The sequence below is a fragment of the Altererythrobacter xiamenensis genome (assembly GCF_900177715.1).
GTDB classification, from domain to species: domain Bacteria; phylum Pseudomonadota; class Alphaproteobacteria; order Sphingomonadales; family Sphingomonadaceae; genus Erythrobacter; species Erythrobacter xiamenensis.
In genome coordinates this window covers 503579-725865 of the sequence record NZ_FXWG01000002.1, presented here as the reverse complement: position 1 = coordinate 725865, position 222287 = coordinate 503579, and the positions used below count along the sequence as shown (strand labels likewise).

The 222287-nt window shown below is 61.4% G+C and carries 228 protein-coding genes, 2 tRNA genes and 3 pseudogenes (2 of these 233 running past the window's edge); 129 read left to right on the top strand and 104 right to left on the bottom strand.

The window, feature by feature from the left end:
* Positions 1–1081: the 5' portion of a CHASE domain-containing protein gene (locus CCE89_RS08890; protein ID WP_086437667.1), read on the bottom strand. Its footprint begins 593 nt before the window's first position; the window shows 1081 of its 1674 coding nt (coding positions 1–1081); the start codon lies at positions 1079–1081; its stop codon lies beyond the left edge, outside the window.
* A gap of 143 nt (positions 1082–1224) precedes the next feature.
* On the opposite strand from CCE89_RS08890, the gene CCE89_RS08885 reads away from it, so the two are divergent.
* The 3 genes from CCE89_RS08885 (at position 1225) to CCE89_RS08875 (ending at position 3326) form a co-directional block, all read left to right on the top strand.
* Positions 1225–1437, top strand: coding sequence for a NepR family anti-sigma factor (locus CCE89_RS08885; RefSeq protein WP_159456644.1), 213 nt, complete (start codon positions 1225–1227; stop codon positions 1435–1437).
* Positions 1437–2048 carry a sigma-70 family RNA polymerase sigma factor gene (locus CCE89_RS08880; protein ID WP_086437666.1) on the top strand — a complete coding sequence of 204 codons (612 nt, stop codon included), beginning with the start codon at positions 1437–1439 and terminating at the stop codon, positions 2046–2048. The genes CCE89_RS08885 and CCE89_RS08880 overlap by 1 nt, the downstream gene beginning before the upstream one ends.
* Before the next feature lie 84 nt (positions 2049–2132).
* Positions 2133–3326: an AI-2E family transporter gene (locus CCE89_RS08875; protein ID WP_086437665.1), complete on the top strand. Its 1194-nt coding sequence runs from the start codon at positions 2133–2135 to the stop codon at positions 3324–3326.
* Between the two features lie 78 nt (positions 3327–3404).
* Here the strand turns inward: CCE89_RS08875 and CCE89_RS08870 are convergent, their stop codons facing one another.
* Together CCE89_RS08870 and CCE89_RS08865 are read right to left on the bottom strand one after the other, a co-directional pair.
* Positions 3405–4013: a superoxide dismutase gene (locus CCE89_RS08870; protein ID WP_086437664.1), complete on the bottom strand. Its 609-nt coding sequence runs from the start codon at positions 4011–4013 to the stop codon at positions 3405–3407.
* 72 nt (positions 4014–4085) lie between these two features.
* Positions 4086–5345, bottom strand: a complete 1260-nt coding sequence (locus tag CCE89_RS08865; protein WP_234990013.1) for a dicarboxylate/amino acid:cation symporter — start codon at positions 5343–5345, stop codon at positions 4086–4088.
* A gap of 106 nt (positions 5346–5451) precedes the next feature.
* On the opposite strand from CCE89_RS08865, the gene glmM reads away from it, so the two are divergent.
* Genes glmM through thiD form a run of 3 tightly spaced genes read left to right on the top strand, consistent with a single transcriptional unit; the run spans position 5452 to position 7828 of the window.
* On the top strand, positions 5452–6789 hold the full coding sequence (gene glmM, locus CCE89_RS08860) for a phosphoglucosamine mutase (protein ID WP_086437663.1): 1338 nt from the start codon (positions 5452–5454) through the stop codon (positions 6787–6789).
* A complete protein-coding gene (locus CCE89_RS08855; protein WP_086437662.1) occupies positions 6789–7013 on the top strand; it encodes a DUF1272 domain-containing protein in 225 nt (74 codons plus the stop codon). Before glmM ends, CCE89_RS08855 begins: the two co-directional genes overlap by 1 nt.
* Positions 7010–7828, top strand: coding sequence for a bifunctional hydroxymethylpyrimidine kinase/phosphomethylpyrimidine kinase (gene thiD, locus CCE89_RS08850; RefSeq protein ID WP_086437661.1), 819 nt, complete (start codon positions 7010–7012; stop codon positions 7826–7828). The genes CCE89_RS08855 and thiD overlap by 4 nt, the downstream gene beginning before the upstream one ends.
* A gap of 3 nt (positions 7829–7831) precedes the next feature.
* Here thiD and CCE89_RS08845 read toward each other — a convergent pair whose 3' ends face one another.
* Positions 7832–8704, bottom strand: coding sequence for an LOG family protein (locus CCE89_RS08845; RefSeq protein WP_086437660.1), 873 nt, complete (start codon positions 8702–8704; stop codon positions 7832–7834).
* 100 nt (positions 8705–8804) lie between these two features.
* On the opposite strand from CCE89_RS08845, the gene CCE89_RS08840 reads away from it, so the two are divergent.
* Entirely contained in the window at positions 8805–9878 is a 1074-nt protein-coding gene (locus CCE89_RS08840; RefSeq protein WP_200810316.1) for a phosphotransferase, read from the top strand.
* Between the two features lie 3 nt (positions 9879–9881).
* Complete coding sequence (locus tag CCE89_RS08835) at positions 9882–10973, top strand: hypothetical protein (RefSeq protein WP_086437658.1); 1092 nt, start codon at positions 9882–9884, stop codon at positions 10971–10973.
* 52 nt (positions 10974–11025) lie between these two features.
* Here CCE89_RS08835 and CCE89_RS08830 read toward each other — a convergent pair whose 3' ends face one another.
* Entirely contained in the window at positions 11026–11694 is a 669-nt protein-coding gene (locus tag CCE89_RS08830) for an OmpW/AlkL family protein (protein ID WP_086437657.1), read from the bottom strand.
* Positions 11695–11836: 142 nt separating this feature from the next.
* On the opposite strand from CCE89_RS08830, the gene CCE89_RS08825 reads away from it, so the two are divergent.
* The 11 genes from CCE89_RS08825 to CCE89_RS15135 all read left to right on the top strand — a co-directional run bounded on the left by CCE89_RS08825 (position 11837) and on the right by CCE89_RS15135 (position 22145).
* Positions 11837–12622 carry a helix-turn-helix domain-containing protein gene (locus tag CCE89_RS08825; protein WP_086437656.1) on the top strand — a complete coding sequence of 262 codons (786 nt, stop codon included), beginning with the start codon at positions 11837–11839 and terminating at the stop codon, positions 12620–12622.
* A gap of 2 nt (positions 12623–12624) precedes the next feature.
* Positions 12625–14283: a cytochrome-c oxidase, cbb3-type subunit I gene (gene ccoN / locus CCE89_RS08820; RefSeq protein ID WP_086437655.1), complete on the top strand. Its 1659-nt coding sequence runs from the start codon at positions 12625–12627 to the stop codon at positions 14281–14283.
* An 11-nt stretch (positions 14284–14294) separates the two neighbouring features.
* Entirely contained in the window at positions 14295–15053 is a 759-nt protein-coding gene (gene ccoO / locus CCE89_RS08815; protein WP_086437654.1) for a cytochrome-c oxidase, cbb3-type subunit II, read from the top strand.
* A complete protein-coding gene (locus CCE89_RS08810; RefSeq protein WP_086437653.1) occupies positions 15050–15214 on the top strand; it encodes a cbb3-type cytochrome c oxidase subunit 3 in 165 nt (54 codons plus the stop codon). The genes ccoO and CCE89_RS08810 overlap by 4 nt, the downstream gene beginning before the upstream one ends.
* A complete protein-coding gene (gene ccoP / locus CCE89_RS08805; RefSeq protein ID WP_086437652.1) occupies positions 15204–16124 on the top strand; it encodes a cytochrome-c oxidase, cbb3-type subunit III in 921 nt (306 codons plus the stop codon). The genes CCE89_RS08810 and ccoP overlap by 11 nt, the downstream gene beginning before the upstream one ends.
* Entirely contained in the window at positions 16111–17553 is a 1443-nt protein-coding gene (gene ccoG / locus CCE89_RS08800; RefSeq protein ID WP_086437651.1) for a cytochrome c oxidase accessory protein CcoG, read from the top strand. The genes ccoP and ccoG overlap by 14 nt, the downstream gene beginning before the upstream one ends.
* 2 nt (positions 17554–17555) lie before the next feature.
* A complete protein-coding gene (locus CCE89_RS08795) occupies positions 17556–18002 on the top strand; it encodes a FixH family protein (RefSeq protein ID WP_234990012.1) in 447 nt (148 codons plus the stop codon).
* On the top strand, positions 17999–20134 hold the full coding sequence (locus tag CCE89_RS08790) for a heavy metal translocating P-type ATPase (RefSeq protein WP_086437649.1): 2136 nt from the start codon (positions 17999–18001) through the stop codon (positions 20132–20134). Before CCE89_RS08795 ends, CCE89_RS08790 begins: the two co-directional genes overlap by 4 nt.
* Entirely contained in the window at positions 20131–20280 is a 150-nt protein-coding gene (ccoS, locus tag CCE89_RS08785) for a cbb3-type cytochrome oxidase assembly protein CcoS (RefSeq protein ID WP_086437648.1), read from the top strand. Before CCE89_RS08790 ends, ccoS begins: the two co-directional genes overlap by 4 nt.
* A gap of 717 nt (positions 20281–20997) precedes the next feature.
* The gene (locus tag CCE89_RS08775) at positions 20998–21786 is read left to right on the top strand and encodes a hypothetical protein (RefSeq protein ID WP_086437646.1); all 789 of its coding nucleotides are present in this window, start codon (positions 20998–21000) and stop codon (positions 21784–21786) included.
* A 209-nt stretch (positions 21787–21995) separates the two neighbouring features.
* The gene (locus tag CCE89_RS15135) at positions 21996–22145 is read left to right on the top strand and encodes a hypothetical protein (protein ID WP_143255997.1); all 150 of its coding nucleotides are present in this window, start codon (positions 21996–21998) and stop codon (positions 22143–22145) included.
* A 561-nt stretch (positions 22146–22706) separates the two neighbouring features.
* On the opposite strand, the gene CCE89_RS08770 is transcribed toward CCE89_RS15135, so the two are convergent.
* Positions 22707–22780: transfer RNA gene (locus tag CCE89_RS08770), tRNA-Gln, on the bottom strand.
* Between the two features lie 187 nt (positions 22781–22967).
* On the opposite strand from CCE89_RS08770, the gene CCE89_RS08765 reads away from it, so the two are divergent.
* Both CCE89_RS08765 and CCE89_RS08760 read left to right on the top strand, forming a co-directional pair.
* Complete coding sequence (locus CCE89_RS08765; protein WP_086437645.1) at positions 22968–24215, top strand: Ppx/GppA phosphatase family protein; 1248 nt, start codon at positions 22968–22970, stop codon at positions 24213–24215.
* Positions 24212–24880, top strand: coding sequence for an RlmE family RNA methyltransferase (locus CCE89_RS08760; protein WP_086437644.1), 669 nt, complete (start codon positions 24212–24214; stop codon positions 24878–24880). The genes CCE89_RS08765 and CCE89_RS08760 overlap by 4 nt, the downstream gene beginning before the upstream one ends.
* An 11-nt stretch (positions 24881–24891) precedes the next feature.
* Here CCE89_RS08760 and CCE89_RS08755 read toward each other — a convergent pair whose 3' ends face one another.
* Complete coding sequence (locus tag CCE89_RS08755) at positions 24892–25563, bottom strand: c-type cytochrome (protein ID WP_086437643.1); 672 nt, start codon at positions 25561–25563, stop codon at positions 24892–24894.
* Between the two features lie 150 nt (positions 25564–25713).
* Between CCE89_RS08755 and CCE89_RS08750 the strand changes: the two genes are divergently transcribed.
* The 8 genes from CCE89_RS08750 to CCE89_RS08715 all read left to right on the top strand — a co-directional run bounded on the left by CCE89_RS08750 (position 25714) and on the right by CCE89_RS08715 (position 33353).
* Positions 25714–26607, top strand: coding sequence for a prephenate dehydratase (locus CCE89_RS08750; RefSeq protein ID WP_086437642.1), 894 nt, complete (start codon positions 25714–25716; stop codon positions 26605–26607).
* Between the two features lie 83 nt (positions 26608–26690).
* Positions 26691–27362 (top strand): hypothetical protein, encoded by a 672-nt coding sequence (locus CCE89_RS08745; protein WP_086437641.1) that lies wholly within the window; start codon positions 26691–26693, stop codon positions 27360–27362.
* On the top strand, positions 27359–28618 hold the full coding sequence (locus CCE89_RS08740) for a DUF4350 domain-containing protein (RefSeq protein ID WP_086437640.1): 1260 nt from the start codon (positions 27359–27361) through the stop codon (positions 28616–28618). Before CCE89_RS08745 ends, CCE89_RS08740 begins: the two co-directional genes overlap by 4 nt.
* On the top strand, positions 28615–29577 hold the full coding sequence (locus CCE89_RS08735; RefSeq protein ID WP_200810315.1) for an AAA family ATPase: 963 nt from the start codon (positions 28615–28617) through the stop codon (positions 29575–29577). The genes CCE89_RS08740 and CCE89_RS08735 overlap by 4 nt, the downstream gene beginning before the upstream one ends.
* A 5-nt stretch (positions 29578–29582) precedes the next feature.
* Positions 29583–30917 (top strand): DUF58 domain-containing protein, encoded by a 1335-nt coding sequence (locus CCE89_RS08730; RefSeq protein WP_086437638.1) that lies wholly within the window; start codon positions 29583–29585, stop codon positions 30915–30917.
* Positions 30914–31978 (top strand): stage II sporulation protein M, encoded by a 1065-nt coding sequence (locus tag CCE89_RS08725; RefSeq protein WP_086437637.1) that lies wholly within the window; start codon positions 30914–30916, stop codon positions 31976–31978. The genes CCE89_RS08730 and CCE89_RS08725 overlap by 4 nt, the downstream gene beginning before the upstream one ends.
* Complete coding sequence (locus CCE89_RS08720; RefSeq protein WP_086437636.1) at positions 31975–32892, top strand: RDD family protein; 918 nt, start codon at positions 31975–31977, stop codon at positions 32890–32892. Before CCE89_RS08725 ends, CCE89_RS08720 begins: the two co-directional genes overlap by 4 nt.
* Positions 32889–33353, top strand: coding sequence for a GNAT family N-acetyltransferase (locus CCE89_RS08715; RefSeq protein WP_234990011.1), 465 nt, complete (start codon positions 32889–32891; stop codon positions 33351–33353). Before CCE89_RS08720 ends, CCE89_RS08715 begins: the two co-directional genes overlap by 4 nt.
* A 12-nt stretch (positions 33354–33365) precedes the next feature.
* On the opposite strand, the gene CCE89_RS08710 is transcribed toward CCE89_RS08715, so the two are convergent.
* Positions 33366–34433 carry an isoaspartyl peptidase/L-asparaginase family protein gene (locus CCE89_RS08710; protein ID WP_086437635.1) on the bottom strand — a complete coding sequence of 356 codons (1068 nt, stop codon included), beginning with the start codon at positions 34431–34433 and terminating at the stop codon, positions 33366–33368.
* A 135-nt stretch (positions 34434–34568) separates the two neighbouring features.
* Between CCE89_RS08710 and CCE89_RS08705 the strand changes: the two genes are divergently transcribed.
* Both CCE89_RS08705 and CCE89_RS08700 read left to right on the top strand, forming a co-directional pair.
* A complete protein-coding gene (locus tag CCE89_RS08705; protein WP_086437634.1) occupies positions 34569–35735 on the top strand; it encodes a mechanosensitive ion channel in 1167 nt (388 codons plus the stop codon).
* 90 nt (positions 35736–35825) lie between these two features.
* Positions 35826–36782, top strand: a complete 957-nt coding sequence (locus CCE89_RS08700; protein ID WP_200810314.1) for an SDR family NAD(P)-dependent oxidoreductase — start codon at positions 35826–35828, stop codon at positions 36780–36782.
* A 7-nt stretch (positions 36783–36789) separates the two neighbouring features.
* Here the strand turns inward: CCE89_RS08700 and CCE89_RS08695 are convergent, their stop codons facing one another.
* From CCE89_RS08695 to bufA2, 4 genes are all read right to left on the bottom strand, one after another.
* Positions 36790–37722 carry an alpha/beta hydrolase gene (locus tag CCE89_RS08695; RefSeq protein ID WP_086437632.1) on the bottom strand — a complete coding sequence of 311 codons (933 nt, stop codon included), beginning with the start codon at positions 37720–37722 and terminating at the stop codon, positions 36790–36792.
* Positions 37723–37774: 52 nt separating this feature from the next.
* Positions 37775–38557, bottom strand: coding sequence for an HvfC/BufC N-terminal domain-containing protein (locus CCE89_RS08690; RefSeq protein ID WP_086437631.1), 783 nt, complete (start codon positions 38555–38557; stop codon positions 37775–37777).
* On the bottom strand, positions 38554–39405 hold the full coding sequence (gene bufB, locus CCE89_RS08685; protein ID WP_086437630.1) for an MNIO family bufferin maturase: 852 nt from the start codon (positions 39403–39405) through the stop codon (positions 38554–38556). The genes CCE89_RS08690 and bufB overlap by 4 nt, the downstream gene beginning before the upstream one ends.
* A gap of 89 nt (positions 39406–39494) precedes the next feature.
* On the bottom strand, positions 39495–39776 hold the full coding sequence (bufA2, locus tag CCE89_RS08680; protein ID WP_086437629.1) for a BufA2 family periplasmic bufferin-type metallophore: 282 nt from the start codon (positions 39774–39776) through the stop codon (positions 39495–39497).
* A 207-nt stretch (positions 39777–39983) separates the two neighbouring features.
* Between bufA2 and CCE89_RS08675 the strand changes: the two genes are divergently transcribed.
* The 4 genes from CCE89_RS08675 to CCE89_RS08660 are packed head-to-tail and all read left to right on the top strand — an operon-like array spanning position 39984 to position 41929.
* On the top strand, positions 39984–40268 hold the full coding sequence (locus CCE89_RS08675; protein WP_086437628.1) for a BufA1 family periplasmic bufferin-type metallophore: 285 nt from the start codon (positions 39984–39986) through the stop codon (positions 40266–40268).
* Positions 40269–40299: 31 nt separating this feature from the next.
* Complete coding sequence (locus CCE89_RS08670; protein ID WP_086437627.1) at positions 40300–40758, top strand: DoxX family protein; 459 nt, start codon at positions 40300–40302, stop codon at positions 40756–40758.
* Positions 40755–41285, top strand: a complete 531-nt coding sequence (locus CCE89_RS08665; protein ID WP_086437626.1) for a sigma-70 family RNA polymerase sigma factor — start codon at positions 40755–40757, stop codon at positions 41283–41285. The genes CCE89_RS08670 and CCE89_RS08665 overlap by 4 nt, the downstream gene beginning before the upstream one ends.
* Positions 41286–41287: 2 nt before the next feature.
* Positions 41288–41929: an NrsF family protein gene (locus tag CCE89_RS08660; RefSeq protein ID WP_234990010.1), complete on the top strand. Its 642-nt coding sequence runs from the start codon at positions 41288–41290 to the stop codon at positions 41927–41929.
* Positions 41930–41933: 4 nt separating this feature from the next.
* Here the strand turns inward: CCE89_RS08660 and CCE89_RS08655 are convergent, their stop codons facing one another.
* The gene (locus CCE89_RS08655; RefSeq protein ID WP_086437624.1) at positions 41934–42959 is read right to left on the bottom strand and encodes a CorA family divalent cation transporter; all 1026 of its coding nucleotides are present in this window, start codon (positions 42957–42959) and stop codon (positions 41934–41936) included.
* Between the two features lie 70 nt (positions 42960–43029).
* Here CCE89_RS08655 and ispG point away from each other — a divergent pair, with 70 nt between their 5' ends.
* From ispG to CCE89_RS15130, 6 genes are all read left to right on the top strand, one after another.
* On the top strand, positions 43030–44178 hold the full coding sequence (ispG, locus tag CCE89_RS08650; protein WP_086437623.1) for a flavodoxin-dependent (E)-4-hydroxy-3-methylbut-2-enyl-diphosphate synthase: 1149 nt from the start codon (positions 43030–43032) through the stop codon (positions 44176–44178).
* Between the two features lie 64 nt (positions 44179–44242).
* Complete coding sequence (locus CCE89_RS08645; protein ID WP_086437622.1) at positions 44243–44788, top strand: inorganic diphosphatase; 546 nt, start codon at positions 44243–44245, stop codon at positions 44786–44788.
* A 37-nt stretch (positions 44789–44825) separates the two neighbouring features.
* The gene (locus tag CCE89_RS08640) at positions 44826–45722 is read left to right on the top strand and encodes a histone deacetylase family protein (RefSeq protein ID WP_086437621.1); all 897 of its coding nucleotides are present in this window, start codon (positions 44826–44828) and stop codon (positions 45720–45722) included.
* A 43-nt stretch (positions 45723–45765) separates the two neighbouring features.
* A complete protein-coding gene (locus CCE89_RS08635) occupies positions 45766–46302 on the top strand; it encodes a retropepsin-like aspartic protease family protein (RefSeq protein ID WP_234990009.1) in 537 nt (178 codons plus the stop codon).
* Positions 46303–46385: 83 nt separating this feature from the next.
* On the top strand, positions 46386–47087 hold the full coding sequence (locus CCE89_RS08630) for a murein L,D-transpeptidase catalytic domain-containing protein (protein ID WP_086437620.1): 702 nt from the start codon (positions 46386–46388) through the stop codon (positions 47085–47087).
* Positions 47088–47116: 29 nt separating this feature from the next.
* A complete protein-coding gene (locus CCE89_RS15130; protein ID WP_143255996.1) occupies positions 47117–47557 on the top strand; it encodes a hypothetical protein in 441 nt (146 codons plus the stop codon).
* Positions 47558–47560: 3 nt separating this feature from the next.
* On the opposite strand, the gene CCE89_RS08625 is transcribed toward CCE89_RS15130, so the two are convergent.
* Positions 47561–48955, bottom strand: a complete 1395-nt coding sequence (locus CCE89_RS08625; protein ID WP_234990008.1) for a L,D-transpeptidase family protein — start codon at positions 48953–48955, stop codon at positions 47561–47563.
* A 182-nt stretch (positions 48956–49137) separates the two neighbouring features.
* Here CCE89_RS08625 and CCE89_RS08620 point away from each other — a divergent pair, with 182 nt between their 5' ends.
* The 4 genes from CCE89_RS08620 to CCE89_RS08605 all read left to right on the top strand — a co-directional run bounded on the left by CCE89_RS08620 (position 49138) and on the right by CCE89_RS08605 (position 54282).
* Complete coding sequence (locus CCE89_RS08620; protein ID WP_086437618.1) at positions 49138–50031, top strand: DMT family transporter; 894 nt, start codon at positions 49138–49140, stop codon at positions 50029–50031.
* A 111-nt stretch (positions 50032–50142) separates the two neighbouring features.
* Positions 50143–52818, top strand: a complete 2676-nt coding sequence (gene acnA, locus CCE89_RS08615) for an aconitate hydratase AcnA (protein ID WP_086437617.1) — start codon at positions 50143–50145, stop codon at positions 52816–52818.
* A gap of 40 nt (positions 52819–52858) precedes the next feature.
* On the top strand, positions 52859–53284 hold the full coding sequence (locus CCE89_RS08610; protein WP_234990007.1) for a rhodanese-like domain-containing protein: 426 nt from the start codon (positions 52859–52861) through the stop codon (positions 53282–53284).
* A 122-nt stretch (positions 53285–53406) separates the two neighbouring features.
* Entirely contained in the window at positions 53407–54282 is an 876-nt protein-coding gene (locus CCE89_RS08605; RefSeq protein WP_200810313.1) for a hypothetical protein, read from the top strand.
* 770 nt (positions 54283–55052) lie between these two features.
* Here the strand turns inward: CCE89_RS08605 and ruvB are convergent.
* Genes ruvB through ruvA form a run of 3 tightly spaced genes read right to left on the bottom strand, consistent with a single transcriptional unit; the run spans position 55053 to position 57420 of the window.
* Complete coding sequence (ruvB, locus tag CCE89_RS08600; RefSeq protein ID WP_086437615.1) at positions 55053–56096, bottom strand: Holliday junction branch migration DNA helicase RuvB; 1044 nt, start codon at positions 56094–56096, stop codon at positions 55053–55055.
* Positions 56096–56812, bottom strand: a complete 717-nt coding sequence (locus CCE89_RS15125) for a hypothetical protein (protein ID WP_143255995.1) — start codon at positions 56810–56812, stop codon at positions 56096–56098. The genes ruvB and CCE89_RS15125 overlap by 1 nt, the downstream gene beginning before the upstream one ends.
* Positions 56812–57420, bottom strand: coding sequence for a Holliday junction branch migration protein RuvA (ruvA, locus tag CCE89_RS08590; RefSeq protein ID WP_086437613.1), 609 nt, complete (start codon positions 57418–57420; stop codon positions 56812–56814). Before ruvA ends, CCE89_RS15125 begins: the two co-directional genes overlap by 1 nt.
* A 99-nt stretch (positions 57421–57519) precedes the next feature.
* Here ruvA and aroC point away from each other — a divergent pair, with 99 nt between their 5' ends.
* From aroC to katG, 5 genes are all read left to right on the top strand, one after another.
* Positions 57520–58608 carry a chorismate synthase gene (aroC, locus tag CCE89_RS08585; protein ID WP_086437612.1) on the top strand — a complete coding sequence of 363 codons (1089 nt, stop codon included), beginning with the start codon at positions 57520–57522 and terminating at the stop codon, positions 58606–58608.
* 128 nt (positions 58609–58736) lie between these two features.
* Positions 58737–59021 carry a PilZ domain-containing protein gene (locus CCE89_RS08580; RefSeq protein WP_159456627.1) on the top strand — a complete coding sequence of 95 codons (285 nt, stop codon included), beginning with the start codon at positions 58737–58739 and terminating at the stop codon, positions 59019–59021.
* Positions 59022–59211: 190 nt separating this feature from the next.
* On the top strand, positions 59212–59778 hold the full coding sequence (ahpC, locus tag CCE89_RS08575; RefSeq protein ID WP_086437610.1) for an alkyl hydroperoxide reductase subunit C: 567 nt from the start codon (positions 59212–59214) through the stop codon (positions 59776–59778).
* Positions 59779–59957: 179 nt separating this feature from the next.
* Complete coding sequence (ahpF, locus tag CCE89_RS08570; RefSeq protein ID WP_086437609.1) at positions 59958–61547, top strand: alkyl hydroperoxide reductase subunit F; 1590 nt, start codon at positions 59958–59960, stop codon at positions 61545–61547.
* A 208-nt stretch (positions 61548–61755) separates the two neighbouring features.
* A complete protein-coding gene (gene katG, locus CCE89_RS08565) occupies positions 61756–63975 on the top strand; it encodes a catalase/peroxidase HPI (RefSeq protein WP_086437608.1) in 2220 nt (739 codons plus the stop codon).
* A 193-nt stretch (positions 63976–64168) separates the two neighbouring features.
* Here the strand turns inward: katG and CCE89_RS08560 are convergent, their stop codons facing one another.
* Entirely contained in the window at positions 64169–64630 is a 462-nt protein-coding gene (locus CCE89_RS08560; protein ID WP_234990006.1) for a hypothetical protein, read from the bottom strand.
* Positions 64631–64760: 130 nt separating this feature from the next.
* Between CCE89_RS08560 and CCE89_RS08555 the strand changes: the two genes are divergently transcribed.
* A complete protein-coding gene (locus CCE89_RS08555; protein ID WP_143255994.1) occupies positions 64761–65354 on the top strand; it encodes a hypothetical protein in 594 nt (197 codons plus the stop codon).
* Between the two features lie 14 nt (positions 65355–65368).
* Positions 65369–65929 carry a hypothetical protein gene (locus CCE89_RS08550; protein WP_086437606.1) on the top strand — a complete coding sequence of 187 codons (561 nt, stop codon included), beginning with the start codon at positions 65369–65371 and terminating at the stop codon, positions 65927–65929.
* Here CCE89_RS08550 and CCE89_RS08545 read toward each other — a convergent pair.
* Genes CCE89_RS08545 through CCE89_RS08535 form a run of 3 tightly spaced genes read right to left on the bottom strand, consistent with a single transcriptional unit; the run spans position 65926 to position 68426 of the window.
* A complete protein-coding gene (locus CCE89_RS08545; RefSeq protein WP_086437605.1) occupies positions 65926–66519 on the bottom strand; it encodes a Smr/MutS family protein in 594 nt (197 codons plus the stop codon). The genes CCE89_RS08550 and CCE89_RS08545 overlap by 4 nt on opposite strands.
* Positions 66516–67739, bottom strand: coding sequence for a murein transglycosylase A (mltA, locus tag CCE89_RS08540; RefSeq protein WP_234990005.1), 1224 nt, complete (start codon positions 67737–67739; stop codon positions 66516–66518). The genes CCE89_RS08545 and mltA overlap by 4 nt, the downstream gene beginning before the upstream one ends.
* Before the next feature lie 24 nt (positions 67740–67763).
* Entirely contained in the window at positions 67764–68426 is a 663-nt protein-coding gene (locus tag CCE89_RS08535) for a Tim44/TimA family putative adaptor protein (protein WP_086437604.1), read from the bottom strand.
* Between the two features lie 278 nt (positions 68427–68704).
* Between CCE89_RS08535 and secB the strand changes: the two genes are divergently transcribed.
* The 4 genes from secB (at position 68705) to CCE89_RS08515 (ending at position 72727) form a co-directional block, all read left to right on the top strand.
* Positions 68705–69244, top strand: coding sequence for a protein-export chaperone SecB (gene secB, locus CCE89_RS08530; protein WP_086437603.1), 540 nt, complete (start codon positions 68705–68707; stop codon positions 69242–69244).
* 24 nt (positions 69245–69268) lie between these two features.
* Positions 69269–70840, top strand: a complete 1572-nt coding sequence (gene murJ / locus CCE89_RS08525) for a murein biosynthesis integral membrane protein MurJ (protein WP_086437602.1) — start codon at positions 69269–69271, stop codon at positions 70838–70840.
* Between the two features lie 5 nt (positions 70841–70845).
* Positions 70846–71865 carry a tryptophan--tRNA ligase gene (trpS, locus tag CCE89_RS08520; RefSeq protein ID WP_086437601.1) on the top strand — a complete coding sequence of 340 codons (1020 nt, stop codon included), beginning with the start codon at positions 70846–70848 and terminating at the stop codon, positions 71863–71865.
* Between the two features lie 148 nt (positions 71866–72013).
* On the top strand, positions 72014–72727 hold the full coding sequence (locus CCE89_RS08515; RefSeq protein WP_086437600.1) for a DUF4136 domain-containing protein: 714 nt from the start codon (positions 72014–72016) through the stop codon (positions 72725–72727).
* Positions 72728–72787: 60 nt separating this feature from the next.
* Here the strand turns inward: CCE89_RS08515 and CCE89_RS08510 are convergent, their stop codons facing one another.
* Positions 72788–73852 (bottom strand): winged helix-turn-helix domain-containing protein, encoded by a 1065-nt coding sequence (locus CCE89_RS08510; protein ID WP_086437599.1) that lies wholly within the window; start codon positions 73850–73852, stop codon positions 72788–72790.
* 128 nt (positions 73853–73980) lie between these two features.
* Between CCE89_RS08510 and CCE89_RS08505 the strand changes: the two genes are divergently transcribed.
* Positions 73981–74538 (top strand): hypothetical protein, encoded by a 558-nt coding sequence (locus tag CCE89_RS08505; protein ID WP_143255993.1) that lies wholly within the window; start codon positions 73981–73983, stop codon positions 74536–74538.
* 7 nt (positions 74539–74545) lie between these two features.
* Here the strand turns inward: CCE89_RS08505 and dut are convergent, their stop codons facing one another.
* Entirely contained in the window at positions 74546–75043 is a 498-nt protein-coding gene (dut, locus tag CCE89_RS08500) for a dUTP diphosphatase (protein ID WP_086437597.1), read from the bottom strand.
* Positions 75015–76754, bottom strand: a complete 1740-nt coding sequence (locus CCE89_RS08495; protein WP_234990004.1) for a bifunctional phosphopantothenoylcysteine decarboxylase/phosphopantothenate synthase — start codon at positions 76752–76754, stop codon at positions 75015–75017. The genes dut and CCE89_RS08495 overlap by 29 nt, the downstream gene beginning before the upstream one ends.
* Positions 76755–76965: 211 nt before the next feature.
* Here CCE89_RS08495 and CCE89_RS08490 point away from each other — a divergent pair, with 211 nt between their 5' ends.
* Positions 76966–77361 (top strand): DUF4345 family protein, encoded by a 396-nt coding sequence (locus CCE89_RS08490; RefSeq protein WP_086437595.1) that lies wholly within the window; start codon positions 76966–76968, stop codon positions 77359–77361.
* On the opposite strand, the gene ubiB is transcribed toward CCE89_RS08490, so the two are convergent.
* Together ubiB and CCE89_RS08480 are read right to left on the bottom strand one after the other, a co-directional pair.
* Entirely contained in the window at positions 77358–78911 is a 1554-nt protein-coding gene (gene ubiB, locus CCE89_RS08485) for a 2-polyprenylphenol 6-hydroxylase (protein WP_086437594.1), read from the bottom strand. The two genes, CCE89_RS08490 and ubiB, sit on opposite strands and share 4 nt — an antisense overlap.
* Position 78912: 1 nt before the next feature.
* Positions 78913–79647 (bottom strand): class I SAM-dependent methyltransferase, encoded by a 735-nt coding sequence (locus CCE89_RS08480; RefSeq protein ID WP_086437593.1) that lies wholly within the window; start codon positions 79645–79647, stop codon positions 78913–78915.
* 127 nt (positions 79648–79774) lie between these two features.
* On the opposite strand from CCE89_RS08480, the gene mutM reads away from it, so the two are divergent.
* From mutM to CCE89_RS08460, 4 genes are all read left to right on the top strand, one after another.
* Positions 79775–80590, top strand: a complete 816-nt coding sequence (gene mutM, locus CCE89_RS08475) for a bifunctional DNA-formamidopyrimidine glycosylase/DNA-(apurinic or apyrimidinic site) lyase (protein ID WP_086437592.1) — start codon at positions 79775–79777, stop codon at positions 80588–80590.
* Between the two features lie 125 nt (positions 80591–80715).
* Positions 80716–80976, top strand: a complete 261-nt coding sequence (gene rpsT / locus CCE89_RS08470; protein WP_086437591.1) for a 30S ribosomal protein S20 — start codon at positions 80716–80718, stop codon at positions 80974–80976.
* Between the two features lie 431 nt (positions 80977–81407).
* Positions 81408–82874, top strand: coding sequence for a chromosomal replication initiator protein DnaA (dnaA, locus tag CCE89_RS08465; protein ID WP_086437590.1), 1467 nt, complete (start codon positions 81408–81410; stop codon positions 82872–82874).
* 120 nt (positions 82875–82994) lie between these two features.
* Complete coding sequence (locus CCE89_RS08460; protein WP_086437589.1) at positions 82995–83768, top strand: HesA/MoeB/ThiF family protein; 774 nt, start codon at positions 82995–82997, stop codon at positions 83766–83768.
* On the opposite strand, the gene CCE89_RS08455 is transcribed toward CCE89_RS08460, so the two are convergent.
* Positions 83757–84458 (bottom strand): NAD-dependent deacylase, encoded by a 702-nt coding sequence (locus CCE89_RS08455; protein WP_086437588.1) that lies wholly within the window; start codon positions 84456–84458, stop codon positions 83757–83759. The two genes, CCE89_RS08460 and CCE89_RS08455, sit on opposite strands and share 12 nt — an antisense overlap.
* Positions 84459–84528: 70 nt before the next feature.
* Between CCE89_RS08455 and dapB the strand changes: the two genes are divergently transcribed.
* From dapB to CCE89_RS08430, 5 genes are read left to right on the top strand one after another with little or no spacing between them, the layout of a single operon-like run.
* The gene (gene dapB / locus CCE89_RS08450; RefSeq protein WP_086437587.1) at positions 84529–85257 is read left to right on the top strand and encodes a 4-hydroxy-tetrahydrodipicolinate reductase; all 729 of its coding nucleotides are present in this window, start codon (positions 84529–84531) and stop codon (positions 85255–85257) included.
* Complete coding sequence (locus CCE89_RS08445; RefSeq protein ID WP_086437586.1) at positions 85254–85619, top strand: hypothetical protein; 366 nt, start codon at positions 85254–85256, stop codon at positions 85617–85619. Before dapB ends, CCE89_RS08445 begins: the two co-directional genes overlap by 4 nt.
* The gene (gene nth, locus CCE89_RS08440; RefSeq protein ID WP_086437585.1) at positions 85616–86287 is read left to right on the top strand and encodes an endonuclease III; all 672 of its coding nucleotides are present in this window, start codon (positions 85616–85618) and stop codon (positions 86285–86287) included. Before CCE89_RS08445 ends, nth begins: the two co-directional genes overlap by 4 nt.
* A gap of 31 nt (positions 86288–86318) precedes the next feature.
* Positions 86319–86711, top strand: a complete 393-nt coding sequence (locus tag CCE89_RS08435) for a hypothetical protein (protein WP_086437584.1) — start codon at positions 86319–86321, stop codon at positions 86709–86711.
* 18 nt (positions 86712–86729) lie between these two features.
* Positions 86730–87185: a hypothetical protein gene (locus CCE89_RS08430; protein ID WP_086437583.1), complete on the top strand. Its 456-nt coding sequence runs from the start codon at positions 86730–86732 to the stop codon at positions 87183–87185.
* A gap of 4 nt (positions 87186–87189) precedes the next feature.
* Here the strand turns inward: CCE89_RS08430 and CCE89_RS08425 are convergent, their stop codons facing one another.
* Genes CCE89_RS08425 through CCE89_RS08410 form a run of 4 tightly spaced genes read right to left on the bottom strand, consistent with a single transcriptional unit; the run spans position 87190 to position 91130 of the window.
* Positions 87190–88437, bottom strand: a complete 1248-nt coding sequence (locus CCE89_RS08425; protein WP_086437582.1) for a dicarboxylate/amino acid:cation symporter — start codon at positions 88435–88437, stop codon at positions 87190–87192.
* Positions 88438–88450: 13 nt separating this feature from the next.
* Positions 88451–89590 carry a succinyl-diaminopimelate desuccinylase gene (gene dapE / locus CCE89_RS08420; RefSeq protein WP_086437581.1) on the bottom strand — a complete coding sequence of 380 codons (1140 nt, stop codon included), beginning with the start codon at positions 89588–89590 and terminating at the stop codon, positions 88451–88453.
* A complete protein-coding gene (locus CCE89_RS08415) occupies positions 89587–90468 on the bottom strand; it encodes a S1/P1 nuclease (protein ID WP_086437580.1) in 882 nt (293 codons plus the stop codon). Before CCE89_RS08415 ends, dapE begins: the two co-directional genes overlap by 4 nt.
* On the bottom strand, positions 90465–91130 hold the full coding sequence (locus CCE89_RS08410) for a glutathione S-transferase family protein (RefSeq protein ID WP_086437579.1): 666 nt from the start codon (positions 91128–91130) through the stop codon (positions 90465–90467). Before CCE89_RS08410 ends, CCE89_RS08415 begins: the two co-directional genes overlap by 4 nt.
* Positions 91131–91244: 114 nt before the next feature.
* Here CCE89_RS08410 and CCE89_RS08405 point away from each other — a divergent pair, with 114 nt between their 5' ends.
* Positions 91245–91664: a VOC family protein gene (locus CCE89_RS08405; RefSeq protein ID WP_086437578.1), complete on the top strand. Its 420-nt coding sequence runs from the start codon at positions 91245–91247 to the stop codon at positions 91662–91664.
* 13 nt (positions 91665–91677) lie between these two features.
* On the opposite strand, the gene yihA is transcribed toward CCE89_RS08405, so the two are convergent.
* The 6 genes from yihA to CCE89_RS15535 form a co-directional block, all read right to left on the bottom strand.
* Positions 91678–92346, bottom strand: coding sequence for a ribosome biogenesis GTP-binding protein YihA/YsxC (gene yihA / locus CCE89_RS08400; RefSeq protein ID WP_086437577.1), 669 nt, complete (start codon positions 92344–92346; stop codon positions 91678–91680).
* A gap of 4 nt (positions 92347–92350) precedes the next feature.
* Positions 92351–94135: a membrane protein insertase YidC gene (gene yidC / locus CCE89_RS08395; RefSeq protein WP_086437576.1), complete on the bottom strand. Its 1785-nt coding sequence runs from the start codon at positions 94133–94135 to the stop codon at positions 92351–92353.
* Positions 94136–94195: 60 nt separating this feature from the next.
* Positions 94196–94405, bottom strand: coding sequence for a membrane protein insertion efficiency factor YidD (gene yidD / locus CCE89_RS08390; protein ID WP_086437575.1), 210 nt, complete (start codon positions 94403–94405; stop codon positions 94196–94198).
* On the bottom strand, positions 94402–94785 hold the full coding sequence (gene rnpA, locus CCE89_RS08385; RefSeq protein ID WP_086437574.1) for a ribonuclease P protein component: 384 nt from the start codon (positions 94783–94785) through the stop codon (positions 94402–94404). The genes yidD and rnpA overlap by 4 nt, the downstream gene beginning before the upstream one ends.
* A gap of 129 nt (positions 94786–94914) precedes the next feature.
* Complete coding sequence (rpmH, locus tag CCE89_RS08380) at positions 94915–95049, bottom strand: 50S ribosomal protein L34 (protein WP_086438043.1); 135 nt, start codon at positions 95047–95049, stop codon at positions 94915–94917.
* A 97-nt stretch (positions 95050–95146) separates the two neighbouring features.
* On the bottom strand, positions 95147–96148 hold the full coding sequence (locus tag CCE89_RS15535) for a hypothetical protein (protein WP_086437573.1): 1002 nt from the start codon (positions 96146–96148) through the stop codon (positions 95147–95149).
* A 159-nt stretch (positions 96149–96307) separates the two neighbouring features.
* On the opposite strand from CCE89_RS15535, the pseudogene CCE89_RS08370 reads away from it, so the two are divergent.
* Together CCE89_RS08370 and CCE89_RS08365 are read left to right on the top strand one after the other, a co-directional pair.
* Positions 96308–96943, top strand: a pseudogene (locus tag CCE89_RS08370) (magnesium chelatase domain-containing protein); the annotation flags it as partial.
* Between the two features lie 45 nt (positions 96944–96988).
* Positions 96989–98569: a recombinase family protein gene (locus CCE89_RS08365; protein WP_086437572.1), complete on the top strand. Its 1581-nt coding sequence runs from the start codon at positions 96989–96991 to the stop codon at positions 98567–98569.
* A gap of 3 nt (positions 98570–98572) precedes the next feature.
* Here CCE89_RS08365 and CCE89_RS08360 read toward each other — a convergent pair whose 3' ends face one another.
* Complete coding sequence (locus CCE89_RS08360; RefSeq protein WP_086437571.1) at positions 98573–98791, bottom strand: hypothetical protein; 219 nt, start codon at positions 98789–98791, stop codon at positions 98573–98575.
* A gap of 15 nt (positions 98792–98806) precedes the next feature.
* Here CCE89_RS08360 and CCE89_RS15435 point away from each other — a divergent pair, with 15 nt between their 5' ends.
* From CCE89_RS15435 to CCE89_RS08345, 3 genes are all read left to right on the top strand, one after another.
* Positions 98807–99079 carry a hypothetical protein gene (locus CCE89_RS15435; RefSeq protein ID WP_086437570.1) on the top strand — a complete coding sequence of 91 codons (273 nt, stop codon included), beginning with the start codon at positions 98807–98809 and terminating at the stop codon, positions 99077–99079.
* A 212-nt stretch (positions 99080–99291) separates the two neighbouring features.
* Positions 99292–99837 (top strand): recombinase family protein, encoded by a 546-nt coding sequence (locus CCE89_RS08350; protein WP_086437569.1) that lies wholly within the window; start codon positions 99292–99294, stop codon positions 99835–99837.
* A gap of 411 nt (positions 99838–100248) precedes the next feature.
* Positions 100249–101646: a hypothetical protein gene (locus tag CCE89_RS08345; protein ID WP_143255991.1), complete on the top strand. Its 1398-nt coding sequence runs from the start codon at positions 100249–100251 to the stop codon at positions 101644–101646.
* 129 nt (positions 101647–101775) lie between these two features.
* Here the strand turns inward: CCE89_RS08345 and CCE89_RS15580 are convergent, their stop codons facing one another.
* The 12 genes from CCE89_RS15580 to gloA form a co-directional block, all read right to left on the bottom strand.
* Positions 101776–102195, bottom strand: a complete 420-nt coding sequence (locus CCE89_RS15580; RefSeq protein ID WP_407640395.1) for a uracil-DNA glycosylase family protein — start codon at positions 102193–102195, stop codon at positions 101776–101778.
* A gap of 275 nt (positions 102196–102470) precedes the next feature.
* Positions 102471–105632, bottom strand: coding sequence for a type I restriction endonuclease subunit R (locus CCE89_RS08335; RefSeq protein WP_086437566.1), 3162 nt, complete (start codon positions 105630–105632; stop codon positions 102471–102473).
* Positions 105632–106633 carry a DUF4268 domain-containing protein gene (locus CCE89_RS08330; protein ID WP_086437565.1) on the bottom strand — a complete coding sequence of 334 codons (1002 nt, stop codon included), beginning with the start codon at positions 106631–106633 and terminating at the stop codon, positions 105632–105634. The genes CCE89_RS08335 and CCE89_RS08330 overlap by 1 nt, the downstream gene beginning before the upstream one ends.
* Positions 106630–107877: a restriction endonuclease subunit S gene (locus tag CCE89_RS08325; RefSeq protein ID WP_086437564.1), complete on the bottom strand. Its 1248-nt coding sequence runs from the start codon at positions 107875–107877 to the stop codon at positions 106630–106632. The genes CCE89_RS08330 and CCE89_RS08325 overlap by 4 nt, the downstream gene beginning before the upstream one ends.
* Positions 107874–109433, bottom strand: a complete 1560-nt coding sequence (locus tag CCE89_RS08320; RefSeq protein ID WP_086437563.1) for a type I restriction-modification system subunit M — start codon at positions 109431–109433, stop codon at positions 107874–107876. The genes CCE89_RS08325 and CCE89_RS08320 overlap by 4 nt, the downstream gene beginning before the upstream one ends.
* A gap of 836 nt (positions 109434–110269) precedes the next feature.
* Positions 110270–111898 (bottom strand): AMP-binding protein, encoded by a 1629-nt coding sequence (locus CCE89_RS08315; RefSeq protein ID WP_086437562.1) that lies wholly within the window; start codon positions 111896–111898, stop codon positions 110270–110272.
* Between the two features lie 45 nt (positions 111899–111943).
* Complete coding sequence (locus CCE89_RS08310) at positions 111944–112414, bottom strand: cupin domain-containing protein (RefSeq protein WP_086437561.1); 471 nt, start codon at positions 112412–112414, stop codon at positions 111944–111946.
* Positions 112415–112491: 77 nt separating this feature from the next.
* A complete protein-coding gene (locus CCE89_RS08305) occupies positions 112492–114738 on the bottom strand; it encodes a TonB-dependent receptor (RefSeq protein ID WP_086437560.1) in 2247 nt (748 codons plus the stop codon).
* Between the two features lie 136 nt (positions 114739–114874).
* Positions 114875–115828, bottom strand: a complete 954-nt coding sequence (locus tag CCE89_RS08300) for a helix-turn-helix domain-containing protein (protein WP_086437559.1) — start codon at positions 115826–115828, stop codon at positions 114875–114877.
* 131 nt (positions 115829–115959) lie between these two features.
* Entirely contained in the window at positions 115960–117669 is a 1710-nt protein-coding gene (dld, locus tag CCE89_RS08295) for a D-lactate dehydrogenase (RefSeq protein ID WP_086437558.1), read from the bottom strand.
* Positions 117629–118084 (bottom strand): cupin domain-containing protein, encoded by a 456-nt coding sequence (locus CCE89_RS08290; RefSeq protein WP_086437557.1) that lies wholly within the window; start codon positions 118082–118084, stop codon positions 117629–117631. Before CCE89_RS08290 ends, dld begins: the two co-directional genes overlap by 41 nt.
* A 30-nt stretch (positions 118085–118114) precedes the next feature.
* Positions 118115–118681 carry a lactoylglutathione lyase gene (gene gloA / locus CCE89_RS08285; protein ID WP_234990003.1) on the bottom strand — a complete coding sequence of 189 codons (567 nt, stop codon included), beginning with the start codon at positions 118679–118681 and terminating at the stop codon, positions 118115–118117.
* A 260-nt stretch (positions 118682–118941) separates the two neighbouring features.
* Here gloA and CCE89_RS08280 point away from each other — a divergent pair.
* Positions 118942–119823, top strand: a pseudogene (locus CCE89_RS08280) (YifB family Mg chelatase-like AAA ATPase); the annotation flags it as partial.
* A gap of 20 nt (positions 119824–119843) precedes the next feature.
* On the opposite strand, the gene CCE89_RS08275 reads toward CCE89_RS08280, so the two are convergent.
* Together CCE89_RS08275 and CCE89_RS08270 are read right to left on the bottom strand one after the other, a co-directional pair.
* Positions 119844–120146: a hypothetical protein gene (locus CCE89_RS08275; RefSeq protein WP_234990002.1), complete on the bottom strand. Its 303-nt coding sequence runs from the start codon at positions 120144–120146 to the stop codon at positions 119844–119846.
* A gap of 37 nt (positions 120147–120183) precedes the next feature.
* Positions 120184–120738, bottom strand: a complete 555-nt coding sequence (locus CCE89_RS08270) for a winged helix-turn-helix transcriptional regulator (protein ID WP_086437556.1) — start codon at positions 120736–120738, stop codon at positions 120184–120186.
* A 164-nt stretch (positions 120739–120902) separates the two neighbouring features.
* Here CCE89_RS08270 and CCE89_RS08265 point away from each other — a divergent pair, with 164 nt between their 5' ends.
* Positions 120903–121244 carry a CC_3452 family protein gene (locus CCE89_RS08265; protein ID WP_086438040.1) on the top strand — a complete coding sequence of 114 codons (342 nt, stop codon included), beginning with the start codon at positions 120903–120905 and terminating at the stop codon, positions 121242–121244.
* Between the two features lie 113 nt (positions 121245–121357).
* On the opposite strand, the gene CCE89_RS08260 is transcribed toward CCE89_RS08265, so the two are convergent.
* The 3 genes from CCE89_RS08260 to galE all read right to left on the bottom strand — a co-directional run bounded on the left by CCE89_RS08260 (position 121358) and on the right by galE (position 123314).
* Positions 121358–121993 (bottom strand): HAD family hydrolase, encoded by a 636-nt coding sequence (locus tag CCE89_RS08260; protein ID WP_086437555.1) that lies wholly within the window; start codon positions 121991–121993, stop codon positions 121358–121360.
* A gap of 81 nt (positions 121994–122074) precedes the next feature.
* Positions 122075–122200 carry a type B 50S ribosomal protein L36 gene (ykgO, locus tag CCE89_RS08255; protein ID WP_011415100.1) on the bottom strand — a complete coding sequence of 42 codons (126 nt, stop codon included), beginning with the start codon at positions 122198–122200 and terminating at the stop codon, positions 122075–122077.
* Between the two features lie 88 nt (positions 122201–122288).
* Positions 122289–123314, bottom strand: a complete 1026-nt coding sequence (gene galE / locus CCE89_RS08250; protein WP_086437554.1) for a UDP-glucose 4-epimerase GalE — start codon at positions 123312–123314, stop codon at positions 122289–122291.
* A 139-nt stretch (positions 123315–123453) separates the two neighbouring features.
* Here galE and CCE89_RS08245 point away from each other — a divergent pair, with 139 nt between their 5' ends.
* Together CCE89_RS08245 and CCE89_RS08240 are read left to right on the top strand one after the other, a co-directional pair.
* Positions 123454–124071 (top strand): DUF4136 domain-containing protein, encoded by a 618-nt coding sequence (locus CCE89_RS08245; RefSeq protein ID WP_086437553.1) that lies wholly within the window; start codon positions 123454–123456, stop codon positions 124069–124071.
* Positions 124072–125211: a M14 family metallopeptidase gene (locus CCE89_RS08240; protein WP_086437552.1), complete on the top strand. Its 1140-nt coding sequence runs from the start codon at positions 124072–124074 to the stop codon at positions 125209–125211.
* Here CCE89_RS08240 and CCE89_RS08235 read toward each other — a convergent pair.
* Genes CCE89_RS08235 through CCE89_RS08225 form a run of 3 tightly spaced genes read right to left on the bottom strand, consistent with a single transcriptional unit; the run spans position 125208 to position 126841 of the window.
* The gene (locus CCE89_RS08235) at positions 125208–125624 is read right to left on the bottom strand and encodes a cytidine deaminase (protein WP_086437551.1); all 417 of its coding nucleotides are present in this window, start codon (positions 125622–125624) and stop codon (positions 125208–125210) included. The genes CCE89_RS08240 and CCE89_RS08235 overlap by 4 nt on opposite strands.
* 13 nt (positions 125625–125637) lie before the next feature.
* Positions 125638–126345, bottom strand: a complete 708-nt coding sequence (locus CCE89_RS08230; protein ID WP_200810312.1) for a glycoside hydrolase family 25 protein — start codon at positions 126343–126345, stop codon at positions 125638–125640.
* A 10-nt stretch (positions 126346–126355) separates the two neighbouring features.
* Positions 126356–126841 (bottom strand): UPF0262 family protein, encoded by a 486-nt coding sequence (locus CCE89_RS08225; RefSeq protein WP_086437550.1) that lies wholly within the window; start codon positions 126839–126841, stop codon positions 126356–126358.
* A 138-nt stretch (positions 126842–126979) separates the two neighbouring features.
* Here CCE89_RS08225 and CCE89_RS08220 point away from each other — a divergent pair, with 138 nt between their 5' ends.
* Positions 126980–128503: a replicative DNA helicase gene (locus CCE89_RS08220; RefSeq protein WP_086437549.1), complete on the top strand. Its 1524-nt coding sequence runs from the start codon at positions 126980–126982 to the stop codon at positions 128501–128503.
* Positions 128504–128513: 10 nt separating this feature from the next.
* On the opposite strand, the gene CCE89_RS08215 is transcribed toward CCE89_RS08220, so the two are convergent.
* Positions 128514–129704, bottom strand: a complete 1191-nt coding sequence (locus CCE89_RS08215; protein WP_086437548.1) for a phospholipase D-like domain-containing protein — start codon at positions 129702–129704, stop codon at positions 128514–128516.
* Between the two features lie 117 nt (positions 129705–129821).
* On the opposite strand from CCE89_RS08215, the gene rpoZ reads away from it, so the two are divergent.
* The 3 genes from rpoZ to CCE89_RS08200 all read left to right on the top strand — a co-directional run bounded on the left by rpoZ (position 129822) and on the right by CCE89_RS08200 (position 132145).
* Positions 129822–130169 (top strand): DNA-directed RNA polymerase subunit omega, encoded by a 348-nt coding sequence (rpoZ, locus tag CCE89_RS08210; protein WP_086437547.1) that lies wholly within the window; start codon positions 129822–129824, stop codon positions 130167–130169.
* Positions 130170–130255: 86 nt separating this feature from the next.
* The gene (locus CCE89_RS08205; protein WP_086437546.1) at positions 130256–130984 is read left to right on the top strand and encodes a ParA family protein; all 729 of its coding nucleotides are present in this window, start codon (positions 130256–130258) and stop codon (positions 130982–130984) included.
* 69 nt (positions 130985–131053) lie between these two features.
* The gene (locus CCE89_RS08200) at positions 131054–132145 is read left to right on the top strand and encodes a DUF3667 domain-containing protein (protein ID WP_086437545.1); all 1092 of its coding nucleotides are present in this window, start codon (positions 131054–131056) and stop codon (positions 132143–132145) included.
* A 24-nt stretch (positions 132146–132169) separates the two neighbouring features.
* Here the strand turns inward: CCE89_RS08200 and CCE89_RS08195 are convergent, their stop codons facing one another.
* Together CCE89_RS08195 and ftsH are read right to left on the bottom strand one after the other, a co-directional pair.
* On the bottom strand, positions 132170–132442 hold the full coding sequence (locus CCE89_RS08195; protein WP_086437544.1) for a hypothetical protein: 273 nt from the start codon (positions 132440–132442) through the stop codon (positions 132170–132172).
* A gap of 40 nt (positions 132443–132482) precedes the next feature.
* Positions 132483–134444 (bottom strand): ATP-dependent zinc metalloprotease FtsH, encoded by a 1962-nt coding sequence (gene ftsH, locus CCE89_RS08190; RefSeq protein ID WP_086437543.1) that lies wholly within the window; start codon positions 134442–134444, stop codon positions 132483–132485.
* Between the two features lie 192 nt (positions 134445–134636).
* On the opposite strand from ftsH, the gene CCE89_RS08185 reads away from it, so the two are divergent.
* The 3 genes from CCE89_RS08185 to CCE89_RS08175 are packed head-to-tail and all read left to right on the top strand — an operon-like array spanning position 134637 to position 136222.
* Complete coding sequence (locus CCE89_RS08185; RefSeq protein ID WP_086437542.1) at positions 134637–135236, top strand: TetR/AcrR family transcriptional regulator; 600 nt, start codon at positions 134637–134639, stop codon at positions 135234–135236.
* Positions 135233–135814, top strand: a complete 582-nt coding sequence (locus CCE89_RS08180) for an SRPBCC family protein (protein WP_086437541.1) — start codon at positions 135233–135235, stop codon at positions 135812–135814. Before CCE89_RS08185 ends, CCE89_RS08180 begins: the two co-directional genes overlap by 4 nt.
* Before the next feature lie 15 nt (positions 135815–135829).
* The gene (locus CCE89_RS08175) at positions 135830–136222 is read left to right on the top strand and encodes a DUF1761 domain-containing protein (protein WP_086437540.1); all 393 of its coding nucleotides are present in this window, start codon (positions 135830–135832) and stop codon (positions 136220–136222) included.
* A gap of 19 nt (positions 136223–136241) precedes the next feature.
* On the opposite strand, the gene CCE89_RS08170 is transcribed toward CCE89_RS08175, so the two are convergent.
* The 6 genes from CCE89_RS08170 to CCE89_RS08145 all read right to left on the bottom strand — a co-directional run bounded on the left by CCE89_RS08170 (position 136242) and on the right by CCE89_RS08145 (position 142266).
* On the bottom strand, positions 136242–137216 hold the full coding sequence (locus tag CCE89_RS08170; protein WP_086437539.1) for a HupE/UreJ family protein: 975 nt from the start codon (positions 137214–137216) through the stop codon (positions 136242–136244).
* Complete coding sequence (locus CCE89_RS08165) at positions 137213–138022, bottom strand: peptidyl-prolyl cis-trans isomerase (RefSeq protein WP_086437538.1); 810 nt, start codon at positions 138020–138022, stop codon at positions 137213–137215. Before CCE89_RS08165 ends, CCE89_RS08170 begins: the two co-directional genes overlap by 4 nt.
* On the bottom strand, positions 138019–139950 hold the full coding sequence (locus CCE89_RS08160; RefSeq protein ID WP_086437537.1) for a DUF3604 domain-containing protein: 1932 nt from the start codon (positions 139948–139950) through the stop codon (positions 138019–138021). Before CCE89_RS08160 ends, CCE89_RS08165 begins: the two co-directional genes overlap by 4 nt.
* Before the next feature lie 86 nt (positions 139951–140036).
* Positions 140037–140669 (bottom strand): exopolysaccharide biosynthesis protein, encoded by a 633-nt coding sequence (locus CCE89_RS08155; RefSeq protein ID WP_086437536.1) that lies wholly within the window; start codon positions 140667–140669, stop codon positions 140037–140039.
* 55 nt (positions 140670–140724) lie between these two features.
* Positions 140725–141177 (bottom strand): MaoC family dehydratase, encoded by a 453-nt coding sequence (locus tag CCE89_RS08150; RefSeq protein WP_086437535.1) that lies wholly within the window; start codon positions 141175–141177, stop codon positions 140725–140727.
* A 6-nt stretch (positions 141178–141183) separates the two neighbouring features.
* Positions 141184–142266, bottom strand: a complete 1083-nt coding sequence (locus tag CCE89_RS08145; RefSeq protein ID WP_086437534.1) for a CaiB/BaiF CoA transferase family protein — start codon at positions 142264–142266, stop codon at positions 141184–141186.
* 126 nt (positions 142267–142392) lie between these two features.
* Here CCE89_RS08145 and CCE89_RS08140 point away from each other — a divergent pair, with 126 nt between their 5' ends.
* Together CCE89_RS08140 and CCE89_RS08135 are read left to right on the top strand one after the other, a co-directional pair.
* Positions 142393–142839, top strand: a complete 447-nt coding sequence (locus CCE89_RS08140) for a glycosyltransferase family protein (protein ID WP_086437533.1) — start codon at positions 142393–142395, stop codon at positions 142837–142839.
* On the top strand, positions 142836–143321 hold the full coding sequence (locus tag CCE89_RS08135; protein WP_086437532.1) for a glycosyltransferase: 486 nt from the start codon (positions 142836–142838) through the stop codon (positions 143319–143321). The genes CCE89_RS08140 and CCE89_RS08135 overlap by 4 nt, the downstream gene beginning before the upstream one ends.
* Positions 143322–143323: 2 nt before the next feature.
* Here the strand turns inward: CCE89_RS08135 and CCE89_RS08130 are convergent, their stop codons facing one another.
* Positions 143324–143758 carry a hypothetical protein gene (locus CCE89_RS08130; protein WP_159456625.1) on the bottom strand — a complete coding sequence of 145 codons (435 nt, stop codon included), beginning with the start codon at positions 143756–143758 and terminating at the stop codon, positions 143324–143326.
* A 314-nt stretch (positions 143759–144072) separates the two neighbouring features.
* On the opposite strand from CCE89_RS08130, the gene CCE89_RS08125 reads away from it, so the two are divergent.
* Together CCE89_RS08125 and CCE89_RS08120 are read left to right on the top strand one after the other, a co-directional pair.
* Complete coding sequence (locus CCE89_RS08125; protein ID WP_086437530.1) at positions 144073–144762, top strand: polysaccharide biosynthesis/export family protein; 690 nt, start codon at positions 144073–144075, stop codon at positions 144760–144762.
* Positions 144763–144769: 7 nt separating this feature from the next.
* Positions 144770–145768, top strand: coding sequence for a Wzz/FepE/Etk N-terminal domain-containing protein (locus CCE89_RS08120; RefSeq protein WP_086437529.1), 999 nt, complete (start codon positions 144770–144772; stop codon positions 145766–145768).
* Here the strand turns inward: CCE89_RS08120 and CCE89_RS08115 are convergent.
* Positions 145765–146340, bottom strand: coding sequence for an NADPH-dependent FMN reductase (locus tag CCE89_RS08115; RefSeq protein WP_086437528.1), 576 nt, complete (start codon positions 146338–146340; stop codon positions 145765–145767). The two genes, CCE89_RS08120 and CCE89_RS08115, sit on opposite strands and share 4 nt — an antisense overlap.
* A 174-nt stretch (positions 146341–146514) precedes the next feature.
* Between CCE89_RS08115 and CCE89_RS08110 the strand changes: the two genes are divergently transcribed.
* From CCE89_RS08110 to CCE89_RS08090, 5 genes are read left to right on the top strand one after another with little or no spacing between them, the layout of a single operon-like run.
* Positions 146515–147024 (top strand): 2Fe-2S iron-sulfur cluster-binding protein, encoded by a 510-nt coding sequence (locus CCE89_RS08110; protein ID WP_086438038.1) that lies wholly within the window; start codon positions 146515–146517, stop codon positions 147022–147024.
* Entirely contained in the window at positions 147021–148007 is a 987-nt protein-coding gene (locus CCE89_RS08105) for an FAD binding domain-containing protein (RefSeq protein ID WP_086437527.1), read from the top strand. Before CCE89_RS08110 ends, CCE89_RS08105 begins: the two co-directional genes overlap by 4 nt.
* On the top strand, positions 148004–150193 hold the full coding sequence (locus CCE89_RS08100; RefSeq protein ID WP_086437526.1) for a xanthine dehydrogenase family protein molybdopterin-binding subunit: 2190 nt from the start codon (positions 148004–148006) through the stop codon (positions 150191–150193). Before CCE89_RS08105 ends, CCE89_RS08100 begins: the two co-directional genes overlap by 4 nt.
* Complete coding sequence (locus CCE89_RS08095) at positions 150193–151044, top strand: XdhC family protein (protein ID WP_086437525.1); 852 nt, start codon at positions 150193–150195, stop codon at positions 151042–151044. The genes CCE89_RS08100 and CCE89_RS08095 overlap by 1 nt, the downstream gene beginning before the upstream one ends.
* Positions 151031–151612, top strand: a complete 582-nt coding sequence (locus CCE89_RS08090) for a nucleotidyltransferase family protein (RefSeq protein ID WP_159456624.1) — start codon at positions 151031–151033, stop codon at positions 151610–151612. The genes CCE89_RS08095 and CCE89_RS08090 overlap by 14 nt, the downstream gene beginning before the upstream one ends.
* A 537-nt stretch (positions 151613–152149) precedes the next feature.
* Here CCE89_RS08090 and CCE89_RS08085 read toward each other — a convergent pair.
* Together CCE89_RS08085 and CCE89_RS08080 are read right to left on the bottom strand one after the other, a co-directional pair.
* On the bottom strand, positions 152150–152995 hold the full coding sequence (locus tag CCE89_RS08085) for an MlaD family protein (protein ID WP_086437523.1): 846 nt from the start codon (positions 152993–152995) through the stop codon (positions 152150–152152).
* A 335-nt stretch (positions 152996–153330) separates the two neighbouring features.
* Positions 153331–153510, bottom strand: coding sequence for a hypothetical protein (locus CCE89_RS08080; protein WP_011415907.1), 180 nt, complete (start codon positions 153508–153510; stop codon positions 153331–153333).
* A 108-nt stretch (positions 153511–153618) separates the two neighbouring features.
* Between CCE89_RS08080 and CCE89_RS08075 the strand changes: the two genes are divergently transcribed.
* Genes CCE89_RS08075 through CCE89_RS08065 form a run of 3 tightly spaced genes read left to right on the top strand, consistent with a single transcriptional unit; the run spans position 153619 to position 157756 of the window.
* On the top strand, positions 153619–154746 hold the full coding sequence (locus CCE89_RS08075) for an HlyD family secretion protein (RefSeq protein WP_234990000.1): 1128 nt from the start codon (positions 153619–153621) through the stop codon (positions 154744–154746).
* A 3-nt stretch (positions 154747–154749) separates the two neighbouring features.
* Complete coding sequence (locus CCE89_RS08070; protein WP_086437521.1) at positions 154750–156303, top strand: DHA2 family efflux MFS transporter permease subunit; 1554 nt, start codon at positions 154750–154752, stop codon at positions 156301–156303.
* A 7-nt stretch (positions 156304–156310) separates the two neighbouring features.
* Complete coding sequence (locus tag CCE89_RS08065) at positions 156311–157756, top strand: efflux transporter outer membrane subunit (protein ID WP_407640394.1); 1446 nt, start codon at positions 156311–156313, stop codon at positions 157754–157756.
* Positions 157757–158076: 320 nt separating this feature from the next.
* On the opposite strand, the gene CCE89_RS08060 is transcribed toward CCE89_RS08065, so the two are convergent.
* Complete coding sequence (locus CCE89_RS08060; RefSeq protein WP_158586793.1) at positions 158077–158700, bottom strand: TetR/AcrR family transcriptional regulator; 624 nt, start codon at positions 158698–158700, stop codon at positions 158077–158079.
* Between the two features lie 220 nt (positions 158701–158920).
* Here CCE89_RS08060 and CCE89_RS08055 point away from each other — a divergent pair, with 220 nt between their 5' ends.
* From CCE89_RS08055 to CCE89_RS08030, 5 genes and pseudogenes are all read left to right on the top strand, one after another.
* The gene (locus CCE89_RS08055; RefSeq protein WP_159456623.1) at positions 158921–160417 is read left to right on the top strand and encodes an efflux transporter outer membrane subunit; all 1497 of its coding nucleotides are present in this window, start codon (positions 158921–158923) and stop codon (positions 160415–160417) included.
* 13 nt (positions 160418–160430) lie between these two features.
* Positions 160431–161549, top strand: a complete 1119-nt coding sequence (locus CCE89_RS08050) for an efflux RND transporter periplasmic adaptor subunit (protein ID WP_159456622.1) — start codon at positions 160431–160433, stop codon at positions 161547–161549.
* Positions 161546–164653, top strand: coding sequence for an efflux RND transporter permease subunit (locus CCE89_RS08045; RefSeq protein WP_086437517.1), 3108 nt, complete (start codon positions 161546–161548; stop codon positions 164651–164653). The genes CCE89_RS08050 and CCE89_RS08045 overlap by 4 nt, the downstream gene beginning before the upstream one ends.
* A 535-nt stretch (positions 164654–165188) precedes the next feature.
* Positions 165189–166086, top strand: a pseudogene (locus CCE89_RS08035) (IS481 family transposase).
* A gap of 95 nt (positions 166087–166181) precedes the next feature.
* Positions 166182–166655: a hypothetical protein gene (locus tag CCE89_RS08030; RefSeq protein WP_086437515.1), complete on the top strand. Its 474-nt coding sequence runs from the start codon at positions 166182–166184 to the stop codon at positions 166653–166655.
* Positions 166656–166657: 2 nt separating this feature from the next.
* Here CCE89_RS08030 and CCE89_RS08025 read toward each other — a convergent pair whose 3' ends face one another.
* Together CCE89_RS08025 and CCE89_RS08020 are read right to left on the bottom strand one after the other, a co-directional pair.
* Positions 166658–166888: a helix-turn-helix transcriptional regulator gene (locus tag CCE89_RS08025; RefSeq protein WP_086437514.1), complete on the bottom strand. Its 231-nt coding sequence runs from the start codon at positions 166886–166888 to the stop codon at positions 166658–166660.
* Positions 166881–167372 carry a hypothetical protein gene (locus tag CCE89_RS08020; RefSeq protein WP_086437513.1) on the bottom strand — a complete coding sequence of 164 codons (492 nt, stop codon included), beginning with the start codon at positions 167370–167372 and terminating at the stop codon, positions 166881–166883. Before CCE89_RS08020 ends, CCE89_RS08025 begins: the two co-directional genes overlap by 8 nt.
* A 346-nt stretch (positions 167373–167718) precedes the next feature.
* On the opposite strand from CCE89_RS08020, the gene CCE89_RS08015 reads away from it, so the two are divergent.
* From CCE89_RS08015 to CCE89_RS08005, 3 genes are all read left to right on the top strand, one after another.
* A complete protein-coding gene (locus CCE89_RS08015; RefSeq protein WP_086437512.1) occupies positions 167719–168303 on the top strand; it encodes a lytic transglycosylase domain-containing protein in 585 nt (194 codons plus the stop codon).
* 64 nt (positions 168304–168367) lie between these two features.
* On the top strand, positions 168368–168919 hold the full coding sequence (locus CCE89_RS15420; RefSeq protein WP_234989999.1) for a thermonuclease family protein: 552 nt from the start codon (positions 168368–168370) through the stop codon (positions 168917–168919).
* Positions 168910–169104, top strand: coding sequence for a DUF6961 family protein (locus tag CCE89_RS08005; RefSeq protein ID WP_086437511.1), 195 nt, complete (start codon positions 168910–168912; stop codon positions 169102–169104). Before CCE89_RS15420 ends, CCE89_RS08005 begins: the two co-directional genes overlap by 10 nt.
* Before the next feature lie 136 nt (positions 169105–169240).
* Here the strand turns inward: CCE89_RS08005 and CCE89_RS08000 are convergent, their stop codons facing one another.
* Entirely contained in the window at positions 169241–170464 is a 1224-nt protein-coding gene (locus CCE89_RS08000) for a tyrosine-type recombinase/integrase (protein ID WP_086437510.1), read from the bottom strand.
* Between the two features lie 393 nt (positions 170465–170857).
* Positions 170858–171838 carry a GSU2403 family nucleotidyltransferase fold protein gene (locus tag CCE89_RS07995; RefSeq protein WP_086437509.1) on the bottom strand — a complete coding sequence of 327 codons (981 nt, stop codon included), beginning with the start codon at positions 171836–171838 and terminating at the stop codon, positions 170858–170860.
* A 146-nt stretch (positions 171839–171984) separates the two neighbouring features.
* On the opposite strand from CCE89_RS07995, the gene CCE89_RS07990 reads away from it, so the two are divergent.
* Positions 171985–172248, top strand: a complete 264-nt coding sequence (locus CCE89_RS07990) for a hypothetical protein (protein ID WP_086437508.1) — start codon at positions 171985–171987, stop codon at positions 172246–172248.
* A gap of 26 nt (positions 172249–172274) precedes the next feature.
* Here CCE89_RS07990 and CCE89_RS07985 read toward each other — a convergent pair whose 3' ends face one another.
* On the bottom strand, positions 172275–172856 hold the full coding sequence (locus tag CCE89_RS07985; protein WP_234989998.1) for a hypothetical protein: 582 nt from the start codon (positions 172854–172856) through the stop codon (positions 172275–172277).
* Positions 172857–173205: 349 nt separating this feature from the next.
* On the opposite strand from CCE89_RS07985, the gene CCE89_RS07980 reads away from it, so the two are divergent.
* From CCE89_RS07980 to CCE89_RS07940, 9 genes are all read left to right on the top strand, one after another.
* Positions 173206–173397, top strand: coding sequence for a helix-turn-helix transcriptional regulator (locus tag CCE89_RS07980; RefSeq protein ID WP_086437506.1), 192 nt, complete (start codon positions 173206–173208; stop codon positions 173395–173397).
* A 42-nt stretch (positions 173398–173439) separates the two neighbouring features.
* Positions 173440–173955, top strand: coding sequence for a hypothetical protein (locus CCE89_RS07975; RefSeq protein WP_086437505.1), 516 nt, complete (start codon positions 173440–173442; stop codon positions 173953–173955).
* A 201-nt stretch (positions 173956–174156) separates the two neighbouring features.
* Positions 174157–174531, top strand: a complete 375-nt coding sequence (locus CCE89_RS07970) for a hypothetical protein (protein ID WP_086438035.1) — start codon at positions 174157–174159, stop codon at positions 174529–174531.
* On the top strand, positions 174528–176348 hold the full coding sequence (locus CCE89_RS07965; protein ID WP_086437504.1) for a type IV secretion system DNA-binding domain-containing protein: 1821 nt from the start codon (positions 174528–174530) through the stop codon (positions 176346–176348). Before CCE89_RS07970 ends, CCE89_RS07965 begins: the two co-directional genes overlap by 4 nt.
* Entirely contained in the window at positions 176348–179095 is a 2748-nt protein-coding gene (gene mobF, locus CCE89_RS07960) for a MobF family relaxase (RefSeq protein WP_086437503.1), read from the top strand. The genes CCE89_RS07965 and mobF overlap by 1 nt, the downstream gene beginning before the upstream one ends.
* Positions 179096–179319: 224 nt before the next feature.
* Complete coding sequence (locus tag CCE89_RS07955; RefSeq protein ID WP_086437502.1) at positions 179320–180198, top strand: ArdC family protein; 879 nt, start codon at positions 179320–179322, stop codon at positions 180196–180198.
* A 49-nt stretch (positions 180199–180247) separates the two neighbouring features.
* Complete coding sequence (locus CCE89_RS07950; protein ID WP_268762230.1) at positions 180248–180655, top strand: very short patch repair endonuclease; 408 nt, start codon at positions 180248–180250, stop codon at positions 180653–180655.
* Between the two features lie 78 nt (positions 180656–180733).
* Positions 180734–182065: a DNA cytosine methyltransferase gene (locus tag CCE89_RS07945; RefSeq protein WP_086437501.1), complete on the top strand. Its 1332-nt coding sequence runs from the start codon at positions 180734–180736 to the stop codon at positions 182063–182065.
* A complete protein-coding gene (locus CCE89_RS07940) occupies positions 182058–182849 on the top strand; it encodes an endonuclease (protein ID WP_086437500.1) in 792 nt (263 codons plus the stop codon). The genes CCE89_RS07945 and CCE89_RS07940 overlap by 8 nt, the downstream gene beginning before the upstream one ends.
* A 15-nt stretch (positions 182850–182864) precedes the next feature.
* Here CCE89_RS07940 and CCE89_RS07935 read toward each other — a convergent pair whose 3' ends face one another.
* The 3 genes from CCE89_RS07935 to CCE89_RS07925 all read right to left on the bottom strand — a co-directional run bounded on the left by CCE89_RS07935 (position 182865) and on the right by CCE89_RS07925 (position 187040).
* Positions 182865–184493, bottom strand: a complete 1629-nt coding sequence (locus CCE89_RS07935; RefSeq protein ID WP_086437499.1) for a DUF6119 family protein — start codon at positions 184491–184493, stop codon at positions 182865–182867.
* 235 nt (positions 184494–184728) lie between these two features.
* Positions 184729–185697 carry an O-methyltransferase gene (locus tag CCE89_RS07930; RefSeq protein ID WP_086437498.1) on the bottom strand — a complete coding sequence of 323 codons (969 nt, stop codon included), beginning with the start codon at positions 185695–185697 and terminating at the stop codon, positions 184729–184731.
* Entirely contained in the window at positions 185697–187040 is a 1344-nt protein-coding gene (locus CCE89_RS07925) for an ATP-binding protein (protein WP_086437497.1), read from the bottom strand. Before CCE89_RS07925 ends, CCE89_RS07930 begins: the two co-directional genes overlap by 1 nt.
* A gap of 626 nt (positions 187041–187666) precedes the next feature.
* Between CCE89_RS07925 and CCE89_RS07920 the strand changes: the two genes are divergently transcribed.
* A complete protein-coding gene (locus tag CCE89_RS07920; protein WP_086437496.1) occupies positions 187667–187855 on the top strand; it encodes a hypothetical protein in 189 nt (62 codons plus the stop codon).
* A complete protein-coding gene (locus CCE89_RS07915) occupies positions 187852–188235 on the top strand; it encodes a DUF3768 domain-containing protein (RefSeq protein WP_234989997.1) in 384 nt (127 codons plus the stop codon). The genes CCE89_RS07920 and CCE89_RS07915 overlap by 4 nt, the downstream gene beginning before the upstream one ends.
* Positions 188236–188265: 30 nt before the next feature.
* On the opposite strand, the gene CCE89_RS07910 is transcribed toward CCE89_RS07915, so the two are convergent.
* Complete coding sequence (locus CCE89_RS07910) at positions 188266–189081, bottom strand: HNH endonuclease (RefSeq protein WP_086437494.1); 816 nt, start codon at positions 189079–189081, stop codon at positions 188266–188268.
* Between the two features lie 239 nt (positions 189082–189320).
* Here CCE89_RS07910 and CCE89_RS07905 point away from each other — a divergent pair, with 239 nt between their 5' ends.
* Complete coding sequence (locus CCE89_RS07905) at positions 189321–189545, top strand: hypothetical protein (RefSeq protein ID WP_086437493.1); 225 nt, start codon at positions 189321–189323, stop codon at positions 189543–189545.
* 170 nt (positions 189546–189715) lie between these two features.
* On the opposite strand, the gene CCE89_RS07900 is transcribed toward CCE89_RS07905, so the two are convergent.
* The gene (locus tag CCE89_RS07900) at positions 189716–191554 is read right to left on the bottom strand and encodes an AMP-binding protein (RefSeq protein WP_086438033.1); all 1839 of its coding nucleotides are present in this window, start codon (positions 191552–191554) and stop codon (positions 189716–189718) included.
* Positions 191555–191609: 55 nt separating this feature from the next.
* Positions 191610–194114 (bottom strand): TonB-dependent receptor, encoded by a 2505-nt coding sequence (locus CCE89_RS07895; protein ID WP_086437492.1) that lies wholly within the window; start codon positions 194112–194114, stop codon positions 191610–191612.
* A 99-nt stretch (positions 194115–194213) separates the two neighbouring features.
* Here CCE89_RS07895 and CCE89_RS07890 point away from each other — a divergent pair, with 99 nt between their 5' ends.
* Together CCE89_RS07890 and CCE89_RS07885 are read left to right on the top strand one after the other, a co-directional pair.
* Entirely contained in the window at positions 194214–194855 is a 642-nt protein-coding gene (locus tag CCE89_RS07890; RefSeq protein ID WP_234989996.1) for a TetR family transcriptional regulator, read from the top strand.
* 44 nt (positions 194856–194899) lie between these two features.
* Positions 194900–195994, top strand: a complete 1095-nt coding sequence (locus tag CCE89_RS07885) for an acyl-CoA dehydrogenase family protein (RefSeq protein ID WP_086437490.1) — start codon at positions 194900–194902, stop codon at positions 195992–195994.
* Here CCE89_RS07885 and CCE89_RS07880 read toward each other — a convergent pair.
* Positions 195991–197220, bottom strand: a complete 1230-nt coding sequence (locus CCE89_RS07880; RefSeq protein WP_086437489.1) for an acyl-CoA dehydrogenase family protein — start codon at positions 197218–197220, stop codon at positions 195991–195993. The genes CCE89_RS07885 and CCE89_RS07880 overlap by 4 nt on opposite strands.
* Before the next feature lie 89 nt (positions 197221–197309).
* Here CCE89_RS07880 and CCE89_RS07875 point away from each other — a divergent pair, with 89 nt between their 5' ends.
* Genes CCE89_RS07875 through CCE89_RS07865 form a run of 3 tightly spaced genes read left to right on the top strand, consistent with a single transcriptional unit; the run spans position 197310 to position 199975 of the window.
* Positions 197310–198203, top strand: a complete 894-nt coding sequence (locus CCE89_RS07875; protein ID WP_086438032.1) for an oxygenase MpaB family protein — start codon at positions 197310–197312, stop codon at positions 198201–198203.
* Positions 198204–198228: 25 nt separating this feature from the next.
* On the top strand, positions 198229–199014 hold the full coding sequence (locus CCE89_RS07870) for a glutathione S-transferase family protein (RefSeq protein WP_086437488.1): 786 nt from the start codon (positions 198229–198231) through the stop codon (positions 199012–199014).
* A gap of 22 nt (positions 199015–199036) precedes the next feature.
* Positions 199037–199975, top strand: a complete 939-nt coding sequence (locus tag CCE89_RS07865) for a glutathione S-transferase family protein (protein WP_086437487.1) — start codon at positions 199037–199039, stop codon at positions 199973–199975.
* A 139-nt stretch (positions 199976–200114) separates the two neighbouring features.
* Here CCE89_RS07865 and CCE89_RS07860 read toward each other — a convergent pair whose 3' ends face one another.
* Positions 200115–201317: a tyrosine-type recombinase/integrase gene (locus tag CCE89_RS07860; protein ID WP_086437486.1), complete on the bottom strand. Its 1203-nt coding sequence runs from the start codon at positions 201315–201317 to the stop codon at positions 200115–200117.
* A 177-nt stretch (positions 201318–201494) separates the two neighbouring features.
* Positions 201495–201581, bottom strand: a tRNA-Leu gene (locus tag CCE89_RS07855).
* Between the two features lie 198 nt (positions 201582–201779).
* On the opposite strand from CCE89_RS07855, the gene CCE89_RS07850 reads away from it, so the two are divergent.
* Positions 201780–202733: a complex I NDUFA9 subunit family protein gene (locus tag CCE89_RS07850; RefSeq protein ID WP_086437485.1), complete on the top strand. Its 954-nt coding sequence runs from the start codon at positions 201780–201782 to the stop codon at positions 202731–202733.
* On the opposite strand, the gene CCE89_RS07845 is transcribed toward CCE89_RS07850, so the two are convergent.
* Both CCE89_RS07845 and CCE89_RS07840 read right to left on the bottom strand, forming a co-directional pair.
* Entirely contained in the window at positions 202730–203221 is a 492-nt protein-coding gene (locus CCE89_RS07845; protein ID WP_086437484.1) for an NfeD family protein, read from the bottom strand. The genes CCE89_RS07850 and CCE89_RS07845 overlap by 4 nt on opposite strands.
* Complete coding sequence (locus tag CCE89_RS07840; protein ID WP_086437483.1) at positions 203221–204210, bottom strand: SPFH domain-containing protein; 990 nt, start codon at positions 204208–204210, stop codon at positions 203221–203223. The genes CCE89_RS07845 and CCE89_RS07840 overlap by 1 nt, the downstream gene beginning before the upstream one ends.
* A 164-nt stretch (positions 204211–204374) precedes the next feature.
* On the opposite strand from CCE89_RS07840, the gene CCE89_RS07835 reads away from it, so the two are divergent.
* Together CCE89_RS07835 and CCE89_RS07830 are read left to right on the top strand one after the other, a co-directional pair.
* On the top strand, positions 204375–206489 hold the full coding sequence (locus CCE89_RS07835; RefSeq protein WP_086437482.1) for a PQQ-dependent dehydrogenase, methanol/ethanol family: 2115 nt from the start codon (positions 204375–204377) through the stop codon (positions 206487–206489).
* 122 nt (positions 206490–206611) lie between these two features.
* Positions 206612–207010, top strand: coding sequence for a hypothetical protein (locus CCE89_RS07830; RefSeq protein WP_086437481.1), 399 nt, complete (start codon positions 206612–206614; stop codon positions 207008–207010).
* Positions 207011–207031: 21 nt separating this feature from the next.
* Here the strand turns inward: CCE89_RS07830 and CCE89_RS07825 are convergent, their stop codons facing one another.
* The 5 genes from CCE89_RS07825 to CCE89_RS07805 form a co-directional block, all read right to left on the bottom strand.
* Positions 207032–207934 carry a dienelactone hydrolase family protein gene (locus CCE89_RS07825; RefSeq protein ID WP_086437480.1) on the bottom strand — a complete coding sequence of 301 codons (903 nt, stop codon included), beginning with the start codon at positions 207932–207934 and terminating at the stop codon, positions 207032–207034.
* An 83-nt stretch (positions 207935–208017) separates the two neighbouring features.
* Entirely contained in the window at positions 208018–209037 is a 1020-nt protein-coding gene (locus CCE89_RS07820) for an NAD(P)H-dependent flavin oxidoreductase (RefSeq protein ID WP_086437479.1), read from the bottom strand.
* A gap of 69 nt (positions 209038–209106) precedes the next feature.
* Positions 209107–210033, bottom strand: a complete 927-nt coding sequence (locus CCE89_RS07815; protein ID WP_086437478.1) for a GGDEF domain-containing protein — start codon at positions 210031–210033, stop codon at positions 209107–209109.
* Positions 210034–210267: 234 nt separating this feature from the next.
* Positions 210268–210939 (bottom strand): helix-turn-helix domain-containing protein, encoded by a 672-nt coding sequence (locus CCE89_RS07810; RefSeq protein ID WP_086437477.1) that lies wholly within the window; start codon positions 210937–210939, stop codon positions 210268–210270.
* A gap of 122 nt (positions 210940–211061) precedes the next feature.
* Positions 211062–212342: an aspartate kinase gene (locus tag CCE89_RS07805; RefSeq protein WP_086437476.1), complete on the bottom strand. Its 1281-nt coding sequence runs from the start codon at positions 212340–212342 to the stop codon at positions 211062–211064.
* A gap of 52 nt (positions 212343–212394) precedes the next feature.
* On the opposite strand from CCE89_RS07805, the gene ubiG reads away from it, so the two are divergent.
* Entirely contained in the window at positions 212395–213132 is a 738-nt protein-coding gene (gene ubiG, locus CCE89_RS07800; RefSeq protein WP_086437475.1) for a bifunctional 2-polyprenyl-6-hydroxyphenol methylase/3-demethylubiquinol 3-O-methyltransferase UbiG, read from the top strand.
* A 19-nt stretch (positions 213133–213151) separates the two neighbouring features.
* Here ubiG and CCE89_RS07795 read toward each other — a convergent pair whose 3' ends face one another.
* The 5 genes from CCE89_RS07795 to CCE89_RS07775 form a co-directional block, all read right to left on the bottom strand.
* A complete protein-coding gene (locus CCE89_RS07795; protein ID WP_086437474.1) occupies positions 213152–213649 on the bottom strand; it encodes a nucleoside deaminase in 498 nt (165 codons plus the stop codon).
* Between the two features lie 26 nt (positions 213650–213675).
* Positions 213676–214707, bottom strand: a complete 1032-nt coding sequence (locus tag CCE89_RS07790; RefSeq protein ID WP_086437473.1) for a glycerophosphodiester phosphodiesterase family protein — start codon at positions 214705–214707, stop codon at positions 213676–213678.
* Complete coding sequence (locus CCE89_RS07785; RefSeq protein WP_086437472.1) at positions 214686–215036, bottom strand: ArsC family reductase; 351 nt, start codon at positions 215034–215036, stop codon at positions 214686–214688. Before CCE89_RS07785 ends, CCE89_RS07790 begins: the two co-directional genes overlap by 22 nt.
* Before the next feature lie 132 nt (positions 215037–215168).
* Complete coding sequence (gene ruvC, locus CCE89_RS07780) at positions 215169–215651, bottom strand: crossover junction endodeoxyribonuclease RuvC (protein WP_086437471.1); 483 nt, start codon at positions 215649–215651, stop codon at positions 215169–215171.
* Between the two features lie 97 nt (positions 215652–215748).
* Complete coding sequence (locus tag CCE89_RS07775) at positions 215749–216492, bottom strand: YebC/PmpR family DNA-binding transcriptional regulator (protein ID WP_086437470.1); 744 nt, start codon at positions 216490–216492, stop codon at positions 215749–215751.
* Positions 216493–216544: 52 nt separating this feature from the next.
* On the opposite strand from CCE89_RS07775, the gene CCE89_RS07770 reads away from it, so the two are divergent.
* Positions 216545–217294, top strand: a complete 750-nt coding sequence (locus CCE89_RS07770; RefSeq protein ID WP_086437469.1) for a CPBP family glutamic-type intramembrane protease — start codon at positions 216545–216547, stop codon at positions 217292–217294.
* 10 nt (positions 217295–217304) lie between these two features.
* Here CCE89_RS07770 and CCE89_RS07765 read toward each other — a convergent pair whose 3' ends face one another.
* From CCE89_RS07765 to CCE89_RS07755, 3 genes are all read right to left on the bottom strand, one after another.
* Positions 217305–217652 carry a heavy metal-binding domain-containing protein gene (locus CCE89_RS07765; RefSeq protein ID WP_086437468.1) on the bottom strand — a complete coding sequence of 116 codons (348 nt, stop codon included), beginning with the start codon at positions 217650–217652 and terminating at the stop codon, positions 217305–217307.
* An 82-nt stretch (positions 217653–217734) separates the two neighbouring features.
* On the bottom strand, positions 217735–217971 hold the full coding sequence (locus CCE89_RS07760; RefSeq protein WP_086437467.1) for a DUF2312 domain-containing protein: 237 nt from the start codon (positions 217969–217971) through the stop codon (positions 217735–217737).
* A 118-nt stretch (positions 217972–218089) separates the two neighbouring features.
* Positions 218090–218437: a DUF1244 domain-containing protein gene (locus CCE89_RS07755; RefSeq protein WP_086437466.1), complete on the bottom strand. Its 348-nt coding sequence runs from the start codon at positions 218435–218437 to the stop codon at positions 218090–218092.
* A 46-nt stretch (positions 218438–218483) separates the two neighbouring features.
* On the opposite strand from CCE89_RS07755, the gene pyk reads away from it, so the two are divergent.
* Positions 218484–219953 (top strand): pyruvate kinase, encoded by a 1470-nt coding sequence (gene pyk / locus CCE89_RS07750; protein WP_086437465.1) that lies wholly within the window; start codon positions 218484–218486, stop codon positions 219951–219953.
* Positions 219954–220027: 74 nt separating this feature from the next.
* Here the strand turns inward: pyk and CCE89_RS07745 are convergent, their stop codons facing one another.
* The 3 genes from CCE89_RS07745 to gltX form a co-directional block, all read right to left on the bottom strand.
* Entirely contained in the window at positions 220028–220258 is a 231-nt protein-coding gene (locus CCE89_RS07745) for a hypothetical protein (RefSeq protein ID WP_086437464.1), read from the bottom strand.
* Between the two features lie 163 nt (positions 220259–220421).
* On the bottom strand, positions 220422–220715 hold the full coding sequence (locus CCE89_RS07740; protein ID WP_159456621.1) for a PilZ domain-containing protein: 294 nt from the start codon (positions 220713–220715) through the stop codon (positions 220422–220424).
* A gap of 145 nt (positions 220716–220860) precedes the next feature.
* On the bottom strand, positions 220861–222204 hold the full coding sequence (gene gltX / locus CCE89_RS07735; protein ID WP_086437462.1) for a glutamate--tRNA ligase: 1344 nt from the start codon (positions 222202–222204) through the stop codon (positions 220861–220863).
* Positions 222205–222263: 59 nt separating this feature from the next.
* Between gltX and CCE89_RS07730 the strand changes: the two genes are divergently transcribed.
* Positions 222264–222287 carry the beginning of a serine hydrolase domain-containing protein gene (locus CCE89_RS07730; RefSeq protein WP_086437461.1) on the top strand. 1104 nt of this gene lie beyond the right edge of the window, so 24 of the gene's 1128 nt are visible here — the first part of the coding sequence; it begins with the start codon at positions 222264–222266; its stop codon lies off the right edge, out of view.

Below are 222287 nucleotides of genomic sequence, written 5' to 3'. Positions count from 1 at the left end.
GGTTCAGCTCACGGACGAGCGAATTGCGGATCGAGTTCTGTTCCTCGAACATCGCGAGGCGATCGAGGTCTTCACGCGCCTGCCGCGCTTGCAGCCGCGCGAGCAGCATAAGCAATGCGGCGACGGACAGGCCGAACAACAATGTTGCCATCGACAACGGCGAAAGCGCATCCGCCTTGCTTGATTCCACAGCGAGAAGGAACTGCCGGTTAGCAATCTGCACTTCGCTTACAAGCACCTCGCCCGTGGCCGTGCCTGGCGAATGGGACGCAATCAGATTTTCTTCAGCCATGGCGCCATCGTACAGGCGAATGCCCATGTCGCGGACGGTCGAAAGCTCAAGCGCGCTTTCAAGGAATACCTGCGCATTGAAAGGGCTATATATGAAGCCTTTCAGTTCGCGCCCCTGGGAAGAGTTGCGGAAGACAGGCATATAGATGATGAAGCCGGGCGATGATCCGGCGCCTTCCTGGACGAGCACTACCTGCCCGGACGCGGTTGGACGAACGGCCCGCTCGGCCTCATCCATCGCCGCCCTGCGAACAGGTTCCGAATACATGTCGTAACCCAGCGCACGTCGGTTTCTTTCTGTCTCCGGCAAGAGATAGGTTACCGGAACCAGGCGCGGCTGGCTGGAACTCTCACCCACATCGACCCGATATCGTGACGCAGTTTGCAGAGCGATCTGCGATTCAAATTCGCCCACTTCGTCCCTGTCGATGGCATAGGCCCAACCGATGCCGTCTGCACCGCGATAGTCGGAATCAAGTCGCAACTCGGCAACGAAGCGGCGAAAGAGTTCGGGCCCTACATCATCTACCGTCGTGAAAAGCGCTGCCCCTGCCTGCAGATATGACGAGCTTGTGTTGCCGCGACGGTCGAGTGACGATGCGACGGACTGGGAAACCTCGCGCAGGAGGCCTTTCTCCCGCCGGTTTTCACCGTTCTCGATCGAAAATACACTGAGCGCAGTTATGGCGGCGATCGCCATGAAAATCCCCACCGGAATGGCGCGAGGATAATCAATCAGCCAGCGTCCTGCGCGACCTTTCCGATCTCTTTTTTTCTCGCCTGTCAGCATCCCTGTCGCTTTGAATCTTCTTTCTGCCCCCCGCTGGGAACCAAACAGAGTCCATTCCGTTCCCCGAGAACGATCAAAACCCGATGGGTCGTTCGGGTTTGCCTTGAAATAAGATTGAAGAATCGAAGGTGCCCAGACAACTTATGTCCGCGGAAAAGAAAACTCCGAAACCGAAACTGCCGCATGGCTCAGGGGGAAAAGAAGAAACCGAAGGACCCGAATGGGCTGACGGACTGCGTCAGCTTTACGATTCCGTGGTTGACGAACCTCTACCCGACAGCTTCAAAAATCTGCTCGACCAGCTCGATCAGAGCAAGGGTCGGGAAAAAGGCGCAGGCCAGGGCGACAACAGCTAATGCCGAAACACGAACGAACACCGGCCGAAAAGGCCGAGTTCAAGCGCGAGCTTACCGAGGTCGTGCCGCACCTTCGCGCATTTGCGCGAGGGCTCTGCGGACGTCCCGACATGGCCGACGACCTTGTGCAGGAGACCATGCTGAAGGCATGGGCTGCGCAGGATCGGTTCGAGCCCGGAACCTCGATGCGCGCCTGGACCTTCGTCATCTTGCGCAACGCCTATCTCACCGACATGCGGCGCAACCGCTTTCGCGGCGAGTATGACGAGAATGTCGCGGAACGCATTCTGACCGCACCTGCAGGACAGGAGGAACCGATCCACCTGTCCGATATGCACCGTGCGCTGCTGACGCTGCCGCCGGAACGCCGCGAGGCCCTGCTACTGGTGGGTGCTGGCGGCTTCTCCTATGAAGAGGCAGCAAACATCTGTGGCTGTGCCGTCGGTACGATCAAGAGCCGCGTCGGGCGCGCACGCTCTGCGCTCAACTCGATGCTCGCAGACGGCGATATTCCGCAACGCTCGATCGACGATGAGACAGCGCATCGCGCCATCCTTGAAGAGCTCGACGATGTTGCTGCGGGCAATGGCGTCGCTCCGACCAAGAACTAGACACAAGTGTAAACCGGTCCGCGCCCGCTGGTCGGGCCGGATTGCACTTGCCCTGCTGGAGCCCAGACTCCAGAGTATCCGACAATGAACGAAACGCCCGAACCACCCGCTGCGACAACCGTGCCTGCACCCGGCCAGCCGCGTCCGAGCCGGCGAATGGCATTTGCGGAGCAGGAGCTGCGGCTGATCTCCGCGCTCGTGGTGCTGATCGGTATGGGCCTTTTCCTGGCGCTTCCCTTCGTCCTTTCGATCGGATCGGTGGTGTTCTTGCCGCTCGTTACGGCGATCCTTCTCACGATTCTGTTATCGCCGCTGGCTGACAAGCTGTCCGGACTAGGGCTGCCCAATGTCTTGGCGTCGCTTGGCGCACTGCTGGTCTTCCTCACCGTCGTGATGCTCGCGCTGGCGCTGGTGCTCCAGCCCGCCGTCGCGCTGTTCGACGAGCTGCCGGCAATGGCCGACAGGGTTGGCCAGCGGTTCGGTGAACTGCGCGACCAGTTCGAGTGGCTGGCCATCGCCAATCGCGAGCTGGCCGATCTGATGGGCCAGTCAGGCGCGCGAGAAGTCGTACTCGCCAGCCCCAGTGTGCTCGAACAGCTCGCTTTCGCCACGCCGAGCGTTGTGCTGGAAGTCCTGCTGACCTTCCTGATGGCGTTCTTCATGATCGAGGCGCGCGTCCGCCTTCGCCGCCACCTCCTGTTCGAACGGTCGAACTTCGGCTCTTCGGTCAAGGCAGCGCGGGTCATGCGCGAGGTGCAGGACAGGGTGGCCGCCTACATTCTGACCGTAGGCTGGATCAATGCAGGGGTCGGCGTGATCGTGGCGCTGGGGGCCTGGCTCCTGGGCATCGAGGCGCCGGTGATGTGGGGTGGCCTCGCCGCGATTCTCAATTTCGTACCCTATATCGGTCCGCTCGTGATGACAGCGATCCTCGCCCTGTTCGGTATCGGGACCACCGAAACGCTGTTTCTGGGACTGATACCAGCTGCGGCATATGTGGGGCTGCACACCGTGGAATCGAACGTCATTACGCCGTCCATTCTCGGTGCGCGCTTCACCATGAACCCGGTGATGATCCTGATTGCGCTATCCTATTTCTCGTGGATCTGGGGCGTATTCGGTGCGCTGCTATCGGTGCCGATCCTGCTGACGCTTACGGCGTTTTTCGACCATGTCGGGAGGCCGAACCTCATCGGTTTCATCTTCGGCGAGCCCTTGTTCAAGACCAACCTTCTGGCGCTCGGCGCGGAGGATGGAACGAGCGACCCCGCCGCCTGATATCCAACCCAGACATGAAAAGGCCCGCCAGCCTTGCGGCGGGCGGGCCTCTGCAAAAAAAGATCTCGGCCTAAACGATCAGGAGTAGGTCCAGGTCGTCCCGCGTGCGAGGTTTTCCGAAGCAAAGCTCCAGTTGAGCTTTTCGTCGATCACGGCATCGAGATAGGCCGGACGCTTGTTCTGATGATCGAGATAATAGGCGTGTTCCCACACGTCGATCGTCAGCAGCGGATTGAAGTCGCTGTCGGCGAGAGTGTCGCCATCGTGCGTTTCCTCAACCGAGAGCTTGCCGCCCTTCTCCGCCAGCCAGACCCAGCCGCTGGCAAAATGGCCTGCGCCGCGGTCCTTCAGTTCCTGCTTGAGCTTGTCCATCGAACCGAAAGCATCGTCGATCATCGACTTGAGTTCATCCGAGGCAGTGCCGCCGTCGGGCGCCATCGAGTGCCAGTAGAAACCGTGGTTCCAGCTCTGTGCGGAATTGTTGAAGAGGCCCTGGTTCGATCCGCGCGCCGCTGCAATGATTTCTTCGAGCGACTTGTCCGCATGATCGGTGCCTTCGATCGCGGCATTGGTCTTGTCGATATAGGCCTGGTGGTGCTTGCCGTGGTGATAGGACAGCGTTTCTGCGGATACTGCCGGATCGAGCGCGTCGTCGGCATAGGGAAGGGACATCAGTTCAAAGGACATGGTCGCTCCTGTCTTGGTTGGATTAAATTCGTCATTCGTCAATCAACGCTTCGCACCGCGATTGGTTGCAAATCAAACATGCTCTTCTCCCACGCGGTCGACCGCGCTCGTCACGGCAACGTTCATGGTGACGTTGGCGAGCGTTCGCATGATGTCAGGTAGCATTTCTACCGCGACCAGCAAGGCGAGCGGCTCGATCGGTACGCCCATGGCAATGGCGATGGGGCCGATCGAGACGACGAAGCTGATCGAGCCGGGCAGGCTGACAGAGCCGATCGAGATGATCAGCGCCACGGCGATGCCTGCGGCGAGCTGCGTCGGTGTGAGGTCGACGCCGGCGAGATGCGCGACATAGAGTGCCACCGCCATATTCATCGCAGGGCTGGTGGCCCGGAAAATCGCCACCGCGAGCGGCAGGACGAACTCGGCTGTTCGCTGACGCAGGCCGAGGCGCCCTGCGCTATCGAGCATGGCTGGCAGGCTGGCCAGCGAGCTCTGCGTCGAAATGGCCACCGCTTGCGCGGGGATCATTGCCCGGGCGAAACGCAAGGGTGTTACCTTTCCGGCAAACCATGCGAGCAGATAGGCGCCGATCAAGACAAAGCCGCCCATTGCCGAGACGACGAGGATGTAGTGCGCAAGCGCGGTGAAGGCCCCTCCCCCGGCTCTCGCCGCGACGCCCAGCGCCAGCGCGAAGACGCCGATCGGTGCTAGCCAGAGCACCCAGCCGATCAGCATGAGCATGGCATTGGCAAGCGCATGAAACAGCCGCAGCAAGGTATCCGCCTGGCTCTCTGGCAAGCGCGTGATCGCGATGGCGAAGAGCGCAAAGAAGATCGTGAGCGGAAGCATCGCGGTCTCGGTCGCCGCGGCGATGATATTGGGTGCGACCAGCGAGGTGATGAAATCGCCGACGCCGGGCACTTGCTGCTCACCTTCCGGCACATTGGCGAGAAATGCGCTCGCTGCCTCGGGAATAGGAAAGACTTGCAGCAGGAGCGGCATCGCGATCACAGTGACGAGACCGCTGGCGATCAGCACGCCGAACACGAGCAGGAGCATGCGGCGTGCTGCAGCGCCTGCCTGTGCAGCGCCCGCCAGTTGCACGATACCGAGCACAAGCAGGCTGGCGACGAGCGGAATGATCGTCATCTGCAAAGCTCGCAACCACAGCGTTCCCACGGGCGCGGTGACGGTCAGCACGCTGTCTATCGCGCTGCCTCCCGCCAGCAACATGCCGGCGAGCAGGCCGGCGACAAGTCCGGCGAACGTCATCAGGACCGGCAGGCGAATCTCGACCAGCTCAAATCGTTGCGAAACCGTGCCGTTCAAAATCTCGCCCCCATTTGGCCCACTGCCCTTCCCTTCGCGCGATAACCACGCCAGAAGCGGCTGGCAATCGCGCCGAATGGCGACGTGGAAGGGATAGTGCAAACCGATGGGACGCAAGTTTTTCGGCACCGACGGAATCAGGGGCCGTACCAACACGGGAAATATGACGGCATCGATGGCGATGCGGGTCGGCCAGGCGGCAGGCGCGCACTTCGTCCGCGGCGACCACCGCCACCGCGTTGTGATCGGCAAGGATACCCGGCTGTCGGGCTATATGATGGAAAGCGCGCTGGTGGCCGGTTTCACCAGCGTCGGCATGGACGTGATCATGACCGGACCGCTGCCGACGCCCGCCATCGCATTGCTTACCCGTGAAATGCGCGCGGATCTCGGCGTGATGATCTCGGCCAGTCACAACCCCTACGAGGACAACGGCATCAAGCTTTTCGGCCCGGACGGGTTCAAGCTTTCCGACGATGACGAGATGGCGATCGAAGCCAGGATTTCCGAAGAACCGGTACTGGCTCCGTCGAACCAGATCGGCCGGGCGCGGCGGATCGAGGATGCACGCGGGCGCTACATTCACGCGGTCAAGCAATCGGTTTCCAACGAGACCCGGTTCGACGGGCTGAAGGTCGTGGTCGACTGCGCCAATGGTGCTGCCTACCAGGTGGCCCCTTCTGCAATCTGGGAGCTGGGCGCGGACGTGGTGACGATGGGCGTCGAGCCCAATGGCACCAACATCAACGACGGGGTCGGCTCGACCGCTATCGGCGCTCTTCAGAAGCGTGTCGTCGAAGAAGGCGCGGACATCGGTATCGCGCTCGACGGTGATGCCGACCGGCTGATCGTGGTCGACGAAAAAGGGCAGGCAGTCGACGGCGACCAGCTGATGGCTCTCATCGCGGTACGCATGGCGGAGAAAGACCTGCTGAAAGGCGGAGGCGTCGTCGCCACGGTGATGAGCAACCTCGGTCTCGAGCGGTTCCTTGAAAGCAAGGGCATGACGCTGGAGCGGACCAAGGTCGGCGACCGGCACGTGCTCGAGCGGATGCGAGCGGGCGGATTCAACCTCGGCGGCGAGCAGTCGGGTCACATGATCCTGCTCGATCATGCGACCACGGGTGATGGCACCATCGCTGCCTTGCGCGTCCTTGCGAGCCTGATGCGCGACGGCAAACCGGCAAGCGAACTGCTTCACCTGTTCGATCCTGTCCCGCAGCTCCTCAAGAACGTCCGCTATGATGGCGGCGCGCCGCTGGAAGCGGAAAGCGTCAAGCAATGCATCGCCGATGCGGAGGCGGAACTGGCTGGCAAGGGTCGGCTGGTGATCCGCCCATCGGGCACCGAGCCGGTCATTCGCGTCATGGCGGAGGGCGACGACGAGGCGCAGGTCGAAGCGGTGGTCGAGCGCATTTGTCTCGCCGTGAAAGACGCCGCCTGATGCTTGAAATGCGGCCCGATTGCGAGAAGTGCGGCACCGATCTTCCGGCAGAGCGCCCCGGTGCCTTCATCTGCAGTTTCGAGTGCACCTTCTGCGTACCGTGCGCGGAAGCGCTCGATGATATCTGCCCCAATTGCGGTGGCGAGCTGATGGACCGCCCCACACGGGCGAAAGCCCTGCATGAGAAGTATCCGCCCTCGACCGAGCGGAAGTTCACCTCGTGAGCGAGCGCAAGCCACCACGCATCCTTGCCATCGCCGGTTCGGACAGTTCAGGCGGTGCCGGCATCCAGGCCGATATCAAGACCATCGCCATGCTGGGCGGCTACGCAATGACAGCGATCACAGCTGTCACTGCGCAGAACACGCTCGGCGTGCAGGCAATCGCCCCGATGGGCGGCGGGATCGTCGCGAAACAGATCGCGTCCTGCATCGAGGATATCGGCGTCGATGCGATCAAGATCGGAATGCTTCACGATGTCGAGATCATCGATGCCGTCGCGAGCGAGCTGGAGCGACTGGAAGGCAAGGTCAGCGTAGTGCTCGATCCCGTCATGATTGCGACGTCGGGCGATGCGCTGATCGCGCCCGATGCCGTCTCGATGCTGCGCGACCGGCTATTTCCTCTCGCGAGCCTGATCACTCCCAACCTGCCCGAACTGGAACATCTCGCCGAACGCTCGCTTCGCACCAATGACGAAATGGCCGATGCCGCGCTCGAACTCGCCGACGCGCATGATTGTGATGTGCTGGCGAAAGGCGGCCATACCGATGATGCGCGCATCATCGACATGCTGGTCTCTCCGGGAGACGACCGGGCGGTGTCTTTCAATCACGCCCGCATCGATACGCGGCATACGCACGGCACGGGCTGCACCCTGTCATCGGCAATCGCCACGCTGCTGGGGCACGGCCAGCCGATGGAGCACGCCGTCAGGCTCGCCCGCAAGTTCGTCTATCACGCTATCGAGCAGGCCCCGGGGTTCGGCGGGGGCAACGGCCCGCTCGGCCATCAGGCGGTGCGAACGACGGCCCGCTAGGACTCAGCACTCTAGGTCGTAGAATTCTGCGATATGGCACCAGCCGTCCTCGGCGTCCTCGCACCAGTGAATTAGGTCGAGATCCTTCTTCGAGATGGTGCCCTCCTCGGCAATCGCTTCGAAATCGATCACGCGATTCCAGAAATCCCTGCCGAACAGCAGGATCGGGATGCGCTTCATCTTGCCGGTCTGGATCAGCGTCAGAAGTTCGAACAACTCGTCAAACGTGCCGAAGCCACCGGGGAAGACCGCCACGGCTCGCGCGCGAAGCAGGAAGTGCATCTTCCTCAGCGCGAAGTAGTGGAAATTGAGCGACAGATACGGCGTGACATAGGAATTGGGCGCCTGTTCATGCGGCAGGATGATGTTGAGCCCGATCGATTCCGCACCCGCATCGCTTGCCCCGCGATTGGCCGCTTCCATGATCGAAGGGCCGCCGCCCGAAGTCACGACGAACTGCCGCTTGCCACCTTCGACCACGGCCTTCTCGCTGGCCAGCTTGGCGAGCTTGTACGCCTCTTCGTAATACTTCGCCTTCTTGGCGAGGTTTTGCGCCACAAGTTGCTCGTACTCGCTGTCGTTCTTTGCCGCTTCGAGCCGCGCTTCGACCTGTTCGGGTGAAGGAATGCGGGCCGATCCGTAGATCACGAGGGTCGAGCCGACACGCGCTTCGTCGAGCAACATTTCCGGCTTGAGCAGTTCAAGCTGAAAGCGCACCGGGCGCAGTTCGTCGCGCAACATGAAATCGGTATCGCGGAATGCGAGGCGATAGGCCGGGTGCTGCGTCTGGGGGGTTTCCTGAGGTCCGGCATCGGCAAAGCCGGCTTCCTGTTCCGCCCGGTAGAAGCGGCGGTCGGTCAATTCTTTGTCTGTCATGGATATCGCCACTAGGCGGCGGGCATTGCAACGGCAAGTCACCTTCTTGCCGGAGCAGAAACAGCGACATATGGTGCACGCCGAGAGAGAGGGAGAGAGCTTGGCGGATTTTCCATCGGCGCCAGAAGACGTCACGCCTGACTGGGTCGATGCCGCATTGCGCGCATCCGGCTCGCTGACGAGAGGGCGAGTTGCAGGTCTTGAGTGGCAACCCATCGGCACCGGGCAGGTCGGCGACAGCGCGCGATTTACCCTGACCTATGACGGCGAGAGCGACGGCCCTTCCACGATAGCGGGCAAGTTTCCGGCTGCCGACGAAACCAGCCGCGGCACCGCCGCCATGTTTGGCCTCTACGCCAAGGAAGTATGTTTTTACCGGGAGATTGCGCCGACGCTCGGTGTGCGCGTGCCGAGTGTCCATGCCGCCCATGTCGATGACAATGGCGGCGCCTTTGTTCTCTTGTTCGAGGATCTCGGACCGGCACGCGGCGGCGACCAGATCGCGGGTTGCACGCTGGCAGAGGCGCGGCGCGGGATCGAACAGGCCGCCGCGATCCACGCGCCTTCATGGAACAATGCGGACATTCTCGATCTCGATTGGCTGCAGCCGAGCGAGAACGCCGCGGCGCAGGTGCGCGCGCTCTATCCGCAAGCCCAGGCCATTTTCGCCGAGCGATATGCGGACTTGCTCGAGCCCGAATATATGGCTGTGTGCGAAAGGCTCGCCACATGCTATGCCTGGCTTACGCGGCAGCATGCCAGAACCAGCCTCGTCCACGGCGATTTCCGCCTCGACAACATGCTTTTCGATATCGGCGGCGGCGCCGAACCGATCGCAGTGCTCGACTGGCAAACGCTCACGATCGGCACCGGCCTTACCGATGTCGGCTATTTCCTCGGTTGCGGGATCGGCGACGAATTGCGCCGCGTGCATGAGGACGAATTGCTCGACCTCTATTGCGAAGAGATGAGCAGGCGCGGGGTGCCGCTCACGCGCCAGGACATCTGGCGCGATTACATCATCGGCGCGCTCCACGGCGTCTCGACTGCTGTGTTCAGCGCGGCCTTCGTCGAGCGGACCGAGCGCGGCGATGCCAACTTCCTATCAATGGCGCGAGGTGCCTGCGCCCTCGCATTGGCGCATGACAGTATCGGTATGCTCGAAGGAGGCTGACCAATGGTGCTTACAAGAGGCGACGACTACCCGCTCCACCAGACGCCCGAACCGGTCGCCTATTCGGGGACTGACCGCAATTTCTATGACCGCTATTTTTTTAACGGTTACGCACCCGATGGCAGCGGTTTCTTCGCCGCGGCATTCGGCGTTTATCCTCACCTCGATGTTGCCGATGCGCACTTCAGCTTCATCCGCGATGGCGTGCAATACTGTCTGCACGCAAGCTGCGAGCTCGGGATGGAACGTATGGCCATGCGGGTCGGGCCGATCGCTATCGAAGTGATCGAGCCGCTCAACCGGCTCAAGGTGACGGTGGAAGAGAGCGACGGGATCGCGGCAGAGATCACCTTCAGCGGGCGCGCTTTCCCCATCGAGGAGCCGCGCTTCATCCACCGCATCGGGCCGCGTGCTTTCATGGATTACACCCGCATGACCCAGAACGGGCATTACGAGGGGTGGATATCGCTCAATGGAGAGCGCCACGACCTCGCCGCCGGGACCAGCGGCACGCGTGACCGCAGCTGGGGCGTCAGGCCAATTGGCGCGCGCGACCCGCAACCGATACCCGGCGCGCCGGTGCCGAGCTTTTTCTGGCAATGGACCCCGGTCAATTTCGACAACGGCGCGCTCTTCTTCCACGTCAATAACGACGCACACGGAGAGGCATGGAATACCCGCGCCGCCTGGGCTCCCGACGGAGCAGAAGCGAACAACCTGGCCGAGGGTGTCGGCAGCATGCGGACCCGGCTGGAACCCGGCACGCGTTGGCCGAGTGGCGGCACACTGTCGCTCGCCCTGATTGGCGCGCCCGAGCAGGTGACGTTTGAACCTCTGGGACGTTTCCAGATGAAGGGGCTGGGTTACACCCACCCGGTCTGGGGCCACGGCATGCACCACGGCCCGCTCAAGGTAGAGCGCGAGGACATCGATCTCGCCGCGCTCGATCCGCTTGCGCCCGAGAACCTGCATGTGCAGATCCCCGTTCAGGTGGTGAGCGACGATGCCAACGCTATCGGCGTGTTCGAGCAGCTCATTATCGGCCCGTTTTCGCCGCTGGGCCTGAAAGGCCTCAATGACGGGGCCCAAGCCTGATTGCATCCCGGCGGCCGGCGGTTGACCGGCCCCCGGGACAGCAAATCATCACTCAAAAGCGGTAGCTGACCCCAGCGCTGAGCACCCAGGGATCGAGCTTGTGCTCGGTTTCGATCGCCAGCGTGTCACCGGCATACCAGCGCGCAGTCGTATCGACGAAGTAGCGCTTGGCATCGAAGGTCAGGCCGAAACCGTTGTCCGAAAGCGGAACGTCGAAACCCGCTTGCAGCGCAAGGCCGAACTCGTCCGAAAGATCGGTGTCGGTAACGCCCAGCGGAATGGTCGCGGCACCCGGCTTGTCGCTGATCCAGAGGAAATAGGTCGCGCCAGCGCCGACATAGGGCTTCACCCCGCCGAGATCGAAATGGTATTTAGCGGTAACGGTCGCCGGGATGAGCTTTGCATTCGAAACCAGCTCAGCCCCCGGCAGGCCGCTGACAGCGTCGACATCGTGCTGGGTCAGGCAGCAGATGGTCTCGAGCGAGACATTGTCGGTAACAAAGTACTCGATCGCGATCGTCGGCACGTAATTGTCGTTGGCCTTGGTCTGCGTGCCCGCGGGCAGCCCGACGATATCCGTATTCAGGTCGGTAATCTTGCCATCTGGCAGAACTGCGGTCCCCATGACCTTGATCTGGACCTTGCCATCCTGGTCCTGCGCCGCTGCTGGAGCTGCGAGGGTTGCGAGGCCGGCGAAACAGCCGAGAAGGAGCGTTCTCATGATATCTTTCCTGTTGCTGCAGCGGCCACCCCGTGCGGCCCAGGATTTTTGCAGCATCGGGGCGCAGATAGACCCCGCTTGTCCGTCGCATCATTGACCTGGATCAAAGGAAGGTCCGCAAGCTGGCGTTACTAAGCCGGCCATGGCGAATGAAAGCACGTTCCAACTGTTCACACGATCGGCATTCGGTCTCGAGCCCGGGTGCCGCGTCGGCGTGCAGTTCAAGGCTCTCGCGACCCCGGCCGCATTGACGCGCGGCGAACTCGCTCCGCTCGACCAACATTTCGACCAGTTGGTTTTCGTGGCGCGGGGCGCGACCAAGCTCGCGGCCCATGCGAGCGAGGATCGCGAACAGATCGTCGCCTTTCATTTCGGAGGGGACATCGTCTCCATCCCGGCCGAAGGGCTCTATTCCTACACCCTGACAGCTTTGGTCGACACCGAGCTGCTTTCGTTTCCGGCGCGCGAGTTCTTCGACTTCGCCGCCACGGAAGTTTCGACATCGCGCGCGTTGATGGACCGGCTGCCGCGCGCTCTTCACCGGTGCCGCGACAAGGCTGTCGCGCTTGGCCAGAAGAGCGCGCTCGAAAGACTGGCCGGCTTCCTCCTCGCCATGTCCGAGCGCGTAGGCGTCACCGAAGGCAATGTGGTCATCCTCGAATTGCCCATGTCGCGGCGGGATATCGGCGATTCGATCGGACTCACCATCGAAACCGTAAGCCGCCAGTTGGGCGCGCTGCGCGATGCCGGTTTCATCGCAACGCAGGGCCGCTCGCGCATCGCCCTGCTGGACCTAGAAGCCCTTCGGAAAAGCGCCGGTTTCGCACCCCTGCCGACAGATATTTCGCCGCAGCTGGGCAAATTTGATCTCGATCAATGTGACGCGGTGCAAGCGCGATTACCCGAGCCAGAGACTGGAAGGATTTAATTATGGAAGCGGTACTCGGCCGGGTCGGCCTGTGGTTTGTCGTCCTCGCCTTATCGATCATCGCCTATATCGGCGCTGCCGATCCCGGATTTGCCGCGCATGCGGTCATCATCGGGATCGTCGCGCTGCTCATGATGTGGGTAACGGCGGGCAGCTATGACCCCATGGCGAAGGTGCAGAGCATCTTCCGAATGCCCGCGGGGCCGTCGCGTTATGATGACGATCCGATCCGCTGGGGTGTCATCGCGACAGTATTCTGGGGCATTGCGGGTTTTGCCGCGGGACTTTTCATCGCGCTGCAAATGGTCTTCCCGCAGCTCAACATCGAACCCTGGCTCAATTTCGGCCGGGTCCGGCCGCTTCATACCTCGGCGGTGATTTTCGCATTCGGCGGCAACGCCCTGATTGCGACGAGCTTCTACATCGTCCAGCGCACCTGCCGCACGACGCTCGCCTTCCCGCAGCTCGCGAGGTTCGTTTTCTGGGGCTACCAGCTGTTCATCGTACTGGCCGCGAGCGGCTACCTGCTCGGCGTCACCCAGTCGAAGGAATATGCCGAGCCCGAATGGTATGTCGACCTGTGGCTGACCATCGTCTGGGTCGCCTATCTGGTGGTCTTCGTTGGCACCATCGTGCGGCGGCACGAACCGCATATCTACGTCGCCAACTGGTTCTTCCTCGCCTTCATCCTGACCATCGCGATGCTCCACATCGTCAACAACCTGGCGGTGCCCGTCAGCCTCCTTGGCTCACGCAGCTACAGCGCTTTTTCCGGGGTGCAGGACGCGCTGACGCAGTGGTGGTACGGCCATAACGCGGTCGGCTTTTTCCTCACCGCGGGCTTCCTCGCGATGATGTACTACTTCGTGCCCAAACAGGCCGAACGACCGATCTATTCCTATCGCCTGTCGATCATCCACTTCTGGTCGCTGATCTTCCTCTACATCTGGGCAGGTCCGCACCACCTCCACTACACCGCGCTGCCCGACTGGGCGCAGACGCTGGGCATGGTGTTCTCGGTGATGCTGTGGATGCCGAGCTGGGGCGGCATGATCAACGGCCTGATGACGCTCAACGGCGCATGGGACAAGGTTCGCACCGACCCGATCATCCGCATGATGGTGATCAGCCTCGCCTTCTACGGCATGAGCACCTTCGAAGGCCCGATGATGAGCATCAAGTGGGTCAATTCGCTGTCGCACTACACCGACTGGACCATCGGTCACGTCCACTCCGGTGCGCTGGGCTGGAACGGCATGATCACCTTTGCCGCGATCTACTTCCTCGTACCGCGCCTGTGGAAGCGCGAGCGGATGTATTCGCTGCGGATGATCAACTGGCACTTCTGGCTCGCGACCGCCGGAATCGTTTTCTACGCCGGCAGCATGTGGGTGGCAGGCGTTACCCAGGGGATGATGTGGGCCGAATACGGGCTCGACGGATATCTGGTGAACAGCTTTGCCGACACCGTCGCCGCATTGAAGCCGATGTACGCGCTGCGCGCCTTCGGCGGCCTCCTCTACCTGAGCGGCGCGGTAGTGCTCGTCTACAACGTCTGGATGACGATCGCCGGCCATCTCCGTGAAGAGAAGCCGATGAGCGACGCCACCTACGACGAAGCCGCCGACCGTCCCATCACCTCCGCAGTGCCGGCCGAATAGGAGCGCGCGCCATGAACACCGCAAAAGAACCCGGCAGCCGTCACAAGAAAATCGAGCGCAACGTGACGCTGCTCGCGGCGCTGACCCTCGTCACCGTGGCGATCGGCGGCCTCGTCCAGATCACGCCGCTGTTCTACCTCGACAACACGATCGAGAAGGTGGACGGCATGCGGCCCTACACCCCGCTCGAACAGGCGGGTCGCGATATCTACGTCCGCGAAGGCTGCTACACCTGCCACAGCCAGATGATCCGGCCCTTCCGGGACGAGGTCGAACGCTACGGCCACTACAGCCTGGCTGCCGAAAGCATGTACGATCACCCCTTCCAATGGGGGTCCAAGCGTACCGGGCCCGATCTGGCGCGTGTAGGCGGGCGCTATTCGGACGAATGGCACGTTCAGCATCTCAGGAACCCGCAGAGCCTCGTGCCCGAAAGCATCATGCCGCAATACGGCTTCCTCGCCGACACCGAACTCAAGGTCGCCGATCCATCGGCCATGCTGACCGCGCTCACCCGCGTGGGCGTGCCTTACAGCGATCGCGACATCGAAATGGCTGAGACCGACATTCAGGCACAGGCCGATCCCGACATGGACGCTGGCGATCTGGCGGAGCGCTATCCGAAGGCGCAGATACGCGACTTCGACGGCAACCCTGACGTGGTCACCGAGATGGATGCACTGCTCTCCTATCTCCAGATGCTCGGCACGCTGGTCGATGTGAACAGCGCCGCAGCCCAGGAAGAACTGGCCGAGGAGAAGGGGCGATGAGCCTTTACGACACTTTGCGCCACTTCGCCGACAGCTACGCGCTGGCCGCCATGTTCGCGCTGTTCGCCTTGCTCTGCGCCTGGCCGTTCCGCCCGGGGTCGAAAGACAGCAACCACACAGCCGCCCACTCGATTTTCAAGGATACCGACGATGGCGAATGAGGCAGGAAACGACACCCGCGTCGACCAACCCACCGGCACCGAATTCGTCGGGCATGAATGGGACGGTATCGAGGAATTGAACACGCCGCTGCCGCGCTGGTGGCTGTGGACCTTCTATGCGACGATCGTCTTCGCGATCGTCTACACGATCCTCTATCCCGCCTGGCCCATGATCAACCAGGCGACCGAAGGTACGCTTGGCTGGACCAGCCGCGGGCAGCTGAGCGAGGAAATGAAAACCGCGGATCTGGCGCGGCAGTCCTTCCGCGAGCAGCTCGCAGCGATCGACGTGGTCAAGCTGCAGGACAACACCGAGCTCATGCAGCAGGCCGTCGCGGGCGGTGCAGCCGCCTTCAAGGTGAACTGCGTCCAATGCCACGGCGCGGGTGCAGCAGGTTCGCCCGGCTATCCCAACCTCAACGACGACGAATGGCTGTGGGGCGGCGATCTCAAAGCGATCGAATATACCCTCAATCACGGCATCCGCTGGGAAGGCTCGGACGAAACCCGCATCAGCCTGATGCCCGGGTTCGACGGTATCTTCGATAGAGCGCAGATTGACGCCCTGGCCGGCCACGTTCTTTCGTTCACCGGCCGCAGGCAATCGAGCCCGGTCGGAGCACAGCTCTATGCCGACAACTGCGTTGCCTGCCACCAGGCCGATGGTAGCGGTAGCCGCGAAATCGGGGCACCTGCGCTCAACGACGCGATCTGGCTGTACGGCAGCGAGGCGGCAGACATCCGCGCTCAGATCAGGCGGCCCAAGCACGGCGTTATGCCCGGTTGGAAGGACCGCCTCGATCCGGTGACGATCAAGATGCTCGCGGCCTATGTCCATTCACGTGGCGGTGGCGAAGACATCGAGGAGGTCGCCGAGGATCCGGCGGTCGAGGTCGATGAACAGCCCTGAGCCCATCCAGTCCAGCGAGCTCTACGAAAAGCACTCGGTCGTTCACAACAAGCGCATCGACGGGCCTTTCCGGCGCTTCAAATGGGCGATCATGGCGATCACGCTGACGATCTATTACGTCACGCCGTGGCTGCGCTGGGACCGGGGCCCTTATGCCCCGGACCAGGCAGTGCTGGTCGATCTCGCCAACCGCCGTTTCTACATGTTCGGCATAGAGATCTGGCCGCACGAGTTCTACTTCGTCGCCGGGCTGCTGATCATGGCAGGCATCGGCCTGTTCCTCGTCACCAGCGCAGTGGGGCGAGCCTGGTGCGGCTATGCCTGCCCGCAAACCGTATGGACCGACCTCTTCCAGCATATCGACCGGCTGTTCGATGGCGACCGCAACGCGCGCATCCGGCTCGACAAGGCTCCGTGGACCTGGAGCAAGGTTTTCCGCCGCGGCGCCAAGTGGTCGGTCTATTTGCTGATCGCATTCCTGACAGGCGGCGCATGGATTCTGTACTTTGCCGACGCGCCGACGCTCTTCCGTCAGTTCTTCGCCGGAGAGGCGGCCCCGGTTGCCTACGGCACCGTTGCCATCCTTACCGCCACGACTTTCGCGCTGGGCGGGTTCCTGCGCGAGCAGGTGTGCATCTACATGTGCCCCTGGCCGCGCATCCAGACCGCGATGCTCGACGAGAAATCGCTCATCGTCACATACAAGGACTGGCGCGGCGAACCGCGCGGCAGCGTCAAGAAAGCGCAGAAGAATCCGGGCGAGTTCGGCGACTGCATCGACTGCATGCAATGCGTGCAGGTCTGTCCGACCGGGATCGATATTCGCGAAGGGCCGCAGATCGGCTGCATCACCTGCGCATTGTGCATCGATGCCTGCGACAAGGTGATGAAGGATATCGGCAGACCGCGCGGCCTGATCGATTACGCGACGCTCGACGATTGCGAGCACGAGGCTGCCGGCGGCGAGCCCAAGCCCGTCATCAAGACGCTGCTGCGCCCGAGGACGCTCGTATATCTCGGCGTGTGGTCCTCAATCGGGCTCGCCCTCCTCTTCGCACTGGGCGTGCGCAGCCATACGGACCTTACCGTATCGCCCGATCGCAACCCACCCTTCATGCTGATGAGCGACGGCTCGGTTCGTAACGCCTACACGCTCAAGCTGCGCAATATGGAGAGCCGCCCGCGCGAAATGGAAGTCGCGCTTGTCGGGCTTGAAGACGCTGTCTTCTGGACCGATTCAATTGGCCGCAGCGACGCAGCGCGCAGTCAGACGATCGAGGTTCCGGCCGATGCAACGCAGCCTGTGCGTGCCTATGTGCTCGCTCCGCAGGGTACCGAGGGCCAGACTTTCGCCTTCACGCTGACCTCGCTGGACGAGCAGGGCGAAAGCGACCGAGCCGAGACACTTTTCACCGCAGCGGGAGAATGACAATGCGCCGCGAATTCACTGGTCGTGACATGGCCAAGATCCTTGTCGCAGGCTTCGGCGTGGTCGTTGCGGTCAATTTCGGCATGGCGACCATTGCTGCGCGCAGCTTCTCGGGCACAGTGGTCGACAACTCCTACATTGCCAGCCAGAAATTCAACGGCTGGCTGGAGGAATCGCGTCGCTCCGAGGAGCTTGGCTGGTCAGCAAGGATCGAACGCGATGGAGCCGGCTTCCTTACCGTCCCGACCGGGAACGTCCCGGCGGGAGCCACAGTCTCCGCCGAATTGCGCCGCCCGATCGGCGAGCGCGACACGCAAACGGTGGCTTTTTCCCGCATGGGAGAAAACCTTTTTCGTTCGGACGCGCCGGTGGACGAGGGGCGCTGGATCGCGCGCCTGACCATCGCTTCGGGTGAATTGATCTGGAGTAGCGAGGCTCCGCTCGAATGAATGCGCCGGTCAGCCTTGAACTTTCGCCGTCGGGCGATCTGGTCGACACCCGGCTGACTGTGCCCGGCATCAGATGCGCGGGATGCATCGCCAAGATCGAGCGCGAGTTGCCCCAAATTGCAGGGATCGACAGCGCCCGGGTCAATTTCTCGGCCAAACGGGTGGCCGTGCGGCACGACCGCTCGCTCAGCGAGGGCGATATCGAAGAGGCCCTGCGCAGGCTCGGCTACGAAGCCCAGCCACTCGCCGAAAATCCGCTCGCGACCGACGATGCTGAAAGCAAGGCGCTGCTGCGGGCGCTCGCCGTTGCAGGCTTCGGCATGATGAACATCATGCTGCTTTCGGTCAGCGTCTGGGCGGGTGCCGGCGGCGCGACCCGCGAAATGTTTCACTGGCTTTCGGGCCTGATCGCGCTGCCCGTGATCGCCTATTCGGGCCGCCCGTTCTTCGCGTCCGCATGGATGGCGCTCAAGTTCCGCCGGACCAATATGGACGTGCCGATCTCGATCGGCGTGCTGCTTGCGACCGGCCTCAGCATTTACGAGACCGTGGCGGGCGGCGGCCACGCCTATTTCGAGAGCGCGGTCATGCTGCTGTTCTTCCTGCTCTGCGGGCGCGCGCTCGACGCGACCATGCGTACGCGCACCCGCGCCGGGATCGGTGCACTGCTGGGCCGCATGGGCAAGAGCGCGAGCGTACTTCAACCCGATGGATCGACCCGCCGCATCCCAGCCGACAAGCTCGAGCCGGGCATGATGGTCCTTGTCGCCGCAGGTGAAGCGCTCGCGGCGGACGGTGTGGTGGAGGAAGGCGCAAGCGCGCTCGATAACGCCATGCTGACGGGGGAAAGCACGCCCGAGAGCATCACAATCGGCAGCAGCGTCCACGCCGGCGCCATCAACCTGTTCGAGCCGATCCGCGTGCGCCTGACGGCCGTCGCGGGCGATACGGTTATCGCCGAGATTGCCCGGCTGATGGACGAGGCAGGGCAATCGCGCAGCAAATATGTCCGCATCGCCGACCGCGCCTCGCGCCTCTATGCACCGGCGGTCCATTCGCTCGCGGCGCTGGCTTTCGTGGGCTGGATGATCGCGGGGGCAGGCTGGCACCAGTCGCTCGTCATTGCCATCGCGGTGCTGATCATCACCTGCCCGTGCGCCATGGGCCTCGCCGTGCCCGCCGCCCAGGTCACGGCGTCGGGGGCGCTGATCAAGCGCGGCCTTCTGATCAAGGACGGCAGCGCGCTGGAGCGGCTCGCCGAAGTCGATGTGGCATTGTTCGACAAGACCGGCACGCTGACCCTGGGGAAGCCGCGACCGGACATTTCCGGCCTCGATGCAGAGGCGCGCAGCGTTGCGCTCGGCCTCGCGCAGACGAGCCGCCATCCCCTGAGCCAGGGACTTGCGGAGGCGCTTCAGGCAAACGGTGTATCGCCCGCGCAGGTCGACAACATCGGCGAAGCGAGCGGCAAGGGCCTCACAGGGCGCTGGAACGGGCAGGAAGTGGCTCTCCAACGGCCGGAGGCTAGTCAGGCGGGCATGGCAAGCAGCCTGCGCATCGGCGACGAGAGCTGGACGCTTCATTTCGAAGATCCGCTGCGAAGCGATGCGAAACAAGCGATCACCAGCCTGTCTGCCATGGGCGTCGAATCGCAGATCCTTTCGGGCGACAGGAGCGGCGCTGTAACCGATGTCGCCGGGCGGCTCGGCATATTCGGGCAGGCTGGCGCTACTCCGGAGGACAAGCTCGACCGGCTCCACCGCCTCGAAGCTCAAGGCAAGCACCCGCTGATGGTAGGCGACGGCCTCAATGACGGTCCGGCCCTCGCAGCAGCTCACGCTTCGATCGCACCCGGCACGGCGAGCGATGCCAGCCAGCAGGCTGCCGACGCGGTGTTTATCGGCGAGAAGCTGATGCCGGTCGCGCTTGCGATCAGCGTATCGCGAAAGACAATGCGGATCGTTCGGCAGAACTTCGGTTTTGCCGTGGCCTATAATGTGCTGGCCGTGCCTCTCGCCCTGTTTGGCTATGTCACCCCCCTGATCGCGGCGATCGCCATGTCGGTGAGCTCGATCGTGGTAGTCGCCAATTCCTTGCGGTTGGCGCGTTCCGCCTCGGAACAACCGGCATGACGGGCCTGACCTTCCTCATCCCGATCGCTCTGGCGATGGGCGGACTGGGGCTTGCCGTGTTCTTCTGGGCAATGCGCAGCGGGCAGTTCGAAGATCTCGACGGGGCGGCCAATCGCATCCTGATCGATGAAGAGGGCGACGAATGAACTTGTCCGCCCTCGTCTGGCTTGCGCTCGTTCCTCTGGCGACAGGGCCCTTGCCTGCGCAGGAACGCTCGCTGGTGGTCACTCTTTGCAGCGGCGGCACGATTTCGATCCCGATCGGCAACAATAGCGATCAGCAGCCATCTGCCCCACCCTGTCTGCAGAAAGGGTGTCACGCGGGCACTTGCCGCAAGCGCTCCTGACCGCACGGATAATGCCGACTTCGCCGCTAAAGGCGCGTCGGATCACATCTGAATTGTCGAAAGGTTTGGATGCCCCGTGAGCATCTCAAATCTTTCTTTTTATCTATATCTTTCAGATATTTAATTGGGTTTGGCCGCTGTAATCACGCCACCGGTCACGTAAATATTCCAAGGAAATATTCAATGATTTCAGTGCTTTACTGCACGCCCGACGTGACCCCCTTGCATGCTCCGTAAACATCGATCTGAGCGGAATATTCAGCTTCGAATTCTCACTTAGGATTCGAAGCCCAGCCCTGATGCAAATCGACATAAAAAGAGCGCGATATCTAACGATGCCACGCTCTCAATGCGCGAACCCGTTTATGCTCTTGACCCACCTCAGGCCCTGGAACATATCGGGATTGAACCGAGTAGTGGAAAAAACAACTTTTTCCGTGTTACGGCGTTGTTGTGGCCGCAGTTTCGTGTATAGGCAGAATCAGAAAGCCTGAATTTGGGCTTGTGGAGACTGCCAATGGGCATCGAGCAAACTGGCGAACAAGCCAACCAACAACCTGGCGCCAACGGGATTAAGAAGCGTGCCCGCCGCAAAATCAAGTTCCCCTACAGTGACCTTGCGCGAGCTGAAGAGCTTTGCAGTGCTCTGCTAGAGATCGCCGGAAGGGCCGAAGCCGAGCAAACCCAGCTTGCCGTCAAGCTAGATATGTCGGCCAATGGTGGCACGTTTCGGGGCAGGCTCTCCGCAGCCCGCATGTTTGGCCTTATCCAGACTCCGGGGTCGCGGGTTTTGTTGACCTCACTTGGCAGGCAAATTCTTGAAGACAATACGCGTGCTCAAGCAAGATCGACCGCGTTCCTCAACATCGAACTCTACGCCGCAATGTATGAGCGCTATAATGGCTACTCGCTGCCGCCTGCTGCTGCTGTTGAGCGGCAAATGGAAGAACTCGGCGTTCCACCGAAGCAGAAAGAGCGCGCGAGGCAGGCGTTCGCAGCATCTGCGGAAACCGCAGGATACATTGCCGACAACGGGCGCTTCAGTAAGCCCGCGCTAGCGCCACCGTCGCCTAATGCTCCTGCGCCAGAAGCAGAGGATACCGCAGAAGAGGACGACTATGGTGATGAGCGCGGAAGTGGTGGAGGCGGAGGCAACGGAGGCGGTGCCGGTGGAGATCGCCCACTACAGTATCAATTGATCGACCTTCTACAAGACGCCGCAATTGGCGACGAGGAGCGCGCGGCTGTCTGGACCTTGGTCCAGTTCCTGACGCGCCCTCTCAAAGAAAAGGCGGCTGACGAATGATCGCCAACCGCCCTGATATCCTTGACCTCGCACGGCTTGCTTGCCGGCTGACGTGCGAGCGTCCTTCCCGGAGGAAAGGAGGTGCGCCATGTGGTCCATGGCCCGGACATTAGCAGCTAGCTAAGGACCGGGGCGCGTCGCTAGCGCGGCGCGTCCACGGCTCCTTTACCGCTATTTCGTTATCGAAGTCAAAATCAAGGAGCATTGACATGCCCAAGAAGCAGTCATCTTCCAAGGTCTCGACACTGGCCTCTAAGGTGCTTTCCGGCTCCAAGAAGCCTACTGCCAAGGACGCTAAGACGCTTGCCGCGTCGGTCCTTTCGCAGGACGAGACCAAGGGCAACAAGAAGGGGCGCTAGCCCCCTAACAGCGTGGAAACGCTAATTGCACAGCGTGTAGGCATCTGAATAACCCCAGATACCTGCACGCTGTTTTCGTCGTCGATAGCGCCCATGTTGGGGGCCAGAACCTTTAATTCGTCGTCATCGCGGATGAGTCATCCCACTGAAGCGCAGCGAATGGCTCCAGGAGCCTCAGAATGTGCGAGATAGGACCAACATGGGATACGATGTGCGCTATCTTCCCACTCGATCAAAACGAGAGGACAGGAATTAAAAAACATTTTCACCGACATTAGCCGAAGCGCTTGCGTCGGGCGAACTAGGGTCATTCATCAAGCAGGCCGAGTCAGAAGGCTTGGGCCCTGCCGATCGCGCGCAGTTTGAAGCACTGTTATCCGCAGCCCATTGTTTGTAGCCGTGTCAGGCTCTCAACAGTTCGTTGAGGGTCACGCGTGGATCACGTAAAAATGTTCAAGCTGCAATGAGAAGCCGTGAGACACCCTGAGACACTAAAACCGCAGAAATGCTTGGGTTTCGGGATGCTTGTGAGAAGCTATGAGAAGGTCTGCGATGGTATGTTGGATGCCCCGTGAGGATTCGAACCTCAATTGACGGAGTCAGAGTCCGTAGTCTTACCATTAGACGACGGGGCATTAGAGCTCGGTGACGGCCAGTGGCGCGCCGTGTCGAGCGGTGCGTGCATCTAGTTTCGCACAGGCGCGAGGTCAAGGCTGGTCTCGCCCGGATGTGACAGCAAACTTGCCCCTTTCCCGCTCTATCGATAACATCGGTACCAAGTCCTCGCACCATTTCGGAGCGAGAGGAAAAGAAAGTATTGATATGGCGGACTTTTTTCCGCCGGACGGTGACAGAAGGGCTGGCACCAACAGGAGCGACAAGTCCGGCAAGGTAGCCGATTTTCGCTACAAGCGCTCCTCCAAGCCCAAGGCCAAAGGCAAACCGGGCCATGCGAAGCCGCATGGTCGAAACTCCGGCAAATCCCGTAGAAGACCGGAGAGAGACGATTCGCGCGGCAATAACGCCCGCGCACCAGCGTCACCTCCCACCTTTGCACCCCACAACCAGACACGTCCCCATCCCCGGCAGGCCTATGCCGCGCTCGACCTGGGCACCAACAACTGCCGTCTGCTGATCGCGCGGCCTTCCGGACCGGACTTCACCGTCATCGACGCCTTCAGTCGTGTGGTCCGGCTGGGCGAAGGCCTGGCGAACTCGGGAAGGCTCAGCGACGAGGCTATGGATCGCACGCTCGGCGCCCTGTCGATCTGCGCCGACAAGCTGCGCCGCCGCAATGTCTTTCTCGCCCGATCGGTCGCGACCGAGGCGTGCCGCCGTGCCGCCAACGGCGCGGCATTCATCGAACGCGTGCGCCAGGAAACCGGCATCGCGCTCGACATCATCAGCGCGCAGGAAGAGGCCCGGCTGGCCGTGCTGGGCTGCCACATCCTGCTCGAACAGGGCGACAGCCCCGCGGTCATCTTCGACATCGGCGGCGGCTCGACCGAACTGGTGCTGCTCGAGCCAGGCGAAGCCGTGCCGCGCATCGTCGATTGGCAAAGCGTACCCTGGGGTGTGGTCTCACTTTCCGACACCGTTCCGCGCACGGGCTATACCGACGCCGATCGATCCGCTCGCTATGCCGAAATGCGCCGTGTGGTGCGTGACAGCTTCACGCCGTTTGCAGAAAGGATCGGGGCGGCTGCAAAGGGCCCGGACATTCGCCTGCTCGGCACCAGCGGCACGGTGACGACCCTGGCGAGCCTGCACCTCGAGCTTCCGCATTACGACCGCAATGCCGTCGACGGTCTGATCGTGCCATCCCATTCGATGCGCGCAATCAGCACGCGGCTTTCAGCAATGTCGCCAGACGAGCGGAGCCAATTGCCCTGTATCGGCCGCGACCGTGCCGAACTCGTCGTGGCCGGCTGTGCAATCCTCGAAAGCATTCTCGATATCTGGCCCGCACAGCGGCTGGGCGTGGCGGATCGCGGGATCCGCGAGGGCATCCTGCGAAGCCTGATGGCGGCCGAGCTCAAACCTCATCCCGCCGGTCAGGAAGCTTCATGAGCCGATCCGGTCGCAATCCCGACAAGCGGGTCCGCACGGCGCGGAAGCGCAGCGCCTCTTCGACCCGCTGGCTCGAGCGTCAGCTGAACGACCCCTATGTGAAGCAGGCCAAGGCCGACGGTTATCGCAGCCGCGCCGCCTACAAGCTGATCGAGCTGGACGAGAAGTTCGGGCTGATCCGCGGCGCGCAGCGCGTGGTCGATCTGGGCATTGCACCGGGTGGCTGGAGCCAGGTCGTGCGCAAGCTTGCGCCCAAGGCGGCTATCGTGGGGATCGACCTGCTCCCGACCGAACCGATCGAGGGTGTTGCGATCCTGCAGATGGATTTCATGGACGACGACGCGCCTGCTGCGCTCGAAGCCGAGCTGGACGGCCCGCCCGATCTCGTCCTGTCGGACATGGCGGCGAACACCGTCGGTCACAAGCAGACCGATCACCTGCGCACCATGGGGCTGGTCGAGGCTGCGGCCTGGTTCGCAACCGAGAACCTTAGCGAAGGCGGGACTTTCGTAGCCAAGGTGCTCGCCGGCGGCACGGACAATGACCTGCTGGCATTGCTGAAGAAGAACTTCACCAGCGTCAAACACGCCAAACCCCCCGCGAGCCGCAAGGGCTCGTCGGAGTGGTATGTGGTGGCGCAGGGTTTCAAACCCCGCGCCCGGTAACTTTCAGAAAATCAGTTCGAAGGGATGGGCTGTTCGTCGCCCATTGCGCCCGCTGCCTCGACGGCATCCGGGTTGGCCCCTTCGGTGACACCCGGACCTTCGCCGGTGCCATCGACTTCCTCGCCCTCGGCACCTTCTTCCGCTTCAGGTGCGGCCGGTGCGGGCTTGGCAGGAGCGCCGCCGTATGATTCGAGGTACAGCATTACATTGGCGCGGTCCTCTGCGCTGGAAAGGCCGGCAAAGCTCATCTTTGTGCCGTTTGCGAATGCACGCGGGCTCTGCAGCCAGGCGTCCATGTTCGCCCAGTCCCATTCGCCGCCGTGGCTGGAAAGCGCCGAGCTGTAGGCGAAACCGGCGACGTGCTGGCCGATCGGCTGGCCCATCACGCCATAGAGGTTCGGACCGATGCCGTTCGCGCCGCCCTGCTCGATCGTGTGGCATGCGGTGCACTTGGCGAAGACCGCTTCGCCAGCCGCCGCAGAACCGCTTGCCAGAAGCGTGCCGAGATCCGGCCCGGCATCGGCGCCAGCGCCTTCTTCTTCAGCCTCGATGACATAGCCCGGCGTTTCCGGAGCTTCCGGATTGTCGGCGTGGAAGAACTTGCCGCTCAGGATCGAAAGACCAAGCGCGATGATCCCCGAAAAGAGCACCCAGCCGGCAATGGTATTGAAACGGTCGTCCATAATCAGGTTTGGCCCAATTTATCTGTTGCGCAATTGGGCGCCGCTCTAGTCGGCGAGGGCGCTCCGCGCAAGGGTGATGGTTGTGCCTTTTGAGCCAGATCATGAAAGCACGCTTGCCCACGGGTGTCCGCGCGGATAGCAGCAACAGCGATGCACAGTTTTCCCGCCCCTGCCGAAGCCATGGTTGCCCAGATGCGCGAATCGGCAGCGGCCGAACCCGAACGCGCGATTGCCTTCCAAGGTTCGCCCGGCGCAAACTCGCATAGCGCGGCGATGCAGGCCTGCCCCGATCATTTGCCCCTACCCTGTTTCAGCTTTGCAGATGCGCTGGAGGCGGTGAAATCCGGTCGGGCCGGATGCGCGATCATCCCGATCGAGAACTCCCAGCATGGCCGCGTTGCCGACATCCATTTCCTTCTGCCGGAAAGCGGGCTGTCGATCGTGGGCGAATATTTCATGCCGATCGACCATGCGCTGATGGCGCTGGGCGATGGGCCCTTCACCGCAGCCTACAGCCATCCGCAGGCACTGGGCCAATCGCGTCACTTCCTGCGCGAAAGAGGCATCGTGCCGCTGAGCCATGCCGATACGGCGGGTGCGGCAGCATATGTCGCGGAAAAAGGCGATCCGACGCTGGCTGCGATCTCTCCGCCGATTGCGGCCGAACTCTACGGCCTCAAGATCATCGAGGAGCACGTTCAGGACGCGGACGACAACATGACGCGCTTCGTCATCCTTGCACGAGACGCGCTCGATCCGGCGACGCTGAATGGCGGAGAGGCGATCACCACTTTCGTCTTCGAGGTGAAGAACATTCCCGCCGCGCTCTACAAGGCGATGGGCGGTTTCGCGACCAACGGCGTCAACATGACGAAGCTCGAAAGTTACCAGAAGGGCGCAAGCTTTTCGGCGAGCATGTTCTACGCCGACATCATCGGTGCCCCGGGCGACCCGCGGGTCGATCGCGCGCTCGAGGAACTCGCCTTCCACAGCAAGGAATTGCGCATCCTGGGCACCTATCGCCAGAGCCGCAAGCGCGGCTAAACCGGCCCTTCCGGCACAGGAGCGGGTTTAAGCCAATCCTAAGCTGTTGCGCCGATCTTTCCGCCATGCCACCACCGCAGCCGATGACGACAGGAACGGGGACCACTGCCGCGGCGCCGGGGGGCGATGCGCCCGCTTCGTGGCAGGAGCTGCGGGGCGACGAGGATATCCAGTTCGCGCCTGTCGAAATTCCCGAAATCCCGCCGCGCGAACCGACCTGGCTCGACAAGCTGTTCGAGGCGCTGGGCGAACTCTTCAAACCGGTCGGTGCGCTGCTGGCGGAAAGCTGGCCGGTGCTCAAATGGGTGCTGCTGGCCCTGCTCGTCGCTGCCGTCCTCTACACAATCTACCGTATGTTCGGACCTGCACCTTCGGCCCGCAAATCGAGCGGAGCGGATGAAGCGAGCCAGGCCGAATGGCAGCCCGCGCGTCAGGAGGCGCTGGCCCTGCTCGAGGAAGCCGATCGTCTCGCTAGCGAGGGGCGCTTCGACGAAGCCACGCATCTCCTGCTTCAACGCAGCGTCAATCAGATTGCAACGGCACAGCCTGGCTGGGTCGAGCCATCGACAACCGCCCGCGAACTCGCCGCGCTCGAGGCGCTTCCCGGCAATGCCCGTTCCGCCTTCGGCACGATCGCCGAACGGGTCGAGCGCAGCCTCTTCGCACTGCGCGGTCTGGACCGCGGCGATTGGGAAACGGCACGCGCGGCCTATGCCGAATTCGCGCTCGCGCGGCTGGACACGGTGCGTATATGAGACAGACGTCGCAGAACCCCTTCAGCCTCAGGGCCGTGCTCGCACTGGTGGTGATCGGCTTTCTCGCCTTCATCGCGCTCCTCTATTTTATCGGAACGGGAAACACCGGACGCCAGAGCAATGACGGGCGCGCCCATGCCGCCTCGGTCGGGCTCAATGGCTTTGCCGGCCTCGTAAAGCTGCTTGAGGCCGAAGGGGTCGAGGTCACGACCTCGCGCTCGCCCTCGGGCCTTGAGTCCTATGGCCTCGTGGTGCTGACGCCGCCGCCCTATGCCGATCCGGAAGAAATCTCCGAGATATTGCTGGATCGTCAATATCGCGGGCCGACGCTGGTGATCCTGCCCAAGTGGTATGCAACAGGCTTTTCCGACCGCCTGCCGGACGAAATCAAGGACGAGGTCAAGGAGGGCTGGGTCCAGCTGTTGAGCCCGGCGATGGTCGGCTGGACCGACGACTTGCCGCAGCCTTACGCCTTTTCAGGCGAACTCGACGAAATCGAGAACGGTGTCGGAAGCTGGAGTGGCCTCGGCCACGCAGGCGCTCTACCGACCAAATGGACCACTTTTGCCAAGGTCGAGGCCGACCAGGAAGCGCTGGTCACCGACCAGTCCGGGCGCACCTTGGCCATCGATATTATCGGAGCGGAGAACTCCGAATTCTACGACAATGCCCATGGCGCGGTATTCATCGTCGAGCCTGACCTCGTGAACAATTACGGGCTGGCCGATGCGAACCGCGCCGCGCTCGCGCTCGAACTGGTGCGCTATGCCGGATATTACGACGAGAACATGGCGGTCACTTTCGACCTCACGTTGAACGGCTTCGGCGGTTCGACCAATCTGCTCACCCTCGCCTTCCGTCCGCCTTTCCTCGCCGCGACGCTGTGCCTCATCCTTGCGCTGCTGGTAATCGGATGGCGCGCCTTCCGCCGCTTCGGCCCGCCCGCTGCCGAAGGTCCGGCCATCGCTTTCGGCAAACACCGCCTGATCGCCAATGGTGCGGGCCTGATCCTGCGGGCGAAGCGCCTGCGGCTATTGGCCGAGCCCTATGTGGCGATCACGCAGGCGCGCCTGTCGAAAACGCTCGGCCTCGGCCATGCCGAACCTGCCGAAATCGATGCGGCACTCGCTCGCCGCCTGCCGGACGAACGCCCGTTCACCCATCGCGCCGCCGACATGCGCAGTGCGCGCAGCGATGCCGAAATATTACTCGCTGCAAGGGCGCTGAAAGAGCTTGAAGGGAAATTGCACAGATGAGCATGACGCTGGAAGAATTGCGCGATCTCGCCGCCGCCATTCGCGGCGAAGTGGCAAAGGCGATCGTCGGCCAGGACGATATGATCGACAAATTGCTCGTGGCGATGGTGAGCGAAGGGCACGTGCTGCTCGAAGGTCCTCCGGGAACGGCCAAGACCTTCCTCGCGCAGAGTTTCGCTACCGCGCTGGGCCTCGATTTCGGGCGCATCCAGTTCACGCCCGACCTATTGCCGGGCGATATTCTCGGCTCCAACCTGTTCAACTTCCAGACCAGCCAGTTCACGCTGACACGCGGGCCGATCTTCTGCGACCTGCTGCTGGCGGACGAGATCAACCGGACGCCGCCCAAGACGCAGGCCGCATTGCTCGAAGCGATGCAGGAACGCCGCGTCACGCTCGACGGGGAGACCCATGCCCTGCCCGATCGCTTCATGGTGATCGCGACGCAGAACCCGATCGAGAACCAGGGTGTCTATCCCCTGCCCGAAGCGCAGCTCGACCGTTTCCTGTTCAAGCTGCTGGTGCCCTATCCCGCTGAAAGCGAGGAGGCCTCCATCGTCGCCCGTTTCGGCAAGCGGCAGGGCCCGCCGCGGCCCGCTGAGCTCGGCGTGACGGCGGTCGCGGATGCGGCGAAGCTGTCCGAAGCCAGCGCGGCGCTCGACCAGGTCACCGTGGCGGAAGAGATCGTCCAGTATGTCGTGCGGCTGGTGCGCGGGACACGCGACCATGGCGAGCTCAGCGTCGGGGCCAGCCCCCGCGCGGCGGTCCTGCTTGCCAATGCCGCACGCGCAAGAGCCGCGCTCGAAGGCCGCAATTACGTCGTGCCTGACGATGTGAAGGCGCTCGCCGTGCCAGCACTGCGCCATCGTCTCACGCTCAGTCCGGCGGCCGAGATCGAAGGGCGCGATATCGAGGAGCTGGTCACCGAACTCGTCGAAAGCACGCAGGCGCCGCGCTGATCGCAATGCGCTTCGCCTCCCTTCCTCTGGTCCCGACAGAACGGACCGCATGGCTCGCCGCCGGGCTCGCCCCGCTCGCGCTGTTGGTCGCCGCGACCGCGCCCGATGCCTGGCTGATCGCGCTCGTGGCGGCGCTCGGCCTGCTCGGGGCAATGGTGGTCGATGGCCTGCTGGCAGGCCGGATCGATCAGTGGAGCTTTGCCGCGCCTGCCGATGCGGAAGTGGGCGAGCCGACCGAACTGGTCCTGCGCTGCAGTTTCGCGCAGCGCCCGCCGGCGAGCGTCGAAGCTGCGCTGCAATTCGACCCGAGGCTGGGCGACGGCGGTCGCGCCACCTTGCGCCTCACACCGTCCGAACAGGCAGGCGGCTTTCGCGGGACCTGCCAGACCATTCCCCATCGCCGCGGCACCGCCGCGGTCTTCCGTGGCTGGTTGCGCTGGACAGGCCCGCTGGGCTTGGGCGCGCGGCAGGTCGAACGCGAGCTCGACCGCGAAGTGCGGATCTGGCCCGACCTCGCCCCGGTGCGCTCGAGCGAGCTCCAGACCTACCTGCGCGATGCGCAACTCGGCCTCATCAACCGGCGCATTCGCGGCGAAGGGACGCAGTTCGAGGCATTGAGCGAATACGAACCGGGCATGGATCGCCGCCGGATCGACTGGAAAGCCTCGGCCCGCCACACGAAACTCTACGCGCGCGAGAACGAAAGCGAGCGCAACAACCAGATCGTCTTCGCCTTCGACTGCGGCCAGTCGATGTGCGAGCCGGTCGACGGCCTGCCGCGTATCGACCGGGCCGTCTCTGCCGCGCTCACCTGCGCCTATGTCGCGCTCAAGGGCGGCGACCGCGTCTCGCTGTTCGGCTTTGCCCAGCGGCCCGAAGTGATGACGCCCTTCGTTACCGAGGCACGCGGCTTCCACCGCTTGCAGAGCGCCGCTGCGGGGCTCGACTACCATTCGGTCGAGTCCAATTTCACGCTGGCGCTGGCGACGCTCTCGACCCGGCTCAAGCGCCGCTCGCTGATCGTCCTGTTCTCCGACTTCACCGACCCCACCGCCGCACAGCTCATGGTGGAAAGCATCGGGCGACTGGCGGAGAGGCATCTCATCCTGTTCGTGACCATCGCCGACAGCGAGCTGGAGGAATTCATCGAGGCCGAGCCTTCGGACCTTGCCGTCATGGCCCGCACGGTGACCGCCGACACGCTCATGCGACAGCGCGCACTGGTCCTGCAGCAATTGCGCCAGCTGGGGGTCGATGTGGTCGAAGCGCCGTGGCAGGACGTCGGCTTCAAGCTGATCGACCGCTATTTCGCGATCAAGCGCAGCGGAGCGATCGGATGAAGGCGCCGATGCTCTCCGCATGGTTCGGCAAGGGCGAGGTTGCCGCGCCCCCCGACGTCGAAAGCGCCGCGCTGCGCTCGGATCGCTTCCGCCTCGAACGCGAGGATGAGTGGAAGCAGCTCGAAGACATCCTCCAGCGCATGGAAAGCGGATCGCTGCGGCGGGTGAGCGACGAAGAACTGCTCGCGCTGCCGACGCTATACCGCACCGCCGCATCCAGCCTCTCGGTCGCGCGCGAGACTTCGCTCGACATGGCGACGCTCGCCTATCTGGAATCGCTCGTCCAGCGCGCCTGGTTCCAGGTCTACGGGCCGCGCCAGGGGCTATTCGCCTGGCTCAAGGGGTTCCTGCTCGGCGGATGGAGCCGCGCCGTGCGCGAGATCTGGCTCGACATCTGCATCGCGCTGGCGGTGATGGTCGCGGGCACGATCGTCGGCTGGGTGCTCGTGGCGCAGGACAAGGAGTGGTATTACCGCCTCGTCCCGACCAATTTCCTCGATAGCCGGGTGCCCGGCGCGAGCCGCGAGCAATTGCTCGAGACGCTCGCGCAGGAGAGCGAGACCGCCGGACTGTCGGGCTTCGCCGCGCAGCTATTCAGCAACAATGCCGGCGTCGCGATCATGGCCTTTGCCCTCGGCTTTGCGTTCGGCATTCCGTCGCTGATGCTGCTCGTGCACAATATGGCGGTGCTCGGCGCGATGCTGTGGCTTTTTTCCGGGCAGGGCCTCACCGCCGAGTTCGCCGCCTGGCTGAGCGTTCATGGCACGACAGAGCTCTTCGCGATTCTTCTGGCGGGGGCGGCAGGCATGCATATCGGACGCTCGATGGCGTTTCCGGGCGACCGCTCGATCCTCAGCGCCGCTTCCGAAAGCGGCAAGCGGGCCGCGCTGGTCATGGCCGGCGTGGTGCTGATGATGGTGGTCGCAGCCCTGCTCGAAGCCTTCCCCCGTCAGCTCATCGGCGGGATGGAGGATCGCTTCATCATCGGCGGCACTCTTCTGGCGCTGTGGATCGCCTATTTCTTCGCCTATCGCCCGCCTGAACGTGGAGGGACCGCATGACCAGCGCCGCCCTCCCCATCCAGACCGGCGACCGCCGCCGCCGGGTCATGATCACGCCGGAAGGGATTGCGCTTCCGGTCACCGTCGCTTCGCGCGGGGCGAGGGTTGGTGCGCTGGTCCTCGATTTTCTCATTCTCTTCGTCGCACTGCTCGTTTTCACGCTGCTGCTCGGCTGGATATTCGGCGGCGTCATCGATGAAATCGTCGACAATGCTGACGAGAATATCTCGGGTGCCGGCGAGTTCCTCTTCATCATCTACGTGATCATGCTGTTCCTCGCCCGCTACGGCTATTTCCTCGCCTGCGAGCTTGGACCGCGCAGCGCCACTCCGGGCAAGCGGATGACGGGCATCAGGGTCGCGTCGCGCGACGGCGGCAGGCTGACCGCAGAGGCGGTGATTGCGCGCAACCTGCTGCGCGATATCGAGCTGTTCTTGCCGCTCATCTTCCTGATGGTCGCCCCCAGCGGCGACATGGGCGCGGCGGGTTTCGCCGGCATGGTGTGGTTCCTGATTTTCATGGCGTTCCCCTTCTTCAACAAGGACGCGCTGCGCGCAGGCGACGTCATCGCCGGGACATGGGTGGTCGAGGCACCGCGCGCCAAGCTTGCCGAGACCCTCTCGACACAAGGTGCTGCCAAGGGGACGAGCGGGCTGACAGGCGCAACCTACCAGTTCGGCGAGGAAGAACTCTCGGTCTATGGCGAGCACGAGTTGCAAACGCTCGAGCGGGTGCTGCGCGACAACAATGACGAGGCGCTGGTGGCGGTCCACGCGACCATCTGCCGCAAGATCGGGTGGGAACCGGGTGCGGGTGACGAGCGCGCTTTCCTCGAGGCATTCTACGCCCAGCTGCGCGCGCGGCTGGAAGGCGGCATGCGCTTCGGCCAGCGCAAGCGGGACAAGCATTCGTGAGCCGCTATCGCATCGTTCCCGACGACCTCACCGACCCGCGCATCATCGATCTGCTGCGGTTCCATCTTGAGGAAATGCATAGCTGGTCGCCCGCATGCAAGGTGCATGCGATGCCGGTCGAGCGGTTGCGCGAGCCGGACGTGAGCTTCTTCGCTGCTTGGGATGGCGAGGCGCTGGCAGCGGTCGGCGCGCTCAAGGAAATCGACGAGACGCGCGGCGAGCTCAAGTCGATGCGCGCCGCGCCCGAATATCGCGGCAAGGGCGCAGGCGAGGCAATCCTCGTCTATTTGATGGAGGAGGCGCGCCGGCGCGAGTATAGCTGGCTGGGGCTCGAAACCGGGCGGCCGGAGCCGTTTCTTCCCGCGGTGCGGCTCTACGAGAAACACGGCTTTGCCGAATGCGAGAACTTCGGTGACTACATCTCCGACGAGTTCAGTCTGTGCATGTCGCGGACGCTATAGCGGTCTGCCAACCTACTCGTCTGCGAAGATCGCGACCTCGTTCAGCCCATCGCTGTTGGCGCGGCCGCGATACATTCCGGCTGTGTTGAAGCTGAAAAGCGCATGACCTTCGGGCGTGACGACAATTACGCCTCCATCACCTCCCAATTCGGCGACTTCTGCCATAACGGCGTCTGTTACTCGTTGCTGTAGCTCGGCCTGCAATTGATCATCGATTTCAACACGAGTCGGCTTGTCCGTCGCAGCCAACATTGAGGCGAAGGCCTCGGTTTCAATCATGCGAAGTCGCGCACAAATCTCCTTCGCCACACCGACGCGGATGAAGTACTCGCCCCAGCCGGTGGCGGAAACCGCGCAGCTGCGATTGTCGGCATAGGTGCCCGCACCGATCACCGGCGCATCGCCGATCCGGCCCCAGCGCTTTCCGGTCATGCCGCCGGTCGACGTGCCCGCGGCGAGATTTCCCTCGCTGTCGCGCGCCACGGCTCCGACGGTCCCGAACTTGAGATCGACGTCGAGCGCCGAAAGTTCCTGCGCCTTCATCCGTTCGAGCGACTGGCGCCGCGCCTCGGTCTCGAAATAGCTCGGATCGACCGTTTCGATGCCCTGTTCGCGCGCGAAAACCTCCGCCCCTTCGCCGCTCAGGAAAACATGGCGGCCATGCGTGCGCACCTTGTCTGCCAGCAAGATCGGGTTCTTGATCGAGGTGACGCCGGTGACCGCACCCGCACTGAGGTCGCGCCCGTCCATGATTGACGCGTCGAGCTCGTTCTCTCCGTCCCAGGTATAGACCGCGCCCTTCCCTGCGTTGAACTTCGGGTCATCCTCCATGATCAGGATCGCGGTGGTCACCGCATCCATCGCGCTGCCGCCGTCCGCCAGAACCTTGGCCCCCGCATCGAGCGCCGACTGCAGCACAGCCTCGTATTCCGCGCGCTTCTCCTCGGTCATTGCCTCACGCGACATGGTGCCCGCACCGCCGTGAATGGCGATCGACCAGTTGGGGGCTTCATCTTCGGCAAGAACCGGAGAAGTGGCGATAAAGACGAGGCCGGCGACGAGGCGGAAAAGAGCTTTCATGAGCGAAGTCCTAGCACGCAATTACTCGGCTGCAAGACAATCGCACAGGCCGATTTTTCCACTGTTTACAAGGCGCGATTTCGGGAAAGTGGCCTGGCATGTTACCTTTGAGCGCAAGAACAGGGAGAATACGATATGGACTGGAAATATCGCTTCGATCAGCAACTGGCCGTCGAACTGGCGGAAAAGATCGGCCTTGCGCTTGTCGCTCTGCTCATAACCTGGGCTGCGGCGAAGGCGGCGAAATGGGCATTCGCCAAACTCGTCGACAATGTGGAGTTCTTCAAGCGCGGCTCCAGTAGTGGAGCCTCTCTGGGGGAATCGCTGGGCAAGATCGTCAGCCTTTTGATCTGGCTCTTCGGCTTGCTGGTCATTCTCAACATTCTCGGCCTCGGCGGCGTATCCGGTCCGATCGATAGCCTGCTCGAAAACGTGGTCGATTTCATTCCCAACCTCGTCGGTGCGGGCCTGATCTTCTTCATCGGCATGATGGTCGCACGGATCGCCCGCGACATAGTCGTCACCGCGCTCGAAACGGTCGATTTCGATAAATGGGCCAATCGCGGCGGCGTCGACAGCGTCACGGGCAATTCGGCGATCAGCAAGACGATCGGCACGATCGTTTATGTCCTCATCGCAATTCCGGTTGCTATCGCGGCGCTCGAGCAGCTCAGCATCGAGTCCATTTCGGACCCGGCGAGTGACATGCTGCGGATGATTTTCGATGCCATTCCGAACATCATCGCAGCAGCGATCCTGCTGGGTATCGGCTATCTGATCAGCCGGTTCGTGGTTCAGATCGTCAAGGAAGTTCTGCCCGGGCTCGGCTTCGATCGTTCGGTAGGGGCTATCGGCCTTCTGCCGGAAGGCATCAGTGCCTCAGACGTGATTGCACGCATCGCACAGGTCGCGATTATGCTGGCCGCCGCGATTGCTGCGACCCGGCTGCTCGGCTTCCCCGAACTCACCGCGATCCTCAACGAGGTGCTTGAACTCGGCGGCAGGGTGATCTTCGGCGCAGTCGTGATCGGCGTCGGCTTCCTTATCGCCAACATGCTGCAGCGCGTAGTCGCCGGAACAGATGGCGGCTCCGCAGCCGGTTCGATCGTCAAATGGGCGACCATCGTGCTCTTCACCTTCATGGGTCTGAGCTACACCGGCGTCGGCGATATCATCACCGAGACCGCCTTCACCGCGATCATCGTGGGCCTCAGCGTGGCATTCGCCCTCGCCTTCGGCCTCGGCGGGCGCGAATGGGCCGCACGCAAGCTCGAAGAAATCGACAAGAAGCCGCGTCAATGACGCGATAAAGACCGGCCATAAAGGCCATGTGACGGGGCGCGGTAGTCATGCTATCGCGCCCTTTCATTTTGCGGGAAAGAGGAGAGCCTGATGAGCGATTTCGGATTCGAGAGCACGACAGACGAGGTGCTCGAAGGCAAGGACCTGACCGGCAAGACGGTATTCATCACCGGCGGCAATTCGGGCCTCGGACGCGAGAGCGCACGGGCGATGGCGGCCAAGGGCGCGCATGTCGTGATCGCGGGGCGTGACCAGGCCAAGCTCGACGAGGCAGCCGCCGAAATCAAGAGCGAGACCGGCAACAACGCGATCGAGACCTTCTTGGTCGATCTCGCCTCGCTCGACAGCGTGCGAGCTGCAGGCAAGACCGCAAATGAGCGCTTCCAGAAGATCGACATCCTGCTCAACAATGCCGGCGTCATGGCCTGCCCGCAGGACACGACGGCGGACGGTTTCGAGCGCCAGTTCGGCACCAACCATCTCGGTCATTTCGTGCTGACCAAGGGCCTCATGCCGCTGATCGAAAAGGGCGAGGACAAGCGCATCGTCAATCTGTCGAGCCGCGGCCATCATATCGATCAGGTCCACTTTGACGATCCCAATTTCGATAACCGCGAATATGACAAGTGGAACAGCTACGGTCAGGCGAAAACCGCCAACGTGTTGTTCTCCGTCGGGCTGGAAGATCGTTTTTCAGACAAGGGCGTGCACGCCTATGCGGTTCACCCCGGCGGCATCCAGACGAACCTCGGGCGCCATTTGAGCGAAGAGGACATCGCCAATCTGCGCAAGCGGATGGAGTCGAATGCGGGTTCGGGTGGCATGACCTTCAAGACCATCCCTCAGGGCGCTGCAACGCAGGTCTGGGCCGCCACCGCCGACGAGCTTGAAGGGCGCGGCGGGATCTATTGCGAGGATTGCCATGTCGCCGAAGTCGACGACGAAAACCCCTCGGGCGGCGTGCGCAGCTATGCGGTCGACAAGGGCAATGCCGACCGGCTCTGGGCACTCAGCGAGCAGATGACAGGCGAGACTTTCTCCGCCTGAGCAAGGCTCACCGCTTGATGAAGCGGTCGAACAGGCGGAAGGTGTCTTTCGCCTCGCCGGTGAAGGTGAGCGCCATATAGACGTGCGGCGCGCCGCCGTATTCGTAAAGCTCCACCGGAATGCCTGCCTCACGAAGGCGCGCGGCAAACGTCCGCGCGTCGATCACGAAAAGATCATGCTGGCCCTGGAAGATCGCGGTCGGCGGGAGGCCTTTCACATCAGCGCGCAAAGGGCTGCATTCGGGGCTCGCCGGATCGCGGTCACCTGCCCACATCTCGCCCATTGCGCGCAGCGCGTCGATCCGCAGCATGATATCATTGGGCTCCACGTCACGGATCGCCGGATCGGCCAGCGTCAGGTCGAGCCATGGGGCGAAGAGCACCAGCTTGCCCGCCTGCGGCCCGTCTTTCGCCGCGAGCCGCAGCGCCAGCGAAAGCGCCATGTGGCCGCCCGCGCTGTCCCCGCACAGGATAATGTCTTCGGGCTTCCATTCGGCCGAAAGCCGTTCGAAAATCGTGTCGGCGAGCGCATCCGCCTCGGTATGGCTCGCCTCGGGCACGACGGGATAAAGTGGAACGGTCAGGCTCGCCCCGGTCGTTTCGACCAGCTTGGCGACGAGCGGCCAATGCGGTTCCATCATCGGGATGACGAACCCGCCGCCGTGGAAATAGATGATATGCTGCGCGCCCGGCCCGGTCTTGGGATGGAGCGTCACGCAGTCATGGCCATTCGCGGTAGAGCGTTCGACCCGCAGTTTCTTGGCGATGCTTTCCGGTAAAGGCGCGTCTTGAGGCGGGTCGCGGCTTTCCATCGCGGCGCGCACGCCGGGGCCATCCTCGGGAAATACCTTGGGCTGTTTCGTGACGAGCCATGATCCGAGGCGCATCGGCAGGCTCGGTTTGACCCGCCGGACATGGATATTGTTATTCTCGCTCGTCATCGCGGCATCCTTCTCCCAATCGACGGGAACGTCCGACGTGGGGCGACACGTGTCAAGCGCGCAAAGCGGCAACCAACCCTTCGTTTAGCCATCTCCCGAGCATTGCCCCGGCACGCATCGCGGCATCCTGTGCCTGTTCGGGCGACGGCTTTTGTCCGGCGAGCATCATGCAGCACTCGCCATAACTCATGCCGCTTGCCATGGCCTGGAAGGCGCGCGCTTCCTCGGCGTCGACCATCAGGAAAGTGGGGCGCTCGCCTTCGCGCCAGACGAGGCAACCTGCCGCTTGGTCGAGCGTGATGGTCGCGCGGTGTTGTCCTTTGCCTTCAGGAGCGTTCCAGATCGCGCTCAGGTCGTGGTTCAATTCGCGCGCAACCGATCCGGGCTGGACAGTGAGACGCATCGCACCCCAGTCGTCTTCGACAAATCCGGCCGTGGCCTTCGCAAAACCTGCAGCATCGAGCGAAGCGCTGTCGGGCGCGGAAAACATGTCGAACATCGCCCATTCGAGCCAGGCCAGTTCTTCCACCTCGGGATCGTTGGCGAACAGTTCAGCGCAGGTCCGGTCGAAGCCGCGCCCTGCAGCATCGATTGTCCAGCTCGACGGAGGATTGGCGATGAGGTGATGCGCGGCGGCGCGGCGAAAGGCATCCTCGCCTACCCAGCGCGCCGTGCGCTGGTACGTCTCGAGCAAGGCCTCCACCAGCGAGGATCGGTAATTGTTGCGATAGACGCCCATGCCTCGTGCATGCCGTTCGCCCCAGTCTGCCGGAGCCTGCACTTCGTCATCGAGCACCTGCGCCATGAAGGCGGCCTGCATCTCGGCGAGCGTCATGCGAGGACCGCCTCTGTTCGGCGCGCCGCAAATGCGCGCGCTCGGTCGAGTTCGCCGAGCAATTCGGGAAGCGGCGGGATTTTATCGTCGCGCTCGATCATGGTCGCTACCGGCTGCGTAAGCCGCGCCATCGCCTCGGCATAGAGCGCCCAGACTGCATCGCACACTTCGCGGTCATGCGTGTCGATGGTGATCCCGTCCGCGCCTTCGGCAGGCGTGTGCCCGGCGAGGTGGATCTGGCGCACGCGATCAAGCGGCAGGCCGGCGAGATAGTCGCGGGCGCTGAAACCGTGGTTTTGCGCGCTGACATGGATGTTGTTGACGTCGAGCAGCAGATAGCAGCCGGTCCGCCGCGTCATTTCGGTCAGAAACTCCCACTCGGCCATCTCGTCCTGCGGGAAGGTCAGATAGCTCGACGGATTTTCGAACAGCATGGCGCGCCCGAGGTGATCCTGCGCGCGCTCGATATTCCCGCACACGACATCCAGCGCCTCGCCGGTGAGCGGCAGCGGTAGCAGGTCGTGGCTGTTGTGCGCGCTCGTCCGAGTCCAGCACAGATGGTCCGAAATCCAAAGCGGATCGATGCGGCGCTCCAACTTCTTCAGCCTGTCGAGATATTCGGTGTCGAGCCCATGCGCCGACCCGATCGACATCGACACGCCGTGGAGGATGACCGGATGCTTCTCGCGCACCTCGTCGAGGATGCGCAGCGCCCTTCCCCCATCGACCATGTAATTCTCGCTGATGACCTCGACGAAATCGACCGGCACCTCGCTTTCGAGGAAATCGGCATAATGCGTCCGCCTTAGGCCGAGGCCGAAGCCGCCGAATGGAACGATTTCATCCATAATAGGGTCCTGACGAGCAAAGGATGACCCGGCGCGGGGGGTCAGAGACGTTGGGGAAACGCGCGCTGGGTCACCACAGTATCCCGGCTTTAGCCGAGATCGCCGATCGTGCCGCCTGCGGTAAGGCATTCACCGGCCTTCATGGCCTTGAAGCCATGACCCTTGCACTCGTTCTGGCCCTTGCAGGCGTGTTCGCTGGTCGAGCAGTCCGACTGCCCCTTGCAACTGTGCACGCCGTAGCAATGGACGGTGTCTTCGCCATTGATCGCGCGGCCCTTGCTGCCTGCGGGCGGCTCGGCTGCGAATGCGGCGACCGAAGACAGTGCCATCGCGCCGGCAAGCGCTGCGAAAGTGGTTTTCTGGGTATTCATGCAGTCCTCCAAATGGAACGGTTTGCCCGGGGGGCATGGAGGTATTCGCCGCCGCGCAGCTTACGGTTACACTTCAACTGGAAATCAAAAAACTGATCGGTGCTGTAACCGATCGAAGCCCTCGCCGAACCAGTGAGCAGTTCCGGCCTCGGTCGGGACCCGCAATGATCCAATCATCCCGAGCTACCCCCAATCTGGAGAGAACCCATGAACGCACGCTCGATTGCCAACCTTGCCGGCCTGACCCTCACCGCAGGTATTGCGGCCGGCCTCGCAACCACCCCCGCAGCCGCCCAGAAGACGCCCATGGAAAAATGCTATGGCGTCGCCAAGGCGGGCAAGAACGATTGCGCCGCCGGTCCCGGCACCAGTTGCGCCGGCACCTCGACGCGCGATTACCAGGGCAACGCCTGGAAGCTCGTCAAGAAAGGCACCTGCGAGGATATCAAGACGCCCAAGGGCAATGGTTCGCTAAAGCCGATCAAGCGCTGATCGCTGCACGCAAACATGGCATGAGGTGACTATGAGCAGCGTGATTTCGCACTATGACCGGCTGACGGACTGGCTTTCGGGCCCCGTGTTCGAAAGCCTCGCGCTGCTCGTCACCCGCGTGGCGCTCGCCGGGATATTCTGGCGCTCGTACACGACGAAGGTCGAGGAAGGCAGCTGGTTCACGCTGTCCGACACGACCTATTTCCTGTTCGAGAGCGAATATTCCGGCGTGCCCCTGCCCGCCGATCTTGCAGCACCCATGGCGGCCTATACCGAGTTCTTCTTCCCCGTCCTGCTGGTGGTGGGCCTCGCGACGCGTTTCGCCGCGCTTTCGCTGCTCATCATGACGCTGGTGATCCAGGTCTTCGTCTATCCCGAGGCCTGGTGGAGCGTGCACATCATCTGGGTCGCGCTGGCAGCCATGCTGATCGCGCGCGGCGGCGGCATGGTCTCAGCAGATGCCCTCATCGACCGGGCGCGCGGCAGATGATTGCCGAAGAAGCCACCCTCGCCCGCCTGATGGCAGCAGCGCAGAAAGGCGATAAACCCGCCTATAATGTGCTGCTGTCCGAAGCGGGCATGTGGCTCGAGCGCTATTTCCGTCGGCGCGTGCCGCCGCACCATCTCGACGATCTCGTGCAGGACGTTCTGCTCGCGCTGCACAACAAGCGCAGCAGTTACGATCCTTCGCGCCCCTTCCTCCCATGGCTGGCCGCCATCGCGCGCTATCGCTGGGTTGATCACCTGCGCAAGGTCTACAAGCACGAGGCCGATCTCCTCGAAGACAGTGACGCAATCGAGGACAGCGAGGAGGACGTGGTCGAAGCGCGCGTCAGCCTCGAACGCCTTTTCATCCACCTGCCGGAAAAGCAGGCCGAGGTCATCGAACTGGTCAAGATCGAAGGCCACTCGATCCGCGAAGCATCCGAGCGCACAGGCCAGAGCGAAAGCCTCGTCAAAGTGAACATTCATCGCGGGCTGAAGAAGCTGTCCGCGCTCATCGAGAAAGCAGAATGACAATGAACACCAATCGGGAAGCAATGATCGCGCAGATGACGGAGGAGCTCGCCCCCGTGCGGCCCTTCAACCCCATGCGTGGTGCCCTTATGGTCGGCCTTGCCGCCCTTGTGACCGTGCTCGCGGTCGAGTTCGTCGAAGGGTTGTGGCGCGGAATCCTCGCCGGTGAAGCCGCGCCTTTCTTCTGGGTGGCGAACGGCCTCCTGCTGGTACTCGGCATTGCCAGCGCGGTCGCGGTGATCGCCATGTCGAGCCCACGGGTCGGCGGGCGTAATGAATCGCCGAAATGGGCGTCCGCCATGACCGGCGTATTGCCCGTCGCGGCACTGGTGAGTGTCCTGCCCCACGCAGACGAAAGCGCCAGCCTGGTCGATCCCTATGCCTTTCACTGCGTGACGAGCGCGATGGCTTCGTCGCTTTTGGCCGGGGCTGCGCTGGTCATATGGCTGCGTCGGGGAGCGCCCGTTTCAGCCGCACTGGCGGGCTGGTATACCGGGCTCGCCGCAGGGGCGCTGGGGGCGGTCGCTTACGGTCTGTCGTGCCCGCTCGACACCGTGACGCATCTCGGCATCTGGCATGTCGTACCGGTCGCCGCTGCAGCGATCGCAGGGCGACTGATCGTGCCGCACCTGATCCGCTGGTAGGCGATTAGAACCACTTCCAGCGCCAGAACAGCGCGACCAGTGCGAACAGGATCGCGCAGCACAGCACGACCACGATCCAGAAGGCTTGCGGATTGTCCATGCCCGGAACGCCGCCGACATTGATGCCGAGCAGACCTGTCAGGAAGCCCAGCGGCAGGAAGATCGCGGCGACAATCGTAAGCAGGTAGTTGGTGCGTTCATTGCGGGCGATCGCCCTGCCCCGGATGTCGTCCATCAGGACAACCGCGCTTTCCTTGCTGATGTCGAGATCTTCGAGATAGCGCCGCAGCCGGTCGATCGATTCCGCGATCTCGCGCCGGTCGTGATCTTCGAACCAGCCGGGCGCGTAGCGGCTGATCGCCTCCAATGCCTCGTGCATCGGCCCCATGTGCCTCTTCAATCCAAGGCAATTGCGCCTGATGGTGGCGATCCGTTCGAGAGCCTCTTCCGCATCGTCGTCCGCATCGCGATCTTCCAGCGTATCGATATGTTCGTTCATGTCGACAATCGAGCGGTTCATCCGCGTGATCATCGCCTCGGTGAGTTCTGTTATGATCGCGCCGCAATCGTTCGGGCCAGCTTCGCGACGGTCGATCATCTTGAGAACGTGACGCGGCGTCTGGAGCGGCATACGGCGCAGCGTGACCAGCCGCTTGCCATCGCACCAAAGCTGCATCGAGAGCATGTCTTCCGGTTCGGCACCGGGGTTGAAGTTGATCCCCCTCAGCGTGGCGACCAAGGTATTGCCTTCGCGAAAGGCGCGCGGCCGTGTGCGATCGCTGACCAACAGTTCGCGCGTGGGTTCCGGTATCTCGAGCTTCTCAAGCCATTCCTCGACGCCGGGCTGGTTGCGGCACAGGTGGACCCAAAGCACCTCGCCCTCTTTGGTCGGCTGCCATTCGCGCACGTGATCCCAATCGATCGGCCGTCCGGCGCCCTTGCCATCGAGCACACGCCCGAAAATCATCGGCGTGCCGTCTATGCAATCGCCCGGCTGGTCCACCTGCTGTTCTTCGAGGTCGTCGTCCATTTCGCTCTCATGCCGCAAAGCATGCGGCCTGTCATTGCCCCTTCACACAGGCACGACTATATGGACGGCCATGTCTTCAGTCAGACCTTGGCGCGACATCGAACGTCGCAAGAGCCGCCAGATCATGGTCGGCGATGTCCCGGTGGGCGGCGATGCGCCGATTACCGTGCAGACCATGACCAATACGCCGACCGAGGATGCGGTCGCCACCATCGATCAGATTCGCCGCTGCGAGGATGCAGGGGCGGACATCATTCGCGTCTCGGTCCCCACGGTCGAGGCAAGCGCCGCCTTCGCCAAGATCACCAGGGCGGCGCGCGTACCGATCGTCGCCGATATCCATTTCCACTACAAGCGCGCTCTCGAAGCTGCCGATGCCGGCGCGGCCTGTCTGCGCATCAATCCCGGCAATATCGGAAGTGACCAGCGCGTCGCCGAGGTGGTCCGCGCCGCGAAGGCGAATGGCTGCGCGATCCGTATCGGCGTGAACGCTGGCAGCCTCGAGAAAGACCTGCTCGAAAAATACGGCGAGCCTTGCCCCGAAGCGCTGATCGAAAGCGCGCTCGATCATATCAAGCTGCTGCAGGATCACGATTTCCACGACTACAAGGTCGCGGTGAAGGCGTCCGACGTCTTCCTCGCTGTCGCAGCCTATCACGGGCTTGCCGACGCGGTCGATTGCCCGCTCCATCTCGGCATTACCGAGGCTGGCGGGCTTATCGGCGGCACTGTGAAGAGTTCAATCGGCATCGGTTCGCTGCTGTGGGCGGGGATCGGCGACACGATCCGCGTCTCGCTCTCGGCAGAGCCTGAGCAGGAAGTGAAGGTCGGCTACGAGATCCTCAAGTCGCTCGGCCTGCGCACCCGCGGCGTTCGCGTCGTTTCCTGCCCGAGCTGTTCGCGCCAGGGGTTCGACGTGATCCGGACCGTCGAAACGCTCGAAAAGCGGCTCGAACACATCAAGACACCGATGAGCCTTTCGGTGCTCGGTTGCGTCGTCAACGGCCCCGGCGAAGCGCGCGAGACCGATATCGGGATTACCGGCGGCGGTCAGGGCAAACATATGGTATATCTGTCGGGCGTGACCGATCACCATGTGCAATCGGACGACATGCTCGACCACATCGTGAAGCTGGTCGAGGAAAAGGCAGCGAGGATCGAGGCCGGCGAAGCGACCGCCTTCGATCCGCACGCGGCGGAAGCTGAAGCGGCGGAATAGCCGGAACGCTTGCACCCCCACTCCGTAGATTGGCCATACAAACCACCATGCGGAGCCTCACTTTATGATCGATGCCGAACACCTCGCCCGTCTCCCCGCGCGAGACGACGAGGGGCTGCTTCATGCATTCATCGAATGCCCCAAGGGCAACACCCACAAGATCGACCTCGACAAGAAGCTGGGCATCTTCCGCTGGGCGATCGAACTGCCCGAAGGTCTGACCTTTCCTGCAAACTTCGGCTTCATCCCCGCGACGATGGCCGAGGATGGCGACGCGCTCGATGTCATGGTGCTCACCGGTGGCCCCTTGCCCTCGGGAACGCTCGTCGGGGTGCGGCCGGTGGCGATCCTGCGGATGGAGCAGGAGGAGGATGGCGAGATGGTTCGCAACGACCGTCTGGTCGGCGTTCCGCCGCTCAGCCAGACATTCGGAGAGATCGAACGGCTCGACCAGCTACGCCCCACGATGATGTGGGAACTCGGCGTGTTCTTCGAGGTCTACAACCGCCTGATCGATCGCAAGATCAACATCCTCGATCCGGGCGACGAGCAGGAAGCCGCCGAACTGGCCGACAAGGCGATCGCGGCCAAGCAGGACTTGAACGGCTAGACCAGCGGTGCTCCACGTCGTCCATCATGCCGATTACATGGCGCCGCGCCCGGAGCGCGGGACGTTCAAATTCGACAAATATTTCCTCGTCATGGAGGCGCTCCGGGCAAGCGGCGCGCCGATTACCGAGCACGCGCCCGATCCCATGCCGAGAGAATGGCTGGAGGCGGTGCATTGCCCCACCTATGTCGATGAAGTTTTCCGCGCCGAGGTTCCGCGCGAGAAAGAGCGCCGGATCGGCTTTCCGGTCACGCCGCATATCGCCAGCCGCGTGCGGCACACCAACGGCGGGACATGGCTCGCCGCGCAATTGGCGAAGCAGCATGGCTATGCCGCGAACTCGGCCGCCGGGAGCCATCACGCGCTGCATGATACCGGCGCAGGCTATTGCGTCTTCAACGACCTTGCCGTCGCAGCCAATCGCCTGATCGCAGAAGGCGACGCGCGCCGCATCCTGATCGTCGACTGCGATGTGCATCAGGGCGACGGCACCGCCAGCCTCACCGCAGGGCGCGCGGACATCTTCACGCTCTCACTCCATGCGGAAAAGAATTTCCCGGTAAGGAAGGCGCGTTCGAGCCTCGACGTGAACCTGCCCGACGGGATGAACGACGATGGCTATATGGAGGCGCTGACCCGCCATCTGCCTGACATCATGGCCGATTTCGAGCCCGACCTGGTGCTCTATCAGGCAGGTGTCGATCCGCATGGCGATGACAAGCTCGGGCGGCTCGATCTGACCGACGAGGGGCTCAGGGCGCGCGATCGCTATGTCGTGTCGGAGGCGCGGCGCCGCGGCCTGCCGATCGCCTCGGCTCTCGGCGGCGGCTATGGCGACGATCAAGGCGCTGTCGGCGAACGGCATGCCCGTTCGATGCTGGCGATGGCGGAAGAGAACATGCGCTGGAACCCCGCCGCTCAGGCTGCGCTTTGAGAAGCTTTAAGAAGCCTTAAACCCGGCCTGCTAGGCTCGTGCCATGTTGGGAAAGACGCTTCTTGCAGTCGGCATGATCTTCCTTGCCGTGCTCGCCTTCACGCCGCGCGGCGAGGAGCTTGATGCGCTCGCTGCCGCCGGAGACGTGCCGAGCCAACAAACCTCGCAAAATCCGTGGGCTACGCAGAGCGCCAATGTGACGACCTATGATGGCTGGGGGACCTCGCTTCCGCGGCAAGGGGACGGACATTTCTATGCCGACGCCTATGTGAACGACGTTTCGACCCGTTTCATGGTCGATACCGGCGCAAGCACCATCGCTCTGACCGGCGAGGATGCCGAAGCTATCGGCCTCTACTGGTCCGATGAAGATGTTCAGCCCGTGGCGCGCGGGGCGAGCGGAACCGTCTATGGCGTCCACGTGACGCTCGAACAGGTCGAACTGGGCGGGTTCGAAGCGCGCGGTCTTTCTGCGATCGTCGTGCCGGAAGGGCTCGACATATCGCTGCTGGGCCAGTCATTCCTCGGCACGATCGAAAATGTCCATATCCGAGGCGATGAAATGGTCCTCGAGCGCTAGGGGCTGGCTCGGGGCAATACGGGAACATCCGCAGGCTTGCCCCATTCACCTGAGCGAAAAGCTACGCTATATAGGTTTGCGATATGAAGCGGCGTGACATCCTCAAGAGCGGCATCGTGGGCGGCGCGGCCCTTGCGCTTCCGGCCCGGGTCTTTGCTATCCCCAAGGCCGGAACGAAGCGCGACCGCGCGCTGTTCAAGCTGGCCAAGCGAGAGCTCGATCGCGCGGGCGACGTCATCTGGAAACGCGATATTGTGGGCATCGCCGATTTCGGCGTGCATTCGGCCGAGCGCCGCTTCCACTTCGTCAATCTCGACCGCGAAGAGGTGCAGAGCTACCACGTCAGTCACGGCACCGGCTCCGACCCGGAACACGACGGCTGGCTCAACCACTATTCCAATCGTGAAGGCTCCAACGCGACCAGCCGCGGAGCCTACGTGACCTGGGAATGGTATCAGGGCCGCTACGGCACTTCGGTGCGCCTCGGCGGGCTCGACAGTACCAATTCCAACGCACTTCAGCGTTACATCGTGATGCACCGCGCTCAATATGCGGAACCTTCGCATATCGAGCGCTGGGGCCGCCTCGGCCGCTCCAACGGATGCTTTGCCTTGGGCGAAGAACAGTTCCGCGTGGCGCTGATGAATCTGTCCGGCGGGCGGTTGCTCTATGCCGATAGCCTCGGCTGGAGCGAGGACGGCACCGGAGTTCCCGAAGGCGAGCTGACGCTGCTACAGCCGGATCGGCCCAGCGACATGCAGCGTTACAATCCGGGCTCGTACTGATCGAAGCTCGCAGAACGGGAAACGCCACATTGGCTTTCTTAGCTATTAAACCAATGTGGCTGTTCGCTGCTTTGGCAGGTAAAATCGGGTTCCTGCTTTTCCGAGACGATGTCAGGATGTACTTAGCACCTTCAATCGAGAATCTTGAACTGAAGTATCTCGGATCATCAAGTCGATCGACTTGGGATTTTTACCTCTGCGTTGACGAAATTCGTGCTTCCGGGCTCGGCTTTCAAAGTCGAAATGTTCCGCTGAAATTCCGTCAAGTGACTAGCGAAGGAGAAGCAAGGAGAGTTCAGTTCGTATCCAACGCGGTACGCAAAACTCGTTTAGACTTCTGGCAGGAATCCGGACGACTGGAAGCCCGATTGTACGGCCCCGCCGGAAGAGCAGTTCGCGCCAGTGAGCTTGAGCATTTCGAACATTGTCTGGGTCAACCTGCCAGCCTACCGGGCAAGGAAGAGAATTAGCCCTCAGTCCGCGCCGATTGCGCGCGGATCGTTCTCGATCACGATCACCTCTTCGTCCGTCTCCTGCGCGCGGTTGTTCACGCGTGGAGCGTCGAGACTGGCGAGCACCGGCGCATCGCGATCATAGATATCCTTGAAGGTGGACAGCTCGCCATTGATGTCGGTCGCCATGGTGAAATAGGTGATGTAGGCGGGCATTTCCCGCTCGATCGGGACCAGCGTGTACTCACCCGAAGTCGCGATCTCTACCGCCTCTTCCTTCGAAGCACCCTTGCCCAGAATCGCCATGGTGATGGCAAGCTCGAGCGCGCGCTCGGTTCGGATGCACCCATGGCTCAGAGCGCGATCATCATTGTTGAACAGGTGACGCGACGGGGTGTCGTGGAAGAAAATCGCATGACGATTGGGCATCTCCAGCTTCATCTGGCCAAGCGAGTTGCCCGGTCCCGGCTGCTGAACCACGGAGATCCAGCCATTGGCACCCTTGGTCGCCTTGTAGCCGGCGCGGCGCGCCCAGGCCGGATTGTTGAGCACTTTCGCGCCCAGCCCTTCACCCTTCACGATCGACTGCGGGACGGTCCAGGTCGGGTTGAAAACCACGCCCTCTACTTTTTCGGCGAGCTGCGGGGTCGCGGTGCGTCCCGGTTTGCCGACGATGGTGCGATAGGTCGAAATGATCTTGTCGTTCACCGTCAGGCGCAGCTGATATTCGGGCACGTTCGTGATCAGATATTGCTTGCCGAGGTCGCGCGCGAGCCAGCGCCAGCGATCCATGTTGGCGCGGATCAGCTTGCGCGTCCTGGTGTCGGACTCGGGTGTCTCGGCGAGCGCTTCTTTCAGATGCCCGTAATCGGGATGCGTCGGGTGAAGCTGCTCGAGGGTGCCGGCGATGTCACCACTCTCGACTGCCTTGGCAAGCAGATCCGATGTACGGAAGCGGTCGCGGTCGGGATCGACCACGAACCACTGCTTGCGCGCATCCATCGGAGTGCGTCCGTCGCGCAGATCCTCGACCAGCCAGACGAAATTCTTCGAAGCGATCTCGTCGAGTTCGCTTGAGGGACCGGATGCGATGGCGGTGCTCAGCGCCTGGCCATCGTAATCGCTCGGATTGAGGCCTTCGGCGCCGATGCCCTCGATCACCTGAAGCAGCGCTTCTGCATTCGCCACCGACCAGGGCACGACCAGCGGGGCAGGCTCGGCATCGAGATTGCCCTGCACCAGCGGGTCGGAGACCATCTTGGGAAAGGCCTCGTCGAAGCTTTCAGGGTCTGCCTGCGCTTCTATCGTATCGTCCTCGGGCAGCAGGCTTTCCGGCTGCGCTTCCTGCGCCCATGCCGTGCAAGCAACCGAAACGGCCGCGGCGCTTACCATCCATTTACCCACCGAACTGCGCATCGTACTGATATCTTTCCTGTTTCTTTCCGACCATTATCGGGCTGGTCTCCAGACCCCGGCATATACAGCCTTGCCCCTGCGCCTATCAAGCATGACGGCTTTCGCCCGGCTGAATTCCTGCCGCTTTTTGCAAACCGCCTTGATGACGCAGCCAGTGCGTGCCCTTATGAGTCAGGGCGAGCATGCAGGATAATCCGATCAAGCCGGTCCTTGCGACCATTGCAGGAATCGCGCTGTTTTCGGCGATGGACGCCGTGATGAAGAGCGCCGCGCTCAGCATCGGGGCCTACAGCGCCTATTTCCTGCGATGCCTTGTCGGGTTCGTGATGATCGCACCGTTCTGGTGGTATCGCGCCCGCACTTTCCCCTCAGCGCGCGTCATGCGTATCCACCTGCTGCGCGGCGTGGTGGTCGCCTTCATGGGCTGGACTTTCTTCTTCGCGCTCACCCGGCTGCCGCTGGCCGAAGCGATCGCGCTATCCTTCATCGCCCCAGTGTTTGCGCTCTACCTCGCCGCCGTCCTTCTGGGCGAAACGATCGAGCGCAAGGCGATCATCGCGGCGATTCTCGGCCTCGCCGGAGTGGTCGTCATCGTGGGAGGGAAGATCGGACGCGAACGGATGGACGAGGAGGCGACCGTCGGCCTTATCGCGCTGCTGTTGTCGGCGCTGCTCTATGCCTGGAACCTCATCCTGCAACGCCAGCAGGCGCTGGTTGCCCGCCCGAGCGAGGTCAGCACCTTCCAGAACGGCATCGTCGCGCTCACCCTGCTGGCAGGCGCACCGTTCCTGCTGGTCATGCCCGATCAGGCCGCGTGGATGGACATCACCGCCGGCGCAGCGCTGGCGGTCGGCGCCGCGCTGTTCCTCTCCTGGGCCTATGCCCGCGCCGAGGCGCAGGTCCTCGTTCCGATCGAATATACCGGTTTCCTGTGGGCGGCATTTTTCGGCTGGATCGCCTTCGGGGAACGGGTCACGCCGAGCACCGTTTTAGGGGCAGTGCTCATCGTAGTGGGATGCTGGATCGCGACGCGTCGCCAAAAAGCGCCCGCAAAGCCCGAACAGACCGCAATCTAGGCCTCCGCGCCCTTGACGGAGAGCGCGCAAGAGAGCAGGTGCCGCGGCATATGCATTTCCCGCTTTCCTCCCCGGGCGATGTAGACAAATCATGAAAGGAAACGCGCCTCTATGACCCAGGTCGGCAAGGACACGCTCGCTACCCGTTCCACCCTCAACGTCAACGGCAAGGACTACGCCTATTACTCCTTCGCCAAGGCGTCCGAGAAAATCGGCGACATTTCGCGCCTGCCGATCTCGCTCAAGGTGCTGCTGGAAAACATGCTGCGGTTCGAGGACGACGGTTTCACCGTGTCGACCGACGACATTCAGGCGATCGCCGACTGGCAGAAGGATCCGAAGACCGGCAAGGAAATCCAGTATCGCCCGGCCCGCGTCCTGCTGCAGGACTTCACCGGCGTGCCCTGCGTTGTCGATCTTGCCGCGATGCGCGATGCAATCGCGAAGCTCGGCGGCGATACCGCGAAGATCAATCCGCAGGTTCCCGTGAACCTCGTGATCGACCACTCGGTCATGGTCGACGAGTTCGGCCACCCCAAGGCTTTCGAGAAGAACGTCGAGCTCGAATATCAGCGCAATGCCGAGCGCTATGACTTCCTCAAATGGGGCTCGAAGAGCTTCCAGAACTTCTCTGCCGTGCCTCCGGGCACCGGCATCTGCCACCAGGTGAACCTCGAACACATCGGCAAGGGCGTGTGGTCGAGCGAAGACCCGGACGGCGCCGCCGTCGCCTATCCCGACACCTGCGTCGGCACCGACAGCCACACCACCATGATCAACGGCCTCGGCGTTCTGGGCTGGGGCGTTGGCGGGATCGAAGCCGAAGCCGCCATGCTCGGCCAGCCGATCTCGATGCTCATCCCCGAAGTCGTCGGCTTCAAGCTGACCGGCAAGCTGGCTGAAGGCGTCACTGCCACCGACCTCGTGCTGACCTGCGTGCAGATGCTGCGCGAAGTCGGCGTGGTCGGCCGTTTCGTCGAGTTCTACGGTCCGGGCGTGTCCAACCTCAGCCTCGCCGACCGCGCCACCATCGCCAACATGGCACCCGAATACGGCGCGACCTGCGGCTTCTTCGGTGTCGACGACAAGACGATAGAATACCTGCGCCTCACGGGCCGCAGCGAAGAGCAGATCGCGCTCGTCGAAGCCTATTCGAAGGAACAGGGCATGTGGTTCGAGCCGGACAATGAGCCGGTCTTCACCAAGACGCTCGATCTCGACATGTCGGCCGTCGTACCGAGCCTTGCGGGCCCCAAGCGTCCGCAGGACAAGGTCATCCTTCCCGAGGTGGACGAGCTGTTCAACACCGACCTCAAGACGGTCTACAAGAAGAGCGCCCCCGAGCGTGTCGCAGTCGAGGGCAAGGACCACGATATCGGTGATGGCGACGTCGTGATCGCCGCGATCACCAGCTGCACCAACACCTCCAATCCGGATGTGCTGATCGCCGCCGGCCTTGTCGCCAAGAAAGCGGTCGAAAAAGGCCTGAAGCCGAAGCCCTGGGTCAAGACCTCGCTCGCACCCGGATCGCAGGTTGTGACCGACTATCTGGTGAAATCGGGCCTGCAGGAAGACCTCAATGCGATCGGTTTCGACCTTGTTGGCTATGGTTGCACCACCTGCATCGGCAATTCCGGCCCGCTCGCTCCGCCGATTTCCAACGCGATCAACGGCAACAACATCGTTGCCGCCAGCGTGCTTTCGGGCAACCGCAACTTCGAAGGTCGCGTCTCGCCTGACGTGCGCGCCAACTTCCTCGCCTCACCCCCGCTCGTGGTCGCTTACGCGCTCAAGGGCACGGTGACGGAGGATATCACCGACACGCCGATCGGTCAGGACCAGGACGGCAATGACGTGATGCTCGCCGACCTGTGGCCGTCCAATCAGGAAGTTGCCGAACACCGTGCGGCCAATATCGATCGTGAGATGTTCGAGCGCCGCTATGCCGACGTCTACAAGGGCGACGAGCACTGGCAGGCGATCAAGGTCGAGGCTTCGGACACCTACCAGTGGCGTCCGGGTTCGACCTATGTCGCCAACCCGCCCTATTTCGAGGGCATGGACATGACGCCGGCTCCGGTCACCGACATCGTCGAGGCCAAGCCGCTCGCCATCCTCGGCGACAGTGTCACCACCGACCACATCTCGCCAGCCGGCGCGATCAAGGAAGACAGCCCGGCAGGCGAATACCTGATGGGCAACCAGGTCGCGAAGGCGGACTTCAACTCCTACGGCTCGCGCCGCGGCAACCACGAAGTCATGATGCGCGGCACTTTCGCCAATATCCGCATCAAGAACGAAATGGTCCCCGGCGTCGAAGGTGGATACACCACCTACAAGGGCGAGCAGATGCCGATCTACGACGCCGCCATGAAGCACAAGGAAGACGGCACGCCGCTCGTCGTCATCGGCGGCAAGGAATACGGCACCGGCTCTTCGCGCGACTGGGCGGCCAAGGGTACCATCCTGCTGGGCGTCCGCGCAGTCATCGTCGAAAGCTTCGAGCGTATCCACCGCTCGAATCTCGTCGGCATGGGCGTGCTTCCGCTGCAGTTCAAGGAAGGCGACACCCGCGAGACCCTGGGTTTGAAGAGCGACGATACCTTCACGATCAAGGGCCTGGCCGATCTGAAACCTTCGCAGGAAGTCGAAATCGAAGTCTCGCGCGCCGATGGGGCTACGTTCAGCTTCAACGCGCTATGCCGAATCGATACGGCTAACGAGATGGAGTATTACAAGAATGGTGGCATTCTCCATTACGTCCTCAGGAAGCTCGCTGCGGCCTGACCGACGCCTATCGCAGATCGTGCTCGCGGGCGCGGGGGCCATGGCCCTCGCAGCCTGCGGTGCCGATGCGGAGACTTCTGAAGACTCTGAAGAAAAGCCGGCGAAATGGGCTCCCGTTGAGCTCGCCAGCGCTGGACTCGGCGAGGTCGAGGAAATCGATCCTGCCGCGCTTGAAGAGCTCACGAAGAGCAACAAGGTTCGCCTGATCGACGTCCGCACCGATGAAGAGGTGGCGGAAGGAATGATCCCGGGCGCGGAGCACATCGCACTCGATGAGTTCGAGCCGACGAAGCTCGACCTGTCCGACGGGCGCGAGCCTGTGCTTTATTGCCGCTCCGACCGGCGATCCGGTATCGCCGCAGAAAAGCTGGCCCAGCACATCGGCAAGAGCGTCAGGCATCTCGACGGCGGGATTAACGCCTGGCGCGACAAGGGGCTACCGATCAAGCGCCCCGCGGTTTTCTGAGTAGCGAGCGCAAGGCGCTTCACCATTCCATGAAAAAAGGGCGGCACACCCGAAGGTGACCGCCCTTTCAGTTTTGAAGTTCCGCAAGGGGAGCGGTTCATGCCCCCTTTCGGATCTTGAACTTGCGACGGCCGAGGATTGCCGCGGCTGCCGCACCGAACAAGATGGTCATCGGCGGTGCCGGAACGTCCGTTCCGCTGCTGGTGCCGCCGGAAGTGCTGGACGAGCTTGAGCTGCTGCTGCTGCTCGACGAAGAGCTGGAAGAGCTGCTCGAAGAGGTCGAAGTCGAGGTCGACGAAGAGGAGCTCGAGCTGCTGCTCGACGAGGACGAGCTGGACGACGAGGAGCTGGTGCTGCTTGTCATGTTGCCCGAGCTACCGCCGCTGGTCGACATGCCGCCCGATGACGAACTCGAGGAAGACGAGCTCGACGAGCTGCTGGACGAGGAAGATGAACTCGAGGAGGAAGAGCTCGAACTGGTCACGCCGCCGGTCGAGGTCGAGACATTGCCCGACGAACTGGAAACGTTGCCACTCGAGCTCGAGACATTACCCGAGGAACTCGACACATTGCCGGAAGAGCTCGACACGTTGCCAGAACTGCTCGAGACCGCGCCCGTCGAGGAGCTGACACCGCCAGTGGAGGAGCTGACAGCACCGGTTGACGAGCTGACGGCTCCCGTCGAGCTGGAGACATTACCCGAGCTGCTGACCGCACCGGTCGATGAGCTGACCGTACCGGTCGAGCTCGACACATCGCCCGAACTGCTAACGGCGCCAGTCGAGCTGGAGACATCGCCGGAGCTGCTGACAGCGCCGGTCGAGGAGGAAATGTTGCCGCTGGTGGTCGAGGTCGATACTTCACCGGTCGAACTGGTGATCGAGCCGGAGGAGCTGGTGCTCGTCACACCGCCCGAGGAACTGGTGCTCGACACCTGCCCCGAAGATGAGGTCGTCGAGGTCGAATTGTCGATATCGATGATGATATCCTGGCCCTGATCCTGACCGCCCGAACTGGTCGTGGTCGAGCTGACGACAACGCTGCCGCCGCCGCTTGAACCACCACCGAAGAAGCCGCCGAAGAAGCCGCCGCCGAAACCGCCGAAGCCGCCTCCGCCGCCATACACGATCGGGCCGCCACCGCCGCCGCCACCCTGGATCGGGGGCAATGCAGGAAGCGGTGCCGGAATCATCCGGGCACGGTAGATCGGCGGGCATTCTGCCGGATCGGTGTAGGTTTCGACGATCCGGCCCTTGCCGTCAGCCGACGAGGCAGCCGCTTCGGTGCCATCGACGGGCGCGCATTCCAGCGTCCGCTCGACGATCCGGCGCTTGCGCTTGATCGGCTTGGGAATCTCCCGCTCGCGCTTGATATAGCGCGGCGTCTGAGGAACGATCTTCCCCTTGATCAGCTTGCCGCCCTTGATGTCGCTGGCATAGACCGGGCTGTCCGTAACAGGGTCTTCCGCCACGCGCACGGCGCCGCCGGTCAGCAGGGCAACGCCTGCAGCCGTCGCGGCGAGTTGGGCTGTGAGCATTTTAACCGACATGGATCGTCACTCTCAATTGCTTGGTCGAACAGACGATCCGCCGGCGTCTCCGGCAATTCACCTATTCCTGTGCCATCAATTGAAAGCGGTTAGTCAGCTGCAGCAACGCGATTAACCATGATACGGCAGGCGCGACGTCGCTTTTTTGCGCCGCGCCCCGCGTGAAACCGCGACTTGTCCCGTATTGGAACCGATTCGCGGACAATAGTTGCCCGGAAATTAAGGATTTCCGTCAAACAAGCCGGTTTGCGAACCACCCTGCGAATCTCTGGGTGGAGACATTTCCAGGTGATTCCATCCAGCGTCGTTGAGCATCCGCCCGCGTGCAGTGCGGGCTAACAGGCCGAGCTGGATGAGGTAGGGCTCGACCACTTCCTCGACCGTGTCGCGCGGTTCAGCCAGCCCTGCCGCGAGAGTCTCCACACCGACAGGGCCGCCCTTGTAAGTACCTGCGATCATGAGAAGATAGCGCCTGTCCATGGCGTCGAGCCCGAGGGAATCGATCTCGAGACGGGTCAGCGCATCGTCTGCCAGCGCGCGGGTTACGGTCTTTTCACCCGCCACATGGGCAAAGTCGCGCACCCGCCGCAGCAGGCGGCCTGCAACACGCGGCGTGCCGCGCGAACGCCGCGCAATCTCGCGCGCGCCCGCGGGTTCGATATTCATGCCGAGCAGGCGCGCACCGCGCGTCACGACCTGGTCGAGCTCGTCATGGGTGTAGAAGTTCAGTCGCACCGGAATGCCGAAGCGATCGCGCAAGGGCGTCGTCAGCAGGCCTTGTCGCGTCGTCGCGCCGATCAGCGTGAAGGGCGGCAGGTCGATACGCACACTTCGCGCCGCCGGCCCCTCCCCGATGATGATGTCGAGCGCCCGGTCTTCCATCGCCGGATAGAGCACTTCCTCGACCACGGGATTGAGACGGTGGATCTCGTCGATGAAGAGCACGTCATGCGGTTCGAGATTGGTCAGCAGGGCGGCAAGGTCGCCAGCCTTGGCGATAACCGGGCCGCTGGTGGCGCGAAAACCCGCGCCCAGTTCCCTGGCGATGATCTGCGCGAGCGTGGTCTTGCCGAGGCCGGGCGGGCCGAAGAACAGCGTGTGGTCCATCGCCTCGCCGCGCGATTTGGCGCTTTCGATGAAGACGCGCAGGTTGTCGCGCGCCGCCTCCTGCCCGATGAACTCGTCGAGCGATTTCGGGCGCAGCGCCGCATCGGGATCGTCGGCCTGCCGTTCGGGCGAGTGGATGGGCACGGGATCAGTCATTAGTCGTGGGGCCACCAAGTGGCGCCCCCCTTACCGAAAGCGGCAATCGCATTCACAAAGTCTTGATCATCGTTGCCAGCATCTGAAAACTCAAGCGATGAAACGACCGCTGCACGTTCAAGAGCAATTGGTGCCGAATCAGATTGTGTCCTCGCGTAAGGGAAAAGTGCCCCACATACCTGCCTGATCTTCGCAGCCTGGATTTGATACTCAGCAATATTGAAGTTTACACCAATCCTATAGGTTTGCTCTTCCCTTATGAGCGATTCCAATCGCGCATTCAGGATCTGTAGTTGGCTGACCAATTCGCCAACGAGTTGGTTGACAGGCTCGTTCTCACTCGTTCTCAAAAAATCAGCAAGACTTTCAATGGCTTCATGCGGAAAAACTGGAGGACTCCAGTTGCCGCGAAGCCTTCCCGCTTTTCTGATTGATCTAGCTTCATCAAGGCTTTGAATTACCTCTTCTGAATATTCCGAAATTGTCGAAAGCGTGTGGGCCATTAAAAATCGGTTCGCTTGATGCTCTCGATTCAAACGGGCGCGTTCGAGACGATCAGAGCGCTGGATCTGGGTCCAAAGCAACCAAATGGTAATCGCTGCTGCTATTGTCGCCAACGTCGCAGCTTCTAGAGTCTGCCATTCGTATAGACACTGACTGAAGTCATTTGCCCAATCAGCAGAAACGTCACATCTGGCTAGTGCGGTATCTGCCATCACCCCGCCGCCCGTTTCAGCGCCACGCGGATCAACTCGCTTTCGCTCGCATCTTCGCCCAGCTCGCTTTGGGCGCGCGCCACGGCCTGTGCCGCGATCGCGGGTTTGAAGCCGAGGTTTTCGAGCGCGCTCACCGCATCTGCGCTCGCCCCGCCCGCAGGTGACACGGTGCCCGCAGGCACGCCAGCCATGCCGCCGCCGGACAGCGCGCCTGCCTTGTCCTTCAGCTCGTTGACGATACGGCTCGCCATTTTCGGCCCGACACCCTTGGCCCGGGCGACGGTCGCCGCGTCCTGCGCCGCGCAGGCATCGCGCAACTCGCCGGTCGAGAGCGCCGAGAGCACCGCCAGCGCGACCTTGCTCCCCACGCCCTGCACCTGCGTAAGCATGCGGAACCAGTCGCGCTCCGCGCTTTCGGCAAATCCGAGCAGCCGCATGTCGTTTTCGCTCACCTGCAGGTCGGTGTGGATCGTGCAGGCCTCGCCTACTTCGCCCAGCGCGCTGAGCGTCTTGGTCGAACAATGGACGAGATAGCCCACGCCCTGCACGTCGACGATCGCCCAGTCCTCGCCAGTCTCGTCGAGCCGCCCCGATAGCTTTGCGATCATTTTTCGTGTCCCTTGGGCATGCTTTGTTCTTGCGCGTAAAGAACTGCTTGGTCCAGTGATTATGGACAGCGGCCCACAGTTGCGACATGAGGCGAGCCCATGAGCTGGAACACATTCGGACGCGTGCTGCGCTTCACCACCTGGGGGGAAAGCCATGGGCCGGGCCTCGGCGCGGTGCTCGATGGCTGCCCGCCGCGCATTGCGCTGTCGGAAGAGGACATCCAGCCCTTCATGGACGCGCGCCGCCCGGGCCAGAGCAAGTTCACGACCCAGCGGCAGGAAGCCGATCTGGTGAAGATCATGTCGGGCGTGTTCGAGGGCCAGACGACAGGCACGCCGATCCATCTGATGATCGAGAACACCGATCAGCGGTCGAAAGATTACTCGGAGATCGCCCAGGCCTATCGCCCGGGACATGCCGATTACGCCTATGACGCGAAATACGGCATCCGCGACTATCGCGGCGGCGGGCGGTCAAGCGCGCGCGAAACCGCGGCAAGGGTGGCGGCAGGTGCGGTGGCGCGGCTGATCATCCCCGAAGTCACGATCACCGCCTATGTCTGCGAGCTAGGCGGCGATGCGATCGACCGCGACAATATCGACTACGGCCAGATCACCCAGAACCCGTTCTTCTGCCCCGATGCTGAAGCGGCGAAGCGCTGGGAGGGACTCGTCGACGATGCGAGGCTGGCAGGTTCGTCGCTGGGTGCGATCGTGGAGTGCGTTGCGACGGGCGTACCGGCGGGATGGGGCGCACCGGTCTATGCCAAGCTCGACAGCGAACTGGCCGCCGCGATGATGAGCATCAATGCCACCAAGGGCGTCGAGATCGGAGACGGGTTCGAAGCCGCGCGGCTGACCGGCGAGCAGAACGCCGACCCGATGCGCCCGGCACCCGAAGGGAGCAATGACGGCGCTCCGCAATTCCTCGCCAATCACGCCGGAGGCACGGCAGGCGGCATCTCGACGGGCCAGCCGGTGGTGTGCCGCGTCGCGTTCAAGCCAACCAGCTCGATCCTTACACCGGTTGAATCGATCACATCGGATGGCGAGGCGACCGAGGTCCGCACCAAGGGCCGCCATGACCCCTGCGTCGGTATTCGCGGGACGCCCGTCGTCGAAGCGATGATGGCCCTTGTCCTTGCCGACCAGAAGCTGCTGCACAGGGCGCAGACAGCAAGCGGCTAGCCCGCCCCGGCCCCGGCCGAACCACCCCGCATTCTCGTTTCCGACAAATGTAAATCTTTGTCGCCCTCACTTTCGGGCTCCGCAAACCGCGGGTAAGCGCATGCAACGGGTCATGCGGGGGAAGTGGATTGCCTACGCGTAAGAGTGAACGGGTCTCGACCAGCCGAACGGCAATCGCCACCATTCCGGGATCGGATTTCAGGGTGCTGGTCCGCGACATTTCGGTAAGCGGCTGCCGCCTCAGCACCGATAGCGCGCTCGCCAAGACCGGCAGCACGATCATCGTCAGCCTTGCCGGCCTGGAAATGGCGAGCGGCCAGATCGCCTGGGTCGCCGATGGCGAATGCGGCGTGAAGTTTCATCGCCCGATCACCGAAGAAGCCGTGGACCAGATCTCCGGCGCCATTGATTGAAGCCGGGCGAAGCGGTTGAGTTGCATCAAACGCAATAAACTTTGTTGTGAGTTGCACTTAGCAAAACTTACCCGTCGCTGATCGAAAATTTCAATCTTAGCAATCGCAACATATCGCTTTTGTGCGTTGCAACAACGCCTATCTGGTGTGCGAGATTTCAACCCGAAACACACCGGAAAAGGAACAATTCATGGGTATCATCGGATCGACCATCAAACCGTTCAAGGCGACCGCATTCCAGGCCGACAAGGACTTCTTCGACGTCACCGAGAAGGACATCGAAGGCAAGTGGGCCGTCTTCTTCTTCTATCCCGCAGACTTCACCTTCGTCTGCCCGACCGAGCTCGAAGACCTCGGCGAAAAGTATGAGATGCTGCAGTCGATGGGCGTCGAAGTTTTCGCCGTCTCGACCGACACGCACTTCAGCCACAAGGCATGGCACGACACCTCGGAAAAGATCGGCAAGCTGAAGTTCGCCTTCCTTGGCGACCAGCTTCACACGCTGTCGAACAACTTCGGCGTGCTGCGTGAGGAAATGGGCCTCGCCGACCGTGCGACCTTCGTCGTCGATCCCGACGGCGTGATCCAGATCATGGAAATCACCTGCGAGGGTGTCGGCCGCAACGCCAACGAACTGACCCGCAAGATCAAGGCGGCACAGTACGTCCGCGCAAACCCCGGCCAGGTCTGCCCGGCAGCCTGGGAAGAAGGCAGCGACACGCTGGCTCCCTCGCTCGACCTCGTCGGCAAGATCTAAGCGACACGCGAAAAGCTCCGGCGCGCCATTCCTCCGGCGTGCCGGAACCTGCCCGAGCATAGCTCTCGGGTCGCATCGAGATCCGGGGCGGACCCTCCCTCCCCCTCCCGCCGTCCCGGATCTCATTACCTCTCCGGCCCGTCCGGACCTGACAATGATAATTGCCGAAAGGACCCGCCATGCTCGATCAAGCGATGCAGACCCAGCTCAAGCAGTACCTTGCGAACCTTCGCGAGCCGATTGAACTTGTCGCGACGCTGGACGAGGGCGAGAAGTCCCAGCAGACTCGCGAACTCCTGACCGAGATCGCCGAGCTTCACGAAATGGTGACCGCAAGCTTCGACGGTCGTGACGAGCGCGCACCCAGCTTCATCATCCGCCGCGCAAGCGATGCGGAAAAGTGGGTCCGCTTTGCCGGTCTTCCGATGGGGCACGAGTTCACCTCGCTGGTGCTTGCCCTGCTGTGGGCCGGCGGCCACCCGCCCAAGGTCGACGCCGACCTGCTCGAACAGGTTCGCGGGCTTGAAGGCGATTTCAATTTCGAGATGTATTTCTCGCTGAGCTGTCACAACTGCCCGGACGTGGTGCAGGCGCTGACGCTGATGGCGCTCGAGAATCCGCGCATCACCGCAACGCTGATCGAAGGCGGCACCTTCCAGGACGAGGTCGAGGAACGCGGCGTGCTCGCAGTGCCCGCGACCTTCCTCAACGGCGAAAGCTTCTACAACGGCAAGATGGAACTCGCCGAAGTCCTCGCGAAGCTGGACACCGGCGCCGACGCCAAGGCCGCAGAAAAGCTGTCGGCCAAGGAGCCGTTCGAAGTGCTGATCGTCGGTGGCGGCCCCGCGGGCGCTGCCTCGGCCATCTACACCGCGCGCAAGGGCTTCAGCACCGGCATTGCGGCCGAACGGTTCGGCGGCCAGCTGCACGACACGCTCGGGATCGAGAACCTGCCCGGCACGCCCTACACCGAAGGGCCCAAGCTTGCAGGCGACCTCGAAAAGCATGTCGGTGATTACGACATCGACGTGATGAACCTTGCCCGCGCGACCGAACTGCGACCGGCGAGCGAGGCTGGCGGCATGCACGAGCTGACGCTGGCCAATGGCGCGACACTCAAGGCGCGCTCGCTGATCCTCGCGACCGGTGCGCGCTGGCGCAATCTCGGCGTTCCCGGAGAAACGGAATATCGCAACAAGGGTGTGGCATACTGCCCGCACTGCGACGGTCCGCTGTTCAAGGGCAAGCGCATCGCGGTGATCGGCGGCGGCAATTCGGGCGTCGAGGCGGCGATCGACCTTGCCAAGATCGTCGGCCACGTCACGCTGATCGAATATGACAGCAAGCTGCGCGCCGACGAGGTGTTGCAGGCCAAGCTGCGCAGCATGAGCAATGTCGAGATCATCACCTCCGGTCAGACGACCGAGATTCTTGGCGACGGCAGCCGCGTGAACGGACTGATGCTCAAGGACCGCAATTCGGGCGACGAGCGCCGGATCGAGTTGGAAGGCGTGTTCGTCCAGATCGGCCTCGTCCCCAATACCGAGTGGCTGCAGGAATCGGGCCTCGAGCTGTCGAAATTCGGCGAAATCGTCACCGACGAAGAGGGCAAGACAAACCTGCCCGGCATCTTTGCCGCAGGCGACGTGACCACGACGCCCTACAAGCAGATCGTCGTCGCGATGGGCGGTGGATCGAGTGCAGGCCTTTCGGCTTTCGACTATCTCATCCGCAACGAGCCGAAAGACGAAATCGCTCAGGCAGCCTGAGCCACCCTCCTCGCGAGGGGAACCAACTTCAAAGGCGCCGCTTTCCTAATAGGAGGGCGGCGTTTTTGCGTGGGCGTTTGACGACGATCAATGATCGCCTGCTTCAATCAAACATACAAAATTAATCGATTGGATTATTTACCGAACGAGGATCATCCTTACCGATATAGACTGACACCGAGTCCCCCAATTCCAGAGGAGAGAGATCATGGACGCGAAGACCGGAGAAATGAGCGGCGGCTGCCCCTTCCACGGAGATGGAGGCGTACGCAGCCTGCTTGGCCGCACCAACCGCGATTGGTGGCCCGACTCGCTCAACCTCGAAATCCTCACGCAGGAAGGCAAGTCGGCCGACCCGCATGGCGAGGACTTCGACTATGCCGAAGCTTTCAACACGATCGATTACAAGGCGCTCAAGGAAGACCTGAAAGCGCTGATGACCGACAGCCAGGACTGGTGGCCGGCCGATTACGGCCACTACGGTCCGTTCTTCATTCGCATGGCCTGGCACGCAGCCGGCACCTATCGCACCGGCGACGGTCGCGGCGGCGCAGGCAGCGGGCAGCAGCGCTTCGCTCCGCTCAACAGCTGGCCCGACAACGGCAACCTCGACAAGGCGCGCCGCCTGCTGTGGCCGATCAAGCAGAAATACGGCAAGAACATCAGCTGGGCCGATCTCTTCATCCTGACCGGCAATGTCGCGATCGAATCGATGGGCGGCCCGGTGTTCGGCTTCGGCGGCGGTCGCAAGGACGTCTACGAGCCCGAGACGGTATACTGGGGCACCGAAGAGAAGTGGGTCGACGAAGGCGTCGAAACGCGCATCAATCCCGATGAGGGCAAGGCGCTCGACAATCCGCTCGCCGCGATCCAGATGGGTCTCATCTACGTCAATCCCGAGGGTCCGGGCGGCAATCCGCACGACCCCGAGGGCATGGCGCGCGACATGAAGGAAACCTTCGCGCGCATGGCCATGAATGACGAGGAAACCGTGGCGCTGACCGCTGGCGGTCATGCTTTCGGCAAAGCCCATGGCGCCAAGCCTGCAGACAGCTTCGGCGGTGCACCGGAAAGCGAAGCTCTCGCGCTTCAGGGCTTCGGCTGGCTGACCGACGCCGAGGAAATCGGCAAGGGTCAGATTACCACTTCGGGTATCGAAGGCGCCTGGACGCCTAACCCGACCGAGTGGGGCGGCGACTATTTCCGCCTGCTGTTCAAATATGAATACGAGCTGGTGCAGAGCCCTGCAGGCGCGAACCAGTGGCAGCCGATCGATCCCGATCCCGAAGACATGGCGCCCGACGCGCGCGATCCTTCGAAGAAGGTGCCGACGATGATGACCACTGCCGACATGGCGCTGAAGCGCGATCCGGCCTATCGGGCGATCTCCGAGCGTTTTCGCGACGACCAGGCGGCGCTCGACGATGCCTTTGCCCGCGCATGGTTCAAGCTTTGCCACCGCGACATGGGTCCGAAGGTTCGCTACATGGGCCCCGAAGTGCCCGAGGAAGACCTGATCTGGCAGGATCCGGTTCCCGCTGGCACCACGCCTTCGGACAGCGCCGTTGCGGACTTCAAGTCCAAGGTGCTCGATAGCGGTCTCACCGTCAGCGAACTTGTGAAGGCAGCCTGGGCTTCGGCCTCGACCTACCGCAATTCGGACCATCGCGGCGGCGCCAATGGCGCCCGCATCCGCCTCGCTCCGCAGAAGGACTGGGCGGTCAACGATCCGGAGGAACTGTCCAAGGTTCTGTCGAAGCTCGATGAAATCCGCGGCGACCTCTCGATGGCCGATGCCATCGTGCTGGGCGGCGCGGCAGCGATCGAGAAAGCAGCGAAGGACGGCGGATTCGACGTCAAGGTCGATGTCACCACGGGCCGCGGCGATGCGACCGACGAGCAGACCGATGTCGACAGCTTCGAGCCGCTCGAACCGTTCGCCGATGGTTTCCGGAATTATCTGAAGACCAAGGCGAACGTGAAGACCGAGGACATGCTGATCGACCGTGCCCAGCTGCTCGGTCTCTCGATCCCCGAGATGACCGCATTGGTCGGCGGGATGCGCGCGCTTGGTGCCGTCAGCCACCATGCCGACCACGGTTCGAAAATCGGTGTCTTCACCGATCGTCCGGGCGTGCTGAGCACCGACTTCTTCGTCAACCTGCTCGACATGGGCAACAGGTGGGAGACGGTGGACGAGAGCGGCGACGAGGAATTCGTCGGCCGCGACCGCAAGACAGGCGAAGAGAAGTACCGCGGGACGCGCACCGACCTCGTCTTCGGTTCAAACTCTCAGCTGCGCGCGATCTCCGAAGTCTTTGCCGAAAACGGCGGCGAACAGAAGTTCGTCGACACCTTCGTCTCGGCCTGGACCAAGGTGATGGATGCCGACCGTTTCGACATCCGCTGCGCGAAGTATCACAAATAATCGCAGGCGAAACATAACGACCTGACGGGTTTCAAGCTCTTCAGGGTCGCAAGGAGCCCTCGGCACTTCCTCGCGGAATGTCGGGGGCTTTTGCGTTTGCCGGGACAAAATCGGTCAGCCCCATGCGCGCCAGACAAAAAGGGGCGCCGGATCGCTCCGCCGCCCCCGATCTGTTTGCGAAAGTATCGCCGGCCTAGCCGGATTTCTGGTTCGCGTTCTCGAACATTTCCTCGGTGAAGTCCGCTGCAGCCGGCGCGGTATCGCCCTTCTCGCCTGCTGCGATCTCTTCCTTGGTGAGGAAGCGTACCGCAATGCCGAGCGCATTGGTCTTGCCCCAGCTGAACGCGGTCATGTGGCTGTCGCCATAGCTCGCGTTGACCACGGCGTCTGCGTCCATCTTCTCGCCGCGTTCCCACAGTTCCTTGTAGATCTTCTTCTGCGACGGTTCCTTGCTGAAGATCGTCGCCTTGCGAACACCCGCCTTGACCGGGCCGACGACCTTGTAGGGCTTGTCGGTGATATCATAGGGGAAGACGGGCACGCCCACTTCCTCGTTCACGACTTTTTCCGCCTTGTGATTGTCGGCATATACGGCGGTAGAAGGCAGTGCGACAGCAGCAGCCAGCACGGCCGCAGCGAATATTCTGGTTTTCATTGTATCCCTTCCAAGGAATATACCCCCCATTGGGTGAACGAATATTTCTGGCATTCGCAAGAAAAGTCAATTAATTCTCGCGTCCGATCAGTCATGGCTAAAGCCGGCATGATCGAAAAGCGGGGGGCGCATGATTTTTACAACTATTGGTTTGGCGCTGGCCTTGCAGTCAGCCGCGCTGCCGGTGGAAAAGGCAGTCGGGAGCGAGGCGGATACACAGGTGATCGCCGAGACCGAAGACCAGACGCTCACCGCGCCCAATACTCCAATGGAAAAGTCGGAGCCTGGTCCGCCACCGCTCGTCATTCCGCGCGATACGCCGGTGCGCCTGATGGTGCTGAACGAGGTGTCGACCAAGGATCATGCAGCGGGACATCGCTTCCCCTTGCGCGTCAACGAAGCCGTCGTGGTCGACGGGCGCGAGCTCATACCGGTGGGCGCGACCGCATGGGGCGAGCTGACCGATGCCGAGAAAAGCGGCAATGTCGGGAAGCGCGGAAAGCTGGAGGCGAAGCTCAGCCATATCGACCTCGACGGTCGCGAAATCCCGCTGGAGGGTGGCACCAGTTCGAACGGCGCATCGGGGAAAGGCGAGACGATCCTCGGCGTGCTGGCGATGGGTCCGCTCGGCCTGTTTGCCAAGGGCAATAACGCCAAGATCAAGGCGGGTGAGATGATGACCGCCTTCGTAAGCGAAGACGTGGTGCTGGGCGATGCCGAGTAGATTGGCGCTGGGCGATGCCGAGTAGACTGGCGCTTGGCGCCGCATCTCTGGCGCTTCTGGCCGCGCCGCTCTGCGCACAGGACACCGAAGCGAGCGCCGATACGGCAGAGGTGGCACCGGTGGCAGTGCCCCACCGCATCGCCCTTCCCGTCGGGTCAGACGTACCGCTGCGCACTCTCGAGGAAGTATCCAGCAAGACAGCGCGCAAGGGCGACCTCGTGAGGCTCGAGGTGGCCGAGGATTACGTGATTGATGGCCGTGTGGTGCTGCCCCGAGGCACGCCTGCAGTCGCCGAACTGACCCTAGCCGAGAAGAAGGGTTGGATGGGCCGCGCGGGAAAACTTGCCGCACGCATGCTCTATCTCGATCTGCCCGCAGGTCCGGTGCGCCTGTCGGGCGAGCTTGGCGAAGCAGGCCAAAGCAATGCCGAGGTCGCCACCGTTCTCAGCGCATTCACCGGGCTTGGTTTCATCACGGGAAAGAGCGCAGTGATCCCTGCAGGGACCGAACTGGTTGCCCGGCTCGATCGCGAGGCGCGCATTCCGGTTGAGGCGGAGGCCGCACCGGGCAGCTAGCGCGCGCGCTTGAGCACCAGATAGAGCGCACCCTCGCCCCCGTGGCGGCGATGGGCCTTTCTGACCGCACCGATCACGTCGGAATGACGGCTCGCAGCCAGCCAGTCGAGAATCTTGGCGCGGATCGCACCGCGCCTCGCCCCGCGATCCGCAGGATCGACCGGGCGGCTCTTGCCCGCGATCAGCAGGACGACTCGCGCATCCATAGCGCGCGCCTGGTCGATCCCGTGAAGCAGGCGGTCATAGGCCGCGTCGAGCGTGTGGCCATGCAGGTCGAGCGTATAATCGGGCACCAATGCCCCCGACTTGAGCTTGCGATCCCAATGGCCGTCGAGACCACCGCTGGGCGAGGCCGCTGGCACGGGAGCAGGCTTTGCTGGTTGCCGTTTTGAAAGGGGCGCAGGCTGGCGCGGCTTGCGGCGCAATGTGGCAGGCTCGGAGACCTTGACCGTGGAGGCAGGCTCGGCCTCCCTCCCCGCATGCGCGCCCTTGGGACTGATGATCTTTCGTCCGGCAAGCGGCGTGACGCTGGCCGCGAGCTTCTCCCACGCAGCGCTTTCTTCCGCCGACAGGCCGCGCGGTGCGGTCATCGAGCGCGGTTGAGGCGCGCGACCGTTCCCTTGGGCAGCAGGATCAGTGCATTGCCGCGCCCGCTCATGCCGCCAGCGATGGTTCGGGCATCTTCGCCAGCGCCCCAGAATGTATCGAAACGGTTGGCACCCTTGATCGCGCCGCCTGTATCCTGCGCGATCCACAATCCGTCGGCCTCGTTGCGATCGAGGTCGAGCCAGACGGGGGCGCCGAGCGGCACGAACTTGGGATCGGCCGCGACCGAGCTTTCGCGGCGCACCGGAACGCCCAATGCACCTAGCGGGCCGTCGCCGGTAAGCTCGCGGAAGAAAATCCAGCTCTTGTTGAGCCGCATCAGATCCGCGCCTTCCACCGGGTTTTCGCGCAGATATTGCATGATCCCCTGCATCGATCCGGCGTATTGCCCCGGGCCATCGCCGAGGAGCCCGCGTTCGCGCATGACGCTTCCGATGCCGACATATTCGCGCCCGTTCTGCCCGGCATAGCCGATGCGGATCACCTCGCCTTCCGGCGTGCGCAATCGGCCCGAACCCTGGATCTGGAGGAAGAACAGCTCGACCGGATCGGCGGCATAGGCAATTTCCAGCCCGCGTCCGGCAAGCGCGCCCTGCTCTATCTCGGCCCGCTCGTAATACTGGACGAAATTGCCCGAGGCATCGTAGCGCCCGAGCGGCGGACGACCGGTGCGTTCGCTTTCGGGCATGTCGGCAGGCCATGCGCGCACCAGTTCGGGCGGCATTGCATAGACCGGCGTTTCGCAGCCAGGGCGGCGCGTGCGGCAACCCATGATCTCGGGCTCGAAATATCCGGTGGCAAAGGCGGAACCGTCGCCGACCCGGGCGGTCTCGAAGTAACCCTGGAAGAACTCGGTTGCCCGGCCCACCGGCCAGCGCAGAGCTGCCTCGCAGGCGGGCTGCCAGTCAGCGCTGGAGGTGAGGCCGCTCGCGTCGGTCCGTTTCGTCAACTGCGGGCAGGACTCGCGAAAACTGCTGAGCGCGTTGCCGGCATCGAGCGCCGATATGCCGAGCGCGCCGATACCAGGTCCGGGAGTAACGCCTGCAAAGCTGGCGCTTTCGACAACCGGTGCTTCAGGTGTAGCAGGAAGCGCGGTGCGCGGCGGGGTGCCCTCGGGAACCAGCCTCACACAGGCGGAAAGAAGGAGGAGCGAACCCAGAGCCACGCCACGTGCGAGTCCTCTCGACAGCATGCGACCCGCCATGACTTGCTCCCGCCGTTAAAGCCCTCAACCTTCGTCGGTTTCGTCGAGCACCCAGTTGGGATCGGCCGCGTCGATATTGCGCGAGAAGGTCCAGATGTCGCGGCTCTCGATCGCATCGTCGAGCGATCCGGCGATGACCTGTCCCTCCGCATCGCGCGTCACGGCTGCGATGTCGGAGACGAACAGCACGGCAACGCGCGCGGTGCGCCCGTCAAGCTCGGCGGAACGGATGCGATTTTCCTCGATGCGGATCAGCTTGTTGTCGAGCTTGTGGCCCGCAGCCTCGCGAGTATCGATCGCGGCTGCGAAGCTTTCATAGACATCGTCGTCGCACAGTTCGCGCAGCGTTTCCCTGTCGCCCTTCCAGAAGGCCTCGAGGATCATTTCGTAGGCGCCCTTCGCCCCTTCGAGGAAGACAGTAATGTCGAACGTCGGATCGGCAGCGGCAATTGCACGTACACCGCGTTCGACCGCGGGCATGGCACCGTCGAGCTGGACAGGTCGCAGCATCACGGCGGGCGCAGCAGGCTTCGCCTGCGCGGTGCGTTCGTCCTTGTCCTGGTCCGGCTTTTCAAAGCGTTGCGGCACCGACTCTTCTTCATGCTCGGCCCGTTGACCCAGCACGGAATAGAGCCGCAGCCCCAGAAAGGCTGCGATCATGGCGAGGATGACAATTTCGACTATCACGTCACATAATATCCAGTCTGCGGCGTTCCCGCTTGATGGGTAACGCGCGTTAAGCCCCTTCGTGCCCTAAATAGGGGTTAAATACAAATGGACAACGACGTTTCGCGCGAAGCTGCCGCTATTTCGGTCCGATCCCGGGGATTCTGCCGTCTTCATCGCCTTTTGTCGCTGTAGGGAGGCCGGCTCGGTTGCGGGCGATGCAGGAGGGTGCTAACCGCGCGGCCAAACCGCCTCAACCTGGCGGCCCCATAACTATTCAAGCACGAAAGACCTGAACGATGGCCGACGAAGGCGATATCCTCACCGATCTGAACATGAACGATGCTGCGCCGAACGGTGCCGACAACCAGCCGAGCGCCGGCATCATCACGCAATATGTGAAGGACATGTCGGTCGAGAATCCGAACGCGCCCGACGTCTACCAATGGACCGAGCAGCCGCAGATCGACCTGCAGTTCAACATCGGCGCGAACAAGGTCAGCGAAGAAGTCACCGAGGTCGAACTCAAGATCAACCTCACCGCCAAGACCGACAAGGGCAACGCCTATCTGGTCGAACTGGTCTATTGCGGCCTGGTCGGCCTGCGCAATATCCCCGAGGAGCAGGGCCACGCCTTCCTCTTCGCCGAAGCGCCGCGCCTGCTCTTCCCCTTCGCGCGCAGCATCATTGCCGATGCGACCCGCGATGCCGGCTTCCCGCCGATGATCATGGACCCGATCGACTTCAACGGCCTCTACGTCCAGCAGCTGCAGGCGAAGCGTCAGCAGGAAGAAGCGGCGGCCGGGGGCACCCCCTCCGCGCCCGGCGGAAACGCCTGATCGCGTAAGAGCGGGGCCGGCAAGGTGAGCCTGCTCAAGAACGTCGGGACGATCGGCGGGCTGACCATGGTCAGCCGCATCGCCGGCATGGCGCGCGAGATGATATTCTCGCGCGTGCTCGGCGCCAATGCGGTTACCGACGCCTGGTTTCAGGCCTTCATCATTCCTAACGTCTTCCGCCGACTGTTTGCGGAGGGCGCTTTTTCGGCCGCCTTCGTGCCGATGTTTTCCAAGCGCTTGCACGGCGAGGGCGGGATCGACGAAGCGCGCAGCTTTTCCAATGCCGTGCTCAGTGTGTTCCTGCCGGTCCTGATCCTGCTCTGCGCAGTGATGATGGTGGCCATGCCTGGGGTGATCTACCTCCTCGCGGACAAGCCGATCGATCCTGCCGGGTTCGACATGGCGGTCGATTTCGCGCGGATCATGTTCCCCTATATCCTGCTGGTCAGCCTGGTGACGCTGTTCACCGGAATGCTCAACTCGGTGTCGCGCTTCGCCCCCGGTGCGAGCTTCCCGATCATCCTCAACCTCGTGCTGATCGCCGCCCTGCTGACCGGTGAGTATTTCATCGGGGCGCGCGGGGCGAGCGTCGAGCAAGTGGCCTATGGCATTGCCTGGGCGGTGACCGGTGCAGGGGTGATGCAGCTCGCCTGGCTATATTACTGGACCCGGGTCGAAGGTTTCCGCCCGAAGGTCATGTGGCCGCGGATCACGCCCGAGGTTAAGCGACTCTCGATCATCGCCCTGCCCGCGGCGATCGGCGGCGGCGCCTACCAGATCAACACGCTGGTCCAGCTCTACTTCCTCAACCAGTTGGACAGCGGTTCGGTCAGTTACATGAACTACGCCGACCGACTCAACCAGCTGCCGCTCGGCATTATCGGCATCGCCCTCTCGACCGCGATCCTGCCGACACTGTCGAAGTTCGTCGGGGGCGACAATCGCGAGGGCGCCGACCGCGTTCAGTCCGACGCGATCGAGCTTTCGATGCTGCTGACCATTCCGGCGGCCGTTGCGCTGGCGGTTTGCGCCACGCCATTCGTCACGATGATATTCCAGGGTGGCCGCTTCGACACGGCCGATGCGGCGATCACCGGACAGGTTCTTGCAGCTCTCGTCCTCGGCCTGCCCGCCTATGTGCTGGTCAAGGTGCTGGTGCCCAATTTCTACGCGCGGGCCGATACGCGCACGCCGGTCTATGCCGCCTTCATCTCGCTCGCGGTATTCGTCGCATTCAACATCGCATTTCTCCAGCGATGGGGTGTTCTGGGTGTTGCTGCGGCGAGCGTGATCGGCGCGTGGATCAACGTCGCCTTCCTCTACGCGGTGCTGGTGAAACGCGACTACTACAGGATCCCGCTGGCGCTTGTGGGACGCGTCTTGCGCCAGCTGATCGCCGCTGCCGCCATGGGCCTTACCTTGTGGTATGCGCGCGACCTGCTAACGGATTATTTCGCAGCCGGACTCTTCGCGCGGCTGTTCGCCCTGGCGTCGCTCGTCGCTGCCTCGGCCATCGTCTATTTCTCGGTCGCCTTCGCCGTCGGCGCGATCGACCGGCAGAGAATCGCGACCCTCACCAAGAAGAAAGCGCCCTGATTTCCATGCGTATCGTCTCCGGCATCCAGCCAACCGGCAACCTGCACCTCGGCAATTACCTGGGGGCTATCCGCAATTGGGTGCGGATGCAGGACGACTTGGCCGCGCAGGGCGGTCAGAGCCTGTATTTCCTCGCCGATCTTCACGCGATCTCGATGCCGCACGACCCGGCGGAGCTCGCTTCCAATACGCTCGAGATGGTCGCGGCACTGGTCGCCTGCGGCATCGACCCGGACCGCTCGATCCTGTTCAATCAGGCGCAGGTTCCCCAGCATGCCGAGCTGCAATGGCTGCTCAACGGCACGGCCCGCATGGGCTGGCTCAACCGCATGACCCAGTTCAAGGACAAGTCCGGCAAGAACCGCGAAGGCGCATCGGTCGCGCTGTTCACCTACCCGGTGCTGCAGGCAGCCGACGTCCTGCTCTACCAGGCGACGCATGTTCCGGTGGGCGAGGACCAGAAGCAGCACCTCGAACTGGCGCGGGACATCGCGCAGAAGTTCAACAACGACTTCGCTTCCGAAGAGGCACCCGTCTTCACGCTGCCCGATCCGATCATCCCGCCCGAAGCGGCGCGGATCATGAGCCTGCGTGATGGCACGGCAAAGATGAGCAAGTCCGATCCTTCGGAAATGAGCCGCATCAATCTCGTCGACGATGCCGACACGATCATGAAGAAGGTGAAGAAGGCGAAGACCGACCCTGAGCCGCTGCCGTCGGAAGCGAAGGGGCTGGAGGGGCGCGCCGAGGCGCAGAACCTCGTCGGCATCTACGCCGCGCTGTCCGGCGAGAGTGTCGATGCCGTTCTCGCGCGGTTCGGCGGGCAGGGCTTCGGCGTGTTCAAGCCTGCTCTGGGCGAACTGCTGGTCGAAAAGCTCGCGCCGATCAACACGCGCTTCGTCGAACTTCTCCAAGATCGCGAGGCGCTCGATGCCATTCTCGCACGCGGCGCGGCCCAGGCACGCGAGATCGGCACACCGACGCTCGATGCGACCTACAAGGCGCTGGGGCTCGTTCGCGGCTAAGCCATTCAAACACTTACGCTTTGCCTGAACCGCGCGTTCAATGCCGGTTCAGGACACCGTCTTTACAACACGCCCTATCGATGACAGCCTGCGAGCCGGCGTGAGGGATGGTGCGCTGCGAGTCTGTTGTTCTCAAAAGGGTAATGACATGAAATTCTCAATCAATGACAAGGCTCGCGCCGTGAAGCTGGCCAGCGTGCCTCTGCTTCTCGCCAGCCTTGCCGCTTGTGCGACACCGTTCAAGGCGGATGTCTCGCGCTTCCAGTCGCAACTTCCCGCTCCGCAAGGCGAAACCTTCGCCGTGGTAGCGGACGATCCTGCCCTCGCCGGAGGTCTGGAGTTTTCGCAATATGCCGATTTCGTAGAGGGTCAGATGGAGCGTCTGGGTTACACTCAGGCCGCACCTGAAAAGGCGACCCTGCTGGTGCGCTTCGACTATGGCGTCGACAACGGTCGCGAGCGTGTCCGCACGACAGGGAGCGCGTTTGCCGATCCCTTCTACGATCCGTGGTATGGATATTCGCCGCGCGCGCGCTTCTACGGACGTTCGCGGTACTACTACCGCCCGACCCTGCGCTCGGCATGGGGTTACGGCTTCTATGACCCGTGGTTCGGTGGCCCCGAAGTGCGCAGCTACACCGTCTATACCAGCGGTATCGACATGAAGATCGAGCGAGCCGGATCGGGCGAGCGTCTCTTCGAAGGCAAGGCTCAGGCCGTCTCGACTTCGAACAGGCTGCAGTATCTCGTGCCGAATCTGGTCGAAGCGATGTTCACCGACTTCCCGGGCAATTCGGGCGAGACGGTGCGGATTACGATCAAGCCGGAAGAAAAGACAGTCCGCCGGCTCGACCGCGACTGACAAAGGCTCACCCTTTCAGGCAATTCAGGGGCGGTTCCTTCGCGGGGCCGCCCCTTTTTCTTAGGCGTCTCTGTGGTGATCCCGCACCGCGACCATCCCGAGCGCAATGGCGAGAACGAAAACCGCCGCTTCCGCGACAGCCGTGACGCCGCCGAAATCGAACACAGCCGCCGTCCATCCCGAATCGATCCACGCCAGCAACCCGGCCGTCGGGTCGATTGCCAGCCGCGTGCCGCCCAGATCCTGCTGGACAGCCAGCAAGCTACCACCCAGCAATCGCCCTCCCACCAGATCGATCAGCAGGCCAGAGATCGCTCCCAGCATGACAGCGGCGGTGCCGACGACGAGACCCGACAGGTGCAAGCGCTTCGACAGCGCCAGATAGGACGCAAGGCCCGCAGCCAAACCGAGGACCAGTCCTTCGAAAAGCCCTGTCACCGGCCCCAGTTGCGCGCTGGTCAGCAAGGCGATCCCATCCCGCCCGAGTGATCCGCCGAGCGCTCCGGCGACTACACCGCCCATTCCCGCTGCGGGGATGAGCGCCATGTCCGGCCTTGCCCGCCACGCGATCGCCCCCGCCATTCCGAGCCCCAGACCTGCACCTGCCAATACACCCAAAGCGGCGACGAGCGCGGTCAGGACCATTACCATCGAGGCCCCCCCTTGGCTCGCAATGACGCCATAGAACATCCCGCCCGCCGCCCCTGCCAGCCCCCCGGCGAGCGTCGCCGCCCCAGCGACCTGGCCCGCCATCTTGCTGTGGCTGGCGGATTTCGAGTTCGGCGCGATCACCTTTTCTGCCGCATCCTCCGGCTCGACCAGGAAGCGATATCCATGCTTGGGAACGGTCTGGATAAAGCGCGGGCTGGATGCATCATCGCCAAGAGCACGGCGCAAGGTCCGAATGCATTGCGTCAGCGCCTCGTCCGTCACCGGGATCCCGCGCCAGATCTCGTCCATGAAGCGGTCCTTCGATACGAGAGAGCCAGCCTCTGTGACGAGGAGTACGAGCGCGTCGAAATAGCGCGCGCCCAGTTCCACCTGAACGCCGGAACGCGTCAGGCGACGGTTCGCGAGGTCCAGCGTGAACTCACCGAAGCAAAGCGATTGCGGGCTATCTCCCATCGAGCGACGCTTATGCGATGAGCGCGCAATGATGAAGTGTTTCAGTGATTGCTCACAAATTGCTCATGCCGCTCAGGGCGCGATCTGCGATGCGAGGCCAATCGACGGTCTACAAGCAGGAGACATTCATGACCGAAGTTCAGACCCGTGGGCGGACACTTTTCAACGGCTGGCGGCTGGCAGGCTGGGGAGCGCTGGCCGCGCTGCTGTGCCTGCCTGCCGTTGCAATGCAGCTGACCGGAGAGGTCGACTGGACCGCTTCAGACTTCGTGTTTGCCGCAGTGCTGCTGACCGCGCTCGGAACCGGTGTCGAAATCGCGCTGCGAGTCGGCCGAAGCGCGCGGCACAAGGTCGCGATCGCCCTTGCGGCGCTCGGCGCCTTCCTGACCGTCTGGATCAATATGGCGGTGGGAATAATCGGGAGCGAGGACGAACCAACCAATCTCGCCTTTCTCGCAATGGTTGGCATGGCGATCGTGGCCAGCCTGCTCGTCTCGTTTAGGCCGGAACGGATGCGGTGGATCATGGCCGCTCTCGCTGCCGGCCAGTTCGCGGTCGGTATCGCCGCTGCGACCTGGACCATGCCGGGCCATGCAGTCGAATGGGGTGCGCTCGGATTCTTCGCGACCATCTGGGGCGCGTCGGCGGCCTGCTTCCACTCCGCGCACCTGCCGGCGGCGATGTAATGGTGAACTAGCTCAGCTTTGCGTGTCCGCCGGTCGATCCGAAGCCGCCCGTGCCGCGCTCGGTCGCGTCCAGTTCATCGACTTCGACCCATGCAGCCTGCGTGACAGGCGCGAGCACGAGCTGCGCCACGCGATCCCCTCGCGCGATCGCGAATGGTTCGGCACCGTGGTTGATCATGATGATCTTCAGCTCGCCGCGGTAGTCGCTGTCGATCGTTCCCGGGGTGTTGGGGACAGTGATGCCATGCTTGAGTGCCAGTCCCGAGCGGGGACGCACCTGGATCTCGAACCCTTGCGGAATGGCGACCGAAAGTCCCGTCGCCACTGCATGGCGCGCGCCGGGGTCGAGTGTCACCTCCTCTGCAGAGACGATGTCCATGCCCGCTGCGCCCGCTGTCGCATAGCGCGGCAGATCGAGCCCCTCGCCATGCGGGAGTCGCTTGACCTGGACGGGGACCTGATCTGTGTGGGCCGTATTACTCGGCTGCTTCGGCGTCTTGCTCATTGAGGGTGGTTGCTATCCGCTCAACCAGCGCCATGGCAACATCGAGCTTGGGCATTTCGTCCAGGCTCTCCACACCTTCGGCATCGATGATGTGTACCTTGTTGAGATCGCCGCCCATCACATCGCCCGACACGTCGTTCGCCACGATCCAGTCGCAGGTCTTGCGCTTGCGCTTCGCCTTGGCGTGATCGAGCACGTCTTCGGTTTCCGCTGCAAAGCCGATAACGAGCGGCGGACGATTGTCCGATGCAGCGACATTGGTGAGGATATCGGGGTTCTCCTCGAGCACGAGTGCGGGCGGCGCAGAGCCGCGCTTCTTCATCTTCTCGGCGCGATATTCCTTCGGCCGCCAATCGGCGACTGCGGCGACCATGACAGCGGCATCGGCGGGTAGCGAATTGCGCACCACCTCTGCCATGTCGCGGGCGCTCTCGACATTGATGCGGTCGACACCCTTCGGTGTCTTGAGAGATACGGGGCCGGCGACAAGCGTGACCTTCGCGCCAAGCGCGGCGGCGGCGGCTGCGATGGCGAAGCCCTGCTTGCCCGACGAGCGATTGGCGATGTAGCGAACCGGATCGATCGCTTCCCAGGTCGGGCCAGCGGTGATGAGGACATGACGACCGGCGAGCGGGCGATGGCCCTCGGCTACCTCGAAGGTCTGCCCCGCGAGCGCGTCTTCCTCGTTGGTCTCGATCTCGGCTGGTTTTGCCGAAACGGGGATGGCATCGCCTTCGATCGGCTCCGGCGCAGCGCCGCCGCCCTTGACCTCGTGGTTGATCGCCTCGGGATCTGTCGGTGGAGCGGATTTCGCCGCGCCCTTCTGGGCCATGAGCGGTCCGCCCAGGTCGGGCACCGCATCGGGATCGACATCGTCTTCGGGCAGCTCTGCAGCTTCGCCTTCCGTCAGCGCTTCGTCGTCGCCAGCTTCCTCGCCCGCCTCGGCCGCGGCTGCGGCGGCTTCCTCTGCCTCGAGATACTCGGCTTCGATTTCCTCGGCGCTCTTCTTCGCGGTCGAACGCGGGATGATCGAGGACAGCAATCCGCCAAGGCCGCCGCCCCGCGGTGCTTTCTCGGGCTCGATCGCTTCGATTTCTTCTTCGTCCGGCTCGTCTTCGACAGGTGCCGCCGCAGGTGCAGCAGCCGGCGCGGGAAGCTCGACCTCGATGCCGAAGTGCTTGGCGATTTCCGCCCAGATCACCTCGGGTTCGGGCAGTCGGCCATAGCCGAACTCACCGCAAGCCATCGGCCCTTCATCGGGGTCGAGAACCTCGACACCGGCCTGCCTCAGCCAGGTGACATTGCGCTGGGTCGCCTCATGCTCCCACATCCGCACATTCATCGCGGGCACGGCCATGACCGGCTTGTCGGTTGCGAGAATCAGCGTGGTGGCGAGATCGTCGGCAATGCCGGCCGCCATCTTGGCGACGAGATCCGCCGTCGCCGGGCACACGACTACGAGATCGGCCTCGCGGCTGAGCTCGATATGGCCCATCTCGACTTCGTTCTTGAGGTCCCACAGCGTGGTATGCACCGGATTTTCGCTGAGCGCGGCCAGCGCCATCGGCGTGACGAACTGCTGTCCGCCCTCGGTCACCACGCAGGTAACATCACCGCCACCCTTCCGGATCAGGCGCACGAGTTCGCACGACTTGTAGGCAGCGATTCCGCCGCCCACGACGAGCAGGATTTTTGGACCTGACTCGCTCACGTCACTTTCACTCCGCCAATGCTCGGCAAGGCTCGCATGATATTCGCGGGCTCCCTTCATTCAATCTGCCCCATAACGTACCCGATACGTTGGAGGAGCGGCAAACGCAGCCGCACACTAAACCCCATTGGACCCTGCAGCCTAGTGGTTAAATTTTGCCTAGCGTGATCGCAATCGCTAGCTAACCTCTCACCAAGGGGAGAAATCGGACATGGCCATAATCTTGCGTGCACTGCTATTTGTCGGCGGGCTGTTCTTTGTTCTGATGGGGATCGGTTTCCTGATCGACCCGGCAGGTTCTGGCGCCGATTTCGGTATCTATGCCAATGGCGCCCATGGCCTCGCCTCGATACGCGCGGACATGACCGCGTTCTTTCTCGTGGCGGGCGGCTGCATGATCTGGGGCGGCTGGGCGCGCAATGGCGATCCCTTGCTGGTCAGCGCCGCGCTCATGTTCATCGCACTGATCGGCCGTTTCCTCGGCCTCATTCAGGATGGCACTTATGAAGGCTGGTGGCCGCCTATGATCGTCGAAGCCGTAACGGCGACGGTGGCGCTGATTGCCAGCCGTATCCTGCCGCATCATGCGCTGACCGCGGAAGACTAGATCCAGCCGAGCGCAGACGCGCCGATAGCGCCCGCTGCGCCGAGCGCCACTGCTAGGCCATAACCAAGCCAGCCGCGACCTTCGCGCTGGCGCCGTTCCCACATCAGCTCGATATGGGGCAGTGGCGGCGGTTCGGGCGCGCCACCCTTCGGCGGGAACCGATCCTCGATCCTTCGCACGAGATCGGGAATACGCAGCAGCGTCTCGGTATCGGTCTTAATCCGGTCGGCCAGCGCCGCCTCGGGGCCGAGTTCGTCACGGATCCAGTTGCGAACATAGGGCGCGGAAACGTCCCACATGTTGATTTCGGGGTTCAGCTGGGTCGCGATCCCTTCGACCATGACCATCGTTTTCTGCAGCAGCAGCAGGTGCGGCTGGGTCTGCATGTCGAAATCGCGGGTGATGGCGAACAGCCCGTCGAGCATCTGGCCGACCGACAGTTCGCTGACCGGCTTGCCGCGCATCGGCTCGCCTACCGCGCGCAGGGCCGTCGCAAACTCGTGGACCGAGTGGTAGCTCGGCACATATTGTGCCTCGAAATGAATTTCGGCGACACGGCGGTAATTGCCTGTCGTGAGGCCATAGAGAATCTCTGCCAGCCACTGCCGTGCGCGCCGGTCGATCCGGCCCATGATGCCAAAATCGATGGCGACAATCGTGCCGTCGTCTTCGACGAACAGATTGCCCTGGTGCATGTCCGCGTGGAAGAAACCCGCGCTGATCGCCTGGTTCAGGAAGGCAAGCACCAGCCGCTGGGCCAGATCCGGCAGGTCGTGGCCCTTGGCCTTCAATTCGTCGATCTTGCTGATCTTGGTCCCGTTGACCCACTCGACCGTCATCACCCGGCCATTGGTCCGGTCCCAGTCGATTGCGGGAATGCGATAGCCCTCGATGCCATGCATGGCCTCGGCGAGTTCGCTGGCCGAGGCTGCCTCGCGCCTCAGGTCCAGTTCGCTATTGGTCCAGCGCTTGAAATTGGCGATCGTGAGGCGCGGCCGCAGGCGAGAGGCTTCGCCGCCCATCGCCTCGACATGGGCCGCCGCCCATTCATAGGTGCTGATGTCGCGCGCGAAACGTTCGCGGATACCCGGGCGCAGCACCTTGATCGCGACCTGCTTGCCATCGGTGGTCACCCCGCGATGGACCTGCGCGATCGACGCCGCACCGACCGGTACCGGATCGATGGACGAGAAAAGCGTGTCGAGCGGCTGGTCGAAAGCCGAGGCGATCGAAGCCTCGATCTCTTCGAAAGGAACAGGCGGCAGGCTGTCCTGCAGGCTCAGGAGATTGCGCGCGGCTTCCTCTCCGACGAGGTCGGGCCGCGTTGCAAGCGTCTGGCCTAGCTTGATCGCAGCGGGGCCGATTTCCTGAAAAGCGCCCGCGTAATCGGGCTCGCTGGGCGGAAAGGTGCCAAAGCGCGCAACACGTGCCAGTCGCGCAACCGGCGTCGGCGTATTGGGATCGCGCTCGATCCCTCTCAGCGCGCCGTGGCGGCCCATGGTGCGGCCCCATTTGAGAAGCCGCCAGATATGCGTCGCAGGACGCGCCATTCTAGACCTTCCAGCCCGAATGGATCGCCACTGCACCGCCGAGGATCGGTTCGACCCGCGTATTGGCAAAACCAGCCTCGCTGATCATCCGCTCGAACTCCGGCATGGGCGGGAAGCGGCGGATCGATTCGGCGAGGTAGCGATAGCTTTCCTCGTCCTGCGCGATCAGCTTGCCCATTTTCGGCATGATCTGGTGCGAATAGAGGTCGTACACTTCCTTGAAGCCCGGCCACTGCGTGGTCGAAAACTCCATGCAGAAGAATCGCCCGCCGATCTTGAGGACGCGATGCGCTTCCTTCAGCGCGGCGGGAATATCGGTGACGTTCCTGATCCCGAAGACGATGGTGTAGGCATCGAAGGTACCGCGCGGATAGGTCAGCTGTTCGGCGTTCTGCCGCGACCATACGAGGCTGTCGAGGCCGCGCTCCATCGCGCGTTCGATCCCGACGTCGAGCATGTCCTGATTGATATCGGCGACGGTCACATCGGCACCGCGCTGCGCCATGCGGAAAGCGATGTCACCCGTGCCGCCCGCCATGTCGAGAATTGCCTCGCCCGGCTGCGGTTTGACCCGACGCACGAAGCGGTCCTTCCACAAGCGGTGCATGCCGCCCGACATGGCATCGTTCATGATGTCGTATTTCGCGGCCACGCTTGAAAAGACATCGCCCACACGGCGCGTCTTTTCCTGCGGGTCGACCTCTTCATATCCGAAGGAGACTTTCTGTTCGCTCATGGGGCGCGCCTTAGATGGAATTGCCCGGTCGGCAAAGGGTGTTAAGGGGGTCATTGTGCGTACCGAACAGGCATCCGCCTGTTTCCGGGGTCATATCCGGCGAGCTAAAGAAGCGAACCATAGAATAATGCCCGAACTTCCCGAAGTCGAAACCACGGTCCGCGGGCTCGCACGCTTCCTGGAAGGTGCCGAGATAACGCGCGTCACAGTGAACCGGCCCGATCTGCGCCGCCCCTTTCCGCCCGAACTGGTACAAGTGATGACGGGTGCGAGAGTCACGTCGCTTTCCCGCCGCGCCAAATACGGCCTCATCCACACCAACCGCGATCAGACGCTGATTTTCCACCTCGGCATGAGCGGGCGCTGGCGGATCGACCCCGAGGATACGGACAAGCACGACCATCTTGTCCTCGAGACAGCCGACAACCGCTTCGCGCTGTGCGATCCGCGCCGCTTCGGTTCGGTCGATCTGGTCGGTACCGGCGCACTGGCCGACTGGCCGCAATTCGCGGTGATGGGCCCGGAGCCGCTGGGCGAGGAATTGACCGCGCAATATCTTAAGAGCGCGCTCAAGGGGCGTGCTCAAGCGATCAAGCTGTGCCTGCTCGACCAGCGCATCGTGGCGGGACTTGGCAACATATATGTGTGCGAAGCGCTGTGGCGCGCCGGTATCCATCCCCGCAAAGCAGGCGGCAAGGTGACGAGGCCTCAGCTCGAGCGGCTTGTGCCTGCGATCAAGGATGTGCTGACCCAGTCGATCAGCGATGGCGGATCGAGCTTGCGCGACTATGCCCAGCCCGACGGAGAGCTGGGTTACTTCGCGACCCGCTTCGACGTGTACGGACGCGAGGGTGAGGCATGCCGGCGCGACGATGGCGGCACGATCCGGCGTTTCGTGCAGGGCGGGCGCAGCACGTGGTTTTGCGCGAAGTGCCAGAGGTAGGGAAACACTTGCCTTTCGCGGCATGACGACCTATGTGCGCCGCTTTCCGGCGTGAATCGCCGTTTCTACATACAGTTTATACAGGAAGCCGGTCGCTGACAGCGCGACCCGAGACAAGGACGAACATGGCCAATACGCCGCAAGCCAAGAAGCGCATCCGCCGGAACAATCGCCGCGCGGAAATCAACACCGCCCGCATGAGCCGCATCCGCAACTTCGTGAAGAAGGTCGAAGCGGCTGTCGAAGCTGGCGACAAGGAAGCTGCCACCAATGCCCTGCGCGCCGCTCAGCCGGAAATGGCACGCGGTGTCGCTCGCGGCGTGATGCACAAGAACACCGTCGCACGGAAAATGTCGCGCCTCTCGAAGCGAGTCGCAGCACTCTGATTCGGCCCATCTGACGGGCTCGATCACCGAAAAAATTTGCAAAGGGCCGGCCCGAAAGGGTGCGGCCCTTTTGCTTTGCCGATGCTGCATCGCAGCGCCTCTGGCGTAACCCACGGATTCTCAACGATTCGCGCGCAGCGAGGGCGAAAAACGTTTGTTTTCATATAGTTGAACGTAACCCTGCGGGCTTGCGCTGAGTCAACAGCTTTATTTCAGTTTTTTTACAGGTCTTGCCCTTGCGCCCAGCAAAAAGGCGGTCATAAATCGACCTCATCAGCCTGGGGCGGGACAGCCCGGGTCTTTACAAACTGACGATAGGGGGAACCCCGGGAACCGCGATTTCCGGGTGTGGGTAAGCTTTGCCTATCGTATGAACTGGGGCTCTCTCCGGAATGGCGATTCCGGGGTGTGGGGTAGGATTGCGATTTCAGATGGTACACAAGAACGATAACGCGCGGTCGACACAACGGAAAGTGGATGAGGATCTGATGGAAGATGTCGAAGCGGTAAATCTCGCCGCAGATTGGGCCGACATCAGCCAGGGTCTTCGCAAGGACCTCGGTCACCAGTTGCACAGCCAATGGATCAAGCCGATCCAGGTTGGCGGCATAGAAAAGGAAACGGGCACGCTCGACCTGTTCCTGCCGACCGAGTTTTCAGCCAATTGGGTCAACGATCGTTTCCACGACCGGCTGCAGCTTGCCTGGAAGATCGTGCGCAGCGAAGTGCGCAAGGTTCGCATCCAGGTTCACCCCGGTCGCCGCCAGCTTCCCGAGCTGCGCTTTGGCGACGGGCGTCGCCCCGCCAACGATGGCGCCGATACCAGCGCGATCGCAGTCGCCGCCGGCACGATCGACGATGCTGGTTTCACCAGCTCTGTCGGGCTCGACCCCTCGCTCACCTTCGCCGCCTTCGTCACCGGCGAAGCCAACGTGCTCGCCTGCAATGCCGCGCAGCGCATGGCCGCGACCGAACAGCCGCAATTCTCGCCGCTTTACCTCAAGGCCGCGACCGGCCAGGGCAAGACCCACCTGCTGCACGCGATCGGCCATGCCTATCTCTCGGCACACCCGCGCGCCCGCATCTTCTATTGTTCGGCAGAGCGCTTCATGGTCGAGTTCGTCCAGGCGCTGAAACAGAACCAGATGATCGAGTTCAAGGCGCGCCTGCGCAGCTTCGATCTCCTGCTGGTCGACGACATCCAGTTCATCATCGGCAAGGCGAGCGCACAGGAAGAGCTGCTCTATACGATCGATGCACTGCTGGCCGAGGGCAAGCGCCTCGTCTTTGCCGCCGACCGCGCCCCGCAGGCGCTCGACGGTGTCGAACCGCGCCTTCTCTCGCGCCTTTCGATGGGTCTCGTCGCCGATATCCAGGCTGCCGATATCGAGCTGCGCCGTTCGATCCTCGAATCGAAGCTGACCCGGTTTGCGCCGCTCAACGTGCCGGACGATGTGATCGACTTCCTCGCCCGCACCATCACGCGCAATGTTCGCGAGCTGGTCGGCGGCCTCAACAAGCTGATCGCCTATGCCCAGCTGACGGGTCAGGAAGTGTCGCTCAACCTCGCCGAAGAACAGCTGACCGATATCCTTTCGGCCAATCGCCGCCGGATCACGATCGACGAGATCCAGCGCACGGTTTGCCAGTTCTACCGCATCGACCGCGGGGAGATGTCGTCCAAGCGCCGTGCACGCGCCGTGGTGCGTCCGCGCCAGGTCGCAATGTACCTCGCCAAGGTGCTCACGCCGCGCAGTTATCCCGAGATCGGGCGCAAGTTCGGCGGCCGCGACCATTCGACGGTTATCCACGCCGTTCGCCTGATCGAGGATCTGCGCCAGCGCGATGCCGATATGGACGGCGACGTACGCAGCCTTTTGCGCCAGCTGGAAAGCTGATCCGCACACGATCTGCGCACCCAGCACCCACACATTGCCAACGCTTGATCGACAGGGCTGCCCACAGACTTGGGCACAGCCTTGTCGACAGGCCGTGCACAGGCTGTAAACAGCTTCTCCATGAGCTTTTCCACCGAGCGTCTCGACCGTTTCGCGCGCCATATCGTGCTCCCCGAGATCGGCGGCGCCGGACAATTTGCGCTCGCCGAAGCGCATGTCGCAGTGATCGGACTTGGCGGGATCGGCTCGCCTGCGCTGCAATATCTGGCGGGTGCCGGGATCGGGCAGTTGACGCTCGTCGACGATGACGACGTCGACGCCTCGAACCTCCAACGCCAGACGATCTTCACCAATCGCGATGTCGGCCATGGCAAGGCTGTTGCCGCACGGCGCTGGCTTGCCAATTTCGATGAAGCGCTCAAGGTCACGATCAGCGATACCCGCATCACCGAAGATAACGCGCGGGCGCTCGTCGCCGATGCCGATCTGGTGCTCGACGGGACGGACAATTTCGCCACGAGGCTCGCAGTCTCGGATGCCTGCGTCGCGGCAGGCGTGCCGCTGCTATCGGCAGCGGTCGGCCGGTTCCAGGGTCAGGTCGCAGCCTTCGCCGGCCATCTCGACGACCAGGCCTGTTATCGCTGCTTCGTCGGCGACGCCTTCGATGCCGAGGACTGCGATACCTGCGCCGAAGACGGCATGCTCGGCGCAATGGCGGGCTGGGTCGGAACATTCGCAGCGATGCAGGCGGTGCGAGTACTGCTCGACGGCGTCAGCACGTTCGGCGATCCGCAATGGGGCAAGCTCCATATTCTCGACGGGATGAAACCGGGCATGCGCACACTCAACATCGCCGAGGATCCCGAATGCAAGGCCTGCGGATCAGGCGGATAGAATCTCGTCCACCCAGGCGGGGACCAGTTCGCCCGCCCTGCCCTGACGCGATTCGTGGAACCAGTGCGAGCCGTCCGACCGTTCGAGATTGAGCTCGAGCGTTTGCACGGCCAGGTCGCGCGCATCGCGAACGAAACCGGCGGCGGGATAGACCGCACCCGAGGTTCCGATGCTGACGAACAGGTCCGCCTCGCGAATCGCGCCGTAAATTCGCTCCATCTGATAAGGCATCTCGCCGAACCAGACGACATCGGGGCGCAGCGATGGGGCCTGGCAAACGGGGCAGGCCGGACGGTCCGACAAGGTCGCATCCCAGGGGCTGCGCATTTCGCAGGCCGTACACAGCGCGCTCTTCAACTCACCATGCATGTGCAGGACCCGCTTGGCTCCGGCGCGCTCGTGGAGGTCATCGACATTCTGCGTCACGATCAGGAGGTCGCCGGAAAACTCGGCATCGAGCCGCGCCAGCGCCTGATGCGCCGCATTGGGCTGCGCCTTGCTCAGCGCCTCGCGCCGCATGTCGTAAAAGCCCAGAACGAGGTCGGGGTTGCGCGCAAATCCCTCGGGCGTCGCGACGTCGTCTATATTGTGCTGTTCCCAAAGCCCTCCCGCGTCGCGGAAGGTGTCGATCCCGCTTTCGGCGGAAATACCAGCTCCTGTCAGGATGACGATGTTTCGTATATCGGTCATTGCACTCAACTAGCATAGCGATATGGCGCAATGAACGCCGGACTCAGGGCAATGTCATAAGGAAAACGCAGTGGCACAATTCGGCATCATCGGAAGCAAGGGGCGTATGGGTCAGGCGCTCGCCAGTGCGATCGAGGAAGCGGGCCACGGCCTGGCCGGCGGGGTCGACCAGGGCGAAAAGCCCGGACCGCTGGCGGCGAGCTGCGATGCCCTCATTGATTTTTCCTCGCCCGATGCGCTCGAGGCGAACCTTGCGGCGGCGCGCGTAGCAGGCGTGCCGATCCTGATCGGAACGACCGGACTGGACGATTCGCACCATGCCGCCATCGACAGCGCCGCCCAGGCGATCCCGGTGCTTCAGACCGGCAATACTTCGCTTGGCGTGAACGTGCTTGCGTATCTGGTCGAGAAGGCCGCGGCGAAGCTCGGCCCCGATTGGGACATCGAGATCGTCGAGATGCATCACCGGCACAAGGTCGATGCGCCGTCAGGCACCGCGCTGCTATTGGGCGAGGCCGCCGCAAAAGGCCGGGGGATCGACCTCGCCGACAACACGGTGAGCGGCCGCGACGGCATGACCGGCCAGCGCGAGTCCGGCGCGATCGGCTTCGCCGCGCTGCGCGGCGGAACCGTCGCGGGCGATCACAGCGTCATCCTTGCCGGAAACGAGGAGCGCATCACGCTTTCGCACAGCGCCGAGAATCGCATGATCTTCGCACGCGGGGCGGTGAAAGCCGCCGCCTGGCTGATCGGGCGCAAGCCCGGGCGCTACACGATGAACGACATGCTGGACTTATGAAGATCCTGGCCTTGGGGAGCGCGATCTTTCTCGCGGCGCTTCTGGCGATCATCGGTTTTGCCATGATCCCTGGCGGCCCGGAGGATTATGTCGGCCCGATGCGCATGGGCCTCGCTTCCCTGGTCATGCTTCCGGCAGGATATTGGCTGATCGCCGACAAGATACTTTCGGCGAAATATGCCGCCATGATCGTGCTGGCGATGGGAATCACCATCGCAGCTCTCTGGATTCCATTGCTCCGGTCGCGTCTGATGATGCTCGCCCATGGCGGGGCGATGGCGTTCTGGACGGCGCTGTGGGCTATCGCCTCGCTGCCGTTCTTGCGCGTCGTGACCAAGGATTTGAGGAAACCGCGCAAGTGACCAAGGACCAGATTTTCGAGTTCTTCCGCCGCCTCGCCGAAGACAATCCGGAACCCGAGACCGAGCTTGAATATGGCAATGCCTATCAGCTCGTCGTGGCCGTGGCGCTCAGCGCGCAGGCGACCGATGTCGGCGTGAACAAGGCGACGCGCGCGCTGTTTCAGGAGGTGACGACGCCGCAGCAGATGCTCGAACTCGGCGAGGACGGGCTCAAGGAGCACATCAAGACCATCGGCCTGTTCAACTCCAAGGCGAAGAACGTCATCGCGCTCAGCCAGCTGCTGGTCGATGATTACGGGGGCGAAGTGCCGGACAGCCGCGAAGAGCTGGTCAAACTGCCCGGCGTGGGGCGCAAGACCGCCAATGTCGTCCTCAATTGCTGGTTCAAGCAGGAAACCTTTGCGGTCGACACCCATATCCTGCGCGTGGGAAACCGCACCGGTCTCGCCAAGGGCAAGACACCCGAGCAGGTCGAGGCCAAGCTGGAAAAGCGTGTTCCGCAGCCCTTTCGCCTCCATGCGCATCACTGGCTGATCTTGCACGGTCGCTATGTCTGCAAGGCGCGCACGCCCGAGTGCTGGCGCTGCAAAGTCGCCGATTTGTGCAGTTACCGCAAAAAAGTGCTAGAGAAGCCGCGACGGGGGGCAAAGACAACAAAAGGCGCCTGATCACGTCGGGCGCCGGGAAAGGAGCCTTCACATGATTCGGCAAACCCTCGCCATCACTCTTTCACTCGCAATCGCCGCCTGCGCGCCGGTTGAAAGCGATGAAGCCTTCGTCTCGGATGGACCGGCCGTAAGGGTCGTGGGCGAGGCGCAAAGCTGCGTCACGATTACCCAGATCCGCAGCTCCAAGGTCCGCGACGACCGGACGATCGATTTCGAAATGACCGGCGACAAGGTCTATCGCAATACACTCCCGCGCAGCTGCCCTCGCCTCGGTTTCGAGGAAGCCTTCACCTACAGCACTTCGCTCTCGCGCCTGTGCAACACGGAAATCATCTACGTGCTCGAGACGGTTGGAGGCGATGTGCGGCGCGGCGCAGGATGCGGATTGGGAGATTTCGTGCCCGTAGAGTATATTGAGGACTAGGACTATCGGAGGACGGGGATGATTTACCGCAAGTTCGCTTTGGTCGCGGCAGTTTCGGCAGGCCTGGCGGTGCCGGGCAGCCTCGCAGCGCAGGACGCAGCCGAAACGGCGGTGATCCTTTCCGGCTCATCGGGCCAGGGCAAGGCCGCCAATTCGCTTGGGAATGCAGTGCGCGGAAGCGTCAACAGCGCCGCCGATGCAATCCGCGCAGTCCCGCGCAATTCCTCCAACCGCTCGACCGCGAGGACCGGGAATCGCCGAGGCCCGGTGCAAATTCAAACGGCGATCCCGACGAACGATCCGCTCGAAAATACCGATGCCACTCGCTTCCAGACCGGCAGCGGGGCAACGATCAGCGTGAGCGGGCGCATGAGACCGTCGGCCGCCGCACGCTGCATCGAGAATTGCGGCACGGATTCTCCAACCGAACAGCCCGGACAGGACGCGACGGAAACGCAATACGCTCCTGAATAACGCGTCAGACGTCGTCGAGGCTCGCCATTTCGGCGCGATCAATCTCGCCCGTCATGGACGCCACGGTAGTCGCCACTGCGGCGTCGCCACTGACATTGGTGGTCGTTCGCATCATGTCCATGATCCGGTCGACGCCTGCGACGAAGGCGATCGTTTCGAGCGGTACACCTACCGCTCCGAACACCAGCGCCATCATGATGAGGCCGGCGCCCGGAATGCCGGCCGCCCCGATCGCGCCGAGCGTCGCAAGAATCGAGATCAGGAAATACTGGCCCCAGCTCAGATCGACCCCGAAGATCGACGCGCCGAACAGCGTCGCAAGGCCGAGGTACATCGCGGTGCCGTTCATGTTCACCGTCGCGCCGAGCGAGATGACGAAGGCCGCGACCGAATTGCTCACGCCGAGGTTGCGCTCGGCGCAGCGCAGCGTCACCGGCAGAGTCGCGTTGGAGCTGGCAGTCGAGTAACTGACCGCCATCGCATCCACGATCCCCTGGAAGAAGGGTTTGACCGGCAGTTTGGCGATGAACTTTATCATCGCCGAATACATCAGGAAGATGATCAGCAGGCAGCCGGTGTAGTTCAGGATCACCAGCCAGCTGAGCGCCTTCAAAGCGTCGATGCCGAGCGTACCTGCGACCCATGCCATCAGGGCAAAGACACCGAAAGGCGTCAGTTCCATCACGATCATCGTGACCTTCTGCATGATGACCGCGCCCGAATCGAAAATCTTCTGGACCGGCTCGCCCTCTTCCTTGGCCATGAGGATTCCGATGCCGATGAGAAGCGAGAAAACGATGAGCGGCAGCACCGCGACATCCGCCATTACCTGCACCGGGCTTTCGGGCACGATCGAGAGGATCATGTCGACTGCTGTGGTCGGGTTGGGTTCCGGTGTGGGCACGCTGGGTGTCCCTAGCGTTTCCTTGTCCGGAAACAGGCCGAGATTGACCGCGCCCGTACCGAGCGCGAGACCGAGCCACACCGCAATCTGCCCGCTGACGACGAACAGCAGCAGCGCTCGCCCGCCGACCGCACCCAGCTTGCGCAGGTCTCCGATCGCGGCGACGCCCGCGACAAGGCTGAAGAAGATCAGCGGGACGACCAGCATCTTGATCGACTTGATGAAGAAGTCGCCGATCCACTTGATGCTTTCGGCTTCCGGCCCCCAGAACAGGCCGAGCGCGACGCCGAGTACGAGCGCACCGATCACGCGCTGCCACAGCGGAATGTTGAACCAGGCGCGCAACATGGCGACCCTCCCCTTACTTATAGCCGAGCGCCGCCCTGGCGATCGCGGTATATATACGGCCTAGCGCATCGAGGTCGGCCATGGCCACTGCCTCGTCGCGCTTATGCATGGTCGCGTTGCACAGGCCGAACTCGATCACCGGGCATACGGCGCGCAGGAAACGCGCGTCGGATGTCCCGCCGCTGGTGGAGGCCTCGGGCTCGATTCCCGTCTCTGCCTTCACAGCATCCGCGATCATCTGCGAAAACTCGCCTGGGGGCGTGAGGAAGGGCTCACCCGAAATCACGGGGCGCGCCGTGCCGCCATGCCTGACCGCGATCTCGGTCACCAGTCTGGAGAGCGAGGCGCCCGAATGCTTGTCATTGAAACGGATCGAAATGCGCGCACTCGCTTTCGCGGGGATCACATTATGCGCACGGTTAGGCACGTCGAACTCGGTTATCTCGAGGTTCGATGGCTGGAACCAGTCGGTGCCCTGGTCGAGCTCCACCTTGTTGAGCTCCGACAGGATCGTGACCATCTTGGGCAGCGGATTGTCGGCGAGGTGCGGATAGGCGACGTGGCCCTGCGTGCCCTCGACCTCGAGCCAGATATTGACCGAGCCGCGCCGCCCGATCTTCATCATGTCGCCCAGCTGGTTGACGCTGGTCGGCTCCCCGACGAGGCACAGGTCGGGCCGGATGTCCTCTTCGCGCATGTAATCGATCAGAGCGCGGGTGCCATGCAGCGCAGGCCCCTCTTCGTCACCGGTGATGATGAAGCTGATCGTTCCGGCATCGGCAGGGACATTGCGGGCAGCCTCCACCATGGCTGCGATCGCGCCCTTCATATCGACCGCGCCGCGTCCGTAGAGCAAGTCGCCGCGCTCCTTTGGCGCGAACGGCGCACTGGTCCATCCTTCACCGGGCGGGACCACATCGACATGGCCTGCAAAGGCGAAATGCTTCGAACCTGCCGGCCCGCGGCGGATGGCGAACATGTTCTCGACCGCTTCTTCGTCAGTGCCTGCTTCGCCGTCGCCGCGCGTGAAGCGGTGGCACTCGAAACCGAGCGGGCTCAGCATCGCTTCGAGCACATCGAAGACGAGGCCCCGCGCCGGCGTGACACTGGGGGCCTCGATCAGGCGCTTGGCATAGTCGATTGCCTGGCTCATCGTCGCTCCTCCGGTTCCGGAAGCGGTCCCGGCGCAAAGGCGCTTTCGAGCAGTTCGGCGATACGGATGCCAGCCTGCTGCACGCGCCGACGCGCGATCGGCACCGAAGCGACGATATCTTCCTGCGTCAGTGCCGTTTTATCGGGTAGCTCACCGGCGCACGGCTCCTGATCGAAGGCAGTGGGATAGAGGAACTCGCGTGCTACCTCCCAGCTCTCACGGCCCCAATCGGCGGGGCTGCCTCCCCCCAGTTCGGCGCGCTCTGCTGAGGCATAGCGACGGACCACCGGGGGCTCGCCGGAGGTAATCGCGCGTTCCGCCAGCGCGCCGTCCCAGATCCAATGCAGGTTCATGCCCGGCACGATGCCATAGCTCGCCTCCCGGTCGTTTCCGCCGCGATCGTCCTTGTCGCCCGAATGGAGCGGTTGGTGAATATCGCCAGCGAAATGAACCATGAAGGCGAGCGCCTCCAACCGGACATGCGCGGGCAGGCTTTCATCGGCGAGGATGCGATGGCTGCGTTCGATCTGGGCGGTGACGCAATTGCCGCCCGAGCAGTTCTTCCAGGGCTCGTAGGCTTCGCAGATCGGGGTGGTGCGATAGTGCCAGCTGGCCGTGTAGCCCCAGCGCCAGCGGGTCCGCCGGACGCAATCGGCCCAGGTCGCAAGCTCTTCGATCGAGTCGATCGGGCATTCCGGAGTGCCGAGCGCCGCATCACCTGCCATCAAGGCGCGCACCTTGGCGCGCACTTCGGGCGAGGAGTTCGCCATCGCGATCTCGGCAGTCACACCATGCGCGTAAAAGCCCCAGGCTTGCGCCGGAACAGGCAGCGCCAGGATGGACGCCAGCAGCAGTGCGGCAAATGCGCGAAGGGTCATTGCGGAGCAACCTCGAACTGTTCGATCACCCATTCTTCTTCCTCTGATGCGGAAATCCATTCCTGGGTCCAGTCATGCTCCCAGATCGCTTGCATATAGGCTTGCGCGAAACCGGGCACGCCCACGCCATAGGTGATGAAGCGCGAGACGACCGGCGCATAGAAGATGTCTGCTGCGCCAAACGTGCCGAACAGGAACGGCCCGCTCTTGCCGAAACGCGCCCGCGCCTCGGCCCAGAGAGTCAGTATCCGCACAATGTCCTGCCGGGTATCGTCGGAAACATCGTCGAGCGCGATCCGCTTGCGCACGTTCATCGGCAGTTCCTGCCGCATCGAGCGGAACGAGCTGTGCATCTCCGCGACCATCGCACGCGCCATGCCGCGAGCAGTATCATCCTTCGGCCAGAAGCGTTCGCGCCCGACCTTGTCTGCAAGGTATTCGAGGATCGCGAGGCTGTCCCACACGACCGTGTCCTCATCCCACAGGATCGGCACCTTGCCTGAACTGGGCGCCATCTCGCCCATGTCGCGCTTCGCCTCGGCCCAGCCCTCGCCCATGATCGGTACGGTCAGCTCCTCGAAATGGAGGCCCGATTGCTTGGCCGCAAGCCAGCCACGCATCGACCAGCTCGAGTAGTTCTTGTTGCCGATGATCAGCTTCATGCGCGCTCCACCTTGCTTGCGGAATCGCCCTAGGCGTTCAGTTTTGCAGTGTCGAGACTGAACACTGGTAGAGCGCGATTGCACGGCATGAAAAGCCGCCTAAAGTCTCGCAACATGAGCCTGCGCCCCTTCCATCTCGCCTTTCCCGTCGACGATCTCGCCGCTGCGCGTGCCTTTTACGGCGGCGTGATGGGCTGCGACGAGGGGCGGTCATCGGACGAGTGGATCGACTTCGATTTCTTCGGTCACCAGATCGTCGCGCATCTCGCTCCCGGCGAAGCGGGCGACCGCGCGAGCAACCACGTCGACGGGCATGGCGTGCCGGTACCGCATTTCGGCATCGTATTGCGGATGGAAGATTGGGAGGCGCTGGCCGAGCGGCTCAAGGCGGCAGGCACCGACTTCGCGATTGAGCCGACCATCCGCTTCAAGGGACAGCCGGGCGAGCAGGCGACGATGTTCTTCCGCGATCCCGCCGGAAATGCGCTCGAGATGAAGGCCTTCGCCAGCGACGACATGCTGTTTGCGACTTAGGTAAGGAAGCGGCTCAGTCAGCCCAGCCGGCGCCCAGCGCATCCTCGACCACCGCGGCGCGCAATTCGGCGATGCCCATGCCTTTTTCGGCGCTGGTCACGTGGATCTGCGGGAAGGCGGCGACGTGCTTCTTCGCTTCTTCGGCAACTTTCGCCACCGTCGCGTCGAGCTCGCTCTTCTTGATCTTGTCCGCCTTGGTCATGACAACCCGATAGCCGACCGCCGCTTCGTCGAGCATGGTCATCATCTCGCGGTCGACGTCCTTCAGCCCGTGGCGGCTGTCGACCAGCACGAGATTGCGGTGGAGCACCTGCCGTCCACGAAGATAGCTGCGCACCAGCTTCTTCCACTTCTCGACCACCTTGGGCGGCGCCTTGGCAAAGCCGTATCCGGGCATGTCGACGAGCCGGAACAGCGTCGGGTCGCCCACCTCGAAGAAGTTGAGTTCCTGCGTGCGGCCCGGCGTGACCGAAGCGCGCGCGATCGCCCGGCGCCCGGTCAGCGCATTGAGCAGCGAGCTCTTGCCCACATTGGAGCGCCCGCAAAAGGCGATCTCCGGCACCGTCGGTTCGGGCAGGAACTTCAGTTGCGGTGCGGACAGCAGGAAGTCCACCCGCCCGGAGAACAGCTTCGTCGCCGCTTTCTCGCGGAACGCCTGCTCGCGCTCTTCTTCGGGACTCACGGTCTTAGCTCTTGCCTTCGCGGGCCTGATCGCGCGCCTTCACGGCCGCCTGATCAGCCTTCTGCTTTTCCGCCGCAGCCCGCAATTGCGGATGCTTGGAATAGAGATAGCTCTGCTGTGCCAGCGTCAGCAGGTTCGAGGTGACCCAGTACAGCAGGAGGCCCGCCGCAAAGGGCGCCATGACGAACATCAGCACCCAGGGCATGATGTTGAATATCTGCTGCTGGACCGGGTCCATCGCCGATGGGTTCAGCTTGAAGGTCAGCCACATCGTGATGCCGAGCAGAACCGCCAGGATACCGATACCGAGGAAACCCGGCGGATCGAACGGCAGCAGACCGAACAGGTTGAGGATCTTCGCCGGATCTGGCGCGGACAGGTCCTTGATCCACAGGAAGAACGGCTCGTGCCGCATCTCGATCGCGAGGATCAGAACCTTGTAGAGCGCGAAGAAGATAGGAATCTGGATGAGGAGCGGAAGGCAGCCGGCGAGCGGATTGACCTTCTCCTCCTTGTACAGCTTCATGATCTCCTGCTGCTGCTTCTGCTTGTCGTCCTTGTACCGCTCCTGGATCGCCTTCATCTTCGGCTGGACCGCCTTCATCGCCGCCATCGAAGCGAATTGCTTTTGCGCGATCGGGAAGAGCAGACCGCGAATGATGACGGTCAGAAGGATGATCGCGACACCGAAATTGCCGACGAGATCGAACAGGTAGCGCAGCAGGGTCAGGATCGGACGCTCGAACCAGCGGAACCAACCCCAGTCGATCGCGCGGCTGAAGTTCTCGATCCCGGCGGCCTCGTAAGCATCGAGGACGACGCTTTCCTTGGCGCCAGCGAACAAGCGCGTAGTGCGGTTGGAGGAGCCCCCGGCAGCGACCGTTTCGGGCGCGTAGATCACGTCGGCGCGATAGGTTTCGGCGCCCAGCGAGCGGTAACCGGGAGTCGTCGCAACGCCTTCTTCGGGCACGAGAGCCGAAAGCCAATAGATGTCCGAAAAGCCGATCCAGTCGGCCGCACCGCCTTCGGGCGCGAATGTGCCTTCCTCGGCCAGATCGTCATAATCGGGCCCGTATTCGACCGTTTCGCCGAATGCGCCCATTGGCCCAGAGTGAACGATCCACTGGTCGGGGCTCGCGCTTGAGGCATCGCGATTGATGAGGCCGAACGGGCGCACCACGATCGGCCCGCCAGCGGAGTTGCTGACCGACTGGCTCGCGGTGAGCATGTAATTGTCGTCGATCGCGAAACGGATGCGGAAGGTCTGCCCTTCGCCATTGTCCCAGCTCAGCGTGACAGGCGTCTCGGCGGTCAGGACTTCGCCGTCGGCCCCCCACTGCGTGCGGGCGTCGGGCAGTGCGACACCGTCGCCGACCCAGCCGAACTGCGCGAAATACTGGCGGTCCGTACCCTGCGGCGCGAAGAGCTGGACTGGGCCGCTGTCCTTGTCGACCGTCTGGCGGTGGTCCTTCAGTTCGATGTCGTCGACCAGCGCGCCGACGAGATTGATGGAGCCTTCGATGCGCGGCGCGTCGATGCGCACCCGTTCTGGGCTGGCAAGCGCCTGAGCGAGATCGACCGTGCCTGCCTCGGCAGTCGCGCCTCCACTTACGATATTCGCCGAATCGCCCGGAGCGGAAGCCGTAGCCGGCTGAGCTACGGGATCGACCTGCTCGGTCTCGCTTGCGGTCGATGCCTGCGGATAGAAATACCGCATGGCCGCGTCCCAGCCGAGGATCAGCAGGAAGGAAAGTCCCACGGCGAGCAGGAGGTTGCGCTGGTTGTCCAAGATCTCGTCTCTTCGTTTCGGTCTATCTGGGGAGGTGTATTGCTATGTCACGACACCTGGTCAAGGTACCGGATCGTAGCCATGCCCGCCCCATGGATGGCAGCGCATTAGCCGCTTCGTCGCCAGCCATCCACCCTTGATCGCGCCGTATTTCCCCAAGGCCTCGATCGCATATTGCGAACAGGACGGGGCGTAACGGCAGGTCGGAGGCAAAATTCGGCTCGGACCCCATTGCCAGGCGCGCGCTATGAAGATGAGGATGTGCTTCATTTCCGGCCTTTCTGGCGATTGCCGCGACGCGGCCTGCGCCGGGGCGGATCGCCCTTGCCCTCGGCTGCACGAGAGAGGGCAATCTTGAGCTCTTCATCAAGCTTGGCGAAGTCGCGCTCGATCCCGCCTTCGCGCCCGATCAGCACGTGATCGTGATCCGGCAGACCCTGTTCGGGAAGTTCGGCGCGGAGCAGTTCGCGGAAGCGCCGCTTCATCCTGTTGCGCACGACCGCATTGCCGATCTTCTTGGTGACAGTGATTCCGTAGCGCTTGCCCTGCCCGTCATTCGGGCGGGTCAACAGCACGAAGCCAGGGCGCGCGACACGCAGGCCACGATTGGCAGCGAGAAAGTCGGCGCGCTTGGTGAGTACCTGGATCATGTCGGTGCTATACGCAGAACGGGCTCCCAGAGGGAGCCCGCAAGGCCAAGTGGCCGCCCGCAGCGACGCGACCGTCAGGCCGCGTGAGCGAGGATATCGCGCGCCCGGATGGGCGTCGCGAAAAACTAGTTACGCACAAAGCTTCTTGCGGCCACGCTTGCGACGCGCACGCAGGACCTTGCGGCCACCGGTGGTCGCCTTGCGAGCAAAGAAACCGTGACGGCGAGCGCGCACGAGATTGCTGGGTTGGAAAGTCCGCTTCATATCGTCCTCGAAATAATCATATGCACCGGGCGTCAATACCGCGGCACCAATAAAAAGGGCCGCCTGCTGGAGGCGACCGCCTTGATGGTCCGCGCGGTTAGTGGATGCTTGGCCGCGAGTCAAGCGATGCAAGCTTGATCGGGCCGATTTCCAACTCGGGAAAAACGATGTCGGAGAAGTCGAGCGGCGCCAGTTCGACCCGGCTCACATCGAGATAGGCCAGGCGCGGGGCCTCGCGGCGCGGCATCGCATCGATCGTCGGAAGTTCGCGCGCCTTCTTGAGCTCCGGCGCGATCCAGCCGCGCATGTCAACGGCATCGAGCCACAAAGCGCTCTGATGCGGAACCGAATTGGTCATGGCGTAGAAGGCCTCGGCGCGGTCTTCGCTCATCCCCATATCGCGGTAATAGTCGAGATAGAGGCGGTTTTCAGGGGCATCGGGCGCGAAGTCTTCTGGCTGGCGACCATAGGTATCCATCCAGGAATGCACAGCGAACTGCGCGCCTTCGGCAACCTTTCGCTCCGCACCGGCCAGGAACAGCTCGACTGCGCCCGAGCGGACCGAGCCGCCTGCCGGAACATGCGTGGCAATGCCCTTCTCGCGGATCATACGGCCCAGCTTGAGGTTGGCGATATCGTCACGCGTACCGGGCGCCTCAATCATTTCGAGCACTTCGATACCGGGATGCTCGCTCAGCATCTGTGCGAAATGGCGCGGACTGAGCGTATCAGTGGTGCCGAGCAGCGCTGCACGCTTGCCGTCGAGCACCTGGAAGGGTCCGTAGCGCTGGCCACGCTCGCCTGCCGGCATCGGCAAGCCAGGCTGCGCCATTGGCGAAGAGGGCACCGCAAAGCGCTCGGAACGCTGCGTCTGGGGAACGGCTACGCGTTCCGAACGCCTTGCAGGATTCTGGGCGGAATGCCGGTCTTCGACGGTCGGCTCGCTGATCCGCACCCAGCTTTGCGTTGCCTCGTCCCATTCCTCGACCCAGCTTTCGATTGAGACGACGCGTGACGCCGTCCCTGACTGAGCATGCACGGGTAGCGGTGCACCAAGCAGAGGGACAAGGGCCAGGAGGAAGAGCACGAGGCTTCGCATGGCGATCTTGTGCCCGCCGAGCCCCTGCGGAATGGCAAAGTTTTATGCTTTAATTCGCCTTACCGGCTACTGAGACCATCGCCTCGAGGCCTCCGGTTACAAGCTGTTAATTCGACTGCGGCGGCCCCTCTCTTCACTCGGGATTTGAGGGGTTTAGCGATGGTCGCGCTGGTCAAGACAGTTGCCTATCTCGGGCTGGAGGCGCGCAGCGTCGAAGTGCAGTGCCAGGTTGCGCCCGGCCTGCCGCGTTTTGCGATCGTCGGATTGCCTGACAAGGCGGTGAGCGAAAGCCGCGAACGGGTGCAGTCGGCGCTTGCCGCAATGGGCCTTGCACTGCCGCCCAAACGGATAACTATCAATCTCTCACCCGCAGACCTTCCGAAAGACGGATCGCATTACGACCTGCCGATCGCGCTGGCGCTCCTCGCCGCGATGGGCGTGACCGATGCCGAGCAACTGACCGACTGGATTGCCGTGGGCGAACTCGCACTGGATGGCCGTATCGTCGCCTCGCCGGGCGTTCTCCTCGCCGCACTCCATGCCAGCGAGGCGGAGGCCGGCCTGATGTGCCCGGCGGCGCAGGGCGCGGAGGCGAAATGGGCGAGCGGAGTTCCGGTCTGCGCGGCGCGCGATCTCGTCGGCCTGCTCAACCACCTCAAGGGCACCGCCTTGCTGCCCGAGCCCGAGCGCGGCGCGATCGAACGGCCAGCCCCCGTCGCCGATCTCAAGCAGGTGCGCGGGCAGGAGACGGCGAAGCGCGCGCTCGAAATCGCTGCGGCGGGAGGTCACAACATGTTTCCGTTATTGACTTGAGACCCCTCTTGGTCGCAAGGGCGGCCAATGGAAAACAAAGACGTATCGCCAGAAGGCCAAGCGCCGCGAAAAGCGTACTCCTACTTGCGTTTCTCTACACCCGAACAAAGAAAGGGTGATAGCTTCCGCCGCCAACGGTCGATGGCCGAAGCCTACGCGGCTAAAAGTGGACTGGAGCTGGATCAAGAGCTGACCTTCGACGATGTCGGCATCTCGGGCTTCAGAGGCCAAAACGCCGAAGCCGGTAAGCTCGCACTCTTCCTGGAGGCCGTTCGAAGTGGTCAAGTGCCGCAAGGATCTGTGCTACTTGTTGAGCAACTCGATCGTCTCAGCCGCCTGCCTCCACGAAAGGCCCTGCGCGTCCTCGAAGACATCGTTGACGCTGGCGTTGACCTTGTAACCCTCAACGATGAGCGCGTTTACACACAAGGATCGCTCGACAACGAACCAATGGACCTAATGGTGTCGATCCTGACCTTCATGAGAGCAAATGAGGAAAGTGTGACGAAGTCCAAGCGCCTCAAGGCAACTTGGGAGCAAAAGCGTCAAAAGGTGCTGGAGGGCAAGCCGATCACAGAACGCGTTCCGGCTTGGCTAAAGTTGTCCAATGATCGGCAACGCTTCATAGTCATTAAGGAACGCGGAGACATCGTTCGCCGCGTCTACGATCTAACCCTCGACGGTTGGGGGCAGCACCGGATCGCAAGCCAACTGAATGAGCAGGGCATCAAGCCATGGGGCAGAGGTCAGTTCTGGCATCGGTCATACATCTCGAAAATACTCCAGAACCCAGCCGTTATTGGGACGTTCTGTCCTCACCTGAGTGAGTTTGACGGAACACGAAAGCGAAGAGTGCCGCTTGAGCCAGTCGAGAGGTATTACCCAGCGGTAGTGAGCGTGGAGACATTCCAAGAGGCTCAGGCCCTTCGAGAGGTTCGGAAGGCCCCTCAAAGAGGCCGACACGCACACACCCCGATCACCAATATATTGGCTGGACTGGCTGAGTGTCCGAAGTGCGGCGCTACGATGACGAGGGTCAACAAGGGCAGTCGATCGAAGCCGTCCCTTGTGTGTTCGCGGGCAAAGATTGGCGCCGGGTGTACATACCGCTCGGTTCCGTATGGAGAGATTGAGAAGGCGGTCCTTGACGCTTTACCTAAGCGACTTCAACTTCTGGAAGGGGCTACTGGGAAGGACACTCAGCTCGATGACGAAATCAGGGGAGCTGACGAAGTCGTCGACCAGTTGCGAGAGCGAGCGAGCAATTTACTCAATAATCTCAGCCTCGGACATTCACCGATGATCGCCCAAAAGGCGCGCGAGACGGAACAGCAGTTGGAAGAGGCCTTGGCAGCTCTTGAGGCTCTTCAGAAACGCAGAGAGGCCGCAACAGGCCGGACAGTAAAGGTTCGGATTGAAAAGGCGCTTGAAGCGCTTCAGCCAGTCTCAGGAGATGTGAACGTAGAAGAGGTCAATCAGCGGTTGCGGGCGCTCTTTAGCAGGGCAGTGATCCAGTATGATGCCGTGCACGTTGAGTTCGAATGGACGCACGGCGGCAGTCTGGACTTCCCATACTCGCACACCTTCACGAAATGGCAGGGCGAATGAATATCACTCGGCGATCATCCCACAGCCATCAGTGGCAATGGGTAAAAAATCATTGCGAACGATGATGGCGACCTTCTGCTCATCAAGCGCGAGCAGCCCATTGGAGACGGAGAAGGGGATGGACACGCCGAGGTAGCGAAAGCGCATGGGTCTCTGATCGGTGTTTTCGATCTCCCCTTCGGAGCGTTTGTCCCAATGTCCCTTGCTTACGGCAAAGGTCACACTCAACCTCGGTACATGACCAATCGACCAACCTTGGAGCCTGAGGAAAAGCGACAGTCGATCTACGACCGCCTTTCAGCAATAGGCGGTGGGCTTTCGACGGAGACATTGACGGGCTTCCCTGGCTTTCCCCTTTCATTGATGAATGACGCCGGTGTGCGGGAAAAGGTCGCTGGGCTGCTTACGGACATCATCGCGGACGCCAGTATGGAGCGATCGCTGCGTGGGTCGGGCGTCTTGAATGTGGCCTTAGCGAAACCGTCCTTTCCCAATGGCCTTTCTAGCTGAACCTCGCGGTACCATCAGTGCGGCAGAAGGGGACCCGTTGAACTCCTGCGAGCGATCCGCCATTTCCGGAGGCCTCGATCGCGATAAGTGTCCGCAAGGTATACCTCAGCGATACATCCCATTGATACAGATCGGGTATCTCATTAGGATTGACATTACCATTTCGGACATTTAACGGAAAGGGTCTTAGAGGCTATTGAGACACTTTCGCCATGACCACCACGATAGGATACGCACGGGCAAGCTCCGACGATCAAGACTGCACGATCCAGGAGGAGGCCCTCAAAGACGCAGGCTGCTCCATCATCCGGTCCGAGACCAAGAGCGGCACGACCAGGCAGGGGCGAGACCAGCTCGACACGGTTCTTGAGTTCCTCCGCGAAGGCGACACGCTCGTGGTGACGCGCATCGACCGCCTGGCGCGATCCGTGAAGGACCTTGAGGACATCGTGGAGACTATCAGAGCCAAGGGAGCGCATCTTCAGGCAACAGAGCAGCCGATAGACACCTCCACCCCCGCAGGGGTCGCCTTCCTGCAAATGCTCGGCGTATTCGCCCAGTTCGAAACGGCCCTGCGTCGTGAGCGCCAGATGGAGGGCATTGCAAAGGCCAAGGCGAAGGGGGTCTATAAGGGTCGCAAGCCCTCAGTCCCAGTCGAGGATGTGCGTAGGCTGAAGAAGGAAGGTCTCAATCCGACCCAGATCAGCAGGCAGCTCAAGATCGGCAGGGCGTCCGTCTACCGTGCGCTGGCCACATAATATGAGCCTTCGAACCAAAGGCAAACGCAACTTAGCGATCTGCAAGGCCTATGAGTTTGGCTATAGTCAAGCAGACATCGCCAGAGCCTTCGGACTGAGTTCGACGCGCGTCGGCCAGATACTGAAGTCACATGAGGTCCCAAGGAGGACTGGTTGTATTCCGGCGTTGGCATGGAACGGTGAGGCCATGAAGTTTTGGCCATAACTCCCACACCAGAGTTGGGCAGGGCGGAGACCTAAGCTGACTAAGTCACTTAGAAAATAATCGGGCAAGCTGAACATCTCTCATGTAAGCTCTGGAGCCCTTTAGAAGCCTCTGGAGCCTTCCAACGCAGTGGCGTATACGATTGAATACGCGTCCTGTTCGGTCTGCTACTAAGGGACCGAAAAGACCCGTCTGGAGACCATAGATTGCGTTCCGATACACGTACCGCTTCTAGAGCGAAGCGGGAGGATGCATGCCCGATTGCGCTTTTGGGAGGACCGAGGTCACCAGCGGCGCACCGCCTCATCCAGACACTAATCGACGACGTCGTCGTGCCTTACCGCCTGACCCTGGGACACTCCAAAAGGGCAGGCGAGGCAACCACCTCGAAGCTCACGAAAGCTGTCGAGGCGCTACTCGCTGACCTCTTCAGCCTCGCACGAGCCAGGGCATCTTCGGGTCCCCAGGTCGCTGGGGCGCACGGTATGTCGAGGAGCAATTTTTCCTCCAAGGGACACTTGGGCTTCGGCTACGACATCTTCTCCCAAGTCGTTAGCGCCCTTGAAGGGGAAGGCTTACTGACCCGCAGGATCGGTTATCCTAGATGGGAGGCACCGCGGGGTGAGCGAGCAGGTACAGCGACGTGTTTCAGCCTTACCGAGAAAATGATCGAGCTGGCGAATGCCCATGAGGTCCTGCTGGATCACTGGTCGGACCATTGGACCTCAAAGACTTCTCGCGGCGCGATCACAAGCGGGCCGCTGGTTGCACTGAGAGCTAAGCGCGAGACCATTCGTGGCGAGAAGCAGTCTGCCAAAAGCCTACCGGTGGACTGGAGCAACCCCAAGGTCCAGGCGATTGCCGGTCAGATGGAGCGCATCAACGCCTTTCTTCAGGCAGAGCAGATAGACGGCGTGGCCTTCGTTGGCCTTCGACGCCTCTTCAACAATGGTGACCAGGACGACTTCGACTGGAATAAGGGCGGACGGTTTTACTCCTTGCAGGGCGGTCAGGCTTACGAGCGTTGGCCTGCAAGGTACCGCGAGGACCTCATCACCATCAACGGAGAAGCTGTGGCTGAGGTCGACCTCAGGGCCTCCCATCTGACCTTTCTACATGCGCTCACCGGCGAGCCTTTCGATCCGTCTGACGACCCCTACGACATTGAAGATTACCCCAGGATCATCGTGAAACTCTGGGTCGCCCAAGCCATTGGCTCGTCCAATCCCAGGCCAAGCCAATGGTCCAAGAAGTCGAAGGCCGATTACGAGGAGGAAAGACCCCGCTGCGATCTTCAGGTCGACTATCCATGCCGAGAGGTTGGTGCCTTTGTGAAGAAGAAGCACCCGCTCCTCGTTGACCTCGAGTTCCTTGGGCTAACGACGTTCGACCTTCAGTACCACGAAGCGGAGGTCCTTCGGCTGGCTATGGAGAAGCTCATGTTCCAAGAGGATGTCCCAGTTCTCCCGATACATGATGCCCTCATAGTTCCGCGTTCACATACGGAAATTGCCGAAGGTTGTCTGAAGGTCGCCTTTAAAGAGTACGTTGAGGGAGAGACTGGAAAGCCGTGCCTTATGGTGCCGAACGTGACCCTCAAGTAGCCAAGGGTCCTTGGGTATCATTGGTGGGGGTGTCTATCTACTCCCCCTCTTTGGAAGCCTCAGGAATACTAACGGAGCCGAGAAGGACGAAAGGAAGCGAAGGAAGAGCATTAGAGTACGAAATCTTCGCTACCCTGTATTCGCTCGTTTCATCGCTCTGACCACCAGTGATGTCGGGTCCGCATCAGGGTTGCACCAGTTCGCAATGGATGGGTGGGTGACGGAGACTACCTGCCGACCATCAGCCCCTTGATGGGTGTGGCTGGCCCAGCCGCGTCCATTTGTTTCCTTGAACCAATCAACATGCTGGTGAGCGTCCAGTTGCTCGCGGACCCATCGGCCTGCGGTTTGGCCGAGGCACACCACCACGCGGACCCTGAGGCTATCGATGACAGCTTGGTGGACTGGCCAGCAGGCCCTTAGCAGATCCTCTTTTTCTCTCTCTAGGTCATTCTCTCTACGGCTGCGTACGAAGACCACGTTGCTCGCCGGAGTGAACCTGAGATTGGCTTCAAGGCCTCTTAGCAGGTGTAAGATGCGCGGCTGCATGCCCCATGTGCCTGGAGGCCTTCCTCTCCAACTTTCGTCAGCATAGGCCGACCAAGGCGCCTTCCGCTCTCGGAAGGCTTTCAGGTCTTGCCCGATGGTGCTGCCTCCGAGACGATCATCAGGATCACCGCCAGGGTTGAGACCGAGAAGATAGATTTGGCTATGCTTCTGCAGTGCCTCTGCGCCAACGTAGAAGACCTTCCCCGACCGGCTCAGAATGTCGGCAGGTAGCGCATCCAGTTCTTCCCTAATCCCCAAGGGGACCCCGTCCCAACTCACTGCTTCGCGCTCGGCTGCTCCGCATACCGCCTCAGCACGAAGTCCCATACCTGGTCCACCTTCGCATCCCAGAGGTCCTGAGGATACGGGTCCTCTGGTAGCTCGTTCAGTCCCACCCTGATGGCCGTCCAGACGCTTCCTCTGGTCTCTTGGCCCCTGACCCAGTCGATCGCATCCACAAGCCCCTGCAGCTTGCCCAGCAGCCCACGCGCCACCTTCTTGACCTCCTGCTCCTGCGCTTTGGTGAGCTGGGGATCGGGGGTGGTGAGAAGGTCAAAGATCGCCAGCTCCTCTTCGGTCAGTTCCTCCTTGGCGGCTCTCTGCTCCTCTTCGTCGAGGTCCTGGATGAAAGCCTTCAGGCCTTCAAAGAACTTCTCGGCGTCGATTGACCCGGCATTGTAGGCCGCGACCAGCTTCTCCAGCCGCTCAACGAAGCTGACCCGCGTCGGGTTTGCCTGGGCCATCTTCTTGGCCTTCTCCTCGGCAGCCTCGCGCATCTTCTCGGTGGCCACCTTGGGGCTGGTCTCGAACAGGCTCGCGAGCTTCTCGAAGTCGATCCCTGAGAGGTCCACACGGCCTTCGGCGGTGTCCCCCTCGACAATGGGGGTGACGATAGCGACCCCTTCGAGCTTCTCGTCGAGGAGTTGAGCGATCCTGGCCGAGATGGCCGAGATGTCGACAGGACCGAGTTTGGCTTTGACTGCGTCGGATAGTGTGTGGAAGACCGCTACCGGCCTCAGGAAAGGCGCTGCTCGCTCATCTGGAAGTAGGGCCTTGTAGGCCCGTGTGACCGACCCAGCGAGCCTGAGAAACTCCCTGCGGCGATCCTCAGGGGCCACCAGAGCCTCCACGGCCTCGTTGATGAGCTTTAGCCGCTCGAAGTCCTTGGCATCCATGATCGCCTCAGGATCGACGCTGTGCGGCTCCACGAAGGCCCGCACGGCTTCGAGAGCCGCCTCCAACTCCTTGACCAGCTCTTCCTTGCCCTTGATCGGCGTCTGGCCGTCGCCCCTTCCAGCCGCGTAGACAGCGAGCGCCTTCTGAAGGTTTTGGAACACACCCACGTAGTCCACAATCACCCCAGAGGTCTTACCTTCCGATTTCCGGTTAGCCCTGGCGATGGTCTGCATCAGCGTGTGCGACTTCATCGGCTTGTCGAGGTAGATCGTGCCGATGCTGGGCACGTCGAAGCCCGTGATCCACATTGCGCAAACGAACACGAGGCGCAGCGGATCGTTCTTGTCTTTGAACTTGGTCTCCAGGTCTTCCTTCTGCATCCGCTCGCGATGCGGCAAGATGTCGAGGCCCTTCTGGCGCAGATCGTCAACCTCGTTCTGGCCCTGGCTCACCACCACTGCCATGTCGAGTTCGCGCAGCCAGACCAGCCGCTCGGCTATGGCCGCGCCTTCGGCCTCGTGGGCAGTCTTTAGTCGCCGCTCGTCCTCCTCGATCATCCTGGCGACGGCAGCCTTGACCTTGTCGTGCATCGCGACAGCCGTGGCCTTGTCGATGGCGACAAACATCGCCTTCCCACGGTATCCTCGCTGGGCGAAGTGGAGCGCCACATCCTCGGCCACCTTGTCCAGCCGGTCGGGATTGGTGATGAGCGTGTACTGCCTGCCGAACTGCTGGTTGAGCTTCTTCTCCTGCTCCTCATCAAGGGCAGCTTCATCGAGCAGCTCTTCCAGCTCTTCCTGAAGCTCGTCAGCGTTGAGCTGAAGCTCAGGCTTGCGGCCCTCATAGTACAGAGGGACTGTTGCCCCATCCTTCACCGACTGCGCGAAGTCGTAGACCGACACATAGTCCCCGAAGACCTCTCTGGTCCGGCTCTCGTCTCCCTTGATGAGTGGAGTGCCAGTGAACCCGATAAAGGCCGCGTTGGGCAGTGCCTTTCGCATGTTAGCCGCGAGCTGAGCGTACTGGCTCCGGTGGGCCTCGTCGGTCATCACGATGATGTCCGAGCGATCCGACAGCACCGGCATCAGCTCCTTGTGGTCGGTCGAGAACTTCTGGATCAGGGTGAAGACGTACCGCTCGTTGCCAGCGAGTAAGTCTCTCAGGTGTGCCCTGCTGCCCGCCTGCGCCTGCTGGGTCTCCTTGGTGAGTGCGCCAGCCGTAGCGAACTGGCCCGCGATCTGATCGTCCAACTCTGTTCGGTCAGTGACGATCACGAAGGTGTAGTTGCCACCCATGCGCCGCAGGACCTTCTCGGCGAACATCACCATCGAAAGGCTCTTGCCGGAACCTTGGGTGTGCCAGAAGACGCCCAGCCGCCCCTCGTTCTCCTCAATGTGCCGGACGGCCTCGATGGCCCTGTTGACCCCCAGGACCTGGTGGTAGCGCCCGATGATCTTGATGAGGCCACCTTTCGCCTCGTCGAACAGAACGAAGTTCTCCAGCATGTCGAGGAAACGAGCAGGCTCGCAGGTTGCCTTCAGCATGGTCTCCAGGCTGGGGTCCTCTGGGCCTCCCTCCGCCAGCCGCTTCCAGGGCGAGAAGAACTGGTAAGGCGCATGGCTGCCACCGACACGCGTCTCAAGCCCGTTAGACAGAAGAACAAACCCGTTTGCGTCGAATAGCTGCGGGATGGCATCCTTATAGTCTCTGAGGTTCTTTTCGTAAGCGTCGGCAAGCGGACAGGTGGGGGCCTTCCATTCAGCGAACAGCAGCGGCAGGCCGTTGACATAGCCAATGGTGTCGGGACGTCTGGTGTACTCGTACTTTCCCTTTACCCAGACCTGGTTGGCGACGAGAAAGTTGTTGTTAGCTGGGTTCTTCCAGTCAATCACGCGGACCAGGACGTCTTCGAACTTTCCCTGGTCGTTCTTCACCTCGACCCTGACACCTTCCCTCAGCAGTATTAGGACCTCGCGGTTGGCCGCGATGGGCTGGAGGGCAGAGCGGTCTCGCGTCAGCTCCTCCTCGGCCAACTTTAGGGCCTCTGCGGGCCTTTCAGGGTTGAGCTTCTCCAGTGCCGCTCTGAGCCTTGCAGGCAGGTGAGGTTCCTTGAGGCTCGTGCGACCATAAACGTTCTCCGGCCCAGGTACGTCATGATAGAGGTTCCCGCACTCCCATCCGAGCTTCTCCAGCAGCGCAAGCGCAGGCTGCTCGACAATGCCCTCCTCTGAGGCAACGATACCAGAGAGCGAGGGAGCCATCAGTCGATGTCGTCCTCTTCGCTGTCCTCGCCAGCAGCGGCAACGACCTGGGCGTCGCTGAAACCTTGCGCGTAGGGCTGGAAGACACCGTGGAACTGTTCGAGCTTCTCTGCCAGCCAGTCGTGCTGTTGGGGCCATAGCTCTTCGTCTGTAGGGTCGGAGTTCTCCCGGTAGAGAGCGATCCGGCTCTGCTTCTTGTCGTCCAGCCGCTGCCACGACAGCCCTGGTATCTTGGCATCAATTTCAGCCTTGTGCTGGACCAGCTCGTCGTACCAGACTTTCCCGGAAGGTCCCCTGAACGCAAACTCCACCGAAACGTATTTCTTGTTCGAGTTCACAGTTGCTGAAAGCCAGGTATCGGCCCTCCCGAGCGAATAGTCAGCCCAGTGCTGCGGGTGCGCCTTCTGCGGCCTCACCCTGCCCTTGGCTTCCAGGAGCTTCGAGCGAAGACCCTGCCAGAACCGTCGCTGCTGTTGCTTGAGGTCCGAGACACCGGAGACGGTCTTCTGCTTGACCTCCTTCGTCCATTCGTTGGGTTCAGCCACAACGTTGAACATCGGAGCAGGGAGCGACCCCTCAATCTGCCATAGCTCGATCTCGAGACCAAAGAACTCCAGCCCTTCGCCGGTTATATCGTTCAGCCAATCAAGCGCCGCTCTGTGCTCCTCCGCGAAACTCTCGGCGATCCACACGATGGTGACGGCATCGAGACCTGCGGCGTAGGTCAAGAGCTGGCCCAGGTGACGGTGATCGGTCCGTTCGAGCTGGTTCTCGATCAAGACCCAATGGTCGTCGGTTGTGTCGGTGCGCTTGGCGAGTATGTCGGCTTTGAAGGGCCCCACGAACTTCTCTGTAGCCTCGACCTCCAGTTCCATATCGAGCGCATCCTGGAGCAGTTCCATGCCCTCCTCAGAGGCGAGCCACGGGGTGAAGTGCGATGCTTCATTCATCCAGGCGTTGCGGAGGTCGACACGCTGAACTTTACCGAGCTTGGGAATCATGCGGCGTCCTCCAGTTGGCGCTCGGCAACCTCGACGGAGAGCTGACCGGAGATAAGGCGGGGTAGAAGAAGATCGCGAGATGCACCCAGTCTCTCATTCGCCTCCTGCAAATACGCAGCAAGTTCAACGGATGGTCCCACGAGAGCCTCGAACATCTGGCTCACGTCGTGGGTCGGCATGACGCAAGGGTACCCCGCCAGGACCTTAGTGTTGGCTCTGGGCATCTTCGTTCCATTCGATGTCTGTACCGAATGAGCGACGAAGGCGTCACTCGAAGCCAATAACAAGGCGCGAGCAGCGAAGCGGGGGTCAGGTCGCCAGATGATCGCATCAGTCGAAGCAATGCCATCGAACGGTGCCCAGACGACCTTGTGGAAGTAGGGGCGTATCTTGCCGAATAGAATGTCCCCCCGATGAAATCGAGCTTTCGTGCTGTCTACATCAGACGCCGTGCCACGGTCGTTCAGCGTCGTGGAGCGACGAGGAAAGTGTTCCAGGCCAAGATAGGGCGTCTCCGGGTCAACCGAAGAAGGCGAGAGTGTTTCGCGGACCTCTGGAGCCAACTGCGAGAACCTGCCCCACTCCCATCCTTCAGGCAGCGGGCCATTTGAGGTGTCGACGATGGGCACGTTCTCGTGGCCAGGGAAGCGGAAGCGGACGAACCACTCCTCAAACAGCCCCCGCGCCATCTCCTCCAGCACCGCCACCCGCCGCCGGTTGACCTCGATCAGGTCGTCATAGGCTCCGAGGATCGACGCAATGCGCTGTTGGTTCCATTGATCTGGAAGGGGAACCTCAAGGCGTGACAGGATGCCCTGGTTCAAATTGTTGATACTGGTGCCGCCGCCCTGACTGGACATTCTGCGCCGAAATGTATCGCTTCGAAGGAGGTAGGCAAAGAAGAGCGGGTCTGCTCGCTCATCGGTGAAGCGTAGCCGGATGGTAAAACCCGAATGGGACGTGGGTCGCGGCGGCTCCTCACGAACGAGTAGTGACCTGCCAATCAGTTGCCGATTGCCATTGGAACGAACAAAAACGATGTCCCCCTGATGCAGCAGAGCATCATCGGAGGTGACTACGTCGGGCTGGACTTCTTCGAGGCCATCGTACTCAACGAATGACTTATCGTGAAAGTCGGGGATGCCAACTACACCAACGCCCGGTCCGCGAAAGGAAGCGTTGAAGTTCAGTCCGTTCCGAAAAACAGCAAGCTCTCCGAGCCGTACTTCTGGCCACTGGCTCATGCCTCCAAAACCTCGGCCACATTCTGCGCGATGGTCTCCTGCAGCCGCGCGGCCTCTGCGTTCAGCACTTCTAGCTCCTCTTGCAGGCCCTCCAAGCGCTCCTTGAAATCGACATCGTCGATCTGCTCGCCAGCAGCCACGCCGACATAACGGCCAGGGTTAAGGCTCCAGTCCTGCGCCTCGATGTCCGCTCGGCTGGCGACCTTGCAGAGGCCTGCGATGTCCTTGTAGCCCTCCTCGCCGAAGGTCTCTGCCATCAAGTCCACGCTGCCCTGCTCGGTCTCGACCGCCTCGCCGCGCCACAGCCGCACGATGTTGCCAATGAACTCGACCTGCTCTGACGTGTACTCGCGGTGCGCCCTGGTCACCTGGCGGAAGATGTGTCGTGCGTCGATGAACAGCACCTCTCCGGCCCGATCACCATTCGCCTTGGCCTTGTCGAGGAACCACAGGGTCACCGGCAGGGTCACCGTGAAGAACATGTTGGGCGAGGTGGAGATGATGACGTCGACCGATCCCGACTGCACCAGCCTCTTTCGCAGCTCGCGCTCCGATCCGCCTGCATCCGAGGCCGAGTTGGCCATCACGAAACCCGCACGACCCCTATCATTCAACGCCGCATGGAAGAGGCCAACCCAGAGATAGTTCGCGTTGTTGACCGTGGGGATGCCGAGCGAGAACCGGGCGTCCACATGCCCCGCATCGTTGACCAGCCGGTCGGTATCCACCTGGGACTGGTTGAAGGGAGGGTTCGCCATGACGAAGTCAAACTTGCCTACCATCCGGTGCGGGTCTTCATAGTAGCTGTTGGCCACCACGATGTCCCCAGACAGCCCATGGACCGCGAGGTTGAGGCGGCACAGCTTCTGCGTGTCTTCCATCTTCTCGATCCCGTAGACGCTCAACTCGCGGCTGGGGGTCTTGTGATGTCGCTTCACGAAGTCGGCAGAGTGAACGAACATGCCGCCTGAGCCACAGGCAGGGTCGAAGATTTTCCCGTGGTAAGGCTCGATCACCTCGACGATCAGCTTCACAATAGAAGATGGGGTGAAGTACTCGCCGCCTTTCTGCATGTAGGCCGAGGCGAACTCGCCCATGAAGTACTCGAAGATCACCCCATAGGCATCGCCGCCGATGTTGAGCGGCTGGAGGATGCGCAGAAGCTCCCTCAGGACCTTATCAGGCAGCGATCCGTAGCCTTGAGGCATTACTCCCGCGAGGTCCGGGTTATGCTCCGTGATGCCTTTCATGGCCTCGTTAAGAGCCTCGGCGAGGTCCTCGGTCTCCGGCAACGATAGGAGGTAGGAGAAGCGGGCGTTGTCGGGCAGGTAGACCGCGCCGTGGCCGTGATAGTCCTGAGGGGTGGGCTTGAGGCGTCCGGTAAAGGTCTCAGCCAGTTCACTGTGAACTTGGTCGAACTTCGCCTCCATCTGACGCAGCGCAATCAGGGCCAGCACCGGCTGGGCATACTGGTCGGGCCTCAGCGCGGTATTGGTCCACAGCTGGTTCGCAGCTTGGAAAAGCCTCCGCGAGAGGTCCTGAAGATCAACGGCCACTAACTGTTTCTCCCTGTTGCGAAATCACCCAGCGCTTACTTACCCAAACCAGCTGTCTGGTCTAGGCTAAACGCTATCTGTGGGGCGACATGAGCAGTAGTTTAGCAGGAGAACTTCAAGTGGGGCGCCCCTTTAATTTCGACAGGCACCGAGAGACTTCTTGGCCCGCAATGCTGCGTCCAATCGGCGAAGGTAAGGGTGTAGGTCGTAAAGAGGCCTTCGAAGCCTGGTGGGGTCGGCACGAGACGACGCTAAACCACCTCCCGCGCGACCTCTGTGAGCAATGGATCTACCGGCATTGGGAGCATTCACCATTCAGCTTTCTCCCCCTGGACACGCTGACCTGCACGCGGGAAAGGTGGGAAGGTGCTACATTACTTTCCGCCATCCACCGAGTATTCGGAGGCGAGTTGCATCCCGAATTCGACTATGAGGTCTTCCAACAAAAAGGCGGTGACGATCGACATGCGACAGCCCGTGCGCTTGACGAAGGGACCTGGGATTATCCTATGGTCCTTCTATCAACGCCTCATGGGATAGTCGACGTGGGTAAGGAACTGCCCGACGTGCGGCTCGTGATCGTAGAAGGGCACCAGCGACACCGGTACCTTAATGCGCTGCACAGTCGTGGGACACCTCCGGCCGGACCGCACGAGGTCATCATTATCGCCTCCCCGCTAGTTGCTTGATTAAATGCGTCGCAAGAGTTCGCTCTAATCGGCCTCGATAACAGATGGCCAGTGATGAGGGCCTACCAGTGGCTGAAGGGCAGCCTTAGAAGACATGGCCAGGATGAACGGGTCTTTTGTCCTGCATATGCCTAATGCCCACCCGAACTATGCCTTGGCCAAATCCGCTTCGGCAATCTTCCGCATCTCAAACTTCTGCGCCTTCCCTGTCACCGTCATTATAAAACTCTCTACTACCCGAACGTAGCGGGGCACCTTGTAGTGAGCGATACTATCCTTGCAGTATGACCTTATGTCATCTTCCGACAACGCCGCGCCGCGTACGGGAATTATCCAAGCGCAGACTTCTTCCCCATAAGTTTCATCGGTCACACCAAAGACTTGGGCGTCAGATATTTCCGGATGCGTAAGCAAAAATTCCTCGATCTCTCTGGGATAGATATTCTCTCCTCCACGAATGATCATATCTTTGATGCGTCCGGTAATACTGATGTAACCTCCATCATCCATCACAGCGAGGTCGCCAGAATGCATCCAGCCATCAGCGTCGATAGCCTCGTTCGTTCTTTCTTCGTCGTCCCAGTATCCCCTCATTACAGCATAGCCGCGCGAACAATATTCACCTTGTTCGCCCCGCCTGAGGGTCATGCCATCCGGCCCCACTATTTTTACCTCAACGTGAGGATGGACTCGGCCCACCGTTTCCACTCTCTTTTCGATCGGGTCGTCGATGGCGGTTTGGGCAGTCACGGGGCTCGTTTCGGTCATGCCGTAAGCGATAGTGACCTCGCTCATATTGAGCTTTTCCATCACTTTTCGCATTGTCGCTGCCGGGCAAGGAGAACCGGCCATGATGCCCGTTCTCAGGCTTGAGACATTATACGAAGGCAAATTCGGCTGGTCGAGCATGGCTATGAACATAGTTGGCACCCCATAAAGAGCAGTGCATTGCTCGGCAGCCACTGCTTCGAGGGTCTTCGCTGGGTCAAACGCTTGGTCGGCATAAACCATCGCAGCGCCCGTCGTCACCGCAGCGAGATTTCCCATGACCATGCCGAAGCAGTGATAAAGAGGCACCGGAATGCAGATGCAGTCCGACTGCTGGAGGCGCAGCGTATGGGCCGTAAAACGACCGTTGTTGAGGATATTTCGATGTGTGAGCGTGGCTCCTTTGGGAGATCCTGTGGTTCCACTAGTGAACTGTATGTTGATCGGGTCAGTTGGGTCAATCTCAGTGCCGATCGAAGCCAAGTGCTGTTTGTCCGCTTCGACCCGTAAGTTCTCCCACGGCACAAACCCGTCCACTTCGTCATCTCCGATAGAGATCATACAACGTAGCTGAGGGAGCTTGTCACTCCCCAGTTCTCGTAACATCTGGACGTAGTTGCTAGTCTTGAAGGATTGTGCGGTGACTATGGCACAGCATCCCACCTTATTGAGCGCATATTCAAGCTCGGTGGCACGATAAGCCGGATTGATAGTCACGAGTATCGCGCCCAGCTTTGCGGTAGCAAATTGAGTAAGCACCCATTCGGCGCAATTCGGCGACCAGATCCCGACGCGATCACCCTTTTCTATACCATGCTCGAGCAAACCCGTCGCAATGCGGTCAACCTCCGCGTTCAATTGGGACCAAGTGTACCGAGTTTGTTGGTGACGTGACACAAGCGCTCGTGAGCCACCCCACTCACAAGCGGCCCGCTCCAGGGCCGAACCGATGCTATATTCAAGCATCGGGGTGTCGGTCGGCCCTCGCGCATAGCTACGGTCGGTCATCTCGAGCGCATCATCACGGCCAAGGCCCTTCGAAAGGCGCCGCTATTATGCGACGACCTTCGATCCGGCACTGATGGCTGTACCATCAGCCTGACCTTCTGCCATTCTTGCTAGTTCTTCCCAGCCGAGATAGCTCGTGAAGCTATCATCATCATGGAAAATGAGTGGCCCGTTACAGATAAATAGGTATTCGGTATCCTCGAGCGCCGTTGTGTCCCCGTGCAGCATGCCATTGGGTTCATAGACGTAATCACCCATATTGAGGACACCGTCGCGAACCTTCAGTTTTCCTTTGATCACATAAACGTGGGCAGCGCTGAGGTGTTTGTGTCCGCCAGCCACGTAACCTTTCTTCCATTTGAAGATTGCGGCCCATGCTCCCGTTTCGGATCCCGTCCATAGCACTTTGATCCACGCCATGCCTGGTTCGGTCTCAAGCCAATCGACTTTTTCTGTCTCCACGACCGTGTCAGCCAATTGATCATTGAGCGGCGTAATATCTTGGGGAAGTGGCATCTTTACTCTCCTATTTCGAGCCAAATGTTATGGGTAAGCGAGGCGCGTCAGCCATCGCAAAGGTTCATCGGTTACCGTTAGAATTCGTAGCCCACTGAGAGGATAAATCGTTGGGCTTGGCCGAACGTGCCGATGATAATCTGCCCCGGCTCGCCGGGGTTCAATGATCCGGCGAAGTTTGGGAATTCCTGCACGTCTGTGAAATACTTCTTATCGAATATATTCTCAGCCCGCGCCCCAAAACTTAAATTGCCAAAATCTACCCCGGCCGCGAGATCAAAGACGAAGTAACTGGGATTGACGAAGATGGGATAATCGTCACCTGGCACATCAAAAAACTGCGCGTTGGTCGAACTCTTGCTCTTATAGCGCGCCTGACCGCGGACGAAGAACTCACCATTGCCGATATCGCCTTCGTATTCGAGCGCGCCTGAGCCGCTCCATTTGGCAACGTTAGGCGGCTGAACGCCACCGAGGCTTAGCCCGGTGACCGGTGAAACCACCCCTTCATCCCACTCAGCATCAATGTAGCCGGCGCCGCCGGAGAAAGTCAGATTGTTCGAGAGCTGCCAGACAAAATCAACCTCGATACCCTTCTGCGTTGAATCCCCCACATTGACGATCCCCTCAACCGGAGTGTCAGTGACTGGATCAACCGTTTGCAGTTCGAACTGACGATCTTGGTAATCCACATAGAACGCAGCAATGGTCAGGAATAGATTATTATCGAGCAGCCGCCCCTTGTAGCCGATCTCAATCTGATCTGCTGTTTCCTTGTTATACTGCAACAGAGAGTTAGCGGTGGAAAGATTCGAGAGGGAGAAATCTCCCGGCTCAAAGCCTTGCGAAAAGGTGGCGTAGAGTAGAGTGGTTTCGTCGAAATTTGACCAAGCTACAGAGGCCCGACCTAATACAACGGTTTCCTTTGTTTTACCGGATAGTCCAGTATCGAGATTGTCGCGTTCCGAAGTAGTGTTATCAACTCGGAGGCCGCCACTCACTTCGATCTGGCCAAACTCGTAGGATGCATTGACGAATGCGGCAATCTGCTCGCGGGAGCGTCGACTTACCTCGAATGGAACTTCAGCCAAGATCTCGTCGTCGTTCGTGCTGAGCGGCGCACATGCACCAGGATCGATAAAACAGAACCCTTCACGGATAATCAGAACACTGTCGAGATCCCGACTCAGGTCGAGGAGGTAGCCGCCCACCTGCCAAACAAACGGCCCAGAGTCATCGGAACTGAGCCTAATCTCTTGCGTGAAAGCCTCGAAGTCTTCCGGCCGGAAAAGATCCAGCACGAACTCGTTCAATATATCAAGGTCGGTTTCACGCCGAGACTCCGTCTCAGTGTAGGATGTAATCGACTGTAAGGTTAGATCACCTACCGGTATGTCGACATGGCCTGTCAATCCGAAGGTTTCCCGGGTGTTTCGGGGATTGTAGCTCAGATCAAGTGTGCGGGAATACTGGAAGTCCCCGTCAAGTTCGCGGATCCACAGATTGTTGGGGCCGTCGAGTTCATTGTACCGGGCGGTTAGATAAATCTCGGGACCACCTAGATCTCCATACAGAGCGCCTCGCACTCCGTATTGCTCCCGTTTGCCTATGTCTTCCGAACCGGCCGCGATCCCTCCACTTTGGCGGGGCGTTTGCGCATTAGTCAGAAAACTATCGTCTGTTTCGCCAAATGCGAAAGCCTTGAAAGCCCAGTTAGAGCCGAGCGGAACATTCAGTTCGATCTCTCCATCGAAGTAATTGTCCGTCCCTGCTTTGGCCGCGATACGGCCTTCGAAGATTCCCAACTCTGGCCTTGCGCTAACGAACTTAACTGCACCACCGATGTTTGAGCCGCCGTAAAGAATGCCCTGGGGCCCCTTCAAGACTTCAATGCGCTCGAGATCGCCAAACCTAGAGGACGCATCGGAAAAAAGCTGCACATCATCGAGATAGAAACCGACACCCTGCGTGTTGCCGAACCCGCCCAGTCCGCGCACGGTCACATTGGGGAAACCGTCCGCGCGGGTGCTGAGCTGGAGGTTAGGAACTGCCAGGCCAACGTCGTCGATGTCCTCGATGTTAGCACGCTCAAGCGTCTCCTCTGAGAACGCTGTTACCGTTTCCGGAACCTCGAGTGTCGTCTCCGAACGTTTTCGAGCTGTAACAATGATTAGTCCGGGGGACGACTCCTGAGCAACGGCCTCCGGGTCGGTCTCCTGCGCATGCACTGTTGAACTGACTGCCAATGCCAAGGCTAGGCCCGTCAAGGAAACGCCGCAACGTACTGGACTTAGTCGGTAATCCTTTTGGAAATAGCTCTGCACAGGTCCCTCCCATCGATATTTTTCTGGGACCTTATTGGGCGATCATAAAGCCAACTGCTGTTCCGGTTGTGCAAGCTGCGTTATCCCATTCGTGCAACAACCCTCCCTCTTGCCTGTCGGGCGGTCAAGCGCCGCCCTAGTCTGCAGCCTCGCGACGGAGTTCGCTTGGAGAACAGCCATATTCCGCTTTGATCTTCCGACCAAAGTGCGCGGAGTTTGAAAAGCCCCACGAAAACGCGATATCGGTAACGCTTCGATGTCTTTGCTCGGTATTCTGCAAATCCCTTCTGCAACCTTCGAGCCGCTGCTTAACCACATAACGCCAAGGCGTGGTGTCGCTGGCTTCGAACAGCCAGTGAAGATAACGAAGCGAAATACGGTTCTTCGCGGCAATCATGTTCAGATCGAGATCCGGATTGCGCAGCATGGGCTGAATTCTCATTTTGATGGTTTCCAATTGCGCCGATCTGAGGCTGCAATCGGCCTCCTGCTTCTCGATCGGCGCGATAAGAATCGCGATTGCCGCCTCGATTAAGGCATTATAGCGCATAGGATTATTTGCGAAGTCGATCTCCGACAAAGACCGGATATAGCTTCCCAGCATGGCCGCACTTGCTTCCCCGCTTTTCAGGTGACGCGGGAGCTTGCGCCATTCATCAGGCACCCAGCTCCTGAGCCTTTCCAAGGGCAGTACGAGGGACATCTTGTGTAGCGGCTCAAGCACTGAAAACTGTATCGGCTGCGTATCATCCCAGATGAAGATATCGCCTTTTGAAAGAGAGGCTTGCTGCTCGCCCATCTGGATATTTTCACTGCCCGAAAGCACCAGCTGGATAGTTAATTGCTCCTCTTGGATCGCCTGCGCATCTCGGCGTGTGCGTTGCGCACCACAAGGATCACATTGGCATTCGATAAGTCCCATGCCAGGCAGTTTGCTGGCCTTCACACTCGCGACGAAGCCAGCCGAACTGGGCATCTCAGGACGCCAAGTTCCATACGTCTCATTGAGCGTGGAAACCCAAGCTTCGTACTGTTCGCGAAGCGCGACATCCTCGGTGGACCAATTATATTGGTCGATCTTAGCTCCCATAAAACTCTCTCCCGACCTACCCCTGTTTTCTTTTCAATGCACGGGGCTGGCCATTATAATTGCGTTATCGGCAATTCAGGTTTTGGTGCCAACTGGTAGGTTAGATGAGATTCTCGTTAACTGCAAACGAGTTAGGCCCATCCCCGCCTCCGCGAGGTTTTTCCAATTCCCGGATTTAGGGCATTAGTAGGATCGAGGGCTCGATAGAATTCCGCTACCTCGGGCGGCGCCTCGTAAAGATGGCCGAAATTATGCTCTGCTGGCATTTGTCCCCCTCTTTCTTCCACCACAGCTTTTACCTCACTCTCGAAAGAATCTTTGTTCACGCCGGGCCGAAGTAAGAAATCGAGGTGGAACACGTGGCACAGAAAATGGCCGTACACTGCTTTCGCCAAAATCTGGCTCTCGAGCCTCTCGGGGAGAATGAATTGCCAATCGGCTGTGTTGCGTGGAAGCGCTATGTCGAGAGAAGACAGCTCAGTCGGTAGATGGGACAATTCCTGCATGCGGACCGTTGCACCTGCACTCGCAAACCTGAGGTGAAACGCAGCCTTCGCCTGCTTCGCCCCGAGCATAGTATACTCCATGGGTTGATCCTTGCAGGCTCGTAAAAGCAGTTCGTCTAACTCATCAATTCCCTCATCGTCAGTAGTCAGGAGCAATGCATGCTCGTGGGTGTTGAGAACGGCCCGCAGGGCTGGCGTCAAAGGATGTGGGGTAATACGCGAGACCGCTTGGGATAGGCGGGCTGATACATTGCGGCCTGACCCAAGCCTCCGAGCCGACACATCCAGCCTACGCTGAATGCGCTGTATAGTGGGCATCGCTTCGGGGCCGAAGATAGCGAGGAGGTGGCAAACGTCACGGCCATATTTAGCAGCAAGTTCACGGGCATTGCGATCCAAGTATTCACAGACGCTCGGAACAGTCGATAGATCCGAAAGGATGGCCTGGCGCAAATCCGCGAGCTGCCCCGCTTTATCGGTAGTGACCAGAAAGGACTGTTCTGTTCGAGGAGCTGGGTAAGTTGGCACTCTTACCGCGAAAACAATCAGTTTCCCCGCGCTTCCCGATGCCTCGAACAGCCGCCGTGGGTCGGCGTTGTAACGAGCAGGCGTGTCGTCAGATTGGCGCAACTGCACCAGATAATCGTCGCACCTTTCTTCAACCTCCTCGTGATTGGCAATTCCGGCATCACCGGCGTCAAGGTTTTCCAAGATTGTTTCCGGGCTTGATCCAAGGTCGCGTCCGAGATGGTTAACGAGTCTGAGCGTACCGCCCTCGTCGATCCGTGCGAAAAGTGCGTGTCGTGTAAATGCAGGGCCGCGACGGACTAGCGCACCGCCGGAGTTATTGCAGACGCCTCCAACAACTGACGCGCCAAGACACGAAGATCCGATCACTGAATGGGGTAGCCGACCAGATGGCTCAATCGCCTTGGCGAGCCCAGTAAGCGTACTGCCCGCCAGACAAATGACGTCGGTGTGATCCTCAAGGAGCAGAACGCCTTCTAGCAATAGCGTTGAGATCACTACAACTGGGCGGTCATACTCGCCGAAGGGAGTGGATCCTCCGGTTAACCCGGTGTTCGCGGCCTGCAAGATGATGATCGTATCGTGGCGGACGCATACCTGAGCCACGAACCATAATTCCAATAGGGTACCCGGGCGGACTACTGCGACGGCCACCCCCGCCCCGACGCGATAGCCCGAGCTATAAGGCCGCTTCTCATTCGCGTCTGTGAGAACCTCGCCCTTATCAACCGCGTCGCGAAGTTCTTCGATTAGGCGACTCCTGGACTCAGCCAGCGGTTGCGCTTTCCCACGCAGCTTGCGCACCATCCCAAGTTACCAACGCCAGAGTTTCACCGCCCGGCTTGTCCACGAATTGCAGCGGCCCCAGGAAGGTCATATAGAATTCACTGTCGACCGGGAAATAGGTCTTCCCATGGAATGCGCTTGTCGCCTCGTAACCATAGGCGGGGGCAGTGACAGTATCTCCGCCATCGTCAGAGCCGCCTCGAACTTCCATGCGTCCTTTCGTGAGGAAATACTCACCCGGCCCCACATGATGATGACTGTTAAACGAAGAGCCTGCAGGACAGTCGAATATTGCTGCCCAAGAGCCAAGTTCGGGCGCGACATTCAAGAGCTTCCATCGAATACCGCCTGCGCTCAAGGCTTCGGGAAACGGCACCCAATCGATATCATCAAGTTGGACTGCACGTCCTTCAACCGGACTGAAATTCTTCTTCATTGATTTCTTTCCCTTTTTCTCTCGCCAATTTCATACGCCGCAAATCAGTGCGCTGTTTTTTGGATTAAGGATCTCAATCCAATAGCCATCTGGATCTTTTATGAAGGCGAGGCCCTTCATTTTGCCTTCACTAGGTCGCTTGACGAAATCCACTCCTAACGCCTCAAACCTTTTGCACGCCTCATCCACGTCAGGAACAGCAAGCCCGATATGGCCGAAGCCCTGCGGTTCGTCATTGCCGTTATGGTAAACATTCCCAGCCTCGTCCTCGGTGCCCCAATTATGCGTCAGCTCGAGCATGGCTGGTTGGCCGAACGCATAATGCAACCTCCCCTCTTCTTCTTCCGGCAAGTCGTCCTCAGGTCCTACATAGCCAAGAAAATAGAGCGTGAACTTCATCTCCGGGAACGGGATCTCTTTCACCAGCGTCATTCCCAAAACGTGCTGATAAAAGGGTATTGAACGGGCAGGATCCTTAATCCGCAGCATCGTCTGGTTAAGCACAAAATCTGCAGTTTCAGACGGGGAGGATGTATCGCCCTCTGGGCGTGGATCGGGCAAGTTTAGCATAAACTCAATTCTCTCGATTGCCTTCACTATGGGGGTAAACGCAGTACCGAAGCATATTTGTCCGTCAGGGACTGTGCTTGCCTGATCCTGCAAATCGGGTTGTCAGCGTGCGCAAGGGCTGCCGGTCTTCTGGCGCCGAGTTTAAGAATAAAAGCCGTGGGCAGGGAGTTTCTCAAAAGCCTTCACTCCCTTCCGGTCAAGCCGCGCTCTTCTCGTAAGAGAACGAAGATTTCTACTTCAATCCACCGACGGCCTTCCGGGTCTTTAGAGCTTGAGGGTCTCGACGATACAACTTATTGATGATCGGCCCGCCGGGCGCTGGCAAGAGCCTGCTCGCCTCCTGCCTTCCCGGTATCTTGCCCGAGCTTACCCCTTCGGAAGCGCTTGAAGTGTCGATGGTGGCGTCGGTCGCGGGCACGTTGGAAGGCGGACGGATCAGCCGAGCGCGCCCGTTCCGCGCGCCGCATCACTCGGCGAGCATGGCTGCGCTGACCGGCGGCGGGCTCAAGGTACGTCCCGGCGAGGTCAGCCTGGCGCACCTTGGCGTGCTATTCCTCGACGAACTGCCCGAGTTCCAGCGCCCTGTGCTCGACTCGCTGCGCCAACCGCTCGAGACAGGAAGCGTCGATGTCGCGCGCGCCAATGCTCATGTTACCTTTCCCGCGCGCGTCCAGCTCGTCGCGGCAATGAATCCATGCCGCTGTGGTCATCTCGGCGATCCCGCACTCGCCTGCAGCCGCGCCCCGCGCTGCGCCGCCGACTACCAGAGCAAGGTTTCCGGCCCGATGCTCGACCGGATCGACCTCCATGTCGAAGTCGAACCGGTCAGTGCCGCCGACATGGCGCTCCCCCCGGCCTCGGAGAACAGCGAGAGGGTCGCCGCCCGCGTCGCGCGCGCCCGCGCGATCCAGACCGCAAGGGCCGAGGAGAGTGGCGCACGCAGCAATGCCGAACTGGGCGGTGACGCGCTGGAGAAATGGGCAAAGCCTGACGAAGCGGGACAGCGCCTGCTGCTCCAGGCGGCAGAGGCGATGCGGCTTTCTGCACGGGGATATACGAGGATGCTAAGGGTCGCACGGACAATCGCCGATCTTGCCGGAGCGCAGCAGGTCGGGCGAATCCACATCGCAGAAGCGCTCAGCTACCGGAGGCAGGCACCCCGCGCTTAGCGCTGCCGAATTGCCGACGTTCAGCCCTTCGAACCCGAAGTCCGGGAACCAGCCTGACCCATCCACCAGTCTGCGTAGCTCGAATTCTTTATCAGTTTGCGATTCTCATCCGGCGCGCCGTCACTCCACCATACCGGACCGCGTTCGCCCAGCGCGGTTTTCGCAGCATGAACCTTCGCGCGGGCTGCCTTTTCAGCGGAGGTATCGCCGGACCTGAGGCTGGCGCCCACGGCTCTGCGCGCATCCATAAGCTCGCTGACGAGGCGGGCGCGCTCTTCCTCTCCCAGCCTGGGGTTGGTGGCGCGCCAAAGCTGCCCCTTCACGATGATGTAGCGACCATCGGGCGTGGTCTGCTTCGTGTCAGCCAGCGGCAGCGGCTTTCCGCAAAGTATCGATATCGACCACGTCCCCGCGATCGATACCGGTGCAGGCCTTTGCGGTCGAACCATCGGCGCGGATGCCGACATTCTCGCGCTTCACAAGGTTGAGATCGTGATGGTCGAGCACGCGGCCGTCATGCGACAGGATCGAGACGGGACCGATCGGCAGTCGATCCATCTCGTCCACCAGCACCGGGTCTTCTTCGAAGTCGGTGCCGTACTTCTGGCCCCATTGGCGCAGCGCGAGCATGGCAGGCAGAAGGTCGAAGCCCTTTTCGGTCAGGCGGTATTCGATCTTGCGGCGGTCGTCCGGACAGGGCTCACGGCGCAGGATTTCATGCTCGACGAGTTTCGCGAGTCGGTTAGACAGAATGTTTCGGGCAATCCCGAGCTCGCTCAGAAATTCCTCGAAGTGATGCACGCCGTTGAAGCTGGCGCGGAGGATCATGAACGACCAGCGCTCGCCCATGACTTCAAGCGCTTGCGGCAGCCCGCATTCGATCAATTCGCGTAGCGGTTCTCTAATTTCGCCCATTTCGGTCCTTTCCCTGCAACCTATCTAGCGCGGCGCTTCGCTGCGGGCAAAAAACTTTTCAGTTTTTAGTTGCAACTAGAAACCTAATCACTTAGGTAGCGATTCGCAACCGGTTTTAAATCGCAACCAGTTGGCACGCAAATCGAGCGAAGAAGGAATTGATGATGACCCTCTCTACCCCCCGCACCGGCCGCCTGAGCGTGTTCGCCCTAGCACTCGTCTATACCGGCCTCACATTCGGCGCAGCCGTTTCCCCAACGCCCGCGGTGGCGGCAACGTCCGGCCCCTACTACGTGGCCGAACTCGCCACCCCTGCCGAGGAAAGCCGCACTGTCGCCGGTGGCGTCGCATGGAGCTGCGAAGGCACGACCTGCGTTGCTGCCAAAGGCAATTCGCGCCCGCTGCGCATGTGCCGCGGCATCCAGCGCGAGTTCGGCGAAGTCGTGAGCTTCACCGCCAAGGGTGAAGCGCTCGCGGAAGACAAGCTGGCATCCTGCAACGCCTAATCATCGAACCGTAACCCGCCCCTCGCCCGCTCACCTCTCCATCGGCGGGTGGGACAAGGCCTCCGGCTCCCTTCCCCACTCGCGGAGCCGGAGGCCTTCCTTTTATTGGGCCTTCAGTCGAGCAGGCCCCGCGCTTCGAGATCGCGTCTCAGGTCAGGCGCGTTGGCGAAGTGATGGACTTGCCAGCCCTCCTTGCGGGCAGCCTCGATATTGGCCGCATTATCGTCGATGAATAGCATAGCTTCCGGAGCATGGCCGAAGCGCCGCGCCGCGAGCTGAAAAATCGCCGATCTCGGCTTCGCCAGGCATTCGCGACCGGAGACGACGATATCGACAAAGTGATCGAGCACAGGCTCGGTCGGGCGGAACATGTCCCAGAACTCGGCTCCGAAATTGGTAATCGCGAATAGCGGCACCTCGCGGACTGCAAGGCTCTCGATGAGTTCCACCGTACCGGGGACCCGCCCGGGTATCGTCTCCAGGAAGCGCGTGGCATAGGCCTCGATCAGATCGGCGTGATCGGGGAACAGCGCTTTGCGCTCGGGCACCATTTCGGAAAGCGGGCGGCCCGCGTCATGTTCGAAATGCCATTCTTCGGTGACGACATTGGCGAGAAACCAGTCGAGTTCGGCATTGTCGTCGATAAGCTTGGCGAAAAGATTGCGCAGATCCCACTGCACGATCACACGGCCGACATCGAAGACCACCGCCTCAACCTTGTTGAATGCGCTCAAAACGCCGCTCCTCATACAGCAACGGCCCGCACTCCGGGGGAGGCGGGCCGGTTCGACTGCGCGGCGACCGACTTGGCCGCCACCCGTTCTGCTAAATCAGCCCTGGCGAGCCTTGAAGCGACGGTTGGTCTTGTTGATGACATAGGTGCGACCGCGGCGGCGAATGACGCGGCAATCGCGATGGCGGTTCTTCAGCGACTTGAGGCTGTTGCGGACTTTCATTTATCTTTCCCGAAATAAAACAGGCACCGGATGTAGGTCCCGGTGCCCCGATTTCAAGCAGCGCGCATAGTTGCCGAATCGGCGAAGGTCAACTCTCCCCGCGCATTTCGGACAGTTTGCGCTCCCACTGCAAGGCGTGGGCCACGATCGTGTCGAGATCGTCATGCTGAGGCTCCCACGGCAGGGTCGCCCTGATGCGCGACGGGTCGGAAACCAGCGCATCGGGATCGCCTGCGCGGCGCGGCTCCATCCGGCGCTCGATCGCCTGATTGGTCACGCGGTCGACCGCATCGAGCACTTCGAGTACCGAGAAGCCGCGTCCATAGCCGCAATTCATCGTCAGAGAGCGCTCCGGCTGGTCGATCAGCGCTTCGAGCGCCAGCACATGGGCAGCGGCAAGATCGCTGACGTGAATATAGTCGCGTACGCCGGTGCCGTCGGGCGTTTCGTAATCGGTGCCGAACACGCTGACATGGCTGCGTTTGCCAAGTGCAGCCTCGACCGCAACCTTGATGAGATGCGTCGCGCCGGCGGTCGATTGGCCGGTCCGGCCCTGCGGGTCTGCGCCGGCGACGTTGAAATAGCGCAGCGCGCAGAAGTTCATGTCGTGCGCCGCCGACACGTCGCCCAGCATCTGCTCGGTCATCAATTTCGACCAGCCATAGGGATTTATCGGGCTGCGCGGCGTATCCTCTGTGACGGGCGAGCTTTCAGGAATGCCATAGGTCGCCGCGGTCGAGGAGAAGATGAAATGCGGCACGCCCGCCTTCACCGCACTGTCGATCAGGGCGCGGCTCTTGGCCGTGTTGTTGTGATAATATTTGAGCGGGTTCTCGACACTCTCGGGCACGACGACCGAACCGGCAAAGTGCATGATCGCCCCGCGCCCATCGCCCATCCCCTGCTCAGCGAAGATGCGGGCCAGCAGCTCGCCATCGGCAATATCGCCTTCGTAGAAGGGCACGCCTTCGGGCACGGCGAAGCGAAAGCCAGTGACCAGATTGTCGATCACTATCGGCTGCCATCCGGCATCCTTGAGAGCCAGAACCGCATGGCTTCCGATATAGCCCGCGCCGCCTGTCACGAGCACCGGAGTAGATTTTGTGTCCGTCATGCTGCGCCCCCTAGCAAAAGCGATTTAGGATTGTGTGAAAAATCTGGCACAATCTGCAATGGCTATACCTCTCTTTGGCGGGACCGATTGTCGGTTGATGCATTGGTAACTAAAGGGGCTCTAGTGAAGGAAGAATAATATGTCGCAAGGTCGCAATTTCATTTTCAGCGCAAGCATTGCTGTTGCGCTCGCCGGGTGTGTCTCCACACCCGCGCCCGGCCCTGTCGAGGTAACGCGCTTCCACGACGCAAGCGCTCTCGACACGCTCGGCCGCGGCACGATCTTCGTCCAGGAAGCGCCCGGCAGCGAGGAAGCCGGGCTCGAACTCGCGCCCTACAAGGCTGCCATTGCGGCAGAGCTGACGCGCCTCGGCTATACCGAAAGCACGCGCAGCAATGCCCGCTCGATCGCGCAGGTCGATGTCGAGCGCTATGCCATCGGGATCGATGGCGACCGGCGTGGTCCCGTGAGCGTGGGCGTCGGCGGTTCGACCGGCTCCTATGGTTCGGGCGTCGGTATCGGGATCGGCATCAACCTCGGCGGCAATCAGAACCGCGAGCGCGTCGGCACCGAACTCTCGGTGATGATTCGCGACGTGCAGACCAATCAGGCGGTCTGGGAAGGCCGCGCCCGTTTCGAGCCTGCGCGCGGAAGCGAAGAGGCACAAGTTTCAACCAATGCATCCATCATCGCCGATGCCCTGTTCCGGGAGTTCCCGGGCGGCAATGGCGAGACAATCGAAGTCGAGGTTCCTTAAGTGAGTGATATCGTGATCGATGCCGCATTCGACAGCGGCAACATCGAAGTTTTGTCCTGCACCGGGTCGAACGCCAAACTCGCGATCCGCAAGGATCACAATAGCGAGTTCGCACAGTGGTTTCATTTCCGCGTCGCTTGCGAGCAAGGCGAAGAACTGGAGCTCAAGATCACCGGCCTCAACCAGTCGGCCTATCCGGGCGGCTGGCCGGGCTATGACGCGTGCGTTTCGGAAGATCGCGAATACTGGACCCGCGCTGCCAGCACGTTCGACAAGGACGAAGAAAACGGCACGCTGACAATTCGGTACACTCCCGCCAGCAACATCGCCTGGTTCGCCTATTTCGCGCCCTATTCGATGGAGCGCCATCACGATTTGATCTCGGAAGCCGCAGCCAGCGAAGGCGTGACCTATCGCCGCCTGGGCGAAACGCTCGACGGGCAGTCGCTCGACTGCCTCGAAATGGGCGAAGGCGACAAGCAGATCTGGTTCACCGCGCGTCAGCACCCAGGCGAAACACAGGCCGAATGGTGGATGGAGGGGGCGCTCGAATGCTTGACCGATCCTGCCGATCCGGTCGGACGCGCGCTGCGCCGCCGGTGCCGCCTCTACTTCGTACCGAACTGCAATCCCGACGGCTCGCGCCGCGGCCACCTGCGCACCAATGCGGTCGGTTCGAACCTCAACCGCGAATGGGAAAGCCCGACCGCCGAGAAATCGCCCGAAGTGCTCGCGATCCGCAACCGGATGGATGAAACCGGCGTCGATTTCGCGATGGACGTGCATGGCGACGAAGCCATCCCCGCGGTCTTCCTCGCAGGCTATGAAGGTCTTCCGGGCCTCACCGAAGAGCATCTCGCAGGCTACAATCGCTACCAGAGCATTCTCGACCGGCGCACGCCCGATTTCCAGACCAAGCTCGGATATCCCAAATCTGCACCGGGCAAGGCCAATCTCACCATGGCAACGACGCAGATCGCCCAGCGCTTCGGTTGCACGGCGATGACGCTGGAGATGCCTTACAAGGATCTGGCGGATGCGCCCGAGCCCGAGCAGGGCTGGTCACCCGAACGCTGCAAGATGCTGGCGCGCGATTGCCTTGCGGCCTTGCTGGAATGGCTGGAGGCGCAGGACGCCTAGTCCAGGCTCGCGGGGCCAAAGGCACGGGGAAGCAGGTCGGAAAGCACGGTCTTCACCACCTCTTCCTCGCCCGCGCACCAGACGACCGGGTCCGTGCCGCCAAGTTCGGCCAGTTCGTTCAGCACCTGGCGGCATCTTCCGCAGGGGCTGATCGCACCCGCCGTATCACCGATCACCGCGACCTCTTCCAGGCCACCGCGATGCCCGTCGTCCATTGCCTTGGCCACCGCTACCGTTTCGGCACAAAGTGTCAGGCCGTAGCTCGCGTTCTCGATATTGGTGCCGGTGACCACCGTCCCGTCAGCGAAGCGCAGCGCTGCACCCACGCGGAACTTCGAATAGGGCGAATAGGAATCTTCCAGCGCATCCTTGGCCGCTGCAATCAGGCTGTCGCGGTTGTTGTCTTCGCTCATTGTTCGCTCCCGCTCAGGGTTGCACCACGATCCATTCGACCGGCTCTGCCGAGATATCGCTCCGCAGCGCGCGATTGGCGCTCCACAAGAGCCAGGGCCGACCGGCATAGTCCGGACTGAAGCGATCGCGCACCAGCCATAGGTCGCGCTCGATCGTCCCGGCAATGCCATAGCGCGCTTCGAAGCCTTCGGACAGTTTCAGGATCGCCCGCTTGCCCGCATGCATCTCGACCTGATTGATGAAAGTCATCAGCTCGCTCTCGACCGAAGCATCGCTGACTTTCGGATTACAATCATCGGCGGTCCTTACGAGCGCGATGGCCGGCGGCAAGAGGTCTCCCTCGCGCGGGACCACGGTGACGAAATTGGCCGATTGGCGGTCAGCGGACACGCAGGGATCGAAGTGGTGGACAGCACCGGCCTGCAGCCCAGTACGGCGGGCGGCTGCGAGATTGCGGGCGAATTGCGAATCCTTGGCTTCAGCGCCGTTGCTCGCTTCCAGATAAACAAATTTCCCGCCCAGGGCCCGCACGGTTTCGAACGCGACCCGGCCATTGGCCTCACCCACCTCCACGCCCTGGTCGGGATAGACCGATTCGTTCGGACGCCAGCTCTGCATGTCCCACCAGTGCCAGATGGTCGCCGCGACCGCTGCGAGCACCACGCTCGCTACGAGATAAAGCCACCAAGGCTTGCGGCCCTGCTTCCTGCGTCGCGCCACGGTGTTTCCCTCAGCCCTTGATGTGGAGGACGCAGATCAGCGTGAACAGTCGGCGCGCTGTGGCGAAATCGGTTTCGACCTTGCCTTCGAGCCGTTCGACCAGCAGTTCCGCCGCATTGTCGTGAATCCCGCGCCGGGCCATGTCGATCGTCTCGATCTCCGCCGGGGTCGCCTTGCGGATCGCCTGATAATAGCTGTCGCAGATCGCGAAGTATTCGCGGATTGGGCGGCGAAAACGCGCCAGCCCGATCAGCAATTCCTCGAGCAGTTCGTCCTGCTCGTTCGAAATCGCCATGTGCAGCCTGCCGTCGCGGACAGAGAGTTGCAGCTTGTAGGGTCCGTCCGCCCCGCGCTCCGCACTGCGAACCGGCTTGAAGAAATTTTCCTCGATCAGGTCGAAGATGGCGACGCGCCTTTCCTGCTCGACATCGGCATTGCGCCAGATGATCGTCTCCTCGTCGAGAGAGATATGTGCAATGCGATAATCGGCGGCCATGATTTACCGCCCTTCGCAGATGCACCCAGCAGTTTTCAAGCGTTTCCGCACACCATCCCCGCTATCCACAAGCCGGTGCGGCGATAATGTCAGCATTAGCCCTTGCGCACCATCGGGTGGGCAGCGAATAAGACCCGCATGGCCGAAACCGATCTCCTCATGCGCTCCGTCGGGGGCGACGCGCCTGCGAGCGAATCTCCGACTCGTACACTGCCTTCCAATATCGAGGCGGAAGCCGCTTTTCTCGGTGCGGCCCTGATCGACAATCGCGTGCTCGAAGAATTGCGCACGCCGATCCGGCCCGACCATTTCTTCGAACCGCTGCACCAACGCATTTTCGAACGCATCATCAAGCTGGTCGATCGCAACGCGACCGCCAGCCCGGTGACATTGAAGCCCTATTTCGAGGGTGACGAAGCGCTAAAGTCGCTGGGCGGGACGAGCTATCTCGCGCAACTTACTTCGGATGGCGCCGGCCTCCTCGCAGCCGGAGAGCTGGCCGCGCAGATATACGATCTCGCGCTGCTGCGCGAACTGGTGAGCGTGGGCCGCGGCCTCGTCGAAGGCGCGCTCGACACGTCCGAAGAGGTCGCGCCGATGGACAAGATCGCGCAGGCCGAGGCTGACCTGTTCAAGGTCGCGGAAGGTGCGACGACAGGCAGCGAGGCATCAAGCTTCAAGGACGCAGCGCTGACCGCGATCAAGATGGCCGAAGCCGCTATGAATTCGGGCGGCGGACTGTCGGGCAAGACCACCGGACTTTCCTCGATCGACCAGAAAACATCCGGCCTGCACAATTCCGACCTCATCATCCTTGCCGGACGCCCCGGCATGGGCAAGACCTCGCTCGCGACCAACATCGCGTTCAATTGCGCGGAAGAGCATTTGAAATGGCAGGCCGATGGCGGCGAGTTCAATTACGGCGCGCCGGTCGCCTTCTTCAGCCTCGAAATGAGCGCCGACCAGCTGGCAACGCGTATCCTTGCCGAACAGGCCGAGATCAGCTCGGAAAGCCTGCGTTCGGGTAAGCTCTCGCGAGACGAATTCCAGCAGCTGTCCTTCGCCTCGCAGCGCCTGGCCGAACTGCCGCTCTATATCGACGACACGCCAGCACTCACCATCGCTGGCCTTCGCACCCGCGCCCGGCGATTGAAGCGCCGCCACGATATCGGGCTGATCGTGGTCGACTATCTCCAGCTGCTGCAGGGTTCGGGCCGCGCCAACGACAACCGCGTCAACGAAATCTCGGAGATCAGCCGTGGTTTGAAGACGCTCGCCAAGGAACTTGCCGTTCCCGTGATCGCGCTGTCACAGCTCAGCCGTGCGGTCGAGCAGCGCGACGACAAGCGCCCGATGCTGTCCGACCTGCGCGAATCGGGCTCGATCGAGCAGGACGCCGACATGGTCTGGTTCATCTATCGCGGCGACTATTATCATCTCGCGATCAAACCGGATTTCCCCGATGCGTCTTCGTCCGAAGATGCAAAGGAAAAATATCGCCAGTGGGAAGAGAAGCACGAGGAGCTTGTCGGCAGGGCAACACTGATCGTGGCCAAGCAGCGTCACGGCTCGACCGGCAATGTCCCGCTCCACTTCCAGAGCGAAATCACCAAGTTCACCAGTCCCAACACCAAGGATTATTCGGACTGGGGCTACGAATAGGCGCGAGGCCTTAAAGGCCGAGGTTGAGCCTGCGCGATACGGTGTAATCGACCACCGCGACGAGAAACCATGCGAGATTCCAGCGAATGCGGTTGAGCAGGCCCGCCTTGCGCTTGTGACCTTCGGGCGTAATCGCTTCACCCGAAGCGGCGTGAAGCGCGACATGCTCGCGCATTTTGTCGGCGAGCGCCTTGTCCTCGATCCGCAACATGATCTCGAGATTGAGATAAAGGCTGCGCATGTCGAAATTGGCGCTGCCGATATAGGTCACGTCGTCGATCACGATCAGCTTCATGTGCAGTTTGCACGCGTTGAACTCGGCAATCTCCACGCCGCCCCGCAGGAGATAGGAATAGAGCGAGCGGGTTGCCCCGATCGTCGCCCCATTGTCCGACTTGCCCGCCATGACGAGCCGCGCCCGCCCGCGTTTCGCGACGCCTGTAATCTTGCGAAGCAGGCCATTGGAGGGCGAGAAATAGGCCATAACCATGTCGAGCTCGCGCGCCTTGTCGAGATCGCGCCGCACCGCCAATGCCCAGCTCGATAGCCGAGCGGTCGGCCCGCCGATCAGGACCTGGACCGGGCGCTCCAGCGGCGTCCACTCCCTCACCGCTCTGCGGATCGCGAGCCACTGAGCCTTGGGATTGGCGGTCCAGCTCTCGAGCCTTTCGTACCATTCGCATAGCCGGCCGACCGCCTCTCCTTCGATGACGAGGCCGAGGTCGTTCCACCCGTTCTCCTCGGGCGGCGCGAAGTAATCATCGGCGACGTTGAAGCCGCCCACGATAGCCCGTGCCGCATCGATTATGACGATCTTCTGGTGGTTGCGGATGAGATAGCGGCGCGACCATTTGGGGCTGAACAGCCAGACGCGGGCCCCGGCATCGCGCAGCTTGCGGAAGAAGCTCGGGTCGTCATTCGCGCCGAAGCCGTCGACGATCAGCCGCACTGTCACCCCGCGCCCGACCGCTTCGATCAGGGCATCGCGCACCTTGCGGCCCGACGCATCGCGGTCGAATATGTAGAACGCCATGTCGATGCTGCGCGACGCCGAAGCGATCATGTCGAGCAGTGCGTCGAGCCGGTCGCGCCCGGCAGCGAGCACTGTGAGACGATGCCCGGCCGCCTCGAGCTCGATTGGCGCAGGATCGCGGAACGGGCGCGGCTCGGTTACGGGATTGGCAGAAGTTTGACCGTCCATCGCCAGCCTCCTTGCCGCAAGCGGCCAAGACAAGCAATTTCTTGACTCGTCCTGCCACAATCCCTAGGTGCAGGCCCTCTCCGAAATCCCGGATTTATTGCTTTAATTGGAGTGCCCATGGCGCGCGTTACCGTCGAAGATTGCGTCGACAAGGTTCCTAACCGTTTCGATCTCGTCCTGCTTGCTGCACAGCGTGCGCGCGAGATTTCCGGCGGTGCCGAACTCACCATCGATCGCGATCGTGACAAGAACCCCGTCGTCGCCCTGCGCGAGATCGCCGAACAGACGATCAAGCCGAAGGAGCTGCACGAAGCGGTGGTTACCAACCTTCAGAAGATCCTGCCCGACGACGAGGAAGACGCCGATGATATCGGTTCGCTCAGCCAGTCGGCAGAAGCGCTGCGGATCACGGCTTCGGCCCCGACCCGCTCGACTTCGATCGGTGCAGATTACGATCCGGGCTGATGGCAACGGATAGCTAGTTTCGAAAGGCCGCCTGTCACCGGGCGGCCTTTTTTGTGTCTGCTCAAGCGAAAGGCATAGACCGCGAAATGTCCGTCATCGCAGTGTACAGCGCCAAGGGCGGCGTCGGCAAAACCACCATCGCAGCCAACCTCGCCTGGTGTTCGGCGACAGATGCCGGACACGATACGCTGCTGTGGGATCTCGACGCGGCAGGCGGCGCAGGCTTTCTCTTCGATATCGAACCCAAGTCGAAGCGGGCCGAAGGAATTTTCGCGCGCGGCGACGACCCGGAGGAGCAATTGTGGGAGACCGGCTATCCCGGGCTCGACCTGCTTCCCGCCGACAAGAGCCTGCGCCAATTGGACGTGCAACTCACGCAGATGGGCCGCCGCCGCAGATTGGGCAAACTCGCCACCAAGCTCGGCAAGCAGTATGATCGCATCGTGCTCGACTGCCCGCCCGGTATCAATGAGGTGAGCGCGCAGGTCCTGCGGGCTGCCGAGATCGTGATCGTGCCGCTACCGCCTTCGCCGCTGTCCCACCGCGCGTTCGATTTCGTCGCGGACGAGATCAGGCGTATCGGGGCGAAGGGCCCCTCGCTTCTCCCGGTTTTCTCCATGGTGGACATGCGGCGCAAGCTGCATCGCGAGGCGACCGAGGGTCAGCCCAAGTGGCCGGTGCTGCCCTATTCCAGCCTGGTCGAACAATGCGCCGTGCGGCGTCAGCCGGTCGGTGCCTTTGCCAAGAGTTCGGTTCCGGCGCAGCAATTCTCCAAGCTCTGGCAGGCAATCGACCGCAAGCTTGCGCGTCGCTGAGGGCGTTCTTTCAAGACCGCCTTCCCCTCATCCGTCCCACGGTTATACTGCGCGCTGGATGGGGGTTTTATGAGCGACTTTGGTGAAGCGATCGGAACGGCAACCGAGGGCGGATTGTTCGCGCGCGTCATTGGCGGCAAGGGTGGCGGTCTGACCGACAAGGAAGGCAACCCGCTCAAGAAAGGTCATTTCGCCGAGGGGGCATGTCTCAATTGCGGGACCCAGCTGCTCGGCGCGCACTGCCATGAGTGCGGGCAGAAGGCACATCTCCACCGCACGGTCGGCGGTTTCCTGCACGATCTGCTCCACGGCGCGCTGCACCTCGATGGCAAGGTCTGGCGCACGCTGCCGATGCTGATCGCCAAGCCGGGCGAACTGTCCCGCCGATACATCGAGGGCGAACGAATGCGCTTCGTGTCGCCCATGGCAATGTTCCTCTTTTCCGTATTCCTGATGTTCGCGGTCTTCCAGGCTGTCGGGCTGACTGCGCCGACGACGATCAACGGGTCGGCGCAAATCGAAAGCGGAGTTCAGACCGCGAAGAAAGGTGCCGAAGCCGAACTGAAGGCGGCTGAGGAGAGGCTAGCCGCAGCCGAAGAGGGTTCACCCGAGCGCGAAAGGCTCGAAGCGAGGGTGATGGAAGCGCAGGAAGCCCTGGACGCATTCGAGAGCGTGGGGAGCGCCCTGGCGAAGTCGGGGTCCACGACGATGAGTTTCACCGGCACCGGGATCAAGACGATCGACGAGGGCATCGTCAAGAAATGGAAAGAGAACCCCGGCCTGATGCTCTACAAGATGCAGGCGAACGGATATAAGTTCAGCTGGCTGCTGATCCCGCTTTCGATCCCCTTCGTGTGGTTGATCTTCGCCTGGAAGCGCCGCTTCAAGGCTTATGACCACGCGATCTTCGTGACCTATTCGCTGGCTTTCATGTCGCTGCTTTTCATCCTGCTATCGGTGCTGTCCGCAGCAGGCATCGGCGGCGGCTGGGTGTTCCTGGGTCTGGCGATCATCCCGCCCATCCATATCTACAAGCACTTGCGGCACGCCTATGGCCTCGGGCGCTTCTCCGCCTTCTGGCGGCTAAGCGCGCTGCTCTTCTTCATCATCATCGTGATCGTGCTGTTTCTTCAGGCGCTGCTTCTACTCGGCGCGTTCTGAGGGGCGCCTCGGCTAGCAAACTGCTCAGTCGGTCCCGTCGAGATCGCCGTCACCCGGATCGGCGTCTGCGGCATCCGCCTCTTCGAGGTTGTCTTTCAGATTGGCGGCGCCTTCGCTGATCTCGTCCGCCGCGACGATTGCCCCTTCGCGCAGTTCATTGCCGACGACTTCGGCATTGGCCTCGGCATCGGCCGCGGCGCGTTCCGCCGCAACCTCGGCATTGTCCTGGGTTTCCTGCGAGCACGCCGCGAGGGACAGCGCCATCGCGCCAGTGAGCAGACTGATAACCAAACGCATGGTGCGATCTCCTGATAAACCTATCGAGGAGAATAACGCGCTAGGCGCCTTGTGGTGCCGGACCGCCTTCTCCGCCGAATTTCTTGCCCGCCTTGGGAACAGTCGAACCGGCAACCGGCTGCACCGCTGCAGGGCCCGAAGGCTGGTCGGGACGATCGATCTTGCCGTTCTTCATCAGCTGGTCGATTTCCTCGCCGGTCAGCGTTTCGAACTCGAGCATTGCCTGGGCGAGCAGGTGGAGCTTATCCTCCTGTTCGGTCAGGATATCGGTCGCCCGCTTGAGGCCTTCCTCAACCAACCGCTTGATTTCGGCGTCGATGAGCTTGTTGGTCTCCTCGCCAGACATCGTGCGCGCGGTCTGACCCATGCCGAGATAGCCTTCCTGGCTCTGCTCGTACTGGAGCGGGCCGAGCTTGTCGGACATGCCCCACTTGGTGACCATGTTGCGGGCGAGATCGGTCGCATACTGGATATCGCCCGAGGCTCCCGACGAGACCTTGTCATGGCCGAAGATGATTTCCTCGGCGACACGGCCGCCCATCGCAACCGCAAGGTTCGCGTGCATCTTGTCACGATGGTAGGAGTAGTTGTCGCGTTCCGGCAGGCGCATCACCATGCCCAGCGCGCGGCCGCGCGGGATGATCGTCGCCTTGTGGATCGGATCGGATGCCGGCTCGTTCAGCGACACCAGCGCGTGGCCGGCCTCGTGATAGGCGGTCATCTTCTTCTCGTCCTCGGTCATGACCATGGAGCGGCGTTCGCTGCCCATCATGACCTTATCCTTGGCGTCCTCGAACTCCTGCATGGCGACGAGACGCTTGTTGCGCCGTGCTGCAAGCAGCGCCGCCTCATTGACGAGGTTGGCGAGGTCCGCACCCGAGAAGCCGGGAGTGCCGCGCGCAATCGTGCGCGGGTTCACATCGGGCGCCAGGGGCACCTTCTTCATGTGCACGCCGAGAATCTTCTCGCGCCCGTCGATATCGGGAACCGGCACCACGACCTGACGGTCGAAACGGCCCGGACGCAGCAGCGCGGGGTCGAGCACGTCGGGACGGTTGGTCGCGGCGATGATGATGATGCCTTCGTTGGCCTCGAAGCCGTCCATTTCGACCAGCAGCTGGTTCAGTGTCTGCTCGCGTTCATCGTTCGAGTTGCCAAGGCCATGGCCACGATGGCGGCCAACGGCGTCGATTTCGTCGATGAAGACGATGCAGGGCGCATTCTTCTTGGCCTGTTCGAACATGTCGCGGACGCGCGATGCACCAACACCGACGAACATTTCGACGAAGTCCGAGCCGGAGATGGTGAAGAACGGAACGCCTGCTTCGCCTGCGATAGCGCGGGCAAGCAGCGTCTTACCGGTCCCGGGCGAACCGACCAGCAGTGCGCCCTTGGGGATCTGGCCGCCGAGTTTGGAGAAACGCTGCGGATCCTTCAGGAACTCGACGATTTCCTCAAGCTCTTCGCGCGCTTCGTCGATACCGGCGACATCATCGAAGGTCACCTTGCCCTGACGTTCGGTCAGCAGCTTGGCCTTGGACTTGCCGAAGCCCATGGCGCCGCCGCCCCCGCCCTTCTGCACCTGGCGCAGCGCAAAGAACGCAAGGCCAAGGATAAGCAGGAACGGCAGGGTCTGGATGAGGATGTAGAGCAGGATGTTGCCCTCTTCCGCCTGCACGCCCGAATACTGCACTTCGTTTTCGTCGAGCAGTTTGGTCAGTTCGGTATCATTGGCAACGGGCACGGTCGTGAACCGTTCGTCATTCTTCATGACGCCGGTGATCTTGTCGGGAGCGATCTCGACTTCCTTGACCGAGCCTTCGGCCACCTTGTCGCGGAAATCGGAATAGCCGATCTGCGTGCCGGGCTGTTCGCCCGCATTGCCGAACATGGAAACCGCCAGCAGCAGGGCAAGGAATACCCCGCCCCAGATCATCAGGCTTTTCATCCAGGGGCTGGGACCTTCGGGCCCCGGCTCGCGCGGATCGTTTTCGTCGCTCATTGTGCGCGTAATCCTTTCGTGAGGCCTCAATGTAGGCACGGCAGGGTGAATGGCAAGATAATGCGCGCCTTCCGTCTTTCCATGAATCCCGATCACCGCAATCGGCTCAGCAGTTGATCGATCATTCAAGATAGCACTTGATCGAACGATCAACTGCTGCTTGATTGATCATTCAACCAAGGAGCGAGTCGGATGAATACCGCCACCAGGCAACGCATCGTGATGACAGCGCTCGAGCAGTTCTATGTGAAGGGTTACAATTCCACCTCAATCAGCGACATTCTCAGTCGCAGCCAGGTGCATTCGGGCAGTCTCTATCACTTCTTCCCCGGCAAGCAGGACCTGCTGGTCGCGGTGCTCGAGTTCTACCGCGACGGGATCGGTGACATGCTGCTCGCGCCGGCGTGGGCGGATGTCGACGATCCAATCGAGAAGATATTCGCGCTGCTCAACGGTTACCGCACCGGACTTCTGATGAGCGATTTCGCGCATGGCTGCCCTATCGGCAATCTCGCGCTCGAACTGTCCGAACCTGATCCGCGCATACGCGAATTGCTCGACATCAACTTCCGCAACTGGATTGGAGCGGTCGAGAATTGCCTCGAGGATGCCGGCGACCGGCTGCCGCCCGATACCGATCGCGCCGCGCTGGCCGAGTTCATCCTGACCACGATGGAAGGTGCGATCATGCAGGCCCGAACTGCGCGAGACATCGGCGTGTTCGACCGCAATATCGCTGTGCTGCGCAGCCATTTCGATCTCCTCGTCGCAAGGGCAAAGGAATTGTCATGACAAGAGCCTTTTCCGCCGCGCTCGCCGGACTGGCCCTCGCCCTCAGCCAGCCGCTCGCTGCCGATGGCAGCAACATTTCGGCGCAAATCGTCGAGGAAAGCGACGGCACCCGGACACTGGTTCACGAAGCGGTGATCGACGCACCGCTCGGCGCGGTGTGGTCAACGCTTTCGACCGAGGAAGGCTGGAAAAACTGGGGGCCGAAATTTGCCAGGTTCGATTTCCGGACCGGCGGCTCGATAGAGACCGGCTATCACGACGGCGCCAAGCCGGGCGATGCGCAGAATATCCGGCACCGGATCCTCGCCATCGTGCCCGAGCAGCTGATCGCGCTCAAGGTCGAGCAGGTGCCAGAAGGAGGCCCGGTCGACCTGGCCGTGTTTGAACCGACCTGGGGCGTTTACGAGCTTTCAGCACTCGATGAGAAGCGAACTCGCCTGCGGATTTCCGGATATGGCTACGGCCCGGACGATGCTTCTTCCCGGATGCTCGAGTTCTTCAAGTCGGGAAATGTCTATTCGATCGAATTGCTGCGACGAAATCTCGCGGCATCGAATGAGGGTGCAATGGCCGAATAACAGGAGGAGGGAACTATGGACGTGAACTGGCTGGGCGTGATTGCCGCAAGTGTCTCCGCATTCGTACTGGGCGGGATCTGGTATGGGCCGCTGTTTGGCAAGAAGTGGATGGCATTGGTCGGCATGACCGAGGAAGAGGCGGCCAACGGCAACATGGCGCTGATATTCGGAGGAGCCTTCGTGCTCTCCTTCATCGCCGCCTTCGTCTTCGCGATGTTCCTGGGGCCCGAACCGGGCGTCCAATTCGCCACCAGTGCGGGCTTCGCAGCGGGCTTGTTCTGGGTCGCCGCGACCTTCGGCATCAATTACCTCTTCGCCCGCAAGCCGTTCGCGCTGTGGCTGATCGACGGGGGCTACGCGACGCTGATGTTCACGCTGTTCGGCCTGTTGATCGGGCTGCTCGGATAGCGGGGCGTCGGCCGGGAGCCTAGCCAACCAGCCGGTCAATCAGCCAGTAGCTTGCGGTAATGCCGATCCCGTAGGTAGTGAAACGGAGCGCGGGCGCTTCTGCCTTGGGAGCAAGGCGAACAACCGCCCAGCGCATCGCAATTACCGCGGCGATCACCAGCAGTTGGCCTGCCTCGACACCGATGTTGAAGGCGAGCAATGCCGCGGGCACCTCGCCTTCGGGCAGGCCGATCTCGCGGAGCGCGCCTGCAAAACCGAAGCCGTGGACGAGGCCGAACCCGAAGGCGACGATCCAAGGCCAGCGCCGCGTCCAGGTCTCGCGATCGGTGCGCAGCAACTCCACTGCGAGGAATACGATGGAAAGCGCAATCAGCGCCTCGACCGGGCGTTGCGCAAGGCCGGTGTAGCCCAATGTCGTCGCCACCAGCGTGATCGAATGTGCGATCGTGAACGCGGTCGCAGCCTTCACCACCGCCCAGCCTTTCACCACCAGCAGCACCAGCGCGATCACGAAGAGCAGGTGGTCCCAGCCCATCAGAATGTGCTCGGCCCCGATGATGAAATAGGTTTCGAGGACCTGCCAGCGGCCCGGCTCGGCCAGGATGGTGGCGGTTGGTGCGCCTGCCGTCAGGCGGTGGCTCTGCACCGGGCGGCCTAGCGGAGCGACCCGCACCAGCGCATCGGCATTGCCGGCGAGCTCGGGCAAGGCAATCTCGCCTCCTGCGATCTCTCCGCGACAGGTTACGTCGGCATTGCCCAACAGAGCGGCAGCGCCCTCGCGCAGGCGCGGTTCACCGACGATTCGGCAATTTGCGGGCACGCGCGGAATGACCGGTATTACCCGTCCACCGCCCGCAAATGGTTGCTTCCAGTCAAGCGTCCATTCGCCCGGGACCCTTTCCGTAAAGTCGAGCGCGAAAGGTCTGATCTCGTCCGCCCGCGCAGGAGACATCGCCAAGGCCAGCGCGAGAGCCGCCAGCAGCCAACGGATCATCGCGCAATCTCGACGCGATAGGCATCTCGCAGCAGTTCGTAGGCCTCCTGCTTGCGCGCGGCGACAGTGGCGGCGCGCCAGTCATCTTCAACCTCATCGCGAATGTCTTCATACGGGGGCACGTCGCCTGCCTGCACCTCGCGCAGACGAACCAGATGCCAGCCAAGCCCGGAGGCGATCGGTCCCTGCCAAGTGCCGCCTGCTTCAAGCGGATCGAGCGAGCGGACAAATTGCTCACCGAAGCGATCCTGCACTTCGCGGCGAGCCTCGTCATCGACGCTGGCAGGCAGGCTGATCCGCTCTCCCTCGCCCTGCCAATCGGCACCACGCTCGAGCCTTGTAAGCGCCTCCTGCGCCGCCGCCTCTTCCTCGAACCAAAGCTGATCGAAGGAATAACGCGCATCGCGGGCGAACCGATCCGGGTGGGTTTCAAGCCAGTCCTGCAAGGTGTCATCGCTGGGCGTTGCCGCCTCGGCCTGCGCCGCCGCGATCAAGTCCATTTTCTGCGACAGCCGCCTGCGGACGATGGCATCGTCACGGTCCAGACCCAGCCGCAGGGCTTCGCGATAAAGCACTTCCTCACGTACATAGCGCTCGATCTGCATATCGAGCTCGGCGTCTGTGGGCGCACGCCCCATCAGCCGTTCGTAGCCGAGCGCGATCTGCGCCTGCGTCTCGCGGTCCACATCGATCACACGGCTCGCCGGATCGACCTCTTCGCCGCGCCAGGCGAAGAAGGCGAAGACCAGAGCACCGCCGATCAGGAAATGGACGAGTGGTTCGCGCGTCCAGCCAGACAGGGTCACCCTACCTCCATGATTGCAGGCGGAGCAGGCTTGAGCCAAATCGGCGAGGTGTAGGCGCGCTCCTGCGCGACCGCATCGGCCATCGCCGCTTCAGGCAGCTTGATACCGAAGCGGACCATGTCGAACAGCGTCCAGCGCGGCGTCGGTATCTCGAGCACGCGGACGTAATAGAAAGCCCGCTGGCCCTCGCGATAATCGGGATCGGTCCACACGCTGCGCAGTTCGGCGGCGCCGATGTCATTGGTGTATGTCGCTGTCTTGCGGTCGACCGTGTCGCCGACTGCCGGAACCTTGCCGCCAGTCAACGAGCGCTCGTCCATGTCGCTCCATACGACGTCATAGACGCGCTCCTGCATTTCGCCCGAGGCATCGACCCAGCCCTTCACGACCTGAACCCGGTCGAGATTTGCCCCGTCGGGATCTTTCAACGCGGAGATCATGAAGCGCGGCGCCTTGCCGCCATCGCGCAACTCGCCGCCCATCGGCACGCCGCGGCCATAGCCGCTGCGCACCCAGTCACCGTCCCAGTCCGCCTCGGTAAAGTCGAACCCGCCGAAGACGCGCACCGTCATGCGCGGGCCGGTGGTGGCATAAACCTCGCGCCGCTTGAACGCATCGAAGATTTCGGCGCGCGTATTGCCCCGCGCCCAGGCCGCGGCATAACCGCCCGCGAGATAATGCCAGCCGAACCGGTCTGCCGTGACGCCGAGATTCTGCCCATTGAGCGCGCGTTGCTTGACCGCTGGCTCACTGCCGGTGTGCTTGCCGAAGAAATTGTCCTCATCGCCCGTCGCCAGCGCCGTATGGCTGTCGGTCGAGCCGATCAGGCCGAAGGCATAGGGATTGACGCCCAGCCTTTCCTCGATCGAAATTCCGCGCTTCAAGGCCTCGCGAATGTAGCTGCCGGCGTACATGTCGGGCGTCGAGCGGATCGTCATCGAGAGATTGCCGAGCTCCCAGCCCTTGTCGCCGAAGCCTGCAAATTCGTCATTGGGCGAAAGGAAACTGTGCGTTTCGCTGTCGCCCTTGATCTGGGTGACTTCGACGACCGGTTCGGCATTGGCCCGCTTGCGCGCATATTCTGCGGTCATCGCGCCACCATCGGGCATGGTGAGCTCGAACATCAGCCCGTTAGAAACATTGGAGTTGTGCGGGATGGCGAGCACCTGGCCCCCGGTCGCCTCTTCATAAGCGAGCATGTAATCCCACAACCCTTCGACTTCAGTCTCGAGGCCCGGATAGGGCAGCACCTGCTTGGTCCGCGCGCTGCCATCGCGGAACATCACCACGCGGTGGAGATTGTTGCCGCCCGGCATCAATGAATATTCGAAACCGGCAAAGGCGGTGAACTCGCCCGGCCGGTTGTACCGGTCGAGAATGTCGAGATGCGAGGTCCACACGTCGCGGGTGTTTTCCTCTTGCTCCTCGGGAGAGGACAGCAACGCCTCCGGCAAAGTGTCAGTCGCCGCCGCCGCAATCAGCTCGCCGATGGCGCGCTGCGATTGCTCGGGGCTTTCGTGCATCATGTCATACCAGCGCAGCACCGTGTCATCGCCCATCGCGACGACCGCCATGCGCGGAGCATTGTAGAGCCTGCGCGTCGATCCGAGGCCGTCGGAGTGGTCGGATATGACGAGAAAATCGAGCGGGCGGGCGAGTTTCGCCTTGGTCCCGGTGGTAGAGGTGACTTCCTGCCCGCTGGCGAACTTCAGCGCGTCTTCCGGGCCGAGGCGGACGCCGAAACCAAACGCGTCGATCGAATTGTCGGTGTGGAGGTGGGTATCGCCCCAATAGGGCCGGTCGGGAAATTCTGCGAGCTCGATTGCTCCTTCGCCGTCTCCCGCCTGTTCCTCGCTAGCGACCTCCGTGCACGCCGAAAGCGCCAGGGCCGAAATGCCGACCAGTCCGGCCGTCCAGAATCTCCGCATGGTCTCTCCCCTCCCTTGGTAAACCATTCAGGAGGGTTTGCGCCGCGAAGCGGCAGGCCGTCAAGCTGCCGAAGGTGATAAGAGGCTCAGATAAAGCCGCCGGACCCTTCTGCACTCTCGGAACCGCTGTCCGAGGTGTAGTAGTAATAGGTCCCGAATCCGATCGCCGCGATGGACAGGGCAATCGCGATCAGCATCAGCAAACCGTCGCGCACCGTGAGCGCCAGCCCGAAAGATGCGATCGCGAGCATCGGCGCGCTGCTTGCAAATGGCAGCAATTCCAGGGGTGGCACTGTGACGCAGAGCAGCAGGATCATCACTGCGGCGATCTTGTGCCACAGCGGCCGCGTGAAGCGTTCCATCCGACCGTGGAACCAGTGATCCAGCTTCTCGGCACTATTTGCGAGCTTTTCCGCAGATTCCCCGAGCTTCTTGCCACTCACGGAGCGGTTCTCGATCCAGCCCGGCACCCACACATGCTCGGCGCCGAACAGCAATTGCACGGCAATGAAGGCGCAGATCACGGCTAGGAAAGTGGGGACGCCGGGAATCCCACCGACCGGTGTGATCTCGATCAGCGCGAAGATCATCAGGAACGGGCCGAAACTGCGCCGCCCGAACTCATCCAGCACATCACCGATGCTGACATCGCTCTTGTGCTCGGCAACGTCTTCGAGTGCCTCGACGGCTTCCTCGACGCTTTGCGGTTCCTTGCTCATTCGCACCTCCGGGAAAGGTAACGGACGAAATCTGATTTGGGGTCCCTGCCCCCGCTTACCCCGAGGATTTTTGCAGCAGCGCGCTGCGAAGGCAGCGGCAGACGACCTCGTCGCGCTGGTTCATCATTTCATGCGCGAAAGTGACGATACCCGCTTCGGGACGGGACTTGCTTTCACGCAATTCCGTGACCTCGCTCGCGGCGCGCAAGGTATCTCCGATGAACACCGGCTTGGGCGTGACGACATCGGTGAAACCGAGGTTCGCCACCAGTGTGCCAAGTGTCGTGTCACCGACCGACAGGCCCACGAGCAGCGAGAATGTGAAGGTCGAATTGACCAGTATCTGGCCAAAGCCGCTCGCCTTGGCCGCTTCCACATCGAGATGCAGCGGCTGCGGGTTATGCGTCATGGTGGAGAACAGCAGGTTGTCCGTCTCGGTCACCGTCCGCCGGATCTCGTGTTCGATCCGGTCGCCGACCTGCCATTCGTCGAAGTATCTTCCTGCCATTGCGACCTACCCTTCCGCTTTCCAGCGTTCGACCACGTCGCCGCCGTCCATGGCGCTATCGCGGATTGTGGAGGGCGTCCGGCTGAACCGAGGGGCTGGCGCGGTGTGCCAGGTGCCGTCGCGCTCTACATAGGCGCCGCGCGCCTTCATGTGCGGGTGGTCACGCGCTTCGTCGACGCCGACGACCGGCGCGAAACACGCATCGCTGCCTTCGAGCAGTTCGCTCCATTCCGCCGCGGTCTTCGTCTTGAACAGCGCCGCGAGTTTCTCGGCGTAGTCGTCCCAGTTGGCCGGGTTCATCTGGCCCTCGCGCAGTTCGGCAGGCGCATCGGTCTTCTCGAGCAGCTCTGCATAGAATTGCGGTTCGATCGCGCCGAGGCTGATCTCCTTGCCGTCAGCGCATTCATAACAACGATAGAAATGCGCCGCTCCGCCCAGCATGCCCTTGCCGCGTTCGGTCGTGAGATAGGGCACGTGGCGCGCTCCGAAGAAGAAGCTCATCAGGCTGGTCGCACCATCGACGATCGCAGCATCGACCACCTGCCCCTCGCCCGACCGTTCGCGCTCGTAGAGCGCCGCCAGGATCCCGAGCGCGCAATACATCGATCCGCCGCCGAAATCGCCGACGAGGTTCTGTGGCGGCGTCGCGGTTTCGCCCGCTTTGCCGACAGCAGCGAGCGCGCCGGTGATGGCGATGTAATTGATGTCATGGCCGGCCGCCTGGGCGAGCGGACCGTCCTGTCCCCAGCCCGTCATCCGGGCGTAAACGAGGCGTGGGTTTGCGGCGAGCAGTTCGTCCGGGCCCAGCCCCAGCCGCTCCATCACGCCAGGGCGAAAACCCTCGATCAGAACATCTGCATGGCTCGCGGCATCCTGACAGAATGCGCGGCCTTCCTCGCTTTTCACATCCACGGCGACGCGGTGACGCGCGCGTTCGACGACCGGATTGGTGATCTGACCGCCTTGCCGCTCGATACGGACGACCTCCGCACCCATATCCGCCAGCATCATGGCGACATGCGGTCCCGGTCCGATCCCGATGAACTCGACGACTTTCAGCCCTGTAAGCGGCCCCTTCGATTGCGACATTTCCTTGATCTCCCTTCGCGCCGCTGCATGGCGCGCCGCCGCCGAAGTGGCAAGAGCACTTTAGAACAGGGGCACAATCGCCCGGCGGCGATTGACTTTGCCAGATCGTGCCAAGGATATGGGCCGATGGCACGCGTGCTTCTTGCAGCTTCGGGTGGCGGACACCTCGACCAGCTTGCGCTCATTATCGGGGGCGAAAGCGCTCGCGATGTGCTGCTTGCCACCACGGATGTCGAGCATGGCCGCGCGCGCGGTTTCCACGGTGTCGCGGGCCTGCCCGATTGCAACTTGCGCGAGACGGTAAGGGCGGCGCGATGCTGTCTCGCGGCCCATGCCCTCGTGCGGCGCGAGCGGCCCGAGGTGGTTATCTCTACAGGCGCAGCGCCGGGATTTTTCTGTATCCTGTGGGGGAGGATTTACGGCGCGCGCACGCTCTGGATAGACAGCATCGCCAATGCGGAAGAGCTGTCGCTCAGCGGCAGGCTGGCGAGCCGGATCGCTGACCGCTGCCTGACACAGTGGCAACATCTCGCTGACGGAGAGCGCGTGCATTTTGCAGGAGCTGTATTGTGATCCTGCTGACCGTGGGGAAGCAGTTACCCTTCGACCGCCTCGTGATGGCAGTCGACGCACTCGCCCCCGATTTGCCTGAACCGGTCATCGCTCAGGTCGGGCATAGCGGATTCCAGCGGCAGAACATCGAGACCCACGCTCGATTGTCAGCGCGGGCTTTCGAAGACCTTGCTGCGCGCGCAACGCTTATCGTCGCGCACGCCGGGATCGGCTCAGTTCTGCTCGCCCGCAGATTGCAAAAGCCGATCGTGTTGATGCCGCGCCGTGCCGATCTGGGCGAACATCGCAACGACCATCAGCTTTCAACGGCGAAGCAGCTCGAAGATAGTGAGGCCATATTCGTCGCCTGGGAGGAGAAGGAACTTGCTCAGACGATAAAGCATGCCCTGCATTCGCCGCCTGTCGGTGAGCGCGCAAGCCCATCCCTCGCGAGGCTGCGCAAAGCGACCGCAAGCTTCATCGCCAAGGGCGACCTTCCCTGAACTCAAGCCGGCAGATCCCGCGACGTCTTCCAGCCAGTCCATGCCGCAAAGCCGACCAAGAGGCTCAGCCCCACATCGAACCACCAATTCAGTCGGAGTCCGCCGTACAGCAGGCTGTCGATCGGATGGAAGGAGATCAGGCGCAGCGCAATCAGGCCAAGCATCGCGAAGGCTGCCAACTGCGCGACACCGAGGGCCTGCCTCCGCTTGTCTCCCTGTGATCGCGCCCAGTTCCTCACCAAGATCGGAACCACCAGCAAGACCAGCAGGATAGCAATGACAGAAAGCGGCCCTTGCCACGCGGTTCGACCTTCGTATGCGCCACTTTCGCGCGCCACATCCCGCAGATACTCGTCAAAGCGGTCCTCGATCACCAGAATTCGGTTGAGCGCGAGAATGACGAACAGCCCCGCGATCGAAAACCAGCCGGGTTGCAATCGCGAAGTTCTTGCCGCCCCGTCCCGCGAAATGGTCCCGGCGAGCATGCAAAGCACTGACACACCGATATAAATCGCAGCCGCAGCAAGGCTCAAAGCGGTTGGATAAACTGCCATTGCGCACCCTTTCTGCTGGACCGATCCGCCGCAGGATAGCGAAAACGGCGATTAAATCGCCGCAACGGGGGGGAGATTGCCCACAGTTGCGGCTCTAGGCTCAGTTGCTTCGATTTTTCCTGCATTCTAGCCTGTTTGGCAACTCTCATGGGACCTGCGAATTAATGCACCAGAGGTTTGGATCGGGCCGCATACGAATGACGTGCGCTGCGCTTGCGATTGCGAGCCTGTCTGCCTGCGCCAACGCCCCGCCGGTCGAAGTCGGTGCGGTCGCCAGCGAACCGGTCAGCGCTCTGGGGCAGGACGACTACAGCGCCACTCTCGACCCGGCCTATGTGCTGCGTCCCAGCGATGTCATCTCGATCACCGTGTTTCGTGAGCCGGACTTCAGTGTCGAGCGGCTCCCGATCGGTTCCGACGGCACGGTTGCCCTGCCGCTGGTCGGAACCGTGACTGCGGCCGGCAAGGGTGCTCAAGACCTGTCGCGCGAACTCACCTGGCGGCTCGACGAGGCCGGGCTCAAGCATCCGAGCGTGACCATCAACGTGCTCGACCATGCGTCGCATCTCGTGACCGTCGAAGGCGGCGTCGAGGAACCGGGGGTCTATCCCTTCCAGCCCGGCGCACGGCTATCTTCGGCGCTGGCCCTTGCAAACGGTCCCAATCGGGTCGCAAAGCTTCGCGAAGTCGCGATTTTCCGCGAAACGCCCGATGGTCTTGCAGTCGCGAAATTCGATTACGTCGAGGTGCGGCGCGGCGCGATGCTCGATCCGGTGATCCAGCCCGGAGACCGCGTCGTGGTCGGCATATCCGGCCTGTCGCAGTTCTGGCAGGATTTCCTGCGCGCCATGCCGGCCTTCGGTATCTTTGCGAACGCGGCGAGGTGATCGGGCGATGAACCAGCACACTTCTCCTCCTATTCCTTCCGGCGATGGCGGAAGGCATTGGGTCGACCAGTTCTTGCCACAGCACGGACTGGCTCGTCCGCGTGAGAGCGGCCCGCTCAGCGCATCCTTCCTGCGCGGCGTCGTCTATCGCCAGCGTTTTCTGATCGCTGCCACCATCGGGGTGGTCATGCTTGCAGGGCTGATCGTGACCCTCCTCATGACGCCGGTTTACGAGGCCACGGCGACGGTCCGGATCGATCCCTATGCGAGTAATATCGTGGAGGGGCAGGATGCAATCTCTCACAGATTATCCGCTGCGCAGCCAGGCTATGCTGGGCCTTGCGGCCTTCGCATTCGCGCTTCTCTATCGACACGCCTTTCCCGAGGAGGCGCGCCCATGAGGACAATTGCCTGGCTTTTTGCACTGGGGTTCATCGGCGCGGTTACCGTGTTCGCGCAGGTCGATCGCCAGTCCCGGATATCTCCAGAAGTGGCGCGATATGTGCCGGAAGTCTTCGCGTCCTTCGCCCAAAGGCACTCTACGGCTCAAGACCTGCTGGATCGCAATCCCGAAACCGCCACGGAGGTTGCGCGCAGCTTGGTAGCCAATCGTCCGATGCCAGCCGAGAACCTGCGGATGTATGCCCAAGCTCGTGCTCTCGCCGGGGACGAACAACAGGCCGTAGCCGCGATCGTACAGGCGGCGCAGCGCGGCTGGCGCGATGAGCCGACCCAACGTGCCATGCTCGAAATCGCTCTGGAAGCGGGAGACCGCCGCGAGGCAGCTCGGCGGCTGGCGGCGTGGTGGGCGCTCAGTCGGGACCGGGCCTTGCTCGAACCGCTTGCCAACCGGGTGCTTGTTCAGGAGGACGCTCGTGCCGAGATGGCGCGGTTGCTCGCGGAAGAACCACGCTGGAAAGCCAGTTTCGACCGGTTGGCGCCTGACCTGCTTGATCCCGCGATCCTGCGCGATATCGAAGAGCGGCGCAAAGGGCCGGAAAGCTAACTGTCCGATCCGGCCCCAAGCGAAAGCGAGCGCGCGCCCATGACGACCTGCTCGCCCACCAGTTCGAGCTGCGCGCGCGTTTTCTCGTCCAGGCAGTCCCCCTCGGCTGAGAACAAATCCGGTCGGGAAGTAATCGTCGCCCCCATTGGCGTCGGCCAGCCGCGCAGCGCATGGGTGATGGCCCGCAACGTGGTGAGCGTCCCCATGGAAGCTTGCTCGCCTCCAGCGGTCGCAATCAGACCTACCGCGCGAGCATGCAGGTATGGCCGGCGATCACTCGCCAGGTCCTCCATGAAATCGAGCGCATTCTTGACAACGCCCGAAATGGTGCCGTGATAGCCCGGTGCGGCGATCAGAAGTCCGTCTGCTTCGCGCACGGCATCGATCAGTTCGACCGCATCGCCCGTCGCGTGTCCCGGCCCGCCATAATGCGGGAGGTGGCGCAAATAGTCTCCGCCGAAGACCTTGATCTCGGCCCCTCGGGACTCTGCATGGCGCGCCGCAAAGCGCAGCGCAGTCTCCGTCATGCTGTTGTCATTTACTGTCCCGCCAAGGGCGACGATGCGGACCATGCATGCTCCATAAGGTTTGCTTCCAACGGCCCTAGCCTATTGGCCCGCCGGGTGCGAACCCCTTTGTTGGGACATGGCTATGAATCGGCCTGCCGACAGTCCATTTTCCAAACATTCGAGAATTCCCGGACACATTCTCCTGCCCGACTGTTGATCCCCGTAAAGGAGACAGCCGTGGCTGACACGATCACCGTAAACGGAAGCGAGCATTCCATCCCCGATGACCCGCGGGTGACGCTCCTCGATTTCCTGCGCCACAACCTCGACCTGACGGGAACCAAGAAAGGGTGCGACCACGGCCAGTGCGGCGCCTGCACGGTCATCGTCAACGGTATCCGGATCAACAGTTGCCTGACGCTCGCGGTCATGCACGACGGCGATAGCGTGACCACGATCGAGGGCTTGGGAACGACGGACGAGCCCTCCCCGCTACAGCAAGCCTTCCTTGAACATGATGGTTACCAATGCGGCTATTGCACGCCGGGCCAGATCTGCTCGGCCACCGCGATGCTTCAGGAAATCGCCAACAACTGGCCCAGCGATGCGAGCGATGATCTCGAAGGATCGATCGCGATCAGCGGCGAGGAAATCCGCGAGCGCATGAGCGGCAATCTGTGCCGCTGCGGCGCCTACGCGAACATCGTCGCTGCAATCGAACACGTGGCGGGTGGAGAAAAGCCATGAGGCCGTTCCAGTACAGCCGCGCACGCACCCTGACTGACGCGGCGCAAATGTCAGCCGATGAGGATACTCTCGCCATCGCCGGCGGTACCAATCTCCTCGACCTGATGAAACTGCAGGTCGAAACGCCTGGCCAACTGACCGATATCAATCAGATCGGCTTGAGGGAAATCGAAGATACCGAAGACGGCGGCCTGCGTATCGGAGCCCTCGCTAGCAATACGGAAACGGCCGTCCACCCGCGCGTACGGGCTGACTATCCCGTCCTCGCGCGTGCAATCCTGGCTGGGGCGACGCAGCAATTGCGCAACAAGGCGACGACCGGCGGTAACCTCTGCCAGCGAACGCGCTGCTTCTATTTCACCAAGCCCGATCAGCCCTGCAACAAGCGCGAACCGGGCAGCGGCTGCGGAGCGATCGAGGGCAATGCGAAATTGCATGCGATTCTCGGCACCAGCAGCCAGTGCATTGCCACCTATCCCGGCGATATGGCTGTCGCGATGAGCGCGCTCGATGCGACGGTGCATATCAGCGGTTCCAATTCGGAAGAGCGAAGCGTCGCGGTCCGGGACTTTCATTGCCTTCCCGGCGACACCCCGTGGATCGAGAATGTTCTCGAACCCGGCGAGTTGATCACCGCCGTGACCTTGCCCGCACCGATCGGTGGGACACAGATCTACCGCAAGGTTCGCGAACGCTCATCCTACGCCTTCGCGCTCGTTTCGATCGCTGCGGTGATCGAGATGAAAAGCGACGTGTTTTCCCGCGCCGATCTCGCTTTCGGCGGACTGGCGCACAAGCCCTGGCATGATCCGCGGATATCCGAGGAACTGGTGGGTCAGCCCCCTTCCCCCGAACTTTTCGACAGGGCAGCCGACATCCTCCTCGAAGGGGCAGAGGGTTTTGGCGAGAACGATTTCAAGATTCCGCTGGCGCGCCGCACTCTGCATGCGGTCCTCGCCCAGGCAACGGAGGATGCGACATGAGCGTCCATCTCAAACAGGACAAACCCGACACAGCCAACCGCCTCGACGACATGAAGCAGGGCGTATTGGGAGAAGCCATCCCGCGCGTCGAAGGACTGCTCAAGGTCACTGGCGAAGCGCCCTATGCCGCCGAATACGCGATCGAGAATTGTGCCGAGGGCGTGCTCGTGACCGCGACGATCACGCGCGGCGAAGTGATCTCGATCGACAAGGACAGCGTGCTCGAAATGCCGGGCGTCATCGCCGTGATCGACGATGAGCGGCTGACGACCCGGGCAGCGCAAGGCACCGCCAACGAGGCCCCGCAACAGAAACCGCGAAGCGTCTGCTACTGGGGTCAGCCGATCGCTCTTGTCGTGGCCGAGACGTTCGAGGAAGCGCGCGACGCAGCCAAGCACCTCAAGGTCGAATATCGAGAGGAAGAGGGCGCACCCGTCGACCCCTCTGCAGTCGAACGGGAAGAGCAGGAAGACGAAACTGTCAACCAAGGTGATCTCGCGCATGCGATGGCCAAGGCCGCGCATAGCGTCGATGTGACTTATACCACCAAGGGACACGCTTCGGCAGCGATGGAGCCGCACGCAGCCATCGCCGACTGGGATGGCGAAAGGCTCACCGTCCGCGCCTCCCTGCAAATGCTGAACTATAACATCTCGGAATTGGCCGACGCCCTTGAAATGGAAGAGGACAAGGTTCGCTTGATCTCACGTTTTGTCGGCGGCGGGTTCGGATCGAAACTCGGCATCAGCGAAGAAACCGTCGCGGCCTCGCTCGCCGCAATGGAGCTTGGTCGACCGGTCCGTGTCGTCATGTCGCGCCAGCAAGTGTTTCAGGGCATCATGCGGCGCAGCGAAACGACGCAGAGATTACGGCTCGCTGCAGACGAAGATGGCAGGCTGACAGGCTTTGGCCACGAGGCGCTCGTCTCCAACCTGCCAGGCGAAACATTTGCCGAACCCGTTCTCCAGTCGTCCCATTTCCTTTACGCCGGCGAAAACCGCGAGCTCAGGCTCAATGTCGCGCGCATCCACCAGATGACCGCAGGTTCGGTCCGCGCGCCGGGAGAGGCCGTGGGGATGCCAGCGCTCGAAGGCGCGATGGACGTGCTTGCGGAGAAGGCTGGCATCGATCCCGTAGAACTGCGCCTCCGCAATATTCCCGAGGAAAATCCCGAGGAAGGACTGCCCTTCTCTTCCCACAAACTCGCCGAATGCCTCCGCCAAGGCGCAGAAGCCTTCGGTTGGGACAGCGGCCCGCGTAAGCCCCGACAGTCGCAAGACGGCGAATGGTGGGTCGGCACCGGCATGGCGAGCGCAGCGCGCGTTCACAATATCTCTGAGGCGAAAGCGCGGGTGACGCTCAAAGCTGACGGCACGGCGCTCGTCGAAACAGACATGACCGACATCGGCACCGGCACCTACACCATCCTGGCGCAGATAGCGGGCGAGATGCTCGGCCTCGATCCCCAGAAGGTGCTCGTCGACCTTGGCGATACAGCGCATCCCCGAGGGCCGGGTTCGGGCGGAAGCTGGGGCGCTGCCTCGGTCGGCTCGGCCGTATTCGTTGCCTGCAAGGCCATCAGGGAAGATCTGGCCAAGCGCGCCGGTGCCAGCGAAGACGAACTGGAATTTCGCGATGGCAAGGCTGCGTCCGGCCAGTCGATCACCGAACTGCTCGACGGCGAAACCATCGCCCGGGAAGGCCATTATGAGCCCGGCGACATCAAGGATGATTTCACCGCTTCCGGTTTCGGCGCGTTCTTCGCAAAGGTTCGCGTCAATCGCTTCACCGGCGAAACGAGGGTCGACAATATGCTCGGCGCCTTTGGCTTCGGCCGGGTGCTCAACCGCAAGACCGCCCGCTCGCAATGCCTCGGCGGAATTACCTGGAGCATTGGCGCTGCATTGACGGAAGCATTGGAGTTCGATCCGCGCGACGGTCACCTCGTCAATTGCGACCTCGCCGAATATCATGTGCCCGTCCATCGCGATGTGCCCGATTGCGACGTCATCATGGTGGAGGAGCGTGACCCGGCCGCGAGCCCGATTCAGGCGAAGGGCATTGGCGAGCTCGGCATGTGCGGCGGTGCAGCGGCCATTGCGAACGCGATCTACAACGCCTGCGGCGCACGCCTGTTCGATTACCCGATGACGCCGGACCGCGTGCTGGCGGCGATGCCCGACTAATGCTCGACAAACTTACCCTTCCGGCGGTTCAGGACGAAGAGCACCAAGCCCTCGCAGCGGCCTGCGAACCGGGCGTGGGGCTCGCCACGATCGTCGGGATCGAAGGAAGTTTCTCGCGCCGCCTAGGGTCGCAACTCGCTGTACGACCCGATGGCTCGACGGTCGGCTCGCTTTCGGACGGATGCCTCGAAGCGCAAATCGCGTCGGACATTGCATCCGCCCGAGATGCGAGGGTTATCCGCTATGGCCATGGGTCATCGACAATCGACTTCCGGCTTCCGTGTGGAGGCGGGCTCGACATCCTGCTTCAGCCCCATCCGGACCGCCTGGCGTGCCGCCAGGCGGTCCGCAAGCTGAACGCGCGCAAGAAAGCTTCCCTCGACCTGCCGTTTCCATCGCCACTCTTCGCCCGCACATATTTGCCGTCGCTGAGGCTCGTGGCCTTTGGCGAAGGTGCCGAACTGGAGATGTTCGCCACAGTGGCCCGGGCGATGGGGCTGGAAATCGACACGCGATCGAAACAGGATCTGTCGCTCGGCAGAGCGGCCAGGCAATGCGAAATCGACGCCTGGACCGCAGTTGTACTGCTGTTTCACGATCACGAATGGGAGATCCCATTGCTCGAACAGGCGCTCGCCAGCGAGGCCTTCTACATAGGAGCGCAAGGCGGCGAAAAAGCCGTGATCGCGCGCTCCTTAGCGCTCACCGCAGCGGGAATTCCGGAAGAAACGAGCGCCCGGATTACCAGCCCACTTGGCATCATCCCCGCCTGCAAATCCCCCCGGGCTCTCGCCCTATCAGCAATATCAGAAGTGGTCGCAAACTATGAAAACCTCCTTGTCACGTCCTAAAACGGACATTGCATTTGTCCTTCTTGCTGCGGGTCGCAGCGAACGGTTCGGCAGCAACAAGCTGCTTGCCGATTTTCAGGGAAAGCCGCTCTGGCATTGGGCTGCCGAAGCCGCAGAGAACGCCGGGTTCGAGAAGCTGTTTCTCGTTTGCAATCCCGATAGCTTGCTGGAACCTCGCAAGGGCTGGCGCCGCGTCATAAACCACGATGCGGGCCGCGGCATGGGCAACTCGATTGCGAAGGGCATGAGCACGTGCAGGCATTGTTCGAGCGCGGTGGTCGCCCTTGCCGACATGCCGTTTGTGACGGCCGAGCATTTGCAGGCGCTCATCGACTCTGAATGCATTGCTTTCACCGAATACGGCACTGAAGGCATGGGATGCCCAGCCGCATTTCCGCAATCGGCTTTCAGCAAGCTGCGCAGGCTTGACGGCGATAGGGGGGCAAGTGCCCTAAAGTGGAAGGGTGCTGTCGCTCTTGCCCCACGAGAGGCATTGATGGCCAGCGATGTCGACACGGTCGAACAGCTCGAGGAGCTGCAGTTTGTGGCAAACGAACAAACAGCATAGCCTTATGGGCCCGTCATTGCGGGGATCAAGCCGTGCACACCCAGAACTACGTGAAGTCTTGGCTCATGCGTCGCGCGATGGTGTCGGTGCGGGCAAGTAAGAGCCGCGGCCCGATCCCTCAAAAACTTCGCGATTCTTTTTCGAAAATTTCCGCTTGATCGCGAGCTGTAATGAATGTTCAAATGGTGCCAGAAGAGGCATCACATTCGAACTCCTTTTCCGTTTAATTTCTGATGTTTAGATATTTCGGTCAAGCTGAAAAGCCCGCAAAAGGCCCGCAAAATCCCTCTAATGTATTGGTTCGATGCCTTTTTTAGGACTCGGAATTTCAATTTCGAACTTGACCGCGGAGTAGGTCGTTATCCGCTTTGCGCTCCAATCTCCGCTATTCTACGGGCTGCGCGCTCTGCCCGGAAGCAGTCATCCGTTCGGTTTATTTTAAATCATCGATGTTCGCTCCAGCTTCTCTTCTTTTAGCCCGATAGTCTGGGAGGGGAGGATTTGATGTAATTCCCTCAACCTGAATATTTTCGTTTTTTAACTGAGAGGAGCAAGTTCGCGACTAAGCTCGCGAAGGTCCGTTTCACCTTCAACCAGAGAATCTTCGACCGCCGGAATGCCACTCCTTATCTGGGAAAGTTTGTTTTCAGCGTTCTGCACCCCCTCCCTGAATTGGCGAAGGCGTCTTTGCGCGATAGCCGAAGCGCTCCCGCCTGAGATCCGCCGATCTGCATCTCGAAGATTATTTCCCCATCCACCAACCCTTTGCCTTAAGTCTAACAATCTTCCTTTTGTTGAGGCCAATTGTTCGTCCCAACCTTCGGCGTCCGATGCGAGTGCGGTCGTCGTGACTCGAAGCCGGACAAGATCGGAGGTGATCACCCGTTGCTTTTCTGGCTCCAGTCCTTCGTTCAGAGCGCGAATGCTATTTGCCACGGTCTCTACAGTGGCGGTCGCATCCCTCCCGAATAGTCCGGTTTCGTCCGCGGCGGGAATGATCTTTTTTCCTGACTTGTCGGTGTAAATGCCCTGACGACCCCGTCGGCCCTCGAGCACCAGCGCAGCCTCGCCGGTAATCAGATTGGTGCTGATTGTCGCTTCAAGGCCAAGGACTTTCGCCGCAAAAGGATCGAGAGTCAGAACAACGAGCACGTTTTCCGGTCCATTTTCCGCCAGGCGGACCGATGTTACCCGACCCACAGGAACTCCCGATAGTGTTACGGTCGATCCCGGCTGAAGGCCTTCCACTGAGCGATCAAACCTGACGAGATATGTTCCCTGATTTGGTTTGGGATCGATGAAACACACAGCGAAAGCGATGGTCGTAAGCATCAGAATGCCACCGATCCACCCCACTACGGAGAAGTTTGCGCTAGTTTCCATCTAGCACGCCGACAGCGGTTTGTTCGTCCGGCAGAGGTGCCGATGCATGGAAAGTTCGCGTTCCGCATGCTCCATTGGGGTGTCCGCTATAGAACATGACCGAGGCTCGTCTCCTGGCGCAATCGCCTCGACCGGGGCCTCCGGGCGTATCGGATGTTTCTAGATTTGAGATCGGCCTAGTCCCAACACGGACGCGATGCCGCCCAGCCCGTGACGACCGTATATTGCTATGACTTGCGCAAGCCGCGTCCGGTCATTCATGCGCGAAGGCGTCATGTCTTCCAGGCCGCTGCTGGAGGATGTGATTTCAAGTCGCCTGGCGATGTCCGTCTGGTTCAGGGCAGGAGCTCTGAGCTGCGCCAACACACGCCACTGCGTACGATTGAGGCCAGCGGCTGTGCTCGGTCATCGAATGGCTTGCACGCGGCGCGGCTGATCTCGTCCATCATGAAGATCATTCGATTGTCGTCGGTGATGACATTGTCGAGTGCGAGAGTGCCCTCATCTTCCGTCATGAGACATTCCTAACGATCGGAGAAAAGTAGTAAAGGACTTTCGCATTTTGTTTTGGCCGCTATATCGCTCGCGCAACGGCTCAAACGATGGCGAGGAGCGAAATAATCATGGCGGACGAGACAGCAGGGGCTAGCGATGAAGGCGCACGTCCGACGGGGTTGTCCAGTCCGCGGGTCCGGCTGGGTCTGCTGATCGCCGGCATTCTGGTCCTGCTCGCCGGGAGCTACTGGTATTACAATCATCAGACGTACGGCAGATTCCAGCAGTCCACCGACAACGCTTACATTGCCGCCGACAGCGTCATCATCTCCCCCAAAATTGCGGGCTACGTCGAGCGCGTATTAGTGACGGAGAATCAAACGGTCGCGTCGGGCGATGCACTTGTCCAGCTGGACGTGCGAGATTATCGTGCCCAAACGAACCAGGTCGAAGCCCAGATCGCCGCGTCGCTCGCCGGAGCAGATACGGTACGCGCCCAGCAACAAGAGCAGGACGCGGCAATTGCCCAGGCCCGTGCACAACTCGCAGCGGCATCTGCACAGGCTGGTCTCGCTGCTGAGCAGGTTGTCCGGTACCGCCCCCTTGCCGCTTCGGGAGCGGAGCCGCGCGAGAGGCTCGATCAGCTGGAGGCCCAGGCCAGAGAAGCGCAGGCTCAAGTCGCGGCAGCGCGCGCCGCGCTCACGGCGGCACAGCGCCGACAGAACACGCTTAGCGAGCAGATAGACCAGGCCAATTCGCAAGCCAACGCCGCTCGTGCGCAACTCGAGGCCGCCCGTCTGAACCTGTCATCGACCACGCTCCAGGCCAGTATTTCCGGGCGGGTGGGTGACCTCACGGTCCGACCTGGACAATTTGTCCAGCCTGGCCAACGCCTTATGAGCGTCGTACCGACCGACCGCCTCTACGTGACAGCAAATTTCAAGGAAACGCAGCTCGGACTTGTCCGCCCGGGGCAACCCGTCACCTTGGAAATCGACGCGCTGCCGGACCTCGAGCTATTAGGAAGAGTGGAGAGCATCGCGCCGGGTACCGGTGCGGAATTCTCAATCCTTCCGCCACAGAACGCGACGGGTAATTTCACCAAGATCGTTCAGCGCGTCCCGGTGCGCATATCCATTCAGGCTTCGCCCGAGATTCTGCGTCTACTGGTGCCGGGCATGTCTGTTGTCGCGAGTGTCGATACGCGCGCCGCCAGAGACGAACTCGATTCGATCCGCAACGCGGCGGGAGCTTGACCGATGGCAGGCGCCGCTGCAGGGGTTTCGCCGCCGGTCGAAAAGGCCGATGCTACGGCCTGGATCGCCGTAGCCGCCGGCGCGCTGGGGGCGATGCTGGCAACGCTTGACATCTCGATCGTCAATTCGGCGCTGCCGACGATCCAGGGGGAAATCGGCGCCACCGGAACCGAGGGCACCTGGATCGCGACAGCCTTCCTTGTTGCCGAGATCATCATCATCCCTCTGAGCGCGTGGCTGGAAAGACTGCTCGGCCTTCGCACGCTGCTCATCGTCGCGGTTTCTGCTTTCACGGCCTTTTCGGTGTTGTGCGGCATTGCCACCGATCTGACGACGATGATCATCGGTCGCACCGGTCAAGGGTTCATGGGCGGCGCGCTTATTCCAACCGCCATGACCATCGTCGCAAAGCGATTGCCTCCATCGCAACAGCCGATCGGCATGGCGCTCTTCGGCATGACCGTGGTTCTTGGGCCGGTAATGGGCCCGTTGGTGGGGGGCTGGCTTACCGAGAACCTGAGCTGGCACTACGCCTTCTTCGTCAACGTGCCCGTCTGCGCGTTGCTCCTTGGTTTGCTCTTCATCGGGCTACCCCATGAAAAGCCCGACTGGGTTTACCTGCGCGAGGCTGATTGGGCGGGAATAGCTGGTATGATCCTTGGGCTGGGTGGGCTGACCATCGTGCTTGAAGAAGGCCACCGTGAGGAGTGGTTCGATTCCACGCTGATCGTCCAGCTCACACTGATGACGGTCGTGGGATTTGCACTTCTGACCTACGGGCAGCTTTACGCGCGCAAACCGGTGCTCAAATTGCGCTTGATGCTCAGCAGGCAGTTTGCCAGCGTCGTGGTGATGGCACTGGCGCTTGGCATGGTCATGTATGGCTCGACCTACGTGATCCCGCAATTTCTTGCGATAATCTCCGACTACAACGCCTTGCAGACTGGGTTCGTAATCTTCTGGATGGGTGTTCCGGCCTTCCTGCTGATGCCTGTGCTGCCCTTCATGATACGAAGGATTCACATCCGGATTGCTGTGGGCGCGGGCATGTTCATCATGGCGCTAAGCTGTTTCGTTAGCATAAATCTGACAGCGGAATCGGGAGGTGGAGTGTTCACCGAAAGCCAGCTCCTGCGCGGCATCGGCATGATCCTCACGATGATGTTCCTCAACCAGGCGACGGTAGCTTCGGTTGCCAAGGAGGATGCCGGCGATGCTTCGGGCATCTTCAACGCGGCGCGAAACCTCGGGGGCTCGTTTGCGCTCGCGGGGCTTGCCTCGTTCCAGGATCAGCGCCTGTGGCATCATAGTCGGCGCATGGAAGAAACCCTCAACGCTAACAGCCCCCGGCTACAGGAATACCTGGACGGCATGACGGCGTCGCTGGGCAGCCCACAGGCCGCGCTGGAGATGCTTTCCGGCATCATTCAGCGCGATGCGTTCGTGATGACCTACAACGATGTCTTTTTCGCCATGGGCGCGATTACCCTGGTCACGGTGCCGCTAGTACTGTTCCTCAAGCCTCTCCCGAAGAACGTATCCCTTTCGATGCACTGAGAACTCTATGCGCAAGACCCTAACCCTCCTCGCTCCCATGGCGCTCCTCGCGGGTTGCATGTCCGGTCCCGACTATGCCGGCCCCCCGCAACTTGCGACCGCCGCAGGCAATGCGTTCGTACGCGCCGGCCCCGAAATCGATCCGTTAGCGCCGATTGCCGGCGACTGGTGGACGCTGCTCGGCGATCCGGTTCTCAATGAGCTGGAGGCGCGCGCGCTGGTCGGCAATCCGGGCGTGGCCGCGGCGCGCGCTCGCATCGAACAGGCAAGGGCTTCTGTCCGCCAGGAGCGCGCCAACCGGCTACCCGCCGTGGCTGCGCAGGCGACTGCGGTCCAGGCGAATATCCCAGGGCTAGATATCGGCAGCGGCCCGCCCCCGGGATCGCCCGGCGCTCCTGCAGACACCGAAGAGCAGGACAGCCTCAGCGTCTACAACGTCGGGCTCAATGCAAACTGGGAGATCGATTTCGCTGGGGGGCAGGCACGGCGTGTCGAGGCCATTAACGCTCAGGCTGCGGCCTCGGTGGCGAACGCCGAGGATGCGAAAGTCCAGCTCGCCGCCGAGGTCGCGCGGGCGTATGTGAGCCTGCGAGAAGCGCAGGGGCGACTCGAGCTTGTCCAGCGAGAGCGCGACTTGCAGCAGCAAATTCTCGAACTGACCTATCAGCGCTATACACAGGGCGCTCTCGCACTGTTTCCGGTCGGTGACGCGAACGCCGAGCTCGAACTGCTCAAGTCGCAGATCGCCGAAGCTCAAGCGGACATCGATGTGTTCAAGGACACACTCGCGGTGCTGACGGGCGAAGCGCCCGGCGCACTCGACGGGCTCCTGGCGGCTCAGGCCGAAATTCCGCTTCCCCCCGAACGGGTCGCGGTGGGCGATCCCGCAGCGCTAATAGCGCGGCGGCCGGATGTTCGAGCCGCCGAACGCATGCTGGCCGCGGCGAATGCGCGCATTGGCGTGGCAGAGGCTGCTCGCTTCCCCAAGATTTCCTTCATGGGGATTCTCGGTTTGGGCGGATCGGAGCCTGACGACATCCTGGACCCGGGCAACTTATCGGCAATCGCTTTGCCGCGGCTGCAGTGGAACCTGCTTGATTTCGGCCGCACGGCAGCATCGATCGATCAGGCCGAGAGTGCGCGCGACGAGGCCGAAGCGCGCTATCTTGAAGTGGTCCTGGGCGCACTACGCGACGCCGAACAATCGCTTGCTCGGTTCGGGCAACAAAGAGCCAACGTAGCCGCGCTGGCGCAGATCAGTCGGCAGGCCGACACGGCTGCGGAGCTTAACGAGCAACGCCGCGCCGCGGGGGTAATCTCGCAAGGCGAACTCAACACTTCGATCCGCCAGCGCGAACAGGCCAGAGCAAATCTCGATCGGGCGATCGCCGCCATGACAAATGGCTGGATCGCGATCCAGAAGTCGCTTGGGTTGGGATGGAGGGAGCCCTGAACGGGAGGCCCTCGGCTTGGGATCGAAGGGGATCACCTTAGTACGATGAGGGAGTACATTGCGAAGTCCTATAGAGAGGGGAATCGCCTTAAAGCAGGCCTTCCGCACTCGGCCCCAAATCAGCCATTGGACCAATGCAATCTCAATTTTATGAGGGCTTAGCTGCTGGCCGCGAAATCAGACAGGGTCAGCTTTTCTCATCGCTTTTTAAGCAGTTGGAAAGCCGCCGAGATAGCTTTTTCGGGACTCAAGAAAGCATCTTTACTTCCGGGGAACTAGCCAAGATCGATGCCCGCTAAGAACCCCTATTCCGTTGAAAACTAGAGCATTCGTCGTTCGTGGCGCGCATACCGTGCAAGGAACGTCCTGGCTGCCTCGGAGGCCGTAAAGCGACACTCTTCCTCGGTTGCCATTGCTGGTCCGCCGAACAACCGTGCATCGAAAATATCGGTCTTGCACAATTCGCTTAATTGTCGCGCCGCGAAGCTCGGGCGGTCGATCCGCAGTTCACCACGTTCGTGCCAGACACGAAGCAGGGACGCGATCTCGTCCGTACCGCGCCATGGACCGTTGCGAAGGAACACGTCGGCTGCGGTCTGGAACCGTTCGTTCCCGGCGATGCACATCTTGCAGAACATGAGCATGTCGTCATCGCGGCCGAACAGCCAGGTAAGTTCGAGCGCCACCTTCAGAATACCTTTCCCGGCAGGGAGGCTGGCGAACGAAGGGCTGGCGATGGTAGCACGGTTGCGGCCCAGCATGTACTCGATTGAGGCCAGGTATAGCGCGGACTTATCTTTGAAATGATTGTAGATCGTGGGTTTGGCCACACCGGCCCGACGTGCGATCGCGTCCATATTGGCGCCCTCGAACCCATCGGCGGCGAACTGTTCGACCGCGGCAGCAAGAATCTTTGCGTGAATACTGGGATGGGGCGCAGTCATTTTCGTGGCCTCGCAGTTGTTCATTAAATCGCGCTTTTCGGAAAGGTTCCGACACTCCTTGCCCGCCGCCTTGCTATAACCCCCGGGGCGAGATGATACGCCTGAATTCGTAATGAAGGTTGAAAAGCTTATCTAGATAGTTCAGGCGAATGAACCGCTCAGTTCATTCCAGATGGGTTCAGGCAAATTGACCAGCGACAGATCCTGCCGGACACGCTTCGTGTTCGGATACCCGCCGATCTTTTTCGCCGGCATGCTGTTATCGGGATGCATGGCCGTGGGGGGCGATTATGAACGCCAGCCCCCGCCTGCCGCGCAAACCAATTGGATCGACCGCGCCAACGTAGCGGTGGCGGAGGAGGAGTTCGTCGCATGGTGGCGGGAAATTGGCGACCCGGAACTCGCTAGGCTGATCGAGGCGGCGTTGCAGGACAATCTGACGATACGCCAGGGGTTGTCGCGCATAGAGGAAGCCAATGCCCGCCGCCTTCGCGCCCGCGCTGCCCGCTATCCCTCGGTCAGTGCGGAAAGCTCGACCACCGTGCTCCAGCAAAGCCTCAACACCCAGCTTGGCCAAGCTCAGTTCCCCGGCTTCGAGCGTCAATACGAGCAATATGCTCTGGGCGCGGCATTCAACTGGCAAGTCGATCTATGGGGCCAGACACGGCGACGGATCGATGCGGCCGATGCCCGGGTGGAAGCGCTGATCGCAGCCGCCAACGGCGCGCGCCTGGCGATCGCATCGGAAACGGCGGCCACCTATTTCACCATGGCCGGCTTCCAGCAGGAGAAGCGGGCACTGCTGCTCGGGATCGAGGCGCAACGCACGCAGCTCGATCTTGCGGAAACCCGTTTGGAAGCGGGCGCCATTTCACGCGCGCAGCTGGTCCTTGTGGAAGCGGAACTCGCGCGTCTGGTGGAGCAGCTGCCAGGTGTTGAAGCGGAAATTCAGGCCAATGCGCTTGCGCTGGGCGTCCTGACCGGACGCCTGCCGGAAACCGAGATCGCCCTGGCCGATAGGGTGCCGCCGCTGCTGGAGCTGCCGGACATTCCGGTGGGAACCCGGGCGGATTTGCTCAGGCGCCGCCCCGATGTCGCCCGGCTCGAACGCGAACTCGCGGCGGAAACATTCGGGATCGGTGTCGCACGCGGGGAACTGTTCCCGCAACTGGGCCTGGATGCATCTGGGGGCTTTACCTCCATCGATCCCGGGACGATCCTGTCCGGCGACAGTACGCGCTTTACCATTGTGCCGTTCCTGTCCTGGCGCGTTTTCGATGGCGGGAGGGCGCGCGCCGACATTCGTTTGGCGCAAGCCGAAGCGCGCACCGCCGCCCTGGCCTATGTCGAAGGCACGATCACCGCGATCGAGGAGGCGGAAATCGCGATCGCGCAATACGACCTCGCACGTGAGGGGCGTCCGCTCGCGTTGCGCACGATAGAACTCGCGCAGGAAAATCTTCGTCTCGCACGGATCCGTTTCGAAGTCGGCGATATCGACCGGTTCGAATTGCAGGATGCCGAACGGACATATAGCGATGCGCTGCGCAACGGCGCGATTTCCTACCGCAATTCGACGCTCGCACTAGCGCAGCTTTACGCCGCGCTCGGCGGCGGCTGGCAAGCCGTTCCGCCTTATGTCGCTATTCCCGTTCCCGCCCCGGCACCTCCTTCGGCGGCGGCCCTGCCGTCCACGATCCTGCCTATTTCCGACTGAACAGAAAGCCGTGATGCCTCTCTTATCTCTTCGAAGATCGACCATTCTCGTCGCCATCTCACTGATGCTGGTCGCTTGCGGCAGCCAGGATGAACCCCCGCCCCCCAAGCCCGTCGCGTGGATCGAGATCGGCACCGGCTCCAACACCGACATCGCGACGAAAGTTCCGGGCCGGGTGCAGGCAAGGAACCGGACGGTCCTGAGCTTCGAAGTCGGCGGCACGATCGCCAGCATGTCGGCCGACCTTGGCGACCGGGTGGCGCGCGGCAATGTGATCGCGACGCTCGACCCGGCAAGCTACCGGCTCGAAGTGGCAAGAGCGCAGGCCAATCTCGCGGAAAGCCGCGCGCGCCTCGATCAGGCGCGGCAGGACGAGCAACGTCAGGAATATCTGTACTCCGAAGGCGCGGCATCGCAGGCCCGGCTCGAGGATGCGCGAGCCCAGCTCGGCAGCCTCGGTGCGATTGCCGATGCAAACGAGGCGCAGCTGGGCGTGGCGCGCGAAGCGCTCTCGGATACGCGGATGCGTGCGCCCTATTCCGGTCAGATCGCCCGCCGTCTGGTCGAGCCGGGCACCCAGCTTTCCCCGGGGCAACCGGTTTACGAACTGGACGGCAGCCAGTTGGAGGTCAGCTTCTCGGTCCCGCAACGCCAGCGCGACCGGCTGTCGGTGGGGCAGAACGTCACCGTTGCGCCCTCATCGGGCGATGGCATCACAAGCTCTGCCCGCATTACCGATATCGGCAGTAGGGCAAGCGGGCCCGGAGCGTTCGAAATCGTCGCCGCTCTGGCAGCGGCCAGCCCCGAACTGGAAGCGGGTCAGGTCGTCGAGGTCCGCCTGCCCGATCGCCCGGCGCAATCGGAGAACGGGCGGGATACCGCCCGAATCCTGGTGCCGCTGACGGCGATCATACCGGAAGATGACGATAGCGGTTACGTGTGGCGCATATTGCCGCGCACGCAACGGTTGGAAAAGGCTCCCGTCCGGTTCGGCAAGGCCAGTGGAAACGAGGTGGTGGTCCTGTCGGGCCTCTCGCGCGGCGACATGATCGTATCGAAAGGAGCAGCCTTCCTGTCCGAAGGGCAAGAGGTGAGCCGCCTCGGCGTCGGCCCACGACGCTACGCGCGATGACCACGCTTTCCGAAATCGGGTTCCGCTTCCGCCCCGCGGTACTGCTTACCATCGCGCTGGCGATGGTCTACGGTGCAGTCAGCTATTTCACCTTGCCCGCGCGGGAGGATCCCCAGATCACCATCCGCGAGGCGGTGGTCTCCACCAGCCACCCGGGTCTCTCGCCGAGCCGGGTCGAACAGCTGATTACCACTCCGCTTGCCGAAGCGATCAGGACCATCCCCGAGATAAAGGAGGTGCGTGCGACCTCAATGGAAGGTCAGTCGATCATTCACGCCGAGGCTGAATTTTCGGCGAGCGACCTCGACCAGGTCTGGGATGAATTGGCGGACAAGGTCGAGGAAACGACGCCCCTTTTGCCCGAAGGGGCGCGCATGCCCTTCATCAACGACGAATTCGGCGACGTCGCCGTGATCACCATGGCGCTGCAATCCGACAGTTTCGACATGGTCGAGTTGGGCGACCTCGCCGAACATATCCGTACCCGGCTCTACATGATCGAGGGCACGCGGGAGGTCGACGTTCTGGGCCGCCCGGATGAGCGCATTTATGTCGAGATGGACAATGCAACGCTGGCACGATTGGGTGCGCCGCTTTCTGCGGTGGCGCAGGCCCTGCGATCCCAGAACACCGTTGCGCCCGGCGGAACGATCGAAACCGAGACCCGCCGCATTGCGATCCAGCCTTCCGGATCGTTCGACAGCGTGGAGGAGATCGCCGATCTCTATTTGGAACTCGGCCCTGAGATCGGCCCGATACGGCTGGGCGATTATGCCGAAATCCGGCGCGGTTTTCTCGAACCGCCTGCTCAGACCGCCTATTTCAACGGCGAACGGGCCATCGTGTTCGCGATCTCCATGCTCGATGAAGAAAGCGTCATAAACTACGCCGGACGCGCGCGCCCTGCGATCGACGAGTTGCGCCAGGCGATGCCCGCGGGCGTCGAACTTAACGTGATGACCTGGCAGGCCGATCAGGTCGAGAACGCCGTTTATGGCGTCAGCTTCAATGTCCTGCAGACCCTGGCGCTGGTACTGGGCGTCGTCATCCTGTTCCTAGGCGTCAGAACCGGTCTGATCGTGGGCTCCATCGTGCCGGTCGTGATTCTGGTGACGCTGGGGGTGATGGGCGTGTTCGGGATCAAGCTGGAACGCATGAGCCTGGCGACGATCGTGATCTCGCTGGGACTGCTGGTCGATAACGGCATCGTCATCGCCGAGGACTTTAAGACCCGGCTGGCGCAGGGCGTGGACCGACGCGATGCGATCGGCGAAACTGGCAAGGAGCTTGCCCTCCCGCTCCTGGCATCGACGATCACAACGATTCTCGTCTTTCTGCCGCTGATGCTGGCAGAGGAAGGTTCGGGAGAATATACCCGCAGCATCTCGCTCGTCATCTTGATTTCTCTGTCTTCGTCATGGCTGATCGCGATGATGGTCACGCCCACGCTGTGCTACTGGTTCGCGCAGCCGACCGATAAGGAGACGCAAGGGAATATCCGCCGCAAGGTGGATCAGGCGTTCGAATGGGCCAATGGCAAATACGAAGATCGTCTGCGCTGGGCGCTCGATCATCGCAAGCTGTTCATGGGCGCGATGGCCGCTGCCTTCGTCCTCGCGGGCTATTCGTTGCAATTCGTGCCGCAGCAGTTCTTTCCTGCCTCCGACCGGGCGCAGATCCTCGTCTACGCCGATATGCCGGTCGGCACTTCGAGCGCCGCGACGGACGATCAGATACAGCAGATCGCGCAATATATCGAAGATGACGAACGCTATCCCGATTTCGATAATGTCGCCGCCTATTCGGGGTTCGGTGGCCCGCGCTTCGTGCTGTCTCTCGCTCCCGTCGATCCCGCACCGAACCGCGGCTTCCTGGTCATCAACGCTGCTGATGCCGAAGCCCGCGATAAAGGCGTCCTCGCGCTTCGCAACGATCTGGCAGCCCAGTTTCCCGGTATTCGCCTGCGAATAGCGGGAATGTTTCTCGGGCCGAGCGATCCCAACATCACGCAGGTACAGGTGCGCGGGCCTGACCGGGATGTACTCCTGGAAACGGGAGACAGGCTCGCTGCCCTCCTGCGAGATGTCGAAGGCACGATCGATGTTACTTCCGATTGGGAAAACCCGTCGCTTCAATACCGGGTTTCGGTCGACCAGGCAGCGGCGCGCGCTGCGGGTGTCTCCTCGCTGGACGTTTCGCAGGCCCTTTCGGCCTACTTCGCAGGGCAACCTGCCGGCGAGTTTCGCGACGGGGACGATCTGGTTCCCATCATCTTACGCGCTCCGGAAGGCGAACGCTCCGACCCCGGGCGGATAGAGGCGGTTACGCTGACCGGCAGCGACGAGCCGGTTCAACTCGGTGAAATTGCCACCGTCACGCTGCGCCCCCAGCTCGGGCGGATACAGACAGAGGATCTGATCGAAACCCTAACCGTGGAAGCCAGACCGACCGAGGTGACGCCGCAGGATCTGGTGCCGCGAATACAGGAACAGCTCGACGAACTCGAAGCCAGCCTGCCGCCCGGTCATTTCATCGAATGGGACGGAATTATCGCACAGAGCGCGGAGGGCACCGGTGCCCTGTTCGCCAGCGTACCGGCCATGATCGGTTTGATAGTTATCATGCTGGTCGCGCTGTTCCGGGGATTTCGGCGCGCCGGCATCATTTTGCTGACCCTGCCACTCTCGGTCATCGGCGCGGCGATCGGCTTGCACGTCATGCGCGCGGATTTCGGCTTCATGGTCATTCTCGGACTGTTCGCGCTGGTGGGCATCATCATCAACAATGCCATCGTACTGGTCGACAGGTGCGATATCGAAAGGAAGGAGAAAGACGACGTGACCGATGCCGTCATCTCAGCGTCGCTAAGACGCTTTCGCCCGATCCTGATGACCAACATAACCACTGTACTGGGTTTGCTTCCGCTCATTATCGCGCAAGACGTACTGTTCTATGGCATGGCCAGCGCGATCGCCTTCGGACTTCTAGTGGGAACCATTCTTACGCTGGGCGTCGTCCCGGTTCTATATACCTGGTTCTTTGGAGGCGATGAGGAACGGGCTTCGCAGGCCACGACTGGCGAGCCCGCGGCCGATGGTGCCTGAAAGCAAGGCCGTATCGCTGAGTTCCTTGCCACTGCTTATGTGGTACACAAAGGTAGATAACTATTCGATCGACGACAGGGCGAGTAATTTCAGAACCTTTAGCTTCCATTGCAACAGCCACCGGATAGCGGCTGTCGGCATGTCTGGCCTTCACTCCGCCGGAGCCCCAGTTCGTCCGGAGCGCGCCTGAAACTGCATCGCTCCGCGATTTCAATGTGCTGCGCTGTGATAGCCGCAGGTATTTCGCCTGATCTCGAATCGCCCGAACTCGCTCGAAATCTGCCGCCCGCTTTCGCGGCGGCCGGCACCGAGAACGGCGGTCTGTCGGTGAATGTCAGCTGGGAAACCGATCTGTTTGGCGCCCTCCTCCGCCGCGCGCAGAGAGTTCCTTACCAGCGAAGCGAACCTGAGAGCCGCGCGACAGTCCCGCGCACAACGCAGCGTTTTGACCGGCCTTTTCTTGAACGCTTTGTAGCCATGCTGGGACTCGCGAGACACCTTTATGATTGCCCTGATCGGGCAGGAGGTGTTTCGAATGACGAAAGAAGAACAGCGCGAGATCCAGCGTAAGCTGCGAGTGCTCCGGCACGCCGAGCGTACCGGCCAGGTGGCGAAGACCTGCCGCTACTTTGGCATTGGCCGGGCCAGCTTCTACAGATGGAGGCGCGCCTATAAGCGCAAGGGGGAAGCTGGGCTGGCCAATGCCAAACCCATTCCAAAAATCATCGCCCCACCAGACACCGCTAGAGGTCGAGGAGAAGGTTCTCCATCTGCGACGGAAGTACCACCTCGGGCCCGAGCGGATCATGTGGTACATGGCGCGCTACCATGGCGTCAGCATGTCCGATGCAACCGTCTATCGCATCCTCAGGCGCCATGGTCTGAACCGGCTGCCACGCGGCACGCGTGTCCGCAAAATCCATACCAAGCGCTACAACAAGCAGGTGCCGGGCCACCACATCCAGATGGATGTCAAGTTCCTGACGCTAATCGGAAAAGGCGGCAAGAAGGTGCGCCGCTTCCAGTATACCGCTATCGACGACGCAACCCGCGTGCGCGCCCTCAAAGTCTACAAGCGGCACACCCAGGCCAATGCAATCGCCTTCGTCAATGATATCATCGACAAGTTCCCCTTCCGCATCCGGGAAATACGCACCGACAATGCGCATGAGTTCCAGGCGAAGTTCCATTGGCATGTCGAGGACCTCGGGATCCGCCACGCCTATATCAAACCAAGCTCGCCTCAGCTGAATGGCAAGGTCGAAAGATCGCATCGCTCAGACAGTCAGGAGTTTTATCAGCTGCTCACCTACAAGGGTGATGTCGATCTCGAAGAACGCCTCGACGAATGGGAGCGCTTCTACAACTTCCACAGAACGCATGGCGCCTTCAACGGCAAAACGCCTTACGAAGCTCTGCGCGAGAAGCTATAGTACAAGTCCAACCGTGTCTCGCCAGTCACCCGATGTTACAACGAGGGATTGACCCGCAATCAATTTGCGAAGCTGAATTCGTTCAGGAGTATTACATGCAGTGGCCGACCATCGCTGCCTATCCGACCGGGCTCAGGAAGATCGGGAGACTTCATCTGGAATGCAACGCCGGGATCGAGATTTCGGATGGAGTTACAGAGATCGGCGAAATCGATGTCGCCGATCATCCTGTCGTGAAATTGCCCGCCAGCTTACGAACGGTCGGAACCTTGGATGCCTCCTACGACGGATACGTCGAACTTCCGGAAGGCGTCGAAACGGTCGAAAGCATAAGGCTCTATCTCGACTCGGTTGTGCACCTTCCAAACTCGATCCGCAGGGTCGGTAGCATCAATACAGAGGTGGAATCGCACATCGACGATGTAGGCGTAGACGACGAAGATGAATTTTGGGAAGGGGTTGAGCAACAGGAGACCGAGGGTGTGAAGGATTACCCGTTCTATGACCCCTTCGTCTCCTACAACGGTCGCTGCCTCATCAAGGCGAGGCAAGAGCTTACCTTCGATTGAATTCAGGCCTGTTGAGGCTCACCGAGCCTGCCTGATATCCACTCTTCGACCTCGTCTTCGGCCCAAGCGACCGAGTACCCCCCCAGCTGCACCGGTTTCAGAAACTTACCCTCGCTCATCCAGCGATAGATCGTCGAACGGCCTAGGCCGACACGGTGTTGCACTTCCGGCAGGCGAATGAGCCGCGTCACCCGGCGGGTCTCGGTCGCTCCTTTGTCTACCTCCTCACCCACGATGGTCTCCCTCGGACCCGGTAAAGATGTCGCCAAGCAAGGCGTCCTTGCGTTCGAGCTCATCGATATGGTCGGAGAGCAGGCGGGCGACACGATGTGCCGTACCCTTGGCCCAGCGCGGCTTCACATCGTGAACCTGGTTGCCGAGGACACGCTCGAGCGCCGAAGGCAGTTCGCCGGAAAAGTCCTCGAAGAATTGCGCGAGGTCCGATTGCAGCCATTCGATCGCGTGATCGCCGCTGCTGACGAGGAACAAAAGCAGGTGTGCGTGCGGCGCGACGCCGCTCGCGGCAAGAATACGCAAGGCTTCACCGAGGCTGGCCGAGCGTTCGCCGGCAAGGACGCGGCGCAGGGCATCCTTATGGATCTGCGCATCGCGCGCGATGTCGCAGCGGGCACGACCGCTGGCTTCGACGGCCGCCAAGAGCAGCCGGGCGAGGTCGGCGCGAACCTGTTGTTCGGCAAAGAGAGCCATGTTGGTCATCGACGAATCCTTATCTCTAGAAGTTATCGACTCCCCGGCTAACCTCAAAGGAAGACTGTAGGAAAACGAAAAGAACAATAAGAGAACATAGAGGAAGGAACGAATCGGCTTCCTTCCATGATTCGCGCGAATTTCGGCCGCGTTCGCGCGTATCGCGGCTCTCTTCGCTCAGAAGCTGGCACAGTCAGCGCTGCTGCGCGATCAGCCCGCGCGAATCCCGTCCATCGCACCTTCCGATGTCGCTTTTTGCTTGGTCGACGGCCCCAATTTCCAGTTCCCGATTTCCTACAGGTACATGTTCTTTTTATGTTCTCTTTAAATTCGAATCAATGGAGCACAAGTCGAGATGAACTGCCTCAATTGTCTGACCGCGCTAGCGGTCTCCTGTCTGGGGATGATCGCGACCTCCTCACAGCAAGTACGCGCCCAGGATTTCACCTTGTTCGAGCACGCGATCGTTCCGCCGAAGACGGAACAGCAGCCGGCAAGGGAATATCTTCCTGCAATCTACCAGGCCGAGCCAGCAAACGTATCCTACCGGGAAGGCTTGTATATGGCGGCGATAGCCGAGGCTGAACGCCGTTACGGGCTACCGACCAACCTGCTTCGTGCTCTTATCTGGGCTGAGTCCCGCTTCAATCCGATGGCTGTTAGTCCAGCCGGTGCTGCCGGGCTGGCTCAGCTTATGCCGGCCACGGCGAGAGAACTGGGCGTCCGGAACCGTCATGACCCTCTTGCATCGATCGACGGTGGCGCCAGGTACCTTCGCGATATGTTGGACCGGTTCGACGCAGTCCACCTGGCCTTGGCTGCTTACAATGCTGGCCCCGGTGCCGTCTCCCGATCACGCGGCATTCCCAACAATGGTGAAACGCCGCAATATGTCCGGTCTGTGTTGGGACGTTGGCAAGCAATTGGTACGTACAATTGACGAAACTACCTGATTTCCGGCTATTGTCTGAAATCATGTGCCGGAATGAAGACGGACAACGCCAGTGAATGAGACCCCAGGTGAGCCGTTCGACTTTCGCAAGGCGTTGAAGGCACAGAAGCGCCGGAAGCTGAGAAAGGAGATCGCGTTGGGTTTGGGAGCATTCGCGATCGTATTTGCTGGAGGGATGCTGGCACTCAACTGGCCAGTCGATGATGCCAGCCTTGCTAACGACGATCAGCAGCCTCAGGCTTTATTGCAGCAAGCAAGCTCCCCACAATTCGACATCTGCGGATCCATCCGGCGCACATGCGTCGTGGATGGAGATACTTTCTGGCTTGATGGCGTGAAGATCCGGATTGCCGACATCGACACTCCCGAGATCAGCGAGCCTCGTTGCGACTATGAATACCAGCTCGGCATGCGCGCGACGCACCGCCTTGTCGAATTGCTGAATGGCGGGCCCTTTGAACTGAGGACCATCGGTAGCAGAGACGAGGATCAGTACGGCCGCAAGCTGCGGGTTGTAACGCGCGGCGGCCGCTCGCTTGGCGATCAGCTGGTTAGCGAAGGCATGGCGCGAACCTGGACCGGGAGACGTGAACCATGGTGCTGAGCCGCGATCATGAATTGTGGGCGGTCGCGCTCTGGGTCGAAAAGAACCATGGCGAAGAGGGACCTGCATATATCGCGCAGCAAATCCAGCGGCTATCCCACGAAGGGGACGAGGCAGGCATAGCAACGTGGAAAACTGTTGCTGAGCGCTTCGATCAGCTTGGCTGCCAAAGCTCTACGAACTGAGGCTGGGCACGATGCGGAATTGGCTTCGAATCTGGGGCATCAGAATTGAGTTCGCCTTGCTGGCGTCAGTGTCCGTGGCGGGGCTGATCCTGAGCATTCAGTCCTGCACTGGCTGAGAAGAAATTCGTTCTCCCGATCAACCCTTCGCAAACTTGCCCTGGATGACCCTTCCTCCTGTCCGGAGCTCATCGAGGTAGTCGCTCCACCATTGAGCCATGCGCACGCGCTCGTCCCAGTGCTTACCGCGATGGTAGATGCCTCGCACAACATTGCTGTCGCCATGTGCCAAGGCACGCTCGATTGCATCCGGATTCCAAAGTCCCGACTCGTTCAGGAATGTCGATGCTGTCGCCCGGAGTCCGTGCGCGGTGACTTCTTCCTTCGAGTATCCCATGCGACGGAATGCGGCATTGAGCGTGTTTTCACTCATTGGACGCCTGGCACTGCGCGCAGAGGGGAAAACATATCCTTCGCGGCCGAGCATCTCGGCCAGATCAGTGAGATAGCCTCTAACCTGCTTGGAAAGCGGGACGGCATGCGCTCGGCGTGCCTTCATCTTACCGGCAGGAATCTTCCAGACCCCATCGACGAGGTCGATCTCATGCCATTCGGCGTGCCGAAGTTCACCGGGGCGCACGAACACATGCGGCGCGATCTGCAAAGCTAACTTCGTCACCATGTAGCCAGTGAAGTCGTCGATTGCGCGCAGCAGCCCTCCTAGCTCGGTGGGCTCAAGGATTGCTGCATAATGCGTGGCTCTCGGCGTTACGAGAGCACCCTTCAGCATACTGGTCGGATCGGATTTGCAACGGGTCGTTGCGACACCGTAGCGAAACACTCGGCCTGCGAACGAGCGGCATTTCTTCGCGGTCTCGTGCTTGCCAGTGGCTTCCAGCCGTTTGAGGGGAGCCAGGACTTCGAACGGCTCGATCTCGTGGATGGGTCGGTTCCCGATGGCAGGGGCAAGCTTGTCGAGGAAATAGTTGGCCTTGACGATCGTGCCATCGGCACGGCCATTCTGGACCATCATCTGTTCAATATACTCACGTGCGACTGCCTCGAACGTCTGCGCAGAAAGAAACTCCGCGCGGATTTTCCGCTTCCGCTTCTCAAAGGCCGGGTCGCCGCCAGAAGCAACAGCTCGTCGTGCTTCGTAGGCCGCGTCTCGCGCTTGCTTGAGGCTGATTTCGGGATAGCTGCCGATGCAGAGCTTCTTTTGCGCACCGCCGATCCGGTATCGGAATCGCCAAAGCTTGCTACCGGTCGGCGTGACCTCAACATATAGGCCGCGCTCATCGGTGACCTTGTACGGCTTATCTTTGCGCTTGAGTGCGCGGAGGCGAGTATCTGTCAGCGGCATGTGGGGGCCTTTTCATCTGGGCCTTTGCGAAACGGCCTCAAAAGGCCCACAAAAGTGTCTGGAACCCCCGAGAACAGGCGGGACGATCCGGAACGATCCAAGGGCCAAATCCCTAGGATTTCTGCGGGTTTTATAGATTATTTGGGAGAACGTGAGAAGAACAAATGGTGCCCAGAAGAGGACTCGAACCGCTCTCAGAATGTCGCAAAACTGCGAGAATCTTGACCTTGGTTACTTAAGTGAGGCCCCCGTCGGTGCCCCCAGATTGCAATTTTACCAGAGGATTTGGGTCCCATCCTCAAAAAAGTCTAATGATTTCAATGCCCGTTCTTTACAGCAAATTTGCGGGAAAGACCAGCCATTTTGTCCCAACCGAGTGACTGAATGCAGGGGCTATCCGCGCGCCTTTGCCCACTCTTCCCAATGGGGCACTAGCTCATCAGGCAGGCTTTTCACAAACGCGTGGCCCAATGAATAATGAGGCATCGCCTCGGCAACCGCGTCGAGCAGCGCAGCTCCCTGCACCGTGTCCTTACGCCGCTTGAGCGGGTCCCGCTTTGCCTGAGCGCCCAACCACAGTTTGTGGAGTGCGAACCAGCGGGGGTCAGGTGCGACGATGCGCGCCGGGCTACCATCACGGCACGGGACGACCTGGTTTACCCGTCGACCCGGCAAGAGCCATTCCTGTTCGGGTAGCGGAACTGGTCTTGGCCGATCCTTCCCGGCAAGCGTCGCAACCCGCGATGGCGCGACCAGCAATTCGACCTCATAGGCCTTCGCGTTGCGCGCCTGGAATTCCCGCTCGGTATTAATCGTGAACGTCGGATCGACCGCTTTAAGCATGTCCCAAAGCTGCGTTCCGTCTTCCGGTTCGTCAGCCGTCCAGGCGAGATCAAAGTCTTCGGTTTCATCGGGCACATCGCGGAACGTGCCAGCAGATTCGATGGCATAGGCTGCCATCGCGTTGGTGCCGACGACAAGCAGGTGGCTACCAAGAAGCGAGCGCCTGTCTGCCTCTCGAAGGATAGGGCCTGCGTCCGCCGAAAGGAGCGGCAAGCGCAACGCGCGGGCAATCCGGCTGCTCTCGCCAAGGGCATCCCGCGCTCCGTCACGGCGCTCCTTCAAAGCAGCCTTTGCAGCCTTGTAGTCCTCCAGCTGAGATTGCTTTTCGTCGTCCCAGGCACCGAGACTTTTCCCGTTCCCGCTGCGATCGAATATCTCATATAGATACTCGTATTCGCCGACCTTCTTACGCCTCAAGTCGTATGGCATCGCATAGAGTTCGCGCTCGGCCTCGATCCATGCGTCATAGCGCTGGCGCATGTTGATGAGCGCGCGTTCCTGTTCGGCAGAGAATGGTTGGATCACAGCCATCGCTGCGATTTATCCCACAAATGTCCAATTTTCAATAAACGCGGGATAAATGCCTTTTTGGCATCACATTCCCCGCAGCCCATCCTTGCCTTGACGGTCCAACCGGATGCATCTTCCTTTATGGAATTAATTGGGTGAGAGTTGCGATGAGCAAACTAGCCGCACAAGTGCTGGCAACAGTGAACGGTCCCTATCGGACTAAGCGATCCGCTCAGCAGCTCGCAGCGCTAATCGCAGACCCTTTGAGCGCGCAGACACACAATGCCGCTGCTTTCGCTTTCTTCTCGGAGATTGCACCGGCAGTCCAATTGGCCTTCATGGCAGAAATGGATGTCGATGAGGCCAAGGTGAAGGCAGTCGCACGTCAATTTGCGGGCATGGCCGGGTACCCGTTGCCTCTGGCACCTTGAAGGCCAAGGGCAGCTGAATTCGGGATTCACTCAGTCCCAATATCAGCCCATTCAAGAACCAGCTTGTCACCTTTTACACGGGGCAAGGACTTGCGTGGAATGAGCTTCCCGCGCACTTCGAAGTCAGATGTGATCTTGACCAGAAAGACCATGCTGAAGTTCCGTTTGAGGTTTAGGGTGACCCGGTCATTGCTTTTGAATGGCGTGATTGTCTTGACCTCGACCAGGTCATTTCCGAGCCGTCCGTCCGATCCTTGAGCGTAGTTGCGGTGCAGCTTGATGCCGTGCGTGATCGCCCCGTAGAGTTCTCCGATATCGCCATACACCTGAAGGTGCTTGCCTGTGTGAAGGTGATAACCTTCAGCCGTGGCGATCAGGTTCTCGAAAATCGAGACCAGCGACAGATCGGCATTGGGATATTTTGCCCGCCATTCCTTGTACTGGATTTGCTCGTTGATTTCGTCCCAGCTGATCCATTCGCCATCATCCCAGATGGCATTGTCCGGCCCAAGTTGCTGCATCCGCAATCCCACTAACTTGTAAAGATTCTCGCGTTTTCTTTGCATGTCCGCAGCAACGTGCAAAGCGAAAGCGCGTTTGCTTGTCATATAGGCTCAGGATGCGATTTGCGCGGCAACCGGTCTTTCGCTGCACCAGAACCGTAGATTCGGACCTGCATTGGCCCGAAACGGACACCAGCGGGAAAATTTCTTTCAGTCCCGGACTGTCCATAGCGATCCAACAGCGTCCACCCGCCATTGCGGAACGGCATTAGTTCTCTTCTTGTTCTTTCCTACAGCCTTGCGATTCGCATAGCTTGGCCAGCGTCACCTAAGCCAAGGGTGGCGCTGAGTTGAACATCTGATCGCACGGTCCGCAACGGCAATTTGAGAACCAACCCATCGTCGCAGGGGAGTGCGGCAACGGTGACAGAACCCTGAAGCGAAGGAGTCTGTCATGTCGAATATCGAACTACTCACCTGCCATGAGGTCATGCGCCTCACCGGCATCCGCAGCCGGACAACGATCTGGCGACGCATCCGACGCGGTGCCTTTCCACATCCGATAGACATTGGCGGCGGGCGTATCCGCTGGCGTTCCACTGACATCGAGGAGTGGATCGAGGCCCTCCCCCAGCGCAGCTATTGACCCCTCCAAGGCGGGCAATGGCCCGCAGAAAGCATCTCCCCCATGTCTATCCTTTCCCTGATCAACGCAGCCCTGCAGAAGCATGGCTGGCTGTTCACTCGCCTTCCGAGCGACCAAGAAGAGCGCGCAGCCCAGCTCGTCGAATTGCTCGTTGAAGACACTGCCGACGGGCGCGCCCGTCGGTACACACTACAACCCTGGCTCTGGTACGAGCGCCCGGTCCGCGAGCGGTTTGAAGGGCAAGATTGTTGCCTCACTGTCGAGGGGCCAATTTACCGGAGCCGAGACGGAACCGGGTATCCGCTTGGCAGCCAGCTTCGCACCGAATTCGGGTGGCTCGACCTCACGCCAGAAGAGACCAACTCGATCGCAGATGAGGTTCGGTCCGCAATCGATCTGACCCTGCTTCGCTGGTTCACGCGTCCCGATATGGCAGACCGCCAATTGCTGTCCCGCCAGTCGCGCGACCGCTACTTCGACGACGAAGTCGCCCGTAATCTGATCCTGTCTGCGACGCCTCCAACGGCAAGCATGGAGCAAGACGCCCATGCCAATTGACCGGAGAAAGACTGGCGACAGAAGGGGCCACGATACTGCGTATCGGACCCGTAATTTCCATACACACCCCACGCACGTGTGCATCGAGGATTTCTGCGGTTTCTGGAGCGCGCGGATAGCGCGCTCCCTGAAACGAAGCGTTCAGACCCTCGCAATTCTGCCGTTCCTGGAGCGCGCTTCGAGCGCGCGCGGGAGGTGGTGATGGCGAGCCACATAAAGCGCACCATCCGCCTCAATCCTTCGCAGGCACGGTCGCTGTCCGGCATCGCCGACCGGCGCGGATTGTCGGAGTATGCGATGCTCCTGAAAGTGATCGACGCGGGCTTTCTTTCGGTCCTGCACGGCACCGACAAGGAAACCGATCTCGCCGAAATGGCGCGCGAGATCGGGGCGATATCGGAGCGCCTCGCCGAAGCCGAACGGGTGCTCGACCGCACCCTGTTCACCGCCTGTGCGGCCTACGCTTACGCCCGCCATGCCGCGCTGGGCACGAAGAAATCCGACGAGACAATTGCAGCCGAAGCGCGCGCCGCATTCGAGCGCCAGCGCTCGCTCGCTCTGGAGATTAAGCCATGACCATGGGAGTAGATTTTGTCACCCGCGCACATGCCCTCTGGCGTGTGCGCATGGCGCAATGGCAGCAGCGCTTCGGCTTCTTTTCGAAGCTGATCCTTGTCTCAACCGGAGCCGGGGCGATCATCGCGCCGCAGTTCATGATGCTCCCCGCAGAGCTCAAGGTTGCAGGCCAGTGCCTCGGTGCAAAACTGCTCGCCATGCTTGGTGAAATGGCGGGCAAGGACATGATGATGAACGTCTCGATGGAGGGCAAACACTGGACCGTTTCCGCTTCCGGCTTTGCTAGCGATCCGTTCATTGAAGGCGCGCTCTGGAAAGCCTTGAAGGTATCGAGCGGAGGAGCGTTCCTCGGTCTCGTCATTGGCGTTCTCGCGGCCTGGCTGATCCAACGCACCATGTCAGCACAAGGCAAGGATACGCTGGCTGACCGGGTCATTGGCGGCACCCGCGTGGCAGATGAAGAGGATGTCGCTGCACAGACCACTTTGCTCTGTGGCAGGGACGCCCTGCGCATAGGACCGGTTCCCGTTCCGCGCCGCATCGAGACCCGTCACTTCGCCTTTCTCGGCACCACCGGCAGCGGCAAGACCACTGCCTTGCGCCAGATGCTCGACGGCATCGAGAGGCGTGGAGAAGCGGCGCTGGTCTATGACACATCGGGCGAGTTCATCGCCCACTATTACAACCCCGCGCGCGGGGACATCATCCTCAATCCCTTCGATGCGCGCTGCGCCTTCTGGACGCCCTTCGACGAGATATCGCACCCCGCCGACGCCGACCGGATAGCCCGCCAGCTGGTCTCGGAAACCAGCAGCCAGGATGACGACGTCTGGCTCGAAACAAGCCGCATTCTTGTCGCCAACATGATCCGCTCGCTTTGGGCGGAAAAGAACTGCAGCCTCGAAGCCTTGCTCGAAGCCTTGCAGGTGAAGGACAAGGAGCAGTTGAAGGAGTGGCTGGGGCATACGTCATCCGCCCGCACCTTTGCCAATGACGCCGACCGCGCGACGGGCAGCGTGCTGTTCATGCTCGCCAAGGCCGCAAACCTGATCCAGTTCCTGAAGGTCGAAGATGAGGGAGAGGACCACTTCGCCTTCCGCGACTTCATCGCCAAGCTGGATGAGTGCGAGGGCGCAAAGCCCTGGATCTTCGTCCCTCGCAAAGAGGATTATTTTGAAGCGTCCAAGCCGCTCATGGCGTGCTGGCTAGAATGCGCGGCAAGCGCGGTGCTGGGCCTGTCGCCATCGCCCAAACGCCGCATCTGGTTCGTGCTCGACGAACTGGCCGACCTGCCGCGCGTCGAGAACCTGGCTCGCCTTCTGCCAGAAGGACGCAAGTTCGGCGCGGCGATTGTGCTGACCTTCCAGGCGCTCGGGCAGATGCGCAATCGCTACGGTGCCAACATCGCCGAGGCCATGCTCGCCTGCTGCAACACCAAGCTGTTCCTGCAAACCGTCGACCAGGAAACCCGCAAATGGGCGAGCGAGACCATCGGCCAGTGCGAGGTGGAATTGCGCGTTGCCACCGACACACTCTCGATTGGCAGCGAAGTGCCGCGCACGACTATTGCTACCCAGCGCCAGTTCCGTCCTGCCGTACTCGAAAGCGAACTGCGGCTTGTCCCACATCAGGGCTATCTGCTTCTTCCCGATGGTCTGCCGGTAGCCCGCATCGGCCTTACCGCAGATCACATCACCCGGCGTGGCGACCCTCGTCAGCCTGCCTACGTGCCAGGCGATCCGGCAGGCACGCTGTGGAGCCGGGTCAGCGAGATCGCGAAAGGCGCCGAGCCCGACGCAAAACCGGGACCGGTCTGATGGTTGCTTCGGTCTCTGCCCTGTCGAGCGCCGGTCAGGCCGCGAGCTACTACGAGGCCGACGATTACTATGCCGAAGGCGGCAGGGCTCCGTCCGAATGGTTTGGTGAGGCAGCGGAGAAGCTGGGCCTGTCAGGCGAGGTCGATCGCGACAAGTTTGCCGAATTGCTCGAAGGCCGGATTGCCGGACAGCAACTCGGCACAACCCGCGATGGCAAGGTCGAGCACCGGCCTGGCTGGGATATCACCTTGTCCGCACCCAAGTCGGTCTCGATCATGGCCGAGGTTGCCGGAGACAAGCGGCTGATCAAGGCGCATAGAGCGGCGGTGAAAGTGGCTCTCGCCCATGTCGAAAAGCACATGGCGGCAACACGGATCAGGCAGGGCGGCGAGGTCCGGCGCGAAGCGACCGGCAATCTCGCCATCGCCACCTTCCGCCATGCCACAAGCCGGGCGCAGGACCCGCAGTTGCATACCCATGCCGTCGTGATCCACGCCACGCAGGACAAGGATGGCAACTGGCGCAGTCTGGAGCCACGCGCCTTTTACCAGCTGCAAAAGGAGATCGGTGCGATCTACCGGCAGGAACTGGCGCACGGCGTTGCCGCGCTGGGATACAAGATCGAAGTGGCCAAAGACTCGCTCTTCGAGATCGCAGGTGTTCCGGAGAAGGCCATCGATGCGCTGAGCCAGCGCACCGCAGCGATCGATGCCCGGCTTGTCGAGCGCGGCACGAGCCGCGCGGAAGCCAGTGCCGCCGAAAAGCAGATTGCCGCGCTCGATACGCGCGAGGCCAAGACCAGCACGGATCATCGCACCTTGCGGGCCGACTGGCGGGCGACTGCCGATACCAACGGGTTCGACAATGCAGCGCGAGACAGGCTGATCAGTCAAGCGAGAGAGCGGGCCAAGAGCAGCGAAGCAACGGTCAGCCCGGAATTGCTGGCTAGGCAGGCCGTGGCTTGGGCTGCTGCCAAGCTGTCCGAACGCGAGGCGGTGTTTTCTTCCAGCACGCTGGCGCGCGAGGCCGGGGACTTCGCATTCGGCAGGGCCGGGCACGGCGCCATCACTGCTGCGATCGCCGAGGCCGGAGAGAGTGGCGAGCTAGTCCCGCGCACTTGCCTGGACAGACGCGGGGCGGATTTTTTCGGTTTCACGACGCCGCAGGCCATCGAGACCGAGCGCACCATGTTGCGACTTGAGCAAGCCGGGCGTGGCATGGCGCAATCGCTTGCCACGCCGGTGGCAGCAGCACGGACCATCGAACGCGCCGCGCGGCAATCAGCCCGATCCGGCTACGCCTGGAGCGAGGACCAGAAGCGGGCGACCGCAGACCTGCTCACTTCGCGTAACCGGATCGCCGCCGTACAGGGCTATGCCGGGACGGCCAAGACCACGACAGTGCTCGCAACCTATGCACGCGAGGCCCGGCGACATGGGCTTGCCGTAACTGCGCTCGCGCCAACCGCATCGGCAGCAACCGTGCTTGGCGAGGCGCTAGGTCTGCGCGGAGATACCGTGGCGCGGCATTTGCTCGCGCCCGAGGCGAAAACAGCGGGGAAGGACGCCGTCTGGATCGTCGATGAAGCCTCAATGCTTTCGGCCCACGATATGGCGAAACTCATGACCCGCGCCGACAAGGCCGGAGCCCGGCTTGTTCTGGTCGGCGATGTCAAGCAGCTGGGCTCGGTCGGAGCGGGTGCAGCCTTTGCCCAGATGCAGGAGGCAGGCATGGCGACCGTGAAACTTGCCGACGTGGTCCGACAGACCAATGCCGCGACCCGCGAAGCCGTCATGGCCTCGATAGAGGGCCATGCGGGCAAAGCCCTGGCCGCGCTTGAACGTGGCGGCGGCAAGGTGATCGAAGGCGCAATGCCCGATGAGCGCCTTGGGGCGATGGCCCGGCATTATCTGGCCATGGCACCAACAGAGCGCGCCCGGACGCTGGTTATCGAACCATCGCGCGAAGGCCGCGACCGGCTCACCGACATGATCCGAGCAAAGCTGACCGGACGCGGCGAGCTGTCTGCTGATGTGGTCCGGTTCCACGCTCTTGAAGCGAAAGGTCTGACCCGTGCCGAAGCGCGCGAGGCGGCAAGCTATGCCATCGGCGATGTCGTCCGGTTCAGCCGCGACTATGCCGCCAAAGACGTGCGCCGGGGCGAGAGCTTTGCGATTGCCGCCATCGATCCCGAGCGCGGGCGCATTGCCCTCGAAGGCCGCGATGGACAGTCGCTTGACTGGCATCCCCGGCAGTGGGGCGCTGGCAAAGCCGAAGCCTTCGAGCCGAAACCGATGGAGCTGCGCACAGGCGACCGGGTGCAGTTCACTCGCAACGACCGCGAGGCGGGGCGGGTCAATGGCCTTGGTGGGACCGTCACACGCATCGATCCCGCCCGTGACCGGGCAACGGTGAAGCTCGCCAACGGACGCGAGCAGACGCTCGATCTCTCCGATCCTCGCGACGCCCATTTGCGCCACGCCTATGTCCAGACTGCCCACGCCGCGCAGGGCCAGACCGCCGAACGCGTCCTGATCCATGCAGACAGCCGATCCACCAATCTGGTTGATCAGAAGATGCTCTATGTCGCGCTATCGCGCGCAAAGGCCGAGGCGGTGGTTGTCACCGACGACAAGGACCGGCTTGTCCGCGCGATCTACGAGCGCGCAGGCGAGAAGCAGACGGCCATGACCGCGAGCACTCCCGAAGCCGGAAAGTCAAAGGCAATGGGTGCTGGGATGGGATGATGATCGAATAGCCCCGGCGGTGGCAGGCCATGGCGTCCTTCGCCCTGCCGTTGGAATGAACTGCTCCTCTTCGACAGGCCGTACCGGGCGGATCAACAGCCTGCCCGCTCCATTCGGGCTGAAGCCCTCCCGTGTTGCCTGCTCCGCGTAACCGCTGACCCGCCCGGCCAATCCGGCCCGTCCCTTCATCCGCGTTCCCAACGATTGGACGAAGGATCTTCACCATGGCTAGCACCACAACCGCCAGCATTTACGACACGATCACCAACCAGATCATCGCCGCCCTTGAACGCGGCACCGACAAGTTTTCGCTCCCTTGGCATCGCAGCACCGCGCCGCTTTCGCGACCCAAAAATGCAGCGACCGGGAAAGCCTATCGCGGCGTCAACGTACTTGCCCTTTGGGCGAGCGCCGAAGCGCAAGACTTCGGGCACGGTCTTTGGGCGACCTATCGCCAGTGGCAGTCACTCGGTGCTCAGGTTCGCAAGGGCGAGAAGGCTTCGCCCATCGTGTTCTACAAGGTCTTTGATAAGCGCAATGACGATCAAGCCGAGGAAAGAGACAGCTCGACCCGCATCTTCGCGCAGGCCTCGCACGTGTTTAACGCCAGCCAGGTCGAGGGCTACGCTCTGCCCGAAGTGCCGGACGGCGAAGACTTCGACCCTATCCCGCAGGCGGACAGCTTCGTTGCGGGCACAGGTGCCAGCGTGCGCATCCATGGCGATAGCGCTCACTACACCCCTTCTACCGACACGATCACCATGCCAGACCGCGAGCGGTTCTTCGCAACGGCCAGCGGCAGCGCGGCGCAGAACTGGTACGCAACCTTGATGCACGAGCTCATCCATTGGTCTGGCGCTGACCACCGCCTTGCCCGGACATTCGGCAAGCGGTTCGGCGACGATGCCTACGCCATGGAAGAACTGGTGGCCGAGCTTGGTTCAGCATTCCTCTGCGGCGACCTTGGCCTTTCCGCCAGCCCGCGCCCGGATCACGCCAGCTACCTGGCGAGCTGGCTGAAGGTGCTTAGGGCCGACAACCGGGCGATCTTCACTGCCGCGAGCGCGGCGGCCAAAGCTGCTGAGTTCTTGCGTTCGGACTGAATTAGAAATCTACTTTCATTTGGCATCAGCCGGAAGGTAGATTGCTCCGGTGGATACGCGCAGCCCCGAACAGCGCCGGCGCATCATGCAAGCCGTTGGCACCAAGAACACCGGGCCGGAAATGAAGGTTAGGCAGATACTGCACGCCTTGGGCCTTCGCTTCCGACTTCACCGCAAAGACTTACCTGGCAAACCTGATATCGTCCTACCCCGCCACCGGAAGGTAATCTTCGTTCATGGTTGCTTTTGGCATGCCCATGGATGCGCCAAAGGCCAACCGCCCAAATCCCGACCAGATTATTGGCTTCCCAAACTTGCACGTAACGTGGAACGTGATAGAACAAAAAAAGAACAACTTGAGTCGTTGGGGTGGCAAGTGCTCGTCCTTTGGCAATGCGAAATCAAAGAATCCGAACAGCTCGCAGCGCGCCTACAAGCCTTTGTGGATGAATCCTAAATTTCGATCGACAGGCCGGGCAGCCCACGATAGACTGAATGATGAATCGACGAGAACCAAATTGAAGGACAGCAGTGCATGAGACCGGTGGGGATAGACTTATTTGCAGGGGCGGGAGGCTTGAGCCTCGGTTTCGAGCAGGCCGGATTCGATATTGCCGCAGCGGTCGAAATCGATCCCGTTCATTGCGCAGTCCATAAATACAATTTCCCCGACACAACTGTCATTCCGCAATCTGTCGCTGGCCTTAGCGGCGATGACATCCGCAAGTTCGCCGGGATCGGCAACACGACTGTCGATTGCGTGTTTGGCGGCGCGCCGTGCCAAGGGTTTTCGCTCATCGGTCACCGTGTCCTTGCCGATCCACGTAACAAGCTTGTGCTGGATTTTGTGCGGATCGTTTCTGAGCTTCGCGCCCGCACGTTCGTTTTCGAAAACGTCAAAGGATTGACGGTGGGAAAACATAAAGCCTTCCTAAAGGAGCTGGTCGAGGCCTTCGATGATGTCGGATACGAGGTGCGCCTGCCCTGGAAGGTGCTTAATGCCGGTCATTATGGCACGCCGCAGTTCCGCGAGCGCCTCATTCTCTTCGGGTGCCGCAAGGGAGAGAAATTGCCGGATTATCCTGCGCCATTCACCAATCTTGCTGGACGCAACAAGGCAATTGCAGGCCTTCCGGACGGCCCGACTGCCGAGGACGCGCTTGACGATCTTCCTGATGCCGACCGGTTCCAAACGCTGGCCAATACCGATTCTGTCCGGACAACCTCATTCGGCCCTCCTTCGGATTACGCCGCTGAGTTGCGTTGTTTAACAAACGATGCGTGGCACTTCGGATATGTTCGAGATTGGGACCCGACCAGCCTGACATCGAGCTACCGCACGCAGCATACTGACATTTCCCGTAATCGCTTTGCCGAAACCGAACCCGGATCGGTTGAACCGATCAGCCGCTTTTACAAGCTCGCGCATGACGGCGTATCGAATACGCTGCGCGCCGGTACGGACGGCGCACGAGGAGCCTTCACGAGCCCGAGGCCGATCCACTACCGCTATGATCGTTGCGTAACTGTACGAGAAATGGCGCGCTTGCACGGCTTTCCCGACTGGTTTCGTTTCAATATCACCAAGTGGCATGGCGCGCGGCAGATCGGAAATGCTGTGCCCCCGCCTCTCGCCAGGGCCGTTGCGGCACAAGTGATGAAGGCGCTCGGCGCCAAGCCGCTCAGGCCGGAGCAAGTCTTGCCACTTGGCGAGGAAGAGTTGCTGTCTTTCGATCTGACTGGCGCATCCGATTATTTCGGCGTCGAACCGCTACCTAGCCGCCGCGACCGCAAAAGCGGAGCCACTAAGCGCAAGCAGGTCGATATCGAACGCGAACGCATGGCTGAGCAGACTGCATATGCCTAAGAAGAGTCCAAACCGCTACGAGGCGCTGATCGAGAAGATTTTCTTAGATCACTATAGCCCTGGGGCAACCGCGTTGGATTTCACCCGGCAGGAAATCAAAGACGCTGCCGTGACATTGGATATCGCACTTCCGGACAATGTTGGGGATGTGATCTATTCCTTCCGGTTCAGGAACGATCTGCCCGCCCAGATCGTCGCGACCCAGCCTGAAGGGATGGAATGGATTATCGAGCTTGCAGGGCGATCACGTTACCGCTTTTCACTCGTCAAGATCAGCCGCGTCATTCCGCGCGATGATCTTGCTCGCATCGATATCCCCGATGCCACGCCCGAGGTCATTCGCGCCTACGCGCTCGACGACGAGCAAGCGCTCTTGGCGATTGTCCGGTATAATCGCTTGATAGACACCTTTCTTAGCCTCACCACCTACAGCCTGCAAAACCATCTACGCACGACCGTCAAAGGGATCGGCCAGATCGAGATCGATGAGCTCTACGTCGGGATCGACAAGCGCGGCTGCCACTACATCATTCCTGTCCAGGCCAAAGGCGGGAAGGACCAGATCGGCATCGTGCAGGCGACGCAAGATATCAGGTTCGTTGAGCAGAAATTCCCAGGCATGCGGTGCAAGGCGATTGCGGCGCAATTCATGGACGACGATATCGTCGCGCTCTTCGAGTTGACGATACAGAACGAGGAAATCAAAGTCGTCGAAGAGCGGCACTACAAACTCGTACCGGCAAAGAAACTCGATCAGAACGCGATACGGGACTATCGCGATTGACCGGTCATCGTTCGATTACGGGTTAGATAGCTTGATGAAAGACACCTCGACAGCCTTGTACCCAAGGGCTTCGATTTCGCGCTTTGTTTCATCGAGCGTCACACGCGAAAAGAAGGGGATCGTGTAGTCACCTGACTGATTGGGGAAATCCCCAAATTTGAATTCGACAGTCCAATCGTATGGGAATGAGTTCTGAAGATCAGCGAGTGTCGCTGGGTCGACGAGCTTCTCCAAGCGGTTGAAAAACTCATTCCGTATCTGGTCATATGTTCGCAAAAATTTGGCTGAGTTCATGCCCTGAGTGAGGAAGTGGCTGATCACGCTTGATCGCCGACCGCTCTTCTTGACGTGGATGAGCCTTTTTTGCTTCACCTCGAATAGGTCGCAAATTTCGACACCCGGCCCCGGCGTGTTGGGAATTGGAACGAGGTCCGCGTCAAATAGCAACAAGTTAGGATCGGCGTTCGCTACACGCTTGTTGAAGTCGCCCTCTGGTTCATAAACAGAGGTCTTACCCTTTTTCCCGCGCGTAATGATTGGCCACGGCAAGTATGCCTTGTCCCAACCCTTCGATGCCTTCGCGAACGCGTCGTTGGCCGACTTTTGTAGAGCCTCATCGATCCGGTACCATTTCCCCTCATTCAGAGCATATCTTTTCGTCCCATCGACGATTGAACCAACAAGCCCCCTGTAAAGCGTCCATTCCTTCAAGCGATGCGTTCCATCGATGTTGTGGGTCACGACGCAGTACGCGTGAAGATCGTCCGTCGTTTCCAGATCGCCAACCACATCAAGAAACGTAGCTAGCGAGATGTCGGGGTATTGTGCCCGAGACTTTGCTCCCGATATCGTCATGTAGCCGATTGGCTCGGTATCGATTTCTGGTGCCCCAAGCTCGAAGGACGGATCTTCGGAATTCAAATCGTCCAGAAGCGCCTGGTCGAGCTTTTTTACGAGCATCACATCAAGAACGGGTTTGATCTTGTCGATAATCCCAAACGCCGTCTTTTTGTAGCTGGTCGCGCTGTATAAATCTAGGAGCGCTTCTCCGAGCTCATGGAGCTCGCCGACATCTTTGTCGGATATCAGTGTAATCGAACTGGCTCCACTAAGCGCGGAGTTACCGTCCTTCGCGTTGCCGCTAAGTTTCCGAACAAGGCTCAGCGCTCTATCGACATTGAACTCCTGAAGCCTCGTAATACCCGCCGCCTGAGTTGCATCGCGGATGACACTACCGAGGTTGGCTTTCTCGACCAGTTTTACATTCTCGTCTGAAAGTGAATTGGCCGCCACCAACAACCCGAAATCATTCTCCCGCCTATCGCTATTGAGCATGGTATGGCCATGTCCGTACGAGCAGGCGAATACCCTGTTCTTGCATTTGAACAGCACCACAGCGGCCGATGAAGCCGACCGAATCTTCCCGTCAATTTCGAAGAAATCATCGAGCTTCGTCGCCCAACCGGGCACCGAGTTGATAGTCGGCTTGTGATACAAGGCGCACTCAAACGGAAAGGCCTTGCGCAATTCAATCTGAATCGATTTAGCTCTTGCATTTTCTGTGAGGAAATCGGCGAGGTCCTTCACGGACTCCGACGCGAGGTGAATCGAATATTTGATCTTTTTTTCGGGCTCTTGGGCCATTCTGCTTTCCTATTCGATGGAACCTAACCCATAGAAGTGTAAAGAGAAACGAATTGAAATGAAGTTGCCCCCCTTCAAATTGAAAGGGGTTTCAGAATATGCCTTCTTGCTCTGCCGGGCTTCGGCCCCAATCACGGCCTTTCCACTCTGTCAGGAGTGTAACCTACAGAGACATTACTGAGTCTCAGTTGCAAGGCTGCAATCTGAAGGCATGCACCCGAGTTCCCCAACAGCATTAGAGTTCATAAGATGCGAAATTCGGGAGATAGCGATAGAGCTTCGCGTAATGATTTGTCTCCCTTTGAGGAATTGGGCCTCGATCAATTTCGGCACCGTCGGGGCAAGGGAGGCTTCGGTCCAAATGCCTCATTTCGCGGGGTGTAAGCATCGGAACGTTGATGCGAAGAGCCTCATCACCCTCTCGGAAGAACGCTAGCTCCCTGAAGCCTGCACCTTCGAACAACCCATTCTGCCCTTCATCCGTGAAGACACCGGCAATGGTAGTCATTTTCGCGCCGTCGGCATATTCGAAGGCAGCAATTTGACGGAATTGCAGCCTCTGCCCCTGCCCACGCGCGGCGTTCACTTGGCGTAATCCCTCTTCGATTTCCAAACGGATAATGCGACGAGAAGTGCTCGATAATGTCCAACCTCGAAGATCGACCGGCTCCATTTCTGGAGGTGTGCGCGCATCGCCGAAAAACTGCTGAAACTTGGCGCGGTCGTCGATGTGAATAGGTTGCTCGTCGGGGTCTTGATTGTCGAAAAGCTTATGGGATTGCACTGAAACAATAAGCGCCGTTCCTGGACTCGCCCTTGTTGCGACAGTTCGAACATCGTCGAGGATCGCAGGGGAAAGAGGGTCGTCATAGTCGAGCCAGACGATTGACCTTTGGTTCCAATCGAGTCCAGGCAACACATCTGTGGACTCGCCCATTCTGAGTTCGATACCACGGTATGGGTTGTTGAATTCGAAACGAGCCTCGTGCTCGAGTTCGCGCTCAATCGACACCATATGCTCAATACCGAGCGCGCGATGGAAAAGCACACAATCTGAGAACCAGATCGAACCGAAGCCAATATATCGGTATGTCTCGAGCGAACCGAATACCTTCAGTCGACCAAGCATTTCGCTGAGCATCTTGCGCTCGGCGAACTTCGCCGGCCTCACAGAATAATCAATGAGCTGATAGCTAGCCGTCATTACTCTTCTTCGCCTTCGGCTTGCTCTTTGTAGATTATGTCAAAGGTCGATTCGCCCACTGCCTTTGCACTTCCGACGCCCAAGGCCGTCATAAGGGTGCGAATCTTACTCGCCTCGCGCGAATACTGGATCTTCGTCATTTTCGGGCCTGGAGCACGAGGTGAAGTATTCCAGGAGAATGACCGCGACCCTTTGAATTTCTCTACCTCCTGTGCCTGCGTTTCACGGCTCAATGCTGAAAGCAATGGCGCTGCAGATCGTCCGTACTCCTCAATTTCTTCATCTAGAGAATTGAGGAACTTGATAACCGTTCGAGTGTGATCCAACATTTTTGGGAATGTGGCCTGCCAGACAGCCGACGATGCATCGAGACCCGTCTTCGTTGTGTTCCAAGGAAGCTTGCTGGACGATCTACAGTTGAAGAAGACAACGCCGCGAAAGCGAGCGTATTGATTGTGATATTTTGGAATGCCGACCTTTTGATCCGCCACCGAACCCCAACCAGTCTGGTCCGAGCGATCAGCCGATAGGATCACGCGACCGTTGCAGACGATGTACCATCCTGCCTCTGATGGGATCGATTCAGATAGTCCGGCAACGATTCGGACGAGAATTGGGGCTTCAGTCTCTTCGTCGTAGGAAAACTCCTCAATCGCCGGATTGAATTTACCGCCCGTTCTAATCTTCAATTCGGTATTTGTGAGGTGGGTCCCATCGAACTCTATGGCGAGACCGGAGGCTAAAAATTGTCTTTGATGAGAGCGTATCATCTCAGAAAGTTGGCGCCTAAAATACTCTCCGCCAAACCGCGACGAGACCTCCGGCCTCAGTTCTCGGACGATGATTCTTGTCCCACAGTCCTCCATTGGGAATTCCTGATCTTCGATAATTTCGTCGAAGTCGAAAACCCATTCCGGAGCCTCCTCCCATTCATTGACATTTACTGTCATCGACCACTTCTGATTTCGTGTCGTTGAATGGACTTCGAAGTATCGACCGAATTTGAACAGGGCCCGCTTCATTCCAACGCCAAACTGACCGATTGAGTAGTCAGTCGATTTCGCCTCGGATGGCCTGCCGAATCTGAAGGCATAATTCTGGGCAGTCGCCACGTCGAAACCGCCACAGTTATCTTCGATTACAAACTCCTCACCGTTGAGGCTTAGGGCTACCTGTAGTCCCGTGAAGTCCGGTTCATCGGCCGGGCGAAGGCGCTTCGCTCCGTCTATGCAGTTGTCGACAAGATCGAGTATAGCTCGCTCGAGAGGTATGTCCTTCACCAACATATCTACAAAGAACGCCTTGGTAGGCATGGCATTGATATGAGGTTCTACGCCGGCCATTTGTCCCCCTCGCGGATCGCCTTATTTGGCCTACGGCCATTCGCTTAAGCTACCAATACGCCTAAACAATTCGGAATCCATAGAGTATTCGTCTTGGATCTCGTTGCGGCAATGATAGCCGTTCTTTGAGGAGGAACACAAAGGGCTGCCCTGCCGGGCAACCTGCTCTATCCGCTGGCGCAGACCGGGCCTTTAGTCCCGGCCCATCCGGGTGACGATCAGGAGCAGTTTGAAGCGGAGCGGGAATTCCTGGTGGACGCGCTCTGTCCCGCGCATTCTGCGCTCCTGAGGGCGCGGCATCTTTGAGCTAACCCGCAGGCACTCTTGCCTCTCTCATTGCCGTAGTCCCGCTGGCGCACTGATCGCGCGCGCAGGGCCTCCGTCGGCTTCGCGCCGTTGCAAGGGTGCCGTTCCTGCTGGATCGCTGGGCGATCCCTGGCGGGAACACCAAGGGCTTTGCCCTCTCGTTCCCGAAACCGGAAATAGACGTCCCCGTTGTGGCGGGCTTCGCCCGCTGGCCCGCGCCAGGGCATCGATTCCGGTTTTCCCTCCCCCTCCCATCCTCGCCGGAAGGCAGGCCGCATGCCGCGTGTCGGATGCGGCTTTCAGCCGAAGGAGGGCAGAAAATGGGTGATCCAATCTTGAACTACCGTGCTTGCGGGGCCGAGTGCCGCGAAGACTGGTTGCGGATGCTGGCCAACGAGAACGGCTTGCCGTTCGGAACGGTGCAGCGCCTTGCCGAGGAACTGGGTGAGCGTGAGGATTTCGGCGAGCTGGTCGATATTTGTGAGTATGGCGGGAGGGCGGTGCAGTGACCGCTGACACCCTTTCCCGCAGCGAGAGGATTGCCCAGCTCAATGATAGGGCGCGGCAGGCGATGGGCCTTGCCTGTGTTGCGGTTGCAACCGAAGGCTTCCGAACCTTGCCCGAAGAAGATCAGTCGCGGGTGCGCGAACTGGTCGAAACCTTCGACGCCTTCACACAGGACAATGATCCTTATGGCGAGCGCGATTTCGGGGCGATCTATAAGGACATCGATGGTCGCTGGACGACCACGCGACCGGCGCGACCTGCCGAGACCGTGTTCTGGAAGATCGATGCCTACGACCAAGAATTGCGGTTCGGCAGCGAGGACCCCGCCAATCCTGCTATTACGCGGCGGGTGCTCACCATCATGCTGGCTTCTGAATATTGAGGGGAGGCAGTCCGCGCGCCGCCTGACACGTCAGGCGGCGCGTTGATCGACGAAGCAGTGTTCGTTGTGCCAATCGAGAAAGGCGGGTTCAGGATCGAACCGGATTGCCGACCGCAACGTTGCGTTCTCGAATTGCCGGAAATAGTCGCGCGTCTCGCGGCTCTGGCTTTCGCGCAATTGCCTTGAGACGCGGATGCGCCGTTGGCGATCTACCGTAATGAGCCCGCGATCGAAGGCGCGGTCGAGTGTCGCTGAAAGCAGCAGACCATTTGCGGGGTTGTGCCGGTTGTCGCTGTCCTTCCCCCATGGCTTGATATGGCTCGCCGTGAGCAGGCGCGGATCGGCGATACCGGTGATGCAGCAAGTCTCTTCGTAATTGGCGAGCACTGCCCGGCGGAAGAAGTCCTGGCCGACGCGCTGGGTCACGAGTGCCTGTGTAGTGGACTCGCCTTGATAGGGTTCGAACCGGAATTCACTGCGCTTCTCATTGAGGCGTGACGGAATGGGTGTTGGCTCAAAATGGCCGACCTGGGCAGTCCACAAGTCTTCCGCCCGCGATACGAGACCGGTCCAATCCTGCCCGAACTCGGAATAGGTCGCGCGATCCAGCTTGGAGGCGCCGTCCAGGCCCTTGCGCCCGCTGTCGGTAATCTTGGGATCGAGGCTGGCGAAATTGCACAGCTTCATCGCGACCGAGCTGTTCGTGCGCCCCAGCGCGGCGGCAAGCTCCTGGATTTCCGGATTGCCCGAGTGCAGCTTTCCGAACGGCAGCTGGAAGTAGAGATACAGCGCGAGCACCGTCTCCTCCTCGCTCCAGCGTTTCCGTGAACTGCCCTCGTTTGCCATGGCGAAGGTTTGGGCGAGAGAGATCCAGCGCGCAAGTGTGACTGTTTGCCATCTGTTTGGATGCCTTTTCGATCAGGCGGTTTCGTTTGTGAGCACCCCAATTGGCCGCACTCGGTCAGCCTTCAATGTCCGGCCCGCGCCGGTTCGCTCCGCTCACCCGTGTTGGACATGAATCCTGCCCTTGGCCGTGCGGCCTTCCTGTTGGTGCAACGAGCCACCAGACACGAAAGGAAATCATCATGGCACGCAGCAACACCGCACCCGCGCAGGAGACCAATCCACCGGACTTCCTCGCCTGGCATGTCGCCAACAAGGGCGAGAAAGGGTTCTGGACTCGGATCGGAGCCGCGTGGTTCCATCGCGACCGCAAGGGAATCTCGCTTCAACTTGAAGTTGTGCCGATCAATGGCCGGATCGTCCTGCGCACGCCGCTGGACGACGAGAAAAAGGAACCGGGCGCCTAGCGCCCGGCCTTCGGGCGGAGCGACAGGAACTGGGCCGTTAGCAGACAGTCTGCAATTGGTCTTAAAATACAGAAAGCTGTCGAACGATTAGCGACCGCGTTCTGGATCATTTCTGGAAATCGACAAATGCAAACCATTTCGTTCGCGAGCTTGAGTCTTGCGGCCGAAGATCAGGATATTTTCAGGACAAGAGGCGAACCTTCATCCGAGTACAGCGCATCGACCGCCTCTGCACGTTGGGAGAGAACCGCGCCTTGGTTGATGTAGCCTTTGTCGGTGATCTCACCGGCATCGAGCGAGGGCGGCTCCGTCAAGAGCACCATGCTTTTGACTGTCCGCGAATGGCCGCCGGACTGTGCGTTGAAGGCCGCAAGTCTCGCAGCGATGGCGTTTGCGAGAATTGAGAGGCCGGCAGGGCCGCTTTCGGTCACGTATTTCTGGGCAGCTGCAGGGTTGGGCCAGACTAACAAGCCGATATGCTCCCGGTCCTGACCGGCAATTACGCAATCATGCATGAGCGGACTGCATGCAGTCACCAGTTCCGGCCTGAGCGTGCCGACCGAAACCCATGTCCCGGTCGAAAGCTTGAAATCTTCGGTCACACGGCCGTCGAAAACCAGCCCGCGATCGGGATCACCCTCGTCGAGGAAGTCGGCCGCATCTCCCAGTTTGTAGAAACCTTCCTCGTCGAACGCTTGCGCATTCTTCTCTGCGTCGTCCTTGTAGCCCGGCGTGACCGAGGCGCCCTTCACTCGCACCTCCATCTTTTCGCCATTCGGAACGAGCTTCAGCGTGATACCGGGCATCGGTAGGCCGATCAGGCCCACGCGATCTACTTCCCAATGCACCATGGTGATGCCTTGCGTTTCCGTCGCGCCGTACATCGTCGTGATCGGGATCCGCTTGCCGGTTTCTGCAATGGCGAGTGCCTGCAGCCGGTCATAGAGGTCGTCCGACAGTGTAGCCCCGCCGTAACCGAGCGATATGACATCCTCGAAGAAGGCGCCCCGCAATTTTTCGTCCTGTTCCATGGCATCGGCGAGCATGGCGAAAGCCACAGGCGCAGAGCCAAAGACGGTTGGCGAGATCTCGTAAAGGTTCTTGATCGTCGTCTCGAACATGCCCGGAACCGGCTTACCCTCGTCGAGATACATGGTTCCCCCCGACCACATGCAGCCGTTGAAGAAGATGTTGCCGCCGCTGATGTGGCTCCATGGCATCCATTCCAGCGTGACGGGGGGATCGCGCTCGTCGCGGCTCTCTTCCGCGAGACCTTCCTGCCCTGCGATCACCGTCGTCATCATGCCGTGCGTTTGCGGCACGCACTTCGGCATTCCGGTAGAGCCCGAGGTGAACAGATATTTGCCAACTGTATCGGCGCCGATCGCCGTGACACGTCGATCGACTTGCGAGGTTGGCTCGAGCCGGCAAAGTTCGGTGAAATCGACTGTCCCTTCAGGTCTGCCGTCGCAGGTCACCACCACAAGATCGGGCGCTGCTTCCCGAAGCCGAGCCAGAGCAGCGGAGTGCAATTCACCCTCCTTGGCGAACACTGCCTTCGCGCCGATTTTGCGAAAGCAATGCAGAAGCTTTTCGTGGTCCTGCGACATCAGCGAATAAGCCGCGCTGACAGGAGCGATGGGGACGCCTGCGGTATAACAACCGAGCATCAGCAGTCCGTGTTCGAGCGAATTGCCCGAAATAACCATGACCGGATCATCGGCCCCGAAACCGTGATCGATCAGCCACTGCGCAATAGAGTCCGCGGAGGTTCTCGCTTCTGCCCAAGTGACACCGGTCCATGGTCCATGACCCGGCTGGCGTTGAAGGAGGAACGATCGGTCGGGATGCGCCTCGCTCCGTTCGCGGAAGATCGCTGCGAGGTTGTCAGGAACGTCCGCTGGATTGTGGCGGGACCAGATCAGAATCGATCCGTCATCGCGGCGCTCCACATCGGTTGCAGGTGGCTTCTGAGGAAGCGGGCTGAAGGGCGGCTTGGTCTCAGTCATAAAGTCGCTCCCGGCACCGCGGATGAGCAAATACGGTGCCGGAAACCATTCCTTTTCAGAAGCGGAAGCGAACTGTCGCGCCGTAACTCGCGCTGCGGCCCGGGAAACGGACCGCGGTGTTCGAGTTGGTGGCGGCCGAAGCCCAGTAGTAGGTGTCGGTGACATTGCGCCCCCACAGCGAAGCTTCCCACGCACCGTCCAGGTCATAGACCGCCAGACTTGCATTCAGGATACCGTAGCTGTCGATGGCGAGCGGAGCGAAATCCTCGATCGAGCTGGATGTCGATGACTGATAGCGCCCGTTGGCGATTGCCCTCAGGCCAAGCCCTGCCGTGATCGGCGTATCATAGGTGATCGTCGCCGCGCCCGAGAATTCCGGACTGTAGGGGAATTCGAAGCCATCGTAATCGAGCGGCTGGCCCGCGGCGTTGATACCCTGGTAGCCAACGATTTCCGTCTGCAGCCAAGTGCCAGCCAATGCGAAAGTCAGTTCGTCGGTTGCGAACCAGGTCAGATCGCCATCGATCCCGTAGGCGCGCGATTCCGGGATGTTGTCGAGACGCAAGAGCGTCGTGTAGATCGGGTCGGCGAAGTAGACCGCGAGCTGCTTGTCGACATAATCATAATAGAAGCCGGCTAGATTCAGGTTGAATGAGTTGTTGGCCAGCGCCAGCTTCGTCCCGACTTCGTAGGCGGTCAACTGCTCCTGCCGCGCAGGACGGTTCTGCGTCGCGATATTTGCCGCATTGACCGGTGTCGACCCCGATTTGAAACCGCGTGAGACCGACGCATAAAGCAGCGTGTCGTCATTCGGCTCCCATGTCAGGGCGCCGCGCCAGGCAACATTGTCTTCATCGAGCTTCGACGTAACGGGTCCGAACGAAAGCGTGTCGACATCAAAGGTATTGCACTCGTTCTCCGAGATAGGTGGAACGATTGCGCCATAGTTCACGAAGAAAAAGAAGCGGTTGAACAGGTTCACGTTGGGCAGCATCGAACCATTGAGATCGCGCGAGCAGCCCTCGTAATCCTGCGTGTCCTTGGTGTAGCGAACGCCGGTTGTCAGCGTGAGCGCGGGCGACAACTCCCAATCGGCGCTGGCAAAGACACTCATGGTCTCAACATCGAATTCCGCTTCGTCCCGATAGGTGCGGAAGGAGGTGAGAACATCGTTTATCGAGTAAGGCGCATACCCTTGCGCGGCGAAGAAATGGTAGATGCTGGCACCGCCGAGGGCGTCCTGCGGCGCGAGGATCAGAGCCCGGATTGCGCCGACATTAGCGTTCTGGCCGAGCAATGTCTGGTTGGTATCGATCACCTTGTCGTTGGCGTAGTAGCCGCCGACCACCCATTCGGCGGGACCAGTCGTGCCCTGGAACCGGATTTCCTGCGATAGCGACTCGACTTCGCCCTCTGCATGCTGGCTGAGGATTTCATATGGCGCACCGCTCCAGTCATAGGCGGCGTCGCGTTTGACCCGGTTGTAGCCGGTCAGCGAGATGAAGCTGATATCGGGCGCGAAATCGAACTGCAGCATCCCGCGTAGCCCGACGAAATTGCTGTCTTCGGCATTGGGCCGGTCGATCCCGGCCCCCCGCCCGATGTCCTGCGCCCGCGCATCGAGCGGCTGCCAGTCGGCCGTATCGCTGGTCCAGTTGTCGGCATTCGCGGCGACGTAGTCCGCAAGGCCTGGCGCATTGAACAGGCTGAAAAGCGTGCCGTTGGCCGGGTCGGTGTTCGGGGTGAAACCAACCGCTTGCGCCGCCAGCGTATCGGATTTGTTGACCCAGAAATTGCCGGCCAGCTCGATCCGCATGTCCGGCACCGGTTCGGCGGCGATGGTCAAGCGTCCGCCATAGCGTTCGACCTCACCTTGCGTCTCGTCGCGACTGATGCTTTTCTGCCAGCCGTCCCAGCTGCGTTCGGTGCGCCATGCGGCGCGAACCGCGACTGCATCGCCCACCGGGATGTTCAAATGGCCTTCGGTGTTGAGCGTTTCTTCGGTGCCCAGTTCCACGGCGACGCTACCGTTCAAATCGCCGAATTCGGGCTTGGCGGAGATGAAGTTCACGAGGCCGCCGGTGGTGTTGCGCCCGTAGAGGGTACCCTGCGGACCCTTCAGAACCTCGACGCGGTTGAGGTCGAAAACCGGCCCACTGTTCATGAAGGGATAGGCGAGTGCGACCTCGTCCTGATAGGTGCCGACGGTCGACGTCGCCGAAAGGTTGATCGTGTTGAAGCCGATTCCGCGTAGCGTGTAGATCGGAATGCCCTGATAGCCGCGCGACACGTTGAGACTGGGGACGACGACCTGAAGGTCTTCGGTAGAGTTGACCTGGAGGTTGTCGAGCTGTTCGCCCGAGAACGCCTGGATCGATACGCCGACGTCGGTGATCGCCTCTTCGCGGCGATTGGCCGTGACGATGATCACATTGCGATCGGCACTTGTTTCCGCTGCGGCGGCTTCGTCACCGGCGGACTGCGCCCATGCAAGGTTCGGCATCCCGACCGCGAATCCCGCCACGCCACAGGCCAGAAAGCCCTTCGTCATCCTCTTCATCGATCCTCTCCACTATGACCTCGTCCGGGTCTTTATCATTGCTGATAATATTGGCAAGCGCAATTGCCTTGCGCCGGGGAAAGTCCCATGAACGCGGTGATGAACCGATCGGGATCGAACACTGCGGCAAAGCAGATGCCGAAGGGCGCCATTCGCGATACGTTGCTCGAAGCGGCGAGTTCGCTGATGCGAGAGCAGGACACGGTGGATATCGGCATCCTCGACATCGCGGCGCGCGCGCAGGTCAATCACGGGATGATCCGCTATTATTTCGGCAGCAAGGAAGGCATGCTGCTCGCCCTGCTGGATCGCGACGTCGGGGTGCGGATCAGGCAGCTGGCGGCTTTGTTCCGGCTGAATGTCACGCCGACCGAGCGCATGCGCATCCACCTCGAGGGGATACTCGATACCTATTACCAGATCCCGTACCTCAATCGCCTGATCCAGCTGATGGTGCGCGATGCCACGCCCGAACGTGTCCATCATATTGCCGAAGAGCTGCTCAAACCCATTGCGAACGCGCAGCAGCGCATCATCACGGAAGGGATCGCTGCCGACGAATTCCGCAACGTCGATCCCAAGCTGTTCTATTTCAACACGATCGGTTCGGCGGACGGCCTCTACGCCAATCGCTTCACGCTCTCGGCCGTGTTCGGCGGGATCGCCGCGGCAGATGATGCGCTGCACGAGCGCTACAAGCGGCAGACCGTGGAGACGCTGATGGCAGGGCTTCTCATTTAATTATCAGACTTGATAATTCCGCGACGGGCGGCATAGGTACGCGCATGGATCTTAAACTCGACGAGCAACAGGAACTGCTCAAGCAGTCGCTCGACCGCTACCTCGAAAAGACGCTGCCTTTCGATTTGCGCCGCGAACAGAAGGCGCAGGGGGGCTTCGTGGCTTTCTGGAAACGGCTCGAAGCCGAGCTGGGTGTCGCAGCGGCCGGAATAGCCGAGCGGTCAGGAGGCTTCGGTGGCGGCGCCGAAAGCGAAATGATAATTTCCGCCGCGCTAGGCCGCGCTCTTGCGGTTACGCCCTACATCACCTGCCAGGTCCTGTCGGCGAACCTTCTCGACTCGCTCGGAGAACATGAGCTGGCCCTACGGATCGCCGCTGGTGAGCTGCTTGTTACGACCGCAATTGAGGAACCACAAACGCGCGGCGACGTGAGACATATCCGCATGGGTGCCGAGCGCGATGGAACGACTTGGCGGCTAACCGGGACCAAGCTGGTCGTCGACTTTACCGCGGAGGCTGACCTTGTCCTTCTGCCTGCAAGAGCGGACGGCGGAGAGTTCGCGCTGTTCGCGGTCGATCCGGCGACCCTCGGCAATGCGCTCAAGCCCTTCGCTCTGATCGACGACACGCCCTCTGCAGACATTGTCTGCCAAGGCTTCGAACTGGCTGAAGACGCGTGTCTGGCGACTGGCGATGCGGTCCTGCCGGCGCTGGAGGCGGCGGTGGCCCGTGCGCTCGCCGCCATCTGTGCCGAAGCCTGGGGCATTGCGTCGGTAATGGTCGGCGACACGGTGCAGTATACCAAGGAACGCGAACAGTTCGGCGTGCCGATCTCGTCCTTTCAGGCGCTGCAGCACCGCATGGTCGATATGTGGTCTAAAGCGGAGGAGATCAAGGCGGCGTCGCTGCTGGCCGCGCTCAAGGTCGACGATCCAGCCGCGATTTCGGCTGCCAAGACGACTGTGGGCGACGCATTACGACTGATCGGTCAGGAGGCGGTCCAGCTGCATGGGGCGATGGGGCTGACCGAAGAACTGCGCGTGGGCCATTATTTCAAGCGCGCGACGGTGATCGAAAACCGGCTCGGCACGGCGGCGGACCACGTCGAGCGATACCGCACGCTGCGGCAGATCGGCTAAAGTCCTAGTACCGCCTTGGCGAGGATGTTGCGCTGGACCTCGTTGGAGCCGGCGTAAATCGAGCCGGCCCTTTCGTTGAGGTAGCGCAGCGGCGCGATCGCCTGCCAGCTTCCGCCCGACACATAACCGTCGGCGGGAGGCTCGTAGCCGGGTATCTCCGCACCCGGCCGCGTGGGATGGGGCTGGAACACGGTGCCGCTCGCCCCTGCCGCCTCGAGGGCCAGTTCGGTCAGATGCTGTGCCAGTTCGGTGCCCATGATCTTCATCAGAGACGACATCGGGCCCACGCTCTCGCCGCGTCCGGCCGACGAAAGCAGCTTCAATTCCAGCACTTCGAGAACGTCGATGCGGATCATCGCGCGAGCAAGGCGCTGGCCGAAGTCGCCGCGTTCCAGCAGGCTTTGTCTGCCTGCCTCCTCCGACCTTGCATGGGCTTCGATTTCCTTCGCCCTGATCTTGAGCCCAGCCGAATAGGCCGAGCCTCCGCGTTCGAACTCGAGCAGATATTTCGCCACGCTCCAGCCATGGTCGACCTCGCCGATCACGTTTGATTTCGATACGCGGACATCATCGAAAAATACCTGGTTCTGCACCGTCTCGCCCGACAGCATGGTGAGCGGCCGTACCGTGACGCCGTCCTGATCCATCGGGACGAGGATGAAGGTGATGCCCTGCTGCTTGCGCCCCTCGCTGCTGGTACGCACGAGGCAGAAGATCCAGTTGGCTTCCTGCGCGTGCGTGGTCCAGATTTTCGAGCCATTGAGGATGAAGTCGTCGCCTTCCGGGACTGCGCTCATCTGGAGTGCGGCGAGGTCCGATCCCGCGTTGGGTTCGGAGTAGCCCTGGCAGAAGAACACCTCGCCGGTCAGGATGCGGGGGAGAAAATAGTCCTTCTGCTCCGGCGTGCCGAACGCCGCGATGACATGGGCGACCATGTGGATACCCATCGGCGAAAGCGAGGGCGCGCCGGCTTTCGCTTTCTCGTTCGCATAAAGATAATGCTGCGCGACGCTCCAGTCCTTGCCGCCATGTTCGACCGGCCAGTGTGGCGCAGCAAGGCCGGCTGCATACAGTTTTTCCTGCCAGGCCATCGATGCTTCATGGTCGGGATAGACACTGGTCGCATTGTGACCCGCGTCGCGGATGTCGTCGGTCAACTCGCGCTCGAGCAATTCTGCGATTTCGGAGGCGAAAGCTGTGTCTTGCGGGGACCAGTCGAGGTTCATGGGATATCCGTTTGCCGAAGATTATCAGGTCTGATAACATGCTTGGTGCGCAGGTCAAATGTGCGCGGAGAATGTGGAACGGGGAAGTCATGAACGAACACGCTTCGATCACCAAGACGGCAGACAAGACTTACCAGAAGAGCACGACGCCGACGAAATTCGATTTCACCAAACCAGCCGGCGAACCCGCCTTCCATTTGCCGGGCTCCGTCCATTGGCGGATATTCAAAAACGGCATCGCCATGGCGATAGGTGGCGTAGCCGCCGTGCTGCTGGAATTCGCCGATGCCCGCATCCGCTCGGGCGTGTGGGATCACTCGGTCTATCCTGTCGATCCGATCGGTCGGTCGCAGCGTACCGGTATGGCCGCGATGCTGGGCGTTTATGGCCCGCAGAATATGGCGCGAAAAGTGATCGCAGGTGTGGGACGGATGCACGCCAAGGTCTCCGGCGAAACTCCCAGCGGAGAGGCCTATACCGCGCTCGATCCGGAATTGCTCGATTGGGTCTCCGCAACCGCGCAATACGGTTTCCTCACCGCCTACGATCGGTTCGTGTATTCGCTGAGCGCGGAGGAAAAGCATGCGTATTGGACCGGGGGCGACGAGGTGGCCAAGCTCTATGGCGTGACCGAAATCCCGCATTCCGAGAGCGAGTTTCTCGCCATGATGATCCGGCTGGTACCTCGCTTTGAACCGCACCAGATCAACAGCGATTTCCTCGAGATCGTGTCTTCGGGCAAGGCGCGTCCCGAAATTCCCAAATTCATCCACAAAGCCTTGGCCCGTGCTGCGGTGGACATTCTGCCGCCGATCGTGCGCGAGAAGCTTGAACTTGGCCCCGAATGGGACCTGTCCTGGTTAGAACGGCAACTCGTGCGCTTCGTCGGGCGGCAGTCAGACAAGAAGGTCGAACCGGAACACCCCGCGTATCAGGCAGCGCTTCGGCTCGGCCTTCCGGGCGATACCGCTTGGCGTCGCTGACAAGACCTCCGAACCGGAAGACGCCATGATCCTGCTCTACGAACACCCGCTTTCGCCCTATGCGCAGAAAGTGAAAATCGCGCTCGACGAGAAGGGCATCGGCTACGAAACGCGCGTGCCCGACGGAATCGGCGTGGGGGGCGCACAGGGCGAGTTCGCTGCCGCCAGCCCGCGACTGGAAGTCCCGGCCTTAATCGACGGCGAAACCACGCTGTTCGATTCGACAATCATTTTGGAGTATTTCGAGGACAAGTGGCCCGATCCTGCACTGCTGCCCATCGACCCGGCCGAGCGCGCGCGGCAGCGCCTGATCGAAGACATGCTCGATACGCATTTCGAAGCCATTATCTGGGGACTCGGCGAACTGCACTGGTTCAAGCGTGGCAAGGGCGACCTTGCAGGAAAGATGGAGCGCGCGGCGAAGGAGCAAATCGCGGCCTACCACCGCTGGCTCGAACAACAGATCGGCAATGCCGAATGGTTCGCCGGTGACCGGTTCGGCTGGGGCGATCTCAGCACCGCGCCTTACATCAATGGCGCCGCCGGTTTCGGTTATGAACCGCCGCAAGGCTCGCGGCTCTCCGACTGGCTCGGGCGGGCGAACGAGCGCGCCTCCGTCGCCTCGGCCAATGCGGCAGCGGTTGCGGCCATGAGCGGCATGGAAAGTATCGCGGGTGCGGTCGATGCAGGGATGTTCAAACGCGAGTATCGCGACCACCGCCTCGAATGGATCGTCAAATCTGGCGGGCTGGCCATCGTCGAAGCGGGCCTGCAAAAGGACAATATCCGTTTTACCCCGCCACCCGCCTGACCATTCCCCACTGGGAGAGCCCATGCCGCGTTCCGACGACATCATCCTGCACCATTACGATGCATCGCCTTTCTCGAACAAGGTCCGCATGCTCCTGGGCCTAAAGGGCCTGGCCTGGCAATCGGTCGTGACGCCCAACATGATGCCCAAGCCCGATCTCGTTTCGCTCACCGGCGGCTATCGCCGCGCGCCGGTCATGCAGATCGGGGCCGACATCTACTGCGACAGCCAGGTCATCATGGCCGAAATCGAGCGTCGTTTCCCGGAACCGTTGGCCGATGTGGGACCCAGCTGGCCAATCAATCTGTGGGCCGACCGGATCTGGTTCCAGCATTCCGTCGCAATCATATTCGGTTCGCTGGGCGACAAGGTTGATCCGGCTTTCATAGAGGACCGGGAAAAGCTTTCGGGGCGGCCCTTCGATGTGAAGGCGATGGCCGCCGCGGCCGAGCCGGCCAAGGCGCAATGGCGTGCGCAGGCAGGCTGGATTGAAAGCGCGCTGACTTCGTCCAAAACCGATTTTCTCTGCGGAGCGACTGCTACCATCGCCGATCTCGCCGCCTACATGAATATCTGGTTTCTCGCCTCGGTTTTTCCCGACATGGCGAGTGACTTGCTGAAAGGCTTTGATCAATTAAACGGGTGGCGTGCTTCAATCGAGCAAATCGGACAGGGCGAACGGCAGGAGATCAGCGGTGCCGACGCGATCATGGTCGCCGCGGAAGCTGAGCCAGCGGAAACGACGCCCGGCCAGGCAGAGCCCGAAGCTGGCCTCGGGATGATCGGCGAAAAGGTGATCGTTTCAGCAGATGATTATGGCCGAGATCCCATCGCGGGAGAACTAATCGCGTGCGATCATCAAAGAACGGTAATCAGGCGCACTGATTCTGCTACTGGCACGGTGACAATCACGTTTCCCCAAGTCGGTTTCTTAATGAGAGAAACCACTAAGGGTGCATAACGCCACAAACTTGCCTTCTTTCTCCAGTTGCTACTGTTCAACCTCCGCCCGGATGCAGAATGTCAGCTTTCGGGTACCACGGACACGCCCCTCGAACGGCCGAAATGAGGGCGCAAAATTGCCCAATATCGCTTTGCCGTCAGCGGCTCGCTTCGCGTTGTCGAAGCTCATCAAGATAGTCGCTCCACCATTGCGCCATTTTCACGCGCTCATCCCAGTAGTTTCCGCGATTGTAGACACCGCGAATGGCGTTGCTGTCACCATGGGCGAGAGCACGTTCGATAGCGTCGGGATGCCAGAGCCCGCTTTCGTTGAGCATTGTTGAGGCCGTAGATCGCAGCCCGTGCGCCGTCACTTCGTCCTTGGTGAAACCCATGCGACGAAATGCCGCGTTGATCGTATTCTCGCTCATCGGGCGCTGTCGCGTATGGAACGCCGGGAAGATGTAGCCCTTGCCGCCGGTGATCGATCTCAGCTCTCGAAACAGTTCCAAAACCTGGCGTGAGAGCGGCACCACATGGGTCCGGCGCGCCTTCATCTTGCCTTCCGGAATTGTCCAGATGGCCTTGTCCCAGTCGATCTCGTTCCACTCGCCGTGGCGAAGCTCACCGGGGCGCACAAACACATGGGGTGCGATCTTCAACGCGAATTTCGTAGCCGGATAGCACTCAAAATCATCGATCGCGCGCAGTAGCCCGCCCAACTTCTCTGGTTCGAGGATCGCCGCGTAGTGCCGTGCCCTTGGCGTGACCAGTGCGCCCTGCAGGATCGATGTTGGATCGGTTTGGCACTGGCCAAGCGCGGCTCCATACCGGAACACGCGGCTTGCAAAGGATCGGCATTTCTTGGCGGTTTCGAGATTGCCTTTGGCTTCGAGTTTCTTGAGCGCCGCCAGCATCAACTGCGGATCGACGTCGTTGATTGGCATATTGCCGATTGCGGGCTTGAGCAGTTCGAGGAACCAGCGCGCCTTGCGCAGCGTGGCTTCCGCCCTGCCTTCGGGCACCATCTTCTCATCAATGTACTTGTTGGCGATGACCTCGAAGGTGTTCTCCGCACCTAGCTTAATCCTCGCCTTCTTGCGCTTACGCTCCAGCATCGGATCGATGCCATCGGAAACCTTGAGCCGAGCCCGGTCGCGAAGCTGACGCGCTTGCGACAAGCTGACCTCTGGAAATGCGCCGATAGGCAGCTTCTTTTCCTTCCCGCCGAAGCGGTACTTGAAATACCAGAGCTTGGAGCCGTTGGGCTTCACCAGAAGCAGCAACCCCCGCGAGTCGTATTTCTTGTACGACTTGTCGGCAGCCCGGAAGCCTTTGATTTCCTGCACGTTGAGGCTCATTTGGGGGCCTCACTTTCGTGCGATTTGGGGGCTTTTGAGCTGGAGCCCCCAGCCGAGGCCCCCAGAGACGTTGGAACAAAGCGGAACAAAACAAGACCTCGCTTTCTGCGCTAGAGGTCAAGAATGGCAGAATTCCGCCATTTCTGCAATGTTTTGGAACGTTCTGATGAGAACAAATGGTGCCCAGAAGAGGACTCGAACCTCCACGCCCTTGCGAGCGCCGCCACCTGAAGACGGTGCGTCTACCAATTCCGCCATCTGGGCACACAGGCGAGTCGGTCTTCCGATGCCGTCTCGCAGGTAGGAGCGCGCCGATAGCGAAGCGGCACGTCTGCTGTCAACGGCTCATTGCAACGCTTCGCACTCGTTTCTCTCAATTTACCAGGCGACGGAACAGTTGCGATCCTGCCCGCGTTGCGGCAATGCGCACCCGAAACGAACTCGCCTGGAAGATAACCGATCATGGCTCGCAAGCACCCTTTGAACGAAAAGCTGGTCACCGTGTTCGGTGGCAGCGGATTCCTTGGAAATTACGTCGCGCAAGCCTTGCTCGAGCGAGGAGCGCGCTTGCGGATCGCCAGCCGCAATCCCGAAAAGAGCTTCTCGTTGAAGCCGCTCGCCAACCTTGGCCAACTGCAATTTGCGCGCTGCGACATCACGAACGAGCGCAGCGTCGCGGCGGCGATTTCCGGTGCCGATGTAGTAGTTAACCTCGTCGGCAGCTTCGAAGGCAACCTGAAGAAGATCATGGGAGAGGCGGCCGGTACAATGGCACGGCTCGCGAGCGAAGAAGGGGCCGACGCTTTCGTGCAGGTCAGCGCGATCGGTGCCGATATCGAATCCGAAACAGGATATGCGAGTGCCAAGGCGCTGGGCGAAAATCTCGTGCGCGAGGCCTTTCCCAAGGCGACCATCATCCGGCCTTCGATCATTTTCGGCAAGGACGACAATTTCCTCAACATGTTCGCCCAGCTGATCCAGCTGTTCCCGGTGCTTCCGGTCTTCGGGCCCGATGCCAGGCTGCAGTGCGTTTTCGTCGACGATGTCGCCGAAGCGATTGCCCGGGCCGCGGCCGAGCCCGAAAGCCACGGCGGCAAAACCTATGAACTGGGCGGCCCCGAAACGCTGACGATGATGGACATCAACCGCCGCATTGCCGATGCGCAGGGACGCAAGCGCCGTTTCATCCCGATGCCAGACGCGGCCTCTTCAACCTTTGCCGCGCTACCGCTGACGCCGATGAGCACCGACCAGTGGTCGCTGCTGAAGCAGGGAAGTGTGGCTTCAGGCGATTATCCGGGCTTCGAAAAGTTCGGCATCGACCCCAAGCCACTCGGCCTGTTCCTGGACAAGTGGATGGTGCGCTATCGCAAGCATGGCCGCTTCGGCGCCAGCCCGCTGGGCGCAGCAAGCTAAGCGTCTTTCGGCGCGTCTTCGGGCTCTTCGTTCGAGCCCAGAAGATTAACCGGCTCGACCAGCAGGATCGCACCGTCGCTACCCGTGATGCGCACGCGGGTACCCGCATCCATATCCGGTCCGCGCGCCAACCACTCGCTATCGCCGTGCTTGACGCGCCCCGTGCCGCCATCGATCGCCACGGTCAGCATTCCCGTTTCGCCGACAAGGCGCGAGCCGCGCTGATTGAGCAGCGGGTCCGATGACACGATGGGCGAGTCCCGCAGGAAACGCTTTGCGCTGAAAGCCGCAATCAGCGACAGCGAAACGAAAATGATGACCTGCGAAGGCAGTCCGAGGTCCAGTCCGAACGTCAAGATCCCGGTCAGGATCGCGGCGATTGCGAGCCAGATCAGGTAGACGCCCGGGACCAGCATCTCGAGCGCGGCCAGGACAAGGCCGATGACGATCCAGACCCAATGCGGGTCGAAATTGTCGAATCCGTCCATCAGCTATCGCCCGACCGCGGGACACTGGCCCTCTGACGCGAAGGCGGGATCTGCTGGCCGGAGCGCGTGGTCACATCGCCTTGCTGCGGTGTCACCGCGTCGCGGACCAGTTCACCGATCCCGCCGAGCGAGCCGATCAGCTGGGTCGCCTCGACCGGGAACAGGATTGTCTTGGCATTGGGGCTCTCGGCGAACTTGCCGACAGCCTTGGTGTATTCCTGCGCTATGAAGTAGTTGATCGCCTGATTGCCCGATGCGGCTATCGCGTCGGAGACCATCTGCGTGGCGCGCGCCTCTGCTTCTGCGGCGCGTTCGCGTGCCTCGGCATCCCGAAAGGCAGACTCGCGCTTGCCCTCTGCCTCGAGAATGGCGCTCTGTTTTGAGCCTTCGGCGCGCAGGATCGCGCTGGTCTTGTCACCCTCCGCCTCGAGGATTTCGGCACGCTTCAAACGCTCCGCCTTCATCTGGCGCGCCATCGCTTCGGAAATGTCGAGCGGCGGGCGGATGTCCTTGATCTCGACGCGGGTAATCTTGACCCCCCAGGGCGAGGTCGCGTGGTCGACGACGGCGAGCAGGCGTGCGTTGATCTCGTCACGCTTCGACAGCGTCTCGTCGAGGTCCATCGACCCCATTACGGTGCGCAGGTTCGTGGTCGTGAGCGCCATGATCGCATTGTAAAGACTGGCGACCTCATACGCTGCCTTGCCCGCATCGAGGACCTGGAAGAAGACCACCGCATCCACGCCGACCATGGCGTTATCCTTGGTGATGATTTCCTGCCCGGGGATATCGAGCACCTGCTCCATCATGTTCACCTTCTGCCCGACACGGTCGATGAAGGGCATGATGAGGTGGAGGCCCGGATCGGCCGCCATGGTGAACTTGCCGAAACGTTCGATGGTGTAAACATAACCCTGCTTCACCACGCGCACCGCCATCAGCAGGAACACGACCAGCAGGAACAGCAGCGCAATCAGCACGAAACCCATCGAAGAAGTCTCCCCTATATATGGAGAGCACTGCTTACCGCGCCTGACCCCCAGCGCCAAGTGAAAGCGGAACGCTCACAAATCCAGCAATGGACTTGAGCACGTTCTCGCGGCAGATAAGGTTCGTGGAACCGCGGGAGAGGCGCGGTAGGGGAGAGAAGAATATGAAAAGGATCGGGTTCGTGCTGGCGGCAACGCTGGCTTTGGCCGCTTGTGGCAAGCAGGAAGACGCAGGCCCTGTTCTCGCCACAGAAGGCGTCACCGATGCCATGATCGCCGCCGGTAATGGCGAGGAATGGCTGACCTACGGCGGCGATTATGACGAGCGCCGCTTCTCACCGCTCGACCAGATCAATGCGGATAACGTGGGCGAGCTGGGTTTGGCTTGGTCTGCCGATCTCGACACGGCGCGCGGGCAGGAAGCGACCCCGCTGATGCATGACGGCACGCTCTACATCACAACCGCGTGGAGCATGGTGAAGGCCTACGACGCCCAGACCGGCCAGGTTAAATGGGAGTACGATCCCGAGGTGCCGCGCTCCAAACTGGTCGAAGTTTGCTGCGACGCAGTCAATCGCGGTGTCGCCCTCTATGGCGACAAGGTTTATGTCGCGACGCTCGACGGACGTCTGGTCGCGCTCGACCAGGAAACCGGCGACGTTGTCTGGGACAAGGTGACGATCCCCGAAGGCTCCAAGATGGCGATAACCGGCGCCCCGCGTATCGTGAAGGGCATGGTAGTCATCGGCTCTGCAGGCGCGGAATATTTCACGCGCGGCTATATTGCCGCCTTCGATGCGCAAACCGGTAACGAACGCTGGCGCTTCTACACCGTGCCGGGCAATCCGGCGGACGGTTTCGAGAACGAGGCGATGGAAAGAGCTGCCGAGACCTGGAGCGGCGAATGGTGGAAGCTGGGTGGCGGCGGCACCGTGTGGGATGCGATCACCTATGATCCCGCCACCGATCTCATCTATTTCGGCACGGCCAATGCTGAACCGTGGAACCCGGCCTACCGCAATACCGACGGCGCAGGCGACAGCCTCTATACCGCGTCGATCGTGGCGGTGAAGCCGGACACGGGCGAATATGTCTGGCATTTCCAGGAAACCCCCGAAGATCGCTGGGACTTCGATTCCAACCAGCAGATCACCGTCACCGACCTCAACATCGATGGCGAGATCCGCCACGTTGTGATGCACGCGCCGAAAAACGGCTTCTTCTACGTCCTCGACGCGGAGACCGGGGAGTTCATTTCGGGCAAGCCATTCGTCGACGGGATCAACTGGGCGAGCGGCCTCGATCCGGTCACCGGCAAGCCCTTCGTCAATCCGGAGGCCGAATACGAACGGACTGGCAAGCCATTCGTCGGCGTCCCGGGCGCTGTCGGCGCTCATAGCTGGTCGCCGATGAGCTACAGCCCGACCACGGGCCTCGTTTACATCCCGACCAACAACACGCCGCAATATTATGCCCATGATCCCGACTGGGAGCCGGGCGAAACCGGCTTCCAGCTCGGCATCGACGTCAGTGGCGGTGCCTTCCCTGCGGACAAGGCCGTTCGCGAAGAGATCAAGTCTACGCTGAACGGTGCGCTGGTCGCATTCGATCCGATCGCGGGTGAAGTGCGCTGGAAGGTTCCACAGTCGAGCCCAACCAACGGGGGCACGCTGGCAACGGCGGGCAACCTTGTCTTCCAGGGCACATCGACCGGCGCGTTCAAGGCATACACCGCCGACACCGGCGACGAGCTGTGGTCCTTCGCGACCCAGACCGGCGTGCTGGCTGCCCCGATGACCTATTCGATCGACGGGGAGCAATATATCGCCGTGCTGGCCGGCTGGGGCGGCGTGTGGGACGTGTCCGCAGGCGGCCTCGGTGGCGGGATCACGCCCAATGTCAGCCGTCTGCTGGTGTTCAAGCTTGGCGCAAAGGGCGAGTTGCCGCCGCTCAAGCCTACGCCTGCGCTGGTGCTTGATCCTCCGGCCCCGGCTGGCACTCCCGAACAAATCGCGCTCGGTGCCAAGTTCTACGCCAACAGCTGCAGCGTTTGCCACGGCGTTTCGGCGGTGGCCGGCGCGCTCAACCCGGACCTGCGTCACTCCTCCACTCTCGGCAAGCGGGACTTGTGGCAACAGGTCGTACATGACGGGCTGCTGGCGGAGAACGGCATGGTCGCCTGGAACGAGGAGTTCAGCCGCGAGGAGATCGAGGCGATCCGGCTCTACGTGCTGAACCGCGCCAATGAGGACAAGGCGCTGGAGGCTGGCGGCACCTGACCGCCAGCCCGCAGGTTTGCCGGCAACGACCAGTTGAGCGGCGCGAGACGATCGCGCCGTTCAGCCGGATTACATTTTCGCAGAGCTACCCCTTGGTCATCGAGGCAAGGGGGAGAACTGCAATGAAACTGATCGCGCTCGCCACCGCAGGAGCCATTGCGTGCATCCTCGCGCTTCCTTCACAGTTGCAAGCCCAGTCGCTCGGCAGCGGCGACTACGAGCAGTGTTCCGTATACGATCGCGACGGTAATTTCGCCGGCCATGACAGCGTGTGCCTCGAGCGGAAACGCGCGGCGCTGCGCCGCTTCGAACGCCAGCGGACCCGCGATTTGGCAAACAGCTTCAGCGGCTTCAACGGTGGATCCTACACCTGTCCGATGTTTGCAAACAACGGCAATGGATACCTCAGCACCTATTACACCAGCGGCCAGATCGCGCCGTATGGAACAGCGTTTGACAGCGCCGTAAACGGGCGGCCCTGCATTCCCAATCCGGTCTATATCACCAAGGGCGTGCGCTGAAGCTCGCCCCGGGAGCGCGCGCTATAGCGCCTCGCCGTATAGCTCCATAAGCGCCGACCAGGCTTTCTCCGCCGCAGCTTCGGCATAGGCCGGGCTATCGGGAACGGTCCAGCCGTGATCGCCTGCATAGACTTCGATTTTGGCCTTGAGGTCCGCTTCGGCAGCTGCCTCGCGAAGGATGCGCTTGTGGTCCGGCGCTTCGGCATCGTCGTCCTGCGCGATAGCGATCAGGAGCGCTGCTTCCATCTGGTCGAACAGGCGGTGCGGGCTCATCGGGTTGTCGTCACGCACGAGACCGCCGCCGTGGAAGCTCGCCGCGGCCTTGACCCGAGAGGGCACGGCCGCCGCAGTCCACATGGCGAAAGGTCCGCCCATGCAATAGCCCTGCGTCCCGATACCTTTCGTGCTGTCGATTTCCTTACGGCCGTCGAGATAGGCCACTGCCGCTGTCGCATCGCGCATGATCGCCTCGGCATCGAGCTTGCCGCGCATTTCGCGGGCACGGTCCCAACCGCCATTGCCTGCAAAATCCGCGAAATCCTCCCAGATCGGCGCCCTGGTATCGCGGTAATACTGGTTGACGACCAGCGTCGAATAGCCGCGACCCGCCAGGCGGCGAGCCATTGCTTTCTTGCTTTCGCGCAGGCCAGCGATGTCGGGCCAGAGGATGACGCCGGGACGCGGTGCTGCCGTCGAGAGCACAAGCCAGCCATCCATGGTTCCATCGGCAGTGGCGAAGGAGACGGCCTCTTCCGTCCACGCCGGGAAGCCTCCGGGCGATGCGGTTTGCGTGGTCTCGCCATTGCCGGGCTCCGCGCCCATCGGGGTGCAGGCTGCTAGCGTCGCGGCCCCCGCAACAGTGCCGAACTGGCGGCGGCTCAGGCCTTCCCTCGCCCAACGCTTCAGCTTTTCCTCATCGCACATCGCACATCTCCTCTTGCAGGACGGGGCCTGGATTTCACTGCGCGACGACGATGCCGGGCCGATCTGGCCCGATCGGCGCTGAACTAGCGCCGCGTCAGCGCATCTTCGCTTTCCGCCATCAATGTAGCGATTATCTCGGCGACCGGTTCCTCGGCCTTGACCATGCCAACCGACTGGCCAGCCATCAGTGACCCGCCTTCGACATCGCCGTCGATCACCGCGCGGCGCAGCGCGCCCGCCCAGTAATGTTCGATCTGGAGCTGCGCTTCGGCCATCGCAATTTCCTCGCGGTCAAGCGATCCCGCGACTTCGCGCTGCTTCGCGGTGAACTCTTCCGTGCCCTTGTTCTTGAGCGCGCGGACCGGGATCACCGGCAGGCGCGGGTCGACCTGGACGCTGGCGATGGCATCGCGGGCGCTGGCGCGGAAAAAGGCCTTCTTGAAGTCGGGATGGGCGATGCTTTCAGTCGCGCAAGCGAAGCGCGTGCCGAGCTGGACGCCCGCTGCGCCCATTTCCAGATAGCCGGCGATCGCCTGGCCTTTTCCGATGCCGCCCGCGACGAAGATGATATGGTCGGCGCTCAGTTCGGGGAGCATTTCCTGTGCGAGAACGCTGGTCGAAACGGGGCCGATATGCCCGCCTGCTTCCATGCCCTCGATCACGAGAGCGTCCGCGCCCGAGCGCAACAGCTTCTTCGCGAGCGCGAGCGTGGGAGCAAAACAGATGACCTTGGCGCCATTGCCGTTTTCGCCCTTGATCGCCTCGACGCTGCCCTTGGGCGGAATGCCGCCGGCCAGCACGATATGCCCGACATCGTGTTTGCGGCAGACCTCGATCAGTTCGAACAGCTGCGGGTGCATGGTGATGAGGTTCACGCCGAAAGGCTTGTCGGTCAGCTTTCTCGTCTCTGCGATTTCGGTGTCGAGCAATTCGGGCGTCATCGCTCCGCAGGCAATCACTCCGAAACCGCCGGCATTGGAAATGGCGGAGACGAGATTGCGCTCCGAGACCCAACTCATTGCTCCGCACATTATGGCGTAGTCGCAGCCGAGAAACTCTGTGCCGCGCTCCATCAGGCGGCTGGTCTTGGTGAAAGTGCTCATGGTTTGCGCGCTTAGGCGCGAAGGCGATTTCGGGCAAGCCGCTGGCGAATGGGCGCTACCCGCTGCGCTTCAGGCTATGCGACGGCGATCGATCAAGATCGGGACTTCGCCGCCCAGGTCCGCCCTGCCACCGCCACCAGCTTGGGCAAGCGTAAGGGAGAATTCCGCATCGCGCAGAATAGTGTCGTGGCATTCCTGAATAGCGGAGACGCCGGCGCTGGCCGTCACCGGAAGCTGCTCGCATCCGCTGTCCTTCGACAGCTCGCCAAAGGTCGTCACAGCCTCCTGAGCGATCTCCAGCGATGTAGCGGGATCGCAGTCCGGCAGGATCACGGCAAAGCGTTCGCCTTCCATGCGCGAGATGATTGCGTTTTCGCCCAGCACGGCCCTCAGGAACTGGGCGAAGGCCCACAGGACCTCGTCCGCTCTCGTCTGGCCGTAGCGCAGGTTTATGGCGCGAAACCGGTCGATACCGAACAGGATTATCGAACCTTCCGCTCCGCTATCGAGATAGGGTGACAACAGGGCATTGAAGGCCTGACGGTTGGCCAATCCTGTCAGCGGATCGGTCATGGACGCGGCGAGAAGTTCATCCTCGAGTGCGTGGCGCCGCTCGATCGCTCGCATGATGGCGATTGCCCCGTCCGTTTCTCCATCGGCCCCTGCGATGGGGCGCAGGGTCAGAGAAAACCAGCGCTCCGTAAAGGGCTCCTGCCCGCATTCGCGAGCGGGAAACTCGAACTGGCCGAAGGCGACCGCATCTCGCAGCGCTTCGTCACTATGCGCGCGCAGCTTCCGGGTATGACTGTCTTTTGCAAGATCGGCGATATGAGGCGCCACCAGATATTCGGACAGGCGGATATTGAGTTGTTCGAGCGATGGCGATGCTTCGACTATGAAGCCACGCCCATCGGTCTTCAGCAGTATGTCTCCCGACCCTTCGGCCAGAAGACCAAACAAAACTGTCCCGTCGTCAACGGAAAACCCCCTGATCATGCCGTTTGCCCCCCGGCTTTTGCGACCTGCCCCAGATGATCCGCAGCCCAGAAGGAGAAAGTATTTAACTAACACATCGTCAGTATTTCGGCCTTGAAAAACAAACCAGACCGCAATACTTATACTTCGCGTTAGTTAGGTAAACTTACCCAACTAAAAAACGAATCAACTCATGGACGTGTTTACCATAATCGCAATAACCGGTCCTGCATTTACGTATGAGCGCTTAAGTATTTATACCTCGATCATTATGCGGACCTTGTCTGGGGTGGTTCCGTAAGCCTCGGCAATGCGCTGTCTGCTCGACTCGATCAGATCGCCAATTCCCGGTGGTTCGCTGAAGGACGAAAGCTCCTTTTCCGCGACGCCGAGGGCTTCGGCGAGGGCGGGGATACGGTCGGCAACAGGCCGCGCCTTGCCCTTCTCCCAGGCCCAGACGGTCGGCTTGCTGACACCGAGCTGGTCGGCGACCTGAGCAAGCGTCATGCTCCGACCCTTGCGCAGCTTCTCGATCCGCTGGCCGAACAATTCGCCTGTCGCCTTGCGCTGCGATGCGGGGCGGCCGAGCTCGGGCGGCAGCGGGGCGGACGCCTTCAGTGCGATCGCGCTCAGCGCGGGATCGCTCAGGACATCGCGGAATGCACAACCGAAGAGGATACCGCTCGCCCAGACGATCCGGGCCGGCACGGGACCAGCCTCGAGAAGCTCGACTTCGATCACCTCGCCTTCGGCAAGGTCCAGCGTCGTCTCGATGAGCATGCCTGTCGCCGAGACATTGTGGATGACGACGTTGCTCGCTTCGCCCGAAGGCAGGCTACCGCTCGTCTCCAGCAGCAGGCGGCGACGTACGCCCTCGCGCTGCTCGATGGATTGCGTATTGTTATCCAGATGGCCCTTAACCGCCATGAAATGTGCTCCCGATTTCTTATCGGCAGCAGAGGCCCGGAAAGTTAAGGAAGAGTTAGGAGAGGGCTATAACGGGGTCGCTGTGCGACCGGCGTTGCGCGACTTTCGACGAACGGTTCGCCTCAGGCCGCTTCGTCACTCGCGTCGAGGCCATAGGCGGTGTGCAAAACGCGCACCGCGAGTTCGGTTTCGTCCTCGTCGATCATGACCGAAACCTTGATCTCCGACGTCGAGATTGCCTGGATGTTGATGCCGCGATCGGACAGCGCGCGGAACATGGTGCTGGCCACACCCGCATGGCTCTTCATGCCAACGCCCACGACGCTGATCTTGGCGATCTTGCTGTCGGTGATGATCCGGTTGAAGCCGATTTCACTGCGCTTGTCCTCGAGCAGCGCCTGAGCGCGCGCGAGGTCGGCCTGCGGCACGGTAAAGGTAACGTCGGTCTCGCCCTTGTCGCGGCCGACGTTCTGGATGATCATGTCGACATTGATCGAAGCGTCGGCAAGCGGCTCGAAGATATGCGCGACCGCGCCCGGTTCGTCGGGAACGCGGGTCAGGATGATCTTGGCCTCGTTCTTGTCGTGCGCAATGCCGGTTACGAGTTGGCGTTCCATATCGCCCTTCTCCACTAATGCGTTCATTTCCTCGTCCGACACGATCATCGTGCCGGGCAAATCGTCTGCAGGTACGGCGTCGTCGCCGATGAAGCTCGAAAGCACCTGCACCCGGACGTTCTCCTTCATCGCGAGGCCGACGGAACGGGTCTGAAGCACCTTCGCCCCGACCGAGGCGAGCTCGAGCATTTCCTCGTAGGTCACCGCCTTCAGCTTGCGCGCCTTGGCGACGATACGCGGGTCGGTCGTATAAACCCCGTCGACATCGGTATAGATGTCACAGCGGTCCGCCTTGATCGCGGCGGCCACTGCCACCGCCGAAGTATCCGATCCGCCGCGGCCCATCGTCGTGATGCGCCCTTCCTCGGATATGCCCTGGAAGCCCGGAATGACCGCAATCTCGCCGCGTTCGAGCGAGGCGATGAGTTCCGGCGCGTCGATCGTATCGACCCGAGCCTTGGCATGCGCCTCGACCGTCTTGACCGGCAGCTGCCAGCCGAGCCAGCTGCGCGCCTTGCAGCCCAGCGATTGCAGCGTCAGCGCCAGCAGGCCGGCGGTAACCTGCTCGCCGCTCGCGACGACCACGTCATATTCGGCCGGATCGTAAAGCGCGTTGGCCTCGCGGCAGAAGTTCACCAGCCGGTCCGTCTCGCCGGCCATGGCCGAAACCACGACCGCGACCTCGTGCCCGGCGGCCTGCTGCTTGCGCACGATATTCGCCACGCGACGAATGCGCTCGGTCCCCGCCATCGAGGTGCCGCCGAATTTCATCACGATACGTGCCAAGGCTGTTCACCTCCCGCTGGTTCGAATCCCCGCGCGCTGTTAGGGATGCCTCATGACAAAGGCAAATGTCACAAATGTAACCATCCGCCCAGAGGAAGCCGAACATTTCGGCACACTCGCTCGTGAATGGTGGAATGCGAAAGGGCCGATGGCCTCGCTTCACCAGGTCAACCCCGTACGTCTCGCATTCATTCGCGAGGCGGTGGACGTCCATTGGGCGGGCGACATTCGCGCGGCAAAGCCAATCGACGGAATGTCGGCGCTCGACGTCGGCTGCGGCGCGGGGCTCGTCTGCGAACCGCTCGCACGGCTCGGCGCCGAAGTGACCGGGGTCGATGCGAGCGCGGAGAACGTCGGTGTGGCGAGCGCACACGCCGAAGCAGCGGGGCTCGACATTCGCTACATGACCGGCGAGCTTGCCAGCCTCGACATCGGGCGCTTCGATCTCGTGACCAGCCTCGAAGTGGTCGAGCATGTCGCCGACAAGCAGGCCTTCCTGCGCGATCTCGCGGCCAAGCTGAAGCCGGAGGGGCTGCTGGTGCTCTCCACTCCCAACCGCACAGCGGCGAGCAGGCTGCTGCTGGTCGAGGGGGCGGAGCGGATCGGCTATGTTCCGCGCGGCACGCACGACTGGCACGATTTCGTAACGCCCGACGAGCTATCCGAACTGCTCGCCGACGCAGGCCTTGCGATGGGCGAACCGCGCGGCATCACCTGGCGTCCGGGCAAGGGGCTGCACCTGTCCGACGATCTCAGCCTCAACTACATCGTCACCGCGCGTAAAGCCTGACGGCGATTCCGAAACTGCGCTAGTCGTTGGCTTGCTCATCCTCCGGGACATCGTCGCCGGGGCGATAATAGAGCTGCGCGCACTCTTCTGCGAGCACCCCACCGACAAGCTCCAGATCTTCCTTGTAGGCATCCGACACGTAGTCGAGCGTCGAGAGGTGGCGATCCTCGAAATACATTTCGTGCACGTCATCGCGCCCCGCGCCATAAACGATGCGGCTGACCCCCGCCCAGATGCTCGCGAAGGTGCACATGCCGCAAGGCTGCAAGGTCGAATAGAGCGTTGCGCTTTCAAGGCGCATTTCCTGCAGCTTCTCGCCCGCGTTCCGGATTGTCTCGATCTCGGCATGGGCGGTGGGATCGCAATCGCGTGCGGTGTGGTTGACTGAGCGCGCGATCTCTTCGCCATCGAGCACGATCAGCGCGCCGATCGGCGTATTGGCAGGATCGGTGCCCTTTTCCGCGATGGCATGTTCCATCGCCAAGCGCATCCAGTGTTCGTCGCTCGTCTCGTTCATCCGGACAGAGCGAGCGAGGCGGGCAATCAGTTCCCGCTGTCCGGTCCTGCCGGTTCGTCCGTGAAAACGCCGGTGACACCCGCGACCTCCAGCATGTCCATCAAGGCAGCCGAATTGCCGCGCGCTGCGTCACCGCCCTGCCCCTTTAACGGCGCGGGCAAAAACGCATTTTCGGGTCTCACAGTCCAGGCATGCACCTCCAGCCCCGCCGCCTTCGCGTCGCCAACCAGCGACGTCGGCGAGCCGTCGGGATTGAGGACCATCGGGATCGTCGCGCCCACCGCGTCTGCGAAAGTTGCGACCTCCGCCAGTCCGGTCGGCGTCACCATCTCCGCATAGCGCAAATCCGGCTCGTCCACCGGCCCTCCATCGGGCTTCACCAGTTGCACCAGCTTGAAGTCGCTGCGCTGATTGAGGCGCCCGAGCGCCGACGGTTCGAAGCTCTGGATATAGATTGAATCGTCCGGATTGATGTTCAGGCGGCGCAGTTCCGCAAGGAGCAGATCGACCATGTCGATCCCCTCGGCCTGAAGGAAGAAGGTCGGGTGCTTGAGCTCGGGATAGAGGCCGATCGTGCGGCCGGTCTCCGCTTCCTTGGCGCGCACCAGCATCACGATCTCTTCCAGCGTTGGTACCTGGTAGAGCCCGTTGAAGCGCGCGTTGGCCGGTCGGATCGCGGGGATGCGCTCCCTGGCGCGCAAGGTGCGCAGTTCTTCCAGGGTGAAGTCCTCGGCAAACCAGCCGGCGATGCGCTGCCCGTCGATCTCCTTGTCGCGGCGGCGGCTCTCGAACTCCTCGCGGCTCGCGACATCGGTCGTATCGGCAAGGTTGTTCTCGTGCCGCGAAATCAGCACCAGATCCTTGGTCACGACAAGGTCGGGTTCGATATAGTCCGCCCCCTTGTCGATGGCGCGCTCATAGGCCGCCAGCGTGTGCTCGGGTCGCTCCGCGCTCGCCCCGCGATGCGCGATGATGAGCATGTCATCGGCAGCAGCCAATGTCGGCGCGCACAGGAACAGCGCAGCGAGGAAGGCCTTCAGCAAAACGCGTTCTCCCATTCGCTCTGGCTGAAGCCGACCAGCACGCGGTTGCCGTCATCAGTCTCGACCACCGGACGTTTGATCATGCTGGGATGTTCGACCATCAGCGCAATCGCCTTCTCGCGATCGATATCCGCCTTTTCCTCGTCGGAGAGCTTGCGGAAGGTCGTCCCGCGACGGTTCAAGAGGACTTCCCAGCCGACGCGGTCGGCCCAGCGTGCGAGGTTCTCCGCGTCCGCGCCTTCCTTCTTGTAGTCATGAAAGGTGTAGTCGATCCCTTCGCCGTCGAGCCACTTGCGAGCCTTTTTCACGGTGTCGCAATTGGGGATGCCATAGAAGTGAATCATTGGGGCTCCTTGGTGGGAAATCCTGCTGGATGGAACACGTGGGACACGGTCCTGCAGGCCAAATCGCGGGGGCGCGATCGGCCTGGGATCAAAGCAATACCGCGCTGATGTGTCATCGCCATGAACGCCCGCCTAGCGTGCCGTCGGCGAGTAGGACAGATGCGCATCGGCAATGGCGACCGCCAGAGCGTCCGCCGCATCGGCGCCTGCAATCTGCGCGCCTGGCAACAAGACCTTGAGCATGGCCTGAATCTGGGTCTTTTCCGCCCCGCCCGTGCCGACGACCGATTTCTTGACCAGCCGCGCGGCATGCTCGTTCACCGACAGCCCGCCTGCAGCACAGGCCGCCAGCACCGCGCCGCGCGCCTGCGCCAGCTTGAGCGTCGTCTGCGGGTTCTTGTTGGCGAAAACCTCTTCTGCTGCCGCGCGATCGGGGGCGTGAGCGCCGATCACTGCGCGGATCGCGTCATGCAAATGATGCAGCCGCTCGGCGATCGGAGCCTTGGGATCGGTCTTAACCTCACCATTGGCGATATGCGAAATGCGCGAGCCTTCGGACCGGATCACGCCCCAACCGGTGCAGGTCAGCGAAGGGTCGAGGCCTAAGATCAGCATCGCTCCCCCTCCCGCTTGCAGGAGGGGGCCGGGGGGTGGGCGAGAGGTCGGACCGGGCCCACCCCTAACCCCTCCCGCAAGCGGGAGGGGAGCTCTATCAATCCAGCTTCTCCATGATCTCGTCGGGGATCTCGTAATTACCCCAGACGGTCTGCACATCGTCATCATCGTCGAGCATGTCGATCAGCTTGAGCAGCGTGGCGGCACCCTTTTCATCCATCTCGACCGTGATGTTGGGCTTCCACGCGAGCTTGACTTCCTTGGCTTCGCCCAGCGCTTTCTCGAGGTTCGATGAGACTTCGTGAAGGTCTTCGGCAGCCGTCCAGATCTCGTGGCCATCTTCGGACGACTGGATGTCTTCGGCACCCGCTTCCAGCGCGGCTTCGAGGACTTTTTCTTCGTCGCCCGCCTCGGGGCCATATTCGATGTAGCCGACCCGCTCGAAACCGTGGGCCACGCTGCCTTCGGTGCCGAGGTTGCCGCCGTTCTTCGAAAACGCCGTACGGACAGCGGTCGCGGTGCGGTTGCGGTTATCGGTCAGCGCTTCGACGATGATCGCGCTGCCGCCCGGGCCATAGCCTTCGTAGCGCACTTCCTCGTAGTTCTCGTCATCCCCGCCAGAAGCCTTGTCGATCGCACGCTGGATATTGTCCTTGGGCATCGACTGCGCCTTGGCCGCATTGACCGCGAGCCGCAGGCGCGGGTTCATGTCGGGATCGGGCATGCCCATCTTCGCCGCCACGGTGATTTCGCGGCTGAGCTTGGAAAAGAGGTTGGAGCGCTTCTTGTCCTGAGCGCCCTTGCGGTGCATGATGTTCTTGAATTTGGAATGGCCTGCCATGGCTGATCTTGTAATCCGCTAGTTTGAATTTCTCGGGGGCCGCATTAGCCGCATGACAGGTGAATCCACAAGCCTTGCGCTGCCGAATTCGGCGCGCGCGGAATGGCGCCAATGGCTGGCGTTCCTGCGACGGCCGAGCCTGCCCGGTGAACCCGCTCCATTCGGGCGGTCGGCACTGGGCATGGCGCGCATGCTCAGCCTCGACCTGATGGTAATGATCGTGCTGATCGGCCTGATCGGGGCTGCGACCGCTTTCGGCCTCGAACTGCCTGACAATGCGCTCAACAGCCTCGAGCTGACTGCGGGCACGATTGCGCTGCTTGTTCTGGTCGCGCCGCTGATGGAGGAAATCGCCTTTCGCAGCTGGCTCTCGGGCAAGCCGGGGCATGTGCTCGCGATCGTCATCCTCTTCGGGGGCGTGCTGGTATCGGCCATGCTGGCGGAAACGCGCACCGGCGACGCGGCGGACATGGCCGTCGCGTTGATCGTGTTGGGGGCGGGGCTGCTCGCTCTTGTGGCGCTGTTCCTGCTGCGGAAGCGCGCACCGATGGCCCGGTTCGCGCGCCTCTTTCCCGTGTTCTTCTGGCTCAGCACGGTCAGTTTCGCGCTAATTCACCTCGCCAATTATACCGAAGGCGCGCTGGCGATCCTGCTACCGCTCGTCATCCCGCAATTCGTGCTCGGATCGATCCTTGGATACGTCCGCGTGCATTACGGGCTGTGGAGCGCGATTGCGCTCCACATGCTGCATAACGGATTGATAGTGGCGGTGGTGGTGACCGCGGCCGAAAACGCGGCCTAGACCTTAACCCCTAGACTTTGACAGCGGTCCCGCTGGCCGAGACCATCAGCATCGAGCCGGTATCGCCGATCACCTCGTAATCGAGATCGACGCCGACCACGGCATTGCCGCCGCGGCTTGCCGCTTCGGCCTGCAGTTCCTCGATCGCCTGGTTGCGCGCATCGGCGAGGATACGTTCATAGCTGCCCGAGCGACCGCCCACGATGTCGCGGATATTGGCGAACAGATCGCGGAACAGGTTCGCACCGACGATCACTTCGCCCACCACGATCCCGCAATATTCCTGAACCGGACGGCCTTCGACCGTGGGGGTGGTGGTGACGATGACGCCGCGCGCGTCTTTCCAGGGACCTGCCATGAACTGTTTCTCCTAGTTTGAATTCGATTGCCGTATTACTAATATAATACAGCTGAAATAGCAAGGAAATCAGGCCGCCCTGTCAGCCCATTCCGAGCGCGGCCTTGTAAGTGTCGAGGATCATTTCCTGTTCGCTGCGATCGTCGGGCTTCATCTTACGCAGGCGCACGATCTGGCGCATGATCTTGGTGTCGTAACCGACTGCCTTGGCCTCGGCATAGACGTCACGAATATCGTCGGCGATGCCCTTCTTCTCTTCCTCGAGGCGTTCGATGCGCTCGATCAGAAGGCGCAGGCGGTCGTCGGTGGCTTCAGCCATTGGGTAATTGCTCCAGTCTTGTGAGATGTGCCGAGAGAATCGGCTCGGGCATTCGATAGCGGCGCGCGCGTCGAAGCGAAACAGGGCAATCGCCGGGTTTTCCGCAAGCGCGACTGCTTCAGCGCAAATCCGCCTTGTTGCGGGTCAGGCTCTTTTCCATCGCGGCGATCTGCTCTTCGGTTGCGGGCTGCTGGCGGGTCGCCTTCCATTCGTCCATCGGCATGCCGTGGATCAGTTCGCGCGCCGCTGCCTTGTCGCCCTTGTAACCCGCATCGCGGATCCAGTCGGCGAGACAGTTACGGCAGAAGCCGGCAAGCCCCATCAGCTCGATATTCTGCGCATCGTGGCGATGCCGCAAGTGGCGCACCAGCCGGCGGAAAGCCGCAGCCGCCACCGCATCGTCCAACTGATCGAGCGCGTCGTCACCGGGTTTCGGGGCATTCGTGCCCTCAGCAGTCGTATTCATAACTGTTTCCTTGAGTTGCAATGAAGCTGTGCCATAGCACTAACCCATGGCAAAGCCCCCACTCAACCGGCTCGATCCGCGCAGCCGCAAGGTCAAGATCCTCGCCACCATCGGTCCGGCGAGCCGTTCTCCCGAAATGCTGAGAAAGCTGTTCAAGGCAGGCGCGGACGCGTTCCGCGTCAACATGAGCCATGGCGAGCATTCCGACCACGAGGCGTCGATCAAGGCGATCCGTGCGCTCGAGAAGGAGTTCGCAAGGCCGGTTGCAATCCTAGCCGACCTTCAGGGGCCCAAGCTGCGCGTCGGCAAGTTCAAGAACGGCGAGGCGGTGATCCGCCACTCGGGCCATTTCACGCTCGACCGCAATCCCGAACCCGGCGACGAAACCCGCGTCCAGCTGCCGCACCCCGAGCTGTTCGGCATCCTCGAAAAGGGTCAGCGCCTGCTGATCAACGACGGCAAGATCCGCCTGCGCGTGATCCGGGCCGACGAGGACGAAATCCTCTGCTCGGCCGAAGTCGGCGGCGTGATCTCGGATCGCAAGGGCGTGAATGTGCCCGACGCCGAAGTTCCGATTCCGGCGTTGACCGAAAAGGACCGCAAGGATCTCGCCTTCGCAGTCCAGTACGGGGTCGACTGGATCGGCCTCAGCTTCGTCCAGCGGCCCGAAGACATTGCCGAGGCGCGCAAATTGATGGGCGGTTATGGCGCGCTTTGCGCCAAGATCGAGAAGCCGATGGCGGTGCGCAAGCTCGACGAAATCATCGAGCTGTCGGACGGGATCATGGTCGCGCGCGGCGACCTCGGTGTCGAACTCGAGCCGCAGGAAGTGCCGCCACTGCAGAAAAGAATCGTCAATGCTGCGCGCACCGCAGGCAAGCCGGTTATCGTGGCGACGCAGATGCTCGAATCGATGATCGAAAGCCCGACGCCTACGCGCGCCGAAGTCTCGGACGTTGCCAACGCGGTGTACGACGGCGCCGACGCGGTGATGCTTTCGGCCGAAACGGCAGCGGGCGACTGGCCCGAGGAAGCGGTCACGATCATGGACCGGATCGCGAGCCAGGTGGAGCGCGACGAAGGGTACAAGGAGCGCGTGCGCTTCCTCGACACGCCGCCCGATGCGACAACGTCCGACGCCCTCGCCCATGCCTGCATGACCATCGCCGACACGGTCGCGATCAGCGCCATCACCGTCTTCACCGCTTCGGGTTCGACCGCGAGGCGCGTGGCGCGCGAACGCCCGGACACGCCCATGCTCGTGCTCACGCCTTCGATGGGCACGGCCCGCCGCGTCGCCCTGCTATGGGGCGCGCATGCCGTGGCGACCAAGGATATCGGCAGCTTCGAAGAGATGATCGCCAAGGGCAAGCGGATGGCGTTGCGCCATGGCTTCGGCAAGGCGGGGAGCAAGCTCATTGCGCTCGCCGGCGTGCCGTTCGGAACGCCGGGCGCGACCAACCTTCTGCATGTCGTGACCCTCACAGGTAACGAGCTTACACGTCACAGTGGCTGACGCATTTTCCGCCTGAAACGAAAAGGGCGCCCCGATCAGGAGCGCCCTTCTTGTTCCGATTTGCGGTCAACCGCTTACGGGCTGACGGGAACATCATCGTCATCGTCTTCGGCCACGATCAGCGCGATCATGCCTGCCGCAGCGATAGCGGCAATGATCAGTCCGGCGCCAAACCCGTTACCGCCCAATTCGCTTTCGCCTGCCACCGGCGCGCTTGCGCGGTCGGCGGTAGCTGCGTTGATGGCGATCGGGGTCGCGGCAAGGGATGCTGCCGCGCCGGCCATGGCAATAGTTCTCAATTTCATTCTGCGCCCTTTCGATTGCTGGGGGGTCAGTCAATCAAGGGGCGAGGCGGCAGGGGCGTTCCGGGCACCGCGCTTAAGTGCGGTGAAGTGGACTTCCTGTCAGACCAACCGAAAAAGAATCGGTAATTCAGAAACTTGCGGCAGATTTCGCGATTGCGGAGAATCAGGCTGCGAGGCGGCTGAGATGCTCCAGCGTCGGCTCGTAGAGCAATTCCTCGAATACGATCCCGGCCCGACCATCCTCGATCCACACCACCTTGGCGGGCTGGTAGTTGAGACCTGGCAGCTTGATCGAGACGCTCTCTTCGGGCTTCACCGCCCATGATCGTGCATCGACCATGCATCCGCCAAGGCTGATGTCGAGCACCGGCAATTGCATCTTGTTGCCCGAACGATAGCGCACTTCGGCGTCATAGCCTGCGACCTTGCGCTCGTTTTTTCTGCGTTCGGTCTGCATTGGCCGACTCCTGCTAACCCGTTTGTTTTGCTTGCCAACGAGTATCGCGGCAGACTTGCCATCCATGTTACGATCAAGGCGCATATTCGGTTAATGCGGTTGGTTAAGGCCGGGTTGCCGCGGCGACTGCGCCCATGGATTGGGCTTACCCGTTAGCCGCGCGGGTCAGTCTCTCGCGCGCCTCGTCTTCGCCGATCAAGGGCAGCAGTTCGCCCATATCGGGCCCGTGATTCATACCGGTAAGTGCCTGGCGCAGCGGCAGGAACAGCGCTTTGCCCTTGCGGCCGGTGCTCTCCTTCAGCGCGCCGGTCAGCGCATGCCAGGGATCATCGGCGTCGAAGTCGAGCTGCCTGGCAGCCTCTCCCAGATACTCGCGGTCATCCTCGGAAAACTCGGGCTGTTCGATCGGACCGGTGACGATCTGCCACCATTCGACGACTTCGCTCGCCTTCTCGAGGTTTGGCCTGATGGCGTGCCATGCCGCTTCGGTGAAATCGTCCGGCACGAAACCGCGCACCTTCTCGAACGGCATCTGGTGGACGATCGCCGCATTGATCCGGTGCAATTCGTTGTCGTCGAACTTCGCCGGCGCGCGGCCGAAGGTCGAAAGGTCGAATGTCTCGAGCAGTTTTTCACGCTCGGCGATCGGCTCCACCGGCAGCGAGGTACCAAGCCGCGCCAACAGCGCGACGATGGCTTCAGGCTCATAGCCTTGCTCGCGAAAGGCATCGCATCCGAGCGAGCCGAGCCGCTTCGACAGCTTGCCTTCCTTGCCCACCAGCAGCGCCTCATGCGCGAAACTGGGCGGCTGCGCGCCCAGGGCCGTGAACATCTGGATCTGCACGGCAGTGTTCGACACATGGTCCTCTCCGCGCAGCACGTCGGTCACGCCCATGTCGATATCGTCGACGGCGGAGGGCAGCATGTAGAGCCACGAGCCATCGGCACGCCTGATCACGGGATCGGAGAGCTGTGCCGGATCGAACTTCTGCGATCCGCGAACACCATCTTCCCAGGTGATCGGTTCGTCATGGTCGAGCTTGAAGCGCCAGTGCGGAGCGATGCCCTCGGCCTCTTTCGCCGCGCGATCGGCTTCGCTCATCTCAAGCGCACCGCGGTCGTAGATCGGCGGCAGCCCGCGGGAGAGGAGGATCTTGCGCTTTACCTCGAGCTCCTGCGCGGTCTCGTAAGCCGGATAGACCCGCCCTGCCTCGCGCAGCTTTTCGAAGGCCGCCTCGTAGAGAGCCATGCGCGCCGACTGGCGCTCTTCACCATCGGGCGAAATGCCAAGCCATGCGAGGTCCGTGCGGATCGCCTCGACATATTCCTCTTTCGACCGCTCCGCGTCGGTATCGTCGATGCGCAGCATGAAGCGCCCTTGCTCTTTGGCACCGCCCTTCTTGGCGAGCATCCAGTTGTGGAGCGCGGTACGGATATTGCCGACATGGAGGCGGCCGGTCGGAGACGGTGCGAAACGAGTGGTGGTCATGGCGGTTGCGCTAGCGGGAAAATCCGCGCAGTCCTAGCGCCAAAGGGAGAGATCAACACATGGACGACACAGCTTTTCGCGAC

What these genes read in the sequence shown, in the direction of transcription:
- CCE89_RS08885 (WP_159456644.1), top strand. Translation starts at nt 1,225, where the DNA reads ATGTCCGCGGAAAAGAAAACTCCGAAACCGAAACTGCCGCATGGCTCA.
- CCE89_RS08880 (WP_086437666.1), top strand. Translation starts at nt 1,437, where the DNA reads ATGCCGAAACACGAACGAACACCGGCCGAAAAGGCCGAGTTCAAGCGC.
- CCE89_RS08875 (WP_086437665.1), top strand. Translation starts at nt 2,133, where the DNA reads ATGAACGAAACGCCCGAACCACCCGCTGCGACAACCGTGCCTGCACCC.
- CCE89_RS08870 (WP_086437664.1), bottom strand. Translation starts at nt 4,013, where the DNA reads ATGTCCTTTGAACTGATGTCCCTTCCCTATGCCGACGACGCGCTCGAT.
- glmM (WP_086437663.1), top strand. Translation starts at nt 5,452, where the DNA reads ATGGGACGCAAGTTTTTCGGCACCGACGGAATCAGGGGCCGTACCAAC.
- CCE89_RS08855 (WP_086437662.1), top strand. Translation starts at nt 6,789, where the DNA reads ATGCTTGAAATGCGGCCCGATTGCGAGAAGTGCGGCACCGATCTTCCG.
- CCE89_RS08845 (WP_086437660.1), bottom strand. Translation starts at nt 8,704, where the DNA reads ATGACAGACAAAGAATTGACCGACCGCCGCTTCTACCGGGCGGAACAG.
- CCE89_RS08835 (WP_086437658.1), top strand. Translation starts at nt 9,882, where the DNA reads ATGGTGCTTACAAGAGGCGACGACTACCCGCTCCACCAGACGCCCGAA.
- CCE89_RS08830 (WP_086437657.1), bottom strand. Translation starts at nt 11,694, where the DNA reads ATGAGAACGCTCCTTCTCGGCTGTTTCGCCGGCCTCGCAACCCTCGCA.
- CCE89_RS08825 (WP_086437656.1), top strand. Translation starts at nt 11,837, where the DNA reads ATGGCGAATGAAAGCACGTTCCAACTGTTCACACGATCGGCATTCGGT.
- ccoN (WP_086437655.1), top strand. Translation starts at nt 12,625, where the DNA reads ATGGAAGCGGTACTCGGCCGGGTCGGCCTGTGGTTTGTCGTCCTCGCC.
- ccoO (WP_086437654.1), top strand. Translation starts at nt 14,295, where the DNA reads ATGAACACCGCAAAAGAACCCGGCAGCCGTCACAAGAAAATCGAGCGC.
- CCE89_RS08810 (WP_086437653.1), top strand. Translation starts at nt 15,050, where the DNA reads ATGAGCCTTTACGACACTTTGCGCCACTTCGCCGACAGCTACGCGCTG.
- ccoP (WP_086437652.1), top strand. Translation starts at nt 15,204, where the DNA reads ATGGCGAATGAGGCAGGAAACGACACCCGCGTCGACCAACCCACCGGC.
- ccoG (WP_086437651.1), top strand. Translation starts at nt 16,111, where the DNA reads ATGAACAGCCCTGAGCCCATCCAGTCCAGCGAGCTCTACGAAAAGCAC.
- CCE89_RS08795 (WP_234990012.1), top strand. Translation starts at nt 17,556, where the DNA reads ATGCGCCGCGAATTCACTGGTCGTGACATGGCCAAGATCCTTGTCGCA.
- CCE89_RS08790 (WP_086437649.1), top strand. Translation starts at nt 17,999, where the DNA reads ATGAATGCGCCGGTCAGCCTTGAACTTTCGCCGTCGGGCGATCTGGTC.
- ccoS (WP_086437648.1), top strand. Translation starts at nt 20,131, where the DNA reads ATGACGGGCCTGACCTTCCTCATCCCGATCGCTCTGGCGATGGGCGGA.
- CCE89_RS08775 (WP_086437646.1), top strand. Translation starts at nt 20,998, where the DNA reads ATGGGCATCGAGCAAACTGGCGAACAAGCCAACCAACAACCTGGCGCC.
- CCE89_RS15135 (WP_143255997.1), top strand. Translation starts at nt 21,996, where the DNA reads ATGCCCAAGAAGCAGTCATCTTCCAAGGTCTCGACACTGGCCTCTAAG.
- CCE89_RS08765 (WP_086437645.1), top strand. Translation starts at nt 22,968, where the DNA reads ATGGCGGACTTTTTTCCGCCGGACGGTGACAGAAGGGCTGGCACCAAC.
- CCE89_RS08760 (WP_086437644.1), top strand. Translation starts at nt 24,212, where the DNA reads ATGAGCCGATCCGGTCGCAATCCCGACAAGCGGGTCCGCACGGCGCGG.
- CCE89_RS08755 (WP_086437643.1), bottom strand. Translation starts at nt 25,563, where the DNA reads ATGGACGACCGTTTCAATACCATTGCCGGCTGGGTGCTCTTTTCGGGG.
- CCE89_RS08750 (WP_086437642.1), top strand. Translation starts at nt 25,714, where the DNA reads ATGCACAGTTTTCCCGCCCCTGCCGAAGCCATGGTTGCCCAGATGCGC.
- CCE89_RS08745 (WP_086437641.1), top strand. Translation starts at nt 26,691, where the DNA reads ATGACGACAGGAACGGGGACCACTGCCGCGGCGCCGGGGGGCGATGCG.
- CCE89_RS08740 (WP_086437640.1), top strand. Translation starts at nt 27,359, where the DNA reads ATGAGACAGACGTCGCAGAACCCCTTCAGCCTCAGGGCCGTGCTCGCA.
- CCE89_RS08735 (WP_200810315.1), top strand. Translation starts at nt 28,615, where the DNA reads ATGAGCATGACGCTGGAAGAATTGCGCGATCTCGCCGCCGCCATTCGC.
- CCE89_RS08730 (WP_086437638.1), top strand. Translation starts at nt 29,583, where the DNA reads ATGCGCTTCGCCTCCCTTCCTCTGGTCCCGACAGAACGGACCGCATGG.
- CCE89_RS08725 (WP_086437637.1), top strand. Translation starts at nt 30,914, where the DNA reads ATGAAGGCGCCGATGCTCTCCGCATGGTTCGGCAAGGGCGAGGTTGCC.
- CCE89_RS08720 (WP_086437636.1), top strand. Translation starts at nt 31,975, where the DNA reads ATGACCAGCGCCGCCCTCCCCATCCAGACCGGCGACCGCCGCCGCCGG.
- CCE89_RS08710 (WP_086437635.1), bottom strand. Translation starts at nt 34,433, where the DNA reads ATGAAAGCTCTTTTCCGCCTCGTCGCCGGCCTCGTCTTTATCGCCACT.
- CCE89_RS08705 (WP_086437634.1), top strand. Translation starts at nt 34,569, where the DNA reads ATGGACTGGAAATATCGCTTCGATCAGCAACTGGCCGTCGAACTGGCG.
- CCE89_RS08700 (WP_200810314.1), top strand. Translation starts at nt 35,826, where the DNA reads ATGAGCGATTTCGGATTCGAGAGCACGACAGACGAGGTGCTCGAAGGC.
- CCE89_RS08695 (WP_086437632.1), bottom strand. Translation starts at nt 37,722, where the DNA reads ATGACGAGCGAGAATAACAATATCCATGTCCGGCGGGTCAAACCGAGC.
- CCE89_RS08690 (WP_086437631.1), bottom strand. Translation starts at nt 38,557, where the DNA reads ATGACGCTCGCCGAGATGCAGGCCGCCTTCATGGCGCAGGTGCTCGAT.
- bufB (WP_086437630.1), bottom strand. Translation starts at nt 39,405, where the DNA reads ATGGATGAAATCGTTCCATTCGGCGGCTTCGGCCTCGGCCTAAGGCGG.
- bufA2 (WP_086437629.1), bottom strand. Translation starts at nt 39,776, where the DNA reads ATGAATACCCAGAAAACCACTTTCGCAGCGCTTGCCGGCGCGATGGCA.
- CCE89_RS08675 (WP_086437628.1), top strand. Translation starts at nt 39,984, where the DNA reads ATGAACGCACGCTCGATTGCCAACCTTGCCGGCCTGACCCTCACCGCA.
- CCE89_RS08670 (WP_086437627.1), top strand. Translation starts at nt 40,300, where the DNA reads ATGAGCAGCGTGATTTCGCACTATGACCGGCTGACGGACTGGCTTTCG.
- CCE89_RS08665 (WP_086437626.1), top strand. Translation starts at nt 40,755, where the DNA reads ATGATTGCCGAAGAAGCCACCCTCGCCCGCCTGATGGCAGCAGCGCAG.
- CCE89_RS08660 (WP_234990010.1), top strand. Translation starts at nt 41,288, where the DNA reads ATGAACACCAATCGGGAAGCAATGATCGCGCAGATGACGGAGGAGCTC.
- CCE89_RS08655 (WP_086437624.1), bottom strand. Translation starts at nt 42,959, where the DNA reads ATGGACGACGACCTCGAAGAACAGCAGGTGGACCAGCCGGGCGATTGC.
- ispG (WP_086437623.1), top strand. Translation starts at nt 43,030, where the DNA reads ATGTCTTCAGTCAGACCTTGGCGCGACATCGAACGTCGCAAGAGCCGC.
- CCE89_RS08645 (WP_086437622.1), top strand. Translation starts at nt 44,243, where the DNA reads ATGATCGATGCCGAACACCTCGCCCGTCTCCCCGCGCGAGACGACGAG.
- CCE89_RS08640 (WP_086437621.1), top strand. Translation starts at nt 44,826, where the DNA reads ATGGCGCCGCGCCCGGAGCGCGGGACGTTCAAATTCGACAAATATTTC.
- CCE89_RS08635 (WP_234990009.1), top strand. Translation starts at nt 45,766, where the DNA reads ATGTTGGGAAAGACGCTTCTTGCAGTCGGCATGATCTTCCTTGCCGTG.
- CCE89_RS08630 (WP_086437620.1), top strand. Translation starts at nt 46,386, where the DNA reads ATGAAGCGGCGTGACATCCTCAAGAGCGGCATCGTGGGCGGCGCGGCC.
- CCE89_RS08625 (WP_234990008.1), bottom strand. Translation starts at nt 48,955, where the DNA reads ATGCGCAGTTCGGTGGGTAAATGGATGGTAAGCGCCGCGGCCGTTTCG.
- CCE89_RS08620 (WP_086437618.1), top strand. Translation starts at nt 49,138, where the DNA reads ATGCAGGATAATCCGATCAAGCCGGTCCTTGCGACCATTGCAGGAATC.
- acnA (WP_086437617.1), top strand. Translation starts at nt 50,143, where the DNA reads ATGACCCAGGTCGGCAAGGACACGCTCGCTACCCGTTCCACCCTCAAC.
- CCE89_RS08610 (WP_234990007.1), top strand. Translation starts at nt 52,859, where the DNA reads ATGGCCCTCGCAGCCTGCGGTGCCGATGCGGAGACTTCTGAAGACTCT.
- ruvB (WP_086437615.1), bottom strand. Translation starts at nt 56,096, where the DNA reads ATGACTGATCCCGTGCCCATCCACTCGCCCGAACGGCAGGCCGACGAT.
- CCE89_RS15125 (WP_143255995.1), bottom strand. Translation starts at nt 56,812, where the DNA reads ATGGCAGATACCGCACTAGCCAGATGTGACGTTTCTGCTGATTGGGCA.
- ruvA (WP_086437613.1), bottom strand. Translation starts at nt 57,420, where the DNA reads ATGATCGCAAAGCTATCGGGGCGGCTCGACGAGACTGGCGAGGACTGG.
- aroC (WP_086437612.1), top strand. Translation starts at nt 57,520, where the DNA reads ATGAGCTGGAACACATTCGGACGCGTGCTGCGCTTCACCACCTGGGGG.
- ahpC (WP_086437610.1), top strand. Translation starts at nt 59,212, where the DNA reads ATGGGTATCATCGGATCGACCATCAAACCGTTCAAGGCGACCGCATTC.
- ahpF (WP_086437609.1), top strand. Translation starts at nt 59,958, where the DNA reads ATGCTCGATCAAGCGATGCAGACCCAGCTCAAGCAGTACCTTGCGAAC.
- katG (WP_086437608.1), top strand. Translation starts at nt 61,756, where the DNA reads ATGGACGCGAAGACCGGAGAAATGAGCGGCGGCTGCCCCTTCCACGGA.
- CCE89_RS08560 (WP_234990006.1), bottom strand. Translation starts at nt 64,630, where the DNA reads ATGAAAACCAGAATATTCGCTGCGGCCGTGCTGGCTGCTGCTGTCGCA.
- CCE89_RS08555 (WP_143255994.1), top strand. Translation starts at nt 64,761, where the DNA reads ATGATTTTTACAACTATTGGTTTGGCGCTGGCCTTGCAGTCAGCCGCG.
- CCE89_RS08550 (WP_086437606.1), top strand. Translation starts at nt 65,369, where the DNA reads ATGCCGAGTAGACTGGCGCTTGGCGCCGCATCTCTGGCGCTTCTGGCC.
- CCE89_RS08545 (WP_086437605.1), bottom strand. Translation starts at nt 66,519, where the DNA reads ATGACCGCACCGCGCGGCCTGTCGGCGGAAGAAAGCGCTGCGTGGGAG.
- mltA (WP_234990005.1), bottom strand. Translation starts at nt 67,739, where the DNA reads ATGGCGGGTCGCATGCTGTCGAGAGGACTCGCACGTGGCGTGGCTCTG.
- secB (WP_086437603.1), top strand. Translation starts at nt 68,705, where the DNA reads ATGGCCGACGAAGGCGATATCCTCACCGATCTGAACATGAACGATGCT.
- trpS (WP_086437601.1), top strand. Translation starts at nt 70,846, where the DNA reads ATGCGTATCGTCTCCGGCATCCAGCCAACCGGCAACCTGCACCTCGGC.
- CCE89_RS08515 (WP_086437600.1), top strand. Translation starts at nt 72,014, where the DNA reads ATGAAATTCTCAATCAATGACAAGGCTCGCGCCGTGAAGCTGGCCAGC.
- CCE89_RS08510 (WP_086437599.1), bottom strand. Translation starts at nt 73,852, where the DNA reads ATGGGAGATAGCCCGCAATCGCTTTGCTTCGGTGAGTTCACGCTGGAC.
- CCE89_RS08505 (WP_143255993.1), top strand. Translation starts at nt 73,981, where the DNA reads ATGACCGAAGTTCAGACCCGTGGGCGGACACTTTTCAACGGCTGGCGG.
- dut (WP_086437597.1), bottom strand. Translation starts at nt 75,043, where the DNA reads ATGAGCAAGACGCCGAAGCAGCCGAGTAATACGGCCCACACAGATCAG.
- CCE89_RS08490 (WP_086437595.1), top strand. Translation starts at nt 76,966, where the DNA reads ATGGCCATAATCTTGCGTGCACTGCTATTTGTCGGCGGGCTGTTCTTT.
- ubiB (WP_086437594.1), bottom strand. Translation starts at nt 78,911, where the DNA reads ATGGCGCGTCCTGCGACGCATATCTGGCGGCTTCTCAAATGGGGCCGC.
- CCE89_RS08480 (WP_086437593.1), bottom strand. Translation starts at nt 79,647, where the DNA reads ATGAGCGAACAGAAAGTCTCCTTCGGATATGAAGAGGTCGACCCGCAG.
- mutM (WP_086437592.1), top strand. Translation starts at nt 79,775, where the DNA reads ATGCCCGAACTTCCCGAAGTCGAAACCACGGTCCGCGGGCTCGCACGC.
- rpsT (WP_086437591.1), top strand. Translation starts at nt 80,716, where the DNA reads ATGGCCAATACGCCGCAAGCCAAGAAGCGCATCCGCCGGAACAATCGC.
- dnaA (WP_086437590.1), top strand. Translation starts at nt 81,408, where the DNA reads ATGGTACACAAGAACGATAACGCGCGGTCGACACAACGGAAAGTGGAT.
- CCE89_RS08460 (WP_086437589.1), top strand. Translation starts at nt 82,995, where the DNA reads ATGAGCTTTTCCACCGAGCGTCTCGACCGTTTCGCGCGCCATATCGTG.
- CCE89_RS08455 (WP_086437588.1), bottom strand. Translation starts at nt 84,458, where the DNA reads ATGACCGATATACGAAACATCGTCATCCTGACAGGAGCTGGTATTTCC.
- CCE89_RS08445 (WP_086437586.1), top strand. Translation starts at nt 85,254, where the DNA reads ATGAAGATCCTGGCCTTGGGGAGCGCGATCTTTCTCGCGGCGCTTCTG.
- CCE89_RS08435 (WP_086437584.1), top strand. Translation starts at nt 86,319, where the DNA reads ATGATTCGGCAAACCCTCGCCATCACTCTTTCACTCGCAATCGCCGCC.
- CCE89_RS08430 (WP_086437583.1), top strand. Translation starts at nt 86,730, where the DNA reads ATGATTTACCGCAAGTTCGCTTTGGTCGCGGCAGTTTCGGCAGGCCTG.
- CCE89_RS08425 (WP_086437582.1), bottom strand. Translation starts at nt 88,437, where the DNA reads ATGTTGCGCGCCTGGTTCAACATTCCGCTGTGGCAGCGCGTGATCGGT.
- dapE (WP_086437581.1), bottom strand. Translation starts at nt 89,590, where the DNA reads ATGAGCCAGGCAATCGACTATGCCAAGCGCCTGATCGAGGCCCCCAGT.
- CCE89_RS08415 (WP_086437580.1), bottom strand. Translation starts at nt 90,468, where the DNA reads ATGACCCTTCGCGCATTTGCCGCACTGCTGCTGGCGTCCATCCTGGCG.
- CCE89_RS08410 (WP_086437579.1), bottom strand. Translation starts at nt 91,130, where the DNA reads ATGAAGCTGATCATCGGCAACAAGAACTACTCGAGCTGGTCGATGCGT.
- CCE89_RS08405 (WP_086437578.1), top strand. Translation starts at nt 91,245, where the DNA reads ATGAGCCTGCGCCCCTTCCATCTCGCCTTTCCCGTCGACGATCTCGCC.
- yidD (WP_086437575.1), bottom strand. Translation starts at nt 94,405, where the DNA reads ATGAAGCACATCCTCATCTTCATAGCGCGCGCCTGGCAATGGGGTCCG.
- rnpA (WP_086437574.1), bottom strand. Translation starts at nt 94,785, where the DNA reads ATGATCCAGGTACTCACCAAGCGCGCCGACTTTCTCGCTGCCAATCGT.
- rpmH (WP_086438043.1), bottom strand. Translation starts at nt 95,049, where the DNA reads ATGAAGCGGACTTTCCAACCCAGCAATCTCGTGCGCGCTCGCCGTCAC.
- CCE89_RS15535 (WP_086437573.1), bottom strand. Translation starts at nt 96,148, where the DNA reads ATGCGAAGCCTCGTGCTCTTCCTCCTGGCCCTTGTCCCTCTGCTTGGT.
- CCE89_RS08365 (WP_086437572.1), top strand. Translation starts at nt 96,989, where the DNA reads ATGGAAAACAAAGACGTATCGCCAGAAGGCCAAGCGCCGCGAAAAGCG.
- CCE89_RS15435 (WP_086437570.1), top strand. Translation starts at nt 98,807, where the DNA reads ATGACCAATCGACCAACCTTGGAGCCTGAGGAAAAGCGACAGTCGATC.
- CCE89_RS08350 (WP_086437569.1), top strand. Translation starts at nt 99,292, where the DNA reads ATGACCACCACGATAGGATACGCACGGGCAAGCTCCGACGATCAAGAC.
- CCE89_RS15580 (WP_407640395.1), bottom strand. Translation starts at nt 102,195, where the DNA reads ATGCAGCCGCGCATCTTACACCTGCTAAGAGGCCTTGAAGCCAATCTC.
- CCE89_RS08335 (WP_086437566.1), bottom strand. Translation starts at nt 105,632, where the DNA reads ATGGCTCCCTCGCTCTCTGGTATCGTTGCCTCAGAGGAGGGCATTGTC.
- CCE89_RS08330 (WP_086437565.1), bottom strand. Translation starts at nt 106,633, where the DNA reads ATGATTCCCAAGCTCGGTAAAGTTCAGCGTGTCGACCTCCGCAACGCC.
- CCE89_RS08325 (WP_086437564.1), bottom strand. Translation starts at nt 107,877, where the DNA reads ATGAGCCAGTGGCCAGAAGTACGGCTCGGAGAGCTTGCTGTTTTTCGG.
- CCE89_RS08315 (WP_086437562.1), bottom strand. Translation starts at nt 111,898, where the DNA reads ATGACCGACCGTAGCTATGCGCGAGGGCCGACCGACACCCCGATGCTT.
- CCE89_RS08310 (WP_086437561.1), bottom strand. Translation starts at nt 112,414, where the DNA reads ATGCCACTTCCCCAAGATATTACGCCGCTCAATGATCAATTGGCTGAC.
- CCE89_RS08300 (WP_086437559.1), bottom strand. Translation starts at nt 115,828, where the DNA reads ATGGGAGCTAAGATCGACCAATATAATTGGTCCACCGAGGATGTCGCG.
- dld (WP_086437558.1), bottom strand. Translation starts at nt 117,669, where the DNA reads ATGGTGCGCAAGCTGCGTGGGAAAGCGCAACCGCTGGCTGAGTCCAGG.
- CCE89_RS08290 (WP_086437557.1), bottom strand. Translation starts at nt 118,084, where the DNA reads ATGAAGAAGAATTTCAGTCCGGTTGAAGGACGTGCAGTCCAACTTGAT.
- CCE89_RS08270 (WP_086437556.1), bottom strand. Translation starts at nt 120,738, where the DNA reads ATGGGCGAAATTAGAGAACCGCTACGCGAATTGATCGAATGCGGGCTG.
- CCE89_RS08265 (WP_086438040.1), top strand. Translation starts at nt 120,903, where the DNA reads ATGACCCTCTCTACCCCCCGCACCGGCCGCCTGAGCGTGTTCGCCCTA.
- CCE89_RS08260 (WP_086437555.1), bottom strand. Translation starts at nt 121,993, where the DNA reads ATGAGGAGCGGCGTTTTGAGCGCATTCAACAAGGTTGAGGCGGTGGTC.
- ykgO (WP_011415100.1), bottom strand. Translation starts at nt 122,200, where the DNA reads ATGAAAGTCCGCAACAGCCTCAAGTCGCTGAAGAACCGCCATCGCGAT.
- galE (WP_086437554.1), bottom strand. Translation starts at nt 123,314, where the DNA reads ATGACGGACACAAAATCTACTCCGGTGCTCGTGACAGGCGGCGCGGGC.
- CCE89_RS08245 (WP_086437553.1), top strand. Translation starts at nt 123,454, where the DNA reads ATGTCGCAAGGTCGCAATTTCATTTTCAGCGCAAGCATTGCTGTTGCG.
- CCE89_RS08235 (WP_086437551.1), bottom strand. Translation starts at nt 125,624, where the DNA reads ATGAGCGAAGACAACAACCGCGACAGCCTGATTGCAGCGGCCAAGGAT.
- CCE89_RS08225 (WP_086437550.1), bottom strand. Translation starts at nt 126,841, where the DNA reads ATGGCCGCCGATTATCGCATTGCACATATCTCTCTCGACGAGGAGACG.
- CCE89_RS08220 (WP_086437549.1), top strand. Translation starts at nt 126,980, where the DNA reads ATGGCCGAAACCGATCTCCTCATGCGCTCCGTCGGGGGCGACGCGCCT.
- CCE89_RS08215 (WP_086437548.1), bottom strand. Translation starts at nt 129,704, where the DNA reads ATGGACGGTCAAACTTCTGCCAATCCCGTAACCGAGCCGCGCCCGTTC.
- rpoZ (WP_086437547.1), top strand. Translation starts at nt 129,822, where the DNA reads ATGGCGCGCGTTACCGTCGAAGATTGCGTCGACAAGGTTCCTAACCGT.
- CCE89_RS08205 (WP_086437546.1), top strand. Translation starts at nt 130,256, where the DNA reads ATGTCCGTCATCGCAGTGTACAGCGCCAAGGGCGGCGTCGGCAAAACC.
- CCE89_RS08200 (WP_086437545.1), top strand. Translation starts at nt 131,054, where the DNA reads ATGAGCGACTTTGGTGAAGCGATCGGAACGGCAACCGAGGGCGGATTG.
- CCE89_RS08195 (WP_086437544.1), bottom strand. Translation starts at nt 132,442, where the DNA reads ATGCGTTTGGTTATCAGTCTGCTCACTGGCGCGATGGCGCTGTCCCTC.
- ftsH (WP_086437543.1), bottom strand. Translation starts at nt 134,444, where the DNA reads ATGAGCGACGAAAACGATCCGCGCGAGCCGGGGCCCGAAGGTCCCAGC.
- CCE89_RS08185 (WP_086437542.1), top strand. Translation starts at nt 134,637, where the DNA reads ATGAATACCGCCACCAGGCAACGCATCGTGATGACAGCGCTCGAGCAG.
- CCE89_RS08180 (WP_086437541.1), top strand. Translation starts at nt 135,233, where the DNA reads ATGACAAGAGCCTTTTCCGCCGCGCTCGCCGGACTGGCCCTCGCCCTC.
- CCE89_RS08175 (WP_086437540.1), top strand. Translation starts at nt 135,830, where the DNA reads ATGGACGTGAACTGGCTGGGCGTGATTGCCGCAAGTGTCTCCGCATTC.
- CCE89_RS08170 (WP_086437539.1), bottom strand. Translation starts at nt 137,216, where the DNA reads ATGATCCGTTGGCTGCTGGCGGCTCTCGCGCTGGCCTTGGCGATGTCT.
- CCE89_RS08160 (WP_086437537.1), bottom strand. Translation starts at nt 139,950, where the DNA reads ATGCGGAGATTCTGGACGGCCGGACTGGTCGGCATTTCGGCCCTGGCG.
- CCE89_RS08155 (WP_086437536.1), bottom strand. Translation starts at nt 140,669, where the DNA reads ATGAGCAAGGAACCGCAAAGCGTCGAGGAAGCCGTCGAGGCACTCGAA.
- CCE89_RS08150 (WP_086437535.1), bottom strand. Translation starts at nt 141,177, where the DNA reads ATGGCAGGAAGATACTTCGACGAATGGCAGGTCGGCGACCGGATCGAA.
- CCE89_RS08145 (WP_086437534.1), bottom strand. Translation starts at nt 142,266, where the DNA reads ATGTCGCAATCGAAGGGGCCGCTTACAGGGCTGAAAGTCGTCGAGTTC.
- CCE89_RS08140 (WP_086437533.1), top strand. Translation starts at nt 142,393, where the DNA reads ATGGCACGCGTGCTTCTTGCAGCTTCGGGTGGCGGACACCTCGACCAG.
- CCE89_RS08125 (WP_086437530.1), top strand. Translation starts at nt 144,073, where the DNA reads ATGACGTGCGCTGCGCTTGCGATTGCGAGCCTGTCTGCCTGCGCCAAC.
- CCE89_RS08120 (WP_086437529.1), top strand. Translation starts at nt 144,770, where the DNA reads ATGAACCAGCACACTTCTCCTCCTATTCCTTCCGGCGATGGCGGAAGG.
- CCE89_RS08115 (WP_086437528.1), bottom strand. Translation starts at nt 146,340, where the DNA reads ATGGTCCGCATCGTCGCCCTTGGCGGGACAGTAAATGACAACAGCATG.
- CCE89_RS08105 (WP_086437527.1), top strand. Translation starts at nt 147,021, where the DNA reads ATGAGGCCGTTCCAGTACAGCCGCGCACGCACCCTGACTGACGCGGCG.
- CCE89_RS08100 (WP_086437526.1), top strand. Translation starts at nt 148,004, where the DNA reads ATGAGCGTCCATCTCAAACAGGACAAACCCGACACAGCCAACCGCCTC.
- CCE89_RS08095 (WP_086437525.1), top strand. Translation starts at nt 150,193, where the DNA reads ATGCTCGACAAACTTACCCTTCCGGCGGTTCAGGACGAAGAGCACCAA.
- CCE89_RS08085 (WP_086437523.1), bottom strand. Translation starts at nt 152,995, where the DNA reads ATGGAAACTAGCGCAAACTTCTCCGTAGTGGGGTGGATCGGTGGCATT.
- CCE89_RS08080 (WP_011415907.1), bottom strand. Translation starts at nt 153,510, where the DNA reads ATGACGGAAGATGAGGGCACTCTCGCACTCGACAATGTCATCACCGAC.
- CCE89_RS08075 (WP_234990000.1), top strand. Translation starts at nt 153,619, where the DNA reads ATGGCGGACGAGACAGCAGGGGCTAGCGATGAAGGCGCACGTCCGACG.
- CCE89_RS08070 (WP_086437521.1), top strand. Translation starts at nt 154,750, where the DNA reads ATGGCAGGCGCCGCTGCAGGGGTTTCGCCGCCGGTCGAAAAGGCCGAT.
- CCE89_RS08065 (WP_407640394.1), top strand. Translation starts at nt 156,311, where the DNA reads ATGCGCAAGACCCTAACCCTCCTCGCTCCCATGGCGCTCCTCGCGGGT.
- CCE89_RS08060 (WP_158586793.1), bottom strand. Translation starts at nt 158,700, where the DNA reads ATGACTGCGCCCCATCCCAGTATTCACGCAAAGATTCTTGCTGCCGCG.
- CCE89_RS08050 (WP_159456622.1), top strand. Translation starts at nt 160,431, where the DNA reads ATGCCTCTCTTATCTCTTCGAAGATCGACCATTCTCGTCGCCATCTCA.
- CCE89_RS08045 (WP_086437517.1), top strand. Translation starts at nt 161,546, where the DNA reads ATGACCACGCTTTCCGAAATCGGGTTCCGCTTCCGCCCCGCGGTACTG.
- CCE89_RS08030 (WP_086437515.1), top strand. Translation starts at nt 166,182, where the DNA reads ATGCAGTGGCCGACCATCGCTGCCTATCCGACCGGGCTCAGGAAGATC.
- CCE89_RS08020 (WP_086437513.1), bottom strand. Translation starts at nt 167,372, where the DNA reads ATGACCAACATGGCTCTCTTTGCCGAACAACAGGTTCGCGCCGACCTC.
- CCE89_RS08015 (WP_086437512.1), top strand. Translation starts at nt 167,719, where the DNA reads ATGAACTGCCTCAATTGTCTGACCGCGCTAGCGGTCTCCTGTCTGGGG.
- CCE89_RS08005 (WP_086437511.1), top strand. Translation starts at nt 168,910, where the DNA reads ATGGTGCTGAGCCGCGATCATGAATTGTGGGCGGTCGCGCTCTGGGTC.
- CCE89_RS08000 (WP_086437510.1), bottom strand. Translation starts at nt 170,464, where the DNA reads ATGCCGCTGACAGATACTCGCCTCCGCGCACTCAAGCGCAAAGATAAG.
- CCE89_RS07995 (WP_086437509.1), bottom strand. Translation starts at nt 171,838, where the DNA reads ATGGCTGTGATCCAACCATTCTCTGCCGAACAGGAACGCGCGCTCATC.
- CCE89_RS07990 (WP_086437508.1), top strand. Translation starts at nt 171,985, where the DNA reads ATGAGCAAACTAGCCGCACAAGTGCTGGCAACAGTGAACGGTCCCTAT.
- CCE89_RS07985 (WP_234989998.1), bottom strand. Translation starts at nt 172,856, where the DNA reads ATGACAAGCAAACGCGCTTTCGCTTTGCACGTTGCTGCGGACATGCAA.
- CCE89_RS07980 (WP_086437506.1), top strand. Translation starts at nt 173,206, where the DNA reads ATGTCGAATATCGAACTACTCACCTGCCATGAGGTCATGCGCCTCACC.
- CCE89_RS07975 (WP_086437505.1), top strand. Translation starts at nt 173,440, where the DNA reads ATGTCTATCCTTTCCCTGATCAACGCAGCCCTGCAGAAGCATGGCTGG.
- CCE89_RS07970 (WP_086438035.1), top strand. Translation starts at nt 174,157, where the DNA reads ATGGCGAGCCACATAAAGCGCACCATCCGCCTCAATCCTTCGCAGGCA.
- CCE89_RS07965 (WP_086437504.1), top strand. Translation starts at nt 174,528, where the DNA reads ATGACCATGGGAGTAGATTTTGTCACCCGCGCACATGCCCTCTGGCGT.
- mobF (WP_086437503.1), top strand. Translation starts at nt 176,348, where the DNA reads ATGGTTGCTTCGGTCTCTGCCCTGTCGAGCGCCGGTCAGGCCGCGAGC.
- CCE89_RS07955 (WP_086437502.1), top strand. Translation starts at nt 179,320, where the DNA reads ATGGCTAGCACCACAACCGCCAGCATTTACGACACGATCACCAACCAG.
- CCE89_RS07945 (WP_086437501.1), top strand. Translation starts at nt 180,734, where the DNA reads ATGAGACCGGTGGGGATAGACTTATTTGCAGGGGCGGGAGGCTTGAGC.
- CCE89_RS07940 (WP_086437500.1), top strand. Translation starts at nt 182,058, where the DNA reads ATGCCTAAGAAGAGTCCAAACCGCTACGAGGCGCTGATCGAGAAGATT.
- CCE89_RS07935 (WP_086437499.1), bottom strand. Translation starts at nt 184,493, where the DNA reads ATGGCCCAAGAGCCCGAAAAAAAGATCAAATATTCGATTCACCTCGCG.
- CCE89_RS07930 (WP_086437498.1), bottom strand. Translation starts at nt 185,697, where the DNA reads ATGACGGCTAGCTATCAGCTCATTGATTATTCTGTGAGGCCGGCGAAG.
- CCE89_RS07925 (WP_086437497.1), bottom strand. Translation starts at nt 187,040, where the DNA reads ATGGCCGGCGTAGAACCTCATATCAATGCCATGCCTACCAAGGCGTTC.
- CCE89_RS07920 (WP_086437496.1), top strand. Translation starts at nt 187,667, where the DNA reads ATGGGTGATCCAATCTTGAACTACCGTGCTTGCGGGGCCGAGTGCCGC.
- CCE89_RS07910 (WP_086437494.1), bottom strand. Translation starts at nt 189,081, where the DNA reads ATGGCAAACGAGGGCAGTTCACGGAAACGCTGGAGCGAGGAGGAGACG.
- CCE89_RS07905 (WP_086437493.1), top strand. Translation starts at nt 189,321, where the DNA reads ATGGCACGCAGCAACACCGCACCCGCGCAGGAGACCAATCCACCGGAC.
- CCE89_RS07900 (WP_086438033.1), bottom strand. Translation starts at nt 191,554, where the DNA reads ATGACTGAGACCAAGCCGCCCTTCAGCCCGCTTCCTCAGAAGCCACCT.
- CCE89_RS07895 (WP_086437492.1), bottom strand. Translation starts at nt 194,114, where the DNA reads ATGAAGAGGATGACGAAGGGCTTTCTGGCCTGTGGCGTGGCGGGATTC.
- CCE89_RS07890 (WP_234989996.1), top strand. Translation starts at nt 194,214, where the DNA reads ATGAACCGATCGGGATCGAACACTGCGGCAAAGCAGATGCCGAAGGGC.
- CCE89_RS07885 (WP_086437490.1), top strand. Translation starts at nt 194,900, where the DNA reads ATGGATCTTAAACTCGACGAGCAACAGGAACTGCTCAAGCAGTCGCTC.
- CCE89_RS07880 (WP_086437489.1), bottom strand. Translation starts at nt 197,220, where the DNA reads ATGAACCTCGACTGGTCCCCGCAAGACACAGCTTTCGCCTCCGAAATC.
- CCE89_RS07875 (WP_086438032.1), top strand. Translation starts at nt 197,310, where the DNA reads ATGAACGAACACGCTTCGATCACCAAGACGGCAGACAAGACTTACCAG.
- CCE89_RS07870 (WP_086437488.1), top strand. Translation starts at nt 198,229, where the DNA reads ATGATCCTGCTCTACGAACACCCGCTTTCGCCCTATGCGCAGAAAGTG.
- CCE89_RS07865 (WP_086437487.1), top strand. Translation starts at nt 199,037, where the DNA reads ATGCCGCGTTCCGACGACATCATCCTGCACCATTACGATGCATCGCCT.
- CCE89_RS07860 (WP_086437486.1), bottom strand. Translation starts at nt 201,317, where the DNA reads ATGAGCCTCAACGTGCAGGAAATCAAAGGCTTCCGGGCTGCCGACAAG.
- CCE89_RS07850 (WP_086437485.1), top strand. Translation starts at nt 201,780, where the DNA reads ATGGCTCGCAAGCACCCTTTGAACGAAAAGCTGGTCACCGTGTTCGGT.
- CCE89_RS07845 (WP_086437484.1), bottom strand. Translation starts at nt 203,221, where the DNA reads ATGGACGGATTCGACAATTTCGACCCGCATTGGGTCTGGATCGTCATC.
- CCE89_RS07840 (WP_086437483.1), bottom strand. Translation starts at nt 204,210, where the DNA reads ATGGGTTTCGTGCTGATTGCGCTGCTGTTCCTGCTGGTCGTGTTCCTG.
- CCE89_RS07835 (WP_086437482.1), top strand. Translation starts at nt 204,375, where the DNA reads ATGAAAAGGATCGGGTTCGTGCTGGCGGCAACGCTGGCTTTGGCCGCT.
- CCE89_RS07830 (WP_086437481.1), top strand. Translation starts at nt 206,612, where the DNA reads ATGAAACTGATCGCGCTCGCCACCGCAGGAGCCATTGCGTGCATCCTC.
- CCE89_RS07825 (WP_086437480.1), bottom strand. Translation starts at nt 207,934, where the DNA reads ATGTGCGATGAGGAAAAGCTGAAGCGTTGGGCGAGGGAAGGCCTGAGC.
- CCE89_RS07820 (WP_086437479.1), bottom strand. Translation starts at nt 209,037, where the DNA reads ATGAGCACTTTCACCAAGACCAGCCGCCTGATGGAGCGCGGCACAGAG.
- CCE89_RS07815 (WP_086437478.1), bottom strand. Translation starts at nt 210,033, where the DNA reads ATGATCAGGGGGTTTTCCGTTGACGACGGGACAGTTTTGTTTGGTCTT.
- CCE89_RS07810 (WP_086437477.1), bottom strand. Translation starts at nt 210,939, where the DNA reads ATGGCGGTTAAGGGCCATCTGGATAACAATACGCAATCCATCGAGCAG.
- ubiG (WP_086437475.1), top strand. Translation starts at nt 212,395, where the DNA reads ATGACAAAGGCAAATGTCACAAATGTAACCATCCGCCCAGAGGAAGCC.
- CCE89_RS07795 (WP_086437474.1), bottom strand. Translation starts at nt 213,649, where the DNA reads ATGAACGAGACGAGCGACGAACACTGGATGCGCTTGGCGATGGAACAT.
- CCE89_RS07790 (WP_086437473.1), bottom strand. Translation starts at nt 214,707, where the DNA reads ATGGGAGAACGCGTTTTGCTGAAGGCCTTCCTCGCTGCGCTGTTCCTG.
- CCE89_RS07785 (WP_086437472.1), bottom strand. Translation starts at nt 215,036, where the DNA reads ATGATTCACTTCTATGGCATCCCCAATTGCGACACCGTGAAAAAGGCT.
- ruvC (WP_086437471.1), bottom strand. Translation starts at nt 215,651, where the DNA reads ATGCTGATCTTAGGCCTCGACCCTTCGCTGACCTGCACCGGTTGGGGC.
- CCE89_RS07775 (WP_086437470.1), bottom strand. Translation starts at nt 216,492, where the DNA reads ATGGCAGGCCATTCCAAATTCAAGAACATCATGCACCGCAAGGGCGCT.
- CCE89_RS07770 (WP_086437469.1), top strand. Translation starts at nt 216,545, where the DNA reads ATGACAGGTGAATCCACAAGCCTTGCGCTGCCGAATTCGGCGCGCGCG.
- CCE89_RS07765 (WP_086437468.1), bottom strand. Translation starts at nt 217,652, where the DNA reads ATGGCAGGTCCCTGGAAAGACGCGCGCGGCGTCATCGTCACCACCACC.
- CCE89_RS07760 (WP_086437467.1), bottom strand. Translation starts at nt 217,971, where the DNA reads ATGGCTGAAGCCACCGACGACCGCCTGCGCCTTCTGATCGAGCGCATC.
- CCE89_RS07755 (WP_086437466.1), bottom strand. Translation starts at nt 218,437, where the DNA reads ATGAATACGACTGCTGAGGGCACGAATGCCCCGAAACCCGGTGACGAC.
- pyk (WP_086437465.1), top strand. Translation starts at nt 218,484, where the DNA reads ATGGCAAAGCCCCCACTCAACCGGCTCGATCCGCGCAGCCGCAAGGTC.
- CCE89_RS07745 (WP_086437464.1), bottom strand. Translation starts at nt 220,258, where the DNA reads ATGAAATTGAGAACTATTGCCATGGCCGGCGCGGCAGCATCCCTTGCC.
- CCE89_RS07740 (WP_159456621.1), bottom strand. Translation starts at nt 220,715, where the DNA reads ATGCAGACCGAACGCAGAAAAAACGAGCGCAAGGTCGCAGGCTATGAC.
- gltX (WP_086437462.1), bottom strand. Translation starts at nt 222,204, where the DNA reads ATGACCACCACTCGTTTCGCACCGTCTCCGACCGGCCGCCTCCATGTC.